Source organism: Draconibacterium sp. IB214405 (assembly GCF_033963885.1).
Classification (GTDB): Bacteria; Bacteroidota; Bacteroidia; order Bacteroidales; family Prolixibacteraceae; genus Draconibacterium.
On sequence record NZ_JAXBMA010000002.1, the window covers coordinates 692058 to 922743 of the forward strand.

Here is a 230686-nt window from a genome sequence, read left to right on the forward strand (position 1 = left end):
AGATGATACTGCCGGTGAATTCTGGGTGAATGCACAAAATAACTGGAAACCCTGCGATATTGCTGATGCAGTCGCCGGGCAGCGGATTTATGGGAAAGGATTAACGGTTGCTGAAGCGTTTACTGGCGGAGGTTCATGGAAAGAAAATCCTTATGATTTAAAAGCCATGGGCGATATGCATTTTGTAGATGGAGTTACCAAAATGATGATCCACGTTTGGGCCGCACAACCTTTCCCCGATCGTAAACCCGGACAAACCGGAGCTGCGGGAACCTATTTCAACGAGAACAATACCTGGATATTCAACGGCGGAAAAGCCTGGTTCGAATACATGAGTCGTTGTCAGGCACTGCTTGCAAACAGCAAGTCAGTTTCTGATGCTTTGTATTTTTCCGGAGAAGACATTCCTTCAAGAGCACTGATTCCGCCAAAATACGGAAGTGCTTTTGTAACCGAACCTGCACTTCCCGAAGGTTACAAACACGATTCAATTAGTCAGGATGCCTTGTTAAATCTCACTCATGTTGAGAATGGACATATCGTACTCGACAGCGGAATGAAATACCGTGTTCTGGTGTTGCGTCCCGACAGGTTGCTAACACATCAGGTTGCAGCGAAAATAAAAGAATTGGTTGCACAAGGTGCGCAGGTTGTTGGCCCGAAACCACTGGGTTCACCAAGCCTCCAAATGGGAAGCGACGCCAGCAAACAGGTTCAAAAAATTGCAGACGAAGTTTGGGGGAACTTAAACGGTTCAACCTTTACTGAAAATGCTTATGGCAAAGGCCGTGTTTTCTGGGGAAAACCGATGGACGAAGTTTTGCAGACAATTGGAATTGAAGATGACGCCATTTTACTGAATCAACGTGAAACCGAAAGCGGCAAAGCATTCAAAGCAACAGCTTTTCAACCCGATGGAATCAATGCAACAGCAATGGGAGCTGAAAGAGTTGGTTGGGGATTTTTGTGGAACCACCATCAGGGTGGCGATGGTGCTGATTTTTATTTTATTTCCAACCAGGAACAAAAAGCACTTTCTGCCGATATCAGTCTTCGAATGAGTGGAAGAGTTCCGGAAATCTGGCATCCCGATACCGGTTTGACGGAAGACGCACCGGTCTGGTACGAAGAAGATGGAAGAACAGTCATTCCTTATGATTTTGATCCTGCTGAAGCTATTTTCATTCTGTTCCGCACAGCAGCCAAAGATGCAGATCAGGTTGTTGAAGTTTCAGGGAAAAGCGGGCTGTTCCTGAAAGTAGCCGATTCGGAGCTTGAAAAATGGGCTTCCGAAAATGGAGAATGGACACTTACAACAAAATCCGGAAAGCAAATCAATGTAAAAGCTTCCGATGTGCCGTCACCACTTGAAGTAAAAGGTGACTGGGATGTTACTTTCCCTTTATTGACCGGAGAAAATAAAAAAGCAAAACTCTCTGCCGGTTCCTGGACCGAAAACAGCGATGATGAAATTAAATACTTTTCGGGCACCGCCACCTACAGTAAAAGCATCAACATCGATGCAAAATTCCTGAAAGAAAATCAAAAACTGTGGCTCGACCTTGGAGTGGTAAAAGATATTGCTGAAATAAGCGTAAATAAGAAAAAACTCGGTATCGCCTGGAAACCACCTTATGCTGTTGAAATAAGTGATGTGGCTGTTGAAGGCGATAATCTAATTGAGATTGAACTAACAAACACCTGGTACAACAAGCTTACCCACGATGCCGGTCTTCCGGAAGAAGAACGAGAAACATGGGTACTCGGTGGAGGATTTGGTGGTCGGATGAGTGCAGATGGTCCGCTACAATCCGCAGGAATTTTAGGACCTGTTAGCGTGAAAAGTTTAGTGAAAGTAAAATCATAAAGAGGAGATTCAATAATGAACTTATTCCAAAACTTTAGCTCATCAGCTAAATCACTGTTTATACCGGTTCTGTCAACAATTATTTTTACAATGTTGTCAGGCTGCAATAAAACCGAAGAATACCCGAGGAATCCGGATCCACTCGGATCCGGCAAAGTCAAATGGTCGGAGTCACAAACACCGGACGGCTGGACCAAAGTCAACAATGAAGAAGGAGCTACACTAGGCTATTCGAAGAGTTCTGCTCTTCATTTAATACAGGTTGATGGTTATGCATTTAAAGACCTCAACCGTAATGGATTACTCGATAAGTTTGAAGATTGGCGCCTCGATTTTAATACCCGGGCAGCAGCCATGGTCGATGAGTTTTCAGCGGAGCAAATGATGGGAATGAAAATGAATCCATTTGGCGGTTGGAAAGTAAATGCAGATTCGCTGGATGCCATAATTATGGAGTCACTGGATTTCGGCTATCGCCAGTTGAGAGCACCTCGTGGCGGAGCTGACGACACCCGGACAAAAGTGAATTGGAATAATATGGTTCAGGAATACATTGAAAGCCTTGGGAATATGACCTGTTTACCCGCGGTCTGGATCGATGATCCCCGGTCGGGAGATGTAACCAGCTGGCCAAGCAACCTTGGTTTGGCTGCAACTTTCGATCCTGAAATTGGAGCGCAATACGGCCGAATGATGTCGGAAGAATGGCGCGCCATGGGAATATCCATGCAGGTGGCTACGCAGATGGACCTTGCAACCGAACCACGCTGGAAACGAATTCCCGGTACTTTTGGTGAAGACCCTGCCCTGTCGATGGATGTAGCACAAGGTGTTATCAACGGATGGCAATCGACTTACGATGAAGAAGGAAATGACCTGGGCTGGGGCAAACACAGCGTAAACAACCAGATGAAACATTTTTCAGGCGACGGTGCTGCCGAAGGTGGCCGTGAATCGCATACCCGCGACGGGGCTTACAACGTATTTCCCGGCGGCCAGTTTTTTACGCATACCTTACCATTTTTAGCTTGTATGGATTTGCCCGGAAAAACCAAAACTGTATCGGCAGCCATGACAAACTATTCCATCGGGATTGAAGCAGATGGTTCGCCGGTGGGTGGAGAACGTTTGGCCACAAGTTACAGCAATTACAAACTCAATCATTTATTAAGAGACAGGTACAACTGGGACGGATACATTCTGACTGATTTTGGTGTGCTGACCAGTAAAAATTATGGTGTTGAAGATCTGACTCCGGTGGAAAAAAGATTATCCCTCCTGAAAGCAGGGTGCGATGCCTTTGGAGGTGAAGGTGGAGACATTCAGGAAAGTATTGATTTAGCGATGAAAGCCTATGAATTGGGAGTTTCTAAACTAGGGCAATCCGAGATGGATGAGATCATGAAAAAATCTACTGAAAGGATTCTAAGAACCCACTTTAACATCGGTATCGTTGATAATCCATATCTTGATTATGAAGTAGCTGAATCTACCGCTTTAAAACCAGAGCATAAAGCCGCAGGACATCAGGCTCACCTAAAATCGATTGTGATGCTGAAAAACAGCACCGGCATGATTCACGAAGCGACTTCAGGAGGACAAAAACCAAAGGTTTATATTCCAAGAGTGTTTGTTCCGGCTGCCGGTGGGTGGTCGAGAACACCGGCTTCTGCCGAGCCCGGATTTAACCTGAAGGAAGCAGGCATTTATTATGAAGTACTTACCGATGCACTGTCTGAAAAATTAAGCGGCCCGGCTGATCGGGATGGTAATCCAACGCTTTCGGCTGGTGACATCATTCGGGCATCAGAAGATAAAATAGCAGAATGCGATTTTGCAATTGTCCGGATAAACAATCCTAAAAACGGGAATCCCACATTCATGGAATCAGGAGGAATGCAAGATGGTCCGGGTTCTGAAAGTAGTATAACCGATAGAAAGGATTACACCTATTTACCAATTTCGCTTCAATATCGTCCCTACACTGCAAATTCAGAATTTGTACGCCGGGAGTCGCTAGGAGGAGATATGATTGAGGTAACCGAAAACGGAACGACTAAAATGGTTAAGGAAAATCGTTCGTATTTTGGAAGAACGGGCATTATTACAAACGAACCACATTTAGATCTTGTGCTGAACACTGCAGCCGCGGCTAAAAAAACAATCGTAGTTTTAGATGTGTCGAATCCGATGGTATTCACTGAATTTGAAAACGAGGTAGATGCAATACTTGTAGGATTTGGAGGAAACCGTGCTGCCAATGTACCTGATAATGCTTTCCTCGAAATTATTAGTGGTCAGGTTGAACCATCGGGACTCCTGCCACTTCAAATGCCTGCAAACATGGAAACTGTGGAGGCACAATTTGAGGATGTACCTCGCGATATGGAATGTCATATTGATAGCGAAGGAAATACGTACGACTTTGCGTTCGGGCTGAATTGGTCGGGCGTTATCGAAGACGAGCGTACTGCAAAATATAATGTCCCTGCTATTGTTGGACAGGCACCTGAATAAAACAAAATATCTATGAAAAACCGAATTCTGAAACCTGTTATTTTCTGCTTGTTTGCTGCACTTATTTTTTCATTTAATGCAACACAAGCTGAAACTGAAATATATGACTTAACGGTTAATTACGCTGAAAACCCTGTTGGAATTGAACGATCCGGCATTAAGTTTGGATGGAAAATGAAATCAGACCAAATTGGTCAGGGGCAAAAAGATTACCGAATTGAAGTCGAGGATCTTCAAGGAAACAAAGTATGGGACAGTGGTATGGTTGACAGCGATATTTCGGTCGCGATTCCTTACGAGGGACCACAATTAAAACTTGAAACCCGATACACCTGGAAATTAAGTGTTACCTGCACAAACGGAGAATCACTTGAATCACTTCCGGCATATTTCGAAACGGGAACAGAGTTTAGTTCGGCAGATTGGATATATTACAAACCACAGGTAGAAAACTGCTTCAAAAATTCGATGGAAATCAAAGTGAAGCCGACCATATTAGTTGGAGGATTTACTTTGTACTTTGGAATAAAAAATTCCAAAAACCGTTTTGCCTGGACCTTTACTGAAAAGGAACTAAACGCGGTAAAAGAAAATTCTGCAGGTAATGTTGAACTCGCTAAAACAGGGTTGGGCGATTTGATTCAGAAAGGAATTTCCTTTGAACTCTCAATTTTGGTAACAGACCACTTGATTATAACTTCTGTAAACAAAAAAGAAATCAACCGAATCGAACACAATTACGCCATTGAAAGGCCATTTTTAGGACTGTTTGTCAATGAAGCCCGAATGGACTTCAGGTCCCGTCAACTCCAAGGTGAGTCAGAAAGTGCAGTATTTGAAAATCTCACACTCAGCGTGGACGACAAAACGGAACAAATCAGAGAAAGTTCTCTCGAACTTACTGCTCCAACTCCCGATCCCACTGCAGGATTCAGCTTCGGCCCCGGTGGCCCCTCAGGTGTTTCCTTTTTCCAGGAGACCTTTAACGGGAAACCGGTGGAATACCAGAAAGAAGCAACAAAAATGCCCATGTTCAGAACCGAACAGGATATAAAGGGCAAAGTAGAATCGGCACGTTTATATATTTCTTCACTTGGAATTTTCGATGCCTACGTAAATGGTGAGAAAGTTAAAAAGACGTCCAAAAATGGAGAAGAGCTGATTGATATTTTCAGCCCCGGCTGGACAAACTACAACGACTATATTTATTACAGAAGCTACGATGTAACGCCCATCGTAAAAGGAAATAAAGTCACAATTGCCGCGCGCATTGGCGACGGTTGGTATGCCGGTTTAATCGGTCGTGAATATTATCATGAAATTGGCGAAGCAGGAATAAACGAGCTTGCATTGATTGCCAAACTCGTTATCAACTACGGAGATGGGAGTCAACAGGTTATTCGCACAAACACAAGCGATTGGACAGCTTCAGACGATGGCCCCGTTTTGCAAAATGATTTCTTTATTGGAGAAATTTATGACGCCAGATTGGAGAAAAATATCAAGGGATGGAACAATGTTGGCTTTGATGATTCAAAGTGGCAAAAGGTGCAAAAACTGGATTATAAACCGATTCTCAGAGGTGGTGATGAAAATACAGCATACATGCCAGAAGAACTTCGAATTCATCCGAAGAAAAGTAAGAATACTTTTATGTATAATCCGGAGAAAATAGATTTTTCAGGTGGGTTGGATTACGGAAGTGTAATTCCAGAGCCGGTGGATCCTGGGAATAAAATTGAACTCCCCGCCAATAAAAGACTGATGATCGATTTGGGGCAAAACATTGCAGGCATTACCGGAATCACAGTCTCCGGTCCGGACGGGACACAAATAAAACTGCGTGGAGCTGAGATGTTGAACGACGGGAAAAAGAATCCAAATCATGAAAGCGGAGCCGGAAGCTGCGGGCCAAACGGCACACTGTACTGGACCGGCTTAACCAGAGGCAGAGACGATGAAAACGACTGGTATACTGATGTATATTATCTGAACGATAATGAAATTCAAAAGTACAGTCCAAACTTCACATTTCATGGATTTCGTTACCTGGAGATTTCCACCGACAACGACATTACTATTCATTCGGTTTATGCACAACCGATAACTTCGGTACTAAAACAAACAGGCAATATCGTAACCAACAACGAGAATGTAAACCGCTTATTCAAAAACACTTTGTGGAGCCAAATGGGTAACCATATTACAATTCCCACCGACTGTCCGAATCGATCAGAAAGATTGGGTTGGTCGGGTGATATTGTGGTGTTTGCCGAAACTGCACTTTATAATTTCGATGCCGTAAATTTCATGAACAATTACATGGAAATCTCGGCCAATTTTGCCGATAATAATGCAGGCAGACTCGGCACAACTATGCCAGGCCCCAGTCTGGGAGACGAAGTTCCCGGTGGTATTGGTGGTGGCAGCAGAACCAATGCCGGGTGGACAGATATTGGAATTATTCTTTCGTGGGCCCTGTATCAACAAACTGGAGATATTTCGGTTTTGAAAACCAACTACGAATTGCTCTCTTCTTACATGAATGAAGTGATGAAAGACAACCTGCGTGCCGGTTTTGGCGACTGGGTGGCGCTTCAAACAACTTCGGGTGTATATATGGCCGGAGTCTACCAGGCTTACGATGCTCTTTTGATGTCGAAAATTGCAGATGCAGTTGGCAAATCAAACGATGCAACGAGATATCTAGCAGAGTATAATCGGATGAGGAATTTACTCACAGTAAAATACCTGGATAAGGAAGCAAACCTCTTGTCCGTGTCAGCCGACAACATTACAAACGGTGGTTTTCTTTCTACCGGCATCATTCAGGACAATTCTCAAACCAGCATTTTGTGGGCCTTAAAAATGGGTTTGTATCATTCAGAAGAAGAAAAAGATATTCTAATAAAAAACCTTCTCACAAATATTGATAACAAAGACGAAAGCATCCGAAAAGGACAGGGAGAGAAAACACTATCAACAGGATTTCTGGGGGTAAACGTTTTGTTACCTGTTTTAACTGAAAATGGATTAATCAGTACTGCATACGACTTGCTTCTGCAGGATGAAATGCCATCGTGGTTATACGAAGTAAAACAAAATGCCACCACAACCTGGGAAAGATGGAATGCATACAGTCATGTCAACAGTTTTGAAGACAACGGAATGAACTCGTTTAATCATTACGCTTATGGAGCAGTTGGTGAATGGTTGTTTGAAAATATGGCCGGGATACAAAAAGATGAGAAGAATCCGGGATTCAAACACATCATCCTGCAACCTTCTGTGGATAACGGAACGAAATTTAACGACCAGGAAAGAATAAACGAAGTTAATGCAGAGTACGATTCATATTATGGCAAAATAAAATCAGCGTGGTCGACCGATAGTGGAAATATCACATCATATTCTACTGAAATTCCTGCGAACACCCAAGCAACTTTATACCTGCAATTGGATGGATCTTTAACTGAAAAATCGCTGGCAAATATTCATATGGTTAAAGGTGTAAATTACACTGGAATTCAAAATCACAACAACAAACAGGTTGCTGTATTTGACCTATATTCCGGAGGATATGATTTTAAGATAAGTTCTGAAGCTGTTAATATCACACCGTCTGATAATTACGTGTCACAATAACTTTATTTTATGATTCTACTTCGGTGCTAATTGGGAATGGATATACGAAAATATGCTGTCTATTTTGAAATGAATTCTGAAAACTTGTGAAAATCTGTAAAATTGATCAGTTCGGTTTTAAAACAAATTCGAATTAAATAATTTGTAACGGGTAATATTTCTGTTGAAATAAAAACACTCACTACAACATATAGCGAGGGTTTTTTATCGATTCAATTAAATCTGTGAGGATTTAATGTCTTAAATCAATATCATTACCACAGCAAATACTACTCCGGCCAATGCCACATACAAACCTTTACGCAATACTTTATTAGTTTTCGTGAACATGAAAAATGCTGAAACAGAGAAGAACAGCAGAGAAATACCAAAGAAAATATTCAGATAGTATAAAGGCGAATTTGTTGTTGCTTTATGCAGCCTCTCCAGCTTTTGCAAAACCACGGGAAGCTCTTTTACTTGATACTTGGCAATGCCTGTTGTTTTGTCGTAACTTCCCTGCGAAAAGGTTATAGTGTTCTCGTCTTCATTCAAAACCTGCAGGTTTCGTATAAACAGTTTTGCGCCTAATTCTTTTGCCGGAACATTTGCTCCAATCTCTCGCTCCGTAATTTTCTCCTGCTTAAGAAAATCTGTTGTGCGAAAAATCATAAGTGTTCCACTCAGGGCATAAATTGTCATAATTCCGGCAAGGAAAAATCCTAAATAGCGGTGATAAACTCTAAATGTTTTGCTAATCTTACTCATATGCGTACTTCTTTTGTTTTGAATAATAATTTATAGTTGTTGTTCTCTATTTTTTTCTGCGTTTTCCCCATTTTATAAGCATATCCATATAAATGGTGACGACCGTAAATCCGGCAAATACAATAAAAAACCAGCCTACACTAGCCAGCCGAACACTATTGCTTCTTCTGAAATCGTGTCCCTGGCCTCTTCCTCTGAATTCATCTCTTTCACCGGGAAAATTCCTGGCACCTCGATTCCTTAAACTATCGTTTTGAATTCCGGTGCCTCCTTCAGCAATAATTCGTTGACGAACGCTGTCGGGGAGGCTTTCAAAATTTAAACGTTCTCTTCCCGCAAAATCCTGTGATAGTGCCCTAAAATCTCTGCCTCCGCGATTTCCTCGTTCAAAACCACCGCGACGAGTATTTTGTTCGTTATTGGTTTTAAAGATCCAAATGCTGCGTTCTATAAAACGTAATCGCGACAGGCCGTATAAAGCTGCAATTACAATTGCCAGCGAAATTATTCCATTGATGATCTTTTTACTCATGACGCTACTTTTTTGAATTTAAAACGTTGTTGTACCCATTTCCAGTGAAGCCCCAGGTGAATGCCAAAAAGCGCCAGGGTAATAAACGATGAGCTGGTGTGCATAACACGCCAAAACATTCGGGAACCTCCCAAATTCATCCACGAAAAATCAATGGTTCGGGCAATGGCAATTCCGCTCAAAATCATTAATACCATTCCGGCCAGAAGAAATACATCCAGCACATAGTTTAGACGCGTCCTTCCCGGAGAGCTTTTAAAAAAGCAGACCGTTACCTTTTTTATCCAGCTCCAGTTCAGCGCTTTATGAAGAATAAAAAACAAGCCAATTATTAGTCCTGCCCATTCGTGGAATTCCAGTCCGTAAAACGAGCGCGGATCCATCAGTAATAGCATAACTATCAGCAGAAGAATGTTTAATATCAATTTAATCCGATTCATGGCTTATAATCTAAAGGTGTGAGTGTATTTCAATAATATTGTTTGCGAAAGAAAACCCGGAGGAGTTGGGGTAAGATCTGTTTTGTCGGCAAAACGAGAATCGTTCAATACCAGGTAAAGATCGTTGCCATCGCGTGGATTATAGCGTAGCCGGAAGTTGGAAAGGACAATATTCTCCAGTTCGTTGTACTGCATATAGGCACTCATCGATAGTTTGGTATTGAGCATATAAGTGGCCTTTAAACGTGCCAGGTTATTGGTGAATTCCTGGTTGGTTTCATCAAAACGTACCTTGTCGAATTTGTAAAAAGCCGATAGTTGAAAGCTGGATGAAATGTTAAAGTCGGTTTCCAGCTCAGCAGAAAACTGATTGCCGTCGTAAAATCCCCCTCCATCGATACTAAAATTTGCAACAATTTTTTTGGTACGTGGAGTGTTAAAGTGCGAGCGAAATGCCCAAAAAGAATAATCGCCTTCCTCAACAACAATACCTCCCGGCAAATAAAAATCAAAAGGAACGCCTTCCTTATTGAAACCCGGCATCAGGAAAATGCCGATTCCGTTTTTCAAGTCCATTTTAAATTGTGGCGCCAATTCCATGTTTTCTATTTTTCCGTCTTCCATGCGGCTCCTCATACTGAAATCGCCTTCGAAGGAGTACCTGAAAATAGGTGACTTTTCATCGGCTATCCAGCCATATCCTGTGCTGGCATTAACTTCGTGAACGTTATTGATAAAAATAAAACCCGATTTTGGATCAAAATTTTCTCCCCAATACGCATATTTTGCTTCGTATAAAAATCCTTCTTCAGCACGACGCTGAAGTTCTAATGAGAAGAATGTCGGATCCATAGAGAACACTTCTGTATCGATAGATTTATCCTGTGATTGTGCCAGTTTTACGGTTATGTAATCAACATCGGTGTATTTAAAAATTCCGTCGAAACCATAGGCTATATTGTAGCTGCCGTCCCAACCCAGACGGGTTGTCAACATTCCTCCGATGTATGAATTTTCGTTGATAACTTGTCTTCGTATTCTAGCCACACCAAAGTTCTCCGACGGTGTTTCTTCAAAGTCGGCAGTATTCATGTCAAGGAATCCGACGTCCCATTTTCCTACTCTTCCAACCATTCTAACTCCGCCGTAAATGGTTACAGGTTCACCTTGTGCAATACCAATATTCCGACTATAAAAGAGGTCTTGTGCCCGTCCCAGTTCGTAGCTGAATATGCCTGATCGTTCCTGGAAGAAAAGCCTTTTTTCGGGGAAAAACAGTGAATAACGCGTAAGATTTACCTGCTCGTCATCCGCTTCAACCTGGGCAAAGTCGGTATTTACTGTAAAGTCAAGTGTGAGGTTGCTGTTAAGGTTATATTTTAAATCTAATCCGCCGGTAAGTTCCGGATCATCCGATTTTTCGTAATCAGTTTCACTCTCGTTCAACTCGTTCATGCGGGTTGTTCCTCCCAAAACATAAGGCGAAATATAAACCGGATTACGCGGGTTTATATTTTCAAAAACAATGGTTTTTGCCAGCGACGGCCGGGTATTGGCATCGCGGCCATATTTTGTATCTATCGGTGGGAAGGTGTTGATCTCATTCAGGTGACTTATATTTCGGTTAACGATCAATCCCATTTTAGTGATACCGTTTTTGCTTTGAAACCGCAAACTGGAAAAGGGAATTCGCATTTCAACATGCCAGGCTTCCTCGGTGGTAGTGGTTTTTACGTCCCAATAGGAGTTCCAGGTGTAATTTTTTGAACTCATTCCCGGTCCGGGGCCACCACCTTGCCCGTCGTTTGAAACAGAGTAGTCGATCTTCAATCCCGATGGCATAGTAAAAAACGCCAGGGCATTTTCATTGTCATCGTAGGAGTCGAGCAGAATTCCAAAAGCATCAGAGTTTTCCGATTCTTCGTCTCTTTTTTTACTGGTTGATACAATATCATTAACATCATTATAGTACAGAATGGCACCGACCCACAAATAGTTGTTGTCAAAGGTCAGGTACACCTCGCTTTGTTCGGTAGATGGGTTGTTAAATACCGGGAAATGCATAACCATCGGGAGTTTTTGACTCATCTTCCAGGCCGGCTCATTTACCAGTCCGTCAAATTCAATTTCTCCTGTAAGCGGTTTGATCCCTACTTCGTCCTGCGCCGTTAAAACCGGGGAGGAAAACAGTAGGATGAGGTTAATAAGGATAAGTAAACGGATTTGATTTTTCATAAGGTCACGGTTAATTGATTTTCTACGTTTTAAGGTTTTGACCAATAAAAAGGGCAGAAGATTAATGTGTTAAGGTTGAAACAGATAAAATGCGGGGTGAAATGTTTAATAAAGGAGATGAAACGACCGACGAGAAATTACAGACCCGTGAACCAGTTTTTAAATTCGCCAACACGTGAACGGCTGATTAGAATTCGTTCGGGAGCAGGAATTTTTAAAACAACTGCTAATCTTCCGTTAAACCACGAGTCTAATTCTTTAATCGCTGTTCGAGAAACAATAAACTGCCGGTTAGCCCTGAAAAAATTGTCGGGATTAAGTTTGGTATTGAGTTCATCGAGCGTAAAATCCAACTGATAATCCTTTTTATCGCTGGTTACCGCTTTTACTTTTCCTTCTTTGATATAAAAAAATGCAATCTCTTCGGCTAATAACGGAACCATTTTACTTCCCTTAACCGAGGCCAGAAAATGGGTTTTGTAACTTTTTACCCGGTTTAATTCTTTGATGATCTCACTGATTTCTTTCCGGGTGGATGTTTCTCCGGTAAGTACATTGATTTTTTGAAACGCTTTCTCTACTGCTTCCTGTGTTATCGGTTTTAGGAGATAGTCAACACTGTTTACTTTAAAAGCGTTGATGGCATATTCGTCGTAAGCTGTGGTAAAAATAATAGGGCAGGTGATCTCGACAAATTCAAAGATTTTAAATGCAGATCCGTCGGCAATATGAATGTCCATAAAAACTACATCGGGTTGGGCATTGGTTTTAAACCACTGAATGGTAGACTTAATGCTGTCGAGAATGTCAACCACTTCAACATCATTCAGCTTTTTTAAAATATTAACCAACTGTTTTGCAGCCGGATTTTCATCTTCAATTATCAATGCCTTCATAGTTGTTCGGTTTAAGTAACGGAATTTCAACCCTGAACTCACCTTTGTCATCCATAATCGTAATTTCCTTTCCTAATAAACGAAAAAGTTTCGTAAGGTTCGAAAGTCCAATACCATTGCCTTCTTCAGTCGTAAGTTTCTCCTGAATTTTATTTACTACCACGATCTTCTCATCATCTGTTGAAAGCACCTCGATAAGCAGCGGATTACTTTTACTTATCTCGTTATGTTTTACCGCATTTTCGATTAATATTTGAATGGTTAAAGGCGGAAGGTTATAATAATAGAAACGATTGTCGATGTTGGTCTTTATGGATAAATTATCGCCGTACCTGATTTTTAACAGAAACAAATATGAATCGATAAAATCGAGCTCTTCGGACACCGTAACCGTTTGCTTTTTGTTGCTTTGAAGTGAATAGCGAAGTACCTGCGAAAGACGGTTAATATAGGTGCTGGCAGTTTTCGGCGATTCCTCCACAAGGTTATTTAATGCGGTAAGTGAGTTAAACAAAAAGTGTGGACTCATTTGATTTTTTAACGACTCAAACTGGCTTTGTACACTTTGTGTTTTTAGTTGTTCCACTTCCAGCTCCATGGTTTGTTTGTGGTGCAAAAAACGGATTACGTTTATACAGATTAAAACTATGGCGGCACAAAACAGGTTTCTTGTTATTGCTTCAATCTCGCGATGTCGCGAACGAAGATCGTATTCTGAGACGATATAATTATTTAACAGATTCAGAAGTAATATTCCAATAAAAACAAGCACCAGGGTGATAAATATTGAACTGATCACCCGGTTGATTTTTAATTTGTGCTGCACACTTAACGGCTGATAAAAGCGGTGGTTAACAACAAAAACTAAAAAGCCAAGAAGGAATGTGGCAATAAACTGCGCGATGATAAATACCGGAGGAAATTGAACTTCGTGGGAATGACGCCGAAAACCGTTATCGATAAAAATACTTGCTATCAGCGAAAAATGAATAATCAGGCTAATAACAAATGAGAGTATCAACGAAATTCTTAAATATTTCCCCGGCAATTGAATCATTGGTTTTTTCTTGTTACGGCTGTACCCGAAAAAATCGTTCCAGCCATTTTAACAGTTAAAGATACAAATACAATCGGCCTTTAAACGTTGAGGTGAATTGAAATGATGAAAATCCAGCTTAAAGCTACCTTTCAAGGTCGTAAAGCTTCATCCCCAATTTCAGCGGCTTGTGGTCAATCTTCTATCTCAAATTTTTAGATGGAATGTTATACACTGCCAGCCCGGCAACTACCAATGGAATTGAAAAGATGATAAACAAGGTAGAAATGGATAGTTGCATATCGGATAAAATACCAAATATTGCAGGTCCCACAATGGCACCAAAACGTCCAGCTCCCGTTGCCCAGCCAATTCCTGTTGTTCGCACCTCCGGTGCATAGACGCGGGTTGTAGCCGGCCAGAATCCGTTAAATCCACCTTGCACAAAAATTCCGATCAGGAAGGTAATAACAAACATTAAAGCATTGCTAAGCGGCAAATTACCGTAGGCTACCATGATGGCAAAAGCGATGATAAAAAAGGTGAAAATGAGCTTGCGGAGTTTAAACTTAGCGGCCAGCCAGCCAATTCCTGTACTTCCGATAAAAGCTCCAACGTTTAAGGCCGTTCCCACGTAAGTGGCCATTTTAAAAGGCATTCCGGCATCGGTGGCAATACTTGGTACCCAACTGATAAGTGTATACAAGGTCATAAAACCAAAAAAGATACCGATCCACAAACGAATCGTAGAAAATTTATATTCCTTATTGAACAGTGTTTTTACGCTGGCGGGCTCAGAAACTGTGATTTCCGGAAGCTGTTCGATTTCATCGTAACCTATTCTTTTTAGAATTCTATTTACTTTTTGCAACGCATTTTTTGGTTGCCGTATCAGCAGGTATTCAATGGATTCAGGCATAAACAATATAACCATTACCAACATTACAGCCGATATTAATCCGGCGACGAGATACGAAAAACGCCAGCCAAATTCGGGAACTGCCCAGGCAGTAAAAAAGCCCATAAAAATGGCCCCGATTGGATATCCGGCCTGTACAAATCCAACGGACAAATCTCTGCGGTAATTGTTTGAAAATTCGGCAGCAATCGCCGCCATTGTCGGAAGCAGACCACCAATTCCTAATCCTGCAAATAATCGTAATATCAACAGTTGGTAATAATCAGTAACCATCGATGATAAGATCATGGCTATCGCCTCTACGGCAACAGCATATATAAATAATTTTCTTCTTCCGATACGGTCGGCAATTGGAGCAACAAACAAACAACCCAGTGTCATCCCCGCTAAACCGGCGCTGTAAATGTAACCTTGCATCGCTTTAGTTAAGCCCCATTCGGCAAGAATCTCCGATCCGGTATACGACACTACCATCACGTCAATTCCATCGTTCATGTTTAAAATAAAACACATAATTACCACAAGCACCTGAAAAGGGGCCATTGCTTTCTGTGCGATGATGTTGGTAATATTTTGGTGTGTGAGTTGGTTTGATTCGTTCGAATTGCTCATTTTGTTGGTTTCTTTATTCGGAGATACTGACTACAATTTTACTTTCGTTTCCTTTTACTGCCTCACTGAGCGCCTCACTTAACTTAGTAAGCGGGTAATATTTCGATACGATAAAGCCGGGATCAATGACCTTGTTTTCTATCAAGCGGATACAGCGTTTAAAATCAAACGGATGATCGTAAATCAATGATGGAATAATATGGTTCCCTTTCCTTGAAATTAGGCGCGGATTAAATGCTGAACCTTCTTCTGAAAGCCCTAACAAAATAACGTCGACTCCTCTGGGAACCGATTGTATGGCTAAAGCCGCAGATTGCTCTGAACCGGCACATTCAAAAACAGCGGCCACTTCTTCATCATGAAAAACAGATTCATATATTTCTGCCGTTTCCTTTAATGAATTTCCACCTTTTACAAAGTGAGCACCCATTTCCACCGCCTTTTTGATCTTGGCTTCTACCAACTCTGCAACCAATACTTTATATCCCAACGATAAGGCGATGTGTGTAAGCAACATACCGATTGCACCCAATCCAATAACCGCAATGGTATCACCCGGTTTGGCTTTTGAGCGGTTTAAAGCTGCCAGTCCTACTGTTGTTGGTTCAATCGCTACGGCATTAAGGTCTGTAATTGAATCGGGCAGTGTATGTATAATATTTGCCGGCAGACAGATGTATTCAGCAAAACAACCTGTTTCATTTACACCGATTATGCGTTTGTTACGGCATACATTTCCTTTGCCACTCCAGCATTCCGGGCAATGCAGACAGGGAACATTGGGTTCTATAACCACGCGCTCGCCAACTCTCGATGATGAAACTCCTTCACCAACTTTTTCAATTACGCCAATTCCTTCGTGCCCAATAGTTAGCGGACTGTCCAGTCGGTGTCCGTTTTTAAACATATGAATATCCGAACCGCAGATACCAACCATGGTTAAACGAATCAGAACTTCATCATTTTTTGGCTCGGGAACAGGAGAATCGGACAGTTGAATATTGTTCGGTTCTATAAGATAGGTCTGTAGCATAATCGATTTACTTTCTATAAAAACAACTGCATAAAGTTATATCGGTTGAGTTGTATTTATATGCTGGTGTAAAAATAATAGGAGCATAAAACTATAAAATAATTCGTGATAGCAAGGTTTTTATTTTACTTTGAAAGTTAAGGAGGGTAAAAACTAACAAATTAGAAAATAAACTTAACTTTAACTGCCATAATTAAGCTTGTTCATTTTTAACTTAATAGTTATTCAAAATAGAGTGAGCAAGAAACCAGAGATTAACCAATAACAAAACTTTTACATATGAAACGAACAAATCAATTTTTATTGATTATTGCAGTATTGACTCTGTTTGTTGCCTGTGCACAGGTAACTGCAACTGATAATAAAGAGGGAGATTCATCCTCTTCCAAAACTACTCCGGCCTGGACTATCGACGACGTTCCAGTGGCAGCGAGTGTTGTAATGGAAAACCGTTATCCAAAAACGCCAATAAGTTTTCCCGGAGGCGTAACGGGATACCAGGATCTTGTTTATCAACAGATTTCGGGTTATCGTCCACAGCGACTTGATTTGTACTTTCCTGCAGATACAACCACTACACATCCGCTAATCATGTATATTCACGGAGGTGGATGGCAAAACGGGCACTCGCGTAATTCCGGAGCTTTCGATAACTGGCCGGCAACTTTGGCGATGTTAGCTTCGCGGGGGTATGTAGTAACTTCCATCAATTATCGTTTGGGTGGGGAAGAAAAATTTCCGGCGGCTATTCAGGATGTAAAAACAGCTATTCGTTGGTTGCGAGCAAATGCGGCAGAGTATGGCATCGATAAAGATAAATTTATGGTTTGGGGAGCTTCTGCAGGTGGTCATTTGGCAGCATTGGCAGGAACTTCAGGTGGTGTAAAAGAACTGGAACCTGTTAATTTACCCGATGAATTGGCCGCAGAGTCAGATCAGGTTCAGGCAACTGTTTGCTGGTACGGAATATTCGATCTCTCAGGAATGGGCGAAGGTGGCGGTCCCGGCGGTTATTTTGCCGGGAAAGCAAAACTGGCTAGTCCGGTAAACTATGTAGATGAAACGGATGGAGCTTTTCTGCTGATTCACGGATCGGAAGATCCTGTAATTCCTTATCAGCAGTCGATTGATTTTAATGAACTGCTTACGGCAAATAACCTGAAATCCAGTGTTCATATTATTCCCGGAGTTGCACATAGTTTTATCGGCGAAACTGCGGAAAGTACAAAAGAGGCAAGTATTGAATCGTTGCAAATGGTAATGGATTTTATGGATGACGTTTTTAAATCAAACTAATAACCAGAATATGCAATTAACTAAACTAAAACTTTCACTACTGAAATTAATGCTTCTTGCCATATTTTCGGTCGTTGTTCTTCAGGGATGTAATACAAAAATGGAAAACCCGGGAGTTGCAAATATAGACCACATTCTGGCCTACACAGACCTTTGTTTTTATGGACAGAAGCTGACCAAAGTAGAAATTACCTATAATCAGAACGTCGATCTTTCGAATGTGGAGCCAGGTACTTACGTTATCATGGATCGCGGTTATGCCAATCCTGATTTTGATACTGTTAAGGTAGAATCTGTTGAAGTGGACGGCCAGCAAGTAACACTGAATATCACTACTGATACCGAAGCCCTGGAAAGCAATACTTTTGTATACAGCGGTGATAATGACACCGGACAACGTGCTAAAAATCCAATGGGAGTGTATGTATCCGGACCATGGTATAGAACTATTGATGGAACAATACATTTTGGAGAAGAAGATTCTGAAAATTACAAAGCAAATACTACACGAGAAGGTTACCAGGCCAGGCCGTGTCTGGAACTAAAACTATATCATTCGGGCGAAACAGAAGATGTTGCAGCTTGTCTTGCCAATGAGGATGGTTCTTTCAATTCGGAAGGACTTTGGTTGCCGACAATCGATGCAAATTATGGAGAGGCGGGGTTTCAGTCATTCGAAGAGTTAGGAATTGAAGTGGCAACAACAGCAACTGACGGAGACCAGTTTGTAAAAGGTTGGGCCTGTTTTCCTGAAAACTTTGATGCAGGCAGAGCTGAAAAATATCCTTTGATCATTAGTATTCAGGGATATGGAATTTCGTATTGGAAACTGGAAGATGGCACGCACAATTTTGGAACAGCATTGAGTTTCGATGGTTCTGCTTTTCGATGGATGGGAACAGATGCAATTGTTTTGAATATTCACGACCGAAGTCATACGGGTGGAGACGAGTACAAATTTTATGAGGACGACTACAACGTGATTCAATATTTTATAAGCGAGTATAATGCCGATCCCGAAAAGATAACACTAACAGGAAATTCACGAGGAACGATTGCCGTGAATACGATTGCTGCAACTTATCCTGGTTTGATCAATACGCTGATTCTGAATAACGGATCAATGGGAACCGGAATTGCAGGCAAAAATATGTTTGAAGGGGCCTGGACAGAAAAGGAGTGGAAACAAGCCGCCAAAAGTGGTATTAAACTTTGGGCTTTTGATGGGGAGCAGGACACGAACAATAAGGACACCTATAAAACGGCGATTTCGTATTACAAAGCAGCCGGTTGGCCGGATGAATGGATCACTGAAAATATCCGTTTAACCGGATTCCCCTCGAACCTGTATTACTACTGGGGTGAAACAGACCATTCAACCACCAAAATGACTTACTGGTATTTTTTTGATCAGCCTTATTACGGCCCGGATTGTAAAATTGAAGAAGAAAAGTTGGTATATAATTCTAAATTAAATGTTGGAGACACCTACCAGTTAAAAGGTCGCTTGGTTGATGGAGTATACAACAAAGAAGGTTTCGACTATACAATTTATGGTGAAACATTGCGGGATTGGGTTTTGTCGCGCGAATAGAATGATATTTGTTTTAACAGCTTCGCTAAACTTATTTTTGAACGAGAAACGCAGTACGAATGAAAAATCTTACTAAACTGTTCGCCTTATTGGTATTTGTTATTTTATGCCTTCAAACGAATGCACAACCCGGTTTTGGTGGACCCGGAAAAGATGTGATAAGGGAATTTACGCCAAAATCATTGGATAAAATTGCTCCACCGGAATATGACTTTCAACGGGCCAACAAATTACCCTTAACCGGATATTTTGAGAAGTCGTTTGAAGTAAACGGACAAAATCGAACTGCAAAAATTTATATCTCGTCAGCAGCTCCTGTTCGCCCGTTTTTTACCGTAATTGCAGTTCCTGAAAAGGTAAATACTACTGATTTTTTGGTGGCAAGTGGCTGGCATGATCTGGCTGAAAAAAACGAAGAATGTTTGTTGTTGCTGGAAGCCGGCAAAGATGGCTGGGGAGATGTAAATTCGGAGAAGCAATATATCGATTCAGTAATGAAGTTTTATTCACGAAACAACTATTTCTCAACGTTCGGGATAAGTTATTTGCTGGGATTTGATGGGGGAGGAACGGCATTGGAAGTCTGGTCTGCTGAAAATCCGTTGAAAGTGATAAGCCAGGTTTTTATCAATACCGAAAGTCTGCGAGATGATTTTTATGAGACGCAAGCCAACAAATTTATGGATGGAAGTTCGTCGGGTTATAAGGCGATTGAAATTCCGGAAGAAATACGTATTGCCTCTAATGAGATTCCGGTTCCAACACTGTTTATTAATTCCGATTTAAGCAAAGTGGAAACCAGCATGGAATACTGGAGCGATGTGAACGATGTTGAGACTGCCTCTTCTTCGATTGCTGAGTATTTTTGGGGTGCAAAAGTTTATCCTCAGGCAAAAGATTCAAAAGCATGGGCAACGGCATATTCAGGCCCTGTTTCAAAAGTGGCCACCCTGGAAGCAGCTAGTGATGTTCTTGATCCCAATCTAAATAAGATAGTACATGAATTTCTGACTGAATACGTTGCTTACGATAACACCACTGCCTATGGCAGACATTTGGCGCTTCGAAAACCTTATGGAGAAATACGGAATATGCTGGTGAAAAATGAATTGCGCGAATTTCAGGTGTATGTGTCCGAGTCAGCTGCAAAAATGTGGCCGGAAGGAGCGCCTGTCGTTTTTGTTTTTCCCGGAAACAGTCAGACCGACAAAGTATTTTTTCACAATACACTTTGGTGGAAAGTTGCCGATCAGGAAGGGTGTATTCTTGTAATTGTTTGTGAAACATATAGCAACAACTCAGTTTCAGTAAGTCATGCAAATACCGGACTGTTTTACGAGCAGCTGGCGGATTATATGAAAAAGTATTATCAGGTTGATACCACCCGGTTTTATGCCACCGGACAATCGGCCGGAAGTTTTGCTGTTCAGGGATTTGGGATCACCAATCCCGATTATTTTGCAGCAATTGCTTCAACATCGGGATTAAGTTCGGTTAGCAACGAAGCCGGTTTTGGCCGAACTTCGGTAGAAGATGCATCGTATAAAACCATTCCGAACTATTGTATTATTGGCGAAGGCGACATTGAAATGATGACCGGAACGCTTTGGGATGACACCGAAAACATGTTGGATGCTTGGGCCGAATATTATTTAAAAGCCAATAAGCTCGGTTCGATTGGAGATGGCTCGAATGTGGAAAAAGACGGCCGTTTTTATACTTGGACATGGAAGAACGAACAGGATATTCCGCTTTTTAAAGTTGGGCGTACCTTGTATCGGGCACATAATTGTATTCCGGCGGAAATGCCACGTTTGTATGACTTCTTAAAACACTGGTCGTTAAAAGAAGGTGTTCGGTATTACGATGGTGTTGCGGTGAAATAGTCTGTGTAAGTTGTTCTCTTGTTGAATTTCAGTAGTTTGTGAAGGATTTGATGGTTGATTTATAGTGGTTTTGTCTGTCGATTTTCGTAAATTGAATAGATAACCAAAAATACATTAACTGATTTCCGGGAAAAAGTAACTACTGTTTATTCGCCCCGAAGTTCTAAAACTTCGCACGATGAGGTTTTTGTCAACATTCTTGCTTTATCTATTGCTGAGCTTTACTATTATTACCTGTTATGGTCAAACTCAGAACAGGAATCTTTTTTCAAATTATCAATCTATTGTAAGCAGTAATTACAGAGAGTCTGACAGCCGGGCCAGTGTTTACACCTATCGGAATTCCAGTGTCAGCTTCCTCCATACAAACTATTTCAAGGGTACAAACTCCTTTTCGTGCTTGCCATCCGCATCTTATGCGTCCGAAAGAACAAGTGTTGAGAACGGAGCGATTCTTGGCGGATTAGCCGGATTTCTTGCCGGTGGTGTTGTTGGTGGTTTGGCTAGTCCCGAAACTAATCTTGCAGCATCTGTTCTGGCTATTTTCCTTAATGAGGAGGAAAACAATGAAGTTATAGAAGAACAGATTCCCTATATTGTAATTGGTACTTTAGCCGGAGTAGCCATGGGTGCGCTTATTGGCAAAAGAAGAGAACGAATGACAATCCGGAATCAGGAGTTTCTCATTGACTTCCAACCTGAAATTGCATCAACTTCGGTATCAACACATCAAATAGTTTTTGCATTAAATATTTCGATCTGTTACTAATATCACTCTTTACTTTCCACATTTTTACTACTTTTCTTTTTGAATTTTCATCAGGGAAAATTTCTTAAAAAATTAGGACATACAAGCATTAATATTTTTCAGAAATGAAAACTTTATGCGCAGACGGAATTAATTAAATATGTTTTTAAATGTTTTGTAAAGAGGGATTTGAGCTGAGATAGAAAAACAAAAGAAATGTACACTTGTTTAGTGTATGGTGATCATGTGAGGGTGTTTTTAAATCGTTAAAATGAAGTATTTTTTATTGATATTGATTTTTAGCAGTTTGTTGTTTTTCTCGTTTTTGGGCGGAACGAGTGTTTTTCAGGTTGCAGAAGCTAGAAATGCTGAATGTGCCCGGGAAATGATGGAAAGTGAAGAGTGGATTGTGCCGACTTTTAACGGCGAGCTGCGTACGGATAAACCGGCATTGGAATACTATGGTATGATTGCCGGATACAAACTGCTTGGAACAAATGAAGGAGGTGCCCGTTTTTTCTCTGCTTTGTGTGGGATGCTGGTTGTGTTGGCAACCTATTGGATTGCACGCCGCCATTGGAGTGAAAAGGCTGCCTGGTGGTCAGCATTAAGTATGTTGGCTTCAATTCATCTTATTGTGCAGTTTCGTTTGGCCACCCCCGACCCTTACCTAATTCTTTGTCACACACTGTCAATTTACTTTTTTTACGAAGGTTGGTATTCACACCGCTGGAAGTGGTTTGCTTTGATGTATATTTTTCTGGGACTGGGAATTTTTGCCAAAGGTCCGGTTGGCTTGTTATTGCCGGGATTGACATACTTGCTTTTTATGCTGGTTACAAAAACGTTGACCTGGAAACGGATACTGGAACAAAAACCCTGGTGGGGAGTTTTAATTGTTACAGCGGTGGCATTACCCTGGTATTATGCCGTCAGCGTGAAAACAGGTGGTGTGTGGACTCGGGCTTTCTTTTTCGAGCATAATTTAAATCGTTTTGATACAGGATTAGACGGCCATCATGGTCCGTTTGTGATGCCGGTTTTATTTGTATTAGCCGGAATGCTTCCGTTTTCTGTGTTTGCAATTCGTGCATTTAAAGAAACCTGGCGGCAACGAAAAACCAATTCGCTTCTTTTGATGACCGCTTTATCAACCATCGTTGTTATTGTATTTTATGCCGTATCACATACAAAGTTGATCAATTATACATCGCCGGCTTATCCTTTTTTGAGTTTGATGGTTGGGAGCACAATTGCCGGATTAAGTGCAAACAAAGTGACGTATCAAAAATTGCGAAACGAGATTTATATCATCGTGTTTATTACACTTGTACTACCCGTGGCTGTATTCTTTTTTGCAAGAAATACTCCGCCATTACAGGGCATTGGCTGGATCGCCTGGTTCCTGTTTTTGCTTCCGGTAGGAGGCGTTGTTGCCCTGGTATTGCGGAAAAGATCGATACAATACGGATTGTGTGCGATTGCTGCGGCTTTTATGGTTACAACATTTATTATTTTCTGGAAACCATTTCAGGTAATGGATGATCAGTCGCCTGTTCAAAAATACGAGGCGCTGGTAAGTTCGCATAAAGAAGTGGTTGCCTACAAAGACTTTGATAATGCATTTGCGTTTTATGCCGAAAAACGAATTCCTGTTTTTCAACAAGAGAAGCAATTAAAAGCCTATCTGGCCAGCCACGAAGATGTGTTGGTATTGTGCAGAGACCGGGATTTGAGTTATATGGATAAAATTGCTAATCTACAGTGTATCGGTAAACATCACGACTTATTTAGCCGATGTTCAACAGGAGTTTATCACGAGCGTTAGACTGGTTCTGGCAGTTCATCCAGTTGCTACTTCCTCATCTTTTTAAACCACATGTATTCTCCTTTATGGTAATACTGATCTTTTAGTTCCGGATTTTTCTCTAATTCGTCAGATGTATATGGTTTGTGAGGTACAAGCACGTCGTCTCCCGGTTGCCAGTTTAAGGGTGTCAGCACGTTGTCATTTTGTGTGAGTTGCAATGCTTCAACGGTTCTTAAAATTTCATCCATGTTTCTGCCCACACTCATCGGATAAAATGTAATAGCCTGGATGATATTGTTCGGGTCAATAATAAAGACACCTCGAACATCTCTTTTGTCGTTCATCGACTGATGCAACATGCCATATTTTTGCGAGACTTCTCCTGCAAGATCGGCTACAATAGGATATTCTATTGTGATGTTTTCATTTTCTTCATTCAGAACTTTCTCCATAAACTCCTTCCACAATAAGTGTCTTTCTACTTCGTCAATAGAAACAACGGCAACTTTTACACCCAGCGAATCAAATTTTTCCTGGTTACGGGCAAGGCCACATAATTCGGAAGTGCAAACGGCAGTAAAATCCAGCGGGTGACTAAATAATATTTTCCAGTGTGTTCCAAAATCTTCCGGGAAGTTCAATATTCCGTTTGTCGATTTTTCGGTAAACGAGGGGGCTTTATCTCCGATTAAAGGAATAGGATTCTTTTTTGACCAGCCGGTTGTAGAAATAAGAAGAATTAAAAACGTAATCGCCAGTTGTTTCATAGTTTCAGTAATTAAGTTGTAAAAGTTTGCAAAATGTTATTGTTATCAAGCAATAACATACTTTTAGAATGAAGGTTCGTTAACGCGCTGTTAATTACTGAATTTTACTTCACATTATTTCTGGTCTGCTTTAACAGTTTTATTATGTAAAGCCAAAACTTCTAATTTTTTTTCGTTAAAAGTTTGGGGCATTAACCAATTTGTCCCAAGGCGTGGATCCCGTCTTTTTATTTGCGATTTCTTTAGCTGGTTTTATTAGCGTCTTTTGGTTGTAATTCTAACTGATTTGGTATTTAGTTTTGGTTATTGATTATATCATTAAACTGATCGGCCGGCAAAATTCTTGGTTGGTAATCAATTCCCCTATTGCTCAGATCCTTAACAAAAGCTCTCAAATGGTTCTCTGATCCGCTTATCAGGTTTCCGTATACCTGAATAATATTCTGCACTTCAGTTTTCGATGCAAGGTTAGCAATGTCTTCAATATCAGTTTCTTCAATAAGTGCCCCTACAACCAGTGCCGAATCCAGATTAATGTCCCCCAAAATCATCAGGTCATTAAAAAGCTCAGCCAGCGATGGATCATTAAATTCTCCAATTACATCAATAAACGGATCATCAAGGTTGTAGTAATTTAATAGTCGCAAAATAGCATCGGTATGAACCTGTTCGCTTTGCGAGATATTATCGAAAACCTGGTGGTTATACTTCGAAAATAAAACCAGGTAAGCATCGCGTGCCAGTTTTTCTTCTTCCCGCATAAAAATTAATCCCAAACTATCGGTTTCGGTTAACGACAAAACCTGTACTGCCGTACTGCCATTTAGTGATTTTGCTTCCGTGTTATCGGAATTTGCAAGGTCCTCATCGTTTTGTTTCTCGGAGCAAGCTGAAAGCGTAAAAACCATAACAAGAATGGCCATTTTAAATAACATTCGTTTTGTTTTCATCACATGAATTTTTAGTTATTATTGATATAGCATCTGTTGACGGTTTTTAATTTTCTGACCAAACCTGGCAATTGCAGTTGTTGCAACAAAGTTTTTGGAAGATTTCGCAACCTTATTTTCGGATTTAAGAGAACCATCTGCCCAGGGAAGGCAGACGGTTACTCTTCATCACTACAAGGGAAAAAATTACTATAAACCCACATTTACCGTAGTACTTCTATATTTTTTTAATGTTGATAATTCGGAAGGAAAATTATATTCGAATCGCCATGTATAAAGTCCAAAACCTGCACTGCATCGTCGATGGCAATGGCAAATCCCAAAACTTTTGTATGGTCTGACAGTGACCAATCGTAGGTAAATTCAGGCTGGTCACCAATTCCTTTATAATCGACCTCTCCTTCAAAAATCTCATAAATTGAAAAAACCGGACCTTGTGAAATACCATTCTCATCTAAAGGAAAATATTCATTATCCCATACCAGAAACTGTATATACCTGTCTTTGTATATATCTCGTTTATACTGAAATTGAGCATCTCCGAGGCGGGGTTCGGTGAAATTCCAGTAATAATTTTCGTCGTTGTTAAAATCGTAATCGTGTTCATTTAGTATCGGATTCAGGCCAGTACAATCCAGAAAACCATTAATGTATACTACTTCATCGATATCAACCGTTCCTGTTTTGTCCGAACCGGCAGAAAAACATCCTGTTGCCAGCAGTAACGGATCGATGTGATAGGTTTCCCCCAGAAATCCCATCCGGTTTTGGTTATTGTTCTCTTCGGTTTCTTCGTACATGTATTTCATTAGGTACTGGTACATGGCCATGTTTTCGCGCGGCGAGTCGATGGTTTTGGTCAATACCAACACGTCATTATCGTTATAATTCCAGATAGAAAGCCGTCCACAGTAATCAAGCGTAAAATCATCTCCGGCATTAATAACTTTCATGGCTTCTTCAAAAGCCTGGTCTAAAACCGATTGCGGCGAACGAACAATGTTTAACCGTCCGAAGTCGACCTCGATAACCGGAGCACCTTCCGGAACTTCTCCAAATTGATCAAGTTCAATTTTATTGCCGTCGGCATCAATTGGTTGAACAAAGAATTCATCGTCATCTTGTTCACCATCTTCATCAAGGTCTCTCCACGTCATAGAGGGAACACCATTGGCGTCTCTAAGTAACACATACAGATCGCCGTAGTCGCCACCTCGGGTGGTTCCTGATTCTTCGTTTGCCTGAATATGATCGTTGGCATCTGTATCTCCTCCGGCCCATTCAGGCTGGTCAGAATCTTCATCGGAGAGGGCAATAAAATCTTCTTTTTGGCAATTGCTTAAGAGGATAGTCATACAACAAAGAATAAAAAACAAAAAAACAATGCGGGAATAGCGGAAAATTGTTTTCATGATAATGGATTTTAGTGGTTAAAAAAATAACCCTGGATTTTATTCGGACATTACTATTAGGTATTATCAATTTAACGAAATTAGAAAGGCCAGACAATCGTGATTTCGTTGTTTTTAGTTGAGAGTCAGGCTAGTTCGTATTCAACATTTTGGCTATGGAATGTAGACGTGGATCTACGCTGTCTCAACAAAAATATGATTTTCGGCAAGCAGGGGATTATGTAATTTTTTTGTAACTTGTATATCATTCTATTGCTATGCTACCCAATGAACAAATCAAAATATTAGTTGCCTACGAACAGAAATTGGTGGCCGATTGCCTTGAGTCTTTTCTATCTCATCACAAAAACTTTCAAATTGTGGGTGTTGTGGAAAACGATGAGAATCTTTTTGATTCAATTACAGAATTGCGTCCGGACCTGATTATTTTTGAATTTATGTTGTGGTCGATAAAATATATCGACTACATGTCGAATTTAAACAGGCAATTTCCACAGCTGAAAATTATTCTTTTATCGGAGTTAATATCTCGCGAACTAATGGCGAAAATAATGCCTTTTATAAATGGGTATATCGTTAAAACCTGTCCGGCCGAAAAAATTATAAACGCTATTTATGAGATTCAAAATGCCGGAAAATATTTATGCCCGAAGGCAGTCGAGAAATTTTTTACATGCACAAAAGGAGATAAGAGTAATTCAACCTTAACAAGCCGTGAAAAACAAATACTTGGTACCTGGATTACCGAAGAAACCTCTAATGCTGTTGCTGATACTTTAAATATTAGTGAGTCAACCGTTCGTACGCATCTAAAAAATATTCGCGAAAAACTGGGAAGTGTTAATCACCTGCAGATGATGATTTATGCCTGCCAACACAACCTAATAGGAAAAGAACATAAACCGGTTTGTCCGAATTGCCGTTTTTTTATTAGCCCTTCGTAATTGCTGTTGTTTCAAAATTCTTTTTCATTCATTTTTTTTCAATACATGATATCGCATGTAATTCGATATTATTGCAGATTAACTTTAACATTACAGTTTTATTTTGAAAAGCTCTCAATTCACTGCCAATTAGTAAGGGACAGGAGGAAAGTAAAAAAGAGGGAGTAGGTGTAACAGGATATTTATTTTTGTAATTTATTAGATACTTTTTTTCTTTAAAATGCTGTATAAAATCCACATCCAAATATTTAAAATACTTCAAACTAGTTGTCAAGCATGTACTCCTTTCGAATTAAAATGGTATTAGTCAGTTGTCTGAAAAAGATTATGACGTTAAAACGCGTCCTTTTCGATATTCTCTGGGTGAGTGATTCATTACTTTTTTAAACAGCCTCGAAAAATAAAACTGATCTTCTATTCCAACTTCACGGGCAACATCCGCTATCGATAGCTCCCTGTTATCAAGTAGCCGACACGATTTTTGAATTTTCAATTGGTTAAAATAGTCGATGGGAGGGAAACCGGTTCTGCTTACAAAAAGCCTGGAGAAATAGGAATCAGAAAGATGAACTACTGCAGCCAGTTTTTTAAGTGTAATTTTATCCTTTAAATTTTCCAGCATGTAGTTAATCGCTAAATCAACCGGATCATTGTTTATCCGTTCGTTAATACTCCGGTACTGGTTGATGTGGGTAAAGGTAGCCAGTAACCTGGGAAGACACAGGTTAACATATTCCAAAATTTCAATTCCATAACCCATTTCAAGGCTTTTAAAAATCTCACCGAATAGTTCAAGGCGTTCATTAATTCGCGAAGTATTGGTGCGTTCGATAGGAACTGGTTGAGAAAATGATTTGGAAATAAATTGAGATTTTTTCCCTCCCAGGTGTATCCAGTATATCGTCCATGGATTGTTTTTATCGGCATAGTAATAATGTGGCGTGTTTTTAGGAATAATGAAAAAGTGGTCAGGTGGAAGTGTATGTGTTTTGCCGGCAACTTTAACTGTCCCATATCCACTAACATTATAAATTAAAATGGACTGAGAGCTTCCGGATGGCCGTTCCCGGTAATGATAAAGTGCATGAGGATAATAGCCAATGTCGGTGATGAATAAATCTTCAAACATTGGATTTTGTGTTAGTTTTTGCAATGTGCTTTTAGGAATTATATAGCTCAGTTGACCGGGAAATCCTTCTTTTCTTTTCACTGCGTAAAAGTGTTTATTGTTAATGTTTGATTTTATTATTGTTTACGGATTTTAATTAGTTGGCTGAAATACATGGTATTGATGTCGCTGGTTATTGCCGGTAAAAATACAAATATTAAAGTTTAGAAGTCAATATAATCCATAAAAACAGAATATCATTCATGGTTTTTAATTTGGTAGTCTATTATTTTTGACCCTACAATAAAATAATCAAACCAATGAGTAAATCTGATTTTAATAAACAATTCATATTTGGAATAACTGCTGTGTCTGCCATGGGCGGACTTCTTTTCGGATACGACTGGGTAGTAATAGGTGGTGCCAAGCCATTTTACGAACGATTTTTTGATATTGCCTCCATTCCGCACCTCCAGGGCTGGGCAATGAGCAGTGCTTTAATTGGCTGTTTTCTGGGGGCAATAACATCCGGTTTTTTAGCTGACAAATTTGGTCGGAAATTATTGCTGATTATTGCAGCCGCATTGTTTACCATTTCCGCAATTGGAACCGGTGCTGTGAATAATTTTACAGTTTTTATATTATTCCGTTTAATTGGCGGATTGGGAATCGGATTGGCTTCGGCTGTTTCTCCTATGTACATTGCAGAAATATCGCCGGCACATATTCGTGGGCGCCTGGTATCCGTAAACCAGTTAACCATAGTAATCGGTATTCTTGCGGCACAAATTATTAATTATCTCATTGCAGATAATATTGCTGCTGATGCCACCGATGCCGATATTTTGAATTCGTGGAACGGGCAAATGGGCTGGCGATGGATGTTTTGGGCAGAAGTTGTTCCTGCTTCGGTATTCTTCCTGATGGCGTTTTTTATTCCTGAAAGTCCACGATTCCTTGTAAAAACAGGAAAGACCGAAAAAGCAGCTGCCATTTTAACCCGTATTGGAGGAAAAGAATATGCGCTTGCTGAAGAAAAAAATATTGAACATACCTTAACAACTTTCACAAAAAAGATTGCCTTTGGCGACCTTGTTCATAAAGATGTAAAACCAATTCTGATTATTGGAATTGTACTGGCTGCATTTCAACAGTGGTGCGGAGTAAATGTAGTATTCAATTATGCAGAGGAGGTATTTGTTTCAGCCGGATATTCAGTGGGCGATATGCTGTTTAATATTATCATTACAGGTGCTGTTAACCTCATTTTCACCTTGGTAGCCATGCGCGTTGTCGATACTATCGGACGTCGTAAATTAATGCTGTTCGGCTCAATCGGACTGGCGGTTATCTATTTTATTCTTGGTGGAAGTTATATGATGAAACTGGACGGAACGGTGATTCTGATCCTGGTTTTGTTCGGTATTGCAACATATGCAATGACGCTGGCACCGATTACATGGGTGGTCTTATCCGAAATTTTTCCAAATCGTATACGCGGCGCCGCAATGGCGGTTGCAACAACAGCACTTTGGATCGCAAGTTTTCTATTGACCTATACCTTCCCATTCTTAAATAAACTGTTTCATGCAGGTGGTACCTTTTGGTTGTATGCATTTATTTGTCTCGCCGGCTTCCTGTTTATTCTGAAAAGATTACCCGAGACCAAAGGTAAAACGCTGGAGGAAATCGAGGAAGAGTTAAAAAAGTAAGAACAATAAAATTGAATTATTATGAACGTTAAAGCCTGGCGTGAAAATTTGGTAATCCCTACCTACGAATTGGGAAAATCAGAAATAAATCCCGTCTTCTTTGAAAAGAGAGTTTACCAGGGATCATCAGGAAAGGTTTATCCGGTGCCGTTTATTGATAAGGTTTATGATCATAAAACAGATAGAAATTATGATGCTGCTTATCTTGAAAATGAATTTGTAAAGCTGGTAATGCTCCCCGAAATTGGTGGCCGAATATTTGAAGCCCAGGACAAAGCAAATAATAATTACAATTTTTTCTATCAACAGAAAGTGATTAAACCGGCTTTGGTTGGTTTAGCAGGTCCATGGATTAGTGGAGGTGTGGAGTTTAACTGGCCGCAACACCACCGCCCGGGAACGTATTTACCCAGCGATGTTTACATTGAAGAGGAAGCTGATGGTGCCAGAACAATCTGGATGTCGGAATATGATCCGATGTATCGATTGAAAGGGATGCATGGAATTCGTATTCGCCCAAACAGCGCTTTGGTTGAGCTGCGGGGACGCTTATTTAACCGCACGCCGTTAACACAAACATTCCTGTGGTGGGCCAACGTTGCGGTGGAAGTGCATAAAGATTACCAGAGCTTTTTCCCGCCCGATGTACATTATGTGGCCGACCACGCTGTGCGGGCGCAAAGCAGTTTCCCCTTTGCTGAAAACGATTATTACGGCATTCCATACCACGAAAGACCGGGAAGAAACGATTTGCGTAATTACAACAATATTCCTGTGCCAACCAGCTACATGGTTTGCGACACGAAATACGATTTTTTTGGAGGATACGATTTTAAAGAAGACGGTGGATTCATTCATGTGGCTAATCGACATATTGCACCGGGTAAAAAACAGTGGACCTGGGGGAGCGAAGATTTTGGCCGTGCCTGGGATCGCGAATTGACCGATAAAGGAGGCCCGTATTTCGAGTTAATGGCAGGTGTTTATACCGATAATCAACCCGATTTTACCTACCTGCTTCCATACGAAACTAAAACCTTTTCGCAATTCTGGTGGAGTTATAAAAATCTTGGGCCGGTACAAAATGCCAATAAAGATTTGGCAATCCGACTTGAGATTCAGCAAGGAAACAAATTGGATTTGGGTGTTGCCGGTAGTCGTAAATTCGAAAACCTTAAGTTCATTTTGGTGATCGGAAATGAGAAGAAAGTTTTTGAAAAACAAACGATATCGCCTGATAAGCCCTGGAAAGATTCTTCGATCCAGATTGAAGTCGGACAGGAGAATTCAATTTCGTTGATTGTAATTGATGAGCAGGGAAAAGAATTGATCGCTTATCATCATCGTGAGGTTCCGAAAGAACGCAATCGCAAACTGGCATTTGAACCTAAACAGCCGAATGAAATTGAAAGCGCGAATGAGTTGGAGTTGATTGGCGAACACTTGGAATTGTATCGTCATCCAACCCGATACCCGGAAACATATTGGAAAGAAGCCATCAAAAAAGATCCGAAAAGTTATAAATCATATATTGCTTTAGGCCGCGTCGAGCTTAAAAACGGCAAGTTTGCCGAAGCTGAAAAGAATTTCAGGACTGCCATTGATATCATAACCACTTATCATCCAAATCCTGCATCGGGCGAGGCGCATTATTTTTGTGGTTTAGCCTGTTCGTTCCAGAATAGGAAAGAAGAAGCATATGCATTGTTCTACAAATCAACCTGGAATTTCGAGTGGCGTTCGGCAGCTTATTATCAGCTGGCAACTCTTGATTGTTTGAAGTCGGATTACGAAACCGCTTTGGAACATCTTGAGGCATCTTTAGATACCAACCGTCAGAATAATAAAGCAACTATTTTAAAAGCTGTAATTCTGAAAAATCAGGGTAAAAAAGAGGCTGCTCAAAATGTATTGACAGAACTGTTCAAAACAGATCCGCTTGATCAGTGGGCAAAGTTTGAGTTGACAACTTTATCGGGAGAATATGCCGATTTTATTCAGTCATCACGAAACGATGCACAAACGGTAATCGACATTGCTTTTGATTATGCTGAAGCCGGTTTTTATCAGGAAGCAATTGCTGTTATTAAGTTGCATCAGATAAATGAAGTTCCGGAATGTGCTGTGCCAAATCCAATGGCAAAAGTGGTAATGACCGAGTTTGTTTTGGCCTGGTTATACGATTTAAGTGGTGATAGTAAAAAAGCTGTTGAGATCCTGGAAAAGACAAAATCAGCATCCTACGATTATGTTTTCCCATCTCGTACTTACGAACAACTGGTGTTGGAATGGGCCTTGAAAGTCGATGGTAAAAATCCAGTTGCAGCATTCGGCTTGGGTAACTATTATTTCAACCTGAAAAGGCATAAAGATGCAATCAGTGTTTGGGAAAATGCTGCCGATGCAAACCGTGGCTACGGAACACTTTATCGAAATCTGGGAATTGCGTATTGGAATACTTTTGAAGATGGCGAAAAAGCCCGGGCAGCTTTCTTAAAAGCTGTTGAACTGGCTCCGAACGATATGCGTATTCGATACGAATTCGACCAGTTGCGCAAAAAGCTAAACGACGATCCGAAACAACGATTGGAAGATCTGTTGTCTATCAAAGATCAAATTACAACACGCGATGATTTTTCGGTTGAATTGGCTGCGCTGTACAATTTTTGCGGTGATTACAAGAACGCGTTAAATCTGTTAGAGCATCGTAATTTTCACCCGTGGGAGGGTGGCGAAGGCCAGGTTTTACGACAATACACCTACGCTTGCTTAAAATCAGGACAAGATGCATTGAACGCAGGCGATGCTGAAACCGCTTTGGAATACTTTAATAGATCAGTGAATACCCCGGATAATCTGGGTGAGAAATACCATCCGCTTCAAGCTGTTGGGCACATTAATTACTGGAAGGGAATGGCGCTGAAAGCCATAGGGAAGACAGAAAGAGCCAGAGCACATTTTCTCGCAAGTAAAAACGAAGAAGGCGACTTTATCGACATGGCAGTGAGTGCCTATTCCGAGTTGTCGTTTTACAAAGCACTTTCGTTGAACGAATTGGGTGAGAAAGTTGAAGCTCAGGCTTTATTGCTTGATATAAAGAAGTTTGGTGAAGCTAAATTGAACGAGAAAGCACAGATCGATTATTTTGCTACTTCTTTACCCTTGTTACTGGTATTTGAAGATGATATTCAGAAACGAAACACCATGGATGCCAATTATTTGATTGCACTTGCAAATGTAGGACTTGACGAAAAGGAAAATGCAGAGAAGAAGCTGAAAGAAGTATTGCAGTTAAATTCTATGCATGTTGGAGCAAAAGATTTATTGGAAACAGTAGAAAAATCCACTTCTACATACAAATGATAAAAGCTTTACCACATGAAAAGATTAATAGGGTTTTGCATTGTATTGACTTTTGTAACTAGCGCTTGTAAACAGGCCGATTTGCCGGAATTAGACCTTGCCGGCGAGTGGAATTATAAACTCGACATACAAGAAATTGGTGAAAAAGAGAAGTGGTTCACTACCGATTTCCAGGGAAAAGTTAAGCTTCCAGGTGCTTTAAGGGATTATAATATCGGCGATGAACCAACTTTAAAAACCGATTGGACCGGAAGTATTTATGATAGTTCGTGGTATTTTAATCCGGCCATGGAAAAGTACCGCCAGCCGGGCAATGTAAAATTTCCGTTCTGGCTAACACCGGTGAAACATTACAAAGGAATTGCGTGGTTCCAGAAGGAAGTGGAGATACCTGCAAGTTGGGAAGGAAAAGACATGATTGTTTTTCTCGAACGTCCGCATTGGCAAACTACGGTTTGGATCGATTCGCTTGAAATTGGATCAGACAATAGTTTGTCTTCTCCGCATCAGTTTATTATTCCGGCAGCTACAGTTTCTGCAGGAAAGCACAAGCTAACAATTAAGGTTGACAATGCCATTCGCGACATTGATCCGGGAGTTAATTCTTCCAGTCTTACAGATCATACACAAGGAAATTGGAATGGATTGGTGGGAGTATTAAAAATCTATCCTGTATCAAATGTGCGAATTGATCAGTTGAAATTGATCCCAAACCTGGCGAATAAATCGATACAAGTTGACGTGAAACTGAATTCTGTACTTTCAAAAGGTAGTTTGGAATTCAATATTAAAGGACAAAATTTTGATGCTCAAATCGCAAAAATATCGAAAAACTGGGAAGACGATAAAAGTTCTATGACCTTTGAAATCTCAATGGGAGAAGCTATTAAAACCTGGAGCGAGTTTTCGCCGGATTTGTATGAAATGACAGTGTCATTAAAAGAGAATTCAGAAACTATTGATACCAAAGATGTTCAGTTCGGGATGCGGGAATTTACCGTAAACGGAAAACATTTTGAGAATAATGGAATTCCTGTTTTTTTGCGCGGAACCACTGAATGCTGCGTTTTCCCGCTGACAGGTTATCCGCCAACCGATAAAAAAGAATGGACACGGATTTTTAATATCTGCAAAGATTTTGGATTGAACCACATGCGTTTTCATTCGTATTGTCCGCCTGAAGCTGCTTTTTGCGCTGCCGATGAAGCCGGGATTTACCTGCATGTTGAAGGCCCCAGTTGGGCGAAGTATTCGACAACACTCGGCGATGGCAAACCCATCGATGACTATTTAATGAAGGAGACAAAACGAATTCTGGATACCTACGGCAATCATCCGTCATTTGTGATGATGGCATATGGAAACGAACCTTCGGGGAATTATGTACCTTATCTCGAAAATTGGGTTGATCATTTTAAAGCTTACGATTCGCAACGTGTATTTACTGGCATGTCGTCAGGACGCAGTTGGGCGATCATCGAAAACAGCGATTTTATAGATCGTTCTCCACCACGGGGTTTGGAGTGGAACAACAAACAACCTGAGTCGGTTTTCGATTACAACAATAAAACCGAAAGCCAGGAGCGCCCATACGTAACTTTCGAAATGGGACAGTGGTGTGTCTTTCCAAATTTCGATGAGATTGAAAAATATACAGGCTCCCTGAAAGCAAAGAATTTTGAGTTGTTCAAGGAGGATCTGGCGGATCATCACATGGCTGATTTAGCCGACGATTTTCTGATGGCTTCCGGAAAACTCCAGGCCTCGTGTTACAAACAGGAGATTGAAGCTACATTGAGAACAGCAAACCTTGCAGGATTTCAGTTGTTGAGTTTAAATGATTTCCCGGGACAGGGTTCTGCACTGGTTGGTGTTTTGGATGCATTCTGGGATGAAAAAGGATACATCACGGCAAACGAATTTAAACGTTTTTGTAACGAAGTTGTGCCGCTTGTTTGCTTACCCAAATTTACTTTTCAGGACAACGAAACATTAAAAGCCGAAGTTGAAATAGCCAATTTCAGCGGAAACGTTTTGGAAAATTCAACGGTTAAATGGAAGCTCTCAAACAAATCGGCGGAAATGCTTAAGGAAGGTGCTTTTGAGCCAACTTCCATTCCTGTCGGGCAAAACAATAAAATAGCTACGCTGGAAATTCCTCTTAATTTTGTTGAAAAAGCAGCACAATTTACCTTGTCGGTTTCGGTAGGAGAATATGAGAACAGTTGGAAAATCTGGGTTTACCCGGTTTCAAAATCAGAAATAAATAAAGAAAATATAGTAATTTTTGAAAAGCCCGGTCCTGAACTGGAAGAAGCTTTGAGCAATGGAAAGTCAGTGCTTTTGCTTGCAGCCGGAAATGTTGAAAACGGAAAAGATGTAGTGCAGTATTATGTGCCTGCTTTTTGGAACACATCGTGGTTCCGAATGCGCCCACCACATACCACTGGCATTTTAATTCAGAACGAACATCCTGTATTTGATGATTTTCCGACAGAAAACTACAGCGACCTGCAGTGGTGGGAGATCAGCAACCACCAGCAAGTAATGAACCTGGAAAATTTTCCTGTTGATTTTCGTCCGCTGGTTCAACCCATCGACACCTGGTTTATGAATCGCAGGTTGGCCATGCTCTTTGAAGCCAAAGTGGGAAATGGGAAACTGATGGTTTGCAGTGCCGATTTAAGCACTGATTTGGGCCAGCGTCCGGTTGCCGGTCAGTTAAAACAAAGTATACTGAATTATATGAAATCAGATCAGTTTGTTCCTGAAACCCAAATTGATTATGAAGTAATTGAAGAACTGTTTGAAAAGAAGGAGCGGGAAGGCTGGAAATCGTATGTAAGAGAAGATCCATAATTTTATATTGGCTTTTGTAAAAATCTGAAAACGATAAAAATGAGAAAACAAATAGGTTTAATTCTTGGTATTTTTGCCGCATTTGCTGTTCAGGCGCAAACAACGTACAAAATCAATATCAATAAGCCCGAAAATGAAATTCTTCGCGGGCATCTCGATCTTGGGGGATCCAATCCGGCAGGAGAGGAAATTTCGGTGAATAGCTACTTTATTGAGAAAGACAGCAAACCGTTTTTTCCTGTGGTTGGAGAATTTCATTATGCCCGGTTTCCTGAGGAATATTGGGAGGAAGAAATCCTAAAAATGAAAGCCGGAGGTATTAATGTAATTGCCACGTATGTTTTCTGGAATCTTCATGAACGCCAGGAAGGCAGTTTTGACTGGACCGGTGATTTGAATCTCCGAAAGTTTGTGGAATTAACACAAAAGCATAAAATGTATGCCATTGTAAGGATGGGGCCGTTTTGCCACGGAGAAATGCGAAATGGCGGAATCCCCGACTGGTTGTATGGAAGAGCTTTTGAAATACGCAGTAACGATCCTGAATATCTGGCATATGTGGATATATTGTATGGACAGATTGCAAATCAAATAGAAGGTTTGTTGTTCAAAGATGGTGGTCCGGTAATCGGTATTCAGCTGGAAAACGAATACCAGCACTCGGCTGCTCCATGGGAATTTGATTATCCCGGCAGCAAAGATGAACTTACAGTTGCCGACCGCGATGCTGCGTTAGCGCATGAGCAGATTGCGGTTACCGACGGAAATAATCCCTGGTCGGAATATGGAAAAGAGCACATGGCGAACCTGAAAGCAATAGTAAAAAAACACGGAATCGATGTTCCTCTGTATACCGCAACAGGTTGGGGAAATGCCACGATCGTTGAAAAAGGAAGTATTCCGGTAACAGCAGGTTATGCTTATCCGTTTTGGGCCGACCCAAGTCCATCCGGTTTTTATTTGTTTAAAGACATTAAACACAATCCCGATTACAGTCCGGTAAGCTACGATACCGAATTGTATCCTTCCATTTCAGCAGAAATTGGTCCGGGTATTCAACCCAAATTTTCGCGACGGCCAATAGTTCCCTTCGAAAGTGTAAATCCACTGATGGTTCGTATTATTGGCAGTGGCTCAAACGGAATAGGATATTACATGTATCATGGAGGTTCTACGCCAGCATTCGATGGCAAATTCTATAACGAAGAAGTGAATGGTATTCCACGCGTGAACTACGATTTTCAGGCACCAATCGGCCAGTACGGACAGGTACGTTATCATTTTAAACATCTGCGAATGTTACACCAGTTTTTAGAAGTTTATGGAGCAAAGTTGGCCCCTATGAAAACGGTATTGCCGGAAACAAATGCAGCTATTTCTCCTAACGATAGTGAAACACTGCGATATGCCGTTCGTTCGTATGGCGATTCGGGATTTCTGTTTTTGATAAATTTTCAGGATCATGTGGATGTTAAAGATATTGAGGAGGTTAACGTTGAGGTAGTGACTAACAATGAAACGATATCTTTTCCGGCCAATGGTTCATTCAATGTTCCGAAAGCCGCGAGTGCTATATTGCCATTTAACCTGGATTTGGGAAATACAACTCTAAAATCTGCTACGGTTCAACCTTTAACAGTATTGCACGGAAATAATGATTACTTCCTATTTAGCGCAATAAAGGGCATCGAAGCTGAATTAAACTTTGCACCAGAAGCACGTATTTCAAAACTACAGAATGCACAGGTAAGCAAAGTTGGAGGAATGAAGTCGGTGACTTCGAAAAGCGACGCTCCTTTTTCGTTTACTGTAAACGACGTTAAAATTTTGGTTCTTCCACATGAACTGGCCATAAATGCGGTGAAGATAGGTGAGGAACTTTACGTTTCTGAAGCTCTTATTTTAGAAGACAACAACAACCTCGGATTTATTAGCAGAAAGGAGAATAACCGGATGCATGTATTTCCTGAACGAAAAAGAGACTTCACACTATCGAATGGAAACATAAAAGAAGAAAAAACAGTTTTTGCTGGATTCAATTCTTATTCGATAACATTTAAAAGAATTGAACCCGAAATTAGCTTTGAGAAAGTAAGCCCAAGAAAGTATACGATGCAGTTGAATTCCGATATCTCGCTATTAAACGATGTGTTTGTGGAAGCCGATTATGTTGGCGACCGTGCCCTTGCTTTTATCGACGGAAAATTAATTACCGACCATTTGTACCAGGAAAGAAAGTGGGAGATTGGATTAAAAAATATCGCTACGCAGTTACAAGACAAGAAAATGGTTTTGATTTTTCATCCCATGTATTCGGATTATGAGTACCTGAAGGATTTAAAAAATATTCCTGAATTCGAGGATGGAAAGTATTTGAAAATTAAAGGATTTAAAGTTGTTCCGGAGTATAAAACAACTATTACTTATCTATAATTTATCAAACGCTAAAGACGTTCTTTTTTTATTGCTATAGCTTAGTGTTGTTATAAACACAGGTATTAAGAAAATGCCGATTAATTTTATATTTTTACAGCACTAACTGGTAAGCTAAATTTGGGAAGTACCAAAATAAATACTGAACTGGTCAATCTGCTGAAACAAGGAGATATTGAGGCATTTGATAAAATTTATAACATCTATTGTCATAAATTACATCAATTTGTACTCCGGTATCTCAAACAGGAAGAAGATGCCGAAGAGATTGTGCAGGAGGTGTTTATAAAGATTTGGGAATCGCGTAAAAAAATAGATGTTCATGCATCGTTTGAGGCCTACCTTTTTACCATTTCATACAATTCTACTATTAGTTTGTTGCGAAAACGAATAAGTGAGTCAAAATCGAGAGAATACCTGAAATCCGTTCAAGAGATTCAAAAGGCTAATAGCGTAATCGATGACTTACAATATAACGAACTCAATGATAAAGTTCAGTCGCTCTTACAACAACTTACGCCTCGCCAAAAGGAAATTTATATGCTAAGCAGGGAAGAGGGATTATCGCATAAAGAAATTGCCGCAAGACTAAACATTTCGGAGAATACCGTAAAAAATCATTTAGTTACCACCTTAAAATTTCTAAAATCAAATCTCGATACCGGATTGGTAGTCAATGCATTATTCTTCTATTTGTTTTTCTGATAAAAAAAAATCATATTTTAACTAGTCCCCTTTTTTTGTTCATGCGTAATACTAATAACCGATTGAATAATTTTGGTTAGTTTAGTTTGGTTAGATTATAAACCTCCCTCATTATATGGGAGGTTTTATTAAGAAAAGAATGAAAAAAGAGCTTTTAAATAAATATTTAAACGGAAACTGTTCCGCACAGGAATTTGAAGAATTCAGTGAATGGGTGAAAGAAGAATCTTTAACAAAAGACGGTAAAGATCTTGGATTAGCCGATTGGGTTTCGTTCAATCCGTCGTTAGAAAATACTGATGACAAAAAATACAGCCGCCTTCTCGATAAAATTCATCACAAGATTAATTTAAAAGAGCATCAGGTAGAAAAAGGAAAAACCATATCGTTTGCTGATGTTACCAGGTGGTTTAGCCGGGCAGCAGCAATATTGTTTTTGCCTTTACTGGGTGTTTTATTGTATTTAATGACCAATAACAACATTCAATCTTATCTGACTGCTGAGGCTGGCGTGGATACCCTGGAGGTTATTGCACCAATTGGTTCGCGTACTGTGGTTCAATTGACAGATGGAACCGAAGTAAATCTGAACTATGGAAGCCGAATTAAATATCCGAGGGAGTTTAGAGGTAACACCAGAGAAATTAAATTGATAGGAGAGGGCTATTTTGATGTAGCTCATGATTCAGAAAAACCATTCATCGTTAATACCGGGAAACTGAACATTAAAGTTTTGGGAACAGAATTTAACGTGCAGGCTTATCCCGAAAATCAACATGTTGCAACAACATTGGTTAACGGAAAAGTTAGCCTGGAAGAGCAGGGACACGATGGAGAGCCAAAATCTCTTGGTGCTATGCAACCCGGTCAACACGTAGATTACAATATTTCATCAGGCGAAATGGAATCAACATCCGGAAATATTGATAAATATATTGCCTGGAAGGATGGAAAACTTGTGTTTGATAATGAGCCGATTAAAGGTGTTGCAAGTAAACTCAGCAGGATGTTTAACGTTGATATTTTTGTTGCAGAAGAGTTAACAGATTTAAGCTACACCGTGACATTTATTGATGAGCCGCTGTTTTTTATACTCGACCTAATGACAGAAACAACCCCGATCACTTATACCGTTTCGTCACGAAATAAACTACCCGACGGAACTTACACTAAACAACAGATTAATATTCAAAAACGACAATAAAACGATTTCAAACTTAAAATGATGCTTATGGACTGAATGAACTAAACAAGATACTACAAAACAGGAGAGAATATACAGGGAACTGCGCCAACAATTCCCTGTAAAAAATAAACCACCCTGTAGAATGATAGGTACAGGGTAATTTCTAATCAAAACATAACAAAAGTATGAAAAAAAATGACTCTTGTGCCTGGGATTGGTATAATCTCAGGTTACAAAAACTTATTAGACTGATGAAACTTACACTCTTTTTGATTCTGATTTCCGTTGCAAGTGTTTTTGCATCTAAATCGTACGCGCAGACAGCAATGCTTAATCTGAATATGAAGAATTCGACTGTAAAGGAAGTTTTGCAGCAGATTGAGAAACAAAGCGAATTCTATTTCATGTACAGTGAAAAAATTGTTGATGTAAACCGACGTATTTCTGTTGATGCTAACAATAAAAAAATCGATGATGTACTCAATGAAATATTCAATGGAACAGATGTTAATTATACTGTAAAAGACCGCTTTATCGTGCTAACAACTCCCGAGGTAACAGCTCCCGATATTGTTGGCCAACAGCAAAGCTCCATTTCCGGTACAATAACCGACGATGGTGGCGAGCCATTACCTGGTGTAACTGTTATAATTAAAGGAACTACACAAGGTACGGTTACCGATATTGATGGTAATTATACTCTGCCGAATGTGCCAGCTGATGCAACTTTGCAGTTTTCGTTTGTTGGAATGAAAACACAGGAAATCCTGGTAGGATCACAAACAACTATAAATGTAACATTGCTGGCTGACGCCATTGGCCTTGATGAAGTGGTTGCAATTGGTTACGGTACGGTTTCGCGTAAAAACTTAACTACTGCAATTTCGAAAGTGGAAGCCGACAAAGTTGAAAAATCGGCTACCAGTAATATGTCGCAATTAATGTTGGGACGTGCTGCTGGATTACAAGCTACAGTTTCAAGTCCTCAGCCGGGTGGTGCAGTTAATGTATCAATCCGTGGTGGAGGAAATCCTATATATGTAATTGATGGAATTGTAATGCCAAGCAGTTCACTCGAATCAAGTTCAGGTGGATCAACCACTGTTGTACCGTCTTCGGTAAACCGTGGTGGCTTAGCCGGTTTGAACCCGGAAGATATTGAATCGATTGAAGTATTAAAAGATGCTTCTGCAGCAATATACGGAGTTGATGCAGCGAATGGTGTAATCCTGGTAACTACTAAAAAGGGTAAAGAAGCACCAATGAACGTCAACTATAACGGAAGCTATTCATTCGTTAAAAACTATCCTTATATCAAGTCGCTAAATGCAACTGATTATATGGGGCTGGTAAACACGTTTAGCAAGGAACAATACCTGTATAATAATGAAATGGGTGCATACGGAAGCAATGCTTTCGATAATGGCTGGACCCAACCTTTTTCTGATGAAGCTATCGCCAATGCCGAAAGTTATGATTGGGTAGATGAAATTTTACGTAATGGTGCCATTCATAACCATAACCTGGTGGTAAGTGGTGGAAGTAAAAAAGTAACCTATTATGTTTCGGGAAACTACTTTAAGCAAGATGGTACTGTTACCAACTCAAGCATGGAACGCTACGCTTTGCGCAGTAATCTGTCTCTCCAGTTGACATCATTTCTGAAGTTATCTTCTATAATGAATGTGAACCGAAATAAGTACGAAAACTCGAGTGTTGGTGGCGCAAGCAGCGGTCGTGGATCACAAGCTGCCGGTGCGTTAACAGCAGCATTATCGTATCCATCGTATTTGCCGGTTACCGACGAAAACGGAGATTATACCCTGTTTAGTAATATTCCGAATGCTGTTTCTATGCAGGATATTGATGATGATACCGAATCAAACGGAACATATCTGAATTTTACTGCCGACATTACGCTTATTAAGGATATGCTTAGTGCGAAATTGTTATACGGTAATAACAAAGAGGCAACTAATCGCTACGTTTATATTCCGTCTTATGTATATTTTGACCAAACTTATCAGTCGCGTGGTAACATCGCATACGATGGACGTGAAAATCAGACATTCGAAGCAACCCTGTCATTTAATAAGCAGATTGGTGAATTTATGAATATGAATGTTGTGGCTGGTGTTGGTAAATATTTAAACTCAAGTAAAGGATTGAGTTTCGCCTACGATACACAACACGATGTAATCGCAAATGATAACGTTAGCGCCGTAACAGGAAATAAAAATCCGGGATCATATAAAAATGAAAGTGAAAAGCGTTCACAGTTTTTGAGAGCTAATTTTGATATTCTCGATCGATATGTAATCGCAACCACTTTACGTCGCGATGGTACCGATAAATTCTTCCCTGAGAAAAAATATGGTCTTTTCCCATCAGTATCGGTAGCATGGAAAATGACAAACGAAGAGTTTCTTAATGATGTTTCATGGTTAGATCTGCTAAAACTTCGTGCCAGTTATGGTACTACTGGTAGCGATAACCTTGGTTCGGCACTTTATGGAACCTATTCGCCAAGTCTGGTTATTAAATTTGAAGAAGGTAGTGAAGTGTATTCTTCTTTTAAACAAAATGGTATCGACTATCCGAACGTAACCTGGCAAAAAACCGAAATGAAAAATATTGGACTTGATTTTTATATGTTCAAAAATAGAGTTTCCGGTAGCTTCGATATCTTCCAAAACGATGTAACAAACATGCTTGGTTACGCAAACACTGCCGGACTGTCGATGTTTGGTACTTATCCTATTAACGGAGGTCACATCCGAAGAAGAGGATGGGATGCAATGATCAACACCGAAAACATCAGAAAGGTGAATTTTACCTGGAACTCTACATTAACCTTGTCGAAATATAATTCGGTTTGGATGGAACGATTCCCGAACTACGATTATAAGGAATATCAGATTCGTGACGAAGAACCTACCAATGCAAGGTATTACTACAAAACAAATGGAATGGTAAATGCTGACCTAAGTAATATTCCGTCTTCGCAACCTGAAGAATTCCGGGTTGCAGGTTTCCCGATTATTGTTGATGATAATAACGATGGCGAAATTACGGTTGATGATGTGGTAATGAGCAACGAGGTGCCTAAATTGTATTTTGGTTTTGGAAACACATTTACATACAAAAACTGGGATTTGGATGTGTTTGTATACTCACAGTTGGGAGTGAATAAATACAACTACGCCTGGGATTGGGCAAATGCTGGACTTATAGCCAATCAAACAAACAACGAGAATAAATACGCATTCGACTTATGGAGTTCTGAAAGCAATCAGGACGGTCGCTTACCAGGTTATGCGTACGAAGCATCTAATGTTTCGTTGCCTGGAGATGCAGGTATCGATGTGATGTATCAGGATGCTTCTTTCCTTCGGTTCCGAAATATTACACTGGGATACAATATAACAGGTAAACAACTTGGTTCGGCCGGAAAATACTTCAATAATATCCGGGTTTATGTTGATGCACAAAATCCGCTTACAATTACAAATTTTGAAGGCTATGATCCTGAGATCAGAACCGGAGGTAGCTCTAAAACCAAAGGTGCTGAATATCCACAAACGAGAACTTTCTCAGTTGGTGTTAAAATCAATTTTAACTAATAAAAAAGACGATCATGAAACTTAAAATATTTATAACACTTCTTATCGCATCAACTTTGTTTATAACAAGTTGCGAAGATGATTTTGATCCCAAAATATATGGTAGTTTAAGTACTACCAACTTCCCTCAGTCTGAAGATGATTGTATAGGATTGATGATGACATGCTACCAGCCATTCCACATTTATTGGGCTTATAATTTATCAGGTACATCGCAGCGAAACTGGTACGTACCAACAGGGGGAGCGGTTAAAATTTTTGATGCCACTGCCGATGTTATGGCTCCATGGACTATTAATGTGTGGAGCGGATGGACTGATCTTTCACAGGCGAATTATGCGAATTGCATTTATTGGAATCGTGCGCCTAGCGATGCTAATCCGAATAGTTTAGAGAAAATTCGTGATGTCACCCGTTTTACAAACATTATCGGAACGCTGGAAAGTGTTGACTTTCTAACGGATGAAACAAGGAATCAGCTTGTTGCAGAAACACGATTGTTAAGGGGAATAATGATGTACAACTTGTTTCACATGTATGGTCCGGTTCCCGTAATTGTCGATCCTGAATTGATTGGAACGGAAGAAGGCGAACAAAATATTGTACGTCCAAGCCTTACAGAAATGACTGAGATGATTACCGCAGATTTAGAATATGCAGCGGAAAATATGTCGAATGATCAACCCAACGGACGTTACACGGCCGACTATGCGAAGTATATGGCGATGTCGCACTATTTGAATGAAGGTTATCATGTTGACGGTTATTACGACAAAGCGATTCAAATGTACGAAGACCTTAAAGCGTCAGGTTACGGCCTGTTTACAAATGGGGGTGACGATGCTTATGCCGAGCAGTTTAAAATTGCCAACGAGTTTAACCAGGAAGTAATAATGGCAGTTTCGGTAAGTAGTGCTGGTAACGGACAAGCTGCAAATGGTAGCTTTAATCCAATTTCCTATTATTTAGCTCCTGGTGATGCCGCTACAGCTGATGCTGAAGGTAATGATACGCCATTTATCCGCAGAGGTTGGAGACAGGCATTTAATATATCGCCTGAGTTTTACGATACTTTCGATGAAGAAGATATGAGAAGAAATACAATTCTTACTTCATATCTTAATCGCGATTTAGTTACTGTATCAAGAGATGATATCAATGATAAATGGAATGGATTTATCGTAAATAAATATCCTCAGGAAGTAGATCAGAGTTACCAGCCAACCGATTGGCCTTTGGCTCGTTGGTCGGATGTTTTGTTGATGTATGCTGAAGCAGTAGCACGTAAAAATCAAAGTGTTCCTGCAGGTGAAGCACTTCAGGGAGTAAACGATGTTCGGGCAAGAGCAGGTTTAGAGCCACTTAGCGGCGATGCCATTGCAAACTACGACGGTTTTATGGATGCACTGTTAATGGAGCGTGGTCACGAATTATTCTTCGAAGGAAAGCGTAAAATCGACCTGATCCGCTTTAACAAATACCGCACGAACTGTAAATTATACAAAGGCGAAACACCTACGCACCAGTATATTCCTCTTCCAAATTATGCAGTTGAAGAAGCAGCTGGTTATGGCAAAGATTTAGCTCAAACTTTCGAACGCGAAGGTTGGAGCCAGGATAATTAAGAAGGCAAATAATAAAAGTCAGATACCGGGTTGAATTTCTTAAGCTGGTATCTGACTAACATTATTCTGTAGCCACTATTTCAAAATTTTATCTGATAGCTAATCCTGGTTCTAAGAGCCAACCCTGAATTTTTAAGGTGCAGGATGATGCTTCACGATTGACCTTTTATGACTAACTAATTCCAAAAAACAGATTTATCGAGGACTTAAAACTATGATACGATTCGTTAATCAATCAAAAAAAGTATTTCCCATAACGTGTATTCTGTTGATACTACTTTGTACGGCAGAAATCTTGACTGCACAGCAATTGAATATAAAAAATGATCAATTCTGGAATACTTCAGATGGATCCGCTCTATATAGTCAAGGGGGAGGTATTTTTCAGTTTGCCGATCCCCAAACCAACGAAGTAAAATACTATTGGTACGGAGCTTTTTATAAAGAAGCTGAACTGTATCGGAATGATCCCTCAATTACTCAACCAATTGATAATTTTGTTGCTGTTACCTGTTACTCTTCTACTGATTTAGTTAACTGGAAATTCGAAAATAACGTACTCGACCGCAAAGAGGTGGACAAACATTACAAAGACACTCGATGGATGGGGCGACTAGGTGTATTATACTTAAAAGGACTCTATAAATATGTAATGTTTATTCAACACGATAAAGAGGTGCTTGTAACCGTTGCCGACAATCCAACCGGACCGTTCGAGTGGCACCGGCGAATAAATATGGAAAGTCGAATCGGTACTTCAAATACCGGAGATCAAACCATTTTTACCGACGACGATGGAACATCGTATCTGGTATATTCCTACGGAAGAGGGCGTCATATCATTTATATTTCAGAGATTGGTGTTAAAGACGGGCAGGTAGATTTGTTGGATTGCACCCCGATTTTTAAAGGAAAAGGGAGGGAAGGAAATTGTATGTTTAAATACAAGGGCAAATATTACGTATTTGCATCCAATCTTTATGGCTGGGATTCTTCGTACGCTTATTATCTGGTGGCCGATGATATCAGAGGACCATATACTCCTGAAAACAAAATGCTGATAACACCTGGTTGTCAGGAGGATTATGCACACGTAACACAAACCGGATTTTTTGTAAATGTAAAAGGAAGTAAACAGGAAACCGTGGTTTATTGTGGCGACAGGTGGGCCAATTTTGCCGGTAATGGGCTGGGGTATAACCAATGGTGCCCCTTATCTTTTGTTGGCGAAACACCTTATTTTAATTCACTTCATTCGTGGAACCTCGACGAGGCAACCGGCGAATGGCAGGTCGCTGATGATAACAATTATGTCAGGAACGGAAGTTTTGAAGCTGATCGCCGGCATATTCCATCACCTGAAAAACCATTGCAGGAGCAATTAAAAGGCTGGACAACCAAAATATATCAGGGAAACGAAATAGTAATTGGGGACTTGGATTCTCCGGTTCTGAACTATTTTAATACCGAGGCCGACCGGAAATTTGTGACAGGAGAGAAGAGCCTGAATATTTCCGACAATGTTCAGTTTGAAAGAAAAGTATATCAATCCATTGAGTCTACTCCATTTGCAAAATTGGCGGATGGAGATTATGCCTTAACTGCCAAAATTAAAAACAGTGCAAATTTTCAACTTTTAGAAGTTTATGCCGAAAGTGGAGGAAGAAAGAAGTCACTGGAAATAAAACAAAACGATAGCTGGACACAGATTGAGTTGGATGGGATTGAAATAGTAAATGGTAAAGTAGAAATTGGTTTTATAGCCAGGGGATTGGCGAATGCCAGTTGCCAAATTGATGATGTAACGTTAGTAAAGAGCCGCTAATTTGAATTAGGGGCTAAATGATATAGTATTATGAAACGAATATTTTTGATTATCAGCCTGATAGTTCCTGTTTGCAATGTAGTATTTGCACAAGTTAACGATGTAACAACTCCGCTTCATTTGATGCAACCGGATTACCCGCATGCCTACGGAGCTCCTGAGATTAATGATATTGAGCAAGTACTGGCACGGATTTATAATTACCTTGACGAGGTTACTCCGGCACAATTAGTCGATAAAAATTCAGGAGCAGTGATTACTGATTTCTCAGCGGTAGATCAAAACACCATTATGAAACCCGGTGATTTCCGCCTGAATAGTTATGAGTGGGGCGTAACCTATGCCGGAATGCTTTTGGCTGCACAACAAACCGGCGACGAGCAGTATTCGCAATATGTAAGCGAACGATTAGGATTTTTGTCGGAAGCACTATCAGCTTTTTCTGATTTTGAAAAGAATAATCCGGGAGTTGATTACCAATTGTATCATTCGCTGCATCCACATGCACTCGATGATTGCGGAGCTATTTGTGCGGCCATGATTAAAACGGTAAACGCTGATAAAGCGGAAAACCTGGATTGGATCATCGATAATTACATCGATTATATCAGCAATAAAGAGTTTCGTTTGGAAGATGGAACACTGGCCCGAAACCGCCCGCAACCCAATTCAATTTGGCTCGACGATTTATTTATGAGTATTCCGGCTCTCGCTCAAATGGGGAATTACACTGGCGAAACAAAATATTTTGAGGATGCGGTAAAACAAGTGCTGCAGTTTGGAAAACGTATGTTCAATTACGATAAAGGCCTGTTTATGCACGGCTGGATTCAGGAAATGGAAGAACACCCGCAGTTTCACTGGGCACGTGCAAATGGTTGGGCAGTAATGACAATGGTTGAATTACTGGAAGTTCTGCCAACAGATTATCCGGGGCGCGATCAGGTGCTGGATTTGTTACAACGCCATATTCGAGGTCTGGCAAATTATCAACATGGCACGGGGTTTTGGCATCAGTTAATCGATAGAAATGATTCTTATCTCGAGACTTCAGCTACGGCCATTTATACTTACTCAATTGCACGTGCAATCAATTGTGGATATGTAGATGCCAAAGTATATGGACCAATGGTTTGCCTGGCATGGAATTCTGTTGCCAGCAAAGTAAACGAAAAAGGTCAGGTGGAAGGAACCTGCGTTGGAACCGGAATGGGTTTCGATCCGGCATTTTATTACTACCGTCCGGTTAATGTTTTTGCAGCGCATGGGTATGGCCCTGTTTTACTGGCCGGTGCCGAAATGATTGAACTGGTTAAAAAACACGATATTCGTATTAACGATAGTGCAACCATGTTGTACCAGGAAAGTAAACCAAAGACATGGAAATTCGATTTTGGTTCCGGAAAAGTGCAGGAAGGATTTACACCGATTACAGCTGAAACAATTTATTCAAAAGAGACAGGTTTGGGGATAATTCCATTTGGAACAATCCAATCGTTCAAGCAAAAGAAATCGGATAACTTATTAAGTGACGGACTAAGTTCGGCAGCTCCTTTTTATTTTCAGCTTGACGTGCCGGAAGGACGCTACAAAATCACGATGGTTTTAGGAAGTTCGGAAGAAAAATCGGCGATTACTGTTAAAGCTGAATCACGACGCTTAATGCTCGAGAATATTGAAATCGAAAAAGGTGAAGCTGTAACAAAAACTATTGTTGTAGATGTTCGTTTTCCACAAATTAATGCAACAGAAAGTATTCGATTAAAATCAAGGGAATTACCCTATAAAAACTGGGATAAAAGTCTGAATCTCGAATTTAATGGCGAAAATCCATCGGTACGCTCCATTGTAATTGAAGAGTCCAACGACCTTCCTGTTATTTTTCTTGCAGGAAATTCAACCGTAACCGATCAGGATTATGAACCTTGGGCATCGTGGGGACAAATGGTTACCCGTTTCCTGAAACCGGAAATTGTAGTAGCTAATTTTGCTGAATCGGGAGAAACGCTAAAAGCTTTCAGAAGAGAAAACCGCTTAAAGAAAATCATCAGCGGGATGAAACCCGGCGACTACCTGTTTATGGAATTTGCGCATAACGACCAGAAACCTGGAGGAAATCATGTGGAACCGTTTACCACTTACCAGGAACAGTTAATGTTCTTTGCAAACGAAGCCAGAAAAAAAGGAGGGAAGCCGGTTTTTGTGACCTCAACAAACCGGCGAAAGTTTGACGAAAACGGTAAAATTGAAAATACACTTGAAGAATATCCCGATGCTATGCGTCAATTGGCAGCAAAAGAGAATATTCCGCTGGTTGACCTGAACGCCATGAGCAAGAGTTTTTATGAAGCGCTGGGCGTAGAGGATTCAAAAAAGGCTTTTGTACATTATCCGGCCAACACATTTCCAAATCAGAAAGAACCATTGGCCGACAATACACACTTTAATGCCTACGGTGCCTACGAACTGGCAAAATGTGTAGTTCAGGGAATTATTGAGCAAAAGCTGGATCTGGCAAAATATGTCGTGGATGATTTCGGGAATTTTGATCCGTCACAACCCGATCCTTTTGAGGGCTTCTTTTGGCCCGATAGCCCTTCTGTAGAAATTGCAAAACCCGACGGTAACTAGTAGTTAAGAAAGAATAATTCAACTAATGTGATAGTACGACCAATGAATTCATTTTATTTCCCACGTCCTTTAATTTTTGCCGTATTGGCCTTGGTAATGAGTGCCTGTACAAAAGGGGAGTTTATTATTTCATCATCCAAAAGTGTTGTAGATATCGTTGTTAACGAGGATGGAGTGGTTCAAACGGCCGCTCAACTATTTGCGGAGGATGTTGAAAGAATTAGCAACAGGAAGCCGGAAATAGTTAACCAAAGCGAATCTGATTTTCAGATAAAAGTCGGAACCTTGGGTATGAACGACGACTTCGACAAAACATGTCAACAGAACGGAATCGATACCGATGAATTGAAGGAAAAATGGGAGGCTTTTGTTATTAAGTCAGTTCCGGGCAACAACGGAAGCAAACAAACGCTGCTGGTTGTTGGAAGCGATCCTCGCGGAACTGCTTTTGGTTTAATGGAGCTTTGCAAAATGATTGGAGTTTCTCCGTGGTACTGGTGGAACGATGTTCATCCTGAAAAGAAGGAAACAATTACTTTACCTAATAATTTACTGATAGAAGATGCTCCAAAAGTAAAGTTTCGTGGGATTTTTCTAAACGATGAGGATTGGGGATTACACCCGTGGGCGGCCAAAACATTTGAACCGGAAACCGGTGATATTGGACCCAAAACTTATGAAAAAATATTTGAATTGCTTCTTCGTCTAAAGGCTAATGCAATCTGGCCTGCAATGCACCCCTGCACAAAATCTTTTTACACCATTCCCGGAAACAAGGAGATGGCCGCAAAATATCAAATTGTTGTGGGCACTTCGCATGCCGAACCGATGTTACGAAGTAATGTCAGGGAGTGGGATCATGACCAGTATGGAGAATATGACTATTCAATTAACAGCACTGTTGTAAAGGAATATTGGAGAGGCCGAATTGAAGAGTTAAAGCCGGAAGATAAATACATTGTAACACTCGGAATGCGTGGGATTCATGATTCCGGGATGCGCGGAAGCCTCACCAAAGAAGGGAAGGTGGATATGCTGGAAACAATTATCACCGATCAGCGTGAAATGTTGAATGATGTGCTAAAAAAAGAAATTACAGCCATTCCGCAGGCATTCGTACCTTACAAAGAAGTATTGGAGATTTATAAGAACGGTGCTCAAATTCCGGATGATGTAACGCTTATTTGGCCCGATGATAATCATGGATATATCCGCCAGTTATCGAACGAGGAAGAACGCAGACGATCAGGAGGAGCGGGTGTTTATTACCACATTTCATACTGGGGACGCCCGCACGATTTTCTTTGGCTCGAATCGGTTCCGGTTTCACTGATTTGGGAAGAGATGAACAAAGCATACCAAACCAACGCAAAGGATATCTGGATTGTGAATGTGGGAGATATTAAACCCAACGAAATCGGTATGAATTTCTTTCTGGATATGGCCTGGGATCCTGATCAATTTTCATCGGAAACATTAAACTCATATTATACCGATTTTGCAGAAGCACAATTCGGGAATGTGTATGCTGATGAAATTGGTGAATTGCTTAGCAACTATTTTCAGCTTGGTTTTTCACGAAAACCTGAACACATGGGGTATAATCAGGTTTATCCCAACATCGAAATTCAGGATCCGGAACTTTCCTTATTTCAAAATGGTGATGAAGTACAGGCACGTATCGATGCTTACGAAGAGTTGGAAGCGCAGGCTGAAAAGCTGCTACAGCAAATGCCTGCACATTTAAAAGACGCTTTTTATCAATTGGTGGCTTACAAAGTTATAGGTGCAGCAAACATGAATAAAAAGATATTGTATGCATACAAAAGTCGGGTTTACGCCGAACAAGGCCGGACAAGTGCGAATCTCTATGCCCAAAAATCGAAAGCAGCTTTTGAAAAGATAAAAAAGGAAACTGCCTATTACAACGATTCGCTAGCGAACGGGAAATGGAAATCCATGATGAGTTATAATCCTCGCGAATTACCGGTTTTTGATGAAGCGCCATGCGGACATTTTGATCCTGAACAAGAGCTTGCAGGAGGACTTATTCCGGAAGGATATACAAAACCTGCCGAATCTGCAGAAGCCTGTCTGCCTGTTTTTAATTCATCTACCGATCGTCGCTATTTTATTGATGTTTTTAATTCCGGCAATCAACACTTGGACTGGAAGATTGAAGAAATAGAGCCATGGATTAAGGCTTCTAAACTGTCTGGAACAACTGACGGTGATGAACGCATTTGGATTTCGATCGATTGGAATGCAATCTCAACAGTTGATACGATCAGTTCTGAAGTCGTATTTAAAATAAATAATCAGAGTTACCCTATTAGGATAAGCGCAGTAAAAACTGAACTATATTCAGTTGACGGTAAGCTATTTATTGAAGACAACGGGATGATTGCAATTGAAGCTGAGAACTTTAAAGACAAGGATAATACCAGTGCCTGCTATTGGCAAACAATCCAGGGTTTAGGCAGAACAAGCGACGCTGTTGGAACTTATCCGGTTACTGCCACCTCATTTCAATTGGATGAATTAAACCAATCACCGGCTTTATTTTACGATTTCTACAATAATTCCATAGGCGAGGTTGAACTGAAATTTTACTGCCTGCCAAATCAACCAGTCAATGAGGACTACAAACTTCGTTTTGCAGTAAGTATCGACAATGGCGATCCTGTGATTGTAAATGCCGGGTTGAAAACTGAGATGGATGAATACAATACGGAATGGCAAAAGAATGTTTTGCAGGCTGTTTCCATCGCGTCAATCAACGCAAAAATTGAAAATGAAGGAAACCATACACTGACCATCAGAATGATTGACCCGGGAGTCGTATTAGATAAAATTGAGATCAATTTTGGTGAAACAAAAAGTTCTTGTTTTGGATCTCCTGAAACACAAACCATAAATAATTAAAATTGAAAAGAATGTTTGATTTAAAAGGAAAAGTAGCGGTAGTGACAGGCGGAGGCGGTGTTTTGGGTGGAAGTATTGCCCGAAGCCTTGTTGAAGCAGGTGTTAAAGTTGCTATTCTTGATATACGCGAGGAAAACGTTAATAACAGAGTTGATGAGTTGAAGGAACTGGGTGGCGAAGCGTTTGGTTTTGTATCGAGTGTTTTGGATATGAATGACCTGAAGCATACGCGCGATGCCCTGCTAGAAAAATGGGGTTCAATCGATATTCTCATTAATGCTGCAGGGGGAAATTTACCCGGTGCAACATTAACCGAAGATCAGACTGTTTTTGATATGAAAATCGAGGACTTTGAACGCGTGAACGATTTGAATATGAACGGCACCGTGTATCCAAGTCTTGTATTTGGAGAAGCGATGGCAAAACGGGGAGAAGGTAGCATTATCACCATTTCTTCAATGGCGACCTATTCGGCCATTACAAGAGTGTTGGGCTACTCAACCGCGAAAACATCCATTAATATATTTACCCAGTGGATGGCCATGGAAATGGCTACCAAGTTCAGCGAAAAAATACGTGTGAATGCGATTGCTCCGGGCTTTTTTATTGGTGATCAAAACAGGAATGTACTTATCAATCCCGATGGTTCATACACCGAAAGAAGTAAAAAGGTGTTGGCAAGAACGCCAATGAGACGATTTGGAGATATTAAAGAATTAAACGGCGCAGTACAATTTCTGTGTTCTGATGAAGCTTCTTTTATTACAGGTGTAATACTCCCTGTAGATGGTGGATTTAGTTCTTTCAGTGGAGTGTAATTTATAATTCGACGAAGATGGCTCTTGAAAAAACATGGCGATGGTTTGGGGAGAAAGACTCCGTGACATTAGCTGATTTAAGGCAAATGGGCGTTGAAGGAGTTGTTACTGCTTTGCATCATATTCCGAATGGAGAAGTGTGGCCGGTTAAGGAGATTCTAAAAGTAAAAGACCAGATTGAGGCGCATGGCATGCGTTGGAGTGTGGTTGAAAGTTTGCCGGTTTCAGAAGGAATAAAAACACATAATCACGATTACCCTCGTTTGATAAAAAATTATCAGGAATCGATACGAAATCTTGGTAAATGCGGAATCGACTGTATATGCTATAATTTTATGCCGGTGCTTGATTGGGTACGGACCGATCTTCATTATACGCTGGATGATGGCGGCGAAGTTATGTTCTTCGATTTCCCGACTTTTGTTGCTTTCGATGCTTATATTCTGAAAAGACAGGGTGCAGAAGCGGATTATCCGCAAGATATCGTTATAAAAGCCAAAAAGCTTGCAGCTTCGATGAGCGAAGAGCAAAAGGAATTATTGGCCTACAATATCATTGTAGTTACACAGGGTTTTATTGATGGTGTAATTGACGGTTCGGCGCCAGACTATAAAAAGCTCTTTCTCGAGTTTATCGACACTTATAAGGATATTGACGCAAACCGCTTACGCGAACATTTACGCCTGTTTTTAGGCGACGTGGTTCCGGTGGCAGAACAAGCTGGAGTAAAACTTTGTATCCATCCGGATGACCCGCCTTTCCCCGTTTTGGGGCTGCCCCGAATTGTGAGTACACAAGAAGATTTAGAGTGGATTTGTCAGCAGTATGATTCAATTGCCAACGGAGTTACTTTTTGCACCGGGTCGTTATCAGTTAACCAGTCAAACGATTTGCCGGCTATTGTAAAATCAATTGGCGATCGAATCCATTTTACGCACCTACGAAACAATGTTTTTCTCCCTGATGGCTGTTTTCATGAGTCGGGGCACATCTATGGTGATGTGGATTTATTTCCGATTATGAAAGCACTGCTTGAAGAACAGAAACGTCGGATTGCCGAAGGTCGTTCCGATGTTCGTATTCCCGTGCGTCCGGATCATGGTATAAAAATGCTGGATGATTATGACAAATCTGCAAATCCCGGTTACCCGCTAATCGGAAGATTGAAAGGTTTGGCAGAGTTATGTGGTCTGGAAATGGGAATTGAAAAAATGATGAATTAAAAAATGAAAACAACAATTATGACTAATCTTAACAATTTACTTGTAGTAATAATCTTGCTGACAACAATGTCTTGTGGCACGAAAACCAAACCGGTTCAACAGCAATCCATTAAAGTTAATGCACCTTTTGAAATGCCTGAGATCATTTACCCTGATTTCAGCGAATGTGCAAAGTTCCCGATTACAGATTTTGGCGCAGTACAAGGAGATCAACAACTAATTTCGGCTGCTATTACCGCTGCCATTGATGCAGCCAATCAGGCCGGAGGTGGTTCCGTAATCATTCCCGAGGGTGAATGGCTGACCGGTAAAGTTCATCTTAAAAGTAATGTAAATCTTCATTTGGAAAAAGGAGCGGTTTTGCTCTTTAACGATAACCCCGATGATTATTTGCCTGCAGTTCATACCACCTGGGAGGGAATGGAGTGTTATAATTATTCGCCTCTGGTTTATGCCTACGAGTGTAAAAATGTGGCCATTACGGGCGAAGGCGAATTAAAAGCTAAAATGGATCTGTGGAGAACCTGGTTTTCCCGTCCGCGACCACACATGAATAGCCTGAAAAGACTGTACGAAATGGCATCTGCCGGAGTGCCGGTTGAAGAGCGGATAATGGTAAACGATACCGCAAATTTACGTCCGCATTTTATTCAGCTGAACCGTTGCGAGAATGTCTTGCTTGATGGAATTAAAGTTACCAACAGCCCGTTCTGGACCATTCACCCTTATTTATGTAAGAATGTGGTTTTACGGAACCTGAAGGTATTTGCGCATGGACACAACAACGATGGTGTTGACCCCGAAATGACACAAAATATGCTAGTTGAAGACTGTGAATTCGATCAGGGCGACGATGCCATTGCTGTGAAATCAGGAAGAAACCAGGATGCCTGGCGCCTGAATACTCCCACACGAAATTTGGTTATACGGAATTGCACGGTTAAAAACGGGCATCAGCTGCTGGCAGTCGGCAGTGAAATGTCGGGAGGTGTCGAAAATGTATTTATGGATAGTTGTACGGTAGCCGATGGAGCAAACATGTTTCACCTTGTATTTCTGAAAACCAACGAACGCCGTGGAGGTTTCATCAACAATATTCATGTAAGCAATATCAAGGCGGATAAAATGAGTGAAGGAATTTTGGGAATTGAAACCGATGTGCTTTACCAGTGGCGTAATTTGGTGCCAACTTACGAAAGAAGATTGACGACAATTTCGAATATCTATCTGGAGAACTTTGAGGCAAATGATGTGAAATTTATTTCCCGCATTTTGGGTAACGAAGAGCTTCCCGTAAAAAACGTAAACCTGAAAAATATTTCGGTTAAATCGGTTGAAGGTGAGGAGTTTATTCATGAAAATGTGTTGAATTTTAACTTCGAAAAATAGTTGGGACAACTAAAATTTTTAAATCCAAGCTAGGTAATGAGGCTTGCAAATCAGTCATTAAAGTAAAGATTATTCGCTTTCAACTAAAAGTTATCCAAAAGAGGGGTAAACCCAATAAGTCTTAGCGTTCGAACGCCTCTGGAATTAAGAATACAAATGGATGAAAATCAAATTAATATACATACTACTTGCGTTTCTGTTTTTTTCCTGTCAACACGAAAAGAAAAGTGAACTGGTTCAACGTCTGGAGGGAATTTTTTACAACGATTCTTTTGCCAGCATTCCTGAAACGGATTTTAATGTAGCAGACTACGGGGCTTTGGCTGATGGTAAAACATTGGCAACCGAAGCAATCCAAAAGACGATCGATGCTGCTTCTACTGCTGGTGGGGGGAGAGTAATTTTTCCGGACGGAACTTATCTGTCGGGCGCCCTTTTTGTAAAATCGAATGTTGAGCTACATATTGGCGAAGGTGTGGTTATTCAGGCTATTCAGGACAATGATCACTTTCCGCGTTTGGCCACGCGTATTGCGGGTATTGAAATGGAGTGGCCGGCTGCGCTTATAAATGTCTACGACGAAAAGAACGTGCGGATTACCGGAAAAGGCACAATCGACGGAAACGGAAAATACTGGTGGGATAAATTTTGGGGCGATCCGCCACGATCAGGAGGAATGTATCCCGAATATATCGAAAAAGGAATACGCTGGGCAGTTGATTACGATTGCGAGCGTGTTCGTCCGGTTGTCGTCTGGGAATCGGAAGATGTGCTATTAAAAGATTTTACGGTGCAGCGTGCCGGATTTTGGACAGTGTCGTTGACTTACAGTACGCGGGTTCATGTAGATGGCGTAGTGGTGCAAAATAACATTGGTGGCCATGGACCAAGTTCAGACGGTATCGATACCGACTCTTCAAAAGATGTGCTGGTAGAAAATTGCGATATCGATTGTAATGATGATAATCTTTGTATAAAAGCCGGTAAAGATGCCGATGGGCTGCGTGTTAACCGCCCGGCAGAAAACATTGTTTACCGTAATTGTATTACCCGGTCCGGTCATGGTTTAATAACGCTGGGTAGCGAAACTTCGGGAGGAATGCGAAACATTGAAGTGTACGGACTGGAGGCCGTTGGAACCAACATCGGTATTCGATTTAAATCGGCAAAAGTACGTGGTGGATTGATCGAGAATATCTATTTCCACGACATTAAAATGAAAGATGTGGCCAATCCTTTTCATTTCGAGTTGAACTGGTACCCGGAATACAGCTACTGCACAATTCCCGATAATATTCCGGAAGAGGAAATTAAAGACCGTTGGCGGGTGTTAAGTCAACGCGTTGAACCTGAAGAATTGGGTATTCCTGAGTTCCGTAATATTACGCTGAGCGATATTAAAGTAGTGAATGCAAAGGAGGCTTTTTATGCTAACGCGTATCCCGAAAAACCGATACACAATATCAATTGGAACGATATTCTGATAGAGGCCGAACATAGTGGGAAACTGACCTATGCCAGTAACTGGAAGATGAATAACGTTCTGCTGAAAACAACGACGGGGAAACCAATTGAATTGGTGGATTGCGAAAATATAGAACAGCCTCAAATCGTAAAGACCGAAAATCAACTAACCGAAAAACCGGAACTAAGTATTGAGCAGCAAATTAAAAATGTTGGAGCTGCCATAGTTCCTGTTAATCCTTCCACAGGGCAGGTTATTGCCAATGGCGATACAACGCTGTTTTCAGAAAAGATTACGGTATACATTGTTGCCAATGAAAATTCAGATCTGACCTATTATGAGCCTTTGGGAGATGGATTCTATCATACACCGGTTCATATTTCGGTGAAAGATGCAGCTTCTGTAATCGAATTAAATGGCGAAAGAGAACACGAGTATGCAATTATTCTGTACAGCGATAATTCGCCTGAGAATATAGATAATGCAGACTCCTGGGAGTTTGATGCCGGGAACAAGCAGGTAATTATTAAAAAGAAAGGTAACTCCTTCAATTTGACAATTCACTAAATTTTAAACAAACAAACGATGATTCGAACTCATAGTACCTTAACAATTCTGCTTTTAAGCTTGCTGATTTTTACAGGACAAGCTCAACCCGTCATAAAACAGGTAAAGTATTTATCCGGAACCGATAATGAGAACACCGTAACCTGGGATTTTTTCTGTACTGCCGGACGCAATAGTGGCGAATGGTCGAAAATACAGGTTCCATCACATTGGGAGCAACAAGGATTTGGGCAATACGACTATGGCCGCGATTACCGCACCTATGGTAAAAAATTTATATTCAGCGACGAAACAGGAATTTATAAACACAATTTTACCATTCCTAAAAACTGGAATGACAACGAAATCTTTATTGTTTTTGAAGGCTCGATGACTGATACTGAGGTGAAAATCAACGGCGAATTGGCCGGCCCGATTCATCAGGGTGCGTTCTATCAATTCCGCTACAATATTACCGATAAACTAAAAGCCGGTGAGAATGAGCTGGAAGTTACGGTTCATAAAAACTCAGCGAACCAGTCGGTAAACCGTGCCGAACGTTATGCCGACTACTGGATATTTGGTGGTATTTTTCGTCCGGTATATTTGGAAGCCTTTCCAGCATCTTACATTGAACGTGTGGCTATAGATGCCGCAGCCGACGGTTCATTCAGAATGGATGTATTCCCGGTGAATACGCAAAAGAAACAATCAATTTACGCTGAAATTTTTGATGCTGACGGCAATGTGGTTAAAACCTGCGAAAGCGATATCAACCCGAAGGACTCATTGGTAACTTTAAATTGTAAAGTGGATAATCCGGCAACCTGGACCGCCGAAACACCAAACCGCTATTCAGTAAAAGTTAGCTTGAAAGAAGGAACTACAACAAAATATGCACTGAGTGAAAAGTTCGGCTTTCGCACCATCGAAATTCGCGAGGGCGACGGTATTTACCTGAATGGTGTAAAAATAAAAATGAAAGGTATCAACCGTCACGTATTCTGGCCGGAGACAGGACGTTGCAGTAATGCGCGTATCGACCTGAACGATGTGAAATTGATGAAAGAAATGAACCTGAATGCGGTTCGTTGTGCACATTATCCACCGGATAAAAGTTTTCTGAATTTTTGCGACTCATTGGGTTTGTATGTTCTTGATGAACTGGCCGGCTGGCAAAATGCCTACGATACCGAATCAGGTGAAAAGCTGGTGCGTGAAATGGTCATCCGCGATGTGAACCATCCTTCAATAATTTTATGGAGCAACGGAAACGAAGGTGGTACAAACAAAGAACTGGACGATGATTACGACATTTACGATCCGTCGAAACGTCCGGTTATTCATGCGCATCATCGTCCGGGTAACGATTATAACGGAATTGACTGCAACCACTACGAGAATTATTACAGTTCGAAAAAAATACTGGATGGTGATCTGATCTTTATGCCAACAGAGTTTTTGCATGCCCAGGATGACGGTGGTGCAGCTGCTTCACTGGCCGATTTCTGGGAGTTATTCTGGAACTCGGAAAAAGGAGCCGGAGGTTTCATTTGGAATTTCTCTGACGAAGGAATTGTACGCACTGATTTAAACAATGTAATCGATGTAAACCGTGTAAATGCTCCTGACGGAGTGCTTGGGCCACATCGCGAAAAAGAAGGCAGTTATTATGCTCTACGCGAAATTTACTCCTCCGTGAAAGTTGATCTTCAAAAATTGCCTACAGATTTTGATGGTACAATTCCGGTGGAAAATCGTTTTCATTTCACCAACCTTAATAAATGTACTTTTAGCTGGAAACTTGTAAATTTTGTTGATCCGGAAGCTCATGGAACGGGATATACTGTAATGGAAAATGGTAACGTAACAGCACCTGATATTGCACCTGTTAGCAAAGGAGAGTTGAAACTAAATTTACCTTCAGATTATAAAAAATATGATGGCTTATACTTGTATGCTTTCGATCAGCACGGCGAGGAAATTTATTGCTGGAGCTGGAAAACCAATGGCAACCGAAAAGAGGTATTAAAACTGGTTGAGAAGACCTTGAGTGACGAGGAGAAAACCTTGCTGGAAGAACTAAAAGCACAAGGAATTGAGGAAGATAACATTTTGCCTATTCAGCATCAGGAGGGCGATGATTCAGGTCTTAGCGCGAAAGTGGAACTAACAGAAGATGATGAGCAAATTACGCTGAAAGCTTCAGGGATTGGCGTTAGCTTTAGTAAAACTGATGGTGTGATTTTAAAAGTGACCAACGATTTTGGTTTGCCAATTCCTTTTACAAATGGCCCCGTTTTGGTTAGCGGAAATGCTGAATTAAAAGACATCTCTCACCACGAGAAAGACGGTGCGTATGTAGTGGAAATGACCTACGACGGTGATATTCAAAAACTACAATGGACCATGTATCCAAGCGGATGGCTGGAATTAAATTACAGCTACCAGGTGGCAGACAAACAGCTGTTTACCGGAATTAGTTTTGAGTATCCTGAATCGGATATCATCAGTGCAAAATGGCTGGGAGAAGGTCCTGCACATGTGTGGAAAAACCGTTTGCAGGGCGGTCAACTGGATGTTTATGAACGGCTTTACAACAATATTCTTCCTGCTACAAACAGCTGGGGCGAGCAGTTCAAAGGTTATTACGCCAATATCAACTGGATGGAATTTAATACCGTCGACGGTAAATTTACGGTGGTTGCTCAGGAGCCTGATTTGTTCGTCCGTTTATTCGATTTTTATGGTATATCGGGCCCACAAAATTATCCTGAATTGCCTGTTGGAAATATCAGCTTTCTCGACGGAATACCACCGGTTGGTACAAAACTGGCAATGGGTATAAGTAACGACACCTGGAATTTAGGACCATCAGGAGAGTTGAACGTAATGGAAAAACCTGTTGAACGAACACTGTATTTTTATTTCGGATTGCGCCAGTAATCCTCTTAACCGATCAAAAAAATGACAAGAATAGCGAGCATATTTTTAGTACTGATACTGGCTTTGGGCTGCACAAACCAAAAGGACGATACCACAAAACCAACAATCTACACTATTGGTGATTCTACCGTTAAAAACGGTCAGGGTGATGGTGCCGGTGGTTTATGGGGGTGGGGCGATCCGCTGGTACAGTATTTCGATACCACCAAAGTTAACCTTGAAAATCATGCTTTGGGAGGAACTTCCAGTCGCACTTTTCGCGACAAAGGTTTGTGGCAACCTGTTCTCTATAAACTTAAACCCGGTGATTATGTTTTGATGCAGTTTGGTCACAATGATTCCGGTGCTGTGAATGACACCATTCGCGCCCGCGGAACCATAAAGGGAACCGGCGAAGAAAGCGAAGAGATCGATAATCTGATCACAGGGAAACACGAGATTGTGCATTCGTACGGCTGGTACATGCGGCAATACATTCGCGAGGCCAAAGAAAAAGGTGCTATTCCTGTTGTAATGGCACCAATCCCGCGAAACGATTGGGAAGAAGGCAAAGTACCTCGGAACAATAATTCTTATGGTGGTTGGGCCAAAACGGTTGCCGCTGAAGAGGGAGCTTTTTTCATCGATCTGAATGAAAAAATGGCTTCCGAAATGGAAAATCGGGGAGAAGAAAATGTTACCGAAGTCTTGTTTTTTAGCCGCGATCATACGCATACATCAGCAAAAGGAGCTGTGTTAGCCGCTTCGCTTATTGTTGAAGGATTGAAAGAGTTAGACCAGTGTAAGTTGAAGAATTATTTGCTGGAAGATCCCAAAATTTCATTCCCGGTAAAAAAGAAAGTATTCATTATTGGCGACTCAACTGTGGCCAACGGAAACGACAGCATTGTTGGCTGGGGACGCGAGTTGTGGGCTTTTATGGATACCACCCGTATTGAAGTGATCAACAAGGCCCGTGGAGGGAGAAGCAGCCGGACCTACATCTACGAAGGACTTTGGGACGAGGTGTTGCAACAACTCAGCGCCGGTGATTTTCTGCTGATACAGTTCGGGCATAACGATGGAGGGAACATCGACAAGGCAAAATATCGGGGATCGCTGCCGGGAATGGGAAACGAAACGCAGGATATTCTTCGGAATGACTCAATCCCGGAAACCGTGCATACTTACGGTTGGTATATGGGAACTTATATCAATCAGGCAAAAGAGAAGGGCGTTTCGGTGATCGTGATCTCAATGATTCCTCGAAACATCTGGAAGGATGGGAAAGTGGAACGTGTTGACGGCAGTTACGGAGGCTGGGCAAAAGAGGCTGCAGGACAAAACGAAGCTTATTTTATCGATCTGAACAATGTAATTGCTGATAAATACGAAAAAATGGGAGCAGAGAAAGTGAAGGCATTTTTTCCCGGCGACCATACACATACCAATGCGGTAGGTGCAAAGTTCAATGCCGAAACACTGACAGAACAAATTAAGAATTTGCGGACATGTTCACTACACAGATATTTAAATTAAACGATTAAAAGATGAAGACAAGATACCTGATAGCAATAAGTTGTGCATTGGTGTTATTCATGAGCGCCTGTATGCAGCAACTCCCTGATAAAAAAGAAGTGCTTGATAAAATGGTTCTAACGAACGATTACCTAATGAAAAAGTGGCCCGATCCGGGAGTGAATGTCATCACCAATAAAGAACGTCCAAGTAATTTATGGACCCGCGCGGTATACTACGAAGGGCTGATGGCACTATATGAGATTAAAGCCGACCCGGCCTACCTGCAATACGCCATCGACTGGGGACAGGCACATAACTGGGGCTTGCGCAACGGAAACAAATCGCGCTATGCCGATAACCATTGTGCCGGTCAAACTTATATCGATTTATACAATATCGAACCAAAACCTGAGCGTATATACGATATTAAACATGCCATTGATTTAATGGTGGCGAGCGATACAATAAACGACTGGGATTGGATTGATGCCCTGCAAATGGCCATGCCTGTTTTTGCCAAACTATCTGTACTAACAGGCGACCAGAAATACTCGGAGAGGATGTACGAAATGTACATGGACACCAAAATAACACAAGGATTGTACAATGAAGAGGATGCCTTATGGTGGCGCGATGCCGATTTCCTTCCACCGTACACGGAGCCAAATGGTGAAGATTGTTACTGGAGCCGAGGAAACGGCTGGGTGATTGCAGCACTGGTGAAGGTAATGGAAATTTTACCGGATGATCCGCATCACGAAGAATATTTGAATACCTATAAAGAAATGATGGAAGCTGTGTTGCCGCTTCAGCGCGAAGATGGTTTCTGGAATGTGAGTTTGCACGATCCTACAAATTTTGGTGGAAAAGAAACTTCTGGAACAGCACTGTTTGTTTACGGTATGGCCTGGGGTGTTAACAACGGACTTTTGAATGAGAAAGAATATATGCCCGCTATTATAAAGGGCTGGAATGCTATGGCAACCGAAGGTGTTCACGATAACGGATTCCTTGGATTTGTGCAGGGGACAGGTAAAGAACCAAAAGATGGACAACCTGTAACTTACACCAGCAAACCTGATTTCGAAGATTACGGATTAGGTTGTTTTTTACTGGCCGGTTCTGAAGTATACAAACTAAAATAATCATGAAGAAAATTCATCTACTTATACTTTTCGCATTTCTTGTTATTGGACAGTCGTGTACTGATTCGAAGCAAAACTATACATCAGTGTACTGGCCTAAAGAGTCGGTTGAAACCAAACCCGGTTCGCGCTGGTGGTGGATGGGAAGTGCAGTGGATGAAGCCAACCTGACAAAAAATCTCGAAGCATATTCCGAAGCCGGAATTGGAACGATGGAAATTACGCCAATTTATGGCGTGCAGGGTAACGATGATAACGAAGTGGATTTTCTTTCCGATCGTTGGATGGAACTCTATAATCATACTCAATCCGAGGCCAAACGCTTGGGGATGGTTATTGACATGAACACCGGAACGGGATGGCCTTTTGGCGGCCCGGATGTAAGCACCGATGATGCTGCCTGCAAATTGATTGTTCAACGCTACAATGTGACGGGTGGCGAGATATTCAACCGGGACATTACGGTTGACGATGAAAAACAAAAGTCGTTGGCTAAGCTGGTGCGCGTAATGGCATTCTCCGATGCCGGTGAAAAAAAGAACCTGACCAAAATGCTGGTAAACGACAGGTTAGAATGGAAGGCTCCGGATGGAAACTGGGAACTCATTGCACTTTTCGAAGGACGTACGCGCCAACAGGTAAAACGTGCGGCTCCGGGTGGCGAAGGCAATGTGCTTAACCACTTTTCGAAAGATGCGGTTGCACGTTATCTGAATAAATTTACCGAGGCTTTTGAGAATAGCGGAGTACCGGTTCCACATAACTTTTTTAACGATAGTTACGAGGTTTATGGTGCCGACTGGACACCTGGTTTGCTTGAAGCTTTTGAAGAAAACTACAATTACAATCTCGAAGATTATTTGCCGGAGTTTTTAAGCGAGGAACGTAATGATACAACGATGCGTGTTATTGCCGACTATCGTGAATTATTATCCGATCTTCTGCTTAAAAATTTTACTAATCAGTGGACGGAATGGGCACACGAATCAGGCAGCAAAACACGAAACCAGGCACACGGTTCACCTGGTAACTTAATCGATATTTATGCTGCGGTAGATGTGCCCGAATGTGAAGGTTTTGGTTTGTCAGATTTCCACATTAACGGACTGCGACACGATTCGCTTACACGCCACAATGATTCTGACTTTTCGATGCTGAAATATGCATCGTCGGCAGCGCACATTTCTGGCAAACCTTATACTTCATCCGAAACATTTACCTGGTTAACCGAGCACTTCCGCACTTCGTTTTCGCAGTGTAAGCCCGATCTCGACCTGATGTTTGTTTCCGGAGTAAACCGCGTGTATTTTCATGGAACCACCTATAGCCCTGCAGAAGCCGAATGGCCGGGGTGGAAGTTTTATGCTTCGGTGGATATGAGTCCGACTAACCCGCTTTGGCGCGATGCGGCTCCATTCTTCAAATACATTTCGCGTTCGCAAAGTTTCCTTCAAATGGGGAAACCCGATAACGACTTTCTGGTATATCTGCCGGTTTACGATATGTGGAACGATCAGGATGGACGTTTGTTGATGTTCGATATCCACAAAATGAAAGAGCGTGCCCCTGAATTTATAAAAGTAGTGAGTGAAATCAGTCATGCAGGTTATGATGTGGATTATACCTCGGACAGCTTTATCAGTTCATCAAAAGTAGAAAACGGTGAGATTGTGACCGCAGGCGGAGCTCGTTATAAAGCTCTAATTGTGCCGGGCGTGAATAAAATCAGAACCGAAAACCTGAACCGTTTGAAGATGATGGCGGAGAAGGGAGCGCAGATTATTTTTATGGATCATTATCCGACAGATGTTCCCGGATTTTCGGTATTGGAAGAACGCAGGGAAACGCTGAAAAATACCTTGGCCGCGTTACCCGAAACTGATTTTTCCGAAACACTGGTTAAACCGGTTGGAGAGGGTAAAATCATTACCGGATCCGACTTTAAAACGACATTGGCAACTACAGGTGTAAAAGCCGAGCAGTTTAAAGTGAAAAACGGTTTGCACTACATTCGTAGAAGCAATAAAGACGGTTACCATTATTTTATTTCGGCGCTTAAAAGCGATGATACCGATGCATGGATTCCTTTGGCAAAATCAGCCCGGTCGGTAGTATTTTTTGATCCGATGACAGGAAAAATTGGTAAGGCGGCTGTTAAAACCAAAGATGGTGAAACATTGGTACGCATTCAGCTGAAGTCAGGACAGTCTGTGATTCTTAAAACGTTTACCGATAAAGATGTTGACGTGGATGTATGGCCTTATATAAACGAGGAGGGAAAACCATTCGTATTGAAAAACAACTGGCAGTTAAGTTTTACCAAAAGCATTCCTGCTATCGCAGATACCTTTCAATTGCCATCGCTCATTCCCTGGACACAACTGGATGTTCCCGAAGCGAAAATCAATAGGGGTACTGCTGCTTATTTCATCAGTTTCAGCTTTAACAAAAGCGAATTTTCTGACTGGATCCTGGATTTAGGTGATGTTCGCGAAACAGCCCGCATAATTGTGAATGGGAAAGAGGTACAAACCCTTTGGGCTGTTCCTTACCGGACTTTCGTGGGCGAATACCTTAAAGACGGTTTAAATACCATCAAAATTGAGGTGACCGGTTTGCCTGCCAATCGTATCGCCCAACTCGATCGTGAGGGGGTGAAATGGCGTAAGTTCAAAGAAATTAATTTGGTAGATCTCAATTATAAACGTACAGGTTATGGCAACTGGGAAACCGTGCCCGCCGGCCTTAACAGCGAGGTGAAACTGATTCCTGTGAAGTGAAAGGAAACTGAAAACTGTCTGTAAAATTAAAATAACAGAAGAGATGAAAAGAACAGCATTTAAAATGTATTTGAATGAAGGACAAAAAAGTGAATACATAAAACGTCATAATGAGATATGGCCTGAACTTAAAAAACTTTTGAAAGAAGCAGGGATAAGTGATTATTCAATTTTTCTGGATGAAGAAACAAATACCTTATTTGCCGTTCAAAAAGTCAGTGGCACCGGAAACTCTCAGGATTTGGGACAAACCGAAATCGTTCAGAAGTGGTGGGCTTATATGAAAGATATTATGAAATGTAATCCGGATAATTCGCCTATTTCAGTTCCTTTGGAAGAAGTTTTTTATATGGAATAGCAATGGGGGAAACGCCATGATACTTATGTTGCAACGGCAACAACGTTGAATCAAGAGTTAAAATAGTTAGAAGGTATCGATAATAAAAAAGCAACAATCGTACTGTGATTGTTGCTTTTTTAATTGGTGCCCAGTAAAGGAGCAGCGCACTTCCATTTTGCCTTATCCTGAAATTCCCTAAAACCTTATATATACTGGAACTTTCAATGCTTTTTCTCAAGAATAGGTTTTCCAATATGTTGTATAATATTGTCATTTATTGAATAGTATTGAGATAAAATTGATATTATATTTATATTTTTAAGGGGTAGTTATTGAAAGTAGAACATTATGCCAACAGTTACTTACGAGATAAATATACTTAAAAATAAACGTTATGCGATTCACGCTCGTCTATCGGATGGAGTAGGACGAATATTTAGAAGGAAGACGGGTTTTACTATCACAAAAAGTAACTGGGATATTAAAAATGGTCTTCCCAAAGCTAACGATGAACTTGAAAAACGGAAACGTAATAAGCTGATTGAATTACGGGAAGAAATATATAATAAGTACGATCTGGCCCTTCTTGATGAGGTAGAGATTACTAAGATATGGCTTGACGAGGTCGTCGATACTTTTTTCGGTATGCGAAAGGCTACCGATGATGACAGGTTACTTATCTACTTGGATCACTACATTGAGTCCATATTGCCTTATAAGCCTCAAAAAGGGAAGAAAAAAGGGGTTAGTAAGCGTACCGTTCAGAAATACCATACATTAAAAGAAAAACTGTCCAGCTTTGAAAAGCACAAAGCAAAACAATACTACATTAAAGATGTTTCTCCAAAGTTCGCCATCGAATTTGACAAGTATCTGACAGAAGAAGAAAAGCTCGGACCGTCAACTACTGGTGGATATATTGCAGCACTTAAAACAATGTGTTTGTACGCTGGAGACAAGGACGATAAAAAGAACCATCCGAAGGTCAAAAACATCGGGGTGTACAGTGGAGAACGAAAAATTAAGACCATACTGTCACTCGACGAACTGGAAACGATCAAAAAATGTGATAAGCTGGATGATTCTCAGAAGATAGCCAGGGATTGGTTACTTCTTGGTTGTAACACAGCGCAAAGAGTTTCAGACTTATTGGGATTAACAAAAGAGAACCTGAAAGTTGTTTCCGGCAGTGAAGTGATCGATATGTCGAATGAAAAAACCGGCAAGGAACTCTATATTCCACTGTTTGATGAGGTTCGGGAAGTATTGGATAAGTATGATGGGGAATTCCCACCGAAGATATCCGATCAACATTTTAACCGGCAGTTAAAAAAGGTAGCAGAACTAGCCGGACTCACGGGGAACGAGTACGGGGAATTGAATAATCCAAAGACGAACCGCAAAGAAAAAGGCGAGTACCCCAAATGGAAACTTGTATCCAGCCACATTATGCGAAGGAGCTTTGCTACGAATTATTACGGGAAGTACCCGACGCCGTTACTTATGCAGATCACTAAACATTCAACAGAAAGGCAGTTCCTGGAATATATACACAAAGATGCCATCGATCATGTGAAGCAGTTTGAATATGAAATACAGAAGAACAAGGTAATAAGTAACTAACTTTAATTATCATATGCGAAAATTATAACAGACAGATTACATGACTGATCCTTCCGATATGATTTTCGAATTCTTATTCTGTGTAGTCATAAAACAACAACCATTCAATTTTATTGGGAATTAAATTTAGTCTTTGCCCATCTATTAAGTAGTGCGGTTTTAGGAATAAATCAATTCAGGGATATTTGTATTCGATTTGATGCATAAATGGCTGTCAGACTGAGTTCTGTGGCTAGTTGTGTCATGCGGGATTAATTATTAATCTATGTGCTGCTTAAATCAAGGGAATAACCCCTTTCGTATCACAAAATCAATCGCTTTACACATTATTCCTTTAGAATGCCCCCTATTCTGTCGTTTGCAATCCAATTCAATTATTTACGGTACCCAGTCCCGAGTTTTCTGCACGCAGTGCTCCTGGTTCAATTTCTCTATATGCAATTTTGTATCGATATGAAGAACGAAAAAAACATAAAAAGTTTAGGTCAATTCATCAGTACAATCCTAGATGAATTGAATCAACCCTTGAAAGACCAAATTCAGGACGGTTTCAAGGAGGTGAAACGGCAATTTCAGCCGAAGGAACCCGAGGAATATCTTACTCGCAACGAAGTAAAGGATCTGTTAAAGGTCGATTTATCTACGATTCACAATTGGACCAAACGGGGCAAACTTAAAGCCTACGGTATTGGCAATCGTGTCTATTACAAAAGAAGTGAAGTTGAACAGGCTATTAAGCCATTAAATTAAAGGTTATGATTACAGAAACGAATGAGATCGAAATCAAGCTGATGCCTTTTCAGGTTATCAAGCATGAGCAGCTAGGATACAAAGTAGTACCGAGGGAATACAGGTGCAGTGATGGTTGGTCAAATGCGTACTATGGCGAAAAACACGAATGTGAAAACTTCGTAAATCAAATGCCTCCAAACCAATTTAAGTAAGCAATTTGAATATGAGTAACGCGATAAAAACACACGAAAAAATGAACACTTTATTAGTCTTTAAATGCGGTTTTTGCGGCAAACTGCACGCCAAAGAAGAAACATGCCGCCGACACGAGTCAGGGTGTTATAGCAACCCTGATACGCGTAGTTGTAAAAGCTGTTCCTACTTACAGGAAATCGAATATACTATGCTGAACGGTAAGTCGGAAACTCTACCTACATGTATCAAGGAACAGGGTATAGCAAAAAAACTTAGAACGCGATGCAATTCGTACCATTACAAGAAATTGCCTTACAGTAAGGATTTTGTAGTGAGGGCGTTGAAAGAATTTGATGTTTCACCAACTTGTTGTTATTACGGCAAGCGATACAGTTGGTGGAGAATAGTAAAGCAGTATTTATTCGCCTACTACGAATACGGAAATTAGCGTAACTGATGATCAGACGAAGTTGGACTGTCTAAATACACTTCATAACCATGCGTTTTATTAAGTTACATATTGAGATACTAAATTGGGAATGGTATACCGACGCTAATGTATTACGGATCTTTATTCACCTTCTTTTAAAAGCCAATTACGGTTTTTCGAAATGGAAGGGGTACAATCTTCAGCCTGGACAACTGATAACAGGCCGTAAAAAACTGGCCTCTGAGTTGGAACTGACTGAGAAACAGGTACGGATTTCACTTTCAAAACTCGAAAAATCTGGAACAATTAGTATTGAAAGGGCCAACCGATTTAGTATTGTAACGATTTGTAACTGGGCACTTTATCAATCTCAAACCAAAGGAAAGGGGCCAGCGAAAAGGCCGACAGAGGGCCAGCAAAGGGCCACAGTCATAGAAGAATATAAGAAGAATACAGATAATAAGTTTGATCAATTTTGGGAATTGTACGATAAGAAAACCGGGAAGAAAAGGTGCCTGGTACTTTGGAACAAATTATCGGATGCGGATAAGACCAAAATCCTGACACATGTCCCCAAGTATGTAAAGTCCAAACCCGACAAGCAATTCCGAAAGGACCCCGCTACCTACCTGAACGGCGAGCACTGGCTAGATGACGTAGTTTTTAATGAACATGTAAAATTACAATCACCCGAACCCGCTGGCTTTAAATTTTAACTAATGAAACGACCCCTCGAAACATACGATAAAATACCACCGCAAGCTTTAGATATAGAAGCGGCAGTTCTGGGAGCATTGCTTTTAGAGAAGGACGCACTGGAAACTGTTTTAGGCATAATCGATACCCCTTGCTTTTACTTGAATACGCATCAAAAGATCTTCGATACCATAAGATCTGTTGCCAGTAAAAGGCAAGTGGATCTGTTAACAGTCACCAAAGAATTAAAGGATCTGAATTTACTGGACGAAATAGGCGGTCCCGGCTACCTTGTCCAGTTAACCCGGCAGGTTGCATCGGCTGCGCATATTGAAGCACATGCCCGTATTGTGGCAGAAATGCATTTTAAGCGTGAGTCTATCTCTAAAGCTAGTGCGATCATAAAGATGTGTTATGAAGGGCAGGATGTAGATTTGATAAGCCAGCAATGGAAACTGGCCGGTGACGAACTGGAAGATATATTTACGGTAGCCGATAGTGGCAGCCATATAAGCCTTGTGTTGAAAGATACCCTGCTGGAAATAGAACAGGATTGTGCCAGGTTAAAGGAAAAACAACGCCCTGGAATTCCGTGTGGTTTCCCGTCGCTGGATATGAGTACAGGTGGTTGGCGTGATGGCGACCTGAGCATTCTGGCCGCGCGTCCAGGAGTAGGTAAGAGCTCGTTTGCTTTACATTTTGCACTACGCGCAGCGTATGATGGACATTGGGTAAACATCTTTTCGTTCGAAATGCGAAAGGAGGATCTTATGCGTATCAAGCTAGCTACAGTTAGTGGGGTCTATCGATCGAAAATTCGCGACGGGCACTTGGATGGTTGTGATTGGGATCAAATTAACATCGCAGCAGGTAACTTAGAAAACCTTCCACTTATATATTCAGACGCCGCAGGAATGAGCATCGAACAAGTTTATGCCATCGTACGGAACAACCATAAGCACGGACGATGCGATTTTATGATACTCGATTATCTACAATTGGTAAAACCGGGAAGGAAGGGAGCTATTCGTGAGCAGGAAGTATCAGAAATCAGCCGTGCACTAAAAATGATGGCACTGACCCTGAATATTCCTGTTCTGGCTCTTTCCCAGCTAAACCGTGCTGCTGACGGTGAAACACCGAAATTATCTCAACTGCGTGAATCTGGAGCAATAGAACAAGATGCAGATAATATTTTATTCCTGCACCGCCCAGACGACGATGTGCACAAGATCCGATTAACACTGGCGAAGCATCGTAGGGGACAGTTGGGTGATTTGGATATATACAGTAACAATCAGTATACCAGGTTCTCGGAAGATCCCGGAAAATTTCAACAAGATAACAGTAACCACTAAAAACAATAATTATGAAAAAGTATATATGTGCGAATAACCTCGTGATAGAGGTAACGGCACTAAACGATCAAAACATTGGGCCATTCTATGGGGAGGTATTAAAAATGGCAGGGCTCGCAACCATGGCCGGGAAATATGATATATTTCTTCGCCAGCAGATAGAAGGAACCTCTCAGGAGCTTGTAATATGGATATCCCAAAATGCCAATATCAGTACTGAAGAGGCCAGGATTGGATTCAAAAGGTTCATACTTATCTGGGGATTGTGTACCATAATGGTTGTCGACTCACTACAACCACGGGTGGAAATGTTGCGACTCTTAACACATTCATTTTGTGATGTGATTTCACCAGGTAAAACGAAAATTTCAATTACGGAACTACAAAAGATTATACAGGAAGAGGGGATTGATGCATATGAAGCCCATGACTTCATCGATGGTTTTTTCAAGACGTCGCAAAAATATTTTTCAATATTAATTAAAAACACACATTATGAAACAGGTGAAAGTGAAAAGTAGAGTATTTCATTTCCCGATCCACGGAATGGAAGGGGTATTGAAATTTCTTACCGAAATACTCGAAATTTGTGAACTGAGGAATTATCAAGACCGAAATACACAAATTTTGGAGATGATAATATGGCATAATTATGATGGACTTATTTCAGAAATTTCGGAGACCTCAGGCATACATTATACTCAAGCCAGAGAGGTTGTTCTCAGGCTGATTTTGATCTTTGAAATTTGCCTTATTGCAGCGACCGAAACTATGCAGGAGCGATCCGATCTTATTGACGGGTTAATTGATCAACTTTCGGTATTGGTGCGGACAGACAAGCAGAGGATCTCACTGGATGACTTAAATGGCTACCTGCATGCAGAAGGGATTGATCTATTTATAGCTAAGAAGTCGGTACCGGGAGGTGGATCTGATGCACAAACAACACTGGTTTTGCAAAAAAGAAAGTTTTCAAAACTGACATTCGAAGGAGAAATAGTTTTTCCGGTATGTGGTATTTGCAAAAACTAGGTTATGGTGCAATACAAAATTAATACACCGACTTTAAATGCACAGGGCATGCTTCAATACTATTGCAACGTACTTCAGAAATTGATGGGGTGAAGGTCGTGAGCAATTACTGCGACAATATTCTCAAGAATAAAACCGCTTTATGCACCCGGTGCATCATCGTCTGCACTGGGTGCATAAAGTTCTGCAAAACCCAAGTTAATTTTGAAAAAAGGGAAAGGGAAATGCTCCCGATCCTTGTAAATAACAACGAATTATCAATCAAAAACTATAAACTATGTCTTTTAAACCAGGAAAATCAGGCAATCCATCGGGACGACCTAAAGGGGCAAAAGCCAGAAGTTCGACAGAGCTGCATCAATTCATTCAGGAGATCCTTGCAGGTAACTTTTCTAAAGTGCAAATCAAACAGGATCTGAATGCTTTGCCGCCCAAGCTGCGGTTGCAGTACTTTTTTAAGTTGCTTGACTTTGTGTTGCCAAAGCCTTCATCTATTGAACTGAAAGAAGATAACACAAGGAAGAGTTCCGATTACTGGAATTCGATAATGGATAAATTGAAACCAGATGCGAACGATCCATATTAATAGCAGATCAGAAATAGGGACTAATGACAGTTTAGAAGAGCTGTTCGACCTCGTAGCCCGGGAAAACCAATTCGTTTCAAATGAAGCGAGAAAACAGGGCAATCAGAACTCGTCTTTCGGTATGGATTACCAGGAACTCGAAATCGACGATCAGACGCAGGAACGAATTGCGAAGCTTCAAAAAATTGCAGCTTCCATCGATACTAAATTGGTAACTCATGTTATGGATCCTACCAAGCGGTTTAAGATTGACTATGCCGGCGAATTGAATGCAGAACAGCTATCTGCCGTAATGGAGGTTAATAATCCCTTATTGGTAATTGCCGGTGCCGGTAGTGGAAAAACACGGGTGATAACCTATAAGGTAAGCTACCTGATCGAAAACGGATATCTGCCGGAAGAGATACTGTTACTGACTTTCACAAGGAAGGCATCAAAAGAGATGCTTAACAGGGTCAGTACTCTTCTTAAAGGTGCTTACCCCGGTAATGTATTTGGTGGAACGTTTCATTCGTTTGCCAATTACATCCTTCGTAAATATCACCAGTTGATTAATATGCCACCCAATTTTACAATTATCGATACCCAGGATGCTGCTGACATTATTGATCTGGTGAAAACGGAAATGAAACTAGGGAAGCAAAAGAACAAGAAGGCATTCCCGAGAAAAAGTACTATTCACGATATTATTTCAAAAGCAAGGAACCTTGAACGTTCAGTAGACGAGATTATTGATACGTACCATGGTAATCTTGAACTTTACAAGCAGGAAATAAACGAGATCAATCACTATTTTAAACAATACAAAAAGGTTTCGAATTTGCTTGATTACGACGATCTGTTGGATAAATTACGGTTCGAGTTGAAAAACAATATGCCGTTTAGAAACGTCTTGCAAAATCGGTTTAAATATATTTTGGTGGATGAATACCAGGATACAAACCGGGCCCAAGACGAAATCGTTGAGTTAATCTTAGGAAATCGCAGTTGTGTAACAGTGGTCGGGGACGATATGCAAAGTATCTATTCTTTTCGGGGAGCTAATTTTGAAAACATACTGCGCTTCCCGACTAAATATCCAGCCAGTAAAGTGGTAAGGATTGAAACGAACTACCGCAGCAATAACCAGGTACTGAATTTTACAAATAAGATAGTGGAATCGGCACTTCTTGGTTTTAAAAAGAAGTTGGTTGGCATAAAAGAATCGCCCAATGTTCCATCGATTAAGAAGTTCTATGATCCGGAATTGGAAGCAAGCTTCATTGTTGACAGGATGCTTGAATTGCGGAATCAGGAAATCCCCTCGACCGAAATCGCTGTTCTTGTACGAGCAATGTGGCACTCAAACTATGTGCAGGCAGAGCTTATGAAGCGATCAATACCGTTTGTTGTAATCGGTGGTATCAAGTTTGTTGAACGGAGGCATGTCAAGGATGTTCTGGCCTTTTTAAAGATCAGTTTTAATGTTTTGGATGCCGTTTCATGGCATAGAATTTTAAAATTGGTCCGTGGAGTAGGCAAGGTCACCGCACGAGATATTGTCAGGGAAATAAGAAACAAGAGAGGGGCGGTGGATTTCAGCCGTTTTAATGGGAGGAAATATGCCGAAGCACTAAATGAGTTATCAGGCTTAATTAATGGCTTGCTTAAATTGCAACAAAAGCCGGTGCAAGCCATTGAGGATATTTTGCATTATTACAGACCAGTTCTGGAAGGTATTGAAGATGATTCTGAAGTAAGGTTCAAAGACTTGGAAGTACTTGTTGGACTTGCCTCGAAATATGACAGTGTGGAACGATTTTTAAGTGATCTTACGCTGGATCCGCCATCAAATAAGTTCCAGGATTCAGTAACACAATTAATCGATCAGTCTGACGAAAAACCGGTAACCATATCGACGATCCATTCAGCAAAAGGATTGGAATGGCATACCGTATTTGTTCCTTTCGCACTGGATGGACTTATCCCTTCTGTTAAGTCCTTAAATTCTATTGATGAGGTGGAAGAAGAACGCCGGCTGTTTTACGTAGCCTGCAGTCGACCAAAGGAAAACCTTTACATCACAATGCCTTCCTTTGTCTCGTCGTGGGATGCTGTTTTTACGTTGCCTTCGAGGTTTCTGGCAAATTTGTTTCATGGCTAACTTGAATTTCTAGCCTACTGATTGTAAGTCATAACTAGCATCAGCAGAAGAAGAATGTTAACTTTTTCGGATTCTCCGTAAAAAAGTATTGACTGGTCCTAAATGAGTGTTACAAGACGTTTAGTTCTGCTTTCAAAATGTAATGTGGATTGTTGGCATGGCCGGGTGGATAATACTAACATCTTGGTTCATTTAAATATTTTTATACTTTTACTTTTGAGACTAAACAGACTATTAAACTAAACTTTGGTATTTTGGATAAAAGTGTAGACGCAGAATACTGGCAATTGGTCTGGAATAAATTTAAAAGTGGTGATAAAACGGCTTTTAAGACTATATATGTCGAATACGTTGATTCGCTGTTCTCGTATGGTGCGCGAATAACTACGGATCGTGAATTGCTAAAAGACGCCATTCAGGATCTCTTTATCAACGTTTATACCTATGGTTCCAATCTCAGGAAGCCAGAACTCCTCGAATTTTATCTCTTTAAAACCCTCAAACGGATCATTATAAGAAAGTTGTCAGAAAAACAACACTTTTCTTCCATACAAGAAACTCCATCGCTTTTTAACCTGATCTTTTCTATCGAAGAAGAAAGTTTTAACGAAGAAGATGACGAGGCAATTCAGTTATTACAACAAGAAGTTTCGGAATTAAAACCGTCAAAGCGTGAACTGCTGTTTTTAAAATTCAACAGCAACTTAAGCTATGTTGAAATAGGTAGACTTTTAGACCTAAACCCTGACACGGTTAAAAAGCAGGTGTATAGAATTTTAAAACAGTTGCGCCGAAAGATTGGTGCTAAAATTGCTGTACTTCTGCTAATGTGTTCTAAAACATAGAAAGAAAAATTCAAAAAAGCGTCCCCTTTTCCCAAACCGCTGCTCTTATATGTGTTTAACGCAACCTATTCTTATGAACTTATATCATCAACTGATAGAGAATCCTCTGTTTTTTAAATGGATATATCATAATTCTCCAGAAATTAATGATTATTGGGAACACTTCCTACGTGAACATCCCGAAGATGCTGCGGTTATTCGTGAATTTAAGGCCGGTTTTGAACAGCATCTACAATACGACGAACATCAACTTTCGGAAAAAGAAAAGAAAGATCTGGCCATCAGAATCCTGAAAAAAATCGAGCAGGTTGACAACAAGAAGAAGTATATAAAAGTTATTCGCTTAACTATGCGTTACGCGGCCATTGCCATTCTGTTTCTTATGGTAGGAAGCGCTGTAACCTGGTATTTTTTGGAGGATACCATTTCAAATCGCTATGCAAGCTTCCCTGCTCCGCAAAATCTGAATATTCAGGAACCTACACTTATTATCGATGACCAACAGGAAGTTGCTTTAAATAAAGGAAAATCGGAACTGGAATATTCTGATGAAGGAAAAATTATTATCGATAAAAAGCAGGTTATTGAAGACGACGTTGCCAACGAGGTAAAAATGAATACCCTGGTTATTCCATATGGCAACCATTCAACAATTACCCTTTCCGATGGAACCAAAGTATGGTTAAATGCCGGTAGCCGGCTAATTTACCCTTCGCGTTTTTTGGATAAAAATCGTGAAGTGATGCTTCTTGGAGAAGCTTTTTTCGAGGTAAGCAAAATGGAAGACAAACCTTTTACAGTGAAAACCCCCGATATCGAAGTCCATGTTCTTGGAACTAAGTTTAATGTATCAGCTTACCCCGACGAAAATGTGGCACATACCGTACTTACCGAAGGCAGTGTTGAGATAAGCCACAAAAGTCAGGGTGTCTTCGATCGCAATATTGTGCTTATACCCGGCCAGTTGGCAGCTTATAACAAACAAAACTCCTCAACCAATATTTACGACGTAGAAACCGAATATTTTACCAGTTGGAAAGAAGGTTATCTAACCTTTACCAACAGCGATCTGAATCGTGTGGTAAAAAAACTGGAGCGCTATTATAACATCCACATGAGATATGATGATCCGCTTGACGGTTCACTTCGGATTTCGGGGAAACTCGATATTTCGAAAGATCAGGATGTGGTATTTGAGTACATGAATTCTTTAACCGGCTTAAACTTCGAAAAAATCAATGAAAGAAATTACCTGATAAAATAAACCGGTATATGCTGCAACATATACCGGTTGAACCAATACCATCTTATCAATAGTACTAATCAAAAACATTGTAAACTTATGAAAAAAAATTGGTTAAGTGATTCTCATGACCCGGGGATCATTAAGAAAATCTTTAGAACTATGCGTCTAACTATCATCTTACTATTCGGAATCATCTTTGCTGCAAACGCCAGTGATTCTTATGCTCAGGCAAAACGAATGAACGTAGAGTTGAAAAACAGCACTATTACTGCTGCTTTCGACTATATCGAGCACAACAGCGAATTCATCTTTTTATATAAAGACGAAGATGTACGGTCGAGCGATCTGGTTAATATTTCGCTGGAAAATGCTGATATTGAAACTATTCTGGGAGAGTTGCTTTTGGGAAGCGACCTAACTTACAACATCTACGACAGACAAGTTATTATTCGGAAAACAGACGGAGCTGTTCTCGATGGAGTGCAGGATCAGAAAAACATTACAGGGGTTGTGACCGACGAGCAGGGATTACCTCTGCCTGGTGTTACCGTAATTGTTGAAGGTACAACCATTGGTACCATTACCACTCCCGATGGTTCGTTTACATTAACCATTCCTGATGATGCACAGCAGTTGCATTTTTCTTTTGTAGGAATGAAAACCCAAATTATTCCAATAGAAGGAAAAACCAGTTTTATGGTGACTCTTGAAACTGATGCCATCGGACTGGAAGAGATTGTAACAATTGGTTATGGGGTAACAAAACGTAAAAACTTTACAGGTTCGGTTACTACAGTAAACATGGACAATTCTCCGGTTATGAATAAAGCCACAACTGATGCTTTTTCATTACTCGATGGTATTACAACAGGTATTAATTTTACAAAATCGGGTGAAGCAGGTTCCGAAACCGAGCTTTTGGTTCGCGGTCAAAAATCAATTAATGATGAAAATGACCCGGATGGTTTTAATAGCTCAGCGCCTCTGTTGGTAGTTGACGGTATTATTTTCTCCGGAAATATGAACGATATCGATCCTTCAACAGTAGAAAACATTCAGGTATTAAAAGATGCTACATCGTTGGCTGCCTACGGATCGAAAGCAGCAAATGGAGTTATCATGATAACCCGGAAAAAAGGTATTAAAGGTAAACCGCGTATTTCTGTTAATACATCTCTTGGAATTTCAAATCCAAATTATACCCCTGACATGAGAGGAGCACAGGGGTATATTGAATTAATGGATGCCCGTACTGCATCAACTACCTGGATGTCGGCATTGGAGCAGGCAAATATCGATGCCAATACACCTACCAAGTATTACGATATGATTACACGTACCGGTGTTCAGCAGAACTATTCGGTAAATGTTTCAGGTGGGGGCGAAGCAATGGATTATTTTATTGGTTCTTCGTATTTGGATAATAAAAACTTTATTGTTGGCGATCAATACAAAAGGGCCACTTTTACAGCACGGATCAATACAAAAATTAACGATTACCTTTCAGTAAGTGCCAGTTTCGATCAGGCGTTTAATAACAACGACGGTATTGCACCTAACTACGGTGCTGCAGTTACACTTTCGCCTTGGACAGAACCTACCTTACCAGACGGAAGAATAAGACTTTATGTTGATGGCCGGGAAGAAACAACGCAGCACCCCTTGTGGGATACCAAGGTTGGAAGAGACGATGAAGATCGCAGAAATTCAACGATAATTGGAGGAACTGTTGATTTTAAAATTCCGGGTATTCAGGGATTAAGCTACAAATTAACAGGTTCGTACACCACAAATACACGATTGCAGCGTGAGTTTCAATACGAAACAAACTTTGTAAACTTAGCTCTTGGTGAGGCAGGATACACACCAGAAGCACAAGCTGCTTATCTCGACAGAGCTAACGGATCGATTGAGGAAGATAAAACTACTTCATGGGTTATCGATAATATTCTTTCATATACTAATCAGTTCGACGACCACTTTATTAGTGCCACAGCGGTTTATACCCGCGACTCGAGAAGAATGGATTCGTTTGGAATGACAGGTACCGATTTCACCGGTATCGGTAACACTAATTTAGGTTTCTACGGATTATCGAATGCCGTAACTCAAGAGATTCAGGAAATTGGTTACGAGTTGCACACCGATGTTGGTTACCTTGCACGTGCAAGTTATTCGTTCAAAGACACCTACCACCTCAACGCATCTTTCCGCCGCGATGGTAGTTCGGTATTCGGATCCGACAAAAAATGGGGTAATTTCCCCGCTGTAGGTGCTGCCTGGACCGTGTCGAACGAAGCCTTCTTAAGCTCAAGCAGTTTCATCGATAATTTAAAACTAAAAGCATCGTGGGGTAAAAACGGTAACCAGACTTTACGTCCTTACGGAACACTTTCTACAATGAATGTTGGTAGAGGTGGCGGAATCGGTTATTGGTTCGATGATCAGATTTTATGGGGACAAAGCCTTGCAACATTGGGAAATACCGAGTTGGCTTGGGAAACCACTACTTCGTTTAACATCGGTACAGAAATAGATATGTACAATCGTATTCATTTAGAAATCGATGGATATAAGTCGTCTACAACCGACCAGATTTTCAGTAGAACAATCCCGGTAATGGGAGCTGGTATTACTTCGCAAATGGCCACAATGGGTAAAGTTGATAACTGGGGTATTGAAGCCGTTTTGAACACAACAAATATTGAATCGGGAGATTTTCGTTGGACCTCGGGTTTAACATTTACGCTTAACCGCAACAAATTGGTTGAACTGTATGGTGGAGACGAAGAAGACGATATAAACGCAGGTTTATTCATCGGTGAATCATTAAATGCCATTTACGGTTATGAATGGATTGGAATTGTACAGGAAGATGACACAGAATATCTTGCTGCAAACGGTGGTGAGCCGGGCGATGCAATGTATGCAAATATTGATGGAAGTGAGGATGGTGCAATTGGTGTAACCGACAGAAAAATTCTTGGTTTCGGTGGCGAGAATTTCAGATTGAGTTTAAGTAACACGTTAACTTATAAGAATTTCCAACTGTACGCTTTGTTTAACGGAATATTTAGTGGCGGAGATTATGGTTATCAGGAAAACAATTTGGCCTACATGAGTTCTGATGGTTTCCAATATCACAACATGTTAAATCACCCATGGTGGACACCGGAAAATCCTAGCGAGACTTATCCTCGTGTAAACTTTACCGATGCTCGTTATACCGCTTTGCAGAAATACACTTTTGTGCGACTTCAAGAGTTGAATTTATCTTATACGTTTGACAGAGACCTGCTTAAGAAAATTTATTTCTCAAGTCTGAAAGTATTCGTATCTGGATCTAACTTATTCTTTATTGCACCTGATTGGGAATACAGCGATCCTGAGATCAGACGTTTCAATGCAGCACAATTGCCAAGAACATTTACTCTGGGTATTAACTTCACACTCTAAACTTATTTGAACAATGAAAAATCTAAAGTATTTAATTATAGGCTTGTTAGCCATATCATCATTTTTACCGGCTTGTGAAAGTGATGAGGATTTTCTTACTGAAGATCCAAAAACGATTTATACTCCTGAAACTGCTTTCGAAAAAAGCAGCCAGGTAGATGCCCAGCTGGTTACTGCCTACCGCAAGGCCTTTAATTTGTATGGTGGTTACCGGATGTTCTGGACAGGAGCTTCAACGCAACAATTATTACATGGGCAAGGTGCCGACTTTTTCGACAATGTGTACACGGGTGCAGCAGCGCCTACAGCTAATGCGTTTTCAAATTATTCGCGTTGGTCGCCCGACTTTGCGATGTTCAACAACCTTTGGGTTGATATGTACCAGTTAATCAGTTATGCAAACCTTGCAATTGCGGGCGCAGAAATGGTTGAATGGTCAAATACAGCAGATAAAGATTTTGCTGTTGGGCAAGCCCGCTTTTTCCGTGGTTATGGCTATTTGCGTTTAGCTGAATGTTTTGGTGGTGTACCAATTGTGCAGGAAGTTAGCGAGTCGCTTAAGTTGGATTATACACGCGATAGTCGCCAAGCTGTTTACGAATTTGCGATTGCTGATTTGGAAGCAGCAGAAGCACTTCTTCCACAGTATCCTTCGCAAGATGGGCGTATTGCAAAGGGAGCCGCTAATCATTTTATTGCTGAAGCTTATTTAGCACTCGGCGTAGAAACAAACGACGGTGGGGCTTACGATAAAGCAATTGCTGCAGCAACCAAAACTATTGATGCACATCCGCTTATGACTCAGCGTTTTGGTTCACGAGCCAATCCTTCTGATATGTCAACTAATAACGGAGTTGCTGCATACCGCGAAGATGGTAACGTTTTCTTTGATATGTTTCAGGTTGGAAACTACGATTATAGCGCCGGAAATACCGAGGCAGTGTGGACTTTAGAGGCTGCAACTTTCGAAGAAGCCCAGGCAAACGGACTTATCGGGGGTTGGCCGGGAGCAAATCCTTATTACAGTATTACCGCCTTTGTTGGTCCGGTATTTCGAAATATGGTTTGGCGTTCAGATTTAGCCGAGGAGGGAGCCGCAGCCTGCCCATTTGCAGGTAATGTTGATCAGAGTATGTTCCCGGGAGGATCTACAAGTGCCTACTTAGGAGGATTTTCAACAGGAGGTACAGCCGAAACAGATTATGTTTCGAAAAAAGTATGGGCCGGTGATTACGCTGATGATATGCGTAACCTTCCGATAAACCTTCTCAGAGAGTTTTTGTGCCTCGACCAGGATCACAGCTTGTATTTGCAACCTGTTACCGAAGATATGATCACCGTTCCTGAAATGATGACTCCAATGCGTTCGAAAATTAAAATGGACGACTGGGGATGGCATTCTTCAGAAATTCCGATGCACATTAACCAGTATGGTAGAGATTGGTATGCAGTTCGTTCTGCTGAGACTTTGTTACTACGTGCTGAGGCTTATTACAGAAAAGGAAACACTGCTATGGCTGCCGACGATATCAATCAAATTCGTACCCGTGCAGAGGCTTCTAAGATGGTTTCTGCAGGCGAAGTGGATATTTATTTGATTCTTGATGAACGTGCTCGTGAATTGTGCTACGAAGAGCATCGTTTCCCAACTTTGCTTCGTATGGGTAGCAGTTCGGGATCAAACGAAGTTTTGGTTACACAACTTACCAATCATTCTCGTTTTATGGGCGATGTTCCTTATTACACCGGATCAATCAATTGGACTCTTTTCCCAATTCCTCAAACTGTTATAAACGCCAACACAGAAGGAGGTCTTGAGCAAAATCCAAACTGGTAACATTATAGGTTAAAAAGGCGAAAAGGATGGTATGTTTTTATACCATCCTTTTTCTTCAAAATGGTAGCCGTTTAGCAGGTATCCAAATACAAACTCGGAACGCAAAAAATCCATTCAATTTCAACAAGACCGTTAGTAATCTAAAAATCAATAACCAATGTTTAAAAAATCTTTCGCAGGATTTCTGATCGTCGTCTCTTTACTGGTTGTTCAGTGCGAACGAGAATCAGACCTGCAAACCCAAAATGATAATCTCGAAGAAGGATTTATAAATCCTCCAAACGAAGCTCAACCCCGTGTTTGGTGGCACTGGATGAACGGAAATGTTACCAAAGACGGAATACGAAAAGATCTGGAATGGATGCATCGAAACGGCATTGGAGGTTTCCAAAACTTTGATGCAGGAATGACGACTCCGAAAATTGTGGACGAACGTCTGGTATACATGACTCCTGCATGGAAAGATGCTTTCCGTTTTACTACCGAATTGGCCGATTCGCTGGGGCTTGAAATGGCTATTGCCGGCTCTCCCGGATGGAGCGAAAGTGGCGGTCCGTGGGTAAAACCCGAAGAAGCCATGAAAAAAGTGATTTGGAGCGAACTTCGTGTGGAAGGCGGACAAACCTTTAGCGGCGAACTACCTCATCCGCCAACAAATTCAGGGACCTTTCAAAATATGGGTGCCGAAAGTGCATTGGGTGCGGTGGACAGCGAACACCATTTAACCGAATATTACAAGGATATTTCAGTAATTGCATATCCTCTTCCTTACAATGATATTTCGATGGAAGAATTACAACCAAAAATTACATCCAGCGGAGGCAACTTTAGTCTGGCTCAATTAACTGATGGCGATTTGGTAACTTCCAGCGAGTTGGCCTACAAAAAGCCGGGAGAATTCTCGTGGATTCAATTTGAATTCAATGAACCAACAACAATACAATCGGTAACCATTGTTACCGGCGGTGGAAGAGGACAGTTTAATTTTGGAGGTGGGGGACCTGCCAGCCAAAACCTGGAAGTTAGCAACGACGGCACCAATTTTGAAAAAGTTATTGATATCAGAGGCGGAAGAACCGCACAAAAATCATTGGCTTTTGCTCCCGTAACAGGGAAATATTTCCGTGTAAACATCATCACTCCTCAACCATCAAGAGGCGGAGGTATGATGGCTATGATGGGACTGGGCGGCGGAAATCAACCAGCTCCAACAGGCACAGCAGTCATGGAACTGGTGCTGAATACAGGAGCACGAGTTAACCGTTTCGAAGACAAAGCAGGTTTTGCAACTGCCACCGATCTGGAACAAGTACCAACACCGGAAACTTCAGAGGCAGTTTCAACTGAAAATATTATCGACCTTACCGCTCAAATGGCTGAAGACGGCTCGTTGAACTGGGAAGTTCCCGAAGGAAAATGGAACATCATCCGCTTGGGATTTTCACTGACCGGCCGCGAGAATCACCCGGCTTCACCCGAAGCTACCGGTTTTGAGGTGGACAAGCTGAATGCGCAGTATGTTCGAAATTATTTTACCAATTACCTCGATCAATATAAAGATGCCACCGGCGGACTAATGGGAGAGCACGGACTACAATACATTATTACGGACAGTTGGGAGGCCGGTACGCAAAACTGGACAGACAATATGCCGGCGGAATTTAAAAACCGCCGTGGTTATGAGCTGTTTCCATGGCTACCGGCACTCACCGGAAAAGTAATTGAAAGTGCTCAAGCCACCGATAAATTTTTGTGGGATTACCGCAGAACATTGGAAGAGCTGGTTGCTGAATACCATTACGATCAATCAACCGAATTGCTTGCCGAACGAGGAATGGGCCGCTACTCCGAGTCGCACGAAGGAGGCCGCGCATTAATTGCCGACGGAATGGAAGTAAAGCGTACAGCAGCAGTTCCGATGAGTGCCACCTGGACACCGGGCGGTTTTGGAGGGCCCGGTCCTGATGTTGCCATTCGGCATAAAGCTGACGTTCGCGAGTCAGCTTCGGTTTCGCATATTTACGGACAGAAATATGTGGCTGCCGAATCGCTAACCGCTATTGGAACCGCATGGGCATGGTCGCCACGTTTGTTAAAACCGGTTGCCGATGCAGAGTTGGCCAGCGGCCTGAACCGTTTTGTAATCCATACATCAGTGCATCAACCTGTTGACGACAGAATACCCGGGCTGGGATTGGGACCATTCGGACAATGGTTTACCCGACACGAAACATGGGCCGAACAAGCTATTGCCTGGACAACTTACCTGGCACGAAGTTCGTACATGTTGCAACAGGGTAATTTTGTCGCAGATGTAGCTTACATGTATGGCGAAAGCCACAATATTACCGAACTATTTGGCGGACAATTACCACTGGTTCCTAAAGGTTACGAATATGATTTTATAAACGCCGATGCGCTGTTGAATGCCTTAAAAGTGGAAGAAGGAAAAATAACTTCGCCCGGAGGTGCAGCCTACAAATTACTCGTGCTTGACAAAAGTACAGCGCAAATGACACTCCCGGTTTTACTGCGGATTAAAGATATGGCAACAGCCGGTGCAGTTATATGCGGACCAAAACCTATCGGAACGCCAAGTTTAAGCGACGATGCTGATCAGTTTAGTGCACTGGCCGACGAACTTTGGCCCATCGAAAATGGTGTGAATACAATTGGAAAAGGCAAGATTTATAACGGGTACCCAATTAACGAGGTGTTGGAAAAAGAACAGATAGCTACAGACTTTTCTTACACCAAACCCGATGAGAACACCGAGTTGTTGTACGTGCACCGACGCATAGGCGATACCGATTTTTACTGGGTAAATAATCGCAGCAATCGTGAAGAGGAAGTTGAAGCAACTTTCAGAGTTGAAGGAAAGGAAGCCGAGATCTGGCAACCGGAAACCGGTATGATAAAAAAAGCTTCTTATTCCATAACCAATGGCATCACAACTGTTCCACTACACCTGGCACCCAACGATGCTGTTTTTGTGGTTTTTCGGAATAAAACACAAACCGATTCGTTTACAGTTCCTGAAGTCAGGGAGAATAAACTGGCTGATGTAACAGGTCCGTGGGAAGTTGGTTTCGAGTCAAAAGTTGGAGAGCCTTTCAGCGCAACTTTCGAGACGCTTTCGGCCTGGAATGAAAATGCTGACAACAATATTAAATACTTCTCCGGAGCAGGAACTTACACCAAAACAATTGATGTTCCTGCCGAATGGCTCAACGAAGGAGGAAACATTTGCCTCGATTTAGGAGAGGTTGAGAATCTGGCCGAAGTGAGTGTAAACGGCAAAGAAGTAGGAATCGTTTGGAAAAAACCATTCCGCTTGGAAATTGGGTCTGCACTTCAGGAAGGTGCCAACGAAATAGAAATTAAAGTGGTTAACCTGTGGGTAAACCGCCTCATAGGCGATGCACAGACCGATGTTACTGAAAAACTGACGTACACAACAATGCCATTTTACCAGGCAAATTCACCATTAAAAACTTCCGGATTACTTGGGCCGGTAGTAATGGTACGTACAAAATAAGACCATCAACACAAGTTTAGTTGATCTAGTTAGTTTAATATTCCGGCTGGGATTTCCCGCCGGGATATTTTTTATGGTAAGGCTTGGTTGACAGCATTGTTTTCAGTTTTGTTTATCCTTAGGAAAACAATTTTTTGCATGCATATTTTATATGCTATTTCGGTCTAAACGATTGTTCATATTATTTTTAGTTATGACGGATGTGCTTTTTTTATATTCAATTAAAGATGTTATTTTGCAAACCAAAGCTTAGAAGACTAATCAATGACATTTTCGGACAGAGAAATATTCGAAAAAATAAAAAATGGGGATGACGCGGCTTTCAGTCAATTGTTTGACGAGACCTATCCTTCGCTTTGTTTTTTTGTCAATAAATATCTCTCCGACATGGATAAGTCGAGATCGCTGGTTCAGGAATTTTTTGTCGACCTCTGGATCAATCATTCCAAAATAAATGTTCCGCACACTCCAAAGTCGTACCTTTTTAATTCGGTTAAAAATAAAACCATTGATTTTCTGAGAAAGGAAAAACGAATTGGCACTGTTGGCGAACCCGATGAAAACCTGGAGTCAACGCCATTTCGTGATTTGGTGGAAGAAGCCGAATTAAATAACAGGATCAACCAATCGATTCAGGAACTGCCGGAAAAGTGTCGCGAGATTTTTGTTCTTTGCCGTTTCGAGGGATTAAAATATGCCGAAATTGCCCAAAAACTCGACATATCTATTAAAACGGTTGAAATGCAAATGGGAATTGCGTTAAAAAAATTACGTAAAAATCTTTCTGATTACCAGATGTTTAATCTCCTGGTGTTTGTTTTTTCAAAAAAAAATTAAATCTGTTTACAGGGTGAGATTAAAAATTTTCGTCTTGTAGATAATTAAACTGATAATTAAGTGAACGAACTAAGTCATAACTTGGATGTAGATGGCCTTTCGGCTAAATTTCTTTCTGGCAACATGTCTTTGGAAGAACAGAAAGAATTTAAAAACTGGCTGAATACTTCAGAGGAAAATAAAAAGGCTTTTCTGAAAAATAAAAAAGTTTGGGAGCAAACGCAGCTCCAACTTGTTTCGGAAAAAATTGCGGAGGATAAAATAAACGTACTTCGTAAACTTCATTCGCACCAAACCCGAATCTTGTCTCGTTCGCGTCGTCAACTACTCATTTACAAACTTGCGGCTGTTGTGGCAATTCCGCTCACTTTTGCCATCAGTTGGTATTTCTTGAATACCGGCAGTGTTCAACAACCGCAATTGGCACAAACAATTTGCGAAGTAACTGCCCCAAAAGGGCATGTTGCAAAATGTATTCTTCCCGATGGAACGGAAGTGTGGGTTAACACCGGTTCGTCGCTTACTTACGATGCTGGTTCGTTTAACGGCAACCTTCGTGAAGTTGAATTGACCGGTGAAGCGTATTTCGAGGTGGCAAAAAATGTGGAAAAGCCATTTACTGTAAAAACTGAAATGGCCAACATTCTTGTTACCGGAACATCGTTTAACGTAAAAGCCTATTCCGGCAGCGATGTGTTTGAGACTATTTTAGCCGAAGGTGGTATTGATATGGAAGTTAACAACACTTCTTCCAAACAGAAAATAAGCCTGGTACCCGGCGAAAGAGCAGTTTATTCTGAGGAGTCGAATAAGATCGCTATCGACAAAGTGGAGCCTGAATTTTTTACTTCGTGGAGAAACGGCGAACTGCTATTTAAAGATGCAACACTTAACGATTTGATTGTTGAGCTGGAACGAATTTACGACATCGATTTTCATCTTACAGATAAAAAGTTGGGAGAGTTCCGTTTCAGGGGAATGTTTAGCTACAACAACAACCTGATTGAAGCTTTGGAAAAGGTTAAACGAACGGCACAAATTGATTACCGAATTGAAAATAAGGAAGTATGGCTGACTAAGAAAGAGTGACCTGCTTCACGAACAACTAATAAACTTTAAAACTATAAACTATGACTAAAAACATTCGCTTCGGATAGCAAGACCGATACGGGATCTCCGTATACAAAAAAAGAGGAAATGCTACCAACATATTCCTCTTTTGATAAATCTCATTAGCCTGTGAGCTAAATCAATTTATTAACAAAAACAATCAAATTTATGAAAAAAAAACCAGAAGCATTGGGGATGTTGTATCCTTATGCTAAAAAAATGATGTTAATTATGAGGTTAACAATTTTCCTTGTTTTAGTGTCAGTCTTAGCCAGTACGGCTAGCGTGTATTCGCAAACGACTAAACTCACTGTTAAAGTAAAAAACAGTAAAATAGCTGAGGTATTCGATGCCATCGAACAACAAAGCGATTTTTACTTCTTTTATAACCGCGATCAGTTCGACGACAATCAAATCGTAACGATTGATATGACAGGAAAGACCGTGGAAGAAATTCTTGACGAATTATTCGACGGAAAATCAGTAACGTATGAAGTTGTTGATAAAGACATCCTGATTAAAACCGTTGACGAAAAGGTAAAGGATAATGTTAATTCCGATTTACGTCAGGAAAAATCAGTAAGTGGTAAGATTGCTGACAGAAGCGGAGAGCCGCTGCCGGGTGTTACTGTCGTTGTAAAAGGAACAACAAACGGTACAATTACTGATTTTGACGGTAACTATACAATTACAAATGTTCCCGACGGAGCAACGCTGCAATATTCGTTTGTAGGTATGAAACTTCAGGAAATTGCCGTTGGCGAACAAAGTGTTATTAATATTACAATGGAAGAAGAAACCATTGGTATTGAAGAGGTTGTGGCTATTGGTTACGGTGTTCAGAAAAAAAGTAGTGTTACCGGTGCAATTGCGTCGGTTGATGCAGAAGAAATGAAAAACCGCTCTACAAATAATGTTGGACAGGCCATGCAAGGTAAAGTATCGGGTGTTCAAATTATGAATATGTCAAGTGCTCCGGGTGCCGATCCTACTTTTAGGGTTAGGGGTTACTCAAGTAACGGTGCTAATTCTGATCCGCTTTACATTGTTGATGGTTTGAAAGTGAAAAGTATCAGTTACCTCGATCCTTCAAGCATTGAATCGATTGAAGTATTAAAAGATGCTGCCTCAGCTGCTATCTACGGGGCCGAAGCCGGTAACGGTGTTGTGCTTGTTACAACCCGCGAAGGAAGTAGGGGAAGAAGCCGCTTCTTTGTTAATTCATTGTATGCCAGCCAAAGTCCACGGAAAAAACTCGATTTTATGAACGGCGACCAGTTTACTGCCTACTGGCAGGAAGCAGGTTATCCTGCATCTTCGTTTCAGGGTGCAAACACTGACTGGCAGGATGTGATGTTTGAAACCGGTCAACGAATGACACATACCATTGGTTTTGAGGGTGGATCTGAAAAAGCAACTTTTTATGCCGCTTTAACTTATAACAGCGAAGACGGTATGATAGTAGGCGATCAGGATACATACAAACGTATTGCCGGTCAGATAAATGCTACCTACCAGGTTAACGATTGGTTGAAAATTGGAACTAACACCTCTATTGAAAGAGCCGAGATTGTGAGTGTTTCTTCAAATATCATTACTTCTTCAGGTAGTGTGGTTGGTGGAGCTTACTTCTTCGATCCAACCGTTCCGGTAAATTATGCAAATGATGCAGATGCTCCTGTTGGACTTGGCCAGTTGGCTTATGAAGCGGGTGGTGGTTATATTGATCGCAGCGAAGATGGATTGTTATACGGAGAATCAATTTTAATGCAATCGGATTTATGGAATCCGTTATTGATGAAAAATAACTACACCAATGAATCATGGAGATCGAATATTAATGGTTCTGCATATTTGGAAGTTACTCCAATTGAAGGTCTTGTTTATACCTCGAGGTTGGGTTACCGTTTTGGTACTGATATGGTATCGAACTATACAAGTGCATTTTACCACAACCCTGTTCAGAACCGCGCACGCGGAGGTTTAAGTGCAAGCGCTACGCATAATTTCTATTATCAGTGGGAAAACTTCGCTAACTATAGTTTTTCTTTAGGAAGTAATGATTTCAATGCCATGGCAGGTATGCAATATGTGAACGACAATAACTCGTATGTGTTGGGTAGCAGTGCGTTATTGGCAAGCGATGAAGAAAATTATCGTTACCTGGATTATTCTGACGCCGCCGCAACTGACGCTGTTGGCGGAAATAATTTGGATAGACGAAGCATTTCATATTTCGGACGATTCGAATGGAATTATCAAGGTAAATATATGTTGCAGGGAACATTCCGTGCAGATGCTTTCGATGCATCCAAACTGGCACCAGAAAATCGCTGGGGATATTTTCCTGCATTTTCAGCAGGTTGGGACATTTCAAGAGAAAGTTTTATTGAGGATTTAAACCTGGGATTCTTAAACCAGTTTAAAGTTCGTGGTTCGTGGGGTATAAACGGTAACGTTACTGTATTGAATAACTATCCATATTCTCCTTCATTATCGCTCGGAGATTCTTACTACAGCTTTATAAACCAGTTAGTGTCTGGTGCTTTGCCGGCAAACCAACTTCCTAACCCGGAGCTTGTTTGGGAAAAATCAAAACAAACCGATATCGGTTTTGACAGCCGCTTCCTGAACGATAGGCTGACTCTTAATGTGGATTATTTTATTAAAACCACAGAAGGACTTTTGGCAACAGGACCAGCTCCTGTAGTTTCAGGTACCAGTACAGTAATGAGAAACAGCGGTAAAATTGAAAACCGTGGTTTGGAAATCGACATGGGGTGGAAAGGCCAGGTTGGCGATTTCAAATACAGCATTATCGGTAACTTCTCAACTGTGAACAACGAGGTTCTTGAAAGTCCGTATGGCGAAGGTCGTCAGTTCGGTGGTGGTGGATTCATCTCCGGTTTTGTTGGCGGTGGTGGTACCTATTTCGAAAAAGGTTACCCAATCTGGTATCTAAGAGGTCGTGTTCTTGACCACTACGATGGAGACACAGGTCTTCCTGTATGGAAAACAGCAGAAGAGTTAGGTACAGACGATGGAATGGATTATTTGGGTTCTGTTATTCCTGATTTCTCTTATGGTTTTACTTTCTCTGCAGAATACAAAGGTGTTGATTTAAGAGTGTTCGGAATGGGTCAGGAAGGTAGCGAACTAAGTTGGGCGATCAACAGATTTGACCAACCGATTATGAACTACCCAACAATGTTGTACAACGATCGTTGGACTCCAACAAATACTGATGCAAAATATGCATCGCCACAGGTTTATACAACTGGTCCGGCTATCGCTGCATACGGTGGATCTGATGTGTTTGTGTATGATAATTCATTCTTCAAAATCAAAGAAATCCAGTTAGGTTATTCATTACCAGCTGATTTGCTTAGTAAAGTCAAGATTTCTCAAATGAGAGTTTATGTATCGCTGGAGAATTATTTCACTTCTACAAACTATCCGGGTATCGATCCTGAATCAATGGCTGGTGTTACAGCTGGCGACGATCCTAATTTAGCTGGTGGTATGGGAATCGACAGGGTTCAGTATCCATCAATGAAACAAGCTACGTTCGGTATAAATGTATCGTTTTAACCAATTAAATTAATGAAGACAACTATGAAAAAGATAATATCATCAATATTCGTTTTGTATTGCGGGATGTTTTTACTGAATTCCTGCGATGAAGGACTGTTGGAAGTGGAGCAACATGGTGCGCTCAATCCGGACACTTATTATGCTAACGCAACCGATGCTGATGCAAATCAATTAATAGCAGCCGTATATACAACGATGTATGACATGTCGGGTAACAGTGTTACCGATGGTGATGACGGGGTTACAAGAACTGCCAATACAAATGTCAACTCACAGAATGCCGGTTCAAACGGTACATTCACATCGTTATACCGGGTAAATTACCTGTGTAACCTGATCATCGAGAATCTGACTCCGGATTCTGATATCAAAAAGCAGGTAATTGGAGAAGCCTATTTTTGGCGCGCTAATGCCTATGTCGATTTGATCATGGGGTGGGGAACTCCTCCGCTTGTTGATCATGTATTGGCAACAGATGAATTGGAGCCAACAAATGGAAGTTCTGCTGAGCTTTGGGCATATGTAGAGAGCAGTTTGGCAGAAGCAATTTCTATGCTTCCTGCAAAACCAGGATTAGGTCAGCAAGAAGCAATCGGTGGACGTGTAACAAAAGGTTCTGCTACTGCCTTGCTGGGAAAAGCCCTGCTGTATAAAAAAGATTATGCAGCTGCAGTTTCAACCTTAAAACCACTCATCAGTTCAGGATTGTATGCTTTGGAAACTGACTACCTTGATTTATGGCATGTTGCTTCAGACTTCAGCGATGAATACATGTGGGAATGGAACATGGACGACGCTGACCAAGCCAACTTCGAGAACCAGGGAGATACCAGGGCAATTAACCTGACTTGGAGAGCTGAAAACGTTACTGTTCCTGGTGGTCTTGGCGTTTCAGGATTTGGTGGCGCCGACTACGGTAAAGATTTCTACGATTTTATGATTGACCACGATGGTAAAAACAATCGTTACCTGGGTACAATTTGGGATTATGAAGATATCCTGGATCGTTTTGTAGAGTTAGGTCTTGCAGCAGATCGTACAGCAGCTATCGACGAATTCTGGGGTGCTGCACCAATTATGCAGAACTGCCAGGGATATTTCCGTATCAAAATGGTTCCATGGGGACCACATCCTGAAATTGAAGGTTGGGTAAGTGATGTTTACGACTGGAACTGGGCTGATGAGATTCACTCAAAAGCAAACTGGCCGGGAATGCGTTACTCCGAAGTTCTCCTTATTTATGCTGAAGCTTGTTTAGGTGCAGGAACAAACACTGCAGAAGGTTTGGCTGCAATCAACGAGGTTCGCGAAAGAGCAGGAATTGCAGTACTTGGATCATACGACCTTGATGACGTAAAAGACGAAAGACGTGCTGAATTGGTTAGTGAAGGTGTTCGTTACTTAGATTTGAAAAGATGGGGTGACGCAGCTACAGAAACAGCCGGTTTGGCAGCTTATACATACACTTTTGAAGGTTATGATGGTGCATCTACCGATTACAAGGTAACACCAACAGCTGTTCCTGAGTGGAGCGATTTCGTGGTAGGCCGCGATGAGCTTAACCCGTTCCCTTACAACGAAATGTTGTTGAATCCGAATATTGTTCAAAATCCAAACTGGTAAGAATAATTCGAAAACTGATATAATGCGGTAACCACTTTATGAAGGTGGTTACCGCTAATTTTCCAAAGCCAAGAAAACATAAAATTCAAGTGCCCTGATTCAGGACAGGTTGGTTGAAAGACTACCGTTTCGTTCGTATAACGACAACTGAAAAGAGAAGAATTGAACCTGATAATTCATCGTTCTTTTTGCCGCTTAAAGCATTTAAAAACCGATGAATTTCGAAGCTCATTGAATGTGTTAACACTCAACTGATATTATGATAGCTGAAAATACTGGATAATAAAGTCTTAGTATTTGAAACAGAATACGTTGTAGCTGTTGTGTAGCATGGGAAAAGAATAGATTATAATTAACCTTTTGCGCAAAAATAAGGTCAAACACTTTAAGTGTTAGCAACAACAAATAGACCATAAAGAACTAAATAAAAATGAAACTAAACCGCATTGGATATTCGAAGAGCATACTGAATTCAGAAATTATGCAGATAGGTACATAACGTTTTGATTTCAATATGGTTAAGAAAGACTCTGATGGAATTGAAAGTTACTCATAAGTTATAGTTTAGACTTTAGTTAGAAATATTCCGGCAGGCAATGCCTGCCGGGGTATTGATTTTGAGAAAGGAATTTTAAGAGAACACCAATAATACAATCAAAAATGAATATAAAAGTATTACCACTTGTTTTAGTTTTTTCCATGCTGTTTACCTCCTGCACACAGGTGGATAAGCAGGAAGGAATAGCACTTGAACAAGGATTTAATAATGTGCCCGATGCGGCCAAACCACGTGTTTGGTGGCACTGGATGGGAGGAAACGTTGCCTGGGAAGGCGCAAAAGCCGATATGGACTGGATGACACGCGTTGGTATTGGCGGTTTGCAATGTTTCCACGCCGGAATGGGGCAGGGACCCGAAAATTCCGTGGTTGAAAATTACTATCCATACATGTCGGATGGATGGAAGTCTGCTTTTGCAAAATCAGCCGCTTATGCCGATCAGTTGGGACTTGAATTTGCAACTGCCGCATCACCAGGCTGGAGTGAAACCGGTGGCCCGTGGGTTGAACCCGAAGATGGTATGAAAAAAATGGTGTATGCCGTTACTAAAGTTGAAGGCGGTAAACCATACACTGGGATTTTAAATCATCCGCCGGTAGTAACCGGAGTTTATCAAACCAGCACAGGTGGTTCCGGTCACCAGGGAAATATGGGTGCAGAAAAACCACAGTTGTATAAGGATCAGAAAGTATTGGCTTTTCAGGTTGCAGATGGTGAAATTCTTCCAACGCCTAAAATTATTGCAAGCGGAGGTATGGTAAATGCCGTAGCTCTTTCCGATGGTTTTTACGATCATCCGGGAATTACCCTTCCTGCAGCAAAAGAAGAAGGCGGAATTTCGTGGATTCAGTTTGACTATGGAAAGCCGGTTACCGTAAGAGGACTGGTTTTATCGGCTCAGGCTCGTGGTCCGGTGGGTTATAAACTGGAATCGAGCAACGACGGATCGAACTGGACTGATACAGGTGCCGACATTCGTGGAGGAGGAGTGGCTCACACTAACTCTGTTGACAATGTGAATGCCCGCTACTTCCGTTTTGTAAGCATTAAACAACCGCCGTCTCCACCAGCTCCGTGGTTCCGTTGGTCGTTTGGACCACCACCACCGGCTCCGGCAGCAATCAATTTTACTGAATTAACATTGTTGGGAACACCAACCGTTCATTCGTTTGAGCAAAAAGCAGCCTATTTCTCTGATCATTCAAGCAGTGGCTACTACAACTTACCAAGCGGAACTGCCGGAACTGATGAAGCAATAAAAACTGCTGAAGTATTGGATTTAACTGATCAATTGAACGAAGACGGAACTTTAAATTGGACACCTCCTGCAGGTCAGTGGATGGTACTTCGTGTTGGTTATTCGCTTACCGGTGCACAAAACCGTCCTGCCGCTCCTGAAGCTACAGGTTTGGAAGTGGATAAACTCGATTCGGCAGCGATAAAACGTTACATGGATTACTACATCGATATGTATCGCGAAGCTGCAGACGGCCTTGTTGGCGAGAAAGGATTACATGCCTTGATGTTCGACAGCTGGGAATCTGGTTTTGCCAACTGGACTCCAAAAATTCTTGAAGGTTTCCAACAGAATATTGGTTACGATCCAACTCCATGGGTGCCTGCTTTGGCCGGTTACGTTGTGGAAAGTCCGGAGAATACAGATAAATTTTTGTACGACTGGCGTCGCAATATTCAACTGATGTTGAAACAACATCACTACGATTTCCTTACCCGTTATTTGCACGAAATTGGCATGATACGTTACGGAGAAGCGCACGAAGCCGGTTTTGCAACCATGGGCGAAGGAATGGAAATGAAACAAACTGCCGACATTCCGATGGGTGCGATGTGGATGCACCACGAACCGGGTTATATGGAAGGCAACTATTTTAACGACAACCAGGAATCGGCTTCGGTTGCTCACATTTACGGACAAAATATTGCAGCTACCGAATCATTCACCGGCGGTCCGGCTTACGGAACAGCGCCATGGGATTTGAAATCAACTGCTGATGCTATTTTACTTTCGGGTTCAAACCGATTTGTAATTCACACTTCAGCTCACCAGCCAATCACAAGAGGACCTGGTGTTACATTGGGCGTTGGCCAAATGTTCTCGCGTAACGAAACATGGGCCGAGCAATCAAAAGTTTGGATCGACTATCTGTCACGTTCATCATACATGTTGCAAGCCGGTAAAGCAGCCAACGATATTGCACTTTTCTACGGCGAAGAATCATCGATGACCGCGATTTACGGAAACGACTTTAAGCTTCTTCCTGACGGTTACCGCTACGATTTTGTAAGTGCCGATGTGGTAATGAATATGCTTTCTGTTGAAGACGGAGCGTTGACCACTAAATCTGGAATGAACTACAAAGCGATTTTCTTAGGTAGAGGTGCTACAAAAATGACACTTCCTGTTTTAACTAAAATGAAGGACTTTGTTGAGCAAGGTGCTGTTGTAATTGGAACTCGCCCTGAAGGTTCTCCAAGTCTGGCTGATGATCCTGCAGAAGTTAAAGAAGTACTTGATATTCTTTGGCCGGGCGGTGCCGTTGCAAGCGTTGGAAAGGGTAAAGTTTTCAATACCGATGATTCAGGCGCAGCATTCAACGAAATTGGTTTGGAACCTGACTTTACTTACGAATCACCGGTTGCCGACAGCGACGTAATGTTCCTGCACCGCAAATTGAATAACGGTGGAATTTACTTCGTAGCAAGCCAGACTGCTAACGTAGAAACCATCAAAGCCAGCTTCCGCATAAGTGGATACAAAGCTGAATTGTGGGATCCTGCAACAGGGAAAATCAGTCCTGTATCGTATGAGTTCGATGGCGAACGTACAAATGTTACAATTCCGCTCGATAGTTTTGGATCGATCTTCGTGGTATTCCGCGAAAAAACAAAACAAAGCAGTGTGAGCATTCCTGTTCCAACCGAAAGAGTGATAACTCAATTGGAAGGTCCTTGGCAGGTTGAATTCCAGGCTGAGCGTGGTGCACCTGCATCTGCAACTTTCGATAAGCTGATCGATTTCCGCGAAAGTGATAACGACAGAATTAAATATTTCTCTGGAATTGCCAACTACAAAAAATCGGTTGACGTTGCACAGGAAACAATCGATAAAGGAGATGTCGTTATCGACCTTGGTTTGGTGAACAATCTGGCCGAAGTTTGGGTGAACGGTCAATTGGCCGGAACAACATGGAAACCTCCTTACCGCGTTGATATCACTGATTTTATAACTGCCGGTTCTAACGAAATCGAAATCAAAGCAGTAAATACCTGGGTGAACCGTTTGATCGGAGATGCACAACCTGGTGTTGGCGACGATGAAAAAATTACATTGACAACACGACCATTCTACCGTGCTAATTCACCATTGGTACCTGCCGGATTGGTCGGTCCTGTTGAAATTATGAGTTTAGCAACCAACTAAAAATTTATACAGATGAAACGTAAAAATACAATCAAACTTATTCTTTGGGGCCTGATCCTGTTTATGGCTTGTCCGGCATTTGCCCAAACCGGTTTAAAAGTAGGGGCAGCAAAAGTAGATATCACACCAAAACAAAGCGACCTGAAGAGCTCGACTGATATAATTCGCGACAATCTTTATGTTCGCGCTATTTATATCGATAACGGTACAAATTCAGCTGTTTTAGTAGCTATCGATGCCGGCGGTATTCATGAAATTGATGATGTACTGGCGAAATCTTCAGCATCAACAGGATGTCCGGTGCAAAACTATGTAGTTACCGGAACGCATACACACAGTGGTAACACCGGAGGTCTTTTTAACGGAGCACCTACTGCGGAAACAATTGCCGATGCCATTGTTGCTTCTGTCGATCAGGCGAAGGCTAATATGGCGCCTGCTCGCGTAGGTTACGGAACTACGGAAGTTGATCTGAACGTAAACCGCGATAATTTTGATGAGAATTTAGAATGGCATCAAACCGCAAATTGGGATGGTCCTTCAGATAAAACGCTGGCAGTAATAACTTTCCTTGGCGAAGGCGATGTGCCAATTGCAGTGTACATGAATTACGCCATGCACCCGGTTAATTTCTTTATTAGTGGTGTTGTTAGTGCCGATTTCCCGGGCGACGCAACGAAATATGTAGAAGACATGTTCGAAGGGAAAACTGTGGCTTTGTTTAGCCAGGGAGCTTCCGGCGACCAAAACCCCAAAATGGCATACACTTCTATTTTTCAGGAGGGTCAGATTAAAGGCGTGTTACCTCCACCAGTTGAGCCTACGACCGGCCGCCAACCTTCATTTGAAGGACCGGGTGAAATTCCGGCCGACCAACTTGAGGCGCATAAAAAAGTTGTTGATCGTAAAAGCGACTATGTACACATGTTAGGCACTACTTTGGGCAACAACGCTGTACAGGTTATGCTTTATCATACGCAATATGAAAAGAGTTCGAAGATCTGGTGTAAAAAAGAGGATGTAGTTTGTCCTGGCCGTGTTCGTATCGATACTAAAGGTCGCGAGAATTACGATCCGGGTTATAAAGACGGACCGGATGTACATATTGGTTTGGGGTTGGTTCAAATTGGCGATATAAATCTGGTAACCGTTAGTGGGGAAGTGTATTCTGAGATCGGAATGCGCCTGAAAGCTGAGTCTCCTGCATCTAAAACAATGATGGTTACATTGACCAATGGAACGCGTACAGGATATATTTATTCTACTCAGGCCAGTACTCATCTTACTTTCCAGGTAATTGGTTCAAACCTTAAACCCGGATATGCTGAACCGGCAATTGTGAATACCGCAATTGGAATGATGGAAGAATCAAAACTTTAAAAAGTTAGAGAGACATTAGGTGTTTGGAATAATATTTTGAGCAATTTAAAATTAAAACAAATGAAAAGATTTACGATTCTCTGTTTATTTTTATTGTGTATGAGTGCAATCACTTATGCTCAGGGAGGTTCAAATGGTTTATTGATGCCCAAATTCATAAAACCAACTGATAACAGTACCAGTACCCTTTTAACAGATTTATCAAAAGAACGGCATTTCTTCAGGGAACTTCCAGCCGACAGCGAAATGAATCTGCTAAAAGATGTTGTATTTCACGAGACAAAAAGTATCGACGGTGATCCGATGTCGCTAAAAATGGACATTCTTACCTACAAGGATAATAAGGTTCGTCCGTGTGTGGTTTATGTTATTGGGGGTGGCTTTTCTTTTGCTGCAAAAGAGCGAAATCTTTACGATCGTTACGAAATTGCTAAAGCCGGTTATGTTGTGGCAAGCGTGCAGTACCACGTTATCAGCACCGGAATTTATAGCGACGCCGTTAAAGATGTAAAAGCCGCAATTCGTTTTATGCGCGCCAATGCCAAAGAATACGGAATCGATCCTGAAAACATTGGTATTTGGGGTGAATCGGCAGGTGGCTATTTAACAGCGATGGTGGCCACAACAAACGGCGAAAAACAGTTTGAAGAAGGCGCTTATCTTGATCAAAGTAGCGATGTAAAAGCAGCAGTTGATGCTTACGGTTTATCAGATCTTACAAAAATTGGAGCCGACTTTGATGAAGAAGCAGAAAAGGCACATTTTACAGTCATATCTCCCGACGGGCAATTTATTCACGGCAAAAACAGTGGGCTAACAAGCCTTGACAAGCCGGAAGTTGTAGCCAAAGCAAACCCGATAACTTATGTGGACAAGAACGATCCGCCATTTCTGCTATTCCATGGAACAAACGATATGGCCGTTTCTCCAAGCCAAACATTGTTATTGCACAATGCTTTACGCGATAAAGGTGTTTCATCAACACGCTATGTACTCGACGGGGCAGGACATGCTAGTGCAGAGTTTTCTGATCCGCAGGTAATTAATATCATCATTGACTTCTTGGATGAACATTTGAAACAATAGCCTTTTAATATCTGATGAATGTTAAAAATGGGTAAAGTAAATTCCGTTTGAGAATAAACTTCTTTTAGTATAAATAGTCAAAAACTTAATTTCAAAAACCAATAAAACATATACTTATGAAAAAATTAGTAGTTCTAATCATTGTGATTTTAATTACCCAGATCACTTTGCTGGCACAACCATCCTTTCAAATTGAGGGAGAAGAAGTCTTCGCAAACGATGATGTCGTCTTTCATAAAATAGATGAACATACCTGGGTGGGAACCGGTAAAGCCATGTCGAACGAGAGTTTGTATTTGGTTGAAGGAAACGAGAAATCGTTGCTGATTGATGCCGGAACAAACATTAAAGGCCTGGATAAAATAGTTGCGTCGATCACTTCAAAACCATATACAGTGGTGGCTACGCACGTACATCCAGATCATACCGGTCCATCGATCGACGTGTTTTCCGAGATCTATATCAATGAGGCCGATACAGTTGGAATTCCACAGTTTATGCCTAATTACAAAGGTGAAGTAAAATTCCTGAAAGACGGTGAGGTGTTTGATCTTGGCGGAAGAAAAATTGAGGTGGTTTTTACTCCCGGTCATACACCCGGATCGACAACTTTTATCGATAAAGCTGCCAAATACGGTTTCAGCGGCGACTCGTTTGGGTCGGGTAATTTATTACTGACTACCAATTTCTCTACTCTGCAAAGTACCTGTGAGAAAATGAGTAAAGTAATGGCTGATAACGGTATCGCTGAACTTTATCCCGGTCACTTTTTCGGAGGAAATAAAGAAACCAAAAAGCGGGTTGACGATCTTGAAAAAATAAGTGATGAAGCGTTATCCGGAGAATTAAAAGGAGATGAGAATCCACAGGGATTTTTGGGGCTTAATCTTTTAATTAATCGCGATGGTGTTCGTGTAAATTACAGCGCTCAAGCTTTAAAATAATCAAACAATCACTCAATAGCATATAATCAAAAACAAGAATAAAATGAACAAACTAATAACACTTTTACTGATACTTTCTGCATTTACAAGTACAGCACAAATGTTTGGCCCACCACGAAATAACGAGTGGGATGCAAGTTGGATTTGCGTTCCCGAAGCCGGAGCAACAGACGCAGGTCTATACCTGTTTCGTAAAACGATAAATTTTGAAACAGCTCCCAATAAATTTGAGATGCGGGTCAGCGCTGATAACCGTTACAAACTTTACATTAACGAAAATCTGGTTTCAATGGGGCCTGCATTGGGCGATTTAAAACACTGGAATTACGAAACCATAGATATTGCACCGTACCTGAAACAAGGCGATAATATTATTGCAGCAGAGGTTTGGAACGAAGGTGATATGAAACCTGTTTCGCAATTCTCGTGGAAAACCGGATTTTTATTCCAGGGAACCGATGATGCTACAAAGGTGCTGAACACCAATGATTCGTGGAAATGTATTGAGGATAAAAGCTACACCCCGATTCGTCAGCAGGTTCACGGTTACTATGCCGCTGGTGCCGGAGAGAAAATCGACATGAATTACGCCGTTAAAGGATGGAAAGTACTTGATTTTGACGACAGCAGCTGGAAATCGGCCAAAGCAGTTTTCGAACGTTCAACAAGAGGAATGGGCTTTAATACACGCGGTGGATGGACATTGATTCCTTCAATTCTTCCTCAAATGGAAATGACTTACCAACGTTTGGTATCAACCCGAAAAGCAGAAGGTGTTTCTGTTCCTGCAAACTTCCCTGCTGAAAAAGAGGCCTTTGAAGTGCCTGCAAATACTACTGCAAAAATCTTACTCGATCAGGAAGTGTACACCAACGCTTATCCAACTCTTGTTTTTAGTGGCGGCGATAACAATACAATCGTAATTACGTATTCTGAAGGTTTGTATGATGCTGAAGGTGCGAAAAACAATCGTAATGAGATTGAAGGAAAAACGATTTCCGGACGTATGGATACCATTATTTCTGATGGATCGAAAAACCAGACTTTCACTACCTTGAATTGGAGAACTTACCGTTATCTTGAAATAAAAGTTGAGACAAAAGATAGTCCGCTTACCATCGAAGATTTCTACGGAACATTTACCGGTTATCCTTTTGAAATGAACGCCAAAATAAACGCCAATGATGCCGAGTTGGATAAAATTCTGGAAATTGGCTGGCGTACGGCTCGTTCATGTGCAGTTGAAACATATATGGATTGTCCTTATTACGAGCGTCTGCAATATATTGGCGATGCACGAATTCAATTGTTTGTATCATATTTTAACAGTGGTGACGATCGTCTGGCAAAAAATGCCTTGAACTTAATGGATAACTCCCGGCAGGTAGATGGTTATACGCTGAGCCGTTATCCTGACACACAAAACCAGGTAATTGCCACTTATTCGATGTGGTATGTTTGTATGCTTTATGATTATCTGATGTATGGTAGTGATCCTGATTTTCTGAAAGACCATTTATTGGGATCCAGACAAATCCTGAACTATTTCATCAGTTTTGTTGACGATGACGGGTCGTTGAAAAATCTACCCGGATGGAACTTTACTGACTGGGCAAGTAACTGGCGTATGGGAACAGCACCTGCAGCTGAAGATGGAAGTACTGCTTTGCTCGATCTGCAATTGTTATTGGCTTTGCAGGCTGGTATGGAACTGGAGCAGAAAGAAGGCAGTGAAGAGTACGCTGCTATGTACGCAAGTCTGACGAAAAAAATGTCGGAAACCATTAAAAGTAAATATTGGGATGAATCACGCAATTTGTTTGCCGACACACCCGATAAAAAAGATTTCTCGCAACATACCAATTCAATGGCAATTTTAGCCGGACTTACTACTCCGGAGCAAAATACTAAAATAGCTCAGCACATGTTGGAAGATGAGTCGCTTACACAAGCTACTATCTACTTTAAGTATTATTTGCACCTGGCATTGGCCAAAGCCGGTATGGGCGACGATTTCCTTGATTGGCTGGATATCTGGCGTAAAAATATCGATCTTGGTTTAACCACTTGGGGCGAAACCTCAGACGTTGAAACAACCCGATCAGATTGTCATGCATGGGGAGCAAGCCCGAACATTGAAGCATACCGAATTATTCTCGGAATCGAGAGTGCTGCTCCGTATTTCAAAAAAGTAAAAATTGAGCCAAATATTGGTGCATTAGAAAACATTAGCGGCGAGATGCCACACCCTGACGGAACAATTGCTGTTGATTACGATAATTCAGGAAATGGATTAAAAGCAACGATTACCTTGCCTGAAGGAATCACCGGTTCATTCATTTGGGAAGGAAAAAGCCATGAATTAGAAGGGGGAGAAAACACAATTTCTTTATAACCTATAAAACCAATAAATTATGGAAACTAAATCAATCAAACGAATAGCTTTATTTCTTGTCGGTTTATTTATGCTTAATGTTACCATGGCACAGGAAATACAACGTCAACGAGGACCACAAATAATTTCGCCTGCAATTGCAGATAACAATAGCGTTACTTTTAGTCTCTATTCTCAAGTTGCGAAGTCGGTAAGCGTAAGTGGAAGTTGGATGGGATTTGGCGAAAAAGCTGAAATGACTAAAAATGCTGATGGTGTGTGGTTGGTAACTGTAGAACCTTTGGAACCATCAATGTACCATTATAATTTTATCCTTGATGGCGTAACTATTCTTGATCCGGCAAATCCGCAGGCCATGCGTGATGGAACAAGATACGCAAACACGCTGTTCATTCCCGGAGAATCATCGGAAGTTTTTCAGGTACGAGACGTTCCTCATGGTTCGGTAAAAAAGGTTTGGTACAACTCTCCATCACTGGATTTAACCCGAAGGATGTATGTTTATACACCTCCGGGATATGAAGACAGCAAAGAAAATTATCCTGTACTGTACTTGCTTCATGGTGGTGGTGGCGACGAAGATGCATGGACTTCTTTAGGACTTGCTAATTATATTTTGGATAATCTCATCGCAGAAGGAAAAGCTAAACCGATGATTGTTGTAATGACAAACGGCAATCCCAATCAAAAGGCAGCCATTACAGAGATACAACCTGAACCTACGGAGAATGGTTTGATCATTGCAACCGACCAATTCCCGGTTAGTCTCGTTAACGATGTAATTCCTTACGTTGAGAGTCATTTCAAGGTAATCGCAAACAGTTCGAACCGTGCCATTGCAGGACTGTCGATGGGGTGCTTGCACACACAACTTGCATCGATGAATAATCCTACGCTTTTTAAATACATGGGTTTGTTCAGTTTGGGTTTACATCCTGATGACAACAACCTGAAGGAAATTATGAAACCGTTGATAGCAGCATACGATAAGAACCTGAAGACCTTGCAAAAGAATTACGAATTGTTTTATGTTGCTTGCGGAACAGAGGACTTTGTATATGAAGGTGTTCAGAATCTACGTAAAAAGCTGGATGATAACGATTTTGAATATATCTATAACGAGACTGGTGGAGGACATACCTGGGCGAATTGGAGAGATTATTTAGCCGATTATACGCCGAGGTTATTTAAATAGATCATTTCTAAGTACGGCTTAAACCGTAAATAAAACCAAAAATAATATTTACATTAGTTCGGTATAACTAATCATAAATTTAAACTGCTGAAAATAAAAGATGGATAAATACACAGAAGATACCCTTAGAAACGGTATTTCCCGGCGTAGCTTTTTGTCGCGTGCAGCTGTTGCTTCATGTGCTGCCGGCATGTTTGGCTTTGCTGGTTGTAAACCCGACAGTCCCAGCCTGGAGGCATTTGAAGAAGGAGTGGCGTACGGAAAAAGTACCGACGACGCAGCAAAACTTTCTTTTCTTCCAAAACCGGAAGAAATACCGGAGAGTGAAATAAGTAAAACAGAGTCATTTGATGTGGTTATTGTTGGGGCAGGTGCATCAGGTGTTCCTGCTGCCTTGTCAGCACTCGAAAATGGAGCTTCTGTGGCCGTTCTGCAAAAGGAAAACATTGCTATTTCGCAAGGGAATTCCGGCGCGGGGATTGATCTCAGTACGAGCGATAAAGCAGGTGTAGAGGCATTGGTGTCGCGATTGATGGGAGACAATGCTCATCGTTGTAATCCGAAGTTACTCAGAGAGTGGGCTTATAACTCAGGAGAGGCCGTTTCATGGGTTATCGATCGGGCGCAAAAAGCCGGAGCAAAAGTGATTAATCAGGGGAATTTACAACAGGTAAATATCCTAAAAATGAATGGCTATAAATTGGGATTTCATACAGCCTATTTCGGATCAAAACCTTATACCAATGGTGATGGAATGCGTGCATTGGCTGCTTATGCTGAAAAAGAAGGAGTGAAGTTTTATTACAGCACTCCGGCCGTTCAACTGGTTCAAAACGATTCTGGCGATATTACCGGAGTTATCGGAAAGAAACAGGATGGCACTTATACCAAATTTGTAGCAAAAAAAGGAGTTATTCTGGCTACCGGTGATTACCAGAACAATAAAGCCATGTGCGATTATTTTATTCCGGATGCAAAGAATTTTGGAAGAAAACAATCACGTAAAACCGGCGACGGATTTGTGTTAGGATACTGGGCCGGTGGCGTTATTGAGCCAATCGGGCATACTAAAATGTTGCACGATTTTGATGCCGGGCCGGCTACCATGTGCGATATGCCATTTTTAGCTGTTGATCATTCAGGGAAAAGATTTGTAAACGAAAGTGTGGAAATGTCGTTATTAAACAATTATCTGCGAGGATCGGAAAAGGCGGGGCAATATTCGCAGATATTTGATTCAAACTACATGAAGCAGGCTAAGACCTGGCCTGGAATTTTAGTCCCTCCTGAAGGATTAAAAAATTATATGCCCAATGAAAATGTTCCTGACCGTCATGGTGTGTACGAAGCATTTATCAATACACATAAAGCTGATACGATTGAGGAACTTGCCGAAAAAATTGAAGCCGATCCGGCTACCTTGGCAGCCACAATAAAGAGATACAATGAACATGCTGCAGAAGGCCAGGATCCTGACTTTGGTAAATCGGCTGAGCATTTAAAACCAATTGATACACCTCCGTTTTATGGCATTCACCGAACATTACGACTGTCGGCAGTTTGCTCAGGTCTCCTGGTTGACGAAAACCATCAGTGTTTAAACGTGGAAGGAGAGAAAATAAAAGGCTTGTACGCTATTGGTAATCTTGGCGGCGGTTTTTATGGCGGAGTTGATTATCCGCTAACCGTTTATGGTTTGTCGCTGGGGCGTTGTTATACTTTCGGCTACCTCGCCGGACGACATGTTGCCAAATTGCAACCTTCTGCTTAAAGCATTTTTACTTCTTACAAACTTTAAAACAGATAAAATGAACGATAAAACCAAGTCAGCCGGGAATACATCAAAGTTTAGGATGCCGAGAATTTTGATTCTTGCGGCTGTTATTGTTGTGGTGCTGTCGGGGCTGGTAACCGGGGGTGTATACTGGCACGATCAGCCGGGCTTTTGCACCAACTGCCACACACCAATGAACGCATACGTAGATAATTACTACGGCGGAGATACAACCTTAATGATAACACGTCATGCAATGGCCGACACCGTATCGCTTCGATGTCTTGATTGTCATGAGCAAACTATAGATCAGCAGCTCACAGAAGGAGCGCACTGGCTAACCGGAAATTATACATTCCCATTGGAAAAAAGAGAGATTGGTACACGTAGTTTTTGTATGACTGCTGGATGCCATGTGGAAGAAGAGATTATTAAAGCAACAACGAGCAATCATAACATGTCGTTTGCTTTTAGCCAGCACGATCCAAGGCACGGAAAGCAGGAATGTTACACCTGCCACTCGATGCACGGGCAATCTGTATACTCTTGTAACCAGTGTCATCATTTTGACTTGCCGGAAGGATGGATTTCACCTCAGCCGAATGGAGTGATTGCAAGTTTAAAATAGAGTAATGACAGAGGTTAAAAATCTTAGATAAAATTTATGAAACGAATCCAGCTGTTCCTATTGCTATTTGTTGGGGTAAACTTATTGGTTATTGCACAAGAAAAACCAATGAACGTTCTTTTCATCGCTACCGATGATATGAGCAATGATTTAAATACATTTGGGAATCCGGATGTTTATACGCCCAATTTAGACCGTCTAGCAGAAGAGGGGATGGTGTTTCAAAATGCTTATTGTCAGGCACCACTGTGTGGTCCAAGTCGTGCTTCGCTAATGACCGGTTACTACCCTGATAAAACCGGTGTTTTTGACCTTGGTCCAAGGTTTCGGGAGAAGTTGCCTGATGCCGTTACTTTAGCACAGTTATTCAAGAATAACGGTTATTTTACATGTCGTATTGGCAAAATTTTTCATCAGGGAGTACCGGGAGATATTGGTCATGCAGGCCACGATGATCCGGCTTCATGGACAACCACATACAATCCGATCGGAAAAGATAAAACCGATGAATATAAGCTTCAGGGTGGTGATGCTGTAATGTTAGGAACCTACCTTGCTATGGACTGCAACGATGATGAGGTGACCGATGCCATTTCTGCAAACGTGGCTGTAAGTATTTTGCGCCAGCGTACCGGTAATCAGATGATAAGCGCTTATGGTAGTTACGGTGCCGGTCGTGTAAGTCCTGAGCCATTCTTTTTAGCACTTGGTTTTTACCGTCCGCATATTCCGTACATGGCGCCAAAAAAATATTTCGACATGTATCCACTGGAGGATATAAAATTGCGAGTAAATCAGGATAACGATTGGGAGAATAAACCACATGCTGCAGCCTGGATTTGGCCACCCAATGCCGGATCAACAGAGGAGCAGCAAAAGAAGGCGATTCAGGCATATTATGCCTCTATTTCGTTTGTTGATGCACAAGTTGGCAAATTGCTCGACGGACTGGAAGAATTTGGATTGCTGGATAATACAATAATTGTTTTCTGGAGCGACCATGGTTATAATTTGGGAGAACATGGGCAGTGGCAAAAACAATCATTATTCGAAAAGGGATCTAATCAGCCATTATTGATTTCTGTGCCGGGATTAACATCAGGTACCAGAACTGAAGCTATCGTTCAATTGGTTGATCTTTATCCGACACTGGCAGAACTTGCAGGACTGGAAGCGCCAAAAGATTTGGTTGGACACAGTTTGGTGCCACTTTTAAAAAATCCTGATGCAGAATGGGATCACCCGGCTTTCACTATTCAAGCGAGAACAGTAAATCCAAGAGCCCAGGAAGGTCAGTCGAAATACAGTTTTAACCCACGTCTTGCTTCTGAGAATCCTACAATTTTTGGACGCACCATTCGTGTAAGAAAATACCGTTACACAGAATGGGATGAAGGCCGTTTGGGAGTAGAATTATATGATTACGAGAATGATCCGAAAGAGTTTAATAATCTCGCCAATGATCCGGAATACAAACATATTGTTGAAGAATTAGCAGCTATTCTGCATCGGGATTTTAGCAATTAGATACTTATCGATATAAAAATTAGGCCGCATAATTGTGCCTAATTTATTTAACACATAAACCTTTCTCATGAAAAATTTAACTGTTTCACAAAAAGCCGCAGGAAATAAATGGTATAGCGTAGTTGTAAATTCCGTAATGGCATTGTTTTTAATGTTTTTGGCTACCAATTGTACAAAAAAGGAAACAACAAATGAACAGTCGAAACCTCGTACCATAGTTACGTGCGATCCGGAATTGGATGATAACAATTCGATGATACGTTTTCTTCTTCATGCTACCGATTTTCAGATTGACGGTTTAGTATATACCAGCAGCCGTTTTCATTGGAAAGGAGATGGAAAAGGAAATACTCAATTTATAGAGGGAAGTGAATATGATCAACTTGGACTGGGGCCTCAAACGTCCTGGAGATGGTCGCCTGACGAACGATTTATTAACGATATCTTAGATGCTTACGAAGCGTGTTACACCAACCTGAAAGTTCATGATCCGGAATATCCTTCTCCCGAGTATTTAAAATCGGTAACCGTTTACGGTAACTGTAGTTTTGAGGGTGACTATTCTGAGGATACAGATGGCTCTAACCTTATCAAAAAAAATATCCTTGATGACAAACCAGGTCCGCTTTTTATTCAGGCGTGGGGAGGTTCATCTACCATTGCAGCTGCACTGCGGTCGATTGAAGATGACTACAAAAACACTCCTGAATGGGATGACGTTTACAAGAAGGTATGTGACAAGGTTGCGCTTTGCCTTTCTGGTGACCAAGACAATGCATATAATAACTACATTGCTGTTAACTGGCCTGATGCTTATGTAGAAAATACGCGTGGAGAAATGGGACGCTATGACAACAGCTCATACGACTACCTTACTTCGCCGGAATGGACGGCTGAAAATCTGCGATTAGGACCAATCGGTACGTTGGTTAGATGCTGGGGCGACGGCAAACAGATGGTTCCTGGCGATGTTTTGGACGTGATTGGCCCGTACAAAGGAGAATCGGTTTTGGAGCTCGCAGAAATGGGATACATTATGTGGCGAAATCCTGACCCTGTAGGCACATTGTATGGCGATGGCGACAGTGGTTGCTTTTTTAACCTCATTGGTAATGGACTCCGTGCATGGCAAGATCCAAGATGGGGGGGCTGGAACGGTAGATGGAATCCAAAGTCCGGGGCTCCACGTTCGGGACATCCCACTTATTTGGGTACCGACATTATTATGATGCACAACCGGGTGGTGGAAGCAGCCAAAAAAGGTGAAGTATTTGATATATTCGCAATGTTTGGTTTGGCCGGAACGGGCGGTACAGAAGAAGACCATACATTTCCGAATATGTTTCCTGAACGGAATCTTTCAGAAGCAGCTCGAATGAAGTGGTCGGTAACTCCAAATTACGAAGACGCAAACCACTATCCGGAATTAACAGGTCCTTTAAGTATCAGTGCAAAGCCAGGAGAAGAGATTGAGTTAAATGCAACGGCTGTCGATCCGGATGGTGATCAACTGGATATAAAATGGTGGTATTTTCCTGTTGGAACTTATGAAAGCGATGCACTTGCAGTGGATAATCCGTCTGTTGCCCAAACTACCTTCACTGTTCCTGAAAATGCCAAACCTGGCGAAACTATTCATTTTGTGCTTCAGGCTATTGATAACGGCAGTCCGGTTCTTACCAAATACCTGCGAACTGTAATCACCGTTTTGTAATCAAATAGTGATTGATATGTTATTTCGGACTATTGTTATTTTAAAGATTGGTATTGAAAATTCTTAAAAGTAACCTTACCATCGCCGATCGAGCAAAGTCCGATACGCAAACTTAGAAATCCACTCAAAACGTTATGGTGCAAAGCAGATGTTTCAAACGAATTTTCGGTTTTGATCCAGTCTTTTCCGTCGAGACTGTAATACATATCAACAGTGTTATCTATGCTCTTAAGTCGTAAAAACACGTGACGATCGATAACATTTTGTTCGGTGGCAAATTGCCATCCCCTGAGGTTGGATAGAATGTTTGTATCGTCAGCGAGAATTCCTGAAGAAGCCTGTTGGTTATAAAACAGCACCAATCCACCAATGGCATCACCTTCAATTTCCACTTCCACATCGGCAGTATAAGCGTGATCGGCCGGGATGGTCAACATTGGCGAACAATCAGCAATTCCGTGTCCTTTGCCGTTGATTACAATGCTGTTGTCTTTAACTTCATAACGCTCTGCATCATGGCCTCCAAAGAATTTCCATTGCGGATTTAATTCGTCTTCTGAAAAATCGTCGCTTAATTTAATAGGTTGCTGAGCCACATTTGCTTTTCCGGGAAGTACCATTGGTTTGGCAATATCAATGTTGTCTGGTATTTTGTACCAGCCATCTTCAGTCCATTCAACAGGAGTGAGCATGGTTTGGCGCCCCATATTGTAAAAGCCGTTTTCGTAACCATGAAACATCATAAACCAGTTTCCTTCAACATCGTCGAAAACAGTTCCGTGAGCAACTGACCACCACTGATCCTTATTTGATTCAGCTCTTAAAATCGGATTATAAGGTGAATTTTCCCATGGCCCAAGAGGCGATTTCGAACGCGCAGAAATTACCATGTGTCCGGTAGCTGGCCCTGCAGTTCCACCTTCAGCAACGGTTAAATAATAATAATCGCCACGTTTGAAAAGTTTTGGACCTTCCATACAAAAACATTCGATCGACCATTCGCGCGGAATTTCCCAACCGTCGTAACTATGCACCGGATCGCCGGCAACAGTCAATCCGTCGTCAGTTAAAGGCACATAACTTCCACTGCTAAAATACAGGTAGCGGTTACCTTTTTCATCCACTACATGTCCGGGATCGATCATACTTATGTCTATTAAAGCCGGTTCTGTCCAGGGACCTTCAATATTCTCGGCTGTAATTACGTAGTTCTTGTTGTCGGCCGGAAAATAGATGTAGTATTTATCATCGTACTTTGTGAGCTCCGGCGCCCAAACCGAACCAACGTTAGTATGCAGTGCATTGGCGACCGGCTCCCAGTTAATTAAATCTGTTGAATGCCATATAAGCAAACCGGGATAGTAGTAGAACGATGAATGAACAAGGTAGTAGTCTTCTCCATCGCGTAAAATGCTGGGGTCGGGGTAGTCTCCATGAAACAGTGGATTAGTAAAAGAGCTGTTTGTATTTGGTTGCGATTTGTCCTGCCCGTTGGTAAAAAGGCCGAAACTAAAAAACATCAATACGAAAAATATTGTCCTGTAATTCATTCTTATTTTGATAAGGTTTTAATGATTTTAATAACCACACAAAGCTAATGCACATCGTTATTGAGTGAAAAACTTTATATGGTCAAAATGTTTCGGGTTGCTGCCTTATTTGTTTCAAAAGCTAAAAATGGGAGCCCGAATGATTATTTGGTGCGATAATATTCTTCCAAAACAAAAAATGCTTTTTTCTTGAACCCTTTTTCAGAGATTAGTCCTTTGCGATTCCAACCATCCTGAACACCGGATAATTGACGTAGCGGAGACTGAAAATCGACCAAAATCCAGGGCGTCATTCCTGCTAGTCCGTCAATCTTATCAAACATTGCAATACTCTCTTGATATAAATACTCCTGAAACTCTTCGCTCCAGCGCGTATATTTGTCTCCATGGAAGCCTTGCATGGCACCACCGCCAAACTCGCTTACAATAATTGGTTTCTCGTAACCTGCCTTAAATGTTTTATTTCGGCATTCTTCAGGAAATCCGCCATACCAACCCAGGTATTCATTCAAACTAATGATGTCGAGCTTTTCAATGATCGGATCGTTGTAGGTGTAGACACTGTCGGGGTGTCCATCCAGTTCCTGGTCTTTTTTTATGGCAGCCGAAAGCAATCGTGTATCATCAATAGTGCGCACATAATCGGCCAAATCAGATAAAAATTTGTTACGATCGGGGATTGGTGCTGTTTCGTTGGCAATCGACCAGATAATAGAACTGGCCCTGTTATAGTCGCGATTGATCAATTCGGTGTATTGCTGCTTAGCTTTTTCAAGAACCTCAGGATTGCCCCATTGAATTCCCCAATACAGTGGCAATTCTTCCCAAAGCAGAATACCCATTTTATCGGCCAGTCGAACAATGTTTTCCTGATGAGGATAATGTGCCAGACGAATAAAGTTACAACCTAATTCCTGTGCCCAGTCCAACACCAGTTTTGCATCTTCAACAGAGTTGGCGCGGTCTTTACGAAGTGGATTCTCGTCGTGCAAACAGATTCCTTTTAAGAATATGGGTTCACCGTTTAGCAGAATCTCTTTTCCTTTTGTTTCAATGGTTCTGAAACCAATTTCATCGCTGATTTTATCATCACCGGCTTCAATGGTAACCTTGTACAATTTCGGATTTTCAGGCGACCACAACTCCAGGTTTTTAACGTCGATAGAAAAGTCCGTCGTACCATTCGAATTAAGTGCAAGTTCCTGTTCGATGTTTAATTCAGGAATAACGATTCTGGCTTTTTCGGGCAGTGTATTTCCTGCCAGTTCCAGTTTCCCGTTTATTATTTTTGTTTTTTGTGCGAGCGTGGATTTATCAAGCGATACAAAGTAATTATTGATAAAAGTCGTGGGGACTTCAACAAGACTAACATCGCGGATGATACCACCGTGATTGCTCCAGTCAGTTACTTTCGACGGAACATTGTCGGCTTTTCTTGCGCTGTTGACACCAATTATCAGGAAGTTGTCTTTCTCTTTGATGAGGTCAGTTATCTCGAATGAAAAAGGTGTGAATCCACCTTCGTGTTTTCCCAGAATTTCGCCATTAAACGTAACAGTGGTAAGGTAATTGGCAGCGCCAACATTTATAAAGTAGCGTTTGCCATCTGAAATTTCAGCTTGATGGAATGTTTTACGATACCAAACCGTTCCCTCGAAATAACGAAGCTCGGGATGTTGAATATTCCAGCTTCCCGGAACCCACAAAGTTCTGCCGTCAGTAAAACTATATTCAACCCTGTCGCTTTCTTCTTTTGGAATGTAGTTTTTATACACCGGCATGCCTCCCATACCTTCTGTTTCGTACGGATCGATTACATATTGCCATTTGCCGTTTAAACTTGTTGTTGTTCGGTGTTGGACATTTGAAATAAAAATATTCTGAGCTTCTACAAAACTGAATGAAGCAACTAAATACAGAAACAGAAACAGACTACGTTTTAATAATAGCATAAAAATGGTTTTAATATATTTCAGGAAACTTCTTAACGGGATGACGATTTTTTATTCATCATCAAGGCAAATTTACATACTTTGATAAAAAAGATCATCAGATAAATTCTAATCTTCCGGCAACGATAAAGTAACTGATACATTACCTTCGCCGAGTACTTGCAGCAGTTCTTCCTTCGAAGTATTGTCAATTTTTCCCAATCGGGTAAAACTCCATGTGTTGGGCGCGTAATAAATTACCAAAGCATTTCCCTGGTATAAAATAATATCGCCGGGTTCCGTGGTTATCGATTCGTCGTTTGTTGGGTAACTTTTTCCGAGCGAACCAACTTTCTCCATGTTGCCGTAATCACGCATCTCAATAGTTATCGTTCCTTTTGCCAGCTCATCGGCCAGTGCTTTTGCCGAAGAATTGTCTGCCAAAGTTGCGGAGAGTGTGCTATCTCCAATTTTTAAAATCATTTTGTTTGTGTTAATTTGATTATCCGATGAATCATTGACAATGACTTCATTAACAGGATTTATATCATGACCTTCGCATGAACTGAATAATGAGATTAGTACCAGTAGTGTGCTAAATAATTGCATAGCCTTTCGTATCATCGTTTTATGAATTTTGAATACGATATTTTCGTATTAATGATACAAAGGTCGGGTTTGACACTCAAAAAATTTTACCTCAATTACTGAATTGCTTACCCGTTTTACGGAATGAAAAATGTAATCGGGGTAAGTAAATCCGTAATTCGGATAAGTGATTTTTAAAATTCATGGCAATATTTGTAGCTGAATATAATAGGCGAACAAGCCGGTTCAGATATGAAGAAAACAATAGGAGTACTGGGTACAATAGTTTTATTAATTACTTTAACAGCCATGGTAACATTGAAACAGAAAAAATTTGGTCAGACACCACGAGGAGAAAGATTGGAGCGGATAAAACAGTCGGCAAATTATCGTAGTGGTGAATTTAAAAACTTTAGTCCAACACCAACAATTACAGCAGAGAAGAGCCGGATGCAGGTGATGTTCGATTTTATGACCAGAAAGAAAATAAGGGTAACGCCGGAAGATGAGATTCCTGTCGTTAAAACCGATATAAAATCGATAAAACACGATGAAGATTATGTCCTGTGGTTTGGCCATTCATCGTACTTAATAAAAGTGGATGGCATAACATTTTTAATCGATCCGGTATTTAGCGCTTATGGTTCGCCGTTTCCGTTTATAAATAAAATTTTTGAAGGGACAGGTGTTTACAATGCTGAAGATATGCCGGCAATTGATTATCTGGTAATCACACACGATCATTGGGATCATTTAGATTACAATTCCGTGATGAGTCTGAAGGCCAAAACTTCACAGGTAATTTGTGGACTGGGAGTAGGGCAGCATTTTGAATACTGGGGATTTGACAAGTCTAAAATTACTGAACTCGATTGGTTTGAAGGAGTTGAATTAGTTGAAGGATTGCAGCTAACAGCCGCGCCAGCACGACATTTTTCAGGCAGAGGTTTAAAAGGAAACCAAACGTTGTGGGTTTCATTTGTACTGAAAACACCTGCTTATAACTTATTTTTAGGCGGAGATGGGGGATACGATACTCACTTTGCAGAAATCGGGTCTAAATTCGGGCCATTCGATTTAGCAATTTTAGAACAGGGACAGTACGATAACAACTGGAACCTTATTCATACAATGCCCGACCAGGTATTTAAAATTGCCGGAGAATTAAAAAGTAAAAAGATACTTCCCGTTCATCATTCAAAATTTGCATTGGCAAATCATCCGTGGGATGAGCCTTTGAATAAAATTACTGAAAATCATGCTGATTCAGGTATTTCAGTTTTAACACCAAAAATTGGTGAACCAATATTTCTTAAAGACAATACGCAAACTTTTAGACAGTGGTGGAAGGGGCTGAACTAATAAAGAGACCAGTTCTGTTTAAGGAAAAAGCAAAAGCCCACTCATTTTTTTGAGTGGGCTTTTGAATTATATAATTCGATTGCGAATAGTTCTTATTTAAACAGTCGTTGTGCAAATACCGACAGGTAATTACGCCAGTTGTTCCAAGTGTGTCCGCCTTCAGTTTCCAGGTATTCATATTTCATACCCATATCGTCCATTTTCTTTCTGAAATCTGCATTCCCATTAAAGATCATTGGCATATCATCAACACCCATACCCATCCAGTACAATTTGTAACCATTCTCCATTTGCTGTTTTAGCTTCTCATCCTGGTTTTGATATACAGGAGAGGTAGAATTTGCACCACCGGGACGAACGCCTAAAGCCGATGAAAATAAGCCCACATAATTAAATGTATTTGGATAGTGCATCGAGATGTTAGCAGTGTGAAAGCCACCCATTGATAGACCTGCGATTGCACGTCCTTCTTTCGTTTCGATTGTGCGATAATTGGCTTCAACAAATTTCATTACATCAACAAAGGTTTCTTCAAACTTACCATCCATGGTGTGCGGAAGCATGAATGTTGGTTTCACAAAACCGTCGCTACCATTTCCTGGCGCTGCTTCCTGCGAAACATTTCCATTGGTCATCACCACGATCATTGGTTTCGCTTTTCCTTCTGCGATGAGGTTATCCAAAATCTCTGCGGCCCTACCAGAACCTGTCCATGCTGTTTCGTCGCCGCCAACACCATGAAGCAAGTATAATACTGGGTATTTTTCAGAACTTTGTTCGTAACCAGGAGGTGTGTAAACAGTCATTCTACGCATTTTATCATTACCCGGAGAATCATACCATCTCAAAGCTACAGTCCCATGAGGAACCTTTTGAACTTTGTAAAGATCGGCCTGACCTCCTCCAATAATGAATATACTGGACAGATTCCCAACATCGCGAATGGCGAAAGCATTACCAGGATCGGTTGTTCGAGCCCCGTCGATAATAAAATGATACCTGTACAATTCTGACGGCAAAACCGGAGTCGTAAAACTCCATGCTCCATCATCTCCTTTTTTCATATCATAGGTAATAGGGGCAAGCGCTTTTTCAGCATCGAGGCTGCCTGAAACGCTTACCGTCTCGGCTGTTGGAGCCTTAACCTGGAAAGTAACGGAATTATCGGCGTTAATCTGTGGAGATACAATTGGATTTTCGTTAAACAAATCTTGCTGTGCACTTAGAGACCAAGTGATTAGCCCCATAAGTAAAGTAAAGAAAAGTTGTTTCATGATTAGTTATTTTATTGATTAAAGTCTCTTATAAATAAATAGTTATATACGTTTGTTTCAATTCTCTGGTTTTGGGATTGAGTAGAATATTGAAAAAATAGAAAACACCTCGTAGATGCGAGGTGCTACTATTCTATGTTCATTTATTCTCATCAAATCCTTATTTCAGGTTTTCTTTAAAGAATGACTCCAGTTTGTCGAACGGAATAACATCGGTTTTGTCGTACAAGTCGGTATGTACGGCACCCGGAATAATCATCAGTTCTTTTGGCTCGTTGGCTGCTTTGTATGCATCTTCGCTAAAGTAACGAGAGTGTGCATTTTCGCCGGCAATAATCAATACCGGACGAGGCGAAATCTCGCTGATGTAGGTAAGCAGCGGCATGTTCATAAATGATAATGCGTTGGTTGCTGTCCACGATCCGTTAGAGTTGATCGAACGTGGGTGAAATCCGCGCTCTGTTTTGTAGTAGTTTACGTAACCTTGTACAAATTCTGGTTCTTCTCCGGTTAGCTGATCCGATTCAGGTAGTCCGGCAGGACCATAGGCTGGTGTTCCGTTTTCCGCATCTTTCCAGCGTTGTTCGCCCAGTTGTTCCAACATTTGTGAGCGTTGTTCCGGAGTCATACTATCAAAATAACCACGTGCAGTAACACGCGACATGTCGTACATGCTCGCAACGGCAATTGCTTTAACTCGTTTGTCAACGGCTGCTGCGTTTAAGCCCATGCCACCAAAACCACAAATTCCCATGATTCCTACTTTCTCACGATCAACAAAGGATTGAATTCCTAGGAAGTCGATAGCTGCACTAAAGTCTTCGGTGTTAATATCTGGTGATGCTACATTTCGAGGTTCGCCACCGCTTTCTCCTGTAAACGAAGGATCGAAAGCTACAACAGCAAAACCGCGCTGTGCGAATTGGTTGGCGTATAAACCTGATGATTGTTCTTTAACGGCTCCGTAAGGACCGCTGATTGCCAATGCAGGTAGTGGTTCTGTTCCTCTGTCTTTTGGTAAATACAGGTCGCCGGTCAGGGTGATTCCGTAACGGTTTGTGAATGTGACTTTTTCGCGGGTAACTTTATCACTTAATTTAAATGTGTAATGTTCTTCTGTCTGTTTCATCTCTGTTTTGTTGTTTGTTTGCTTGTTTTCTGAACGTGCCTGTGCCAGTACAACGACTGACAGCAGTGCCACTGCTAAAAGTTTTCTCATTATTTAATTGTTTTCTGTTTTTGTAATTGCTTCCTGTTTGTTTAGCCCAGTTTGTTGTATTCTTCGTTGGTAACCGGGCCGTTCCATTGTGTGGTCGATCCTTCAACCGGAACTGACAATGCGATGTGTGCGAACCAGCTGTCTTTTGCTGCTCCGTGCCAGTGATTTACCCCAGCAGGAATGTTAACGGTGTCGCCAGGATTCAATTTTTGGGCAGGTTTGCCTTCTTCCTGGTACCAACCTGTTCCGGCTGTGCAAAACAAAATTTGTCCGCCACCATTGTGTACGTGCCAGTTGTTGCGGCATCCCGGTTCAAAAGTTACGTTGAATGAAGGAACGCCTTCTAATGTTAATACTGCCAGGTAGCTTTGTCCTGTAAAGTATTCTGCGAAAGCATCGTTTTTCTGTCCCAGAGGAAATGCTTGTTTAAATTCACTCATTTTAAAATTCTCCTATTGTTTAATTATTTATTTTCTGGTATTATTTCGTTAATGCAGGCCAACGCATTCAATGTTCTTGGAAATCCCATGTAGGGCAAACATTGAGTAACTGCGGTGAGCATGATGTTTTTATCGTTTCCAACACTCAGGTTACCGTTTACATGCGATTTTACCTGGCTTTCGCAACCACCCAGTGCACTTAAAATACACAGAGTGAGTAGTTCGCGGGTTTTTAAGTCCAGTGTTCCTCTGGTATAAATGTCGCCAAAGCAAAATGCTGACAAGTAGTTCTGAATATGCTTCTGATTATCGGGAGCCATCTCATGCATTTTATCGATGATTTCGCCGAAGATGCTTTTTTGAACTTTCAAGCCATCATCGAAACGGGTTTCTTCGGTCACTATTTTCTGGCTCTCAACAGGAAGTGAAATGTTTGCAGCCATAAAAACCTCGTTGGCTTTATTAATTGCATTTAGGACCTTTGGAAATCCTAAATATGGAGCACATTGGTAGATTGCTTCCTTGATTTCAACGGGTGTTACACCGATATTTAAAGCCGCAAAAACATGTGCCTGCAGTTGCTCGAGCGTTTGATTGGTGGTTAGAACAACGATTGTAATTAATTCACGCAATTTGTCGTTCAAGTCACCCTGATAAAAGACTTCACCAAAAATGAAGCGGTTAAGCATCTCCTGCAAATCCGGATCAGTTTCTGTTAGCGGACCTGTGTGTTGTCCGAATAATTCTTCAAACTTTTTCTTACTTAATTCTATCCTGTCCATTTCTTTGTATTTAAGAATTTCTCAACATCAAACGATTATGAGATTTTCACCATACAAAGATCACTATTCGCGGTCGAATGAAATTACCCAAATAACTGAATGAGTTACCTTTATTACGGAATTTGAAGATAAATGTCTGGGAGAAGTTTTGTGTATTTTATATCCGTTAATTACATAAATGATAATACGATTCCGTGTCAGTAGGGGGACCAAAATTACTTAGTCAATTTGCTTTATAACTTTTGCAGGAATACCACCTACAATAGTATTGTCCGGTACATCTTTATTTACAACCGCCCCGGCAGCTACAATTGAGTTTTCCCCGACAGTAACTCCCGGAAGGATAGTGGCTGCAGCACCGATCCATGCACCGTTTTTAATAACAACCGGCCTTACCATTAATGCTTTTCTGTCGGCAGGATTTACAGGATGTTCTTCGCTGAGAATATTAACTTTTGGCCCGATCAAAACATTGTCGCCGATGGTTATGGTTCCCATGTCAAGCATTGAACAGAGATGATTGATGTATACATTTTTTCCGATTCGGGTAAATTTCCCGATGTTTACATGAACTGGAATCTGGATCATGGTGCTTGCATCAAGTGGCTCTCCCGAAATTTCGCCCCACAACTGGCGTACCTTTTCAGTTTCGGCAGTTGCATTCAGTTCTATCAATAGCTTTGTTGTGCGTGCAGCTGCTTCAGAAATTTGAAAATGTTGTGGATCGGTGTAGGAAACTGCTTCTCCGGATTGTAAACGTTGAAAAATATCTTTGCTCATTTTGTTGATTTAGGTTTTTATAGTGGTTGAGTCATGCTTCTTATTTATATTCTCACCGCATTATCTACTGCATAACGCTCTTGTAATCTTCATCGCTTACCGGTTCGCCCCATGTAACATTTTTACCTTCTTTATAGTTGGTCAGTGCAACATGCACAAACTCGCTGTTTGGAGCTGCTCCGTGCCAGTGGTTCACGTGTGGTGGAATATTTACCACATCGCCTTTTTTTATTTTCTGTACCGGTTCTCCTTCGGCTTTGTAAAAACCTTCGCCGGCCAGCACCAGCAGTACTTGCCCCTTGGGATGTGTGTGCCAGTTGGTACGCGATTCTGGATCGAAAATTACATTGGCAATTGAATATTCGTTGTTTTCGTCGTTTCCCAACATCATACGAACACCAACTTTACCGGTGAAGAATTTAGCAGTGAACTCATCAGGAGCAGGATTTTGTGTAAATATTGGATCGATGGCTTTTACAGCTTCTTCAATGGTTTCAGGTTTTTGTGTATTTGTTGTTGGTTGATTACAAGCGATAACGAAGATTAAAAGACCAAGAACTAACAAGGTATTTGAAATAATTCGATTCATGTTTTAAAATTAAAAAAGTTATCAATTTTGATTTCTCATGGTTAGCACATTTTTTAAGATTGCTCGTCCGTTTTCAGCCTCTTCCTTTCCAACTGTTTTTTCAATGACATCAAACATGTCGTTCAATTGACCTTCGCTAATTCCAACGTTCATTCCAAACATAATATGAGCACCTAATTGAGATCCTGTACCGGTCGTTGATGCTAAAGTAGCATTGGTTATTAACTCTCGTTGAAAGTAGCTCAACACATCGCTTTCAAAAATATCGGCAAATAAATGTTCTTTCAAAAAGGCATCGATACGAGGGGAGAATTCACCAAATCCGGGAGCCGGTTTCGATTGCGGCATATTCGTTAGCTCTTCCAACACTTTCCTGCCTCTTTCATAACGGTCGCCACTTTGGCTGTGCATGGTAATTTCCTTGCCTTGTTCATCAGAAATTCCTCTGGCATTTCTTTCTTCCAAAACTTTTCTGAATGCATTAATGCCGTTCAGACTCCGTGGAAAACCACAATAAGCGTAAAGTTGTACAATGGCTTCATTAATTTCGTTAATGGTTAATCCGGCGTCCAAACCATCGTTCAACGCCAGGCTCAATTCCGTGATTTTACCTTGGGCAGTGTAGCTTGAAATTGCTACCATACTTTTTTGTTTAGCATTTAAATGGTGGTCATCGGCAGGGCTATTTTGGGCTGTTGTTGTTAAAGTCAATACGAAAACTGATAATACAAGAGTTGCGAATTGCGATACATTTATTTTCATATTCAATAGTTTATGTCTGTTTTATTACTCAATGTCGGTAATTTTATTCTAACCTATACAATATCACTTTGCAAAGATTTGAAGAAGTTAGAAAAGGAAATTACCAATATTACGGACTAACTTACCTTTATTACGGAATTCGTACGCAAGGTTTTGAAATGAGGTGATTAGATGCTTTGACAGGGCACGAATTACCCAAATTCCTGAATTACCTACCCAGATTACGGAACTTAAAAGGAACAGGTAACTACTTCAAAAATAGTTCGATATGTTTGCATCGAACTTTAAAAAGAAAACAGAAATGAATACAGATTTCACATACGAAAATCCAACAACGATTCATTTTGGTAAAGAATCGTTAAACAACTTGAAAGCAGAATTGGCCAACTACGGCGATACAATACTATTGGCTTACGGAAAAGGTTCGATAAAAAAAATTGGACTGTACGATCAAGTGTTATCAATTCTAAAAGATAGTGGGAAAAACATTGTTGAACTTACCGGAATTATGGCCAATCCAACCTGGGAAAAAGTTAAAGAAGGTGCTCAACTTGTTCGCGACAATAAGGTTAATTTGATTCTTGGAGTTGGTGGCGGTTCGGTGATCGACTGTGTAAAAGCAATTTCAGTTTCGGCTTATTGCGAAGGTGATCCGTGGACAAAATATTGGTTGCAATTTCAGCCTGTTGATAACGAAATCGTACCGGTAGCGTCGATTCTTACTTTGGCCGGAACCGGATCGGAAATGAACGGCGGATCGGTAATTACAAATGATGATATGAAACTGAAAATGGGACGCGTGTTTCCAGCAAATGTGTATCCTAAGTTTTCTATCCTAAATCCGGAGTACACTTTCTCACTTCCAAAATACCAGATGGTAAGTGGTATTTTCGATATGATGTCGCATCTTATGGAAGTGTATTTTTCGGGTGAGGACGATGTTACCTCCGATTATCTTGTTGAGGGATTGCTTCGTTCCATCATTAACAGTGCAAAAATTGCCGTTGCTAATCCGGAGGATTACGAAGCAAGAAGTAACCTGATGTGGAGTGCAACCCTGGCAATGAATCCGTTAATGGGTTTAAGCAAACCTTCTGATTGGATGGTACATATGATCGAGCATCAGGTTGGCGCATACACCGATTGTGCTCATGGTATGGGACTGGCAGCTGTTTCGCTTCCATATTACCGAACTATATACAAATATGGTATTGATAAATTCGCACGTTTTGCAACACAAGTTTGGGGAATTAGCGAAGAGGGTAAAATGAAAGAAGAACTTGCACTTGCGGGTATTGATGCACTGGAAGCATTTTGTAAAGAATGCGGTATCGTTATTAATTTGAAGGAGCTGGGAGCTACCGAAGAAATGTTGCCGGATATTGCTAACTCAACCATTTTATTAGGTGCTTATAAGAAATTAACGCATGATGAAGTACTGGATGTGCTAAAAACTGCTTATGAGGCCGTATAATAATTGTTGCTTAAATTTGTATGTACTATTAAAACTTGGGCTATGAGTGAGATTCATAAAATAAACTCGGTAACAGAATACAACAATTCAGTAGGGCAGGAAACGTTACACCCTTTAATAAGTGTGATAGACTTTGCTAAAACAGAGCCATTTGCATTTGTCAGGGCGCAGATGAATTTCTATGCCATTTTTCTGAAAGATATTAAATGTGGAAATATTACCTACGGAATTAATAATTACGATTACGAAGAAGGTACGCTAATTTTTATCTCGCCCGGACAGGTTTATGGTATAGAAAGCAAAGGCGAAAAAAGGCAGGCGTCTGGTACTGCTATTCTTTTTCATCCTGATTTAATTCATGGTACATCATTAGGAAAAACGATTGACGATTATACTTTCTTTTCCTACGAAGTAAATGAAGCACTACATCTTTCAGCCAAGGAAAGAGAGCTGATAGATCAGTGTATCGATAATATTAATTACGAATTGCAACATGCTATCGATACGCATAGCAAGGAATTAATTGTATCGTACATTGAGCTCTTTTTAAAGTATAGCAAACGTTTTTACGAACGGCAGTTTGTTACCAGAAATCATGTGAACAAAGATATTTTGGCCCGTTTCGAGCATATTCTGAAAGATTATTTTGCTTCGGAACAACCACTTATCTCAGGATTGCCATCGGTGAGTTACTGTGCCGATAAATTGTTTATTTCACCTAATTACCTGGGTGATTTGCTTAAGAAAGAGACTGGAAAGTCGGCTCAGGAGCATATTCAGTTAAAAATGATTGATGTAGCAAAAGAGAAGATATTCGATAGCGAGAAATCAATAAGTGATATTGCTTACGAACTGGGATTTAAACATCCGCAACATTTTACCCGCATGTTTAAAAAGCAGGTAGGAATGTCGCCCAATGAGTATAGAAATTTGAATTAGTAGATATGACAAAAGAAATACAGCTCAGGCTGCATTTCTTTTGTTCTTTTTTTGAAGGGCCCAATAACCCATTATTCCCATAAAACCTCCCATAAATCCGCTAATGGCACCGCTAATTCCATGTCCAATGGCGTGATCTATTAACGTTTCCGGAACCGGTGTCATTAGGTAGTTCATTATAAAACTCATTATAAATCCCATAATTCCACCAATAAGCCCTTGTTTTATAAAGTTTTTCATCGTTCTAAAATTTTAGATTTTAATTTGTCGTTGCGACTCTTCTTTTATGAAAAATACAACTCCAAACATTCGTTTAACTAAAAGACTTAATAGCTCGGATTACACTATTGCAACAATACACCTAAGAAAATACCAAACTGGTTATCGGTAATTTTGTGCGGGCCATAGCAGTCGTAGTTGTATGCGCCACCAAACGAATAGTTTTTGTAGCTAACACCAAGTCGTGCGTAAAAGTGACTTCTGTCGTGTGCGTCAATCTCTGAGTTATAGCTGTAAAGCCCTTGTGCGCGTGAGTATAATGACCAGGCACCTTTAATTGGAGGTCGGTATTCAAGGATAGCTAATGATTCGAAATTTTTTGTCTCGGTAAGATGAAATCCCGAATTAATAACACCCATAAACGTTCTGCTGTGATATCCGTATTGGGCACCTGCATAAGGTCTGAATCCCCACTGGGAATTCATGATCGCACCCGACATCAGGCTCACTCCTTTAAATATGTCGTATTTCAGGAACGCCAGGTTGATCGATTCCCTCAAAAATTCAGCATTGTCGTAATCGGCTTTTAAGTATGACAAGCCAAAAAATCCAAACTTACTTTCGGGGGCAAATTTTTTGTCGATAATCATTTGCGATACCCATCCATCGCCACTTAATACAATTTCTAAGGGAATTGGTGCGGGTTGATTAGCCGGAGCTTCTCTCGGCTGGGCGTAAACTCCCAACGAGGCTAAAACGGCAAACGTAAATAATAACAGGCTAAAAATTTTTCTCTTCATATTATTTCATTTAAAAATTATAAATCATGACTTTGAGGCGTTTGAATAGCTTTTAGAATGCCAATGCAAGTTCTTCAGCTTCTTCAATAGCCGTATGTAGAATTTCCTCTGTGTTTTCTGTAATCACATCAAGCCGATCGGCTGCAACAGTAGTAAAATCAGTAATTCCCATAAAACGGAAAATGTTGCGCAGGTATTTGTCGGCCATTTCAAGCGACTCCATTGGCTCCGACGAATAGTCGCCACCGCGAGTGATAATATTTACGGCTTTTTTGTTGTGGCACATTCCTACAGGTCCGTGTGCAGTGTAAGTAAAAGTAATACCACCAACTGCTACATAATCGATGTAAGCTTTTAGGATAGCAGGAATTCCAAGGTTCCAGATTGGCTCCGAAATAATGTATTTATCGGCTTCAAGAAACTGGTAGGCATACTTTAAAATCGGGTGATTTCTACCTTCGTCGCCGGTTACATTGCGCAGTTCCTGCAACTTTCCTTTAGGTAAAAACTGCAGATTCTCTTCATACAAATCAAGCATGGTAATTTCATCTTCAGGATGTATTTCCATGTACTTGTTGATCAAACTATCTGAAATGCGAAAGGTTCTTGATTCGCCTTCCGGTTTGGCGTTGGCTTTAATGTACAATACTTTGCTCATTGTCGTGTTTTTAAATTGTTAATTGCACTAATTCAGTTGCTTAATTCTAATCTTACTCTCATATATAAAAGCCGGTTGTAAGCTGAATTTTTGGGCATACAAATCCCATTAAAGCATGATTAATCAGCTTGGTTACAAATCGACTTTTAAAGTCTTTTTGTCAATCGATATCGAATTTTGAAAAGACTATGATGCAAATGTATTCGCGGGGGAGGAGAAAACTTTTTACAAATGTTAAAAACCTATTTTTTCGATCGAATACGACTTAGCTGTACCTGCGAAATGCCCAGAAAACCTGCGGTGTCGCCTAAACTAATTCTTTGCTGAAGATGTCCGTATTCCTTTATAAACTTGGCATAGCGATCGGTAGCATTTAGATAAAGCAGACCTTTTAGGTTTGAAATGGCGGTGTAAGCAACAATAGAAACAAACTTGCGTGCAAAGCTTTCAAAGGAGTGATATTTATTGCAAAGACGCTCAAAATCTTCATATTCCAGATAACTGATTGTTGTTTCTTCAAGGGCAAGTGTGGAATATTCGGCAGGTAGATCGTTAAAAAAGCTATCGGTGGCAATAAAAAAATCCTGTTCTGAAAAAAATCGGAATACGTACTGATTGCCATCGTGATAATAGAAATGTTTGGCCAGGCCGGATTCCACAAAAAACAAGTCTTTACAAACTTTGCCTTCGATATGGATTAGTTCGCCTTTTTTATAGGTTTTCGTATGAATGCACTGCAGATAATCTGCATTGGCTTCATCCGATAACGGAGAAATGGAATTTGTATATTTTAAAATATCACTCATTTCTTGCTCTTTAAAACAAAAATAGAATACCCTGTATTAATATCAAGTACTTGAACTTTATATTTTTCAGATACCGGACCCAACTGTTTAAAGCTATAATTGGCGATTAAGTGGTTGCAACTGTTGAGATATAGGCAAACTGAACTTATCAACGATTATATAACGACAATATGATCTTAGCTGGAGCGGACTTTGCACGGTGAGTATCATATTCTATCTGATGTTTTGAAAGCGAAAAGATAGAAAATAGGTTGTGAAATATTTATATTTTATTTATATGATATATAAATAAAAAATGCAATAAGCTGAAAAAAAGCTTATTGCATTATATATGTGTGCCCAGTAAAGGACTCGAACCTTCACGTCCATGCGGACACTAGTCCCTGAAACTAGCGCGTCTACCAATTCCGCCAACTGGGCATTCTAATATGAACTTTCCAAAATCTGCAGTGTTTATTTCTGTTCGATTTTGGACGTGCAAATATATAAAAAATCCGCCTTCTTGTTTCTTTAAAAAGGCGGATTTAGCGGAAAACAATTATTTCTACAACATTTTTATTTGGTCTTCTGCCGTAATCTTTTCGCAGTATTTACATTTTAAGGCAATAGGATTTGTGTTAATTACTTTAAAACAAGTAGTTATCTTTTCGTGGTTGGTGATACACTTTGGATTAAAGCATTTTACAATTCCAGTAATTTTTTGTGGAATCTCAACAATTTTCTTTTCGGCCACCTCGTAATCTCTAATGATATTGAGTTTGGCGTGTGGTGCAATCAAAGCAATTTTATTGATCTCATCGTTTTCAAAAAACTTATCCGAAACCTTTATAATAGCCTTTGCACCAAGTTTACCACTCTCGAGGTTGGTTCCGAAAGTGATCTGGTTTTCAATAAGGTCGAGCCCTAATATTGATATTACCTCAAATAAACTTTTAGCAGGAATGTGGTCGATCACTGTTCCGTCTTTAATGGCGCTAACTTTTAGTTTTAGCTTCTTTTTCATGTCATTATTTTCCATGGCTGTATTATTTAAGGTTCATTACATGTGAGATAATTGCTTCGCGTGTGAACATCCCGTTCAGTGCCTGCTCGAAATAATAGGCTTTTTCGCTGCTGTCGACATCGGTGGCAATTTCGTTAACGCGTGGAAGCGGATGCAATACCCGAACGTTTGGTTTGGTATTTTCCAGCATTGCTTTATTTAAAATGTAAACGTCTTTAACTTTTTCGTACTCCATTGGGTCCGAAAAACGCTCTTTCTGAACGCGGGTCATATAAATAATATCGGCTTCCGAAATAATGTCGGTAAACTCTTCGTGCTCAAAATAACGAATACCTCTTTCTTCCAGATGATGTTTATAAGCGCGAGGCATTTGCAAACTTTCGGGTGCAATGAAGTTAAAAATCGGATTCTCGAATACGGACATGGCCTGCAGCAGCGAATGTACAGTCCTGCCGAATTTAAGGTCGCCAACCATAAACAGGTTAATGTTGTCGAGCGTTCCCTGCGTTTTTAAAATGGAATACATGTCGAGCAGCGTTTGTGTAGGGTGCTGGTTGGCACCATCGCCTGCATTAATAATCGGCACACTCGAAACTTCGGCCGCATAACGCGCCGCACCTTCCAGCGGATGACGCATCACAATAAGGTCGGCGTAGTTGCTAACCATTTTAATGGTGTCGTGCAGTGTTTCGCCTTTAGTTGCACTCGAGCTATCAGGATCGGCAAAACCAACAATTCGTCCCCCCAAACGATTAATGGCTGTTTCGAAACTTAAGCGTGTGCGTGTTGATGGCTCAAAAAAAAGGGAGGCAACAACTTTCCCTTTCAACAGTTCCTGGTTGGGATTCGCTTCAAAATCCGCGGCCAGTTCCATAATTCTCAGATATTCTTCTTTTGAGAAATCTGTGATTGAAATTAAATCCTTCTTCATTGCCTTAAATATTGAGTTTGATAATATGGTTGACTGAAAAAAAGAAGACCAACATTTCGGAAAATAAAATGTTGGTCTTCGTTAATTTGAAAAAAAGTAGAACCTTTTTTATAGAAAAAAACGATTGCTCTTAAAAATCGTCTGACGCTACTTTGGGAAAAAGAAACCTTCTCAAAGCGTTTTCTAGTGCCTCGCTCAAGAAAGTTAAGGTGGAATATCACGCGTAGCATCATGGTTCAAAAATACAGTGTTAGTTAACGTTTGTCAAAAATAGTGTGGCGTACTTATCAGCATTTTATTAACAGATAAAAATGCTAATCCAGCCGTTTTATCTCTATTCCGTATATTTCATTAAATGCCTGAAAAGCCCTTTCATCTTCCGATTTTCGCGTTTTAAATATCAGCCGACAGCTTTCCTGAAAATCGGTTGTTACAATGTCGTAGTTTTCCTGTTTAAGTTTATTCATAGCGGTATTCAGCATGTCGTATTCAAATTTTAGTTCATACTGAATTTCAATGAGTTTAGACAGGATGTCGGCATTGTTTAGCGCCTCAACAGTGGCTTCGCGGTAGGCATTAATAAGGCCACTGACACCAAGCAATGTGCCTCCAAAATAACGAACTACCACTACCAGAATATTGGTTACCTCGTAGCTTTGTAATTGTCCTAAAATCGGTTTCCCGGCTGTTGACGAAGGTTCGCCATCGTCGTTGGCTCGTGTGCAAATTTCTTCGGTGCCCAGCCGCCAGGCATAACAATGATGGCGCGCACTGTGGTGTTCTTTTTTTAATGCGGCAATCAAATCCTTTACTTCTTCTTCATCTTTTAAAGGGTAGGCATACGAGTAAAATTTGCTGCCTTTGTCTTTAAAGTAGCCGGTACTTGGTGTTTCTATGGTTTTATATTGATCGTCCATTATAACAGGAAATATAAACTGATAAGTGCTAAAACAACACCCGCAAAGTTAATTTTATTCAGGCGTTCTTTAAAAAGTAAGGTGCCTAAAATGGCCGTAAATGCTACAATTGCCATATTATTCAGGGCAAAAACCAGCGAACTTTGTAATCCCGATTTATTTAATGCTTCTATCATAAAATACAGGGAGCCAAAATTTACCACTCCCAAAAGTGTTCCGAGAAGAAGTGTAACCGGATTAAGTCGATGGCGATATGCCTTTGTAAATATTGATATGATTACTCCGCATAAAAAAGCAACCACAAACACCAGAATGGTGTATAACGATGTTTCGCTTTCTGTAATCTTTATCGCCTGAACGTATTTTACTATCGAGTCGATCAGCCCACTTCCGAAAAAGATTGAAAGTGGCAATCCAATGTATATGAGGTTGATTTTAGCTTTTTCTTTTTTGTAGACCGTTAATGCAACAGCAATTATGGCGGTAACAATTCCAATGGCTTTTACGGTTGAAAGCTGTTCGTTAAAATAGATCAGCGAGAAGGTTACCGGAAAAACCAGCGACAATTTATTCGCCAGTGTGGTTACGGTAATTCCTGTCTTTTGCGAACTGTAACCAATAAGGTAAAACATAGCTATAAAGAGAATCCCAAGGATTACAGCGAAAGGCATCCAATAGGGGAGTGCCGGCGGATTTTTACCATCGGCAAAAGGTTGAAACAAAAGAATGCCCAGTAAACTTGCAGCCAGATAATTTATCGTGATCAGTGATTGAAGTTTACAATTGTAATTTTTTGCAACTCTGAAAATCACATAGATCATTGACGATGAAAGGATGCACAGGATCAGGTATATCATACGGGCAAAAAAAAAGGCAGGCTTAAAAGCCTGCCAGTATTACATTTTTAATTTCTTTTCTATGTCCTCGACAAACTGTCGGAAATTTTTATCGGTATCCTTCAGGTTGTTTACGGTTTTACATGCATGGAGAACGGTGGCGTGGTCTTTACTACCAATTTGTGCCCCGATACTTGCCAAAGAGTATTTCGTTAAACTTTTCGAGAAATACATGGCAATTTGCCGCGCCTGAACGATTTCGCGTTTCCTGGTTTTGGTTTGCAGCGCATCAACCGGCATGCTGAAATAATCGCAAACTACTTTTGAGATGTACTCGATAGAAAGCTCGCGTTTTGAGTTTTTAACCAGTTTGTTGATCAACTTGGCTGCCAGTTCCAGCGTAATTTCGCGTTTGTTCAACATCGACTGTGCCAATAATGAAACCAACGCGCCTTCCAGCTCGCGAACGTTATTTGTTACATGCGATGCAATGTATTCCAATACTTCTTCCGAAAGTGTAATGCCGTCTTTATAAATTTTACGGCGCAGAATCTCCATGCGGGTTTCAAAGTCGGGAGTTTGCAAATCGGCAGTCAGTCCCCACTTAAAACGCGACAGTAAACGCTGTTCCATTCCCTTTAGCTCAATAGGCGGTTTGTCTGATGTTAAAATCAGCTGTTTACCCATTTGGTGCAAGTGGTTGAAAATGTGGAAGAATGTCTCCTGTGTTTTTTCTTTTCCGGCAAATTCATGCACGTCGTCAAGAATCAACACGTCAACCATTTGGTAGAAATGTAAAAAGTCGTTGCGGTTATTATTACGCGTTGCCTCGGTAAATTGCGTCTGAAATTTATTCGCGTTTACATACAATACCACTTTGTCGGGGAAGTTTTCTTTTACCGCAATACCAATGGCTTGCGACAAGTGGGTTTTTCCCAATCCCGAGTTACCGTAAATCATTAAAGGGTTAAAAGCAGTTCCTCCCGGATTTTGTGCAACGGCGTAACCTGCACTGCGGGCCAAACGGTTGCAATCGCCTTCAACAAAATTTTCGAAGGTGTTATCCGGTTTTAATTGCGGGTCGATCTGTAATTTCTGGATCCCCGGAATGATGAACGGATTTTTTATGGTTGCTTTTTCCTCTGCTTTTAATGGCACAGTAAGTGGTTTATTCTGAATCTTGTTATTATTATTCGTTGGGTAACTAACAGTATACGGTTCGTTACTGTTTTTATTGCTTAGAACAACGTTATACTCCAATTTGGCTCCGTTACCCAAAACCATACGAAGTGTCTTGCGAAGAATGTCGATAAACTGTTCTTCAAGGTACTCGTAAAAGAAGGCACTTGGCACCTGAATTGTTAATACTTTATTTTCCAATTTAACCGGTTCGATCGGCTCGAACCAAGTTTTAAAGCTGCTGCTAGGAACGTTATCTTTAATAACGTTGAGGCATTTCTCCCATGCAGATCTGTACTCGTTGTTCATTTACAATTGCTGGATAATGAGGTTCTACAAAAATTTTCCCTAGTGGTATTCCGAGAGCAAAAGTTGCGAAAAAAAAGTTAAAAAAAAAATCATAATTCTATTGGAAAAATAACATTTGTCATAGTTCGTTATAAGTCAGGCGTTTAAAATTTTAATTTTTTGAAAGTTTTGTAAGTGGCTGAAAATCAATCAAATGATTTTAAGTTGTTGAACGATAACTAAATAGCTGGTAGGGTCTGGTGGGGTCGGGTTTTTATGACAAATAGCTATCAACAGGCCGTGGTTAATTACCGTATTTGTTTGAGAGCCTTTTGTAGCTTGACAAGTCGGCCATTTTTAAACGCCACGATACTCGATTCCGGAAATTGTAAACGTAAATTTTGATAGATTTCTTCTATCTCGCTATACTTGTTTGTTGAGCCTGTTAAATAGTTATAAACATTCCCTGTGTTGTATTCTTCCACATCATCGATCGCCTCAAAAATTTCAGCATCGGTACCCAGTTGTGTTTTTGTTGAAAGCAGGTGAATTTTAAAAATAATGTCTTTCGATGTAGCTTCGTCTTTTGTATTAATATATACTTCCTTGCCAAAATCGAATGCCGAAACCTGAAGGTAACGTTTTGGATTTTGCTGGATATCGCCAATCAGGAATCCGAGGTTTTCCGATAACAGATTTATCGACTGGTATAATTCATCGTCGTTAAGTAGCAACCCGGCAGAATTGTCGTCGCTGTTTAATTTCTCCAACACATTTTCTATTTCTGCTGATGCATTTGCGAGATTGTTTAAAACTGTTGTAACCGAAACATTGGCCAGCGTGTCAGAAAAACTGTTCAGATTTTTTATTGTAGCTTCAAATTCGGCGGCATTGTTTTTAAAAGTTGCCGTGAGTTCTTCAATGTTTGAAACGATATTTTTTACATTATCTTTTTCCGAAGCCATTATTTCCTGAAGATCGGCAGTTGTGGCTTCAATATTTTCAACGGTCTGATTAATTTTTTCAAAACTGGTGATCAGGTTTTGACGGGCATCTTCGTTAAAAATAATGGTAAGCACAGTGATAGCAGAATCGACCGTACTCAATAGTTCTTCAGCTTTATTTTTAAGTGGAAGCACCTGCATACTAACCTGGTCTTTTAATCCAGCTTCAATATCTCCGGGAATGGTGTCGTTTGACTGGTACATTTCGCTTTGGCCACTGTAAACAATCTCGACCGACCGTGTTCCCATAATATCGCTACTTATAATACGTGCAGTAGATTCTACCGGAATTTTAAATGAAGAATTAACTGCGAAGGTAACAATCAGCCGACCGGTATTGTCGGGAGCAAATTTTACATCAGTAACCTGTCCGATTTTATAACCGTTTAGTGTTACTTCGTTCGATTTTACCAGCCCGTCAACGCGGTTGTAATACACATGATAATAGTCGTTTTGCTTAAATATATCGTTGCCTTTCAGAAAACTTAAGCCCCAGATAAGAGCGGCTAATGAAAAGACGATTAAGATTCCGAGTTTCGTGTATTTTGCATTCTTCATGGCGGAAAAATAAGATTTTAATGTAAAAGTAGCCAATTCAAAAGGGAATAATCAATGCTCTGTTAGCTTTTTTACAGAAATTAACTTATTGTTTTCGAAAGCTACAACAAAGGAGTTGGGGTAATTGGCACTGATTCTTTTCTGCTCCAGCTCCGCTTCTGCAAGTGTTTTAAACCTACCCGAAAAATAACGACTGAGGGTTTGATCGTCATCGCGAAATATATTTTGCTCGCCTTTAAAATTTCCGGGCGTGGTTTCTATCTTTCGAGTTAAAGCCATTATTTGCACCGAATAAAAGATTTCATCCGCTTGTTGTCGGTTGGCTTGATTTCCTGATTGTGCCAGTGATAAATCTGCTGCTGCAGAATTGGAATTCCAGGGCGTTTCATTTTCCGGTGCGGTTTCATTATCTGTTACCAGGTTAAAACTGCTACGCTGTTCAATATTCAATTTATAATCTCTAAAAGCTCTGAAAATAGAGTAGGCAAGACGTGTTCGTCCGGCTTCGCTGGTAAGGTATTCGCGCTCGCCGTTGTGGCTGATAAAACCGGTTTCGATTAAAACACTTGGCATGGTGGTTTGCCGCAATACCAGAAAACCGGCCATTTTTACACTTCGGTCGAGGCGTTTGGCATAATCGCGAAATTCGTTCTGAATACTCGATGCAAGCATAACACTTTGTCCCTGGAATTCTTCCTGCATGGTTTCAAACATGATGTACGATTCCGGAAGATTTGGATCGAAACCTTCGTAAGTGGTACTGTAATCATCTTCCAGGAGAATCACGGCATTTTCTTTTTTGGCTACTTCCAGGTTGTCGTCGTTACGGTGCAGACCAAGCACAAAAGTTTCGGTTCCCTGCACACTTTTGGCGCCTACAGCATTTACATGGATGGAGATAAAAAGGTCGGCCTCGTTGTTGTTGGCAATTTCGGCCCGTTTATATAATGGTATAAAAACATCGCTGGTGCGTGTGTACACTACTTTAATATCGGGGTAATTGTCTTTTATGGTTGTTCCCAGTTTCAGGGCAATATCAAGCACAATGTTTTTTTCAACGGCATTGCCAAACGCAGCACCTAAATCGCGGCCGCCATGTCCGGGATCGATAACAACAACCGAAATGCCTTCTTTTTTACGTTCACCCGATACCGGATTTGCGGCAAAAGAATGCATTGCAAAGAGTAGGCTAAAAATGAACAGAAGTAATTTAAATCGTTGTTGCGCCATGTAATTATCTGATCTGTATTCAACTATATAAACACATAAGTGCGGAGTATTAGTATTTGTTCGCTACCATTTTATTTATTTGCTTTGCCCCGCTTAAGACTTGTAAACGTAAAAATAGAAATATTAGCATTATTTTGCATTTTATAGCACTTTAGTATACACCATATTTATATTTTTGTGCAGCCAAGTAGATTTGAAACGCAGAAAACATTTTGTATAAAATAATCATCACATATTTATTCCTGGTTCTTCCTTTTTTGATTTTTGCTCAGGAACCTGAAATCAGTATAGCTCCGCAGCAGCAATTTGCTGATACCACTTTTTCGCAATTTACCGTTGCACCGGATACTGTTTTAACCGACAATGTGGCCATGGATTCGATGGTAGGTGTAAAAGAGGAAAAGGCGGTAATTGATGAGCCGATTGATTACACTGCAAAAGATTCGATGATCGTTTCTTTGGATGGGCAAAAGGTATATTTATATAACGAAGCGAAAGTTACCTACCAGAATATTGAGCTCGAAGCTTACTACATTGAGCTGGATTTAGAAACCAAAGAGATTTATGCGGAAGGCACGCTCGATTCAGTTGGCGAAATGACCCAAAAGCCGCTGTTTAAACAAGGTTCGGAAGAATACGAGTCGGAAACGATGCGTTACAATTTCGAGACCGAAAAAGCATTTATTACAAAAGTGGTGTCGGCGCAGGGCGAAGGTTTTATTCACAGCGACCGTACCAAAAAAATTGGCGAAGAGGTTTTTATTACCAAAGACGCCAAGTATACCACCTGCGATGCCGATCATCCGCACTTTTACCTGCACCTTACCAAAGCAAAGGTAATTTCGAACGAAAAGATTATTACCGGTCCGGCGTACATGGTTTTAGAAGATTTTCCGATTTATTTCCCGATACTTCCGTTTGGCTATTTTCCGAATTCGCCTAGTTATTCATCGGGTATTTTAATCCCAACTTATGGTGAAGAACAAAACCGTGGATTCTTTCTGCGCGACGGAGGATATTACTGGGCAGCAAGCCAGTATTTTGATTTGGCCGTTCAGGGCGATATTTATTCGCGGGGTTCGTGGGGAACAAGGATAAAGACCAACTATAAAAAACGATATAAGTTTAGCGGGAATTTTGGTTTTGATTATGCCATTAATAAATATGGCGAACAGGGATTGGATACCTATTCCAAATCAAAACAATACAAAATTATGTGGTCGCACACGCAGGACAGCAAAGCCAATCCAAATCAGACTTTCTCGGCCAGCGTAAACATGTCGTCGAGTGGTTACGATAAGCAGAATGCATACGATATGAATGAGTACCTGACCACAACAAAGTCGTCGAGTATTTCGTATTCGCGTAAGTTTGAGAATACGCCATTTAATATGTCGATGAACCTGCGTCATTCGCAAAATACCAAAGACAGCACCATGTCGTTGTCGTTGCCCGAAATGACGTTTAGTATGGCCAAGATTTATCCGTTCAGAAAAAAGAACCGGAGCGGAAAAATTAAGTTCTACGAAAAATTTGGTATTAACTATACCGGTAACTTAAAAAACTCGATATCGGCAAAAGAAGACGAGATTTTTCAAAGCTCGTTTGCTACCGACTGGAAAAACGGTATAAAACACAATATACCTATCTCGTTTCCAAGTTTTAATCTTTTTAATCATGTCAATTTTAGTCCGGGGATCAGTTACAACGAAAAGTGGTATTTCAAAAAGTACAATTACAATTATGAAGCCGGTGGCGAATATACCGGAAATCCTTCAGCTATTCCGGATAATGTTAGAATTGATACGATTACCGGCTTAAATCGTGTTTACGATTATGCCTATAGTATTAGTGCATCTACCAACATTTACGGAACGTATCAGCCGCTTAATCCTAACTCGAAAATTAAAGCAATACGCCATAAAATGACTCCATCGGTATCGTTTAGTTATAAACCCGATTTTGGAGCCGAGCATTACGGATACTGGCAGGAAGTTCAGATTGATGAAGACGGGAATACCGGTTATTATGATACCAACCTGGGTGGAATTTATGGCGGATCACCAGGACGGGGTGAGACCGGAGCCATTTCGTTCTCCCTGAACAATAACCTGGAAATGAAAAAGCTGGATACACGCGATTCGACCAAAACCGATGAAGAGCAAAAATATAAGAAGGTAAAAATTATTGACAACCTGAGTATCGCATCATCATATAATCTTATTGCCGACTCGTTGAACCTGTCTCCATTTAGTATCAGGGCGCGTACAACAGTTGCCGGAGTTAGCATTAATATGGGAACTACGCTTGATCCGTATATGCTTGATGAGAACTACCGCAAGATTCATAAATACACCTGGAACGAACGAAATGGAATTGGAAAACTAGGGCGTGTAACTCGTGCAAACCTTTCGTTTGGAATGAATTTTAACTCGAAAGACAAGAAAGACGAAGACAATAAAAAGGGTGGAGAAACAGAAGGAACATCGGTACCCGGGATGCCTGAAAAAACCTTACCGGCCATTTACGACGAGTATATTGATTTTAGTATTCCATGGGATTTTGGTTTCGATTATAGCCTTAACTATACCGGAGCAACCAGTGCTTATCCGAACGGTCGTGTAACTCAAACTTTAGGTTTACGAGGCAATGTAAGTATTACCGAAAAGTGGAAATTAAGTGCGATGACTAACTTCGATATCCAGGAACAAGAATTTGCATTAACGTCTTTCCGCCTTAACCGCGACCTCCACTGCTGGAACATGTCGTTTAACTTTGTGCCTTTTGGATATCGAAAAAGCTACAGCTTTACCATCAGCGCTTCTTCGTCAATGCTTTCTGATTTGAAGATCCAGAAACAGCAAAGTCACTACGACAATTTTAGCTTCTAATTATTGTCGATTACATCTTCCTGCATTTCAATGCTAAATTCGTTTTAAAGTACAATATGCCTTTTCTTTTATCTTGAAGATTGGGACATATTCTTGTATCTTCACGCAAAAAATATACAAAGATGAAACGAATAATATCAACTAAAAATGCACCTGCTGCAATTGGCCCTTACAGCCAGGCTGTAGAAGTTAATGGAACACTTTATATATCTGGTCAGGTGCCACTCGATCCGGCAACAATGAAAATTGTAGAAGGTGGAATTACCGAGCAAACGGAGCAGGTAATGAAGAACATTGGCGCGATTTTAACCGAAGCCGGTTATTCTTTTACCGATGTTGTAAAATCAACTTGTTTATTAATCGATATGGCCTATTTTAAAGCAATGAACGAAGTTTACGGTAAATACTACAGCGAGAATCCGCCTGCAAGAGCTGCATTTGCAGTAAAAGAGTTGCCATTGAGTGTAATGGTTGAAATTGAAACAATTGCCGTAAAATAAGCTTGTAGTATGAGTAACGAGATTCGCCTCAAAACACTTGAGGAGAAAGACTTGAGTCTGATTAAGGATATTTATAATTATTACATAGCTAATTCAACTGCAACCTTTCATACCGGTTCGGTAAGCGAGGACGATTTAAACGGAATTTTACCCATTGGTGATAAACGGTTTCAGTCGTTTCTGATTGAATACAACTCCGAACTTGCCGGGTATTGTTACCTGGGGCGTTATAAACCACGTGCTGCTTACGATCGTACCGCAGAAGTTACTATTTACCTGAAACCTGAATATTTTGGAAAAGGAATTGGCCGTGAGGTGTTGCAACTCCTGGAACAAAAAGCTTTGGAAGTTGGAATTGTAGTATTGATGGGAATTATTACCGCCGAAAACGAAGCCAGCGTAAAGTTATTCGAACGAATGGGCTACGAAAAGTGCGGACATTTTAAACAGGTAGGAGAGAAGTTTGGTCGAATACTCGATGTTGTTGCTTATCAGAAGCTACTAGATCAATAACTTTATTGTCTACGACTTTCATTGATAACGCGCTTAGCGGATTGAACCGCTTAGCGCAGAGTGATAAATTCGAATAGTGCAATTCGTGTAATTAGCGCTCAATTACCACAAAATAAAAAGGGTTTCCATTTGGAAACCCTTTTACCGTTTTTAGTATTGTGTATGCAAAAATATCCTTATTCCGCAACAACTTCAAATTCAATCTCAACCACAACTTCTTTGTGCAGTTTGATTTTAGCTGTATGTGTACCAACTTCTTTGATGCTGTCTTCAGGAATAGTGATCTGTTTGCGGTCGATCTCAAATCCTTTTTTGTTGATCGCTTCAGCCAATTGGATGGTGTTAACCGAACCAAAGATTTTGCCTGAAGTACTCGTTTTAGCACCAATAGAAATTTTCTTGGCAACAATTTGCTCAGCAATTTTAGTAGCTTCTTCTTTCAATTTAGCTTCTTTGTGAGCACGTTGTCTGATGTTCTCAGCCAAAACTTTTTTGGCCGACTCGGTAGCAACAATTGCTTGTTTAGTAGGAATCAGAAAGTTACGTGCGTAACCACCTTTTACTTCAACAATATCGTCTTTGCTTCCTAAACGCTCTACGTCTTGTAATAATATAATTTCCATTTCAAGTCCTCCTCTTATTTCATCATGTCGGTTACAAATGGTAACAATGCAACCTGGCGGGCACGTTTAACGGCTTGGCCAACTTTGCGCTGATACTTTAACGAAGTTCCGGTGATACGACGAGGTAAAATTTTACCTTGCTCGTTCAGGAATTTCTTCAAAAACTCAGGGTCTTTGTAATCAACATATTTGATTCCGTTTTTCTTGAAACGGCAATATTTTTTCTTTTTGATTTCTACTGACGGTGGAGTCAGGTATCTGATTTCACTTCCTTGTGCCATGGTTTAATCCTCCTTTTTTTCTGATTTTGCTTTCTGAAGTTTTCTTCTCTTCTCGCTATATGCAACAGCATATTTGTCGAGTTTTACAGTCATGAAGCGGATAACGCGCTCGTCGCGACGGAAATCAGTCTCCATTTTTGTAATGAATGCAGGATCGGCTTTGAACTCAAATAAGTGATAAAAGCCAGTAGATTTCTTTTGAATTGGGTAAGCCAGTTTTTTCATGCCCCAATCTTCTTCGTGGATCATTTCACCTCCATTTTCGGTGATGAGATCCTTGAATTTTGTTACCGCTTCCTTTACCTGTGGCTCAGATAAAACGGGAGTACAAATGAAAACGGTTTCGTACTGATTCAACATAATCATCTAATTTTTAAATTATTAAATATAAATATCCAAAATTTTGGACGCGCAAAAATAGAAATAAATTGTTATTTATCAAATAGTTTGATGGTTTTTTGTCAGTCCGATCGTGTGATATAGGTTGTCGCTGCAAATATAATGTCATTTCGACGAAGAATGAGGAGAAATATGATTCAAATGACCAGAGATTTCTCAGTCGTTTCTCTCCTTCGAAATGACAGCTTAGATGAAGCAAAGATAGGTTTCTGCAATAAAAAAGAGATTGACTAAAGAGTAGCAATTTACCTTGAGTCAATCTCTTACTATTTTATCTATCCAGATTTATCTTCAATCTTAATCAATCTGAATTTCAATCTACATCAATCTCCACTACAGCGGAATATTTCCGTGCTTCTTAGGCGGATTCGATTTCCGTTTGTTCTGTGTCATCTCAAGTGCATCGATAACTTTTTTACGTGTATCGCGCGGATTAATAATCTCGTCGATATAACCCAAAGATGCTGCTTTGTACGGATTTGCAAACTTATCGCGGTAGTCCTGTACTTTGGCGGCTTTCTCTTCATCGGTCATTTTTTCACGATGAATGATATTAATTGCTCCTTCAGGTCCCATAACCGCAATTTCTGCTGTTGGATAAGCCAAATTAACATCGGCACCAATGTGCTTGCTCGACATAACGTCGTAAGCGCCACCATAAGCTTTTCTGGTAATAACAGTAACTTTCGGAACTGTGGCCTCCGCAAACGCATAAAGCAGTTTGGCACCGTGTTTGATAATTCCGCCAAATTCCTGTCCGGTTCCGGGTAAGAATCCCGGCACATCAACAAAGGTTACCAATGGTAGATTAAACGCATCGCAGAAACGTACAAAACGAGCTGCTTTTACTGATGAGTTAATGTCCAATACTCCGGCCAAGTGTCCCGGTTGATTGGCAACAACTCCTACCGGTCTGCCGGCAAAACGGGCAAAACCTACTATCATGTTCTGCGCGTATTGTGGTTGCACCTCCAGAAAATGTTTGTTATCGATCACATTCTGGATGATATCGTGCATATCGTACGGCTTGTTCGGATCGGCCGGGACAATCTCCTGCAATTCTTCTGTGATTCTATCTGAAGGATCGATGGTTGCTTTTACCGGAGGATCTTCGAGGTTGTTTGATGGCAGAAAGCTTAACAGCTCACGAACCATCATAATTGTTTGTTCTTCGTCGTTTCCGGTAAAATGCGCCACACCACTTTTTGTACTATGTGTAGTTGCGCCACCTAATTCTTCCTTGCTTACATCTTCGTGAGTAACTGTTTTTATTACTTCCGGACCGGTTACAAACATGTGACTTTTTTCGTTCACCATAAAAATAAAGTCGGTGAGGGCAGGAGAGTAAACCGCTCCGCCGGCACATGGACCGAGAATGGCCGAGATTTGAGGAATTACGCCGGATGAAATAACATTGTTATAAAAAATGTCGGCATAACCGGCCAAACTTTCAACACCTTCCTGAATTCGGGCACCACCAGAATCGTTTAATCCAACCACCGGAGCTCCCATTTTAAGTGCCAGTTCCTGAATCTTTACAATTTTATCGGCATTTGCACGGCTTAATGAGCCGCCAAATACAGTAAAATCCTGGGCAAAAACATATACCAGTCTGCCATTTACTTTGCCATAACCCGAAATCAAACCGTCACCCAAAACTTTATTGGCTTCCATACCAAAATCGTAGTTACGGTGCGTCATCAGTTTGTCAATTTCTGTAAAAGTTCCCGGGTCGAGTAACTGAAGAATACGCTCACGCGCCGTTTTTTTACCGGCAGCGTGTTGCTTTTCAATTCGTTCTTTACCACCACCTAACTCTGCCTGGGCATTTAGTTCCTCAAGCTGTTCGTATTTTGCTTTTAAATCCATTTGTTTGCTTTTAGTCCAATTCAATCAATACCTGGTTGCTGTCAACGGTATCCTGGTTTGATACATTTACTTTTTTTACTGTTCCGTCTTTTGGGGCCTTGTATTCACTCTCCATTTTCATGGCAGAAATGATAATAACAGTGTCGCCTTCACGTACCACATCGCCTACTTCAACCAACACTTTAACAACCTTGCCCGGCATAGGCGATGAGATTTTATTATCAGCCTGTCCGGCGCCGTTCGCATTTCTGTTTTGCAGGTATCGTGCCTCGGCATCAACTACTTCCACATCGAAATTATCGTATAAGGTATATGCGGTATATTTTTTAGGCGTTGCGTCGGGAACCAGCTCGATGTTATACGAATGTCCTCCTTCGAGAATTGAGAACGTTCCGTCGGCAGTGTGCATCAGATCTACATTATAAACTTTTCCGTCAACTTCAATTTCAAGAATATTGCCGTCTTGTTTTAACAGGTTAACCCAGGCAACTCTGTCGCCAATTTTAATTTCAACAGCCATAATTTTTGTTTAAAAATGATTTACGTACGAGATTTTTTTCCAGCGGCTTTGTGCCGGAGTGAACTCTTTTGTTGTTGCCGTTGCATTGCCTAACTTGTCGAGATAGTCAATAAATGCAGCAATTATTACCATGTCTTCAGGATTGTCTTTCGCACTTTTAGAAAGTAACTGCTCCTGGTTCTTCTCAATAAAATGGGTGTCGTAATTTCCTGCAATGAAATTTTCATTGTTCATTACACGTTCCAACATTTTTATCGAAGTTTTTACCCCGGTAATTTTGTATTCGTAAAGCGCCCTGCGCATTCGGGCAATGGCTTCATCTCTTGTTTTTCCCCAAACGATCAATTTCGATATCATCGGGTCGTAATAGATTGGAATTTCATAACCCTCGTAAACGTAACCATCAGTACGCACTCCCAGGCCAAGTGGTGCTGAAATTTTATAAACTTTACCGGCACTAGGCATAAAGTTGTTGTCCGGATCTTCGGCATACACCCTGCATTCAATAGCGTGACCTTTTTGCTTAAGATCAGTTTGCCCAAATTCCAGTCCACGACCTTCGGCAACATAAATCTGTTGTTTTACCAAATCGATGCCTGTAACACGTTCTGTAATTGGGTGTTCCACCTGCAAACGTGTATTCATTTCAAGGAAATAGTAATTCAGATCGTTGTCCACCAAAAACTCGATGGTTCCGGCACCTACATAATTTACTGCTTTTGCAGCTTCAACCGCTGATTTTCCCATTTCGTCGCGGAGTTCCTGCGTCATTAACGGCGAAGGAGTTTCCTCAATCATTTTTTGGTGACGGCGCTGAACGGAGCATTCACGCTCGAAAAGGTGAACGGTATTTCCATGCTGGTCGGCCAAAATCTGAAACTCAATGTGGTGCGGCGAAGTGATGTACTTTTCAATATAAACAGCATCGTCGCCAAAGGCCGATTTAGCTTCAGAGCGTGCTGCACGAACTGCAGATACCACTTCCGATTCGTTCTTTACCAAACGCATCCCTTTACCACCACCACCGGCTGATGCTTTTATCATTACCGGAAGGCCAATGGTTTTTATCACTTCCAAAGCTTCATCTTCCGATTTAATCTCACCATCGGTTCCCGGAACAACCGGAATTCCTGCTGCGGTCATTGCATCACGCGCCTGAATTTTATCACCCATTTGGACAATTACTTCAGGAGAAGGACCAATAAAAATGATACCTTCATCGGTACAACGTCGTGCAAATGCAGCATTTTCCGATAAGAATCCGTAACCCGGATGGATGGCATCGGCGCCACTTGCCTTGGCAATTTCTATAATTTTGTCAACGTTTAGGTAACTCTCGCTCGAAGGAGCTTTGCCTACATAATACGCTTCATGGGCATAACGCACATGTAACGATGTTCTGTCAGCTTCAGAGTAAATGGCAACTGTTTCAATGTCAAGTTCCCGGCAGGTACGCATAACCCGAATGGCAATTTCGCCCCGGTTTGCGATCAGAATCTTTTTGATTTTATTCATAAAATAGGAAATCAATATAAGTTTAAGTCATCTTAATTTCTGCAAATAATAACTCTGTTATTTAAAAATTGTTTACGCGTAGCTGAATTAGGCCTGAAGTTAGTCGTAGATCAAAATGAATGAATCGCTTATTTGTTAATAAATCTAAAAAAGTGCGTATTAAATCGCTTTTGGGAAGTTGGAATTTGAATTACAAAAGCATTGAGTCTAAAATTATATTTTTTATGATAAGCGTTTTTTTATTTTATGATATTGTTTATTTTTGATCGAATTTAATACCAATCATGCTGTCTAAAATAACGCTAACCTTTCTATTTATTACCTCCTTGGTGTTTGTAGTTCGAGCACAGGATTATGATTATACCCTGTCGGATGATTCGTTGGTGAATCATTATGCCAGCATGAAAAGGGTGTATTATGCCACACGGACATCGATGGCTCCGAAGATTGACGGGAAATTGGATGACGAGTGTTGGCAGAAGATTGGAACATGGGACGGAGATTTTATTCAACAGCAGCCACATCAGGCTATAGCACCGTCGCAGGAAACCGAGATTAAAATTCTTTACGACGATAAGTACCTCTATTTTGCCATTGTCGCACATGATAACGAACCTGAAGAAATGGATCCAATACTTGGGCGGCGCGACGAACTAAACGGCGACATTGCCGGTATTGCACTGGATTCGTACCAGGATAAACAAACTGCATTTGAATTTAACCTTACCTCTGCAGGGCAAAAAGTTGATTTGATGCACATGGGCGAATACGGTTGGGATTTTAACTGGAATGCTGTTTGGGATGGAAAAACATCGCTTGGCGATTCGGCCTGGTATGCCGAAATGCGGGTGCCATTTACCCAGATACGTTTTGCCAACGTAGACGAACACGTTTGGGGAATGCACATTTGGCGCTATGTCTATCGTTTGAGTGAAGAAAGCCAATGGAAGCTAATTCCGGTTGATGCCCCGGCAATGGTGTATATTTTTGGCGAATTGCGCGGAATAGAAAACATTCCATACAAACGTAATTTTGAAATAATGCCATATGCCAGCAGTCAGTATTTTCCGAACTCGGATGATAAAACAAATCTTGGATTCGGCGTAGATGGTAAGATTGGTGTTTCTTCGAATTTTACACTCGATTATACTTTTAATCCTGATTTTGGGCAGGTTGAGGCAGATCCTTCAGAACTGAACCTGACATCGTATGAAGTATTTTACGACGAAAAACGACCATTCTTTTTAGAAGGTAACAGTATTTTGGAATATAACTCCGGTCACGATATGCTTTTCTATTCGCGTCGAATAGGTCATGCGCCAAGTTACGAACCCTATTACGATGAATACGAAAGTTTCGAGATGCCTGAGAACACCTCAATTATCAATGCATTAAAACTTACCGGAAAAAATAAAAAGGGTTTTTCGCTGGGGCTGGTAAACAGTATGACTGCCCGGGAAACAGCTACCATAAAAACCGCAGACGAAACTATTAAGGAAGCTGTTGAGCCTTTTTCCAATTATTCGATTGCCCGTGTGAAACAGGATTTTAATGAAGGAAGTACGGTTTTAGGTGGAATTGTTACTTCATCGATTCGGAATATTAAAGACGAAAATCTTGAATTTTTAACCGATAATTCACTTGTTGGTGGTTTGGATTTTGAACACAACTGGAAGAACCGCAAATATTACGTTGCTGCAAAAGGATTTACTTCCCGAATAAGCGGGAGCGAGGAGTCGATTGCACGATTGCAACGAAATTCGCGTCATTATTTTCAGCGTGAAGATGCGAGCTACCTCGAATATGATCCGACCAGAACCAGTTTAAGTGGTTGGGGAGGAGAACTGGCCGGTGGTAAACGAAGCGGAAAACTAAGAATTACAGGAGATGTAGAATGGCGTTCGCCGGGTGTCGATTTAAATGATGTTGGTTACCTGCGTCAGGCCGATTATATCGACCAGAATGCAAGGATACAATACCTTGTAAATAAACCAAAAGGACTGTTGTTAAACTACTCGTTCCGCTTGGCACAAGGTCATAACTGGACCTTTAACGGAGACAACCTGAGGGATAATTTTAGTTTTACCACAGCCTTACGATTTAAGAATTACTGGCGCTTTAATCTGGCAGTGTATAAATATTTAAACGAAATTGATACGAGGCGTTTACGTGGTGGACCATCTTTACGAATTGACAACCGAAATCGTTTGGCGGCTTCTGTTCAAACGAATGCGCAGCGCGACTTTTTTGTTGGATTTATGACCGATTTCTCACGATCGGCCGATGATATTACACTCGAAAACAGCTATAATTTTCAAATGGATTGGCGAATAAGTACCCGTTTTATGCTCTCGTCGAGTTCTACTTTTGTAAACGAGCAGGATAATAGCCAGTATTTACGCCGTTCGAGTGTTAATGGCAATTCCGAATATGTGGTAGGAAATCTCGATCGCAAAACTTTCTATACCACGTTTAGAGCGGAGTATTTTATCACTCCCGAGTTGTCGCTGCAATATTATGGAAGTCCTTATGTTTCTTCAGGGAAATATGTTGACTACCGTCGAGTAAACGACTCGAAAGCCAAGGATTTAAATCAACGCTTTGAGTTTTTATCGCGCGACGGAAATTACTTAACAGACAACGATGGCAATGTGTATCATGATTTTTCATCGTACGATTTTGATTTCAATTTTCAGGAATTCAGATCGAATTTTGTAGCGCGCTGGGAATATAAAACCGGATCGACGTTTTATTTTGTCTGGAGTCATAATCGCAGTGCGTATCAGGAAGCTTATAATTCTTCATTACTCGATAGTTTCAAAGACATTCGTAAAATCAGTGCCGAAAATGCTTTTATGATTAAGTTTAGCTACTGGTTCTCGTTGTAATCCAACCCACAAGCGGTTGTTATTCCTCCTTTTCTGACTTCGTTAATTTGCACAAATAAAAAAGTATCTTTGGCGCGTGAAATTTCAAGACTATATTCCATTTTACAGACGTAACCTGACTCTGGCACTACCAATTGTTTTGTCGCAAATTGGGCAGGTAACTGTTTCGCTTGCCGATAATATGATGGTGGGGCATGTTGGTACAACCGAGTTGGCTGCGGCCTCGTTCGCCAACAGCATATTTGTGATTGGGATGGTTTTTGGAATGGGTATTACCATGGGACTTACTCCTCTGGTTGGAAGAGCCTACGGACAAAACGAACTTCATAAAGCAATTAAATGGCTAAAAAATGGTGTGTTCACACACTTTATTGCATCATCTGTTTTAATGGTTTTAATGTTCGGTATTTATTTCTTCCTTCCTTATATGGGGCAACCCGAAAATGTATTACACCTGGCACGGCCATACTTTCTTTTACTTTGTAGTTCGTATTTGCCATTTATGTTTTTCTTCTCGTTAAAACAGTTTTTCGAAGGGATTGGGAACACAAAAATTGCCATGCAGATTACGCTAACCGCCAATGTGATTAATATTCTGGTAAACTACGTTCTAATATTTGGAAAATTTGGTTTCCCTCAAATGGGGCTAATGGGGGCTGGAATCGGAACGCTTATTTCGCGCATTTGTATGCCGTTGTTATTTGCCTGGTTTATTCTGCGGAACAACCGTTACCGGCGATATTTCGTTTTTGCACACCATCAATCTATTTTAAAGGAGAATATTAAAGCCTTGCTTCGGATGGGAATACCAATCGGTTTTCAGCTAATTGTTGAGGTTGCAGCGTTTGCAATAGGTGCTGTAATGATGGGCTGGTTGGGAGAAACGCCACTGGCTGCACACCAGATCGCACTTGGGCTGGCAACTTTATCGTATATGGTAGCATTGGGTATATCGCAAGCCAACACCATTCGGGTAAGTCATCAAATGGGGGAGAAAGACTACACTTCGTTAAAAAGAGCTGTATATGCTTCAACTCATCTGGTTTTAGGAATTATGTCGTTATCAGTATTGACATTTATACTTGCACGAAAGTGGTTGCCTTACCTGTTCACTACCGATCCGGAGGTAATAGCAGTTGCGGCTGGTTTGCTGATTATTGCGGCTGTATTTCAGTTATTCGACGGTTTACAGGTGGTTATGCAAAGTTCGCTGCGAGGAATGGCCGATGTAGCCAAACCAATGCTGATATCTTTTATTGCCTATCTTTTTATAAGTATTCCAACAAGTTATGTTTTGGCTTTTCTTTTTGACATTGGCCCTCAGGGAATATGGCTGGGCTATCTGGTTGGCTTGGGAACTGCCGGAATATTATTCTATTTCCGTTTTAAACGTTTGCTGAAAAAATTAGTCTGATTAAAAGTACGGACAAAAAAAAGCGGGTTATCTTTTGCTGATAACCCGATTGTTCATAGTCTAGTTTAGTTAGATCAGAAAACTTATTGGTCTAATAGAGAAAAGGTAGTTCTTAGTTCTAATAAGTATCTAATTCGTTTTATTCATTAAGGCGATGCTAATATAATATAAAAATGACTCAAACCTTAAGTATTTTTTAAAATTAATTAATGTTTGTTAAAATATGCTCGTGTAATTTATTTAGTGTGTTGATTGTCAGTAATTACGAGTTTAGCAATATGTTTTATAATAGTTTCGAAAATTTTTAAATAAGTTGATGGATTATTCGAAAAATACTCATTTTTCAATTATCTGATAAAAATCATGTTTGTACTAATAAATGTTTTAAAGGTTATGTCAATCAACATCTACTACTTTTTGCCTTAAAAATCTAATGTTTTAATCTGTGTTTTGAAGGCTTTTTTAACCTCAGTCCATTTTCCTTCACCAAGCCGTCTTTCATATTTCCGTATTCGTTAAATATGATCTTATTGGTGAAAATTATACTTAGAAAGATGTTGATGGTGCATCCAACAAAAATGGCGATCATAATCATTATCTGATATTTTATCGCTACGGCAGGTTGACTACCTCCCAGGATTTGTCCGGTCATCATTCCCGGAAGCGTAACCAATCCTACTACCGACATATTTGCAATCATTGGATTGAGGGCGGTTTTTGCAGCCTCTTCAATAAACGGGCGAACAGCAAGCTGCTGATTACCTGTATTGCTCAGCAAAAAACGGTAAAGTTCCCGCTTTTCGGTGTGCGCTCTAAAGTAAGTGTTCAGCCCGACAATATTGTGATTTAGTGCATTCCCCAAAATCATTCCTGTAATCGGTATAAAATAGCGGGCATCAAAAACGTAGTCGAGTTTTAAGATAAACCCAAGGCAAAATGTATCTATAATCAGAATGGATGTGAGGCCGGCAATAAAAAATGGCAAAACGAAATACTTTGTTTTTAATCCTATTCGGTTTATTGCAGTCAGCACGCCAACAACAATCATAACCAGCACCCAAATAGAGTTGATCCAGGCGTTGTTTAACTCGAAAATAAATTCGAGATAGAGTGCCACAAGACCAAGTTGAACGACCATTCGAATAACATTAATAAGTACATCTTTTACCAATTTAATCCGGTAGATGTAAAAAAATACGATCGGAATGACCAACAGAAAAGCTCCAATAGCCAGTTCTTTAAGGTTGATATCGATGATGGTGTTCATAGTTCAATTATACGGTCGCAACTTTCTGCCCACTGTTGGTTGTGCGAAGCAGAAACAATAGTCTTATCTTTTAAGTTGCCAATGGTTTTAATTAGTAGATTAATGGAGTCGTCGTCAAGCGACGCAGTAGGTTCATCCATTAATAGTATGTTTTTGTCGAGTCCTAAACAGACGGCAATTACAATACGCTGTTTTTGCCCTCCGCTTATTTTCATAAAATCTTTCTCTAAAAAGTCTTCAGTTAATCCCAGTTGTGTCAGTGCCTGTTTTATTTTGGGCAACTTTTTCTGAATCCCCATCAAATCAGCCAGTGCAGACCCGTTTTTAACAGGTAGATGGATGTTTTGAGGAACATACATTATTTGCTCCCTGATTTCTTTGATCGTCGTTGGACTTAGATTTTTGCCCGCAACACTTATAGAACCTGACTGTGGAATTACATATCCCTGAAACAGGTTTAGCAACGAGGATTTTCCTTTTCCGGAAGCACCTCCAATACACACGTTTTCACCAGCTTTAATTTTTGCGTTAAAGTTCGTAAATATGGACTTCTCGTTAAAAGCCAGACAGATATCTTTGCATTGTATCATATCTCCAATATACGGAGTTTCAGAGAGCAACGAGAAAAACCATTAAAATTTTCCTTTTATGGCGTTAAATCATAATGAATAGTTTTAAATTGCAAGGGAAGTGGTGATGGATAATAAATGTGTGGCGGGGAATATTTAGATCGTATTTAGGAGAGAAAAATGAAATTCAAAAATCAATAAGATAAACATCTGAAAAATGAAAGCAGTTGTATTAACCGGAATCCGACAAATGAAACTAACCGAAGTGCCCGATCCGGTGTTAACAAGCGAACAGGATGTAAAAATAAAACTATCGACAATTGGTGTTTGCGGATCGGATATTCATTATTACGCTGAAGGTAACATTGGCTCGCAGGTGGTTGAATATCCGTTTACTGTTGGGCACGAGTGTTCAGGTATAATTGTGGAAGTAGGTAAAGATGTTAACAATGTAAAGGTTGGCGATCTTGTTGTTGTCGATCCGTCCGTTCATTGCGGAACTTGTGATCAGTGTCTAGCGGGACGACCTCATACCTGCAGAAACAATAAGTTTTTAGGCTGCCCCGGACAATTGGAAGGATGTTTATCGGAATTTATCGTTATGCCATCTTACACGTGTATTCCGGTTTCAGACCAACTAAATGCTATGCAGGCAGCGTTGATCGAACCTTTATCGATAGGAGTGTACGCCGTCAAACTTGCCCAAATGCAGCATAAAGAATCATCAACAGCCATTTTGGGAGCCGGCCCAATTGGTTTGAGTATTTTAATGAAATTACTCGCCGATGGTGTACCGAATATTGGAATGATAGAACCTCTGGATTATCGTTTGGACAGGGCAGAAGAAATAGGTGCTTCGTGGTTGGTTAATCCCAACCGGGATGATGTTGAAGCTGCAGTAAAAAAACAGGAAGAACTGTTGATGGACATTGTTTTTGAAGCGAGTGGCGATCAGCAGGCAGTTGATAATGCCATAAAAATTCTGAAACCGGGAGGAAAACTTGTTTTGGTTGGAATTCCACCGGACGCCCAATATGTTTTTAACATGGATTTGATGCGTCGCAAAGAGCTTACAATAATTAATGTACGCAGGCAAAATCATTGTGTTGAGGATGCGATCGACCTGGTGGTTTCAGGTAAAGTACAGGTTTCGAAAATGGTTACCCACGAGTTTAACCTTGAAGAAACCCCGGTGGCTTTTGATGTAGTTGAAGGCTATAAGTTTGGAGCAATTAAAGCAATGATAAATCTTTAGTAATAAAAAAAGGAAGCAATTGCTTCCTTTTTTTATTATATCACTAAAACTTTTACGCGTTGTAAGTCGACGAAGCTGTGTCGCCACCACGGCCTGTCCAGTTGGTATGGAAGAATTCGCCACGTGGTTTGTCCACTCTTTCGTAGGTATGCGCCCCGAAATAATCGCGTTGTGCCTGAAGTAAGTTAGCAGGTAAACGTTCGCTGCGGAATCCATCGAAGTAACACAGTGCCGATGTTAATGCAGGTACCGGAATACCATTTGATAATGCAGTTGCACAAACACGGCGCCATCCTGCCTGGGCTTCTTCAACTTTTTGTTTAAAGAATGGATCGAGCAATAAGTTTGGCAGTTCCGGATTATTATCAAACGCTTTCTTAATGTCTCCAAGAAATACCGATCGGATAATACAACCTCCACGCCACATCAAAGCAATTCCACCGTAATTCAGGTTCCAGCCGTGTTCGCTGGCAGCTTCCATCATCAGGTTGTAACCTTGTGCGTACGAAATTATTTTTGCACCTAATAATGCACTTTCAATATCGTCGATAAATTGTTGTTTGTCGCCATTAAATTCAGGTTTTGGTCCTGAGATTACTTTTGATGCCTGCACACGCAAATCTTTTTGTGCCGATAAACATCTTGAGAAAACCGACTCGCCGATAAGTGTTAATGGAATTCCAAGATCAAGAGCAGAAATACCTGTCCATTTTCCGGTTCCTTTTTGCCCGGCAGTGTCGAGGATCATTTCAACGGTTTCTTCGCCATTCTCGTCTTTGTAACCTAAAATATCGCGTGTAATTTCAATCAGGTAGCTATCTAAAATACCTTCGTTCCATTTTTTGAATACCTCGTGCATTTCATCGTTGCTCATTCCCAGCAATTCTTTCATCAGCTGGTAAGCTTCGGTAATAATCTGCATATCGCCGTATTCAATACCGTTGTGCACCATTTTTACAAAGTGGCCGGCACCGCCTTCGCCAACCCAGTCGCAACAAGCTTCGCCACTCTCGACTTTGGCAGAAACAGCCTGGAAAATTTCTTTAACGTGAGGCCATGCTTCAGGCGATCCGCCCGGCATAATCGAAGGACCTTTTAATGCACCTTCTTCACCACCGGAAACTCCAGTTCCAATGTATAGCAGACCTTTGCTTTCAACATAATTTGTACGACGAATAGTGTCGGGGAAGTGCGAATTACCACCATCGATAATTATATCACCCGGCTCAAGATAGGGGATAACCATATCAATAAAGTCATCAACCGGCTGACCTGCTTTTACCAGCATCATAACTTTACGTGGCTTTTCAAGCGAGGCACAAAAATCTTCAATCGAGTGAGCTCCGATAAAGTTTTTACCGGCTCCTCTGCCATTTACAAATTTGTCAACTTTTTCAACCGTACGGTTATAAACCGCCACGGTGTAGCCTTTGCTTTCCATGTTGAGCACGAGGTTTTCGCCCATAACGGCCAACCCAATCAAGCCAATGTCTGCTAATTTTTTCATTTTTATATTCTTTATTTTTTTTATTTTGAATTTTGTAATTGTAGTAACAAAACCAGTTTTTACAGGTTTTGTTTAACTATTTCGTTTGAATCTTAAATCCTAATTCTTTTAGTTTATTCAGGGTGTCCTCCTCTATATTTTTTGCATTGATGGTGTAAGTGGCAAATTCGCGCCGAACGGGATAATCGCCACGCAGCTGCTCAAATTTAAGCGGCGCATCGCGCAGATCATCGTCATCGTTTTCAATGTCGTAGGTGCTTAAAATGGCTTCAGCCAAAATAGAATATTCGCGACGTTGGCTGCCATCGATTTCGATGGTGGTAGTTGCTGGTTCCTCGATGTTAGTTGGTTCCCACTCGTCAATTCCCAAACCAAAAAATCTGCTGATGGCCTGAACACTCATTTTTGTGCCGTTAGCTTTTCCGTCTTTTGAATAGCCTGCAATATGTGGCGTGCCGTATTCGCAAAGGTTTAACAGGTCAAGGTTTATATCCGGTTCATTTTCCCAGCAATCGGCGATGAATCCCTTAATGTCACCGGCTTCAATAGCGTTGTATATTGCTTCTGAATCACAAACCTCTCCTCGACACGAATTTATAATCAATGGATTTTTTTTGAGGTTTTGCAAAAAGTCTTCATCCAGCATATGAAATGTAGCATCATCACCGGTCATGTTTAAGGGAACATGAAAAGTAATAATGTCTGCCTCTTTTTGAATCGTTTCCAGCGCAACAAAGTTTTCACTTCCTTCGGCTCTCTCACGTGGCGGGTCGTTTAACAGGACGTTCATTCCCAATATTCTGCAGGTTTTTTCAACACGTTTGCCTACGTTTCCTACGCCAACAATTCCGATTGTTAATCCGGCGAGGTCAGTTCGTTTGCGCATCGACCATGAGAACAGCGCAGAAGCTATGTATTGATTTACACTTTCAGCATTGCAGCCGGGAGCGTTTGTCCACTCGATGCCGGCCTCCTTGCAATAATCCGTATCAATGTGGTCAAAACCAATGGTTGCCGTTGCGATATATTTTACTTTCGATCCCCGAAGCAGTTTTCGGTTACAAATGGTTCTTGTCCGCGTGATAATTGCATCGGCATCTTTTACAACTTCAGGAGTGGTCTCACTTCCCGGGAGATAAACGACCTCAGCAAAAGGTTCGAGTGCACCTTTTATGTATGGTATTTTGTTATCGATTATAACTTTCATATTTCACCACATTAGACACAATAGGTATCATTAGTTTCCTTTCGGTAAATTCCTAAAGTGTTCTGTTACGAATGTTTTTTGTCCTTCTTTATAAATGTTGGTACAATTAAAATTTATCAAAATTCCTTTCGGCTTTTCTAAAAGTTTCAAATAGGTTAGAAGTTGCGCTTCATGTATGGGGAGAATTTCCTGAACAGCCTTCAATTCAAGAACAATCAAATCTTCCACCAAAATATCGAATCTTAAATCAGCATCAAGTTCCAAACCTCTAAAATTTATAGGAACTTTCTTTTGGCACTCTACTTTCATCCCATTTTCTTGTAACACATGAGCAAGACACTTTTCATAAACACTTTCCAAGAGTCCAGGGCCTAATTCTTTATGAACCTCAATAGCACATCCAATTACATCGTATGTTATAGCATTTACAATTTTTTGAGTTATCATAACTAATGTGCTCTAATGTGCCTATTGTGGTTTCCCGTAATAATCTTTTACCATCTCGTCAAGTACCCAACTTGTGCGGGCTGCCGATTCACCGGTGCTTACACAATTGCCATTTCCCAATAATTCGTTTACAACCTGTTCAACCAGGTTTTGCGAGATATGCTGTGGATTATTAAAACTTAGTTTTTCAGTTCCTTTTTGGTTTTTTACTATCACATCGCCATGCGTAAAGCAAGGCAAACAAATTTCGCCTTTTTCTCCGACAATCTGAATAGAATCTTCAACCGAATTTTCGTCAGCTACAAAACACCAGCTTCCGGTGCCAACAACTCCCGATTCATGTTTCCATGTACCTGATACGGTATCTTCGGCGGGGTAGAGGCCGGCCTGGTTAACTGCCTGTCCTTTTACTTCAGTAATCTTTCCCAAAACAAAATCGAGGTAATCCAATTGATGCGATGCCAAATCGAAAAAATGTCCGGCTCCGGCAACCTCCGGAAAAACATGCCAATGCATCTCCTCCGGTTTTTGATTGGCTTCTGCGGCCTGCTTGTACAGTTTAATATTAACCATTAACGGTTTGCCAATACTGCCGTTTTCAATCAGTTCTTTTACCTTCAAAAAAGCGGGTAACGTTCGTCTGTAATAGGCCACGAATAATGGCGTTTTTGTTTCTTCAGAAACCTTAAGCATCTCCTGGCATTCGTCATAATGTCGCGCCATTGGTTTTTCAACATAAACCGGTTTCCCGGCTTTTAATGCTTCAATGGCATATGACGCATGCGTGTCGGGTGGAGTGGCAATATAAACGGCATCTACGTCGGGATCGTTGATTAACGCCGATCCATCGCTGTACCACTTGGGAATGTTGTGGCGGCGTGCGTAATCTTCGGCTTTTTCCGAATTTCGGCGCATCACAGCAACCAGTTTTGAGTTTTCGACTTTATAAAAAGCCGGACCGCTTTTTACTTCGGTAACGTTGCCAACGCCGATAATTCCCCAGTTAATGCTTTTTTTCTTACTTGAATTATTCAATTTTGCTGTTGATTTTCTTATTAATAATCAAACCTTTCGCGATAGGCCCACAGTCCGATTGCCGGATTTGAAATATAAAATACTTCTTCACCATCAGGCATAATATTAACGCCGTCCTTGAGCTTTTTTGGATCATACTTTGCAGTTACCTCGTCGTAATCTCCATAGTTAAAACCAACACTTTCAATTTCCTGTTGGGTGATGTTTCCTTCACCTTTTCCGGGGCAATAAGTGATATTGAAACGACCTTCGGAAGATCCGTGAATTAAGTGAGCTGCTGCCCCCAAATTGTTCTGCAGGTCTTCGTTTTCTTTTACCAGTTTTAAGGTGTGCGGCGTACCAAAGTAACCGTATTTCCGAATTAACTCATCAATCTTATGATCTTCACCAAATTCCTTCAATGCAGGAGCTAAAACAATTAGTTCTGCACCGTCGGCCAATGCCATACGAGTGCGGTAAATACTTTTGTTGCCCAGCCAGGTACTTTTAAACTCTGTTGGATCGAGCCAAACCACAGCCTTTTTTATTGGCTTTTCAACCATCTCGAAGTTAACCTCGAGCGAAAGTTTAGCTGCTTTATCAAATACTTCAAAATCGTCGCCAATAAAGAGACCGTAGGTTTGCAGCTTTCCATCATCATTTAGTCCAACAACTGTTTGTACATAAATAATTGGCAGATGATTTGAAAAGTTCTCCGAGGCATAATTAAAGACCTTGCGAACAGGTGTGTCGGCACGGCCCATCATTCGCTCCATTCCGTAGGCTGCACCAATGTAATGGCTTTTGTTAATGCCTTCGGCACCACCGGTTCCTACAAAAATATTTTTATTGTAATTGGCCATTCCAACCACTTCGTGTGGCACAACCTGACCAATTGATAAAATGAGGTCGTAGTTGCCCTCAACCAGAATTTTATTTACCTGTGCCGGCCACGAATAATCAACCGCACCTTCTGAAACATCTTTTACAAACTCAGCGGGAATGGTGCCCAAAGTAATTACATCGTTTCGCCAGTCGTGCTCACGAATCAGTTCGGTTGGCATTTTCCCAAACATATGACTGATCTGTTCCATCGTCATAGGCGTGTGTGTTCCCAATGCAGGAAGGACATCAGTTAGGCGTTCACCAAAATATTCCCAGGTAAATTCGGTGAGTTCGCCGGCACGAGAAGGTAGACGGGTGTAATCCGGCGGTATAGCCAAAACTTTTTGTTTGGCTCCCATTTTTTCGAAGGCCTCAAACAGCCCGTTTCTCAGGTCTTCGCCATTTAGTGCTGTTTCAGTAGAACCTTTTTCGAAATATATCATCTGATCAAATTTTTAATTTAAAATGATTAGCGTTTTACGCGCGCATTACCACCCCAAACACTCCAAACCTGTTCTTCGTCGGCAGGTTGTGCGTAGTCGGTTAAAAATGTGGTAGCCAGTGCACCGGTTGCCCAGCCAAATTGTGGCCATTTTTCAGGTTCCCAGTCTTTCAGAATTCCATATAACATTCCGCCAACAAAACCATCTCCACCGCCTATGCGGTCGAGTACGCGGATGGTACGCGGTTCAACTACATGCCAGTTGTCGCCTTCAAGCATAATGGCTCCCCAAAGGTGTTCGTTTACACTAATAACTTCGCGAAGTGTTGTGGCAAAAACCGACGCATTTGGGAAGGTCTCTTTTACGCGAGTGATAAGTCCTTTAAAACCGTCAATTTTTGCATTCAATCCTTCGCCACCGGCTGCCGGGCCTTCAATGCCAAAACAAAGCTGGAAGTCTTCTTCGTTACCAATAAGAATATCAGAAACAGAAGCAATTTCGGTAAAGTCTTTTCGAAGTTGTTCTTCGCGGCCTTTCCAGAATGATGCTCTGAAATTAAGGTCGAACGAGATTTTTGTACCATATTTTTTTGCGGCTCTTGCTACTTCCAAACAGAACTGTGTTGTTTCGGGAGATAGAGCTCCAATCAACCCCGATAGGTGAACGATCTGAACACCTTCTTCGCCAAAAATACGTTCCAGGTCGAAGTCTTTCACATTCAACGTACGGCCAACTTCTCCGGCGCGGTCGTTAAAAACGCGCGGTCCGCGGCTTCCGTAGCCACTGTCGGCAATGTTTATCTGATGGCGGTAACCCCATGGATTTCCCTGCTCCACTTCAGGACCTTCGTAATCCATGTGGCGCGCTTTTAAATTGCTTTGTATAAATTTTGCAATCGGACTGTCTTTTACAAAAGTGGTTAACACTTTAACCGGCATTCCGAGGAATGAGGCAATGCTGGCAACATTTGTTTCGGCACTTGTCGCATATAAAGTAAATTTATCGCTCGAGTGAACCGGTTGCCCGTTTTCGGGAGTGATGCGGGTGCCCATACTTGTTGGAACCAGCATGGCATATTTACAATTTTGTTTTAATTCCATATTGTTTGATTTTATTGTCTGCAAAATAGTATAGCGTTTTGTATGAAGATTAGTTCTGTTTTTTTGTTCCGAAGCATCCTGTTTTATCGTTTGCGTTAACGGCATTTTGACAAAAAGAAGCCGAATTCCGAATCCGGCCAGAGTATTATCAAAATTGTTCTGTTAAACGCCTCCAAATGCGCTGTAACCACCATCAACAGGGATAACTATACCTGTAATAAAGTTCGAAACATCAGAGATCAGGAAAAGAGTTGCGCCTTGCAAATCTTCAGGTTCTCCGAATTTCCCCATCGGTGTATTGTCAACAATTTTTTGTCCGCGAGGGGAGTAGTTGTCCGTTTTTTCGTCCATTACCAAAAAGCGGTTTTGGTGGGTAATAAAAAAGCCCGGAGCAATTGCATTCACACGAATTCCAACTTTAGCCAGGTGAACCGACAACCATTCGGTAAAATTGTTGATAGATGCTTTTGCCGCCGAGTAGGCCGGAATTTTTGTAAGCGGTTTATACGAATTCATCGACGAAACATTAAGTACCACGCCTTTTTTATTCGTTAACATATCGCGCGTGAAAACCATTGTTGGTAGTAATGTTCCTTTAAAATTCAGTGCAAAAACCTTGTCGAAACCTTCCATTTCCAAACCGTAAAAAGTATCCTCCAGTTTGTCCATGTTGTCTTCGGTAATGGTCTCCACTTTTGTGGTTGCCTGCGGATTGTTTCCTCCTGCACCATTTATCAGAATATCGATTGGCCCCAGTTTTTCGTTGATTTCAGTTTTTGCAGCCTCGAGCGAACTTTTATCGAGTACATTGGCTTCTACACCAATAACTTCAGCTCCCGATTCAGCAGCTATCTCTGCAGCCACTTTGTCGGCCACTTCTTTATTTATGTCGGCAATGGCAATTTTAGTTCCAACCGATGCAATGGCTTTAACCATGGCAGTTCCCAAAACTCCAGCTCCGCCTGTTATTACACAAACTTTGCCTTTTAAATCGTTAAATGATAATGCTTGCATAGTTCTTATTTAAATTCTTTGTAGTAATCAACGTTTTCTTTTGTTACAATATCAATTGGTGTGTAACTTTCTTCCTGAATTTTTCTTTTCTGCACAATACTCCTGAATAGCTTATTAACAGCACTGTATCCTTGTTCTTCGGGGCGCTGACAAATAAGAAACTGAACCCTGTCGTTCTTTAAACATTCAATATTTTCTTTTAGAAGATCGTGCCCGATTACCTTCATGTCGTTCAACTGTAACTTATGAATTAAACGGCCAATATAAAATACCTTCGAGTTGGTAACCAGTATTCCTTTGATGTTCTTTTCATTGATATTTTTCTCAACTACCGTCATCCATTCGTCGGAGTTGGTATCCGGAATTTCAAGGGTAAACAGCTCGTGGTTGTTGTCCTTTTTTTGCTTAAACCAATCGTGGATACCCATTTCGCGTTGTACCAAATGGTTTTGGTTATCCATTTCTTTGGCAAAGTGAATAACCAGAATATTACCATCAGGAAGCATTAGGTCGAGTAATTTCCCCGACACCAGTCCGCTTTGGTAAGAATTCTGTCCGATATAACTCAGTTGTCCGGCATTTTTAATTTCCGAATCGATAAAAACGAAAGGAATGTTTTGTTCCTCAAGCTCTTTAATAAAAGCCATAGCTTCCTTTTTATAGAAAGGCGCAAGCACCACTCCGTCGGGTTTTATAGCTAAAATTTTATTGGCTTCTTCAACAAAACTTTTTGAGTCGAACTGGCTAAATGTAAACGATTCAATTTGTAATCCGTATTGCGGCAACTCCGAAATTCGTTTGTTTATGCCTTTTATAGGTTTGGTCCAGTAACCTTCGCCCGACGGTGGTTGCGGAAGGAGCGTGGCAAACGTGGCCGATTTTTTAGAGGCAAGTGTACTGGCCAGAATATTGGGCTGGTAGTTTAGCTCCTCAATAATTTCAAGAATCTTCTTTTTAGTAGACTCCGCTACTTCGCCACGGTTGTGTAAAACCCTGTCGACAGTGCCGATTGAAACCTTCGCTTTCTCGGCAATGTCTTTTATACGTATTTGTTTATTTAGTTCGATAGCGTTCTGAATTTAGAGATAAAATATACCTATCTCAGTTAAGTGCTTTCAAAACTAAACAAAAATATCAGTATTCCGTGTTCGTACACGGAAATTTTATTTTAACATGTTAAGCAACATTTCAGAACAGCGAAACACTAAAATTTCGCCAGGTTCTGATCAGGTTTTTCTTCTAAAAGATGTGGATTTTTTAACAGGTATTTAATGTGGCGGAACAAACGTCCTCCGTGCGAACCGTCAACCACGCGATGGTCGAGTGTAGCTGACAACAACATGATTCTTCGCGGAACAATTTCCCCATTAACCACTGCTGGTTTATTCTGAACAGTTCCCAAAATCATTACAAGCGACACATTTGATGATGGAAGCAACGAACCGTAACCGGTATCGAGACCAACGGTGCCAATGTTAGAAACCACATAAGAGCCAAAACTGTTGGAGTCAAGACCGATTCCCGGCAAAGAGATTCCCCAGTCAATAGTAAGTACACGATACAAGCGGAACAACCATTTGCGGAAAGGCCATGGCACCCGTGCAAGCATATTTTTCGATTGCATTTCGTCGCGTTCGTTTCCTTTTCGCGACTGGCGGATATGTTCAGCAATTTCTTCAGTAACTTCCTGAATGGTTTGTTGGTCGGCATTTTCAACTTTTACCGAACCCATTTGTCCACCGGCAAGCAAAACACTTACAACGCCGTCAACCTGTTTGCGCTGGGCAATTTTCGAACCCTTAACAAAGGTGTTTAGTTCGGGTACTTCGTTGCGAATCGCCCTGCCAATAATTAGCGTGATGATATAAGTAAGTGTGGTTTTTAAGCCTTCTTTTCTTTTTTGTGCGATGTACTTTTCAATATCAGTAACGTCCAGTTCAACCATACCGTAGATTTTCGAGTCGGTTGGTTTTTTGTAGATAGTTGACGCTACTTTGCGCCAATCTGAATTATAGTCAATTTGCTCCATAATAACGATTTATTTTATTCAATCGTTTTCTAAAAAATCTCGAATAATTGCGGCTTTAGGTCGCAAATGTAATCGTTTATATGGAAATCCCTTAAGAAATCTCTCATCGTTTTTTACAAGCTCATAAATATGGGATTAACAAAACACTTAAAACTGCAGTGATTAAGTTCACAATCCGAATTATTCATAAATGGATAAGTAGGTGAGCTAAAGATTTTAAGCAGTTTGCATATTCAATAAAAAGAATAAATTTGTGCACTTAAACTAAACTGTAACTAAACTAACTTTCTCTCTGTTAATGAAACCTAATCCCGAATCTATATTATTCAGGAAGTTTAAAGAGGATGATTCTGCTGCCTTCAACGAGCTATTCGTTAGCTATTATCAACCTTTGTTTTTGTTTGCTTGTAAATTTGTTGAAGAGGATATAGCAAAAGACTTATTACAGGATTGTTTTTTCGAATTGTGGAAAAACAGGAAAACCATTGACATAAAGACTTCACTTTCGGCCTACCTTTTTTCGATAGTACGGAATCGGTGTTACAAATACTTTGAAAAGGAACGGTTAAAAAATGGCAAATTAACTGAGATCGAGATCAAGTTAAAACAGGAAGAATTAAATTATTTTCAGCATTCCGAAAAAAGTGTTCTTGAGTTTGAAATCAGGGACCGGATTCAAAAAACAATCCAGAAACTACCTCCAAAATGTGCCCAGATTTTTAACGAAAGCCGATTCAATGGCTTGTCAAATAAGGAGATTGCTGAAAAATACGAGTTGTCGGTAAAATCGGTTGAAAAGCACATCTCAAAAGCCCTCAAAATATTCCAGGAAGAATTTAAAGACCACTCTTACATCTATTTTCTGCTAAAATTTGAAAATATTTAAAAGCAGAGGTAGGGTTATCTCATCTAAAAATACTCTTATTAAAAATGAACGACAAAAACACTGAAAATACAGATAAGGCTATTCTGCATTTTATTCAAGGCAATGCCGATGATAAAGAAAAAGCTGCAGTGCTGAAATGGCTGAATGAAAATCCGGAGAACAGAAAGAAACTGTTTAAACAAAAGGATCTTTGGAATGCAGCGGAAATTGATTCTGACCGATTGAAAGAACTTGAAAATACTGAATGGCTTGCATTACAAAATAGAATAGAAACCTCGAAAGTAAGACGAGGATTCTTTAAAGAGCTGATTAAAATAGCTGCAATTGTGGTTGTTGCTTTGGGTGTTGGTTGGATAAGTCATTATTTCTATACCGACTCTGTTTCTACCCGCAAAGTCGAAATGCGTACTGTTGAAGCCATAAAAGGACAAATTAAGGAAGTGTTTTTGGCCGATGGTACCCACGTTTGGTTAAATGCCGGTTCACAACTATCGTTTCCATCTGATTTTACTGAAAAGAACCGCGAAATCAGCCTGCATGGCGAAGCCTATTTTGAAGTTACTTCGAGTGAAAAAAATCCGTTTTTGGTAAAAACCGGAAATCACACGGTAAAAGTTACCGGTACCAAATTTAATATTTGCGAATACCCAGAAGATAAAATGATTGAAACCACTTTGGTTGAAGGAAAAGTAAAGATCATTTCGGGCAATTTCTTTAAAGATTTGTATCCGGGCGAACAGGCAACATTTTATACCGAAACAGCTGAAGTATTAATAGGAGAGAAGGATTTTGACATTTACACGGCCTGGCGCGAAGGACGCTACGAATTCAGAAATGAATCGGTTGATAAGGTTTTCCAGATTATGGAACGTTGGTGGGATGTTGAAATCGACTACTCGAAAGAAGAATTTAAATACGAATATATCTCAGGTGTTTTGAGAAAACATAAACCAATTAAACAGCACTTTGAAGTTATTAATGAGTTGGTGCCAATCGACTACAAAATTGATGACGACAACATTACTGTGAAGCTGAAATAGCAGTTACAAATTTTATTTACAAAACTAACTAACTAATACCATTACTGCCTATGAAATGAACTACCTATGCGTCCAAAAAAAACGGGAAATACGCCACATACTTCCCGTTTAACATTACATGTGTAATTTTTTGATTTATAAATTAAAATCGTAGCGAAACTATGAAAAAAAAACTAATCCACCTCTTTCTTTTCGAAAGAAGAAGGGGGAGAAAACTGTTTCTTGTTATGAAACTATCCCTATTTTTAATTCTAATAAGTATAGTCGGAGCATCGGCCAGCGTTTATTCGCAATCAGTGCGAATTGATATGCAGCTACACGATGCAAGTCTTGAGAATGTTTTTCAATCCATTCAAGATCAAACCGAGTTCGATATCTTTTACAAAAATGAACACCTGCCACGTTACAAAAAGGTAGATGCAGTTTATGCAAAAGCCACCGTAGAACATGTGTTGGATGATGTTTTATTAGGTACGGGGTTGAAATACAGAGTGTTTAATAAAGACATTGTAATTACAAAGGATAATGATCCCGGAAATGGTAATGAGCTGAAACCACAGCAGAAAACCGTTAAAGGAGTAATTACCGATACTGACGGAAATCCAATGCCCGGTGTAACCATCGTTGTAAAAGGAACTTCGAATGGCACTGTTACCAATATCGACGGACAGTATTCGTTACCGGGAGTTCCGGTTGATGGTACTCTATTGTTTTCGTTTGTGGGTATGCAAACCCAGGAAATAATAGTAGGCAGCCAAACCGAAATAAATGTAACCATGCTTGCCGACGCAATTAACGTTGACGAGGTAGTTGTTGTGGGTTATGGTACTTTGGAGAAAAAAGAAGTAACCAGTTCTATTACAACTGTAAAATCAAAAGATCTGATTCCTGGTGGTTCAGGAAATCCACTTATCGGAATGCAGGGAAAAGTTACAGGTTTAAGTATTCAGTCTACTAACGGTACCAGCCCGAATGCTTCAACATCAGTACAATTGCGTGGTGTTGCTTCTGTATTGGCCGGACAGGGACCACTTATTGTAATCGACGGTGTTCCGGGTGGAAGTTTAAACTCGGTAAGCCGCGAAGATATTGAATCGATCGACGTATTGAAAGATGCATCGGCCGGAGCAATTTATGGTACACGAGCCGCAGGTGGTGTAATTCTTATCACTACAAAATCAGCAAAAGCCGGAAAAATCCGTTTGACTTATACATCGGAGTTCACGACAGAAACCATCCGCCGTAAACCTGAAGTTTTGAGTGCCGAAGAGTTTGTTGCCAACGATTTGGGTACGGATTACGGAAGTTCTACCGACTGGTACGACGAAGTGACTGTTGACAATCCGTTTAGTCAACGTCATCATATAAACTTAAGTGGTGGTTCAGAAACATCGCGTATTTACGCCACATTCCTGGCTTCCGATCAGGAAGGTATTGCAATTGGCGATAAAAGAGAAGAAATGGGTGGACGTATCAACGCCAACTTTACGTTAATGGATGGTTTTGCCGAAATTATTGCGCATGCCGATTATCGTAAAACTAACAGCGATCGCTCACACAACGGTATCTTTAATATGGCATTGAAACTGAATCCGACTCAAGCTGCCTACGACGATACACAAGTTCATGGTTACAATGTTTGGACCGGTGGTTGGGAATACTACAACCCAGTGGCCGATATTAAATTGCGCACAGATCAGGGACACTCAACAAATTTCCTTGGTGATGTAACATTAAAATTGAATATCACCGATAATTTGAGTACCCAGGCTATGATTGCGCATCGCGCAAATGAATACCGCGATATTTTATACTATTCGGCGCAGCATAAAGAATCGTTGGATAATGCCAGAGCTGGTCGCGCACGTCAGGCATACGGTCGTAATATGGATAAGACTTTCGAATGGTTGGCAAAATATATCAACACTTTCGGAGAGCATTCAATTAACGCGGTGGCTGGTTATAGTTTCCAGGAGTTTAATGCTGATGGTTTTGATATGACGAACTATGATTTCCCGGTTGACGGAATTGAGGCCTGGGATATGGGAAAAGGAACATTCCTTTCGGAAGGTAAAGCATCAATGGGATCGTGGAAAGATCCCCGCGAAAGATTGATCGCGTTTTTTGGCCGTGCCAATTATACATTCCGCGAAAAATATATTCTTTCGGTTAGCGGACGTTACGAAGGTTCTTCGAAGTTCTACACCGATAATCAATGGGGATTTTTCCCTGCAGTATCGGCCGGATGGCGCATCAGTGACGAGTCGTTTATGGATAATGTGACTGCTGTAAGCGATTTAAAAATTCGTGGAGGTTATGGTGTTACAGGTAACCAAAGTTTTTCACCGGGTGCTGCAACACGTATGTACGCTTCTGATACCTGGTGGTTGGTTGACGATGAATGGATTTATACCTACGGATCGGCACATAACCAAAATAAAGACCTGCAATGGGAAGAGAAAAAAGAATTTAACGCCGGTGTTGATTTCGGATTTTTCAACAACAAATTAACCGGTAAATTCGATGTATACGATCGTAAGGTAGATAAAATGATTTATGATATTTCTGTTTCTGTGCCACCTGCAGTACACGACAAAACCACAATGAACGTTGGAAGTTTGCGTAACAAAGGTTGGGAAGCTGAAATTAATTACAATGCTGTAAAGGCGGCCAACTGGGATTATTCTACAACATTCCGCATTTCACACAACAAATCTACTCTGGAGTCGCTTTGGGGCAGTCAAACCTATTGGGATAGGGTAGGATTTCCTGCTCCCGGCTCTCCGGGTAATGCCGTTCGTTTGTTCCCGGGGCAAGACATTGGTAAATTCTACGTATGGCGCTTTGCTGGTTTCACCGACGAAGGAAACTGGATGTTGTACGACAAAGACGGAAATGCGTTTGACGTAACCCAGCAAACAAAAACAAACGACGACAAAGCTTTTGTTGGAAACGCAATCCCAAAAGTTCAAATGTCGTGGAACAACACCGTTAGTTTCAGAAACTGGGAAATGGAAGCCTTCTTTACCAGTTGGTTAGGACACGATGTGTTCAATACAATCGATATGTACTACGGTTTGCCAAATGTTGAAGAGCAAAACGTTTTGGCTGATGCATTTGAGAAAAACAAAAACGTAACCGGCGAGAAAGAACTTTGTGATTACTGGATAGAAGATGGTGATTTCATCAAATTGAAAGCTTTGACATTGCGTTATCGTTTTGATACCGGAAATATAAGTTGGTTGCAAAATGCCAATGTATATGTTACCGGAAGAGATCTGTTTACCATTACGTCTTATTCGGGAATGGATCCGGAGTCGAACATAAATGGTTTAGATCCCGGTTTCGAGTGGCATAATAACATTTATCCACGTACCCGTACCTGGACTTTGGGTGTGCAATTAACTTTCTAACCTTTAAATCGAATTGTTATGAAAATTAAATCATATAGTTTACTACTAATCATGTTGTTGTTTACCGGTGTGGCTTGTACCGACCTGGAAGAGGAATGGTACTCGGCCGTTGTTCCGGAAACATTCTTTAAAACAGAGCAGGATGTAAAAGCTGCTTTGTACCGCTCTTTTACCCACGCACGCTGGTATGTTCAGGAAGACAGATGGCAATTGCAGGAAATGACTGCCGACCAGTTTGCAATTACTACCAAAGGTCCTCACTGGTATAACGGTGGTGAAAACTACCGCTATCACTATCACCAGTGGACAATTAATGATGGTTGGATTTGGGGAACCTGGCGCGGTACGCTTATGGGAGTTGCATTGGCTTTAGATACCAAGCAAGACCTTGAAAATCTTGACTACAGCACAGTTGGTTTAACCGATGAAGACAAAGCGTCGCATGTGATGCAGTTACAGACTTTAATTGCTTATTTCTATTTACGTGGCCTCGATTACTTTGGCGGGCTTCCGATTTTTACTTCAAACGAAGGCGAAAATATTCCGAGAAGCACCGATAAAGAAACCTTCAACCATATTGAAAGTTTGCTTTTGGAAGCGATTCCGCAGTTGCCTAAAAAGGTAGCCGGCGAGAAAGAAGAAGGTTCACTTCGAAGAGGAGCGGCTGCGGCAATGTTAGCTCAGTTGTATTTTAATGCTGAATCGTATATCGGAGAAGATCGTTATTCAGAGTGTGCTACAGTTTGTCAGGGAATTCTTAACGGAGAATATGGCGATTACGAATTGGATTCAAATTGGTATGGTTCTTTGGGTTTCTACAATAACGAATCGCCTGAAGTAATCTGGTCGGCTCCGTCGGAGTTTAACAAACTTCAGTACGACTGGATGTGGAACCGTTTCTACCACTACGAAACGTATAAATATTTTGGTTTGGATGGCGGTGCCTGGAATGGTCATCACCTGCAACCATCGCGTAAACCAACCGGTGAAATTTATACCGAATTCAAACTGGGTAATCCATACGAAAAATTCGATGATGGCGATTTACGCAAAAAACCTTACCTGTATAAAGGAGGAGGAAAATACGAAGGAATGTTCCTTGTTGGCGATCAAATCAGTCCTTACGGAACTTCGTACGGAACCCAGGAATACAAAGATGAAGTGATTTCGTTTGTTGACATGGTGGCTACGTTCAAAAAAGTAGGCGACGAATATCCTGATATCGCATCGTTACCATCAACAATGGCCGACGGTGAAGAGAATACGGGAATTCGTTTGGTCAAAGCTCCAATGCCAAACCTTGCCGACGAATCGTTGCGCTGGGGAGCTGATAACGCAATAATGCGCTTGGCTGAAGTTTATTATATGTTGGCAGAATGTAAGTTCCGCGCAGGCGACAAACAAGCAGCTGCCGACTTAATCAACGAGGTTCGCGTACGCAATTTTGAAGATGGTAATGATCCAAATCCTGTTACTTCAGCAAATTTAGACGATTACAGGATGCTTAACGAGTGGGGGGTGGAGTTTCTTGGAGAAGGCCGCCGTCGTACCGATTTAATCCGTTGGAATAAATTTGTAAACGACGATTGGTGGGATCATGAAGCTTCTAATTCGCAGCATTTGCGTCGTTTCCCTGTGCCACAAGATGCACTTTCCGGCAATAACGCGCTAGAACAAAATCCAGGATACAACTAAACCTGATAGTCTAGTAATTAGTTTATGAATGGGAGGCTGCCTTTGGGTGGCCTCTTTTTTTTGGAAGACATCACAAATTGTTTTAAGTTTATTCGTCTAAATCAACTTAAAACTAATAACATGCAAAACAGGAGAAATTTCCTCGCTACCATTGGCACAATTGCTGCCGGTGCTGTAGTATCCAATCCTTTAAAAGCTGCTGTTTTATCCGAAGGTGAAAAACTAAAAATGGTTTTGGTGGGTACCGGAATCCGCGGAAACAGTTTTTGGGGCAAACGTCTGGTCGACAACTATTCTGATATTTTAGAATTTGTTGCTTTGGTAGATATAAATCCGGGCCGTGTAAAATATGCTGCCGATTTTATCGGAGTAGATAAGAACTGCAAAACATACACCGATTTTGATGAAATGATAGGTGAGCAATCGCCCGATTTAATCATTGTAACTACGCCTGATGCCACGCATCACCAATACATTGTTAAATCGCTGGAAAACGGAGTTGATGTGCTGACCGAAAAACCGCTTACCACCGATGAAGACAAGTGCCAGGAAATACTTGATGCCGAGCGACGGTACAAACGAAAAGTGATTGTAGGTTTTAACTATCGCTGGAGTCCGTACAACACCAAAATCAAGGAGTTGCTAATGAATAATACCATTGGAAAACTTGTTTCCGTTGATTTTTCGTGGATGTTGAATACCAGTCACGGAGCGTCGTATTTCAGACGTTGGCATGGGCAACGCGAGTGGAGCGGAACTTTATTGATTCACAAAGCTACGCACCATTTCGATTTGCTAAACTGGTGGATCGATTCCGATCCGGATGAAGTTTATGCCAAGGGAGATTTAGAGTTTTATGGAAACCGTAGAGAGAAAAGTGGTGTAAACTGCCGTTCGTGCGATGAAAAGGACAGTTGTCCGTTTTTCTGGGATATTACCCAAAGTCCAACGGAATACAACCTGTATGCTAAACACGAACAATACGATGGTTACATCCGCGATAATTGTTTGTTCCGGCCCGAAATCAACATTTACGATAAAATGAATGTGAATGTAAAATATGCCAATAACGTTTATCTGAATTACATGCTTACAACTTATTCGCCATGGGAAGGCTGGCGTGTTGCATTTAACGGCACCGAAGGTCGTATTGAAGCATTTTTGGATGTTCCTTACCTGGAAGACGTACAAATATCGCAGGAAGACATGCACCGTGCTGAAATGGATCAGAGCGGAAATCAGGAACAGATTAACAAGCCAATTATTCTGCATAAACTCTGGGGCGAACAGGAAATTATAAACGTAGGCTACAGTCGTGGTGGCCATGGTGGCGGCGATGAACGCTTACATGATTATATTTTCAGAACACCTGATGCAGAGGATGAATTTCAGCATCTGGCAGGAACACGCGATGGAGCAATGTCGATTTTGATAGGAACTGCTGCCCGAAACAGTATAGAATCGGGAATGCCTGTTAAAGTGGGTAGTTTAACCACATTGCAACCGCGAAGCAATCGATTAACGTAATTCAAATTTCTACCATAAAAAAAAACGCAGTCAATGTTTTATTGCTGCGTTTTTTTTGTGCTTTTTAAAAAGTTATTTCGTTTTAATCTTCTTTTACCTCTGCTGGTTTTTCACCTTTTGCAAACCGCCTGATTTTAATATTCAGGTAGGCAAAAAGAATGGTCATAAACGGACTGATGATATTAAAGAAAGCGTAAGGTGCGTACGACCATGTATCAACACCCAAAACACGCGATTGTGTTGCCCCGCAGGTATTCCAGGGAATAAGTACTGAGGTAATTGTTCCACTGTCTTCTAAAGTACGACTCAATACTTCGGGTTTCAGACCTTTTTCTTCGTAGGTTTTTCGGTACATTCTTCCTGGTACAACCAATGCAATATACTGGTCGGAAGCTGTGGTGTTAAAAAAGATACAGGTTCCAACTGTTGATGCCACCAAACTTCCCGTACTTTTCGCATATTTTACAATAGGTTGTGTAATTCGTTTTAACAAACCTGCCGATTCCATAACTCCGCCAAATACCATTGCCGAAAGTATCAGCCATACCGTATCAAGCATACCGCGCATTCCTGAGGTACTCAGCAGGTCATTCACATTTGCATTTGATGTAGTGAGGCTAACATCGCCAAACATGGCCTGCATAACTGAATAATAAGATGCCGTGCCGTAGTTGTTAACTTCTCCGGCAATAGAATTTATGATATCGGGTTGAAAAATTACAGCAAACAATCCTCCCAAAAGCGTACCAATTAACAACGAAGGAAGTGGCGGTACTTTTAGAATAATTACTGTGATCAGAATCACCGGAACGAGGAACAATAACGGACTGGTATTAAATGTTGCATCGATAGCAACTTTCACATCTTCAACATTTATTGAAGTATTCGTAAAATCGTAGTTAAAACCCATGATCAGAAAAATAATCAGGGTCAAAGTCATTGTTGGCACGGTGGTTAATGTCATGTATCGGATATGTGTAAACAGATCGGTTCCGGCCATGGCGGGTGCAAGATTTGTAGTATCGCTAAGTGGACTCATTTTATCTCCAAAATATGCACCACTGATGATGGCTCCTGCAACAACCGCTTCATCAATACCAATAGCTTTTCCAATTCCGAGCAGGGCAATTCCAATGGTTGCAATGGTCGACCACGAACTTCCGGTGGCTACACTAACAATAGCACTCACTACAACTGCGGTAAACAAAAACAGTTTAGGACTGATAATATCCAAACCATAATAAATCATTGCTGGTACTACACCGCTGATCAACCATGTTCCGGCCAATGATCCAATTAATAGAAGTATCAATATTGAAGGCATTGCCGATCCGATTGTCGACACAATTTTATTACTGATTCTATCCCAGCTAAAGCCCAAACGATAAGCAACAACTCCGGCAATGGCAGCAGCCAACATCAACGCAACCTGGTTGGCGCCGGCTAAAGTGTCGTCAAAAAGTAATACGTTAAGTGTTAATAATCCAATTAAAATGAGAATTGGCAACAATGCCAGAAAAAGTGATGCTTCGCGTTTTGTTGTCATAAATGAGCTGATAAATTAATGAGGCGCCAAAATAACATATTATAGTTGAAAAATGTAATAAAAAACCGCAGAAATAGCGCATTTTGTAAAAAACAAGCCTTAAAATAAAAACAAGCTACATTTTATTTATTGGATAATTATTTGTTTTTATTTTCGTTCTTTGTTAATTAACAAATTGATATGAAGCAGGGTTTTACAAGGATAATTACCATTTTAATATTTCTATTTTGTGTTGGCCAGTCGATGGCTCAACGTGCTAATGGTTTAGCAGTTGAAGGAACAATTACAGTGCAGGAAGGATCTCCCGAAGGTGCTATCATTCAGATGTATCGCGATGGAGTTCGGCTTGATAATTATGGTGTTGGAGCCGATGGGAAATATAACGTTGAGTTGAACTGGAACCACAAGTGGGAGTTGATCTTTCAGCATGAAGGAAATTTTAGTCAGAAAATTGTAATTGAAACCGATGTTCCCCGTGATGTGCTAAATGCTGATCCTAAATTTCCACCTTTTCCGGGAAACATAAACTTGTTTACCGAAATTCCGGGTATCGACAATTCGTTTGCTGAGAACACGATCTTTAAAATATTCTACAGTCCAAGCGTTGATAATTTTGTGAAGGAGGTGTATTATAACGATGCGCAAATTGAGCGGCTGATTTATCAGGCGATTGCTCAAGCGCAGCAAGTGGATGCCAATGCCGATTTTATGGCGCGGTTAACACGTGCCGAACTGGCCGAATTAAGAAAAGAATACAACGAACTGCTGGAACAGGCCGGAAAGGAATACAGTAACGAAGAGTTTTTAGAGGCGCTGGATGGCTATAAAGCGGCAAGTAAGATTTTCCCGAGCGAGCAGTTTCCAAAAGACCGGATTGCTGAAATAAACGACCTTTTAGGATTGATAATGGCAGCCGAAGAGTTGGATGCGGCCATGCTTGCACGCTTTAATAAATTGGTTAAAGAAGGCGATCTGCACTTTTCAAGCCGCAAGTTACCTGAAGCTAAAAATTCATACAACCGCGCGTTATCCATCAAACCCTTTGATCAGTACGTTAACGATCAGCTTAAAAAAATTGCCGATTTACAGGAGCAGCAACGTGTTAATGGTAATTATCAGGATTTGATTGCACAGGGCGATCAGGCAATCGATGAATTGTTGTACAATGAGGCTTTGGGGCTTTTTAACCAGGCATTGAAAATCAGGCCAAACGAACAATATCCAAAAACAAAGATTGCCGAAATTAATGGACTGCTGGCCGAACAACGTAAAAGTCAGGAAAAACAGGATAATTACGACGATGCCATGTCGGAAGGCGAACGGATGTTTTCGAAGCAGTTTTACGACAGGGCGCTCACCTCGTTTGAAAATGCACTGTCGTACAAACCAAATGATATACGGGCAACACGCCGAATTGAGGATACAAAAAAGGAGATGACTGCCATTCTTAACCGGATGGAGTTTGATAAATTTATTGCGGCTGCTGATAAGGCCTATAAAAAAGAAGATTTTCCGGAAGCTTTGTCGAACTATGAACAGGCACTCGCTTTGGTTCCCGACGAACCAAGGACTAAAAAGAGGGTGGAAGAGATCACTCAGATTCTTTATGCGCAAAACAGCTTTAACGAGTTTGTAAGTCAGGCCGACAAACAGTTTGATGCACAAAGTTATCCCAACGCAAAATCGCTGTACATTAAAGCCAATGAGCTGAAAGCTGGCGATAAACATGTTGCAGAACGAATTGCAGAAATTGATAGGATTATTGCACAGCAAGGTGTCGATCAGCAATACGACCAGGTTATTGCACAGGCAGATAATATGCTGGCATTAAAAAATTACCAGGATGCCCGGGGCAAATACAACGAAGCATTGGCCGTTAAACCACGGGAACAATATCCGAAGGACAAACTGGATGAAATTGCTACTGTTTTAAATGATCTGGCACGCCTGGATCGTGAGTACAGTGATTTAATTGCAACTGCCGATCGTTCGTTTGAACGAAAAGCATACGAAGAGGCGAAAACAACTTTTGCCGAAGCCGCACAATTAAAGCCGGAAGAGACTTATCCGCCGGAGATGATTACTAAAATTGATGGTTTAATTGCTGAACAGGAACGTTTGGCACAAGAAGCTGCTGAAGCCGAAGCAGCTCGATTGGCAGCCATTCAAGCTGAGAAAGATAAAAACTACAGCGATGCTATTGCAAGAGCTGATGAATTGTTTACAGCAGAGAATTACGAAATCTCCCGCAACGAATATCGTGCAGCTCTGGATATTAAACCGGAAGAAACATATCCGCAGCAACGTATCGATGAAATCGGCACTGTTCTGTCACAATTTTCTGCAGCTCAAAAAGCTTATGAAGATGCTGTAGCAGAGGGTGATCGTGAATTCCGCCGCGAAGGTTGGGATGCAGCAATAGCCGCTTACAACACCGCAAAACAAGCCAAAGCAGATGAAGCCTACCCGGATGAACAGCTGACCAAAATCGATTCGATTGTAACCACACGCGAACGTTTGGCACAAGAAGCTGCTGAAGCCGAAGCAGCTCGATTGGCAGCCATTCAGGCTGAAAAGGATAAAAACTACAACGAAACAATTGCTCGAGCGGATGAATTGTTTACAGCTGAGAACTACGAAAACTCCCGCAACGAATACCGCGCAGCCTTGGATATCAAACCAGAAGAGACCTATCCTCAACAACGGATTGATGAGATCGGAAATCTACTGGCTCAACTTTCTGCAGCGCAAAAAGCATATGAAGATGCTGTTGCAGAAGGTGACCGTGAATTCCGTCGCGAAGGTTGGGATGCCGCAATTGCAGCTTACAATACCGCAAAACAAGCGAAAGCAGATGAAGCGTATCCTGAAGAACAGCTGGCAAAAATCGATTCAATTGTAACCACACGCGAACGATTGGCAAGAGAAGAAGCTGAAGCCGAAGCTGCTCGTTTAGCAGCCATTCAGGCAGAAAAGGATAAAAACTACAACGATGCAATCGCTCGTGCTGACGAACTGTTTACAGCCGAGAATTACGAAAACTCGCGCAACGAATACCGCGCAGCTCTGGATATTAAAGCTGAAGAAAGCTATCCGCAACAACGAATTGATGAGATTGGCAACTTGCTGGCACAACTTTCTGCAGCTCAAAAAGCTTATGAAGATGCTGTAGCAGAGGGCGACGGCGAATTCCGTCGCGAAGGTTGGGATGCTGCAATAGCTGCATACAACAATGCAAAACAAGCGAAAACTGACGAAGCTTACCCCGATGAACAGCTGGCAAAAATCGATTCGATAGTAACCACTCGTGAACGATTGGCAAGAGAAGAGGCAGAAGCCGAAGCTGCACGATTAGCCGCTATCCAGGCAGAGACAGATAAAAATTACAACCACGCCATTGCAAGAGCGGATGAATTGTTTACAGCTGAGAACTACGAAAACTCCCGCAACGAATATCGTGCAGCTCTGGATATTAAACCGGAAGAAACATATCCGCAACAACGGATTGATGAAATTGGAAACTTACTCGCACAACTGTCAGAAGCTCAAAAAGCTTATGAAGATGCTGTTGCAGAGGGCGACCGCGAATTCCGCCGCGAAGGTTGGGATGCCGCCATTGCAGCTTACAATACCGCAAAACAAGCAAAAGAAGATGAAGCATATCCGGGAGAACAGCTGGCAAAAATTGATTCGATTGTAACAACACGCGAACGATTGGCCAGAGAAGAGGCAGAAGCTGAAGCCGCTCGTTTGGCAGCAATTCAGGCAGAAAAGGATAAAAACTACAACGATGTAATCGCTCGTGCTGACGAACTGTTTACAGCCGAGAATTACGAAAACTCGCGTAACGAATACCGTGCAGCCCTGGATATTAAACCTGAAGAAACGTATCCGCAGCAACGAATTGACGAGATAGGTAACTTGCTGGCACAACTTTCAGCAGCACAAAAAGCTTATGAAGAAGCTGTTGCAGAAGGTGACCGCGAATTCCGTCGCGAAGGTTGGGATGCTGCAATTGCTGCTTACAATAATGCAAAACAAGCGAAAGCAGATGAAACCTATCCGGGTGAACAGCTGGCAAAAATTGATTCAATCGTAACCACACGTGAACGACTGGCAAGAGAAGAGGCAGAAGCCGAAGCTGCACGTTTAGCTGCCATTCAGGCTGAAAAAGATAAAAACTACAACGATGCCATAACAAGAGCGGATGAATTGTTTACAGCTGAGAACTACGAAAATTCACGCAACGAGTACCGCGCAGCTCTGGATATTAAACCTGAAGAAACATATCCGCAGCAACGGATTGATGAAATTGGAAACTTGATCGCACAACTTTCGGCAGCACAAAAAGCTTATGAAGATGCAGTCGCAGAAGGTGATCGCGAATTTCGTCGCGAAGGTTGGGATGCTGCAATTGTTGCATACAACAATGCAAAACAAGCGAAAGCTGATGAAACGTATCCGGGAGAACAGCTGGCAAAAATCGATTCGATAGTGACCACACGCGAACGATTGGCAAAAGAAGAAGCTGAAGCCGAAGCCGCACGATTGGCAGCAATTCAGGCTGAAAAAGATAAAAACTACGCTGATGCAATTGCACGCGCTGATGAGTTGTTTACTGCAGAGAATTACGAAAACTCTCGAAACGAATACCGCGCTGCATTGGATATCAAACCGGAAGAGACCTATCCGCAACAACGAATTGATGAGATAGGAACAATCTTAGCACAACTTTCGGCTGCACAAAAAGCTTATGAAGATGCAATTGCGCAAGGCGACCGTGAATTCAATAGAGAAGGTTGGGATGCAGCAATTGCAGCTTATAACACAGCAAAACAAGCTAAAACTGACGAAACTTACCCTGATGAACAGCTGGCAAAAATCGATTCGATTGTAACAACTCGTGAAAGATTGGCACGCGAAGCAGCTGAAGCTGAAGCTGCACGTTTAGCAGCCATCCAGGCTGAGAAAGATAAAAATTACGCTGATGCAATTGCACGTGCTGATGAGTTGTTTAAAGCAGAGAACTACGCAAATTCGCGCAACGAATACCGCACAGCTTTGGACATCAAACCGGAAGAAACCTATCCGCAGCAACAAATTGATGAAATTGATCGGATATTAAGAGAATTGGCAGCGGCGAAGGCTGCTCAGGAAGAGCTGGATAGAAAGTATGCAAGTTTAATCATGCAGGCCGATCGCTTCTTCTCTTCAAGTAGTTATACTGCTTCGAGGGAAAATTACACCGAGGCTTCAACATTAAAACCTGAAGAAAACTACCCGAAAGAAAAAATTGAGGAAATAGACGGAATTTTGGCTCAACGCGCCATCGACGAAAAATACCGAAGTGTAATTGTGGTGGCCGACGGTCATTTCAGAACACAGTCGTATGACGATGCCCGTTTACAATACGAGATTGCATTGGGTGTAAAACCGGATGAAGAATATCCGAAAGATCAGATAAGGAAAATTGATGAAATTCGTGAAAACGAACGTAAGCGAGTTGCACAGGAACAAGCCAATGCTGAAGATATAGCGAGAAGGAGAGAGCAAATTGCCCAGTTGGAAGAAGAGCTGGATGAGCAACGGATTTTGGAAGAATCAGGCTTAAATGCCCTCTACGATGAGATCATTAAAAAAGCCGATGGATCGTTTGATATAGAGCAATACAATGTTTCGCGAGCCTGGTATTACAAGGCAGCTGATCTGAAACCTGAAGAAGCTTATCCGCCGCAACGTATTGCCGAGATTAACCGGATTCTGGGTGATATGATGTTAAGCGAACGCGACCGCGAATACCAGCGTTTTATCGATTTGGCTGACGAAAACTTTAGAAACAATGAACTGGCTGTGGCAAGAGGTTGGTACAACCAGGCCTTATCACAAAAAGATGGCGAAGCTTATCCGAGGGAACAGTTGCGCGAAATCGAGCGCCGGATTGCTGAACGTGTTGCCGGTCTGAGTCAGCAGCAGTTTGAAAACTATAAATCCACTGCAAACACTGCGTTTGAATCGGGTAATTACAATGTGGCCCGCTTCTATTACAGAAAGGCGCTGGAGTTGCGATCGGATGATGCAGAGGTGAAAGCCAAATTGCAGGAAATCGAATCCTTACAATAATAAAAGGCCCGGGAGATAATTTCTTCCGGGCTTTTTTTGCTCTATAATTTCGAAAATTCTTTTTGCAAACATTTAAGCATAGCCAGGTCCAAAGCTTCGGAAAAAATACGGACGATATGGACTAGTTTGCCGTCGTAGTATAGCTCTCCCTGCTCAGCATCAAAAAGCTTACACACTCCATTGTATCTTATTTGTTTAATCGCGCTTTCAAACTCCTCCGCATTAAAATGCCTGTTTATTACAATATAACCTTTGTGTTCTTCAACCTGATCCATATAAAAATCAGGTTCTAGCTCTTCCAAAATAAATGGTTTGCTCACTTTGGTTTTAACCTCTCCGTCAAAAGAGAGTTTATCGGTAAATTCCACGTTGTTTTTGGTCAGGCAATCCTGCAGTTTTACCAATTGACTGTAATCCGGAAAATCTTTTATCCGAATTGCGGGGTATTGTTTTCCGCCCGATTCAACCACCGCACTCGCAATGTTTATGTGTTCTAACAGACATTTTTCAATGGTTGATGAATAACAAATTAACTCCTCAAGGAAATAGAAATTTTTAGTAAAAAGGAAAATGGAATTGGGTTTCGCCATTCGTGGAACCTGCCCGTAATAATCGGCATAAGGAGTAGAAGCTTCAGCGATATAAACATTGTAGGGTGTATTTAAAGGAATCTGAACCAACTTTTCGTATTTGTAGATTATTCCGTTTACTTGAATGGTATTTTTCATGGTGTTGATTTTAAATTGGTTGAGTTGATACGAAATACAAAAACCGTATTGATCAATACGATTAAGGCGGTGCAAATGTTATACTTTCTTCAATTTCATCTTCAAAATAACATGGGTTTTGTCTTCTGGAATTTTTTTGTATAAAAAGAACCAATGATCTGTTTGAGGTATGTAATATCACTTTGTCGTCAGGCACGTAGTAGGCTTAAACATGACAAATGTTTAGTTTTATAAATATTGTTTTGATTATTATTGTGATGACGAATTGTAATAAATTGTGTCATTTATTTGTCAAAATGAATTTTAATTATGCCGGATTTATGCATTTCTATTCAAAAAGGGGCATTGTGAGTGAAAATAAAATGCAGCCGGGTGTAATGTTAAACACAATTAGCTACCTGTTATTTTAAGTGTAAAGGAATATAAGATACGTTTTGTAAATAGAACCAAAAACGAACTTGTCTTTTACGAATTACAGATCTGAGTTCGCTAATGAAAATTTTCAATATTGAATAAAAGCATTAATACAAACAATTTAAATCGCATGAAAAAAATTTCTTTATTCTTAATTCTATTTATTTCGGGGAATGTGCTGTTTGCCCAAAACGAGGTTGAAAAAGGCTTGGATGCCATTACAATGGAGTCGATTAAAGGGCAGTTGGAGTTTCTTGCATCCGACTGGACCGAGGGCCGTGCTGTTGGAACCAAAGGCGCATACATTGCTGCCGATTACATTGCTTCGATGTTTAAAACCTACGGAGTTCAACCCTTTGGCGATGTGGCATATACTCAACCATCGCGAAGCGAAAGAATGGCCGGGGTTAGACCGGAACAATACCGTACTTATTTCCAAAGCTTTGGTCTGATTGAATATGAACCGGGCGACGAGCAGGTATTTTCGGTAGTTACAAGTAAACCGGGAAGCGAAAGTTCGATGGACTTTGTTTATAAAACTGATTTTTATGTACAGACCGGAACCGTAGGACAAAAAGTGCAAGCGCCGCTGGTATTTGCAGGATACGGTTATGCTGATGAAGATAAAACCTACGATGATTTGAAAAAATTGGATGTTGCCGGTAAAATTGTGGTGATTTTAGAAGGTTACCCGGGACATAACGACACTACTTCGGCTGCCTACAAAAAGTTTAAACCGGAAGGACGTCGTGCGGAATATTACCTTGAGCGTAATAAAATGACAGGTTTACAGGACGCCGGAGCTTTGGCTGTAATCCGAATCAGTCCGAGTGCAAATCCAATGATGGGATGGGCGCAAAACAATATTTACAGAGATAACGGTGGTTATAACGAAAGCGACAAAAGACCAAATCCGTATTATGGAAACAGAATGTCGTTACCAGGAAAAGAACTGGGAAGTAACCTGTCGACTTTTACTGTTTCAGCGCGTGTTGCCAACGAAATTTTATCGGGCACCGGTGTTGATATTGAAAAGTTTGAAGCCGATGCAGCTAAAAGTTTGGAACCGGCATCGCAGGTATTGGCAGGCAAATCGGTTGCCTTTAAAACATCGGTAAATTCGAAAGTAGTTAACGCCAGAAATGTAGTAGGTTATATTGAAGGTAAAAATAAAGATGAGTTTATTGTTGTTGGCGGACATTACGATCACCTTGGAATATTTGACGGTGTAATTTACAACGGTGCTGATGATAATGCATCAGGAACAGTTGGCGTAATGGAGATTGCAAAAGCATTTATGGAAACCGGCGAGAAACCAGAAAAATCTGTTGTTTTCGCGGCATGGACAGGCGAAGAGAAAGGATTATTCGGTTCAACCTATTTTGTTCGCGAAGCTAAAGAAAAGGATTTGAATGTAGTGCTGAACCTGAATTATGATATGATTGCCAGAAACCCGGAAGGCGATACTTTAAAGAATCAGGCGCACATGGTTTACACCGAAGCCAATACTGTAATTGGCGAAACCACAAAAAAACATATCGCAGATTTCGATATTAATCTTGATTTGGATTTGCGTCCTTCGGAACGTCCTGGAGGAGGTAGCGATCATGCTCCATTTGCAGCGGAAGACATTCCTGTTTTCTACTTTATGGCGGCTATGCATCCTGATTATCACCAACCATCAGATGAGTTGAGCAAAATTAACTGGGAAAAAATGCAGAATATTATTAAAGTTGGATTTTTGAACACCTGGAAATTTGCCAACAGCGACGACTGGAAAAAAACTACAGTAAAACCTGAGGCTGAGTAAATATAGAGTTAGTAAAATAGAAAAGGCTACCAAATTTGGTAGCCTTTTTTGTATTTCGATATGAGATCTTTTCTTGTTTTCGTAAGATGTGTTTTTAACGTTTAACCAACCACAAACACTGGTAAGCATTTAATTTGTTGGAAGTGAATTTGTCTCCTGAAATCAAATCAAAACCGTATCCTTTTGGAATTTCAATTTCCTTTTCTTCGTCACATAAATTAATAATCGCCAAAATGCTTTGTTCTTGTGATTGTCTTTTTAGTACAAAAAAGTCATTTCCAAAATCAAGAACTTCCTGCGCGGCGTTTGGATGAAATGCCGTTTGTTTTTTCCGTAACAGAATAAGTTGTTGTAACGATTCAAATACTTTTTTCTGAGTGGTATCATTCTTCAGAACTTCTTTCAACTCATCCAGCTGCCATTTTCTGCGGTTTATAGTGCGGTTATGCTGCGTTTTTTCCACTCCCTCGTAATAATTCGGAGTGGCCGTTAAGCTGTGAATATAAAATGCGGGAACACCGGCCAAACTCATCATACAAACCTGCGAAGCCAGAAAACGCTCAGCGTGAAGGCTGTCTTCGCCCTTGTGTGTGCCCTTAAGCGCATCGAAATAGGTAATGTTAAGTTCGTACGGACTTTGGCTGCCATCGGGGTTCGATTTGTAGTTAACCAAACCACCAAAACCTTTCATATTTTCCACCAAAGTGTTTTTCTCATCGTCGGGTAAAAGCCCTTCCAAGGGACGAACGCCAACACCATCGTGAGAAGCCGTAAAATTGAAAAATGTTTTATTTCCTTCAAGTTGAGGCAAACTTTTCGCCCAACTGGTCAGGTAGCTTGAATTGCCGGTGTGCAGTGCGTGTAACAACAGGGGAGGGAGGCTAAACTGATAAACCATGTGGGCTTCGTCGCCATCGCCAAAATAACTCAGGTTTTCCTTATTCGGTACATTGGTTTCAGTTAGAATTACTGTATCAGGATTAATAAACTCAGCAACATCACGCATTAGTTTAACTACCTCGTGTGTTTCCGGTAGGTGCAAACATGTTGTTCCTACAACTTTCCACAAAAAGGCAATCGCATCGAGGCGAATAATTCGTGCGCCTTTATTGATATAACCGAGCAGAATATCCATCATCTCAACCAGCAAATCAGGATTTGAGAAATTCAAATCTACTTGGTCGGCGCTAAAAGTTGTCCAAACGTGTTTGGTACCGTCGGCCGTTTCATAAGGCGTTAAAAGCGGTGTGCTGCGCGGACGTGTAACTTGCGAAAGGTCGGTTGCCGGATCTTCAGTAATAAAATAGTTTTTACCCTTTCCGTGTTGTTTTAAAAAGTTTTTAAACCACTGGCTTTTACTCGACGCGTGATTAATTACCAAATCGGCCATCAGATCGTAATCTTTTGTCAAATCTTCAATGTCGCGCCAGTCTCCCAGCTCAGGATTCACTTCTCTGAAATCGATCACCGAGAAACCATCGTCGCTACTGTATGGAAAAAATGGTAGAATATGAACAACGGTTAATTGTTCGTTCAGATTATCATTTAAAAAAGTGCGGAGCGTTTGCAGTGGCTCTTCTTCAGCGTTTTTTATGCTGTCGCCATAGGTAATCAATACCACATCTTTTTCGTTCCATTTTGCGCCTTTCGACGAGCTGATTTGATACGACGAAATAACGTGTAATAAATCAGCAAGAATCGTTTTATCAAGCTTATCCTTGTAAATAAATTTAAGCCGACTCTCAATTTTTTTAATGAAAGAAGTATCGGGATTAATCATATTTTTCAGGTTTTTAGATGATGTTGTTATCTGCTTCTACAATCTCATGAAACTCTTCTAAAATCTCGGGGAAAGCACTCTGCACACGTTTCCAGCTTGGCATAAGCGGTACGGTGTCGGGATTGTTCAAATAATCAATTCCTGCCTGGTACACATTCTTTACAAACAAATCGATAACTTCCTCTTCCTTATGAAAATCGTATGAAAGACCGTTCATTGCCGCATCGGCTTTGTAAAGTTCCACAAACTCAAGTGCTATTCTGTAATAGGTTGCTTTTAGTGTACGGAAGAATTCCGGAGTTAGCGTAATACCGTCAGTGGCCAGTTTCCCAAAAATTGCACGAGAAACGTCGCGACTCATTTTCGATAAACCTTTTTCTGCATCTTCGGCAGAAAGCGATTGATGTTTATGATCGTAGCGGTCGGCAATTTCAACCTGGCAAATCCGGTTTAACGAGTTGTTTCGTTCAACCTCGTTTAAAATACCAATTTCAAGTCCCCAATCGTAAGGAATACGAATGGTTTTTATAATATCGGCACGCATCGAAAATTCGCCTGCCAGCGGATATCGAAAACTATCGAGATATTCCAGGTAAGTATGATGACCCAATAATTTTTTTAAGGTTCTTAAAAGCGGAGTAACCAGCAAGCGTACTGCCCGTCCATGCAACTTTTCATCATCAGTTCTGAAATAGTAGCCTTTACAATATTTGAAGTTAAACGAGGGGTCGGCAACCGGATAAACCAAACGAGCCAGCATTTCGCGGTTGTAAGTAACAATATCGGCGTCGTGCAGGGCAATTGCTTCCGATCGTCCGGAGGCGATCATATAACCAAAACAGAACCACACATTTCGCCCTTTTCCGGGAACGTTTGTAACAATGTTTTTCGATGCCAGTTTCTCTTTAAATTCAAGCATTCGCGGGCCATCATTCCAAATCACTCTGTGGTGTTGTGGCAGTTCTGCAAAAAATTCAAGGGCGTTTTTGTACTGATAATCGTCGGCACGGTCTAAACCGATTACAATCTCCGAAACATAGGGGATGTCTTTTAAAATAGTAACAATATCTTTTAGTGCCTGACGCGATAACTCAGAATATAAGGAAGGAATAATTAATCCGATAGGACGTTTTTTACTAAACTTCTCCAATTTTTGTTCCAGCTCTTCGTAAGGCCTGGCACGTAAATTATGAAGTGTTGCTACAAATCCATTCTGATAAAAATCTCCCATTTTCTACTGTTTTATGTGTGTCAAATAACTACTGATTGTTGCCGTTCTTCTGACGACCTTTTAAATATAAAAAAACATTTGTTGTAAACGTTGTCCTTCGTTTTTGATTTGGTACGTTTAGCCCGATAATTAACATGCGCCTTTGTTCTACAACTCGCGCATGTACATACTTTTGATAATCGGTTCGAGTTTTTCTGCAATAATCTTATGATCGAGTTTTTCTTTTAGCACTTTTAGGTTGTGCATTACAACCTTGTTGCGGTACGGAATATCGGTAAGTAAACGGTAAGCCGAATTAACCAAATCTTCGGTTACGCCACCGCCGTCGATTGCCGGAAGATCAAAACCGTACTGCTCAATTTCTTCCTTGTAAACCTCGTATTTGTTGATTACCGCCGGCAATCCAAACGACATCATTTCGAGCAGGTTATTCCCAAAACCTTCCACATCGCTGAAGTAGGTTCCAATTCCGCCATGAGCCGCAACTATAGAGGGTACTTCTGCAAATTTGTAAAACTTCCTGTCCACAATAATATCGCGGTGCGAAAGGATGTTGTGTTCTCCAAAAATCAATACTACATTACTGTTTGGATTTGCCTTGCAAAGCTCGGTGTAATGAACGTAAAGATTGTTGAGATACTGGTTTTGCTCGTCGCCCGAATGACCACTTACAATAACCGCTACACATTTTTTCTCGCGGTTTTTGGTGAATTTTTTTTCCAAAGCGAAAGCCAAATCAATGGCCAGTTCGATTTTCTTTCGTGGAACAACACGGGTGTGTTGTAGCAGAATTACCGTTTCTTCCATGGTGAAGCCACGGCTTTCAACTTGCTGAACAAGACCGATGTCTTTCATAAACGAGTCGTTGTAATTGTCTTGTACCGGGCAAATTAGCTCTTCCGTTTCCGGATTAATGTCTTCCCATTCCCATGGAATTTCGCAGGTGTTTGGAACAACTGTTGTGCGCAGTTTAAAGAATTTCTCCAGTTTGCTGGCGTTAAGCTGTTCAAAAAGCCTTTTTCCCAAATCGATTTGCTGCTTATTAATAAATGCAATCGAATTTACAAAAGTAACTCCGGGCAGGTATTTCAAGTATTTCTGAATCACCTCATTGGGATTCGAAAAAATATCGCGTTCGAAATACGAATCGTGCCACCACACCATCAGTTTTGGCCAGATAATTCCTTCGGCACGCAACTCTTCAATGTAATAACCTAAACCAACTGCAGTAATAAAGTTATAAGGATGTGAAGTGTTGTGTGCAATAATCAGGTCTATATCGTTTTCGTCAACCCACTCCTGAATAACTTTTTTTGCATATAAGGCATTCTCGTGAATCAGTTCATCCAACCCCTCGGTGTCGGGATTATTGAAATTATTTAAAATGGTTTTATGCGCTTCGCTTTTGTGCCAGAACACATCGTTTGTTTGCGCATTAAAACGCGGCGACGAGTGCGCGGCCAAAAAGAAAAAGTTACCAATGTTTATGTCGAGGTGTTCCGACATGGCTTCAACAGTTTGGTCGATAACAATCGAAACTCCATCGTTTTTGCCTATTAAGGAATGGATAATTCCTACGCGTAATTCGTTTAACTTCATCCTATAATTTTCAGTAGTTGTTGTAAATCGTTGATAATAAAATCGGGGAACATTCCTTTAACGCGCGGGTCGTCTTCACGCAGGCGCAGCGAGCGTTCATCGCCGGCAAAAAGCACCGTTCGTACACCTGCTTTTGTGGCCGTGTAAACGTCTTTCAGCATGTCGTTTCCCACAAATATGGTTTCCGATGGCTCTGTATCATACTTGTTAATCAGAGCTGGAATAAACTTGTCGAACAAAGCCGTGTCGGGTTTTGCCCGCAATTCTTTGTACGAGTATACCGCAAGATCTTCCTCAAAAAGATCGATATGTTGATCGGTTTTAAACTCGCCGGTCAGAAAATAATTCATAATAATGGGTGTGTAGAATTGCGCGTTGGAAACAATACCAATGGGTATTCCCATTTTTTTTATTTCCAGCAGCACTTCTTTCATGCCCGGCATGGGGTAAACGCGGTTGCTCAGCAGTTCGAAAACCATAATGGTATCCGTCCACGATTCGTTGCCACTCAGTTTTAATAGTCCTTCCTTTTCAGCCGCTTCGAACATGTCAGACCAGACCTTAAAAATATCGACATCGGGGAAGGGGTGACCTTTTGTTTTTAGCTCTTCGTGCTGCTTTTTAACCTGCAGCTGTAACTGATCGAGCAGAAAACTGCAGGTATCTTCCTTGCAACTCGTAAAGTCAAAACCACCGGCTTCCATTGCCGCGCGCATATTGTCTTTATTCAGCGAAGCCTGATCGATATCGCCTGATGAAGAAATAAGTAAAGTACCGTAAATGTCGAAAATGACGGCTTTTATTTTTTCTTTCGAATCGGTTTTTAAATTGGGGCAAAAAGTGGTGGGGATAGGTTGTAGTTTTTCCGAACTATCCAACCATTTTTTTATATCGTTTCTGAAGTTTAATTCCATATCCTTTCAACGAGTAGTTGTTTTTGATAATTGTCTTGTTTTTTTCTGTTACGTGTGACGATACGTCACTAAATAGAGTGTTTAAAATGGGATTTTGTTCAAACAGTTTTTGTTTTTCTATCTTTTCGCTAAGAACACCTGAAATGATCTCCATCTGCATTTTTAAGTTGAGATCTTTGAAATCGGTTTTAATTCCGGGAATATTCAACTTGTAATACAGTGTGGGAAAGCTAAAACCATCGTCTTTAAAATCGCGGGTTATAAAATCGATGTCGCGGCCAACCACCGGAGTATCGAGTAACCACGGTTCAAGGTAAACCATTCCAAATCCTTCTTTGTAACTTGTAGTAATGCAAAAATCGCTTCCACGCAACAGTTTCTCGAAGTTAACTTTTGTACCGGCTTCAAATATGATGTCGATTTCATTTACTCTGCAGAATTCAATCCATTGATTGTACATTTCAATTTCAACAGGATTTTGCGGAGGTTGTGTTACGGCAAAATTTACACGGTGGCGGAATAAAATATAGAGCAATATAAACTCCCCAATATTTTTTCGTTGAATTACACGTACCGGGTACGTCACTAGCAATTTATTGCAATCGATATTCAATTCTTCACAAACAGTTTGTTTGGCATCCGCTTTTTCGGGCAGGTCGTCTGATGTATTAAACGTTACCGGATTTGGAAGCCATTCAATACGGTCTTCAGTAACGCCCAGCTCTTTTAATCGGTCGAAGTCAAACGAATTCAGCACCCCAAAATGATAGTTGGGCAACTTCGGATACAACACCTCGTTGATATCCTGCAGAAAAATATCATAGATAATTTCTTCCAGAAATGAATAATTGCTTGGTCGGTCTTCGGCAAAATCGTGGGCATGGTTAAACACCTTAACACCTTCTTTTGCCAGCAAATAAACCGCATACGTTACAATCGGGTTTTTACCGAGATTCAGGTTGTGAAAATGTAAAACGGTATCTGGAGTGAGTTGCTCACGAATGTCAGCGTGTATTTTATGCAACATTTCTTTTGCTTCCTGCTCCGTGTATTGGTGACGATCGAGATAATCGAGCTCAGGAATAATGTGTAGCTCGGCATTTTTCTCTTTTATTATACTTTCATCGGGGCAAGCACCCACCAGAACTTTTATCTCTTCTCCCTCGAGGCTGTCGATCTGCGATTCAATAATTCGGGTAACACCACCGGGATTTAAATGACTATGTGCGATTACTACTGGCATGTTGTAAGTTTATGTATAAAAATAGAAAATCGTTGGGAAAATGTTTCTAAGAATCTATTTTTATGAAAATATTAACTAAAACCTAAGACCTATGAAAAAAGTTGCAACATTGTTGCTGTTGGCGATTATTTCGTTTGTTTCCGCACAGGATTTATCGTACCGACTTGAAGAATTAACTGCCCCCGATTTTATAAAAGCTGTTGAAAAAAGTTCGAAGACCTGCATTATTCCTATAGGGGTAATGGAAAAACACGGTGCGCAGTTGCCACTGGGTACCGATCTTTATTTGTCGCGTGAGTATTCACTTCGGGCGGCCGAACAGGAGTATACTGTCGTATTTCCGTGGTATTATTTTAGCCAGATAAACGAAGCTCGACATCAACCTGGTACTATTTCGTACTCGCCGGAACTAATTTGGAAAGTCTTACAGGAAACCCTGGACGAACTAAATCGCAACGGTTTTGAGAAAATAATCATTGTAAACGGACATGGTGGAAATAATGCATTCCTGAATTATTTTGGAATGGCACAACTTTCTGAACCTCGTGGATATTCTTTGTATTGGTTTCGCCCGGAAGATAGCAAAGTGGTGAATGAAAAAGCAGAAGCTTTAACACGTCACGATCTGTACGATGCGCATGCCGGAAACAGCGAAACATCGGCAATGGCTGCAGCACAACCTGATGTGGTACATGTTGATAGGGCTAAACAACAGTCGGGTGTTGATCAGGACCGGATGAACGCATTAAAATATGTTTACACCGGAATTTGGTGGTATGCCAGTTATCCGAATCATTACGGCGGAGAGGCCTGGGATGCCAATGCCGAAGCAGGAGAATTGTGGATCAACCATACCGTAGATCAGTTGGTAGAAATGATTAAATTGGTAAAAGCCGACACTGTTGTGCCAGCTTTGCAGGAGCAGTTTTTTAAGGAGGCTGCTGATCCGTTAAAGACAAAACAATAGTTGGCGTAATCCATACTTTAACAAATGTTAGAGGCATGATTGTCATTCCGAGCGCAGAGAGGAATCTGTTACTGTTGTGCACTGCGGTGACAGATCTCTCCTCGCACTCTCGTCGAGATGACAGAAAACACGAAGTGGATCAGACAAGTTATTTTTCATCAACATATTCCAAAATATCACCGGGTTGACAATCGAGCGCTTCGCAAATAGCTTCAAGCGTGCTAAAACGAACAGCTTTGGCTTTTCCTGTTTTTAATATCGAAAGGTTGGCCAGTGTGATGTTTACTTTCTCTGAAAGTTCGTTGAGCGACATTTTGCGCCGCGCCATCATAACATCAAGATTTACGATTATTGGCATAGCTTAAACTGTTAAATCGTTTTCTAACTGTAATTCAACTCCGCGTTTAAAAATCTGCGAAATAATAAATACCAGACCGGCCATAAACAGAAATTGGCCATGATTCCAGGAATCATTTAAATTGCCGGCTAGCTCACCAAGCCCGGCTGCAAGTCCACGAAACGTAACTGCCAGCACCCATACCGCAAATAATAAATAGCTTATTCTTTCAAGTTTGTATGCAACCTTTACGGTAAAAGGATTCGTTAGTTTTATTTTATTAATCAGCTGAACTACCATCCACCAAACAATGGCTTTTAAAATCGACATCGCAAATTCAGATGCGACTAAAACGGAGTAAAGCGTGAAGTTTTCCTGTCTTAACTGAAGCAGATTAAGTCCTATATAAAAGTTTTTTGCATTTTCCGGGTTCCATAAACTCGATATATAGAAATATAGAAGAATAACTGCTTTGATAGCAAAGCTAACATATGCGATCAGGGCCAATACCTTCATAAAAATAAGAACATGTTCAGTTTGAGTTTTTCCTTTCATTTTCATGGTAGTTGTTTTTAATGTTTTATGCAAAGTAAATAAATAATTATCGAAAAACAATAAATAAAGATTTTAAATCAATAAATATTTATTGATTGGTGATTTAAAATGCCCGGAAAACTATTATTTACCTGTGTTATATTTCAGTAGTTAGTCGCTTATACTTTCTTATTTCAGACAAATTTATCTTTACTTTGCAGCCTGAAATTGAAAGCATTAAAGTTATGGCGAAGAAAAGGGTAAATGTGGTGACAATGGGATGTTCGAAAAACCTGGTTGATTCGGAGGTTTTACTGAACCAGTTGGAGAAGGGAAAGTTTGAAGTGATGCACGACTCAAACGATACCAATTTTGATGCAGTTTTTGTAAACACCTGTGGTTTTATTCACGATGCCAAACAGGAGTCGATCGATATGATTCTGGATTATGCCGAAGCTAAAAAACGTGGTGAGATAGACAAACTTTACGTTATGGGGTGCCTCTCGGAACGTTACCACAACGAGCTGGAAGATGAACTGCCCGAAGTAGACAAGTACTTTGGTAAGTTCGATATGAAAGCCATGGTTGAAGAGCTAAAAGTTACCTACGCGCCCGAATACATTTACGAGCGTAAAATTACCACGCCATCACATTTTGCTTACCTTAAAATTTCGGAAGGTTGTAACCGTTCGTGCTCGTTTTGTGCCATCCCGAAAATGACTGGCCGCCACCAATCGCGCACTATCGAAAGTCTGGTGATGGAAGCCCGTTACCTGGCCAAAAAAGGAGTGAAGGAGCTGTTGCTGATCGCCCAGGATCTTTCCTACTACGGTATCGATTTATATGGTAAAAACCAATTGGCAGAACTGATCAACAAGGTTTCGGAAATTGAAGGAATTGAATGGATTCGTTTGCATTATTTGTATCCAACGAAATTCCCGATGGAGATTTTGCCGGTAATGCGCGAAAATCCAAAAGTGTGTAAATACCTCGATATGCCACTGCAGCACATTGCAAACAACGTGCTGAAAAATATGTTGCGCCATGTTACGCGTGAAGAAACGGAGGCCTTAATTGCCAAAATTAAAGAAGAAGTTCCCGGAGTAGTAATTCGCACTACCATGTTAGTTGGTTTCCCCGGCGAGACTGAAGAAGATTTTGAAGAGCTGAAAGCCTTTGTGGAAGAGCAAAAATTCGGTCGACTGGGTGTTTTCCCTTATTCGGAAGAAGACGGAACTTATGCCGCATCAAAATTTAAAGATACACTGGATCAGGAAACAAAACAGGAGCGTGCCGACGAAATAATGGAAGTACAGCAATACATTTCGGCCGAACTCAACCAGCAGAAAATAGGGCAGGAGTTTGATGTAATTATCGACCGTAAAGAGGGCGATTATTTCGTTGGACGTACCGAATTTGATTCGCCTGAAGTTGACGGTGAGGTTTATATTACTACTGACGATGAAATAAAAAACGGCACCATTATTAAAGTGAAAATAACAGGTGCCGAAGATTATGACTTGTACGGAGAACTGATTTAAGGCTGCTTATATTTTCTGCATCTCCATTTCATTTATTTCTTTTCCCCAATTCGGATGAAGGGGTGATTCCGGCTCGAATTTGTCGAATTTCTCTTTTGCGGTTTCAAAATGAGGACGGGCAACTTTTGCGCCACCACCAAATTGTTCAGGCGTATTAAACAGGGTAACCGCGCGCAAATAATAGCTTCTCGGATTCTCAGGATTTAGCGCAATTGCTTTGTCGATTGCTGCATTCATCTTTGGCATGTATTCCATCCCTCTGGTCATCGGATCAATCGTAATCCGCGATGGATAAAGAAATGCCTGAAGTGAATACAGTTCCGATTCGTCGGGTGCAATCTTTAATGCCTTATCCAGAAATTGCTGTGCTTTATCCAGGTAAGCATCTTTTTTGTCAACGTCCTCGTCCATATAACTTATCACGATCATTGAATACGACGCGTAATACAACGGCAGCCATTCTTTGGTCTCTGTCATACTGATACGTTCAAAGGTATTTGCTACCTGTTGAAAGTTAGCTACTGTTTCCGAGTTTTTCATTTTTTCGAGGGCTGCTGTCATCGCTGCCTCGTAATTTTTTCCCTGTGCTGCGGCAGTTAAAATTGCCACACTGAAAATAAGCGTTAATAAAGTCTTCATGTGATTTAATTTTAAAGTTTATAATTGAAATGATAGTAGAAATACAATGAGTCGTTTTTGTCCCGGCACGATAGCTTGCGATTGATAAACGCCATTATTGTCGGGTGTTTGAGCGTAGTTGTATCCAAACACATTGTTAAAACCCAATGCATTGTTTACGATTACATGTGCCACGGTTTGGGTGTTAAAAAGGTAAAACAGGTGGGTGAACCCGAAACTTACATCGTTATAAGTTTTGGTTTTTCCGGCCATAAATTCGGGAGTGTTAGGATTATCGTACGGACGTCCGCTGGCAAAGGTGTAGGAGCCCGAGATAAAGGAATTGATCTTTGTAAAGTATCGTTTGTAAACTACTGACAGGTTGTGTTTCGAGACGTAGTGAGGTGTTACTTTCATCGGGTAATCGCGGTAATTCCGTTTTGAATCGATCCATGAATAGGAAATCCAGTAATCATCTTTTCCAAACTCTTTTTGGTCGCGCCAGAAAACGTCGATTCCTCTTGAATAACCACTTCCTGTATTGTTGTAATTTCCGGGCTCTGCAGAAAATTCTTCATCAAATTTTACCAGGTCGGAATAGTTTTTATTGTAGGCCTCAATGCGCAAAGTGCGGCTGTCCTTTTTATACTGCCAGGTTAAAATGGAGTGGCTTGATGTTTCAGGTGCCAACTCGTCGGTGAATTTCAAATAATCGTCGCCCGGATTCTGAAAGAACTTTCCGTAAGCTGCAGAAAGCTGGCTGCTTTTGCCGGTTTTTACAGCTGCAGATAACCGGGGAACAGCATTCAATTCATTGATCAGCGAGTTATATTCGGTTCGTAAACCGGCTTTCAGCGCAAAGCTTTTTGTTACTTTCCACTCTGATTCGGCAAAGGCAGCAAACAGGTTATTGTTGAATGAAAGATTAAAATCACCATTCATATTTATGTCCTGATCATATTTATAAATCAACGCCTCGGCACCAAAAGTTGTGGTAACATCTTTTATTGAATAGTTGGAAAGCGTAAGTTTTAACTGACTGCTGTTTCGTGCAGTGGCGATTTCGTCTGAATCGATATCCATGTTTTCGCGATCGATGTTAAAAGCAAACCCTGTCTGAATCATCCATTCGTCATTCAACATTTCGTTGTAGGTTGTATTCGAATACAAATTATTATTGTCCATTGAAATTTTCTGGAAAGCCGATTGTTCGATGTTTTCGTACAACAAACTGCTGGTGTCGTAATTAAAAGTGGCAAAAGATTTTATCATTCCCGTTTCACTGGTTTTGTGTCGGAATAGCATCGTTGAGCCAATAATAACCGGCTCCTGCAGCCAATCAACATTTTGTTTAAATAGCTTGTTACTGAGCGTTGTATTCAGGTATTCTCCGCTGACAGACAACGACGTGTTTTCCCATCTTTTTGCATGCGATCCCTGTAAACCAACCGAAAGAAACGAAATGCTTGATTTGGTTTCCGGTTCGAGTGCCACGGTATTTAATGCCACAATCGACGAAAGTGCCTGCCCGTATTCAGCTGAGTAACCTCCTGTGCTAAATACCGATCCGTTAAAAAGGATAGGGGAGAAACGGCCTCGTGTTGGCAGATCGGGCATTTTAGAATAATACGGTGTATTTACCAGCATACCGTCCATAAAAGTTTTGGTTTCATAGCTTTCGCCTCCACGTACAAAAAGGCGACCTTCTTCTCCCACCGTCTGCGAACCCGGTAATTTGCCAAAAGCACCAAAAATATCGCCATTGGCTCCTGCAGTTAAGGCCACATCAAGTGGTTTTAAAACAACTGATTTCTTTTTGTCGCTTGCCTCAAACGTTCCGGCGTTTATAATAACTTCATCGAGTTCGCTAATTTCTTCGATAAGTATGATTGTAATATCAGAGATATCTCCTGAGATGTTTAAAGCTTGTCCATAAGTTTCAAATCCTACACAACTGGCTATTAATGTCTGGTCGCCGGTTGCATCGGTTGTGAAAGAGAATACTCCAAGAGTATCGCTTGTTGTGCCGTCGTAGGTTCCCTGGATAAATATATTCACCCCGGTAACGGGACTGCCTGATTCTGATTGTACTACTCCTGAAATTCGCACCTGTGCATGCGCAAACATGATCAGAAATTGAAAGAGAAGTATTAAAAGTGTTTTCATGGTTTTTTCTGTTTTGTTGTTTTCGTACTTCAAATATCTTTCAGAAAAAGAAGGGGGAGAAATAAAAGAATACAGTCGGTAAGCTTTTAACTACGAACGGGTATAAAACAATCACGAATCGGAAGACGGTTTTATAGAAAATCAATCAAATCAAGTTCAATACACAGTTTTTTAAATGAGTTTTTATATGTGATTGTGAATTAACATAAGAATCTGAAAATGAGAATATTGTTGCTTTTGGTGATAATAGTTCGTAAATTGAGAGATAAATATCTTTAATTGCTAATATGGTTTTGTCTTTCACCCACACGAAATCAAATTTCGAAACATTTCTAATACAGATCTTATACTTTCTGCGGAGTTCTGTTCTGCATATTCCATGTATTCGTTTGGATGATTTCAAGACGATAAAAGTCAACCGAAGCACACACATCTCAACATATTTTCTGTTATCCCCAAATCCGAAAATTGGATGGAATAAATGCGTCTAGTATTAATTATTAAAAGCTAGCAATCATGATTAAAACAGATCACGGAAATAAAACAGAGCGCGTACATGCACTGGATTCATTACGTGCAATAATGATGTTACTTGGCTTGGTACTTCACTCGGCATTAACCTATGGAGTGGTAGACTACGGAAATGCCTGGATCATGAAAGATGCTGCAACCACGAGTTTGCTTATGGATTATTTCGTTATGGTTATTCATATTTTCAGGATGCCGATATTTTTTGTAGTTGCAGGATTTTTTGGTGCATTGTTGTTTTTCGAGCGCAGTCCCCGAAGGATGTTGTGGAACCGGACAGCTCGGATATTCTTTCCATTCGTGGTATTTATTGTGCTTTTAAGTCCGACAATAATTTTTGCTTTTGCCTACTCAAAAAGTGTGTTTTCCGGCGTTGAAAATCCACTTGGTTCTTCTTTAGCAATTTTTTCTAATCCGCTGGCCTTTATTCCATCCCAAACATTCCATTTGTGGTTTCTGTATTACCTGTTTTTTATCTCCATATTTTCATTCGGATTAGGATTTTTATTTGAAAGAATTCCGCGATTTACCAATTGGAGTACACAAGTATTTAACCGGATATTGAATAGACCAATTCTAAAAGTAGTGTTGTTTTCGGTCCTTACAATTGGCCTGCTTTTTATAATGAAATCATACTGGGTAGCCACAGCAACAAGTTGGGTCCCCGACTGGAAAACATTTTTATTCTATTTCTTCTTTTACGGATTTGGGTGGATCCTATTTAAATCGAAAACACATCTCGATACTTTTAAACGATTTGACTGGACGTTTACCATACTGGCAATGGTTGTGGTTACAACTGAGTTTTTTCTTTCCCGCTCATTGGGAATGGAGATGAAAATCATCTTTAATTCGGTTGCGGTGTGGTTATTTATTTTTGGAATTACCGGGCTGTTTATTCGTTACGGAAGCCGGCATTCGCATTTAATGCGTTACAATTCCGATTCATCCTACTGGATTTATCTGTTGCACTTACCAATAGCTGCAACCATTCCGGGATTAATAGCCCACTGGCATGTTTCCGGACCCGTAAAATTCTTATTTGTATTTCTGCTTACTTCGCTTATTTGTGTGATTACTTATCATTATTTCGTGAGGGCCACATTTATAGGTAAGTTCTTAAACGGAAGAAAGTACTCGCGAAAACTACATCCGAAACGTGAACCGATACAAGCGCCCCTGGAAAAGAAAGCCACGGTTGCTTAACGATATTTTTGCGAACTAACTTTCAATAATATATACATTGATTACAAAAGAAAATAGCCGTTCTCAAGTGAACGGCTATTTTTATTCTGCTTTGTATTCATTTAATCGTACACGCGAATGATCTCACCGGTTCGTAAACCTTCCACACTTCGTTCGTAGCCTTTTGCCACTTTTTCCATCGAAACAGGTGTATGGCCCGGGAATGCATTGCCAAGTCGTTCTGCCGAGTCTTCAACCAGTTCCGGAGAAACTACATTTAAACGGAACTCGTGTAGATGTTCCTGTGATACCGCAAGCACAAAACCGTGAATGGCATTATTTGCCATGGCCGAGTTGGTTGCTCCAAACACCGGATCGTCGGCTAAAACTCCGGTTGTTAAAGTTATGGAGCCACCTTCGTTCAAATAATTTCTGCCAATGCGAACAATGTTTACCTGCCCCATGAGTTTGCCCTTAAGCCCCACATAAAAGTCCTCTTCCGAAAGTTCGGCAAAAGGTCCCCATTTGGTAGCTCCGGCACAATTCACAATGGCATCAACTTTACCGATCTTTTCAAACATATTTTTTATCGATTCAGAACTTTCCATATCTACCTGCACATCTCCGTTGCTTCGGCTTGCAGTTATTACTTCGTGCTTTTTCTTAAAATGGCTGGCAACGGCGCTGCCAATCGTTCCTTGTCCTCCGATAACTACTATCTTCATCATTCAATTTTAATTTTCCATTCTAACGGAATAATTACCGTGTTGTTTAATCCTGTACACTTTCCCGTTTTCATCGCGCTCGAAAACAACTGTTTCGCCTAATTCTTTGTCTTTTCTTATTCTTTTAAAGGTGTCACCTTCGATGTGTTTGTAAAAGGTTAGCGTTGGCGAATTGGCAGGTAAACTCATCGAAACGAGTTGGCCGTTTAGTTGGCCATAATACACTTCGCTCCACCAGGGTTGCTCCGTATATGAACCACTGTATTCGCTTAAATCTACAGTACCTTCTTCCGGCTTGTCTTTTACTTTCGACAAGATACTTTTTATACCTGTAATGTATTTTGAAGGCGTGGTTCCACTGGCATTTATCATGACTGAAAAAGCAAGTTTATCTTTTGGATAAACGGTTAATTGTGTGCGGTAACCCGGGCAACTGCCACTGTGTCCAAATGCCGTATTTCCTTCCGAGTCTTTCCACACAGAAAAACCTAATCCCCAGCTGGTTTCCCAGTTTGGATCGAGGAATTGAACGCGTTGCATATTTTTCAATGTGGCAGGTTTTAGTATTTCGGTTGTAGTGGTGTCCCTCAATCGTAACTGCCAGGCCGCAAATTTCGCCAGGTCTTCAACATTCGATGAAAATCCTGCTGCTGCTTTAATTCCTTTTGCCTGAAAGAATTTCACTTTTTCACGATTTCTGTCACGTTTTTCCGAGCCGTAACCAATGGCGAGTTCTGTTCCGTATTTTTCCTCGGGTAAAAACGGGCGTGTATTTTTTAGTTCCAGTGGCGTTAAAATGTTTTGCTGAACATATTCGTCATAGGACATACCTGAAACTTCTTTTACAACTTCTCCCAAAAGCGACATGGCCAGATTGCTGTACTGCCAGTATGTTGAGGCCGGGTATAAGGTTTCCTGGGTTTTGAGATCGGTTTTAACTGCATCGCTTGTTGGGAAAGGAAAGTCGGGGCCAGTCCAGTACGGATGTGCCGATTCGCGTGGTAAGCCCGAAGAATGGGTTAGTAGCGAGCGTATGGTAATGGGGCCACTTGCTGGGAAATGTTGCTTCAGGTCGAACCACGGTAGGAGAGTGTGGATCTCATCATCGAGCCTCAGTTTTCCTTCATCGTACAATTTCATTATGGCAACCGATGTAAATAATTTGGAGATGGAACAAATACTGTACAATGTTGATGGTTGCGTTTTTAACCCGGTTTCAGGATTTGCGTAACCAAAGCCGGCTTTCCAAAGTACTTCCTGATCTTTAAGTGCAATTGCCGAAATACCCGGAAGGTTCTCGAAATCTTTTTGTGCTTCCAGCCAAGCTTCAACCAACTTAAAAGCGTCGGTGTAATCTTTTTCTTTTTCCTGTGAAAAAGCCAGTAATGCGAATGTGCAGAAACAAATAACAAAAAGCAGTTTTTTCATAATCGATAATTTTTGTTGATAGACGAAAAATTGGTGCGTATAATTTTCGGTTGAAAAGAATACGTATTCATAAGGAATTTGAACTTCAATTGTTTAAAGATAGTTTTATTTATGCGAATGAGGAAGAAGAAAAAAGTCAAGCAAACACTGCTTGACTTTAATTGGAATATAGGAAATTAATGTAGCTAAAAGTTGAGTGTGTTCATCGCGTTATCTTCTTTTTAGTGCGATTTAGAACCTCATTATTTAGCAATTGAAGTTGTTTCATTAGTGTCATGGATTCATGATTAAAGCCGAATCAACGGCCTGAAAAAAGGTACATGGTTTCCCGTTTTTAAATGTCCACGTGTGCGTGGCATTGGCTTTAAAACGTTTGCCGGTTTCTTTCCAAACCCCCGTGTAATAACCCTGCATTACAATTTTGTCGCCACCATCGATAAAATCGGAGATTTCAATACTGAAATCATCGAAATGTGCAGGAATAGTTGCAAGCACATTTGTTAGTACGGCTTGTGGACCAATAAAAATACCATCGCCTTCAATGTAAGGAAGGCCAGCGCATGCATGCCAAACGATTTTCTCGTCCCACATGGACAGAACGGCTTCAATATTGCCTTCGGAAAAATTCTTATATCCTTCTTTTAGTGTGTCTAAATTGTTCATTATGTGTGTGTTTAAATTATCTGACTTTCATGACCAGGCGGGCCATTTCAACACCACGCATGTCTCGTGTTTTTAATCCTTTCTGAACAGCCAGTTGGGTTGCCAGATCCATTTCTCCGCTACCGTCGCCTTCCCAATGGTTTGCAACTTGTTTATAGTCTTTGTACATGCTGTATGTAATATGCGATCCAACGGCCTCGCTACCCGACGGAAGCAGAATACGCATTAAACCCCATGCCCCTTTTTGTCCATTATCAACCATTTGCTGGTGCCAGGGCTTAAAGATTTCATCTTCCACTTTTTCGTAGTTTTCGTTTTGCTGTTTCATAATATCAAAAACGATCATGGTACCTATCGGCATGTCAAAGTCGCCACTTGTATTGTTAATCTCCACAGTGTAAACCTGGTGGGCAATGTCGCGTGATTTCACCGTTTTTTCCATCATGGCATCACGATCGCTCTGACTCATGTTTGGATAGGCATTTTGCACGTACTCCTGAAATTTGTCTCCCGGTATTCCTTCGAGCATTCCGGCAAGACTATTAAAAAGGGTAACTGTAAAATACTGCGATCCCTGTGCTGTTCCGTTTGGCGACATGGCCCAAAGATCCCAGCCAATAATGTTGTTGTCGGCAATTCGTTGTTGGTGAATTTTCGACCAAAACTCCTCAACTTCCTGGTAGTCGCCGTTCATCTCGTCGGATACCGACATAAATTCCATTAAAATGTAAAGACGATCATTTTCTTGTTGTGCAAAAAGAATGGTTGTGCTTAGTAAAATGAAAAGGGATAACAATACAGTCTTTTTCATAATGTTTAATTTTTAATAGTTTGAAATAGTACATTGTTTTGGTTAAATATGGAATGTGGGAGGAAAGTGCACTCCGGAAGCATCTTAATGCGCATATTGTAAGTTGTGGAGATCAAACAATTTTGACGGATTCTTTGTGTGAATCTATAGTTTTTCATGTGGTAATTGTTTGATAAGTACTATCAATTTAGAACATTATTTCAATAGAATACAAAATAGTCCTTTAATATTTTTGATCTGCGAATATTTATTTACATAATTGTGTTTCAGCTGCTTACTGCTGTCTTTGAGAGTAGGGAATAGTAAAATGAAACACAAAACGTTTGGATAATATTGTAATACAGCGAGTTTGCTATTTGACAGCTGCAGGATAAAATACTAAATGGTGTCATTTTGTTACATGATGCAATGACGGTTAATTAGCATAAAGTAAATTCGAACAAATGAACTGTTTGTTCGACTACGATTCTTTTAGGATCATTCGATTTTGTTCACCTGGAATTTTACGCCCTTTTTCAGTTTTAAATTCAACAAAAAACGAAACCCGGCGCCTTGGTTTGATGTAAAAATAAGATGCGTAGAAATTATTCCATTCGATGGAAATTCGTTTAACGATTCGGATTAAAACAGTAAAACTTAAAGTATCATGCCAGTAAAAAAACTTAAAGCTTTTCTAGATGAAAACCAGGTGAAGTATGTTGTAATTAGACATTCGAGTGCGTATACATCTCAGGAAATTGCAGCAAAGAGTCATGTGTCGGGTAAAGAGTTTGCAAAAACCGTGATCGTAAAAGTTGACGGAAAAATGGCAATGGCTGTGTTGCCGGCTTCGTACCAGGTTGACTTTGATCTGCTGAAGGAAATCTTCGGATCATCGCATGTTGATCTTGCCAAAGAAGCAGAGTTTCAGCGTTTCTTCCCCGACTGCGAAATAGGAGCGATGCCACCATTCGGTAATCTATACGACATGGAGGTTTTTGTAGCAGAAACATTGGCTGAAGACGAAGAAATTGCATTTAATGCAGGCAGCCACACCGAAATGATTAAAATGAATTATGCCGATTTTGAACGATTGGTTGAACCGCGTGTGTTCAAATTTTCGTGGAAAATGGTCTCAATGCCCGGCGATCCTAGCGAGCGATGGGCGTATGAATGAACAAAAAAAAGGATTTCTAAAACAGAAATCCTTTTTTTATATATGGTCTGAAATTTTCTTACATCAAGAAACTCAACAAAATACCGGCTGCTACTGCCGAGCCAATAACACCAGATACGTTTGGTGCCATAGCGTGCATTAACAAGTGGTTGGTTGGGTCTTCTTTTAATCCCATACCTTGAACAACCCTTGCACTATCAGGTACTGCAGATACACCGGCTGCACCAATCATTGGGTTGATCTTGTTCTCTTTTTTCAGGAACAGGTTCATGATTTTAGCTCCGGCTACACCACCCGCTGTTGCAATAACAAACGAGCCGGCACCCAATGCAAAGATCTTAATTGATGCAGGAGTAAGGAATACGTCGGCTTGAGTTGAAGCACCCACTGTAATACCAAGCAAAATTGTAATGGCATCGATAAGTGGGTTGGCTGCTGTATTTGCCAAACGTTTTGTTACACCCGATTCTTTCAACAAGTTACCAAAGAACAACATACCAATAAGTGGTAATGCCGATGGCGCAATGTATGCAGTCAGAATCAGACCAATAATCGGGAACAGTACTTTCTCAGTTTTAGAAACCGCACGTGGAGGTTTCATTTTGATAAGGCGTTCTCTTTTTGTAGTCATCAGGCGGATTACCGGTGGTTGAATAACCGGAACAAGTGCCATATAAGAATATGCTGCAATTGCGATTGGTCCAATCAGGTTTTTCACCGTGGTTCCGTCGGGCAGTACATTTAATCCATTCGCCAGTTTCGACGAAATAAAGATTGCAGTAGGACCGTCGGCACCACCAATAATACCAATTGCTCCTGCTTCAGGTGCGGCAAATCCTAAATAAATCGCTCCTAAGAACGTAAGGAAAATACCAATCTGAGCAGCTGCACCAAGTAACATCAGTTTTGGATTCGAGATCAACGACGAGAAGTCGGTCATTGCACCAATTCCAAGGAAAATAAGTGGGGGATACCATCCTTGAACCACACCCTGATAGAGGATGTTCAATACCGATCCAGGCTCGTACACACCCAATTTCAGGTTAAAATCGGCCACCTGGAACATTGGAATGTTACCAATTAAAATACCAAATCCGATTGGTATTAAAAGCATCGGCTCGAAATCGTATTTAATAGCCAGGTATAGGAAAATAAATCCTACCAACATCATAATGATGTTTCCCCAGGCAATGTTGGCAAATCCCGAAAATTCGTAGAAGTTGAATAATCCGGCAATTGCACCATTGTATCGTTTATAAGTATATCCGTCACCGGAAAGTTCTCCGTCGGCGTTAATTTTCAGAACGCGGTTTGGAAGTTTTACCTGCAGGGTTGAAACTTTATAACCTCCCTGTTGGTTTGGATCTCTGTTGGTACGTAATTCAGTTATTGGTACGGTGTTGAAATGTAACTCAACTTCGTCGCCAATAATTTCGTAACGACCTGAATAACGCTGTTTGGCTGAGTCAAGAAGAAAACCTCCGTCAGTTTCAAACGTAAATGTTTTATAACGTTTTACTGTGCTTGGATTCTCTTTTTGATCAGGTTCTCCTTCTTTATAAGTAGGAATTGGCACATAACCATCGGAATGATTTATCCATTTCCCCTTTGTAATTACATCGCTGAGCTTTTCCGGCTGACCCGCAGCATATACCGAGGGCGCAAGAAAAATCAATACGAATAATAATTGAACTATTTTTCTCATGTCAGCAATGTATTGTTAAGCTATTTCAATTAAGAGATCGTCTTGCAACACACTGTCGCCCACATTAACTTTAATGGCTGTAACTTCTCCGGCTTTTGTGGTCTGTACCTGGTTTTCCATTTTCATGGCTTCCATAACCATCAGGTTTTGGCCTTCAGTTACAACATCGCCAACAGTTACATTAATTTTAAGGATTGTACCCGGTAGTGGTGCGGTTACTTTGTGTTTTCCGGTTGATTGAGTTTTTTTGATCTGGCCTTCTCCAGGCATTTTTTCAACCGGTTTTCTAATCAGTTTCGGAGTTTTCGAAGTTTTTACCTCTCCGTGAATTTGTACTTCGTAAATGGTTCCGTTTACATCAAGTTCGGCAACATTGTCTTCAATGTCTTTTAAATGAACGTCGTAATCGTTACCTCGTATTGTGAATTTATATTTTTTCATTGTATTCTTTTTTTACACTTTGTATTCAGAATTATCTAACGTGGCCAGTTGTTTTGTACACTGTAAATTTTTGAACTCCAGGGAGAGTACGATTTTCTTACCTTTTTAATGGTAACAATATTACTTTCTTCATCGTGAAGTTCGTTAAAGTACATGTGCAGAGCCAAACTGATAGCGGCAGTAACGTTACCTTCAACAATATAATCGTCTTCGGCTGGTTCCTGCTCACCTTTTTTCTTACTCTTTTTCAGTTTTTCTTTGTTGAACTTCATGTTTATCAACTTAGGTGCATTGGTAAATACAATTACCAAACAAGTAAGTGCAGTGAAAACAATTAAGAATCCAACAATTGCAACTGTGTATCCGAATTGTACAGAACTGGCTAATAGAATTGATAATGGTTCCATAATTTGCTCTGTTTTTAAAGTGGAATATTAGAATGCTTCTTAGGTGGATTAACCAGTTTCTTGGTAGCAAGACTTTGTAATCCGCGAATAATTCTGAACCTTGTGTTACGAGGCTCGATAACATCGTCGATATATCCGAATGATGCTGCCTGGTATGGATTTGCGAATTTCTCTTTGTATTCTTCCTCGTGGTCGGCAACAAATTTCGCACGCTCTTCAGCATCTTCAATATCGCGCAATTTTCTTCCGTGAAGTACTTCAACGGCACCGGCTGCACCCATAACTGCAATTTCGGCAGTTGGCCATGCATAGTTCAGGTCGCCACGAAGTTGTTTACTCGACATTACATCGTGTGCACCTCCGTACGATTTACGCAATGTGATTGTGATTTTTGGAACAGTAGCTTCGCCGTATGCAAACATCAGTTTAGCTCCGTGAGTGATAATACCACCATATTCCTGACGACTTCCTGGCAAGAATCCCGGAACGTCAACCAATGTTATGATCGGGATATTAAATGAATCGCAGAAACGTACAAAACGTGCTGCTTTTACTGAAGCGTCAATATCAAGAACACCCGCTAAGTAATTTGGCTGGTTGGCTACAATACCAACAGGCTGGCCGTCGAACTTAGCAAAACCAACAACGATGTTTTTCGCGTAGTTACGGTGAATTTCAAGGAATTCGCCATAATCAACAATGGTATGAATAACATCTTTTACTTCGTAAGGCTGGTTTGGATTCTCCGGAATGATTTCATTCAGTACATCGTCTAAACGGTCGATTGGGTCAGTACTGTCAGTAACAATCGGATCTTCCAGGTTATTTTGAGGAAGATAGCTGATCAGTTTACGTAAGATTGAAATACCTTCCTGTTCGTTTTCAACAAGGAATTGTGCTACACCTGATTTTGATGCGTGAACTTTACCACCACCAAGGTCTTCAACCGAAATGTCTTCGCCGGTAACAGTTTTAACAACTTTTGGTCCGGTTACGAACATGTACGAGTTTTGCTCGGTCATCATGATAAAGTCGGTTAGGGCAGGAGAGTACACTGCACCACCGGCACAAGGTCCGAAAATGGCTGAAATCTGAGGAATTACTCCTGATGCCAAAATGTTACGCTCGAAAATCTCTGCGTAACCGGCCAACGAGTTAACTCCTTCCTGAATACGTGCACCACCTGAATCGTTGATACCAATAACAGGTGCTCCAACTTTCATTGCCATGTCCATAACTTTGCAAATTTTCTGTGCAAAGGTTTCAGACAATGATCCTCCAAAAACAGTAAAGTCTTGTGAGAAAACGTAAACAACACGTCCGTCGATTGTTCCGTGACCGGTAACAACACCGTCGCCTAAAAACTTGGTTTTTTCCAAACCAAAGTTGGTACAGCGGTGCGTAACAAACATGTCAAATTCTTCGAAACTTCCTTCATCAAGAAGCATCTCGATTCTTTCGCGAGCACTAAATTTACCTTTTTTGTGTTGCGCTTCAATTCTTTTTAATCCACCTCCTAATTTAGCTTCTGCTCTAAGGTCGATTAACTTTTTAATTTTATCCTGGTTGCTCATAAAATCGGTTCTTATAGTGTAGTTACTCTTTTCCGCAAAGTTCAGTTAATACGCCCATTGTTGCTTTTGGGTGAAGGAAACCAATGTTAAGTCCTTCGGCACCTTTTCTTGCTGTTTTGTCGATCAGCTGAACGCCTTTTTCTCCAATTTCGTTCAACGAATCGTTTACATTGTCAACAGCGAAAGCAAGGTGGTGTACGCCCTGACCTTTCTTTTCAAGGAATTTACCAATTGGTCCGTCCGGACTGGTTGATTCCAATAACTCGATTTTAGTGTCGCCAACCTGGAAGAAGGCGGTTTTTACTTTTTGGTCTGCCACTTCTTCAACGGCATAGCATTTTAGACCCAGCATCTCTTCGTAGTAAGGAATAGCTTCTTCTAAACTATTTACCGCGATACCAATGTGTTCTATATGTGAAATGTTCATCTTGTAAATAATTGTATTCTAGAAAATAAGCAGAATCAGAAGCAGTTTTACAGCAGCTTTTTTTTACTGGTAGTTTCGCGTCCTGCTTATTTAGAATGGTTATAAAATATTAATAATCAAATTTTTAAACTCTAACAAAGTTAGGCTTCTTGTAATTCCCTAAACTCGAAAATCGGAAAACCTTATTTTTTGGATTACGATTTTAGAATTACTTAATATTGGCCTGTTTTCGTGTATTTTTGTTGCTGATTTTAGTCATAAAAAAAGCAGACTTCCGTCTGCTTCTTTAAACATATGTCTTTTATTCACCCCGAACATAATGGTAGTGTGGACCGAAACGTTCGAACGATGCTTTGTCTAACGATTCCTGATGATCAGGATGAGCAATTGATATAAGAAGTTTTGCTCTTTCCTGAAGTGTTTTACCATATAAATTAACGGCACCATATTCTGTTACCACCCAGTGCATGTTTGCACGAGTAGTTACAACGCCTGATCCCGAAATTAATGTTGGACTAATTTTTGAAATACCTTTATTTGTTACAGATGGTAAGGCAATAATTGGTTTACCTTTTTTAGAGTGACCTGCACCGCGGATAAAGTCGATTTGACCACCAACACCCGAGTAGTGCGTAATACCAATTGAGTCGGCACAAACCTGACCGGTTAAGTCGATAGCAAGTGCAGAGTTAATAGCGGTTACTTTGTCATTCTTACGAATGTTTGCTACGTGGTTAGTGTGTGCAACGTCCATCATTGCAACGCGTGGATTATCGTCAACAAAATCGTAAAGTGCCTGCGATCCCATAAGGAACGATGCTACCATTTTTCCCGGATCTGTTTTTTTCTTTTTACCGGTAACAACTCCTTTTTCAACCAAAGGAAGAATGCCATCGGCAAACATTTCGGTGTGAACACCAAGGTCTTTGTGGTTGCCCAATTGTGCCAAAACAGCGTTTGGAATACCACCAATTCCCATTTGTAAACAAGCACCATCGTCAACTAACTCGGCAACATTTTTTCCAATTTTAATATCCATTTCCGAAAGTGGAGCAGGATCGTGAACATATAATGGAATGTCGTCTTCAACGAAAATATCAATTTCGTCGATGTGCATCATTGCGTCACCCCATGCTCTTGGAACATTTGGGTTTACAGCTGCAATTACCGTATCAGCATTTTCGATAGCCGCACGGGTTGCATCAACAGAAGTACCTAATGAAACGTAACCATGTTTGTCAGGAGTTGACACCATAATCATGGCCACATTTACTTTTAAATAACCTCTGCGCATTAAACGCTGTGTTTCACTTAAGAAAATTGGAATATAATCAGCGTAACCTGACTGCGTTTGTTTTCTAAGGTTTCCACCTACAAAAAATTGCTCTGAAATGAAGATTCCTTCGAATTCAGGATTTGCATATTCAACTTCACCTTCTACGTGGATATGTTGGATGGTAACACTGTGGAATTCTTTGTTGCGTCCTCTCTCAACCATTGGTTTAATCAATGTGTGAGGAGTAACAGCAACACTACTTAAATGGACTCTGTCTCCGGTTTTGATAACCTTTACAGCTTCCTCCGGCGATACATACTTAATATTTTTCATGTTTTATCGGATTATAAAATACGGCTAATAATTTCAGGTGCGCAAAGATAAAAATTTAATCACCCCCTTATTAATTCGAATATTATTTAGAAAGGTTCGATTGGTTTTGTAAAGTTTGTGTTAAAGAAGACCTTGAGGTGTGAATTGCTGGCAAATGAAACAGGTATATCCTAGTAGGACAGTAGCGTTTTCTCGTAATGTGATTTTTGTCCCATATTGAAAATATTGTTCATTTTAAATCATTTTTTACTACATATTTGGTTGATAAATAGGGTATCTACGTATAATTACGTAGTAGTATTTCTACTAATTTATTTATTTTAGAGGACCTTAATGTAAACCTGACAATATTATGTATCCTCCATTTCGAATACTTTTAGTAATAGCCAAACCAGAATTGCGAATGCAGCTAAACACTATACTGTCTTCGGCAAAATATGTAGTTGAAACAGAGAACACAGCTAAGGCGGCAAGGTTAAAAATAGAAGAACAACATTTTGACCTGGTTATTTGTCAACAAACGCTTCCGGATAAACCTGGATTTCGCTTCTTCAAAATGCTCGAAGAACAATTGTATCAGTATAATACGGGCTTTTTTTTGATAATAGAAGATTACACTATCGAGGATGTACAACTTGGACTGGAAGTGGGAGTCGATAATTTTATATTCTCCCCGATCTCTCCGAGTTCTCTTATTAATAAAGTGGAGAAACGTTTACAAAAAGCGTCGCAGTTTAATTTTTACGGAACACAACGTTTTCGAATGCAATTTCATTCTTCTCCCATGCCGATGTTTTATTCAGAAAACCAAAATATTACAGAAGTTAATGAGTCATTTTCGCGCTTATTCGAGGTCAGGAACACGGAACAGGAAAAAACCGACTTTTTCGATTTATTCCATCTTAACGGTGATCAACAAAACCATTTGAAATTACGAAAGTTGGAAAATGGATTGATTGATTATTGCTGGTTACAGGATGTACAATCAGTGAGACCTAAAATGAAGTTTAATTTGTACAAAAGTGTTGTGGGTAATCGCGACAAAAACAGAATACTAACCATAATTGTACCTACATGCCGACATAATAGTGATGAAAGTTTGCCGGATGAATGTCCTATTCTTGGAACTTGTATGAAAAGTAACAAACGAAGGGATGAACAAGTCGAAGATATTCAGTTGACCCCCCGCGAACTTGAAGTTTTTAAACTTTCAGCAGGAGGTATTCCTATCAAACAAATAGCAGCTCATCTAGACCTGTCGGAGCGTACAATCGAAAAACACCGATCGAATATTATGAAAAAGACGAATACACATAGTATGATGGAAGCTGTTTTGCGTATTCAGCGACAACAAATTCTACTATAAATAATGACCTGTGTATTTGTTTTTTCTTAGTCATTATTCTCTTCTTTCGTAAAATTACGTAGTTGACCTAATCGGTAATTGCGTATTGCACAAAACCCTTATATCGTTTAGTTTTGAAACGCAATTAAATGAGTAGCATCCCTAAAGTCAAAGTTTAATTGAAGACAAGTAGAAACAAGAATACTTGTTACCTAAATACAGAAAAATAAGGTTGAAAAAGAGACCTCCATTAAATCGATACCTGGTGAAAAGTTACCAGTAGGTGTTGATTTATTGTGTTTCCATTATAGTCTGGAGTAGATAAAAAATAGGGGTATTTTCTATGCTTTAGACCACGAGCACAATCCAATTGAAATTTTCTTAATAGCAAAAGAGGAAACATCCTCTAGCAGAATAATTATGCTTTCAAATTTAGAAACACATAAATATAATTAAGTTAAAAAAATATGAATAATGTAAATATCCCAAACGAATAAACTAAAAACCGTTTCGCAAAGCGACGTAGAATACGGAATAACCGACTGTTTCGAAAGACTTTAGGCTACGCTAATGTTAATTAGAAAACTAATCCGTCAGCCGACGGATTATCAACACATGAAATCCATTTTTAAAACAACTTAATTAATTACAAAAAGATGAAAAAACTAGTATTTCTTTTGGCATTGTTTATTGCAGGATTACCTGCGATATCTCAAAACACTGCCGATGTTACACAAATCGGAAACGATCAGAGTGCAGTGGTCAACCAAAATGGTTCTGATCAGAATGCATTGGTTACTCAGGAGGGTAGTTTAAATAAAACCACAATTGACCAACTTGCAGTAGCTTCCAGTTATGGACCAGGTAAACAATCTGCGACTGTCTCACAAGATGGTAAATCGAATGTTGCCTCAATTGATCAAAACCAAACCGGAGGTGGTGGCAAAACTGAAAATACCGCTTATATCGAACAAGTTGGGGACAATAATAAGTCTTATCAAACCGAAAATGCTCCCGGATATAATAGTGGGCAGCATGTTACCGCGATTCAGCTAGGTAATCTGAATATTTCAAAACAAACCATTAATGGCGGTTATACAGATAATTTTAGGATAGAGCAGAGTGGAAATTTAAATAGTGCAACCCAAACGGGAACAGGTGTTACTACGAATACTGCTAAGATTTTCCAAACAGGAAAAAGAAACACCGCGACTCAAACCTTAGCAGGTTCTAATAATGGTTACTATGGGGGGATTTATGCTGGAGAACGAATTGTCATTGATCAAACAGGGAACGATAATTTAGCCACTCAAATATTTACAGGGTATGGTTCTAGCCATGGTAATAGTGCAGATATCGAGCAGGTTGGAGATGATAATGTGGCAAAAGAAATCGGAGACGGTCGTAATATCTATGCTGATGTAATTCAGGTTGGCGATAATAACCTTGCTACTACTTCACAAGTTGGTTCAGAAGATCAGATTTTGTTGACACAGGAAGGAAACTTGAATAAAACAACCATTACCCAAGATGGCATTGGTAATTTGGCTGATGTTGATATTCTTGGCAATTCAAATATAGGCTCGGTTTTAAGTGATGGTGATCAAAATCTAGTGGACGTAGACGTGATCGGAAGTTTCAACCAATTCAAAGTTTCACAAGTGGGTAATGGTCATGTGGCAACTGTATCCCAAACCGGAAATTACAATATCACAAACGTTAATCAAAACTAATTTATTAATAATTAAACTTTTAAGTTAAATATCATGAAAAAATTAAGTATTCTATTTACTATGGTTTTTGCTGTTTCCTTGGCATTCGCACAAAATACAGCAGTTGTTAATCAAGAAGGTAACAGTAACACAGGTTATGTTGATCAAAATGGATCAGGTCAGGAAATTTATCTAGACCAAATTGGCGATGATAATACTTCAACTGTCGATCAGGATGGAATTGGAAATGAAGGTTACGTGGCACAAGGTATGGTTGAAGGTTATTTTTGGAGTCCATCTACAGCAATGAAAGGCAACAGGAATAAATCAACATTTATTCAGAATGGAGAGGAAAACTATGGGGAAATTGTACAAGTAGGTAATGACAATATTACTTCAGTAAACCAACAAGGTAATAATAATGAAGCTTATTCGTATCAGGGTTGGCCTTTTGGTTTTTGGGGTGAAACGGCTATAACTGCTGCACTTAAAACTACAAATGGTGTAGTTAATATAAAACAACTTACATCAAATAACTTTGCAGCATCCTGGACTTATGGTGGTAATAATAATAAAACCACTATCAGTCAGTCGATTGGAGAAGAAAATTTAGCTTCTGTTTCTCAGGGATTTATTTACCTTGATGCTCCATATGATTTTTCTTCGCCAGTATACAATGTTAAAGACAACATTGCTACAATTCTACAAGCGGGAGCTTCTAATATTGGTAAAGTAATGCAGTTAGGTAATGCTAATAATTTCAAACTTACTCAGAATGGAGATGGAAACTCTGTTGGTTATAGTGCTTCTGCTAGTGGACTACTTGAGTCTAGAAATGCTTATTTTGAACAAGACGGAAATAGAAATACTTTCACTGGAACACAAAATGATGGTGCAGAACTTCTATCAACTAGTCGTCAAACAGGTGATGATAACGTAGTTACTTTAATCCAGAATGCATCTGATGTTGCTGAAATTATTCAGGATGGCGACTGGAATATTGCAACTGTGAAGCAATATGGTGGTGGACAAGATGCTTATGTTGGTCAGTTTGGAAATGGAAATACAGCAACAGTTACTCAGCAATAACTATTGAAGTTCCCTAATCAACCGTTAGGTCTTCAATCTCTATAGTGTAATGGTGCCTCCCGGTGAAATGCCGGGAGGTTGTGCCATTAAAATTTGAAGACTGCGGAAAACACGTATATCAGTTGTATTGATTGATATATTATAATGTGGTAATTTCGAATTGAGTGTATAGGAATACCCACAAATGTTAATAATCATGCAAAGAAAATTATTCTATTTATTCATATTCCTGTTTTGTTTTGCTCAGGTTAATGCACAAGACGATCTGGTTGAGCATTTGCTTGAGTTAATGCAGGTTGGGATTGTTGATTGTGATTTATCATTAACGAATAACAGTAGTGTTATTGGTCAGGTTGGAAACGAAAATAGTATTGATGTAAAACAAGAACAAAATGGCTTGTTGAACAATTCTATATTCTCCATTCAATTACAAACTGAAAACCAGGCCGGTATTGTTCAGCAAGGATCAGGGCACTCAACGATTCTAAAACAAGATGGAAATCAAAATTATGCTAATATCTGGTCGGTTGGGAGTAAAACAGTAACAGAGGTCTATCAGCTGGGAAATGGAAATTCCATTAATTCCTATATCGATAATCAAGGAATACTGCCAAAATCGAATTTACTCACCCAAGTTGGAGATAATAATACCATGGAAGTTGCATTGTTGGGGAACGGAGATACTTGGACAGAACGTTTGCCCAAAACGGTTGATGCAACTCAAATTGGTGTTAACAACAACCTCGAATTGATTCTCGATAATTCATTCTTGCCCGGAATAAAAGTCACTCAAACGGGAGGGATGACACTGAGTATTCGACAAAGCGATTTCTATTTCCCAATACAATAGTATGAAATCACTCTTCGCAATACTCTTTCTTTTGTTTGGATTTTGTGTTTGTAATGCACAAACCGACACTTTAAAGGCTTCAAAACAGCTTAGAGAAGCTCCTGATGATTTAAAACAATTAATAAAGGAACTTACCGAGGAGAAGGCCGAAAAAGTTAGTAAAGATGCAGATTTGGAGATTGATGGATTGTTATTTGATGAAACAAAAACAAAGAGTGGCCGCGATTTTTACGATCTGTTCTTTCGCGATTGGGAAGCGCCGGCCAATTCGAAAAACTATTCAATTTTTATTACTGAAAAACCATATCGTTTAACCACAACACAAATTCAGATTAAAATAAACGAAACGCTTGTGTTTCAGTCGTTCTTACAGCCGAGGGGGGATATTGTTGAGGCTTTGGCTCAGCAAGCGGTTTCTCAAACTCAGCTGTATTTGCAAAATTATGAAGCAATTTTAAAACAACTGGAAGGTGACGACCGATCCGGCTCGGGCATCTTCTAAACAAAACCATGCATTATGAGAAAAAAAATTATAATTCTGTTAGGCTTATTTCTTATAGGTATTTCCTATTCGTTTGCCCAGGATTTTGTATACACCCCAAAAAATCCTGCTTTTGGCGGTAGCCCTTACAATTATAGCTGGATGTTAAGTTCGGCTCAGGCGCAAGATACCTACGAAGCTCCGTCTGACGAAAGTAGCCTGTATAGCAGTTACTACAGCTCCGATCCGGTTGATAATTTTACTGAAAGTCTTAATAGGCAGATATTGAGTCAATTATCGAGGCAGATTGTAAGTAAACAATTCGGCGAAGATGCGTTGGAGGAAGGAACTTATGTACTTGGTGATTATCAGATTGAAATTGGTGATGGAGGCACAGGCTTAAGCATTACAATTCTTGATAATTCAACCGGAGCAACCACATCCGTTGAAGTTCCTTATTTCTAATTCTTAAATGATGGAGATAATTAAAGTACAAAGACAGGTATTCCGGCTTTTTTCTTTGTGCATACTAATTGCCGTTTTAGCGGCCTGTAGTCCTTATTTTTACCAGCCTTTAGGCGAGGAAAGAGGGGCGCAGCTGGGGCCGGAAACACCCGTAAAGAGGGATTTGCTCGATTTGCCACAACCCAAAGAACCCATTGTCGTAGCTGTTTACAAATTCAGAGATCAGACCGGGCAATACAAAGCATCGGAAGTTGGTGCCAATTGGTCGACCGCTGTTACACAGGGAGCTACCAATATTCTTGTTCGGGCACTCGAGGAATCAGGGTGGTTTGTTCCTATCGAAAGAGAAAATATCAGTAACCTGTTGAACGAGCGAAAAATAATTCGTTCGAGCAGGGAACAGTACGAAGGAAATACCGGTGTGATGTTGCCGCCTCTATTGTTTGCCGGAGTTTTGCTCGAAGGAGGAATTGTGTCGTATGAAACAAATATTTATACTGGTGGCGCAGGTGTTCGGTATTTTGGTACAGATGCTTCGGCACAGTATCGCGAAGATCGTGTGAGTATTTATTTACGTGCAGTTTCAACAAGTAATGGAAAGATTTTAAAAACCATTTATACTACAAAGTCAATCCTATCTCAGGAGGTTTCAATGGGGGTATTTCGGTATGTAAAATACAAACGACTGCTTGAAGCAGAAACGGGTTATACCTATAACGAACCTACAGAATTGGCTGTTACCGAGGCTATTGAAAAAGCTGTTCACAGCCTGATTGTTGAAGGCGTTCTGGATAATTTATGGAGTCTTGAAAATCAGGATGAAATAAAGGATGAACAAATTCAAAATTACATGAAAGAAAAAGAAGATCTGGTTGATATCGATCATTTGGGCCGACCATTCGATCAGCATCTAAGAGGTAAATTATTTGGATCGATTTTAGGTACCGGACAATTCTATGCAGGCGATTATTCCACGAGTTATATACGTCCGGGGGCTTCGGTCGAACTTGGTGTTTCATTTCATAAGAACATCTTTTATACAACAAACGCGGGGTATCAGTCAATTCATGTAAAAGACCTGATGACTTCTAACGAGTATTATGCCGATATGAATTTAATGTATCTGTTAAATCCAAATGGACGTTTCTCACCTCATTTTAGTTTTGGCGGAGGTGTTTACTATGATTTTGGAAATGAAATAGGACTTTCTGAGAAGGAGTTGATACCTTATATATCGTACAAAGCAGGTGTTGAATACTTGTTTGGGAACAGGTTGGCTGCAGTTGGAAAAGTTTATGTAAATCAACTTTTTTCAGATTATTATGATGGTGAAAAAGTTGGTGGTTTTAACGATCATATCTGGGGGTTTAAAGTGGGGATGAAATATTATTTTGGAAAAAACTAAAACAAATCAAATGAGCAAGATAAATTGTATAATACTTCTTTTTCTGGGATTGCTGCTATTCGCATGCGAAGAAGATAAACTTGATATCGAAAAATTCGGTTCGGTTAAGGGGATAATACTTGACGGAGAAACCTATAATCCTTTAAGCGGAGTTCAGATCGCAACTAATCCGGCAAGTACTTCAACGATAACAGATAACGATGGTGCTTTCGAGTTTGATAAAGTTGTTGAGGGGGAACTTGCGGTTACGGCGAGAAAAAAAGACTATTTGAGTAGCACTGTAAGTGTTGCTGTGTACGACAATGAAACCACCAACCTAACTTTTTTCCTTTTGATAGACGAAAGTGATATTGGCTGGGTTACAATTTATGATCCTGTACCGGGCAACGGCGCAACTGACCAAAATGTATCTCTTACAATGCAGTGGCAGGTTGATCAGGAGGATAATAGTAAGGATTTGGAGTATACGGTTTATTATTTCGAAGCCAATTCGACAACACAAAAAACGGCTGGCGAAAATCTTTCGTCGGAAGAGGTGATATTAAGTGGATTAGAATACAATACAACTTACTACTGGTATGTTGTTGCAAAATACGAAGGGAGCAGGGTGGCTAATAGCCCAACCTGGACTTTTAGAACCGAAAGCGAAGACTAAAATTTGAGAAATTGTAGTTTTGAAGAAGGAGGGTTTGTTGTTACGGATCCTCTTTTTTATTTTAACAAAAGATAATTATTAAATGAGGAATGAATCAATTGTTGCTACTTATGTGATTGAAATATAGCGAAATTACGTATTTTCTATTTGCAATGTAATTTGTAATTTGCTACCAGATAAAAAATAAGGTTAATAAATGAAAACTACCCAACGAAACATTCTTCTGATTGGAGAATCGGAAGGAGCAAGTAAACTATTTATTGATGTGTTGACTAAAGAAGGCTTTCAGGTAATCTATGTCAGAAATATCGAGATTGCCATTCAGAAGTTAATGAAAGAACTTCCCGACTTGATTCTCTGCTTTTATGATTTAAACGATTTAAACGGATTTCAGGTATATAACATTCTTGACAATGAAATTCTGAAAAACGATATCCCATTTATCATGATTTTCAACCAATTCCGTAAAAACGAATTTTTTGTTGCAGTGGAATTAGGTATCGACAGCTTTATTTATCCGCCATTCGACCAGGAACGTATTATTAATATTGTTCGGAAACAGTTGTTGAAAAATGTGGAGCGAAAAGCATTTGATGCCATCAAGTTCGAATCAATTTGCCGAATGATACCCTATGGTATTTTTGTTGCGGACCATAAACGTATTACACAAACCAACGAAACTTTTGATAAACTGATAGCCTCCGCAGAAAAACGCAATGGAAGTTATTTATTAAACGAGGTGTTCCAGTTTAACGCAGGAACAGAGGATGAGTTAAAGTTGTCGCGATTTATGAATGGCCTTACAAAAGATTGCCGGCTAAACCGAATTCATATGCAGGGTGTGGATAAAGAATATTTTAATTTGTACTTCACCCGTGTTAAAAGACAAGGCTCAATTTCTAAAATTATAGGTGTTGTAATTCCGCTAAAAGATACCGAACAGAGCCCGGATTTAAATAACCATACTTTCGAAAATGAGGTAAAATATCTTGATCCCAATTTAATAACGGCTCGCGAACGGCAGGTTTTGCAATTATCGGCAACTGGAGTGCCGATTAAACAAATTGCGGAACGCCTTGGGATATCGGAACGTACGGTTGAAAAACATCGTTCGAACATTATCCAGAAAACTGATTCCGGCAATATAATGAAAGCAGTATTTATGTTTGGAAAAAACTATATGTTGAACGTTTGATTTTGATTGTGTGAAGATTAAAAGACCGTATGAAATTAATTTTATACGGTCTTTTTTTTGCTGTTTATTGAAAACACGTAATTCTGATAATTTTCTTTAAGTCTTGTCACAGAATTGTTAAGGTGTGTTGTTTTATGTGTGTTGCAAGGAGGTGAACTATAGTGTTTTATGTGATTTATTAGTGTTGCCGCTTATAAGGTTTTGACTTCATAATTCACTTATTTACTTCTGTAGTGCACTTCTGTAATTTTGAGAGTAAATCTTGAAATCGGCCAAATGCATTATAATAACACCAAACACTTCTATAAAGTCCGAAACTCAAAACGAGTTTTAAATAATCCTTTTAATTAACAACTTAAATTTTTAATCATGAAAAAACTATTTTTTCTTTTCGTAATGGTGTTTGCAGTCTCAGTGATAATGGCGCAAACAAACAAGTCCGTAATTATTGAAAGCGGCTCAAATCAAGCAGCAACCGTTGATCAGCAAGGAGAAGAGAACGAATCCTATATTGATCAGAGCAACAAAGCAAATGTTGCAACCGTCACCCAGGTTAATTATTTATTAATGGAAGATGGTGCAGGCGATGCAAATTATTCGAGTGTTTTACAAAGTGGAAAGCGAAATGATGCTATCGTTACCCAAATCCATAACAGAAGCGAACCGTATGCTGGACCTGGTGGAGTATTGGAAGCTTATGTTACGCAGTCTGGTGATGATAATTTGGCAGAGCAATATCAAGGTCCGCATCATCAGATGGGAGCGTCCCTGGCAAGTATTACACAGGAGGGAGATGATAATGTTGCTCTACAGATGCAGGTTAAATATTCAAACACCGCTACCATTTTGCAAACAGGTAATCGTAATACAGCAAGACAAGCACAGGATACCAAATTACCAGATGATTATGTTGGTAGTGCTAATACTGCTTCAATAACTCAATCAGGAAATAACAATTTGGCAGAACAAGAACAACATGGTTGGTCAAATGAGGTAACAGCATTGCAATCAGGAAATGGTAACGAAGCTTATCAAATGCAGGCAGTTGCTTCGTGGCAAAGTGTGGCCTATGTTGAGCAGTCGGGTACTAACAACGATGCATGGCAAGATCAGGTCGGCCATAAAAACAGTGCAAGTATAACCCAGTCTTCTGAAGGAAATAGTGCTATGCAGACTCAAGTTTCGTTAGGTGGTCAGCCAGGAGATTTCGTAAACGAAGCTATTATATCACAAATGGGTGGTAGCGGTAACACTGCATTACAAACCCAAACAAATTTATTTGAAATGGGTAACAATTATGCAATTATTTCGCAAGATGGTAGCAATAACTTCGCTACTCAGGATCAGGTAGGGGCAGTTAACTGGAGTTCTGTTCTACAAACAGGAAGTGGCCATGTTGCAAATGTTACTCAAAGCCAAAGTATTACTCAGTAATAATATTATACGATTCATACATAGTCTAATAATTTAGAGATATGAAGCCTATAATATTACTAATCGTATTTGTTTTTTCGGGTTGTATGTTATTTGCACAAACTACCAATATCACAGTGGTTGACCAAAGTGGAAAAGTACAGTTTGCAGAAACCGACCAGGTGGGAATTGCGAATAACATATTAATAGAGCAGGTTTCAAATAAGAGACAATCGGCCTGGGTTTATCAATCCGGAGAATTAGAAGATCATGAAACTGGTATTGCTTCCATTGGCGGCGAAGGAAATTCTTCCTTTGTTGATCAAACCTATGGTGGAAGTGGAAACATGTCTTATTTAAGTCAGTATGGTTCTTTTAATAAAGCAATCCAGGTTCAAAAAGGTGATGGCAATCAATTTAATATTGTTGGAAGCACTTCTGGTAGTGAACCTGTTCTTTTGACAGAAGGATCAACGGTAGATGTCCCGAACCAGGATGGCGATTACCATCAACTGTACCAACAGGTAGATGGGAAAAACAATCAGGCCTGGATATATCAGGCAGGCAGGCAACATATGGCCAGTCAGAACATAACTGGTAATTTAAATGAAACCTGGACTTCGCAAAGTGGTAATACTCAGTTTGCTCAAATGATAATTCGGGGTAATGGGAATGGTAGTCATTACCTGGAACACGGCGAAGGAAAATTTGCGCACGACGAAAGCGAGGATGAAAGTGAACATGATGAATCGGCCCATGGAAATGGAAAGAGTGGTCAGTCAGGTGGTAGTAGTGAAGACGGCGGAAAACCGTCTGAAATTCCTCCTATCCACGACGAGGATCATGTTTTTATTCCAACTGTAGGAGTGTCAATAAAACAAATGGGAAAAGGATCAACTGCGTTGATGACTATTGATGGTGATGACAATAAAGCCACAATTACACAACGTGGAGGTCAAGGGGGAGATGGTAGTCAGGAAGTAGACTGTGAAGGTGGCCATTTTGTATGGCAGCAAATTAACGGAAACTGGAACAGAGTTTTTGCTGATCAAAGAGGTACTGGTCATTACGGTACAGAGGTAGTATCCGGAAATGCAAACCTGGTGCTTGCTATGCAGCGCGGTAATGGTAGTATTTCTACTATCGACCTTGTTGGGAATGCCAATGAAATTGGCTGTGACCAAAAAGGGAAATCAAACTATTCTGACATTGATGTGACTGGTAGCTTCAATGGAAATTTTACCTTAGGATTGGATGAGTTCGGAGTTAAAATTCTCCAGGAAGGAAGAGGTAATTATTCCGATTTGGATATCACCGGCAACTATAACTTTGTTTCGGTTCAGCAAGGAAGTGGTGCATCCTCGGTGATTGATCAGGTTGGTAATTGGCACTCAGCGACAGTGACGCAATCCTCGTTGGATTCGCATTAATTTGTTAAGCAAACCGGGTTGTAATAGTTTTTTAGTGCAGCTCGGTTTTGTTGCTTCTCTATCCCTTTTTGCGGTTACTGTCGATTCGAAAATTGATACCCTTGTTTTTTATCGAAATAGAATTTAAAGTCGAATAAAACAACCATTAAGTCCTAACCGAAAATAGCGGATAAATTTTCTCAAACAACATTCGATTTTTAATTCGTTAAGAAAGACCTAAAATTGGGTCTTTCTTTTTTGTTATTGGGGGCTTTTTCCTACTTTTAAGCATAAATTTAAAAAGACGTAGATCATGTTGAAAGAAAAAATGTTAAAAGCATTAAACGAACAAATTAATGCTGAGCAATATTCAGCGTTGCTATATCTCTCAATGTCAGCATATTTTAACGATATGGGTTTGCCCGGTTTTGGAAACTGGATGTATGTTCAGTACCAGGAAGAACTGACTCACGCCAATAAATTTTTCAATTACGTTATTGAAAGAGGAGGTAAAGTTGAAGTAAAAGCAATTAAGCAAATGCCAACCTCGTGGGAAGGTGTTATTGAGGTATTTGAAAAGACGCTTGAGCATGAACAACTGGTTACAAGTTTGATCAACGAACTTGTTGATATTGCCATTGCAGAAAAGGATCACGCATCGCAAAGTTTTTTGCGTTGGTTTGTTGATGAGCAGGTTGAAGAAGAGGCAAATGTTACAGAAATTCTCGATACTTTGAAGCTTATTAATGGCCAGGGTAATGGTATTTTTATGTTGGATCGTGAAATGCGTACACGTGTTTTCGTCGATACAACCACCGCAGCTGAATAAGAAAAAATGAATAGATAAAACTTGAAGGCTGCTTTATTGAGCGGCCTTTTTTTATTTTTGAATATGGAGCCCAAAGAACAAATATTTACCCGGTTCGATCACCTGAAAGAATTTTGCCAGTTAACGTGGGACGATGCATCGTTTTATAAACTTGAGAATGCTTTCGATTATGCAAAATCGTTTTTGGGAGAAACACGGTTTTCGCATGGCGAGGTTATTTTAAGTCATTCCCTCGAAGTGGCTTCCATAATTGCAATGGAGATTGGCCTTGAACCCGATTCGGTTATAACAGGTTTATTGCATAATGTAATGTACGCCGGGTTGAAAGAAAAACCTACACACGAGGAAATCGGTAAAAAATTTGGGCAACACATACTTTCCATTCTCGAAGGAATGGCAAAAATTAATGCGCTTGGAACCGATACCATCGATTTGCATTCGGAGAATTACAGGAAACTAATGCTGGCACTTGCCGGCGATGTTCGTGTTATACTGGTAAAAATAGCAGACCGTTTGCAGGTTATGCGCAACCTGGAAGTATACAGTCCTGAAAACCGTGAAAGGCTTGCAAACGAAACATTATATCTGTATGCACCTTTGGCCCATCGTCTGGGATTGTATAATATAAACTCCGAAATGCAGGACATGTGCCTGAAATCTCAAAAACCGGATGAGTATAATTATGTAGTTACCCGTTTAAAAGAAACCGAAAGAGAACGCGCCAATTTTGTAGCTGAATTTGTTAAACCCATTGAAAAGAAGTTGCAGCAACGCGGATTAAAATTCTCGATGAAAGCACGCACAAAGTCCATTTCGTCGATAAATACCAAAATGCGTAAAAAGAATGTATCATTCGACGAAGTGATGGATTTGTTTGCTATTCGGGTAATTCTCGATTCGGAACCCGAAAATGAGAAAGCCGATTGCTGGACTGCTTATTCGTTTGTTACCGAAGAATATCAAACCAACACAAACCGGCTTCGCGATTGGATAACAATTCCAAAGTCAAACGGTTACGAGTCGTTGCATACAACAGTAATGGGGCCGCATAAAAAGTGGGTTGAGATACAGATTCGTACCAAACGAATGGATGAAGTTGCTGAAAAAGGATTGGCAGCGCACTGGAAATATAAAGGAGGAAAGGAGTCGAATTTTGATTCGTGGCTTGCCGGAATTCGTGATATTCTGGAAAACCCAGGAATAAACGCCGTAGACTTTATCGATCATTTTAACACCGATATCTACAGCGACGAAATATTTGTTTTTACGCCAAAGGGTGATCTGAAAAAAATGCCCGCAGGAGCAACAGTCTTGGATTTTGCCTACGAAATACATTCGCGAATTGGCGATACCTGTGTGGGCGGAAAGATAAACGGCAAAAAAGTTACTCTAAAACACAAGCTTAAAAATGGTGATCAAATTATTATTGATACTTCGAACAACCAAAAACCAAAGTTAGACTGGCTTGATTTTGTGGTAACATCAAAAGCTAAAAACCGTGTAAAAGCAAGTTTAAATGAAGATCGGAACCGCCAGGCCAACGATGGCCGCGAAATGTTGTTGCGTAAATTTAAAAACTGGAAGCTCGATCTGAACGACGATGCAATTCGGAAAATTCTGAAACACTTCGGTTTTAAACTGGCTGTTGATTTATACTACGAAGTAGCAATTGGCAAGATTGATACTCTGGAGGTAAAATCACTATTTCTCGAAAAAGAAGAAGAGGAGTCGACAAAAAAGACTGTTGAAGAACTCTTGTCGACAAGTGAAGCCAAAAGTCTTACTTATGATGGGGAAGACGATTTTCTGATTATTGACAATAACCTGAAAAATGTAAACTATACGCTTGCAAAATGTTGTAATCCTGTTTTCGGAGACCGGATTTTTGGCTTTGTCACCATCAACGAAGGAATAAAAATACACCGGGCAAATTGTCCGAATGCGCCGCAAATGAAAGAGCGCTTCCCGTACCGAATTATAAAAACAGTATGGAAAGATAATTCAGGGAATAGTTCGTTCCTTACATCGATACATATATCGGGAACTGATGAAGTTGGTATTATTTCTGAAATTACGCACATTATAGCAAAAGATATCGGAACGCAAATGCGGTCGGTAAACATTTCAAGCGATAAAGGTAATTTTGAAGGAATATTGCAGGTGTCGGTTTATAACCTCGATCACCTGGAATTTTTAATCCATAAACTGAAAAAGGTAAAAGGTGTTGTCTCGGTAACAAGGGGGGAGAAATAAGCATGAATAGTAACGAGAAGGTTAACAGTCTACACGAAGTTGAATATTTGTTGAATAATGAAAAGACTGAAGAGGCCAGGAATTTATTCGAAAAAATAGAAGAACAAGATGCTGCAGACTATTTTTTGCTGAAAGGTAAAATTGAACAAAAGTATCAAAACTGGGGGCCGGCGATAAATGCTTTTAACCGTGTTTTAGAAATCGACCCGCAAAATACAGAGGCCACAAATAATCTTCATATGATCAATAATATTCTGAATTTTTGGAATCCTGATCTGCTTAATCCTTAAGAAACAGTATAGTTTTATCATTTTAAATGGTACTGTTTTTGTCTTTGTTAAGAAGTAATAAAAAAGTATCGAGAATCTTAATTGCTGTATTTTAGGATTTTAATTCATTATTACTATTTTTGGGGCTGATCGACGAAATTTGAAGAAAATAAATCAAATTATACAAAATTAAAAAGTAGTTGAAAATGAAAAGAGTAGTATTATTATTAGTAGTGGTATTTGTTTCCGTTTGTGCTTTTGCCCAGGATGCCGCTGAAAAAATTAACCAGGCAAACGAGGCTATGAAGGGCAAAGATTACGCAAAAGCATTTGAATTATATGAATCGGCTATGGGCAACCTTGGCGATGTTCAGGTGCCGGATGCAATTAACTTTAACATTGGATTAGCAGCATACAATAGCGATAATTACGAAAAAGCAATTGTATATTTTGATAAAGCCGTAGCAGCAGATGCAAATGTTGATAAAGCGTTGGAATACATAGCAGGTTCTTACGGTAAATTAGAAAAATACGACGAAGCGGTTGAGGCTTATAAAAAAGCAATTGAAGCATCTTCGGAATCAGCTTCATTGTCATACAATGCTGGTATTACATCGTATAAAGGGAAAAAGTACGAAGCTGCTGTTGAATTCTTTAGTGCTGCCGTTGAAGGTGGTTATAAAGGAGAAACAGCTCAGTATTATAAAGCTGTTTGTTATAACAAACTTAAAGACGATGCTGCATATAAAACAGCATTGGAAGAAGGTGTTGCTAAATTTGCAGGTGATGATAAATTAACTTCAGCCTTGGCAAAAGTTTATGTTTCGGAAGGTAACGACTTGTACAAAAAAGGTGCAGCTGTTTTAAGTGCAGCTAACCAAAAAGTTAATGATGGAGCGATGTCAACCGCTGACGATGCATATAACGCAGAAGTTGCAAAAGCAAAAGAAGAATTTGCTGCTGCAATTGTAGTGTTGGAAAAAGCAATTGCAATTGATCCGTCGAATGCAAACGCTGCCAAACTCTTGGAAGCTTGTAATGCAGTGAAATAAGAACTGGATATATAAAGTATAAAAAAACGCTTCGATTTTTCGGAGCGTTTTTTTTTGTGCTTGTTGGTTACTCGGAGTTGAAGTTGTGCGTGGTGTGTTGTTAAAACGGTGAAACGCTTTAGTTTTCATGAATGTAAATGGTACGTCAAACTAATTTTATCAGAAAAAGTAAAACAAACGAGGTTTTAATTTTCACAATTTAAGTTTTAAAATATATTTGTACCCGGAAGCAAAAAAGACCGATCTTTATGGATACTAACAATATAATGTTAATTGTTTTTGCAAAAATTGAGCTAACTGCTTGATTATTTTCCAAAAAAGTATTTTCTTTGCACTCCGTTTTAGTAATGTGTTTATTTTGAACATCAAGAAATTAGAAAGAAATGTCACGAGTTTGTCAAATAACAGGTAAAAAAGCGATGGTGGGTAACAATGTTTCTCACTCGAAAAGAAGAACAAAAAGAAAGTTCGATGTAAACCTGTTTAAAAAGAAATTTTATATGCCCCACGAAGATCGTTGGGTACAACTAACAGTGTCTGCTGCCGGCATGCGTACGATTAATAAAAAAGGCATTAAAACTGCTATAGCTGAGGCACAGGAAAAAGGTTTTATTGGTAAATTTTAAAAATCTTAAGCAATGGCAAAAAAAGGTAACAGAGTGCAGGTAATATTAGAATGTACCGAGCACAAGGATAGTGGTGTGCCAGGAACTTCACGGTATATTACTACAAAAAACAGAAAGAATACTCCGGATCGTATGGAATTGAAAAAATACAATCCTATTCTGAAGAAAGTAACAGTACACAAAGAAATTAAATAAAATAATTAGACATGGCAAAGAAAGCGGTAGCATCACTACAAAAAGGTGCCGGTAAAGGTTACGCCAAAGTTATCAAGATGACTAAATCTGATAAAACAGGTGCATACTCTTTTAAAGAAGAAATGGTGCCAAATGACGACGTTAAAACTTATTTCAAAAAATAAGAAGATATAACTGTATAACAGGGAAAGCTTTCATGTAAGATGAAAGCTTTTTTTGTTTCTGATAATGAATCGGTATTTTTAATGTTAGTTGTGCCCCTTAATCATTTTTTGTACTATTTTAGGACCTGCAAATCGAATTACTATGGCCTTATTCGGAAGTTTTAGCAAAAAGAAGAAAGAAAATCTCGACGAAGGATTATCAAAGACTAAAGAAAGTGTTTTTAAGAAGCTGAGTCGTGCCGTTGTTGGTAAATCAAAAGTTGATGACGAAGTTCTTGATAACCTGGAAGAAGTACTTATTACTTCTGACGTTGGTGTTGATACTACGCTAAAGATCATTGAACGTATTGAAGAACGTGTTTCGCGTGATAAATACATGGGCGTTAGCGAGTTGAATTCTATCTTAAAAGAAGAGATTTCGTCGCTTTTAGAAGAGAACAATACTTCCGATGTTTCGGATTTTGAACTTCCTGAAAAAGAAGGACCCTATGTAATTATGGTTGTTGGTGTAAATGGAGTGGGAAAAACCACTACCATCGGAAAACTTGCCTACAACTTTAAACAAGCCGGTAAGTCGGTTGTTTTGGGCGCTGCAGATACGTTCAGAGCTGCAGCAATTGAACAGCTTGAGGTTTGGGCCGAAAGAGTTGACGTTCCGATTGTAAAACAAAAAATGGGTTCTGATCCTGCTTCGGTAGCTTATGACACACTGGCATCGGCAAAAGCCAGCAATGCCGATGTTGTTATTATCGACACTGCAGGACGTTTGCATAACAAGATTGGCTTAATGAACGAGTTAAGCAAAATCAAAAAAGTAATGCAAAAGATCGTTCCAGATGCTCCTCATGAAGTGTTACTTGTGCTTGATGGATCGACAGGACAGAATGCGTTTGAGCAGGCCAAACAATTCACAAAAGCTACAGAAGTTACCGCACTGGCTTTAACTAAGCTGGATGGAACAGCTAAAGGTGGAGTTGTAATCGGTATTTCTGATCAGTTTAAAATTCCGGTAAAATACATTGGTATTGGCGAAAAAATGGAGCACCTGCAGATTTTCCGCCGCAGAGAATTTGTTGATTCACTTTTCTCCTAAATTCTTCTTCAATGGCCGAATTCAATAAAATTGAAATAAAGGCACAAATTCTGTCTGAAATTGAAAAGACAGAAAATCAGATTGAAAAATACAAAGAGTTAACGCAACCTATTGCACCTGAAAATGCAATTGAGAATATCCAGAATGGATGCCATCAACAATAAAAGTGTAACGGAAGCTGCATTGCGAAAAGCAAAAGACAAACTTGAAAAACTAAAGTTTGCTTTGGTAAAAGTTGATGACGAGGATTTTGGTATTTGTATTCAATGTAAAAAGGAAATTCCGCTCGGAAGAATTTTAATAATGCCCCAGGCACGTACTTGTGTAAACTGTTCACACTAATTTTTATACCACAATATTTAGGCCGGTAGCTTTATACTTGAAAGAAGTTTCAGAAGCTGGTCTTTATCAATAGGTTTAATAATCAGGTTGTCGCAACCGGCATCCAGTGCCTGCTGTTTGTAGTTTTCCTGGGCGTAAGCAGTTTGCGCTATTATATACACATCTTTATTAAAAGCCCTGATTTGACTGGTTGCCTCAAATCCGTTGATTTTTGGAAGTTTTATATCCATTAATATAACATCGGTATCCGGATTCTCCTTTGCAATTTTAATCGCGTCGGCACCGTTGTTAGCATGTTTTAAACTTGTCGTTACATCCGAAAGAATACGACTTAAGAAATTGAAGGAGGTTTCATCATCTTCAACAACAATTATTTTTAAATCGTCAATTGTTTGTCTGTTTGTATGTTGTTCTGTTTGAGATGTTGCAATTGTTTGTGTTGCATTTTGATCTTGTGCATTAGGAATACGCACGGAAAATGAAGTGCCTTTATTTGGCTCAGAGGTAACGCTAATCTCTCCGTCTAACAATTTAACGTATCCTTTACTGATAGAAAGACCAAGTCCGGAACCTTCGTACCCACTCGAATGTGAATGGTCAGCCTGAACAAAATAATCAAATATAGCTTGTTGTTTTTCGGGGGCGATTCCAATTCCGCTATCGCTCACAGTAATTTCTAATTCACTTGCACTTAGGTGATAGCTAATTTTTACAAATCCTTTATTTGTAAACTTAATTGCGTTTTTAATCAGGTTCGTTAAAATGGAAGTCAGTTTATATCTGTCGCTATAAAAGTGTATCGGTACTTCGGGAGTATCTGCCTCAATAATTAATTCAATGCCTTTTTCGGTGGCTTCGGCCATAAAGAATTTGCCAAGTTCCGAAATAATTTCAGTAAAGCTAATTTCCTTTATTTGTGCTTCTTCATTACCCGATTCAATCTTCGAAATATCAATAATATTGTTGATCGTGCTAAGCATTCGGTCGCCACTCTGCTGAATAATGTTTATAAACTGAAGTTCTTCTTCTTTTGAGAAACCCTGTGTTTTTAGCAACTCGGCAAAACCAAGAATACCATTCATTGGCGTTCGGATTTCGTGGCTCATATTAGCCAGGAACGATGATTTCATCCTGTCGCTTTGTTCTGCTTTGTTCTTTTGCTCCGAAAGTTCTTTCATAATTTCGGAGTTCAAATCGAGCTGGCGTTGCAAGTCTTGGGTTTTGTTTCTTACTCTGCTTTTAAGTATCCGGTTAATGATAATAAGAAGCAGGAAAGTGGTAAATACGAGTACACTAATAAATATTATATATCGCCAGTAATCGCGCAGACCACTGGATTCTCGGTCGTAATCGGCAAGCCACTTGTCGTAAATCCGCTGGTATTCGCCGTTTGAGAGCAAAACTTCTGTTGCATTATTAATTATTGCTGCAAGGTCATCAGATCCCGCCGATAACATAAAACCCATATTTCGTTCCAATATTCGGTGATTGGTCGTTTTTATATCATCTTTCTGAAGCTTATCAACATAGTACATTCCACCAATACGTTGCGCAATAGCGCAGGTGGTGTTTTCATCGTCGAGCAGTTCAATTAACTGGTCGTAATCTTCGGCGTAAATAAATTTTGTGGCAGGATTTATACTCAAAATGTAGCGCGTAAGAACATCGTTTCTCCACAGCGCAACTACCGGTTCTTTTGTTGAACGTAGCAGTTCTAATGAAAACTTTTTGTGAATATTGCGATTATAAAAGAAACAGTGCGATGTGTTGAGGACCGATCGGGTATAGATGTGTTCATTGTCAGGAAATCCGGGGTAATGAGCTCCGGCAATCCCGTCAATTTTATTCTGTTCCAACATCAGGTTTGTGGTTTGCCAGTTGGAGCTCGATATTTCAATTTGATTATCGTAAATGTTATTAATGGCTTTAACCAAATCAATATTAAATCCAACAAGCTCGCCCTTTTCGTTGGTGAAATTAAAAGGGGGATAATTATTACTTGCCTTAATTTTATATTGCGCGCCAACATATTGGCTGCTAAACAGAAAAAATGCTAAAATGAAAACGATCCGCATATTGGGAAATTTTGAAACAAAACTAAAAAGTTTTTTTGAAATCTGAATTCGTTTTAAATTTATACAATTATCATAAAATCAAGATAGTTCGAATGAACACAAATAGTCAAAATTTAGTATTTGTTGAAGTTGAAAACCGTTTGTCGACTGTTTTTGATGAGACCGTTAACATAACCTCGTCAAAACCTTTGTCGGGCGGTTGTATCAATCATGCGTCAAAAATCGAAACCAACCTGGGGAATTTCTTTTTGAAATGGAACCAACATTGCGAAAGCGATATTTTTACAAGGGAAGCAGAAAGTCTTAGTGAATTATTAAAAGGATCGGATGAAAACCTCTTGGTTCCAAAAGTATTTTGCGCAAAGGAGATGGACGAGTCTCCGGCTTTTATTGTTACCGAGTATTTTCAACCCGGCGGTGGCGATCAATCTGAACAGTTGGGGAGGGGACTGGCTAAAATTCACAGCTTCCAACGGGATGATTTTGGTTTCTTTAGCGACAATTATTGTGGGGCAACAAGTCAATACAACAATTGGAAAAATAACTGGATTGAGTTTTACCGCGATAACCGACTTGGCTATTTACTGCAGTTAATTCGTAATACACGACCAATTGGGAGCGACTATATGAAATTGTTCGAAAAGCTGCTGGACCGAATTAGTAGTTTGATTCCTAATGAAGAAAAGGCCTCATTAATACACGGCGACTTATGGTCGGGAAATTATATGCAAACAACCGACGGACCCGCTTTAATCGATCCGGCTGCCAGTTATTCGCACCGCGAAATGGAGTTTGGAATTATTACCATGTTTGGTGGATTTTCAGCGCGCTTTTTTTCGGCTTATAACGAGGTTTTTCCCTTAGAACCTGACTGGAGGGAACGCAATCCGCTTTATCAGCTTTATCATGTTCTTAATCATTATTATTTATTTGGCGGTGGCTATCTGCAACAGGCGGTTTCCATAGCAAAGCATTATTTATAAATTTCTTTTAACTGTTTTACTTGGATTTGTATGGTTTGTTTTTGTAACTTATAACTTAGAAAGTAAAAAAGTTACAGCATGAAAGATGAAGTTTTTGAGATACCGTACAGAGCTGAGCTTTGTTATAAAAAGAATAAGGGATTGATATTGCCGGAGGATGTACCTTATATTGGTATGGGGGCCTCGCATATTGCCACCGAGGCATTTCGTTTTATGGGAATCAATTTTTTCCCTGAAAAAGCTGCAGAATATTTTAATTACCTGCTAAAATATAAAGAGCCTGAAAAAGGAGTTCTTATTTCGCAATCGGGGCAAAGTTCCGAAACATTATGGTGTGCCGATTATTTTAAATCGTACACTGCTGTTGTGAACGATGAAGACAGTCCTTTGGGAAATCATCAGAACTGCTCGAAAAAAGTATTGTTGTATTCAGGTGAAGAAAATCATATTGCCACTAAGACTTACATAAATACATTATTGGTATTATATCTTGGTTTTGGATTCGATCCGGCTGAAGCGGTGAATGCCTTGAAAAAACATCAGAAAGATTTCGATGTATCCGGAGAGGAAATAGGTCAACTCATTTATTCGAGAACAATACGCAAAAAACGATCGTGCCTTTACATTTTGGGCAACGGTCCAAATATTGCAACAGCTAATGTTGCTGCGCTGGTGCTAAGCCAGGTAACCCGGATTCCGGTGTTAAGCATGTCGGTATCTCAATTCGAGCATGGTTTTATGGAAACGTCAAGAGATGCACTGGTGATTGGAATTAATCACGAAGGAAGAGAAAGTGCACGGACAAAACGACTGTTACGAAAAATAAAAAATGCAGGCGCCGATACTTTTGAGGTCTCAAACAAATATGTTGAAAGTATTTTTAGCCCGGTTACACTACCAATGCCATTTTATTTTGCTTCTGCCTATCTTTCAGAACGACTGAAGGTGAAGAACCTGTTTATGATGGGGAATAAGGTTGTAAATAGTATCATCCCCGAGCAAAATAATGAGTAATGCCATTGCTGACGGAACGGTTAATGTTTAAATTAGCAGCAAAACCATAATCCGTTTTTAATGATCGCACAAAAGGTTAAGGAAATCACTCCTTTTATCGTAATGGAAGTGCTCGAGAAGGCTGCCGAGATGGAGCAGCAGGGCATAAATGTTATTCACCTCGAAGTTGGTGAGCCCGATTTTAGTGTTCCTCAATGTGTGTCGCAGGCTGTGCAAACAGCATTTTCTGAAGGGCGCACACATTATACCCACAGCCTGGGAGATCCCGAACTCAGAAAACAAATCGCCGAAAAATATAAAGAAGAATACGATGTTGCTGTTTCACCCGATCAGATAATTGTAACGTCTGGGAGTTCACCCGCTATATTGCTTACACTTGGTGTATTGTGCGAGGCCGATGACGAAATAATAATCTCCGATCCCGGTTATGCCTGTTATGCCAATTTTATTCGCTTTATTGGCGCCAAACCGGTAAGTGTGCCGGTTTTCGAGGAGGATGGTTTTCAGTACCGCTACGAAGAGATAAAAAAAAGGATAACAAAACGAACAAAAGCAATAATGATTAACAGCCCCATGAATCCGACAGGTAATTTATTGTCGCTCGATTTAATGAGGGAACTGTTATCTTTCGATATTCCAATTATTTCGGATGAAATCTATCACGGGCTTGTTTACGAAAAACCTGCACATTCTATTCTCGAGGTAACCGATAAAGCTTTTGTTTTAAACGGCTTTTCAAAACGATATGCCATGACCGGCTTGCGTTTAGGCTACGTTATTGCTCCGAAAGAATATGTTAGGATTATGCAGAAGGTGCAACAGAACCTGTTTATTTGTGCCAGTTCAACTGCTCAGCGAGCGGGTATTGAAGCTTTGAAGTCTGCAAAAACAGAAGTAGATACAATGCGCGATACTTATAATAAACGCAGAAAATACCTGATTGAACGGCTCACGGATTTGGGGTTCGATATAAAAGTAAAGCCAACCGGTGCCTTTTATGTTTTTGTTAATGCCAAACACCTATCGAACGACAGCTACCAACTGGCATTCGATATTCTCGAAAAAGCACATGTTGGGGTAACACCCGGAATTGACTTTGGTCCAAATGGCGAAGGATTTCTCCGGTTTTCATATGCCAACTCCATCGAGAATATAAAAGAAGGCATGGACCGTTTA

General features: G+C 40.5%; 172 protein-coding genes, 1 tRNA gene and 1 pseudogene (2 of these 174 only partly in view). 101 read left to right on the forward strand and 73 right to left on the reverse strand.

All coding sequences use genetic code 11. The features are described 5' to 3' along the window. The 3 genes in view from SLH46_RS09150 to SLH46_RS09160 are tightly spaced (at most 15 nt apart) and all read left to right on the forward strand, a layout consistent with a single transcriptional unit that may run on beyond the window. Positions 1-1867 carry the 3' portion of a glycosyl hydrolase gene (locus SLH46_RS09150; RefSeq protein WP_320280873.1) on the forward strand. The gene continues 1799 nt to the left of window position 1, outside the view, so 1867 of the gene's 3666 nt are visible here — the last part of the coding sequence; its start codon lies beyond the left edge, outside the window; it ends in the stop codon at positions 1865-1867. A 15-nt stretch (positions 1868-1882) separates the two neighbouring features. After that, entirely contained in the window at positions 1883-4384 is a 2502-nt protein-coding gene (locus SLH46_RS09155; RefSeq protein WP_320280874.1) for a glycoside hydrolase family 3 N-terminal domain-containing protein, read from the forward strand. A 12-nt stretch (positions 4385-4396) separates the two neighbouring features. After that, positions 4397-8029 carry a family 78 glycoside hydrolase catalytic domain gene (locus SLH46_RS09160; RefSeq protein ID WP_320280875.1) on the forward strand — a complete coding sequence of 1211 codons (3633 nt, stop codon included), beginning with the start codon at positions 4397-4399 and terminating at the stop codon, positions 8027-8029. Positions 8030-8269: 240 nt separating this feature from the next. Here the strand turns inward: SLH46_RS09160 and SLH46_RS09165 are convergent, their stop codons facing one another. The 8 genes from SLH46_RS09165 to SLH46_RS09200 form a co-directional block, all read right to left on the reverse strand. Next, positions 8270-8776, reverse strand: a complete 507-nt coding sequence (locus tag SLH46_RS09165; RefSeq protein ID WP_320280876.1) for a hypothetical protein — start codon at positions 8774-8776, stop codon at positions 8270-8272. A 46-nt stretch (positions 8777-8822) separates the two neighbouring features. Then, positions 8823-9308 (reverse strand): hypothetical protein, encoded by a 486-nt coding sequence (locus SLH46_RS09170; RefSeq protein WP_320280877.1) that lies wholly within the window; start codon positions 9306-9308, stop codon positions 8823-8825. Beyond that, positions 9305-9748 (reverse strand): DUF4405 domain-containing protein, encoded by a 444-nt coding sequence (locus SLH46_RS09175; RefSeq protein ID WP_320280878.1) that lies wholly within the window; start codon positions 9746-9748, stop codon positions 9305-9307. Before SLH46_RS09175 ends, SLH46_RS09170 begins: the two co-directional genes overlap by 4 nt. Before the next feature lie 3 nt (positions 9749-9751). Further along, positions 9752-11983 (reverse strand): DUF5916 domain-containing protein, encoded by a 2232-nt coding sequence (locus SLH46_RS09180; protein ID WP_320280879.1) that lies wholly within the window; start codon positions 11981-11983, stop codon positions 9752-9754. A gap of 137 nt (positions 11984-12120) precedes the next feature. Then, entirely contained in the window at positions 12121-12879 is a 759-nt protein-coding gene (locus tag SLH46_RS09185; protein ID WP_320280880.1) for a LytR/AlgR family response regulator transcription factor, read from the reverse strand. Beyond that, the gene (locus SLH46_RS09190) at positions 12860-13936 is read right to left on the reverse strand and encodes a sensor histidine kinase (RefSeq protein WP_320280881.1); all 1077 of its coding nucleotides are present in this window, start codon (positions 13934-13936) and stop codon (positions 12860-12862) included. The genes SLH46_RS09185 and SLH46_RS09190 overlap by 20 nt, the downstream gene beginning before the upstream one ends. A 181-nt stretch (positions 13937-14117) precedes the next feature. Continuing rightward, on the reverse strand, positions 14118-15446 hold the full coding sequence (locus SLH46_RS09195; RefSeq protein ID WP_320280882.1) for an MFS transporter: 1329 nt from the start codon (positions 15444-15446) through the stop codon (positions 14118-14120). A gap of 13 nt (positions 15447-15459) precedes the next feature. Next, entirely contained in the window at positions 15460-16479 is a 1020-nt protein-coding gene (locus SLH46_RS09200) for a zinc-dependent alcohol dehydrogenase (protein WP_320280883.1), read from the reverse strand. 279 nt (positions 16480-16758) lie between these two features. On the opposite strand from SLH46_RS09200, the gene SLH46_RS09205 reads away from it, so the two are divergent. The 5 genes from SLH46_RS09205 to SLH46_RS09225 all read left to right on the forward strand — a co-directional run bounded on the left by SLH46_RS09205 (position 16759) and on the right by SLH46_RS09225 (position 23831). Next, positions 16759-17775 (forward strand): alpha/beta hydrolase, encoded by a 1017-nt coding sequence (locus SLH46_RS09205; RefSeq protein WP_320280884.1) that lies wholly within the window; start codon positions 16759-16761, stop codon positions 17773-17775. Positions 17776-17785: 10 nt separating this feature from the next. Beyond that, positions 17786-19369, forward strand: a complete 1584-nt coding sequence (locus tag SLH46_RS09210) for a hypothetical protein (protein WP_320280885.1) — start codon at positions 17786-17788, stop codon at positions 19367-19369. A gap of 59 nt (positions 19370-19428) precedes the next feature. Continuing rightward, positions 19429-21255 carry a hypothetical protein gene (locus SLH46_RS09215; RefSeq protein ID WP_320280886.1) on the forward strand — a complete coding sequence of 609 codons (1827 nt, stop codon included), beginning with the start codon at positions 19429-19431 and terminating at the stop codon, positions 21253-21255. A gap of 400 nt (positions 21256-21655) precedes the next feature. Beyond that, positions 21656-22024, forward strand: a complete 369-nt coding sequence (locus SLH46_RS09220) for a hypothetical protein (RefSeq protein WP_320280887.1) — start codon at positions 21656-21658, stop codon at positions 22022-22024. Between the two features lie 250 nt (positions 22025-22274). Continuing rightward, positions 22275-23831: an ArnT family glycosyltransferase gene (locus SLH46_RS09225; RefSeq protein WP_320280888.1), complete on the forward strand. Its 1557-nt coding sequence runs from the start codon at positions 22275-22277 to the stop codon at positions 23829-23831. 26 nt (positions 23832-23857) lie between these two features. Here the strand turns inward: SLH46_RS09225 and SLH46_RS09230 are convergent, their stop codons facing one another. The 3 genes from SLH46_RS09230 to SLH46_RS09240 form a co-directional block, all read right to left on the reverse strand. Continuing rightward, positions 23858-24580 carry a peroxiredoxin gene (locus SLH46_RS09230; RefSeq protein ID WP_320280889.1) on the reverse strand — a complete coding sequence of 241 codons (723 nt, stop codon included), beginning with the start codon at positions 24578-24580 and terminating at the stop codon, positions 23858-23860. Positions 24581-24873: 293 nt separating this feature from the next. Then, on the reverse strand, positions 24874-25530 hold the full coding sequence (locus SLH46_RS09235) for a DUF2202 domain-containing protein (protein ID WP_320280890.1): 657 nt from the start codon (positions 25528-25530) through the stop codon (positions 24874-24876). Positions 25531-25757: 227 nt separating this feature from the next. Continuing rightward, positions 25758-26942, reverse strand: a complete 1185-nt coding sequence (locus tag SLH46_RS09240; RefSeq protein WP_320280891.1) for a hypothetical protein — start codon at positions 26940-26942, stop codon at positions 25758-25760. Between the two features lie 257 nt (positions 26943-27199). Between SLH46_RS09240 and SLH46_RS09245 the strand changes: the two genes are divergently transcribed. Next, entirely contained in the window at positions 27200-27886 is a 687-nt protein-coding gene (locus SLH46_RS09245) for a response regulator transcription factor (protein WP_320280892.1), read from the forward strand. 325 nt (positions 27887-28211) lie between these two features. Here the strand turns inward: SLH46_RS09245 and SLH46_RS09250 are convergent, their stop codons facing one another. Then, the gene (locus tag SLH46_RS09250; RefSeq protein ID WP_320280893.1) at positions 28212-29096 is read right to left on the reverse strand and encodes an AraC family transcriptional regulator; all 885 of its coding nucleotides are present in this window, start codon (positions 29094-29096) and stop codon (positions 28212-28214) included. 218 nt (positions 29097-29314) lie between these two features. Between SLH46_RS09250 and SLH46_RS09255 the strand changes: the two genes are divergently transcribed. The 48 genes and pseudogenes from SLH46_RS09255 (at position 29315) to SLH46_RS09485 (ending at position 111559) form a co-directional block, all read left to right on the forward strand. After that, positions 29315-30706 (forward strand): sugar porter family MFS transporter, encoded by a 1392-nt coding sequence (locus SLH46_RS09255; RefSeq protein ID WP_320280894.1) that lies wholly within the window; start codon positions 29315-29317, stop codon positions 30704-30706. Positions 30707-30727: 21 nt separating this feature from the next. Continuing rightward, complete coding sequence (locus tag SLH46_RS09260) at positions 30728-34069, forward strand: DUF5107 domain-containing protein (protein WP_320280895.1); 3342 nt, start codon at positions 30728-30730, stop codon at positions 34067-34069. Between the two features lie 15 nt (positions 34070-34084). Further along, positions 34085-36928 (forward strand): sugar-binding domain-containing protein, encoded by a 2844-nt coding sequence (locus tag SLH46_RS09265; RefSeq protein ID WP_320280896.1) that lies wholly within the window; start codon positions 34085-34087, stop codon positions 36926-36928. A 39-nt stretch (positions 36929-36967) separates the two neighbouring features. Beyond that, positions 36968-39361 (forward strand): beta-galactosidase, encoded by a 2394-nt coding sequence (locus SLH46_RS09270; protein ID WP_320280897.1) that lies wholly within the window; start codon positions 36968-36970, stop codon positions 39359-39361. 120 nt (positions 39362-39481) lie between these two features. After that, complete coding sequence (locus tag SLH46_RS09275; RefSeq protein WP_320280898.1) at positions 39482-40066, forward strand: RNA polymerase sigma factor; 585 nt, start codon at positions 39482-39484, stop codon at positions 40064-40066. Between the two features lie 139 nt (positions 40067-40205). Further along, a complete protein-coding gene (locus SLH46_RS09280) occupies positions 40206-41270 on the forward strand; it encodes a FecR family protein (protein WP_320280899.1) in 1065 nt (354 codons plus the stop codon). A gap of 233 nt (positions 41271-41503) precedes the next feature. Then, positions 41504-44875, forward strand: a complete 3372-nt coding sequence (locus tag SLH46_RS09285; protein ID WP_320280900.1) for a SusC/RagA family TonB-linked outer membrane protein — start codon at positions 41504-41506, stop codon at positions 44873-44875. A 14-nt stretch (positions 44876-44889) separates the two neighbouring features. Further along, positions 44890-46500: a RagB/SusD family nutrient uptake outer membrane protein gene (locus SLH46_RS09290; protein ID WP_320280901.1), complete on the forward strand. Its 1611-nt coding sequence runs from the start codon at positions 44890-44892 to the stop codon at positions 46498-46500. A gap of 214 nt (positions 46501-46714) precedes the next feature. Beyond that, positions 46715-48325, forward strand: coding sequence for a family 43 glycosylhydrolase (locus tag SLH46_RS09295; protein WP_320280902.1), 1611 nt, complete (start codon positions 46715-46717; stop codon positions 48323-48325). 30 nt (positions 48326-48355) lie between these two features. After that, a complete protein-coding gene (locus SLH46_RS09300; protein WP_320280903.1) occupies positions 48356-50956 on the forward strand; it encodes a glycoside hydrolase family 88 protein in 2601 nt (866 codons plus the stop codon). Positions 50957-50998: 42 nt separating this feature from the next. Continuing rightward, positions 50999-53881 (forward strand): glycosyl hydrolase 115 family protein, encoded by a 2883-nt coding sequence (locus tag SLH46_RS09305; RefSeq protein ID WP_320280904.1) that lies wholly within the window; start codon positions 50999-51001, stop codon positions 53879-53881. An 11-nt stretch (positions 53882-53892) separates the two neighbouring features. Then, positions 53893-54699, forward strand: a complete 807-nt coding sequence (locus SLH46_RS09310) for an SDR family oxidoreductase (protein WP_320280905.1) — start codon at positions 53893-53895, stop codon at positions 54697-54699. A 17-nt stretch (positions 54700-54716) separates the two neighbouring features. Next, positions 54717-55922: a mannonate dehydratase gene (gene uxuA, locus SLH46_RS09315; RefSeq protein ID WP_320280906.1), complete on the forward strand. Its 1206-nt coding sequence runs from the start codon at positions 54717-54719 to the stop codon at positions 55920-55922. Positions 55923-55925: 3 nt separating this feature from the next. Further along, on the forward strand, positions 55926-57311 hold the full coding sequence (locus tag SLH46_RS09320) for a glycoside hydrolase family 28 protein (protein ID WP_320280907.1): 1386 nt from the start codon (positions 55926-55928) through the stop codon (positions 57309-57311). A gap of 160 nt (positions 57312-57471) precedes the next feature. Then, positions 57472-59343, forward strand: a complete 1872-nt coding sequence (locus SLH46_RS09325) for a glycoside hydrolase family 28 protein (protein WP_320280908.1) — start codon at positions 57472-57474, stop codon at positions 59341-59343. Positions 59344-59361: 18 nt separating this feature from the next. After that, positions 59362-62268: a glycoside hydrolase family 2 protein gene (locus SLH46_RS09330; protein WP_320280909.1), complete on the forward strand. Its 2907-nt coding sequence runs from the start codon at positions 59362-59364 to the stop codon at positions 62266-62268. Between the two features lie 21 nt (positions 62269-62289). Next, positions 62290-63786, forward strand: a complete 1497-nt coding sequence (locus SLH46_RS09335) for a rhamnogalacturonan acetylesterase (protein WP_320280910.1) — start codon at positions 62290-62292, stop codon at positions 63784-63786. Positions 63787-63797: 11 nt separating this feature from the next. Then, the gene (locus tag SLH46_RS09340) at positions 63798-64913 is read left to right on the forward strand and encodes a glycoside hydrolase family 88/105 protein (RefSeq protein ID WP_320280911.1); all 1116 of its coding nucleotides are present in this window, start codon (positions 63798-63800) and stop codon (positions 64911-64913) included. Between the two features lie 2 nt (positions 64914-64915). After that, positions 64916-67693 (forward strand): alpha-L-rhamnosidase, encoded by a 2778-nt coding sequence (locus SLH46_RS09345; RefSeq protein WP_320280912.1) that lies wholly within the window; start codon positions 64916-64918, stop codon positions 67691-67693. Between the two features lie 43 nt (positions 67694-67736). Then, positions 67737-68051: an L-rhamnose mutarotase gene (gene rhaM / locus SLH46_RS09350; RefSeq protein ID WP_320280913.1), complete on the forward strand. Its 315-nt coding sequence runs from the start codon at positions 67737-67739 to the stop codon at positions 68049-68051. A 330-nt stretch (positions 68052-68381) separates the two neighbouring features. Then, entirely contained in the window at positions 68382-69656 is a 1275-nt protein-coding gene (locus SLH46_RS09355) for a tyrosine-type recombinase/integrase (protein WP_320280914.1), read from the forward strand. A 453-nt stretch (positions 69657-70109) separates the two neighbouring features. Next, the gene (locus SLH46_RS09360; protein WP_320280915.1) at positions 70110-70406 is read left to right on the forward strand and encodes a helix-turn-helix domain-containing protein; all 297 of its coding nucleotides are present in this window, start codon (positions 70110-70112) and stop codon (positions 70404-70406) included. A gap of 675 nt (positions 70407-71081) precedes the next feature. After that, positions 71082-71729 carry a hypothetical protein gene (locus tag SLH46_RS09365; RefSeq protein WP_320280916.1) on the forward strand — a complete coding sequence of 216 codons (648 nt, stop codon included), beginning with the start codon at positions 71082-71084 and terminating at the stop codon, positions 71727-71729. Between the two features lie 3 nt (positions 71730-71732). Further along, positions 71733-72056: pseudogene (locus SLH46_RS21680) on the forward strand (DnaB-like helicase N-terminal domain-containing protein); the annotation flags it as partial. 60 nt (positions 72057-72116) lie between these two features. Beyond that, positions 72117-73067 carry a DnaB-like helicase C-terminal domain-containing protein gene (locus SLH46_RS09370; RefSeq protein WP_320280917.1) on the forward strand — a complete coding sequence of 317 codons (951 nt, stop codon included), beginning with the start codon at positions 72117-72119 and terminating at the stop codon, positions 73065-73067. An 11-nt stretch (positions 73068-73078) separates the two neighbouring features. Further along, on the forward strand, positions 73079-73588 hold the full coding sequence (locus SLH46_RS09375) for a hypothetical protein (RefSeq protein WP_320280918.1): 510 nt from the start codon (positions 73079-73081) through the stop codon (positions 73586-73588). Further along, positions 73563-74099, forward strand: coding sequence for a hypothetical protein (locus SLH46_RS09380; protein WP_320280919.1), 537 nt, complete (start codon positions 73563-73565; stop codon positions 74097-74099). Before SLH46_RS09375 ends, SLH46_RS09380 begins: the two co-directional genes overlap by 26 nt. A gap of 277 nt (positions 74100-74376) precedes the next feature. Further along, positions 74377-74685, forward strand: coding sequence for a DUF5681 domain-containing protein (locus SLH46_RS09385; protein WP_320280920.1), 309 nt, complete (start codon positions 74377-74379; stop codon positions 74683-74685). After that, the gene (locus tag SLH46_RS09390) at positions 74666-76828 is read left to right on the forward strand and encodes an ATP-dependent helicase (RefSeq protein WP_320280921.1); all 2163 of its coding nucleotides are present in this window, start codon (positions 74666-74668) and stop codon (positions 76826-76828) included. The genes SLH46_RS09385 and SLH46_RS09390 overlap by 20 nt, the downstream gene beginning before the upstream one ends. Positions 76829-77082: 254 nt before the next feature. Continuing rightward, positions 77083-77673: an RNA polymerase sigma factor gene (locus SLH46_RS09395; RefSeq protein WP_320280922.1), complete on the forward strand. Its 591-nt coding sequence runs from the start codon at positions 77083-77085 to the stop codon at positions 77671-77673. Positions 77674-77746: 73 nt separating this feature from the next. Beyond that, positions 77747-78937, forward strand: a complete 1191-nt coding sequence (locus SLH46_RS09400; protein WP_320280923.1) for a FecR family protein — start codon at positions 77747-77749, stop codon at positions 78935-78937. A 141-nt stretch (positions 78938-79078) separates the two neighbouring features. Then, on the forward strand, positions 79079-82375 hold the full coding sequence (locus SLH46_RS09405; protein ID WP_320280924.1) for a SusC/RagA family TonB-linked outer membrane protein: 3297 nt from the start codon (positions 79079-79081) through the stop codon (positions 82373-82375). Positions 82376-82388: 13 nt separating this feature from the next. After that, positions 82389-84212 carry a RagB/SusD family nutrient uptake outer membrane protein gene (locus SLH46_RS09410; RefSeq protein WP_320280925.1) on the forward strand — a complete coding sequence of 608 codons (1824 nt, stop codon included), beginning with the start codon at positions 82389-82391 and terminating at the stop codon, positions 84210-84212. A 157-nt stretch (positions 84213-84369) separates the two neighbouring features. Then, positions 84370-87750 carry a glycosyl hydrolase gene (locus SLH46_RS09415; protein ID WP_320280926.1) on the forward strand — a complete coding sequence of 1127 codons (3381 nt, stop codon included), beginning with the start codon at positions 84370-84372 and terminating at the stop codon, positions 87748-87750. A gap of 264 nt (positions 87751-88014) precedes the next feature. After that, positions 88015-88587, forward strand: coding sequence for an RNA polymerase sigma-70 factor (locus tag SLH46_RS09420; RefSeq protein WP_320280927.1), 573 nt, complete (start codon positions 88015-88017; stop codon positions 88585-88587). Positions 88588-88647: 60 nt separating this feature from the next. Then, the gene (locus SLH46_RS09425; protein WP_320280928.1) at positions 88648-89676 is read left to right on the forward strand and encodes a FecR family protein; all 1029 of its coding nucleotides are present in this window, start codon (positions 88648-88650) and stop codon (positions 89674-89676) included. A gap of 189 nt (positions 89677-89865) precedes the next feature. Continuing rightward, positions 89866-93288 (forward strand): TonB-dependent receptor, encoded by a 3423-nt coding sequence (locus SLH46_RS09430; protein ID WP_320280929.1) that lies wholly within the window; start codon positions 89866-89868, stop codon positions 93286-93288. A gap of 24 nt (positions 93289-93312) precedes the next feature. Continuing rightward, complete coding sequence (locus SLH46_RS09435; RefSeq protein WP_320280930.1) at positions 93313-94914, forward strand: RagB/SusD family nutrient uptake outer membrane protein; 1602 nt, start codon at positions 93313-93315, stop codon at positions 94912-94914. A 660-nt stretch (positions 94915-95574) separates the two neighbouring features. After that, the gene (locus tag SLH46_RS09440; protein ID WP_320280931.1) at positions 95575-98916 is read left to right on the forward strand and encodes a glycosyl hydrolase; all 3342 of its coding nucleotides are present in this window, start codon (positions 95575-95577) and stop codon (positions 98914-98916) included. 12 nt (positions 98917-98928) lie between these two features. Continuing rightward, entirely contained in the window at positions 98929-100296 is a 1368-nt protein-coding gene (locus SLH46_RS09445; RefSeq protein ID WP_320280932.1) for a neutral/alkaline non-lysosomal ceramidase N-terminal domain-containing protein, read from the forward strand. A 60-nt stretch (positions 100297-100356) separates the two neighbouring features. Further along, a complete protein-coding gene (locus tag SLH46_RS09450) occupies positions 100357-101382 on the forward strand; it encodes an alpha/beta hydrolase (RefSeq protein WP_320280933.1) in 1026 nt (341 codons plus the stop codon). Positions 101383-101498: 116 nt separating this feature from the next. Then, entirely contained in the window at positions 101499-102326 is an 828-nt protein-coding gene (locus SLH46_RS09455) for an MBL fold metallo-hydrolase (RefSeq protein ID WP_320280934.1), read from the forward strand. Between the two features lie 43 nt (positions 102327-102369). Then, entirely contained in the window at positions 102370-104721 is a 2352-nt protein-coding gene (locus SLH46_RS09460) for an alpha-L-rhamnosidase-related protein (protein ID WP_320280935.1), read from the forward strand. Positions 104722-104740: 19 nt separating this feature from the next. After that, a complete protein-coding gene (locus tag SLH46_RS09465; RefSeq protein ID WP_320280936.1) occupies positions 104741-105916 on the forward strand; it encodes an esterase in 1176 nt (391 codons plus the stop codon). Between the two features lie 100 nt (positions 105917-106016). Further along, complete coding sequence (locus tag SLH46_RS09470) at positions 106017-107687, forward strand: FAD-dependent oxidoreductase (RefSeq protein ID WP_320280937.1); 1671 nt, start codon at positions 106017-106019, stop codon at positions 107685-107687. 37 nt (positions 107688-107724) lie between these two features. Continuing rightward, positions 107725-108318: a hypothetical protein gene (locus SLH46_RS09475; RefSeq protein WP_320280938.1), complete on the forward strand. Its 594-nt coding sequence runs from the start codon at positions 107725-107727 to the stop codon at positions 108316-108318. A 36-nt stretch (positions 108319-108354) separates the two neighbouring features. Beyond that, positions 108355-109845, forward strand: a complete 1491-nt coding sequence (locus tag SLH46_RS09480; RefSeq protein ID WP_320280939.1) for a sulfatase — start codon at positions 108355-108357, stop codon at positions 109843-109845. Positions 109846-109912: 67 nt separating this feature from the next. Continuing rightward, on the forward strand, positions 109913-111559 hold the full coding sequence (locus tag SLH46_RS09485; RefSeq protein WP_320280940.1) for a DUF1593 domain-containing protein: 1647 nt from the start codon (positions 109913-109915) through the stop codon (positions 111557-111559). 35 nt (positions 111560-111594) lie between these two features. Here the strand turns inward: SLH46_RS09485 and SLH46_RS09490 are convergent, their stop codons facing one another. The 3 genes from SLH46_RS09490 to SLH46_RS09500 all read right to left on the reverse strand — a co-directional run bounded on the left by SLH46_RS09490 (position 111595) and on the right by SLH46_RS09500 (position 115664). Then, entirely contained in the window at positions 111595-113109 is a 1515-nt protein-coding gene (locus SLH46_RS09490) for a family 43 glycosylhydrolase (RefSeq protein ID WP_320280941.1), read from the reverse strand. 143 nt (positions 113110-113252) lie between these two features. Further along, a complete protein-coding gene (locus SLH46_RS09495) occupies positions 113253-115061 on the reverse strand; it encodes a glycoside hydrolase family 2 protein (RefSeq protein ID WP_320280942.1) in 1809 nt (602 codons plus the stop codon). A 108-nt stretch (positions 115062-115169) separates the two neighbouring features. Next, entirely contained in the window at positions 115170-115664 is a 495-nt protein-coding gene (locus SLH46_RS09500; protein ID WP_320280943.1) for a cyclophilin-like fold protein, read from the reverse strand. A gap of 216 nt (positions 115665-115880) precedes the next feature. Between SLH46_RS09500 and SLH46_RS09505 the strand changes: the two genes are divergently transcribed. Next, positions 115881-116990: an MBL fold metallo-hydrolase gene (locus tag SLH46_RS09505; protein WP_320280944.1), complete on the forward strand. Its 1110-nt coding sequence runs from the start codon at positions 115881-115883 to the stop codon at positions 116988-116990. 92 nt (positions 116991-117082) lie between these two features. On the opposite strand, the gene SLH46_RS09510 is transcribed toward SLH46_RS09505, so the two are convergent. The 7 genes from SLH46_RS09510 to SLH46_RS09540 all read right to left on the reverse strand — a co-directional run bounded on the left by SLH46_RS09510 (position 117083) and on the right by SLH46_RS09540 (position 122836). Next, entirely contained in the window at positions 117083-118264 is a 1182-nt protein-coding gene (locus tag SLH46_RS09510; protein WP_320280945.1) for an esterase, read from the reverse strand. A gap of 160 nt (positions 118265-118424) precedes the next feature. After that, on the reverse strand, positions 118425-119483 hold the full coding sequence (locus tag SLH46_RS09515; protein ID WP_320280946.1) for an alpha/beta hydrolase: 1059 nt from the start codon (positions 119481-119483) through the stop codon (positions 118425-118427). A gap of 41 nt (positions 119484-119524) precedes the next feature. Next, positions 119525-119923, reverse strand: coding sequence for a cupin domain-containing protein (locus SLH46_RS09520; RefSeq protein ID WP_320280947.1), 399 nt, complete (start codon positions 119921-119923; stop codon positions 119525-119527). Positions 119924-119946: 23 nt separating this feature from the next. Next, positions 119947-120705 carry a carboxymuconolactone decarboxylase family protein gene (locus SLH46_RS09525; protein ID WP_320280948.1) on the reverse strand — a complete coding sequence of 253 codons (759 nt, stop codon included), beginning with the start codon at positions 120703-120705 and terminating at the stop codon, positions 119947-119949. Positions 120706-120924: 219 nt separating this feature from the next. Continuing rightward, positions 120925-121485, reverse strand: a complete 561-nt coding sequence (locus tag SLH46_RS09530) for a sugar O-acetyltransferase (protein ID WP_320280949.1) — start codon at positions 121483-121485, stop codon at positions 120925-120927. A gap of 64 nt (positions 121486-121549) precedes the next feature. Then, complete coding sequence (locus SLH46_RS09535; RefSeq protein ID WP_320280950.1) at positions 121550-122074, reverse strand: (R)-mandelonitrile lyase; 525 nt, start codon at positions 122072-122074, stop codon at positions 121550-121552. A gap of 21 nt (positions 122075-122095) precedes the next feature. Next, on the reverse strand, positions 122096-122836 hold the full coding sequence (locus SLH46_RS09540; protein ID WP_320280951.1) for a carboxymuconolactone decarboxylase family protein: 741 nt from the start codon (positions 122834-122836) through the stop codon (positions 122096-122098). 301 nt (positions 122837-123137) lie between these two features. Here SLH46_RS09540 and SLH46_RS09545 point away from each other — a divergent pair, with 301 nt between their 5' ends. Next, the gene (locus tag SLH46_RS09545; RefSeq protein WP_320280952.1) at positions 123138-124310 is read left to right on the forward strand and encodes an iron-containing alcohol dehydrogenase; all 1173 of its coding nucleotides are present in this window, start codon (positions 123138-123140) and stop codon (positions 124308-124310) included. A 42-nt stretch (positions 124311-124352) separates the two neighbouring features. Next, positions 124353-125249, forward strand: coding sequence for a helix-turn-helix domain-containing protein (locus SLH46_RS09550; RefSeq protein WP_320280953.1), 897 nt, complete (start codon positions 124353-124355; stop codon positions 125247-125249). Between the two features lie 24 nt (positions 125250-125273). Here the strand turns inward: SLH46_RS09550 and SLH46_RS09555 are convergent, their stop codons facing one another. From SLH46_RS09555 to SLH46_RS09610, 12 genes are all read right to left on the reverse strand, one after another. After that, positions 125274-125489 carry a hypothetical protein gene (locus tag SLH46_RS09555; RefSeq protein WP_320280954.1) on the reverse strand — a complete coding sequence of 72 codons (216 nt, stop codon included), beginning with the start codon at positions 125487-125489 and terminating at the stop codon, positions 125274-125276. A 104-nt stretch (positions 125490-125593) separates the two neighbouring features. Further along, positions 125594-126268 (reverse strand): hypothetical protein, encoded by a 675-nt coding sequence (locus SLH46_RS09560; protein WP_320280955.1) that lies wholly within the window; start codon positions 126266-126268, stop codon positions 125594-125596. Between the two features lie 52 nt (positions 126269-126320). Continuing rightward, a complete protein-coding gene (locus SLH46_RS09565) occupies positions 126321-126926 on the reverse strand; it encodes an FMN-dependent NADH-azoreductase (protein WP_320280956.1) in 606 nt (201 codons plus the stop codon). A gap of 242 nt (positions 126927-127168) precedes the next feature. Next, positions 127169-127732, reverse strand: coding sequence for a Crp/Fnr family transcriptional regulator (locus SLH46_RS09570; RefSeq protein ID WP_320280957.1), 564 nt, complete (start codon positions 127730-127732; stop codon positions 127169-127171). 336 nt (positions 127733-128068) lie between these two features. Continuing rightward, positions 128069-128152 (reverse strand) — tRNA-Leu (locus SLH46_RS09575). Positions 128153-128276: 124 nt separating this feature from the next. Next, the gene (gene pyrI, locus SLH46_RS09580; protein WP_320280958.1) at positions 128277-128750 is read right to left on the reverse strand and encodes an aspartate carbamoyltransferase regulatory subunit; all 474 of its coding nucleotides are present in this window, start codon (positions 128748-128750) and stop codon (positions 128277-128279) included. Positions 128751-128757: 7 nt separating this feature from the next. Continuing rightward, a complete protein-coding gene (gene pyrB / locus SLH46_RS09585) occupies positions 128758-129666 on the reverse strand; it encodes an aspartate carbamoyltransferase (protein WP_320280959.1) in 909 nt (302 codons plus the stop codon). A 314-nt stretch (positions 129667-129980) separates the two neighbouring features. Next, positions 129981-130583, reverse strand: coding sequence for an IMPACT family protein (locus SLH46_RS09590; protein WP_320280960.1), 603 nt, complete (start codon positions 130581-130583; stop codon positions 129981-129983). Continuing rightward, on the reverse strand, positions 130583-131440 hold the full coding sequence (locus tag SLH46_RS09595; RefSeq protein ID WP_320280961.1) for an EamA family transporter: 858 nt from the start codon (positions 131438-131440) through the stop codon (positions 130583-130585). The genes SLH46_RS09590 and SLH46_RS09595 overlap by 1 nt, the downstream gene beginning before the upstream one ends. Before the next feature lie 39 nt (positions 131441-131479). Then, positions 131480-132907: a chromosomal replication initiator protein DnaA gene (gene dnaA, locus SLH46_RS09600; RefSeq protein WP_320280962.1), complete on the reverse strand. Its 1428-nt coding sequence runs from the start codon at positions 132905-132907 to the stop codon at positions 131480-131482. A 287-nt stretch (positions 132908-133194) separates the two neighbouring features. After that, positions 133195-134448 (reverse strand): MlaD family protein, encoded by a 1254-nt coding sequence (locus tag SLH46_RS09605; RefSeq protein ID WP_320280963.1) that lies wholly within the window; start codon positions 134446-134448, stop codon positions 133195-133197. Positions 134449-134499: 51 nt separating this feature from the next. Further along, complete coding sequence (locus tag SLH46_RS09610) at positions 134500-135624, reverse strand: N-acetylmuramoyl-L-alanine amidase family protein (RefSeq protein ID WP_320280964.1); 1125 nt, start codon at positions 135622-135624, stop codon at positions 134500-134502. Between the two features lie 266 nt (positions 135625-135890). Here SLH46_RS09610 and SLH46_RS09615 point away from each other — a divergent pair, with 266 nt between their 5' ends. The 3 genes from SLH46_RS09615 (at position 135891) to SLH46_RS09625 (ending at position 139582) form a co-directional block, all read left to right on the forward strand. Then, complete coding sequence (locus tag SLH46_RS09615; RefSeq protein WP_320280965.1) at positions 135891-138569, forward strand: putative LPS assembly protein LptD; 2679 nt, start codon at positions 135891-135893, stop codon at positions 138567-138569. Positions 138570-138691: 122 nt separating this feature from the next. Further along, a complete protein-coding gene (locus tag SLH46_RS09620) occupies positions 138692-139069 on the forward strand; it encodes a RidA family protein (RefSeq protein WP_320280966.1) in 378 nt (125 codons plus the stop codon). Between the two features lie 9 nt (positions 139070-139078). After that, the gene (locus SLH46_RS09625; protein ID WP_320280967.1) at positions 139079-139582 is read left to right on the forward strand and encodes a GNAT family N-acetyltransferase; all 504 of its coding nucleotides are present in this window, start codon (positions 139079-139081) and stop codon (positions 139580-139582) included. A 176-nt stretch (positions 139583-139758) separates the two neighbouring features. Here SLH46_RS09625 and rplI read toward each other — a convergent pair whose 3' ends face one another. From rplI to accC, 6 genes are all read right to left on the reverse strand, one after another. Beyond that, a complete protein-coding gene (gene rplI / locus SLH46_RS09630) occupies positions 139759-140205 on the reverse strand; it encodes a 50S ribosomal protein L9 (protein ID WP_320280968.1) in 447 nt (148 codons plus the stop codon). Between the two features lie 14 nt (positions 140206-140219). Continuing rightward, a complete protein-coding gene (rpsR, locus tag SLH46_RS09635) occupies positions 140220-140486 on the reverse strand; it encodes a 30S ribosomal protein S18 (RefSeq protein WP_038561673.1) in 267 nt (88 codons plus the stop codon). Positions 140487-140489: 3 nt separating this feature from the next. Continuing rightward, on the reverse strand, positions 140490-140846 hold the full coding sequence (gene rpsF / locus SLH46_RS09640) for a 30S ribosomal protein S6 (RefSeq protein ID WP_320280969.1): 357 nt from the start codon (positions 140844-140846) through the stop codon (positions 140490-140492). A gap of 372 nt (positions 140847-141218) precedes the next feature. Continuing rightward, on the reverse strand, positions 141219-142754 hold the full coding sequence (locus tag SLH46_RS09645) for an acyl-CoA carboxylase subunit beta (protein WP_320280970.1): 1536 nt from the start codon (positions 142752-142754) through the stop codon (positions 141219-141221). 10 nt (positions 142755-142764) lie between these two features. Next, a complete protein-coding gene (locus tag SLH46_RS09650) occupies positions 142765-143274 on the reverse strand; it encodes a biotin/lipoyl-containing protein (RefSeq protein WP_320280971.1) in 510 nt (169 codons plus the stop codon). A gap of 9 nt (positions 143275-143283) precedes the next feature. Then, on the reverse strand, positions 143284-144789 hold the full coding sequence (accC, locus tag SLH46_RS09655; protein WP_320280972.1) for an acetyl-CoA carboxylase biotin carboxylase subunit: 1506 nt from the start codon (positions 144787-144789) through the stop codon (positions 143284-143286). A gap of 284 nt (positions 144790-145073) precedes the next feature. Here accC and SLH46_RS09660 point away from each other — a divergent pair, with 284 nt between their 5' ends. Both SLH46_RS09660 and SLH46_RS09665 read left to right on the forward strand, forming a co-directional pair. Continuing rightward, positions 145074-147677, forward strand: coding sequence for a DUF5916 domain-containing protein (locus tag SLH46_RS09660; RefSeq protein WP_320280973.1), 2604 nt, complete (start codon positions 145074-145076; stop codon positions 147675-147677). A 76-nt stretch (positions 147678-147753) separates the two neighbouring features. Next, entirely contained in the window at positions 147754-149091 is a 1338-nt protein-coding gene (locus SLH46_RS09665) for an MATE family efflux transporter (RefSeq protein ID WP_320280974.1), read from the forward strand. 430 nt (positions 149092-149521) lie between these two features. Here the strand turns inward: SLH46_RS09665 and SLH46_RS09670 are convergent, their stop codons facing one another. Continuing rightward, a complete protein-coding gene (locus SLH46_RS09670) occupies positions 149522-150358 on the reverse strand; it encodes an ABC transporter permease (protein ID WP_320280975.1) in 837 nt (278 codons plus the stop codon). Then, positions 150355-150948 (reverse strand): ABC transporter ATP-binding protein, encoded by a 594-nt coding sequence (locus tag SLH46_RS09675; RefSeq protein ID WP_320280976.1) that lies wholly within the window; start codon positions 150946-150948, stop codon positions 150355-150357. Before SLH46_RS09675 ends, SLH46_RS09670 begins: the two co-directional genes overlap by 4 nt. A 196-nt stretch (positions 150949-151144) precedes the next feature. On the opposite strand from SLH46_RS09675, the gene SLH46_RS09680 reads away from it, so the two are divergent. Beyond that, the gene (locus SLH46_RS09680; RefSeq protein WP_320280977.1) at positions 151145-152182 is read left to right on the forward strand and encodes a zinc-dependent alcohol dehydrogenase; all 1038 of its coding nucleotides are present in this window, start codon (positions 151145-151147) and stop codon (positions 152180-152182) included. 52 nt (positions 152183-152234) lie between these two features. Here the strand turns inward: SLH46_RS09680 and gnd are convergent, their stop codons facing one another. The 9 genes from gnd to SLH46_RS09725 all read right to left on the reverse strand — a co-directional run bounded on the left by gnd (position 152235) and on the right by SLH46_RS09725 (position 161828). Continuing rightward, positions 152235-153689: a decarboxylating NADP(+)-dependent phosphogluconate dehydrogenase gene (gene gnd / locus SLH46_RS09685; protein WP_320280978.1), complete on the reverse strand. Its 1455-nt coding sequence runs from the start codon at positions 153687-153689 to the stop codon at positions 152235-152237. 76 nt (positions 153690-153765) lie between these two features. Continuing rightward, positions 153766-154896, reverse strand: a complete 1131-nt coding sequence (pdxB, locus tag SLH46_RS09690; RefSeq protein ID WP_320280979.1) for a 4-phosphoerythronate dehydrogenase PdxB — start codon at positions 154894-154896, stop codon at positions 153766-153768. Between the two features lie 30 nt (positions 154897-154926). Next, positions 154927-155343 carry a GxxExxY protein gene (locus SLH46_RS09695; RefSeq protein ID WP_320280980.1) on the reverse strand — a complete coding sequence of 139 codons (417 nt, stop codon included), beginning with the start codon at positions 155341-155343 and terminating at the stop codon, positions 154927-154929. Between the two features lie 21 nt (positions 155344-155364). Then, entirely contained in the window at positions 155365-156378 is a 1014-nt protein-coding gene (locus SLH46_RS09700) for a Gfo/Idh/MocA family protein (RefSeq protein WP_320280981.1), read from the reverse strand. A gap of 20 nt (positions 156379-156398) precedes the next feature. Further along, positions 156399-157685, reverse strand: coding sequence for a lactate racemase domain-containing protein (locus SLH46_RS09705; protein ID WP_320280982.1), 1287 nt, complete (start codon positions 157683-157685; stop codon positions 156399-156401). Positions 157686-157711: 26 nt separating this feature from the next. Further along, complete coding sequence (locus SLH46_RS09710) at positions 157712-158785, reverse strand: PfkB family carbohydrate kinase (protein WP_320280983.1); 1074 nt, start codon at positions 158783-158785, stop codon at positions 157712-157714. 162 nt (positions 158786-158947) lie between these two features. After that, positions 158948-159799, reverse strand: a complete 852-nt coding sequence (locus SLH46_RS09715) for an SDR family oxidoreductase (protein ID WP_320280984.1) — start codon at positions 159797-159799, stop codon at positions 158948-158950. A gap of 5 nt (positions 159800-159804) precedes the next feature. Continuing rightward, the gene (locus SLH46_RS09720; RefSeq protein WP_320281063.1) at positions 159805-160878 is read right to left on the reverse strand and encodes a LacI family DNA-binding transcriptional regulator; all 1074 of its coding nucleotides are present in this window, start codon (positions 160876-160878) and stop codon (positions 159805-159807) included. A 125-nt stretch (positions 160879-161003) separates the two neighbouring features. Next, positions 161004-161828, reverse strand: coding sequence for a 2-oxo acid dehydrogenase subunit E2 (locus SLH46_RS09725; RefSeq protein WP_320280985.1), 825 nt, complete (start codon positions 161826-161828; stop codon positions 161004-161006). Between the two features lie 298 nt (positions 161829-162126). Between SLH46_RS09725 and SLH46_RS09730 the strand changes: the two genes are divergently transcribed. The 5 genes from SLH46_RS09730 (at position 162127) to SLH46_RS09750 (ending at position 170389) form a co-directional block, all read left to right on the forward strand. Beyond that, entirely contained in the window at positions 162127-162714 is a 588-nt protein-coding gene (locus SLH46_RS09730; protein WP_320280986.1) for an RNA polymerase sigma-70 factor, read from the forward strand. A gap of 44 nt (positions 162715-162758) precedes the next feature. Then, on the forward strand, positions 162759-163754 hold the full coding sequence (locus SLH46_RS09735) for a FecR family protein (protein ID WP_320280987.1): 996 nt from the start codon (positions 162759-162761) through the stop codon (positions 163752-163754). A gap of 227 nt (positions 163755-163981) precedes the next feature. Continuing rightward, positions 163982-167167, forward strand: coding sequence for a SusC/RagA family TonB-linked outer membrane protein (locus tag SLH46_RS09740; protein ID WP_320280988.1), 3186 nt, complete (start codon positions 163982-163984; stop codon positions 167165-167167). Positions 167168-167185: 18 nt separating this feature from the next. Beyond that, positions 167186-168862 (forward strand): RagB/SusD family nutrient uptake outer membrane protein, encoded by a 1677-nt coding sequence (locus SLH46_RS09745; protein WP_320280989.1) that lies wholly within the window; start codon positions 167186-167188, stop codon positions 168860-168862. Between the two features lie 120 nt (positions 168863-168982). Further along, positions 168983-170389: a Gfo/Idh/MocA family protein gene (locus SLH46_RS09750; RefSeq protein WP_320280990.1), complete on the forward strand. Its 1407-nt coding sequence runs from the start codon at positions 168983-168985 to the stop codon at positions 170387-170389. Positions 170390-170471: 82 nt separating this feature from the next. Here SLH46_RS09750 and nhaC read toward each other — a convergent pair whose 3' ends face one another. Beyond that, positions 170472-171935 carry a Na+/H+ antiporter NhaC gene (gene nhaC / locus SLH46_RS09755; protein ID WP_320280991.1) on the reverse strand — a complete coding sequence of 488 codons (1464 nt, stop codon included), beginning with the start codon at positions 171933-171935 and terminating at the stop codon, positions 170472-170474. 180 nt (positions 171936-172115) lie between these two features. Here nhaC and SLH46_RS09760 point away from each other — a divergent pair, with 180 nt between their 5' ends. Continuing rightward, complete coding sequence (locus tag SLH46_RS09760) at positions 172116-178055, forward strand: hypothetical protein (RefSeq protein ID WP_320280992.1); 5940 nt, start codon at positions 172116-172118, stop codon at positions 178053-178055. A 41-nt stretch (positions 178056-178096) separates the two neighbouring features. Here SLH46_RS09760 and SLH46_RS09765 read toward each other — a convergent pair whose 3' ends face one another. Next, positions 178097-178783, reverse strand: coding sequence for a hypothetical protein (locus tag SLH46_RS09765; protein ID WP_320280993.1), 687 nt, complete (start codon positions 178781-178783; stop codon positions 178097-178099). A 544-nt stretch (positions 178784-179327) separates the two neighbouring features. On the opposite strand from SLH46_RS09765, the gene SLH46_RS09770 reads away from it, so the two are divergent. Continuing rightward, positions 179328-181007: a M20/M25/M40 family metallo-hydrolase gene (locus tag SLH46_RS09770; protein ID WP_320280994.1), complete on the forward strand. Its 1680-nt coding sequence runs from the start codon at positions 179328-179330 to the stop codon at positions 181005-181007. A 94-nt stretch (positions 181008-181101) separates the two neighbouring features. Here SLH46_RS09770 and SLH46_RS09775 read toward each other — a convergent pair whose 3' ends face one another. The 5 genes from SLH46_RS09775 to SLH46_RS09795 form a co-directional block, all read right to left on the reverse strand. After that, positions 181102-182787 (reverse strand): sugar phosphorylase, encoded by a 1686-nt coding sequence (locus tag SLH46_RS09775; RefSeq protein WP_320280995.1) that lies wholly within the window; start codon positions 182785-182787, stop codon positions 181102-181104. Positions 182788-182800: 13 nt separating this feature from the next. Further along, positions 182801-184018: a hypothetical protein gene (locus SLH46_RS09780; protein ID WP_320280996.1), complete on the reverse strand. Its 1218-nt coding sequence runs from the start codon at positions 184016-184018 to the stop codon at positions 182801-182803. Between the two features lie 147 nt (positions 184019-184165). Beyond that, positions 184166-185617, reverse strand: coding sequence for a hypothetical protein (locus tag SLH46_RS09785; RefSeq protein WP_320280997.1), 1452 nt, complete (start codon positions 185615-185617; stop codon positions 184166-184168). Next, positions 185614-186531 carry an HAD family hydrolase gene (locus SLH46_RS09790; RefSeq protein ID WP_320280998.1) on the reverse strand — a complete coding sequence of 306 codons (918 nt, stop codon included), beginning with the start codon at positions 186529-186531 and terminating at the stop codon, positions 185614-185616. The genes SLH46_RS09785 and SLH46_RS09790 overlap by 4 nt, the downstream gene beginning before the upstream one ends. Then, positions 186488-187774, reverse strand: a complete 1287-nt coding sequence (locus SLH46_RS09795) for a hypothetical protein (protein ID WP_320280999.1) — start codon at positions 187772-187774, stop codon at positions 186488-186490. The genes SLH46_RS09790 and SLH46_RS09795 overlap by 44 nt, the downstream gene beginning before the upstream one ends. Positions 187775-187865: 91 nt before the next feature. On the opposite strand from SLH46_RS09795, the gene SLH46_RS09800 reads away from it, so the two are divergent. Next, positions 187866-188741: a creatininase family protein gene (locus tag SLH46_RS09800; protein WP_320281000.1), complete on the forward strand. Its 876-nt coding sequence runs from the start codon at positions 187866-187868 to the stop codon at positions 188739-188741. Positions 188742-188889: 148 nt separating this feature from the next. Here the strand turns inward: SLH46_RS09800 and SLH46_RS09805 are convergent, their stop codons facing one another. After that, a complete protein-coding gene (locus tag SLH46_RS09805) occupies positions 188890-189099 on the reverse strand; it encodes a helix-turn-helix domain-containing protein (RefSeq protein WP_320281001.1) in 210 nt (69 codons plus the stop codon). Positions 189100-189102: 3 nt separating this feature from the next. Beyond that, positions 189103-189639 carry a DUF2975 domain-containing protein gene (locus SLH46_RS09810; RefSeq protein ID WP_320281002.1) on the reverse strand — a complete coding sequence of 179 codons (537 nt, stop codon included), beginning with the start codon at positions 189637-189639 and terminating at the stop codon, positions 189103-189105. A 218-nt stretch (positions 189640-189857) separates the two neighbouring features. Here SLH46_RS09810 and rimO point away from each other — a divergent pair, with 218 nt between their 5' ends. Beyond that, positions 189858-191153, forward strand: a complete 1296-nt coding sequence (gene rimO, locus SLH46_RS09815) for a 30S ribosomal protein S12 methylthiotransferase RimO (protein ID WP_320281003.1) — start codon at positions 189858-189860, stop codon at positions 191151-191153. A 6-nt stretch (positions 191154-191159) separates the two neighbouring features. On the opposite strand, the gene SLH46_RS09820 is transcribed toward rimO, so the two are convergent. Both SLH46_RS09820 and SLH46_RS09825 read right to left on the reverse strand, forming a co-directional pair. Then, a complete protein-coding gene (locus SLH46_RS09820; RefSeq protein ID WP_320281004.1) occupies positions 191160-191792 on the reverse strand; it encodes a tetratricopeptide repeat protein in 633 nt (210 codons plus the stop codon). A gap of 18 nt (positions 191793-191810) precedes the next feature. Continuing rightward, positions 191811-193937: a TonB-dependent receptor gene (locus SLH46_RS09825; RefSeq protein ID WP_320281005.1), complete on the reverse strand. Its 2127-nt coding sequence runs from the start codon at positions 193935-193937 to the stop codon at positions 191811-191813. A gap of 516 nt (positions 193938-194453) precedes the next feature. On the opposite strand from SLH46_RS09825, the gene SLH46_RS09830 reads away from it, so the two are divergent. After that, positions 194454-195671: an acyltransferase family protein gene (locus tag SLH46_RS09830; protein ID WP_320281006.1), complete on the forward strand. Its 1218-nt coding sequence runs from the start codon at positions 194454-194456 to the stop codon at positions 195669-195671. 101 nt (positions 195672-195772) lie between these two features. On the opposite strand, the gene SLH46_RS09835 is transcribed toward SLH46_RS09830, so the two are convergent. The 4 genes from SLH46_RS09835 to SLH46_RS09850 form a co-directional block, all read right to left on the reverse strand. Then, on the reverse strand, positions 195773-196378 hold the full coding sequence (locus SLH46_RS09835; RefSeq protein WP_320281007.1) for a short chain dehydrogenase: 606 nt from the start codon (positions 196376-196378) through the stop codon (positions 195773-195775). A gap of 6 nt (positions 196379-196384) precedes the next feature. Further along, positions 196385-197803, reverse strand: coding sequence for a serine hydrolase (locus SLH46_RS09840; RefSeq protein WP_320281008.1), 1419 nt, complete (start codon positions 197801-197803; stop codon positions 196385-196387). A 273-nt stretch (positions 197804-198076) separates the two neighbouring features. After that, positions 198077-198466 (reverse strand): nuclear transport factor 2 family protein, encoded by a 390-nt coding sequence (locus SLH46_RS09845; RefSeq protein WP_320281009.1) that lies wholly within the window; start codon positions 198464-198466, stop codon positions 198077-198079. Between the two features lie 16 nt (positions 198467-198482). Next, complete coding sequence (locus SLH46_RS09850) at positions 198483-199277, reverse strand: hypothetical protein (RefSeq protein ID WP_320281010.1); 795 nt, start codon at positions 199275-199277, stop codon at positions 198483-198485. A 646-nt stretch (positions 199278-199923) separates the two neighbouring features. On the opposite strand from SLH46_RS09850, the gene SLH46_RS09855 reads away from it, so the two are divergent. Then, positions 199924-200433 carry an aminoacyl-tRNA deacylase gene (locus SLH46_RS09855; protein WP_320281011.1) on the forward strand — a complete coding sequence of 170 codons (510 nt, stop codon included), beginning with the start codon at positions 199924-199926 and terminating at the stop codon, positions 200431-200433. Positions 200434-200491: 58 nt separating this feature from the next. Here the strand turns inward: SLH46_RS09855 and SLH46_RS09860 are convergent, their stop codons facing one another. From SLH46_RS09860 to SLH46_RS09885, 6 genes are all read right to left on the reverse strand, one after another. Continuing rightward, complete coding sequence (locus SLH46_RS09860; RefSeq protein WP_320281012.1) at positions 200492-202138, reverse strand: sodium ion-translocating decarboxylase subunit beta; 1647 nt, start codon at positions 202136-202138, stop codon at positions 200492-200494. A 15-nt stretch (positions 202139-202153) separates the two neighbouring features. After that, positions 202154-202579, reverse strand: coding sequence for a biotin/lipoyl-containing protein (locus tag SLH46_RS09865; RefSeq protein WP_320281013.1), 426 nt, complete (start codon positions 202577-202579; stop codon positions 202154-202156). 35 nt (positions 202580-202614) lie between these two features. Continuing rightward, positions 202615-202986 (reverse strand): OadG family protein, encoded by a 372-nt coding sequence (locus SLH46_RS09870; protein ID WP_320281014.1) that lies wholly within the window; start codon positions 202984-202986, stop codon positions 202615-202617. A gap of 14 nt (positions 202987-203000) precedes the next feature. Beyond that, positions 203001-204560: an acyl-CoA carboxylase subunit beta gene (locus SLH46_RS09875; RefSeq protein WP_320281015.1), complete on the reverse strand. Its 1560-nt coding sequence runs from the start codon at positions 204558-204560 to the stop codon at positions 203001-203003. 22 nt (positions 204561-204582) lie between these two features. Beyond that, a complete protein-coding gene (mce, locus tag SLH46_RS09880) occupies positions 204583-204987 on the reverse strand; it encodes a methylmalonyl-CoA epimerase (protein ID WP_320281016.1) in 405 nt (134 codons plus the stop codon). Positions 204988-205288: 301 nt separating this feature from the next. Beyond that, positions 205289-206596 (reverse strand): acetyl-CoA hydrolase/transferase family protein, encoded by a 1308-nt coding sequence (locus SLH46_RS09885; RefSeq protein ID WP_320281017.1) that lies wholly within the window; start codon positions 206594-206596, stop codon positions 205289-205291. Positions 206597-206948: 352 nt separating this feature from the next. Between SLH46_RS09885 and SLH46_RS09890 the strand changes: the two genes are divergently transcribed. The 21 genes from SLH46_RS09890 (at position 206949) to SLH46_RS09990 (ending at position 225438) form a co-directional block, all read left to right on the forward strand. Next, on the forward strand, positions 206949-207962 hold the full coding sequence (locus tag SLH46_RS09890) for a LuxR C-terminal-related transcriptional regulator (RefSeq protein ID WP_320281018.1): 1014 nt from the start codon (positions 206949-206951) through the stop codon (positions 207960-207962). 635 nt (positions 207963-208597) lie between these two features. Beyond that, the gene (locus SLH46_RS09895) at positions 208598-209674 is read left to right on the forward strand and encodes a hypothetical protein (RefSeq protein ID WP_320281019.1); all 1077 of its coding nucleotides are present in this window, start codon (positions 208598-208600) and stop codon (positions 209672-209674) included. A 33-nt stretch (positions 209675-209707) separates the two neighbouring features. Then, positions 209708-210742 carry a hypothetical protein gene (locus SLH46_RS09900; RefSeq protein ID WP_320281020.1) on the forward strand — a complete coding sequence of 345 codons (1035 nt, stop codon included), beginning with the start codon at positions 209708-209710 and terminating at the stop codon, positions 210740-210742. 196 nt (positions 210743-210938) lie between these two features. Continuing rightward, a complete protein-coding gene (locus SLH46_RS09905) occupies positions 210939-211592 on the forward strand; it encodes a hypothetical protein (protein ID WP_320281021.1) in 654 nt (217 codons plus the stop codon). Position 211593: 1 nt separating this feature from the next. Then, the gene (locus tag SLH46_RS09910) at positions 211594-212094 is read left to right on the forward strand and encodes a CsgE family curli-type amyloid fiber assembly protein (RefSeq protein ID WP_320281022.1); all 501 of its coding nucleotides are present in this window, start codon (positions 211594-211596) and stop codon (positions 212092-212094) included. Between the two features lie 15 nt (positions 212095-212109). Then, the gene (locus tag SLH46_RS09915) at positions 212110-212538 is read left to right on the forward strand and encodes a curli production assembly/transport component CsgF (RefSeq protein WP_320281023.1); all 429 of its coding nucleotides are present in this window, start codon (positions 212110-212112) and stop codon (positions 212536-212538) included. A gap of 10 nt (positions 212539-212548) precedes the next feature. Next, positions 212549-213943 carry a CsgG/HfaB family protein gene (locus tag SLH46_RS09920; protein WP_320281024.1) on the forward strand — a complete coding sequence of 465 codons (1395 nt, stop codon included), beginning with the start codon at positions 212549-212551 and terminating at the stop codon, positions 213941-213943. A 10-nt stretch (positions 213944-213953) separates the two neighbouring features. Continuing rightward, on the forward strand, positions 213954-214598 hold the full coding sequence (locus SLH46_RS09925) for a carboxypeptidase regulatory-like domain-containing protein (protein ID WP_320281025.1): 645 nt from the start codon (positions 213954-213956) through the stop codon (positions 214596-214598). A gap of 196 nt (positions 214599-214794) precedes the next feature. Further along, positions 214795-215793, forward strand: coding sequence for a LuxR C-terminal-related transcriptional regulator (locus SLH46_RS09930; protein WP_320281026.1), 999 nt, complete (start codon positions 214795-214797; stop codon positions 215791-215793). 369 nt (positions 215794-216162) lie between these two features. Then, positions 216163-217227, forward strand: a complete 1065-nt coding sequence (locus SLH46_RS09935; RefSeq protein WP_320281027.1) for a hypothetical protein — start codon at positions 216163-216165, stop codon at positions 217225-217227. Positions 217228-217268: 41 nt separating this feature from the next. Then, entirely contained in the window at positions 217269-218636 is a 1368-nt protein-coding gene (locus SLH46_RS09940; protein ID WP_320281028.1) for a hypothetical protein, read from the forward strand. A 292-nt stretch (positions 218637-218928) separates the two neighbouring features. After that, on the forward strand, positions 218929-219444 hold the full coding sequence (locus tag SLH46_RS09945; protein ID WP_320281029.1) for a ferritin: 516 nt from the start codon (positions 218929-218931) through the stop codon (positions 219442-219444). A 63-nt stretch (positions 219445-219507) separates the two neighbouring features. Further along, positions 219508-221697, forward strand: a complete 2190-nt coding sequence (locus SLH46_RS09950) for a RelA/SpoT family protein (RefSeq protein ID WP_320281030.1) — start codon at positions 219508-219510, stop codon at positions 221695-221697. Positions 221698-221699: 2 nt separating this feature from the next. Beyond that, positions 221700-221987 carry a hypothetical protein gene (locus SLH46_RS09955; protein WP_320281031.1) on the forward strand — a complete coding sequence of 96 codons (288 nt, stop codon included), beginning with the start codon at positions 221700-221702 and terminating at the stop codon, positions 221985-221987. 185 nt (positions 221988-222172) lie between these two features. Then, positions 222173-223018 carry a tetratricopeptide repeat protein gene (locus tag SLH46_RS09960; protein WP_320281032.1) on the forward strand — a complete coding sequence of 282 codons (846 nt, stop codon included), beginning with the start codon at positions 222173-222175 and terminating at the stop codon, positions 223016-223018. Between the two features lie 383 nt (positions 223019-223401). Continuing rightward, on the forward strand, positions 223402-223644 hold the full coding sequence (rpmB, locus tag SLH46_RS09965; protein ID WP_320281033.1) for a 50S ribosomal protein L28: 243 nt from the start codon (positions 223402-223404) through the stop codon (positions 223642-223644). 12 nt (positions 223645-223656) lie between these two features. After that, the gene (gene rpmG / locus SLH46_RS09970) at positions 223657-223839 is read left to right on the forward strand and encodes a 50S ribosomal protein L33 (protein ID WP_045033733.1); all 183 of its coding nucleotides are present in this window, start codon (positions 223657-223659) and stop codon (positions 223837-223839) included. Positions 223840-223850: 11 nt separating this feature from the next. Beyond that, the gene (locus tag SLH46_RS09975) at positions 223851-224003 is read left to right on the forward strand and encodes a DUF4295 domain-containing protein (RefSeq protein WP_320281034.1); all 153 of its coding nucleotides are present in this window, start codon (positions 223851-223853) and stop codon (positions 224001-224003) included. A gap of 142 nt (positions 224004-224145) precedes the next feature. Beyond that, the gene (gene ftsY, locus SLH46_RS09980; RefSeq protein ID WP_320281035.1) at positions 224146-225096 is read left to right on the forward strand and encodes a signal recognition particle-docking protein FtsY; all 951 of its coding nucleotides are present in this window, start codon (positions 224146-224148) and stop codon (positions 225094-225096) included. A gap of 11 nt (positions 225097-225107) precedes the next feature. Continuing rightward, positions 225108-225260 carry a hypothetical protein gene (locus SLH46_RS09985; RefSeq protein WP_320281036.1) on the forward strand — a complete coding sequence of 51 codons (153 nt, stop codon included), beginning with the start codon at positions 225108-225110 and terminating at the stop codon, positions 225258-225260. Then, positions 225220-225438, forward strand: a complete 219-nt coding sequence (locus tag SLH46_RS09990; RefSeq protein ID WP_320281037.1) for a TraR/DksA family transcriptional regulator — start codon at positions 225220-225222, stop codon at positions 225436-225438. The genes SLH46_RS09985 and SLH46_RS09990 overlap by 41 nt, the downstream gene beginning before the upstream one ends. Before the next feature lie 17 nt (positions 225439-225455). On the opposite strand, the gene SLH46_RS09995 is transcribed toward SLH46_RS09990, so the two are convergent. Next, positions 225456-227513 (reverse strand): ATP-binding protein, encoded by a 2058-nt coding sequence (locus tag SLH46_RS09995; RefSeq protein WP_320281038.1) that lies wholly within the window; start codon positions 227511-227513, stop codon positions 225456-225458. 92 nt (positions 227514-227605) lie between these two features. Between SLH46_RS09995 and SLH46_RS10000 the strand changes: the two genes are divergently transcribed. The 3 genes from SLH46_RS10000 to SLH46_RS10010 form a co-directional block, all read left to right on the forward strand. Then, on the forward strand, positions 227606-228496 hold the full coding sequence (locus SLH46_RS10000; protein ID WP_320281039.1) for a fructosamine kinase family protein: 891 nt from the start codon (positions 227606-227608) through the stop codon (positions 228494-228496). 78 nt (positions 228497-228574) lie between these two features. Beyond that, positions 228575-229510: an SIS domain-containing protein gene (locus SLH46_RS10005; protein WP_320281040.1), complete on the forward strand. Its 936-nt coding sequence runs from the start codon at positions 228575-228577 to the stop codon at positions 229508-229510. Between the two features lie 60 nt (positions 229511-229570). After that, positions 229571-230686, forward strand: partial view of a pyridoxal phosphate-dependent aminotransferase gene (locus tag SLH46_RS10010; RefSeq protein ID WP_320281041.1) — the 5' portion only. It continues 42 nt past the right edge of the window; the window shows 1116 of its 1158 coding nt (coding positions 1-1116); the start codon lies at positions 229571-229573; its stop codon lies off the right edge, out of view.

What these genes read in the sequence shown, in the direction of transcription:
- SLH46_RS09990 (WP_320281037.1), top strand. Translation starts at nt 225,220, where the DNA reads ATGCAATTGAGAATATCCAGAATGGATGCCATCAACAATAAAAGTGTA.
- SLH46_RS09205 (WP_320280884.1), top strand. Translation starts at nt 16,759, where the DNA reads ATGAAACGAACAAATCAATTTTTATTGATTATTGCAGTATTGACTCTG.
- SLH46_RS09875 (WP_320281015.1), bottom strand. Translation starts at nt 204,560, where the DNA reads ATGAGCAACCAGGATAAAATTAAAAAGTTAATCGACCTTAGAGCAGAA.
- SLH46_RS09675 (WP_320280976.1), bottom strand. Translation starts at nt 150,948, where the DNA reads ATGATACAATGCAAAGATATCTGTCTGGCTTTTAACGAGAAGTCCATA.
- SLH46_RS09265 (WP_320280896.1), top strand. Translation starts at nt 34,085, where the DNA reads ATGAAAAGATTAATAGGGTTTTGCATTGTATTGACTTTTGTAACTAGC.
- SLH46_RS09375 (WP_320280918.1), top strand. Translation starts at nt 73,079, where the DNA reads ATGAAAAAGTATATATGTGCGAATAACCTCGTGATAGAGGTAACGGCA.
- SLH46_RS09430 (WP_320280929.1), top strand. Translation starts at nt 89,866, where the DNA reads ATGAAAAAAAAACCAGAAGCATTGGGGATGTTGTATCCTTATGCTAAA.
- SLH46_RS09785 (WP_320280997.1), bottom strand. Translation starts at nt 185,617, where the DNA reads ATGAAGTTAAACGAATTACGCGTAGGAATTATCCATTCCTTAATAGGC.
- SLH46_RS09480 (WP_320280939.1), top strand. Translation starts at nt 108,355, where the DNA reads ATGAAACGAATCCAGCTGTTCCTATTGCTATTTGTTGGGGTAAACTTA.
- SLH46_RS09405 (WP_320280924.1), top strand. Translation starts at nt 79,079, where the DNA reads ATGCGTCTAACTATCATCTTACTATTCGGAATCATCTTTGCTGCAAAC.
- SLH46_RS09435 (WP_320280930.1), top strand. Translation starts at nt 93,313, where the DNA reads ATGAAAAAGATAATATCATCAATATTCGTTTTGTATTGCGGGATGTTT.
- SLH46_RS09860 (WP_320281012.1), bottom strand. Translation starts at nt 202,138, where the DNA reads ATGAGAAAAATAGTTCAATTATTATTCGTATTGATTTTTCTTGCGCCC.
- SLH46_RS09360 (WP_320280915.1), top strand. Translation starts at nt 70,110, where the DNA reads ATGAAGAACGAAAAAAACATAAAAAGTTTAGGTCAATTCATCAGTACA.
- SLH46_RS09320 (WP_320280907.1), top strand. Translation starts at nt 55,926, where the DNA reads ATGAAAACAACAATTATGACTAATCTTAACAATTTACTTGTAGTAATA.
- rimO (WP_320281003.1), top strand. Translation starts at nt 189,858, where the DNA reads ATGGCGAAGAAAAGGGTAAATGTGGTGACAATGGGATGTTCGAAAAAC.
- SLH46_RS09335 (WP_320280910.1), top strand. Translation starts at nt 62,290, where the DNA reads ATGACAAGAATAGCGAGCATATTTTTAGTACTGATACTGGCTTTGGGC.
- SLH46_RS09590 (WP_320280960.1), bottom strand. Translation starts at nt 130,583, where the DNA reads ATGGACGATCAATATAAAACCATAGAAACACCAAGTACCGGCTACTTT.
- SLH46_RS09400 (WP_320280923.1), top strand. Translation starts at nt 77,747, where the DNA reads ATGAACTTATATCATCAACTGATAGAGAATCCTCTGTTTTTTAAATGG.
- SLH46_RS09285 (WP_320280900.1), top strand. Translation starts at nt 41,504, where the DNA reads ATGAAACTTACACTCTTTTTGATTCTGATTTCCGTTGCAAGTGTTTTT.
- SLH46_RS09850 (WP_320281010.1), bottom strand. Translation starts at nt 199,277, where the DNA reads ATGAAAAAGACTGTATTGTTATCCCTTTTCATTTTACTAAGCACAACC.
- SLH46_RS09225 (WP_320280888.1), top strand. Translation starts at nt 22,275, where the DNA reads ATGAAGTATTTTTTATTGATATTGATTTTTAGCAGTTTGTTGTTTTTC.
- dnaA (WP_320280962.1), bottom strand. Translation starts at nt 132,907, where the DNA reads ATGAACAACGAGTACAGATCTGCATGGGAGAAATGCCTCAACGTTATT.
- rpmG (WP_045033733.1), top strand. Translation starts at nt 223,657, where the DNA reads ATGGCAAAAAAAGGTAACAGAGTGCAGGTAATATTAGAATGTACCGAG.
- SLH46_RS09410 (WP_320280925.1), top strand. Translation starts at nt 82,389, where the DNA reads ATGAAAAATCTAAAGTATTTAATTATAGGCTTGTTAGCCATATCATCA.
- SLH46_RS09515 (WP_320280946.1), bottom strand. Translation starts at nt 119,483, where the DNA reads ATGAGAAAACTTTTAGCAGTGGCACTGCTGTCAGTCGTTGTACTGGCA.
- SLH46_RS09835 (WP_320281007.1), bottom strand. Translation starts at nt 196,378, where the DNA reads ATGATGAAGATAGTAGTTATCGGAGGACAAGGAACGATTGGCAGCGCC.
- SLH46_RS09545 (WP_320280952.1), top strand. Translation starts at nt 123,138, where the DNA reads ATGAATACAGATTTCACATACGAAAATCCAACAACGATTCATTTTGGT.
- SLH46_RS09445 (WP_320280932.1), top strand. Translation starts at nt 98,929, where the DNA reads ATGAAACGTAAAAATACAATCAAACTTATTCTTTGGGGCCTGATCCTG.
- SLH46_RS09505 (WP_320280944.1), top strand. Translation starts at nt 115,881, where the DNA reads ATGAAGAAAACAATAGGAGTACTGGGTACAATAGTTTTATTAATTACT.
- SLH46_RS09830 (WP_320281006.1), top strand. Translation starts at nt 194,454, where the DNA reads ATGATTAAAACAGATCACGGAAATAAAACAGAGCGCGTACATGCACTG.
- SLH46_RS09470 (WP_320280937.1), top strand. Translation starts at nt 106,017, where the DNA reads ATGGATAAATACACAGAAGATACCCTTAGAAACGGTATTTCCCGGCGT.
- SLH46_RS09660 (WP_320280973.1), top strand. Translation starts at nt 145,074, where the DNA reads ATGCTGTCTAAAATAACGCTAACCTTTCTATTTATTACCTCCTTGGTG.
- SLH46_RS09240 (WP_320280891.1), bottom strand. Translation starts at nt 26,942, where the DNA reads ATGAAAACAATTTTCCGCTATTCCCGCATTGTTTTTTTGTTTTTTATT.
- SLH46_RS09440 (WP_320280931.1), top strand. Translation starts at nt 95,575, where the DNA reads ATGAATATAAAAGTATTACCACTTGTTTTAGTTTTTTCCATGCTGTTT.
- SLH46_RS09925 (WP_320281025.1), top strand. Translation starts at nt 213,954, where the DNA reads ATGAGCAAGATAAATTGTATAATACTTCTTTTTCTGGGATTGCTGCTA.
- SLH46_RS09525 (WP_320280948.1), bottom strand. Translation starts at nt 120,705, where the DNA reads ATGGACAGGATAGAATTAAGTAAGAAAAAGTTTGAAGAATTATTCGGA.
- SLH46_RS09175 (WP_320280878.1), bottom strand. Translation starts at nt 9,748, where the DNA reads ATGAATCGGATTAAATTGATATTAAACATTCTTCTGCTGATAGTTATG.
- SLH46_RS09890 (WP_320281018.1), top strand. Translation starts at nt 206,949, where the DNA reads ATGTATCCTCCATTTCGAATACTTTTAGTAATAGCCAAACCAGAATTG.
- SLH46_RS09800 (WP_320281000.1), top strand. Translation starts at nt 187,866, where the DNA reads ATGAAAAAAGTTGCAACATTGTTGCTGTTGGCGATTATTTCGTTTGTT.
- SLH46_RS09565 (WP_320280956.1), bottom strand. Translation starts at nt 126,926, where the DNA reads ATGAGCAAAGTATTGTACATTAAAGCCAACGCCAAACCGGAAGGCGAA.
- SLH46_RS09705 (WP_320280982.1), bottom strand. Translation starts at nt 157,685, where the DNA reads ATGATATATTTCGAAAAAGGTTCTACTGAAACAGCACTAAATGGCGAA.
- SLH46_RS09385 (WP_320280920.1), top strand. Translation starts at nt 74,377, where the DNA reads ATGTCTTTTAAACCAGGAAAATCAGGCAATCCATCGGGACGACCTAAA.
- SLH46_RS09825 (WP_320281005.1), bottom strand. Translation starts at nt 193,937, where the DNA reads ATGAAAACACTTTTAATACTTCTCTTTCAATTTCTGATCATGTTTGCG.
- SLH46_RS09955 (WP_320281031.1), top strand. Translation starts at nt 221,700, where the DNA reads ATGAATAGTAACGAGAAGGTTAACAGTCTACACGAAGTTGAATATTTG.
- SLH46_RS09500 (WP_320280943.1), bottom strand. Translation starts at nt 115,664, where the DNA reads ATGATACGAAAGGCTATGCAATTATTTAGCACACTACTGGTACTAATC.
- SLH46_RS09945 (WP_320281029.1), top strand. Translation starts at nt 218,929, where the DNA reads ATGTTGAAAGAAAAAATGTTAAAAGCATTAAACGAACAAATTAATGCT.
- SLH46_RS09455 (WP_320280934.1), top strand. Translation starts at nt 101,499, where the DNA reads ATGAAAAAATTAGTAGTTCTAATCATTGTGATTTTAATTACCCAGATC.
- SLH46_RS09325 (WP_320280908.1), top strand. Translation starts at nt 57,472, where the DNA reads ATGAAAATCAAATTAATATACATACTACTTGCGTTTCTGTTTTTTTCC.
- pyrI (WP_320280958.1), bottom strand. Translation starts at nt 128,750, where the DNA reads ATGGAAAATAATGACATGAAAAAGAAGCTAAAACTAAAAGTTAGCGCC.
- SLH46_RS09710 (WP_320280983.1), bottom strand. Translation starts at nt 158,785, where the DNA reads ATGGAATTAAAACAAAATTGTAAATATGCCATGCTGGTTCCAACAAGT.
- pyrB (WP_320280959.1), bottom strand. Translation starts at nt 129,666, where the DNA reads ATGAAGAAGGATTTAATTTCAATCACAGATTTCTCAAAAGAAGAATAT.
- SLH46_RS09490 (WP_320280941.1), bottom strand. Translation starts at nt 113,109, where the DNA reads ATGAATTACAGGACAATATTTTTCGTATTGATGTTTTTTAGTTTCGGC.
- SLH46_RS10000 (WP_320281039.1), top strand. Translation starts at nt 227,606, where the DNA reads ATGAACACAAATAGTCAAAATTTAGTATTTGTTGAAGTTGAAAACCGT.
- SLH46_RS09745 (WP_320280989.1), top strand. Translation starts at nt 167,186, where the DNA reads ATGAAAATTAAATCATATAGTTTACTACTAATCATGTTGTTGTTTACC.
- SLH46_RS09780 (WP_320280996.1), bottom strand. Translation starts at nt 184,018, where the DNA reads ATGGGAGATTTTTATCAGAATGGATTTGTAGCAACACTTCATAATTTA.
- SLH46_RS09230 (WP_320280889.1), bottom strand. Translation starts at nt 24,580, where the DNA reads ATGAAACAACTGGCGATTACGTTTTTAATTCTTCTTATTTCTACAACC.
- SLH46_RS09910 (WP_320281022.1), top strand. Translation starts at nt 211,594, where the DNA reads ATGAAATCACTCTTCGCAATACTCTTTCTTTTGTTTGGATTTTGTGTT.
- SLH46_RS09840 (WP_320281008.1), bottom strand. Translation starts at nt 197,803, where the DNA reads ATGAAAAAACTGCTTTTTGTTATTTGTTTCTGCACATTCGCATTACTG.
- SLH46_RS09475 (WP_320280938.1), top strand. Translation starts at nt 107,725, where the DNA reads ATGAACGATAAAACCAAGTCAGCCGGGAATACATCAAAGTTTAGGATG.
- SLH46_RS09540 (WP_320280951.1), bottom strand. Translation starts at nt 122,836, where the DNA reads ATGAAAATAAATGTATCGCAATTCGCAACTCTTGTATTATCAGTTTTC.
- SLH46_RS09930 (WP_320281026.1), top strand. Translation starts at nt 214,795, where the DNA reads ATGAAAACTACCCAACGAAACATTCTTCTGATTGGAGAATCGGAAGGA.
- gnd (WP_320280978.1), bottom strand. Translation starts at nt 153,689, where the DNA reads ATGAAAAAATTAGCAGACATTGGCTTGATTGGGTTGGCCGTTATGGGC.
- SLH46_RS09820 (WP_320281004.1), bottom strand. Translation starts at nt 191,792, where the DNA reads ATGAAGACTTTATTAACGCTTATTTTCAGTGTGGCAATTTTAACTGCC.
- SLH46_RS09995 (WP_320281038.1), bottom strand. Translation starts at nt 227,513, where the DNA reads ATGCGGATCGTTTTCATTTTAGCATTTTTTCTGTTTAGCAGCCAATAT.
- SLH46_RS09310 (WP_320280905.1), top strand. Translation starts at nt 53,893, where the DNA reads ATGTTTGATTTAAAAGGAAAAGTAGCGGTAGTGACAGGCGGAGGCGGT.
- rhaM (WP_320280913.1), top strand. Translation starts at nt 67,737, where the DNA reads ATGAAAAGAACAGCATTTAAAATGTATTTGAATGAAGGACAAAAAAGT.
- SLH46_RS09530 (WP_320280949.1), bottom strand. Translation starts at nt 121,485, where the DNA reads ATGAGCAAAGATATTTTTCAACGTTTACAATCCGGAGAAGCAGTTTCC.
- SLH46_RS09520 (WP_320280947.1), bottom strand. Translation starts at nt 119,923, where the DNA reads ATGAGTGAATTTAAACAAGCATTTCCTCTGGGACAGAAAAACGATGCT.
- SLH46_RS09290 (WP_320280901.1), top strand. Translation starts at nt 44,890, where the DNA reads ATGAAACTTAAAATATTTATAACACTTCTTATCGCATCAACTTTGTTT.
- SLH46_RS09885 (WP_320281017.1), bottom strand. Translation starts at nt 206,596, where the DNA reads ATGAAAAATATTAAGTATGTATCGCCGGAGGAAGCTGTAAAGGTTATC.
- SLH46_RS09560 (WP_320280955.1), bottom strand. Translation starts at nt 126,268, where the DNA reads ATGAAGAGAAAAATTTTTAGCCTGTTATTATTTACGTTTGCCGTTTTA.
- SLH46_RS09370 (WP_320280917.1), top strand. Translation starts at nt 72,117, where the DNA reads ATGTGTTATGAAGGGCAGGATGTAGATTTGATAAGCCAGCAATGGAAA.
- SLH46_RS10005 (WP_320281040.1), top strand. Translation starts at nt 228,575, where the DNA reads ATGAAAGATGAAGTTTTTGAGATACCGTACAGAGCTGAGCTTTGTTAT.
- uxuA (WP_320280906.1), top strand. Translation starts at nt 54,717, where the DNA reads ATGGCTCTTGAAAAAACATGGCGATGGTTTGGGGAGAAAGACTCCGTG.
- SLH46_RS09555 (WP_320280954.1), bottom strand. Translation starts at nt 125,489, where the DNA reads ATGAAAAACTTTATAAAACAAGGGCTTATTGGTGGAATTATGGGATTT.
- SLH46_RS09380 (WP_320280919.1), top strand. Translation starts at nt 73,563, where the DNA reads ATGAAACAGGTGAAAGTGAAAAGTAGAGTATTTCATTTCCCGATCCAC.
- SLH46_RS09160 (WP_320280875.1), top strand. Translation starts at nt 4,397, where the DNA reads ATGAAAAACCGAATTCTGAAACCTGTTATTTTCTGCTTGTTTGCTGCA.
- SLH46_RS09215 (WP_320280886.1), top strand. Translation starts at nt 19,429, where the DNA reads ATGAAAAATCTTACTAAACTGTTCGCCTTATTGGTATTTGTTATTTTA.
- SLH46_RS09570 (WP_320280957.1), bottom strand. Translation starts at nt 127,732, where the DNA reads ATGAGTGATATTTTAAAATATACAAATTCCATTTCTCCGTTATCGGAT.
- SLH46_RS09870 (WP_320281014.1), bottom strand. Translation starts at nt 202,986, where the DNA reads ATGGAACCATTATCAATTCTATTAGCCAGTTCTGTACAATTCGGATAC.
- SLH46_RS09985 (WP_320281036.1), top strand. Translation starts at nt 225,108, where the DNA reads ATGGCCGAATTCAATAAAATTGAAATAAAGGCACAAATTCTGTCTGAA.
- SLH46_RS09235 (WP_320280890.1), bottom strand. Translation starts at nt 25,530, where the DNA reads ATGAAAACAAAACGAATGTTATTTAAAATGGCCATTCTTGTTATGGTT.
- SLH46_RS09200 (WP_320280883.1), bottom strand. Translation starts at nt 16,479, where the DNA reads ATGCTACAGACCTATCTTATAGAACCGAACAATATTCAACTGTCCGAT.
- SLH46_RS09390 (WP_320280921.1), top strand. Translation starts at nt 74,666, where the DNA reads ATGCGAACGATCCATATTAATAGCAGATCAGAAATAGGGACTAATGAC.
- rpsR (WP_038561673.1), bottom strand. Translation starts at nt 140,486, where the DNA reads ATGGCACAAGGAAGTGAAATCAGATACCTGACTCCACCGTCAGTAGAA.
- accC (WP_320280972.1), bottom strand. Translation starts at nt 144,789, where the DNA reads ATGAATAAAATCAAAAAGATTCTGATCGCAAACCGGGGCGAAATTGCC.
- SLH46_RS09465 (WP_320280936.1), top strand. Translation starts at nt 104,741, where the DNA reads ATGGAAACTAAATCAATCAAACGAATAGCTTTATTTCTTGTCGGTTTA.
- SLH46_RS09920 (WP_320281024.1), top strand. Translation starts at nt 212,549, where the DNA reads ATGGAGATAATTAAAGTACAAAGACAGGTATTCCGGCTTTTTTCTTTG.
- SLH46_RS09900 (WP_320281020.1), top strand. Translation starts at nt 209,708, where the DNA reads ATGAAAAAATTAAGTATTCTATTTACTATGGTTTTTGCTGTTTCCTTG.
- SLH46_RS09670 (WP_320280975.1), bottom strand. Translation starts at nt 150,358, where the DNA reads ATGAACACCATCATCGATATCAACCTTAAAGAACTGGCTATTGGAGCT.
- SLH46_RS09415 (WP_320280926.1), top strand. Translation starts at nt 84,370, where the DNA reads ATGTTTAAAAAATCTTTCGCAGGATTTCTGATCGTCGTCTCTTTACTG.
- SLH46_RS09185 (WP_320280880.1), bottom strand. Translation starts at nt 12,879, where the DNA reads ATGAAGGCATTGATAATTGAAGATGAAAATCCGGCTGCAAAACAGTTG.
- SLH46_RS09305 (WP_320280904.1), top strand. Translation starts at nt 50,999, where the DNA reads ATGAATTCATTTTATTTCCCACGTCCTTTAATTTTTGCCGTATTGGCC.
- SLH46_RS09695 (WP_320280980.1), bottom strand. Translation starts at nt 155,343, where the DNA reads ATGATAACTCAAAAAATTGTAAATGCTATAACATACGATGTAATTGGA.
- SLH46_RS09190 (WP_320280881.1), bottom strand. Translation starts at nt 13,936, where the DNA reads ATGATTCAATTGCCGGGGAAATATTTAAGAATTTCGTTGATACTCTCA.
- SLH46_RS09805 (WP_320281001.1), bottom strand. Translation starts at nt 189,099, where the DNA reads ATGCCAATAATCGTAAATCTTGATGTTATGATGGCGCGGCGCAAAATG.
- SLH46_RS09895 (WP_320281019.1), top strand. Translation starts at nt 208,598, where the DNA reads ATGAAAAAACTAGTATTTCTTTTGGCATTGTTTATTGCAGGATTACCT.
- SLH46_RS09245 (WP_320280892.1), top strand. Translation starts at nt 27,200, where the DNA reads ATGCTACCCAATGAACAAATCAAAATATTAGTTGCCTACGAACAGAAA.
- SLH46_RS09420 (WP_320280927.1), top strand. Translation starts at nt 88,015, where the DNA reads ATGACATTTTCGGACAGAGAAATATTCGAAAAAATAAAAAATGGGGAT.
- rpmB (WP_320281033.1), top strand. Translation starts at nt 223,402, where the DNA reads ATGTCACGAGTTTGTCAAATAACAGGTAAAAAAGCGATGGTGGGTAAC.
- SLH46_RS09855 (WP_320281011.1), top strand. Translation starts at nt 199,924, where the DNA reads ATGCCAGTAAAAAAACTTAAAGCTTTTCTAGATGAAAACCAGGTGAAG.
- ftsY (WP_320281035.1), top strand. Translation starts at nt 224,146, where the DNA reads ATGGCCTTATTCGGAAGTTTTAGCAAAAAGAAGAAAGAAAATCTCGAC.
- SLH46_RS09735 (WP_320280987.1), top strand. Translation starts at nt 162,759, where the DNA reads ATGAACGACAAAAACACTGAAAATACAGATAAGGCTATTCTGCATTTT.
- SLH46_RS09170 (WP_320280877.1), bottom strand. Translation starts at nt 9,308, where the DNA reads ATGAGTAAAAAGATCATCAATGGAATAATTTCGCTGGCAATTGTAATT.
- SLH46_RS09770 (WP_320280994.1), top strand. Translation starts at nt 179,328, where the DNA reads ATGAAAAAAATTTCTTTATTCTTAATTCTATTTATTTCGGGGAATGTG.
- SLH46_RS09775 (WP_320280995.1), bottom strand. Translation starts at nt 182,787, where the DNA reads ATGATTAATCCCGATACTTCTTTCATTAAAAAAATTGAGAGTCGGCTT.
- SLH46_RS09510 (WP_320280945.1), bottom strand. Translation starts at nt 118,264, where the DNA reads ATGAAACAACTTTTCTTTACTTTACTTATGGGGCTAATCACTTGGTCT.
- SLH46_RS09940 (WP_320281028.1), top strand. Translation starts at nt 217,269, where the DNA reads ATGAAGCCTATAATATTACTAATCGTATTTGTTTTTTCGGGTTGTATG.
- SLH46_RS09760 (WP_320280992.1), top strand. Translation starts at nt 172,116, where the DNA reads ATGAAGCAGGGTTTTACAAGGATAATTACCATTTTAATATTTCTATTT.
- SLH46_RS09715 (WP_320280984.1), bottom strand. Translation starts at nt 159,799, where the DNA reads ATGCAAGCATTATCATTTAACGATTTAAAAGGCAAAGTTTGTGTAATA.
- SLH46_RS09650 (WP_320280971.1), bottom strand. Translation starts at nt 143,274, where the DNA reads ATGGCTGTTGAAATTAAAATTGGCGACAGAGTTGCCTGGGTTAACCTG.
- rpsF (WP_320280969.1), bottom strand. Translation starts at nt 140,846, where the DNA reads ATGTTGAATCAGTACGAAACCGTTTTCATTTGTACTCCCGTTTTATCT.
- SLH46_RS09950 (WP_320281030.1), top strand. Translation starts at nt 219,508, where the DNA reads ATGGAGCCCAAAGAACAAATATTTACCCGGTTCGATCACCTGAAAGAA.
- SLH46_RS09730 (WP_320280986.1), top strand. Translation starts at nt 162,127, where the DNA reads ATGAAACCTAATCCCGAATCTATATTATTCAGGAAGTTTAAAGAGGAT.
- SLH46_RS09750 (WP_320280990.1), top strand. Translation starts at nt 168,983, where the DNA reads ATGCAAAACAGGAGAAATTTCCTCGCTACCATTGGCACAATTGCTGCC.
- SLH46_RS09605 (WP_320280963.1), bottom strand. Translation starts at nt 134,448, where the DNA reads ATGAAGAATGCAAAATACACGAAACTCGGAATCTTAATCGTCTTTTCA.
- SLH46_RS09915 (WP_320281023.1), top strand. Translation starts at nt 212,110, where the DNA reads ATGAGAAAAAAAATTATAATTCTGTTAGGCTTATTTCTTATAGGTATT.
- SLH46_RS09295 (WP_320280902.1), top strand. Translation starts at nt 46,715, where the DNA reads ATGATACGATTCGTTAATCAATCAAAAAAAGTATTTCCCATAACGTGT.
- SLH46_RS09450 (WP_320280933.1), top strand. Translation starts at nt 100,357, where the DNA reads ATGAAAAGATTTACGATTCTCTGTTTATTTTTATTGTGTATGAGTGCA.
- SLH46_RS09595 (WP_320280961.1), bottom strand. Translation starts at nt 131,440, where the DNA reads ATGATATACCTGATCCTGTGCATCCTTTCATCGTCAATGATCTATGTG.
- SLH46_RS09610 (WP_320280964.1), bottom strand. Translation starts at nt 135,624, where the DNA reads ATGCATTCTTTTGCCGCAAATCCGGTATCGGGTGAACGTAAAAAAGAA.
- SLH46_RS09210 (WP_320280885.1), top strand. Translation starts at nt 17,786, where the DNA reads ATGCAATTAACTAAACTAAAACTTTCACTACTGAAATTAATGCTTCTT.
- SLH46_RS09725 (WP_320280985.1), bottom strand. Translation starts at nt 161,828, where the DNA reads ATGGAGCAAATTGACTATAATTCAGATTGGCGCAAAGTAGCGTCAACT.
- SLH46_RS09975 (WP_320281034.1), top strand. Translation starts at nt 223,851, where the DNA reads ATGGCAAAGAAAGCGGTAGCATCACTACAAAAAGGTGCCGGTAAAGGT.
- SLH46_RS09300 (WP_320280903.1), top strand. Translation starts at nt 48,356, where the DNA reads ATGAAACGAATATTTTTGATTATCAGCCTGATAGTTCCTGTTTGCAAT.
- SLH46_RS09495 (WP_320280942.1), bottom strand. Translation starts at nt 115,061, where the DNA reads ATGCTATTATTAAAACGTAGTCTGTTTCTGTTTCTGTATTTAGTTGCT.
- rplI (WP_320280968.1), bottom strand. Translation starts at nt 140,205, where the DNA reads ATGGAAATTATATTATTACAAGACGTAGAGCGTTTAGGAAGCAAAGAC.
- SLH46_RS09550 (WP_320280953.1), top strand. Translation starts at nt 124,353, where the DNA reads ATGAGTGAGATTCATAAAATAAACTCGGTAACAGAATACAACAATTCA.
- SLH46_RS09645 (WP_320280970.1), bottom strand. Translation starts at nt 142,754, where the DNA reads ATGGATTTAAAAGCAAAATACGAACAGCTTGAGGAACTAAATGCCCAG.
- SLH46_RS09765 (WP_320280993.1), bottom strand. Translation starts at nt 178,783, where the DNA reads ATGAAAAATACCATTCAAGTAAACGGAATAATCTACAAATACGAAAAG.
- SLH46_RS09260 (WP_320280895.1), top strand. Translation starts at nt 30,728, where the DNA reads ATGAACGTTAAAGCCTGGCGTGAAAATTTGGTAATCCCTACCTACGAA.
- SLH46_RS09195 (WP_320280882.1), bottom strand. Translation starts at nt 15,446, where the DNA reads ATGAGCAATTCGAACGAATCAAACCAACTCACACACCAAAATATTACC.
- SLH46_RS09155 (WP_320280874.1), top strand. Translation starts at nt 1,883, where the DNA reads ATGAACTTATTCCAAAACTTTAGCTCATCAGCTAAATCACTGTTTATA.
- nhaC (WP_320280991.1), bottom strand. Translation starts at nt 171,935, where the DNA reads ATGACAACAAAACGCGAAGCATCACTTTTTCTGGCATTGTTGCCAATT.
- SLH46_RS09960 (WP_320281032.1), top strand. Translation starts at nt 222,173, where the DNA reads ATGAAAAGAGTAGTATTATTATTAGTAGTGGTATTTGTTTCCGTTTGT.
- SLH46_RS09845 (WP_320281009.1), bottom strand. Translation starts at nt 198,466, where the DNA reads ATGAACAATTTAGACACACTAAAAGAAGGATATAAGAATTTTTCCGAA.
- SLH46_RS09795 (WP_320280999.1), bottom strand. Translation starts at nt 187,774, where the DNA reads ATGCCAGTAGTAATCGCACATAGTCATTTAAATCCCGGTGGTGTTACC.
- SLH46_RS09485 (WP_320280940.1), top strand. Translation starts at nt 109,913, where the DNA reads ATGAAAAATTTAACTGTTTCACAAAAAGCCGCAGGAAATAAATGGTAT.
- SLH46_RS09740 (WP_320280988.1), top strand. Translation starts at nt 163,982, where the DNA reads ATGAAACTATCCCTATTTTTAATTCTAATAAGTATAGTCGGAGCATCG.
- SLH46_RS09810 (WP_320281002.1), bottom strand. Translation starts at nt 189,639, where the DNA reads ATGAAAATGAAAGGAAAAACTCAAACTGAACATGTTCTTATTTTTATG.
- SLH46_RS09345 (WP_320280912.1), top strand. Translation starts at nt 64,916, where the DNA reads ATGAAGAAAATTCATCTACTTATACTTTTCGCATTTCTTGTTATTGGA.
- SLH46_RS09460 (WP_320280935.1), top strand. Translation starts at nt 102,370, where the DNA reads ATGAACAAACTAATAACACTTTTACTGATACTTTCTGCATTTACAAGT.
- SLH46_RS09535 (WP_320280950.1), bottom strand. Translation starts at nt 122,074, where the DNA reads ATGAATCGAATTATTTCAAATACCTTGTTAGTTCTTGGTCTTTTAATC.
- SLH46_RS09330 (WP_320280909.1), top strand. Translation starts at nt 59,362, where the DNA reads ATGATTCGAACTCATAGTACCTTAACAATTCTGCTTTTAAGCTTGCTG.
- SLH46_RS09935 (WP_320281027.1), top strand. Translation starts at nt 216,163, where the DNA reads ATGAAAAAACTATTTTTTCTTTTCGTAATGGTGTTTGCAGTCTCAGTG.
- SLH46_RS09905 (WP_320281021.1), top strand. Translation starts at nt 210,939, where the DNA reads ATGCAAAGAAAATTATTCTATTTATTCATATTCCTGTTTTGTTTTGCT.
- SLH46_RS09340 (WP_320280911.1), top strand. Translation starts at nt 63,798, where the DNA reads ATGAAGACAAGATACCTGATAGCAATAAGTTGTGCATTGGTGTTATTC.
- mce (WP_320281016.1), bottom strand. Translation starts at nt 204,987, where the DNA reads ATGAACATTTCACATATAGAACACATTGGTATCGCGGTAAATAGTTTA.
- SLH46_RS09180 (WP_320280879.1), bottom strand. Translation starts at nt 11,983, where the DNA reads ATGAAAAATCAAATCCGTTTACTTATCCTTATTAACCTCATCCTACTG.
- SLH46_RS09365 (WP_320280916.1), top strand. Translation starts at nt 71,082, where the DNA reads ATGCGTTTTATTAAGTTACATATTGAGATACTAAATTGGGAATGGTAT.
- SLH46_RS09680 (WP_320280977.1), top strand. Translation starts at nt 151,145, where the DNA reads ATGAAAGCAGTTGTATTAACCGGAATCCGACAAATGAAACTAACCGAA.
- SLH46_RS09865 (WP_320281013.1), bottom strand. Translation starts at nt 202,579, where the DNA reads ATGAAAAAATATAAATTCACAATACGAGGTAACGATTACGACGTTCAT.
- SLH46_RS09255 (WP_320280894.1), top strand. Translation starts at nt 29,315, where the DNA reads ATGAGTAAATCTGATTTTAATAAACAATTCATATTTGGAATAACTGCT.
- SLH46_RS09625 (WP_320280967.1), top strand. Translation starts at nt 139,079, where the DNA reads ATGAGTAACGAGATTCGCCTCAAAACACTTGAGGAGAAAGACTTGAGT.
- SLH46_RS09165 (WP_320280876.1), bottom strand. Translation starts at nt 8,776, where the DNA reads ATGAGTAAGATTAGCAAAACATTTAGAGTTTATCACCGCTATTTAGGA.
- pdxB (WP_320280979.1), bottom strand. Translation starts at nt 154,896, where the DNA reads ATGAAAGTTATAATCGATAACAAAATACCATACATAAAAGGTGCACTC.
- SLH46_RS09790 (WP_320280998.1), bottom strand. Translation starts at nt 186,531, where the DNA reads ATGGAATTAAACTTCAGAAACGATATAAAAAAATGGTTGGATAGTTCG.
- SLH46_RS09270 (WP_320280897.1), top strand. Translation starts at nt 36,968, where the DNA reads ATGAGAAAACAAATAGGTTTAATTCTTGGTATTTTTGCCGCATTTGCT.
- SLH46_RS09355 (WP_320280914.1), top strand. Translation starts at nt 68,382, where the DNA reads ATGCCAACAGTTACTTACGAGATAAATATACTTAAAAATAAACGTTAT.
- SLH46_RS09280 (WP_320280899.1), top strand. Translation starts at nt 40,206, where the DNA reads ATGAAAAAAGAGCTTTTAAATAAATATTTAAACGGAAACTGTTCCGCA.
- SLH46_RS09620 (WP_320280966.1), top strand. Translation starts at nt 138,692, where the DNA reads ATGAAACGAATAATATCAACTAAAAATGCACCTGCTGCAATTGGCCCT.